General features: G+C 59.7%; 193 protein-coding genes, 2 tRNA genes, 1 rRNA gene and 2 pseudogenes. 116 read left to right on the top strand and 82 right to left on the bottom strand.

Annotated features, from left to right (window positions below; translation table 11 throughout):
* On the top strand, nt 1-645 hold a 645-nt coding region (locus QP999_RS09000), incomplete at its 5' end, for an IS3 family transposase (protein ID WP_284848110.1).
* A gap of 39 nt (nt 646-684) precedes the next feature.
* Here the strand turns inward: QP999_RS09000 and QP999_RS08995 are convergent.
* From QP999_RS08995 to QP999_RS08985, 3 genes and pseudogenes are all read right to left on the bottom strand, one after another.
* A pseudogene (locus tag QP999_RS08995) lies at nt 685-1,515 on the bottom strand (transposase-like zinc-binding domain-containing protein); the annotation flags it as partial.
* 134 nt (nt 1,516-1,649) lie between these two features.
* Complete coding sequence (locus QP999_RS08990) at nt 1,650-2,390, bottom strand: hypothetical protein (protein ID WP_284848108.1); 741 nt, start codon at nt 2,388-2,390, stop codon at nt 1,650-1,652.
* A 115-nt stretch (nt 2,391-2,505) separates the two neighbouring features.
* Nucleotides 2,506-2,796 (bottom strand): annotated as a pseudogene (locus QP999_RS08985) (hypothetical protein).
* A gap of 222 nt (nt 2,797-3,018) precedes the next feature.
* On the opposite strand from QP999_RS08985, the gene QP999_RS08980 reads away from it, so the two are divergent.
* Nucleotides 3,019-3,765 (top strand): chymotrypsin family serine protease, encoded by a 747-nt coding sequence (locus tag QP999_RS08980; protein WP_284848107.1) that lies wholly within the window; start codon nt 3,019-3,021, stop codon nt 3,763-3,765.
* Nucleotides 3,766-3,841: 76 nt separating this feature from the next.
* Here the strand turns inward: QP999_RS08980 and QP999_RS08975 are convergent, their stop codons facing one another.
* The gene (locus QP999_RS08975; RefSeq protein ID WP_070524385.1) at nt 3,842-4,555 is read right to left on the bottom strand and encodes an IclR family transcriptional regulator; all 714 of its coding nucleotides are present in this window, start codon (nt 4,553-4,555) and stop codon (nt 3,842-3,844) included.
* Nucleotides 4,556-4,603: 48 nt separating this feature from the next.
* Between QP999_RS08975 and leuC the strand changes: the two genes are divergently transcribed.
* The 3 genes from leuC (at nt 4,604) to QP999_RS08960 (ending at nt 7,637) form a co-directional block, all read left to right on the top strand.
* Nucleotides 4,604-6,046 (top strand): 3-isopropylmalate dehydratase large subunit, encoded by a 1,443-nt coding sequence (leuC, locus tag QP999_RS08970; protein ID WP_284848106.1) that lies wholly within the window; start codon nt 4,604-4,606, stop codon nt 6,044-6,046.
* 16 nt (nt 6,047-6,062) lie between these two features.
* Complete coding sequence (leuD, locus tag QP999_RS08965) at nt 6,063-6,653, top strand: 3-isopropylmalate dehydratase small subunit (protein ID WP_070682996.1); 591 nt, start codon at nt 6,063-6,065, stop codon at nt 6,651-6,653.
* Between the two features lie 75 nt (nt 6,654-6,728).
* Entirely contained in the window at nt 6,729-7,637 is a 909-nt protein-coding gene (locus QP999_RS08960; protein ID WP_284848105.1) for a hypothetical protein, read from the top strand.
* A 46-nt stretch (nt 7,638-7,683) separates the two neighbouring features.
* On the opposite strand, the gene QP999_RS08955 is transcribed toward QP999_RS08960, so the two are convergent.
* Nucleotides 7,684-8,682 (bottom strand): NUDIX hydrolase, encoded by a 999-nt coding sequence (locus tag QP999_RS08955; RefSeq protein ID WP_070623540.1) that lies wholly within the window; start codon nt 8,680-8,682, stop codon nt 7,684-7,686.
* 147 nt (nt 8,683-8,829) lie between these two features.
* Between QP999_RS08955 and QP999_RS08950 the strand changes: the two genes are divergently transcribed.
* Both QP999_RS08950 and QP999_RS08945 read left to right on the top strand, forming a co-directional pair.
* On the top strand, nt 8,830-9,828 hold the full coding sequence (locus QP999_RS08950; protein ID WP_284848104.1) for an NAD(P)H-dependent glycerol-3-phosphate dehydrogenase: 999 nt from the start codon (nt 8,830-8,832) through the stop codon (nt 9,826-9,828).
* 21 nt (nt 9,829-9,849) lie between these two features.
* Nucleotides 9,850-10,920, top strand: a complete 1,071-nt coding sequence (locus QP999_RS08945; RefSeq protein WP_284848103.1) for a D-alanine--D-alanine ligase family protein — start codon at nt 9,850-9,852, stop codon at nt 10,918-10,920.
* A gap of 50 nt (nt 10,921-10,970) precedes the next feature.
* Here the strand turns inward: QP999_RS08945 and QP999_RS08940 are convergent, their stop codons facing one another.
* Nucleotides 10,971-11,885, bottom strand: a complete 915-nt coding sequence (locus QP999_RS08940) for a DUF3515 domain-containing protein (protein WP_070532997.1) — start codon at nt 11,883-11,885, stop codon at nt 10,971-10,973.
* Between the two features lie 57 nt (nt 11,886-11,942).
* Here QP999_RS08940 and QP999_RS08935 point away from each other — a divergent pair, with 57 nt between their 5' ends.
* From QP999_RS08935 to QP999_RS08900, 8 genes are read left to right on the top strand one after another with little or no spacing between them, the layout of a single operon-like run.
* Nucleotides 11,943-12,941, top strand: coding sequence for a thiamine-phosphate kinase (locus QP999_RS08935; protein WP_284848102.1), 999 nt, complete (start codon nt 11,943-11,945; stop codon nt 12,939-12,941).
* The gene (locus tag QP999_RS08930; protein WP_284848101.1) at nt 12,938-13,585 is read left to right on the top strand and encodes a uracil-DNA glycosylase; all 648 of its coding nucleotides are present in this window, start codon (nt 12,938-12,940) and stop codon (nt 13,583-13,585) included. Before QP999_RS08935 ends, QP999_RS08930 begins: the two co-directional genes overlap by 4 nt.
* Before the next feature lie 10 nt (nt 13,586-13,595).
* Entirely contained in the window at nt 13,596-14,981 is a 1,386-nt protein-coding gene (locus tag QP999_RS08925) for a DAK2 domain-containing protein (RefSeq protein ID WP_284848100.1), read from the top strand.
* Nucleotides 14,982-14,984: 3 nt separating this feature from the next.
* Nucleotides 14,985-17,081, top strand: a complete 2,097-nt coding sequence (locus QP999_RS08920) for an ATP-dependent DNA helicase RecG (protein WP_070532991.1) — start codon at nt 14,985-14,987, stop codon at nt 17,079-17,081.
* Nucleotides 17,082-17,123: 42 nt separating this feature from the next.
* Nucleotides 17,124-17,726: a 16S rRNA (guanine(966)-N(2))-methyltransferase RsmD gene (rsmD, locus tag QP999_RS08915; RefSeq protein WP_070564376.1), complete on the top strand. Its 603-nt coding sequence runs from the start codon at nt 17,124-17,126 to the stop codon at nt 17,724-17,726.
* A gap of 2 nt (nt 17,727-17,728) precedes the next feature.
* Entirely contained in the window at nt 17,729-18,205 is a 477-nt protein-coding gene (gene coaD / locus QP999_RS08910; protein ID WP_070596563.1) for a pantetheine-phosphate adenylyltransferase, read from the top strand.
* A 6-nt stretch (nt 18,206-18,211) separates the two neighbouring features.
* A complete protein-coding gene (locus QP999_RS08905; protein ID WP_269948219.1) occupies nt 18,212-18,967 on the top strand; it encodes a sulfite exporter TauE/SafE family protein in 756 nt (251 codons plus the stop codon).
* 25 nt (nt 18,968-18,992) lie between these two features.
* Nucleotides 18,993-19,847: a PPK2 family polyphosphate kinase gene (locus QP999_RS08900; protein WP_070564382.1), complete on the top strand. Its 855-nt coding sequence runs from the start codon at nt 18,993-18,995 to the stop codon at nt 19,845-19,847.
* Between the two features lie 3 nt (nt 19,848-19,850).
* Here the strand turns inward: QP999_RS08900 and QP999_RS08895 are convergent, their stop codons facing one another.
* Genes QP999_RS08895 through QP999_RS08875 form a run of 5 tightly spaced genes read right to left on the bottom strand, consistent with a single transcriptional unit; the run spans nt 19,851 to nt 23,355 of the window.
* Nucleotides 19,851-20,381, bottom strand: coding sequence for a hypothetical protein (locus tag QP999_RS08895; protein WP_070524349.1), 531 nt, complete (start codon nt 20,379-20,381; stop codon nt 19,851-19,853).
* Nucleotides 20,378-20,896 (bottom strand): hypothetical protein, encoded by a 519-nt coding sequence (locus QP999_RS08890; protein ID WP_284848099.1) that lies wholly within the window; start codon nt 20,894-20,896, stop codon nt 20,378-20,380. The genes QP999_RS08895 and QP999_RS08890 overlap by 4 nt, the downstream gene beginning before the upstream one ends.
* Nucleotides 20,893-21,414, bottom strand: a complete 522-nt coding sequence (locus tag QP999_RS08885) for a YbjN domain-containing protein (RefSeq protein ID WP_070524347.1) — start codon at nt 21,412-21,414, stop codon at nt 20,893-20,895. The genes QP999_RS08890 and QP999_RS08885 overlap by 4 nt, the downstream gene beginning before the upstream one ends.
* Nucleotides 21,407-21,922: a YbjN domain-containing protein gene (locus QP999_RS08880; protein ID WP_070532981.1), complete on the bottom strand. Its 516-nt coding sequence runs from the start codon at nt 21,920-21,922 to the stop codon at nt 21,407-21,409. Before QP999_RS08880 ends, QP999_RS08885 begins: the two co-directional genes overlap by 8 nt.
* A 35-nt stretch (nt 21,923-21,957) precedes the next feature.
* Complete coding sequence (locus QP999_RS08875; RefSeq protein ID WP_284848098.1) at nt 21,958-23,355, bottom strand: TIGR01777 family oxidoreductase; 1,398 nt, start codon at nt 23,353-23,355, stop codon at nt 21,958-21,960.
* Nucleotides 23,356-23,516: 161 nt separating this feature from the next.
* On the opposite strand from QP999_RS08875, the gene pyrR reads away from it, so the two are divergent.
* The 29 genes from pyrR (at nt 23,517) to secG (ending at nt 55,891) form a co-directional block, all read left to right on the top strand.
* Nucleotides 23,517-24,107 carry a bifunctional pyr operon transcriptional regulator/uracil phosphoribosyltransferase PyrR gene (gene pyrR / locus QP999_RS08870; protein ID WP_070524339.1) on the top strand — a complete coding sequence of 197 codons (591 nt, stop codon included), beginning with the start codon at nt 23,517-23,519 and terminating at the stop codon, nt 24,105-24,107.
* On the top strand, nt 24,108-25,079 hold the full coding sequence (locus QP999_RS08865; protein ID WP_070524337.1) for an aspartate carbamoyltransferase catalytic subunit: 972 nt from the start codon (nt 24,108-24,110) through the stop codon (nt 25,077-25,079).
* 44 nt (nt 25,080-25,123) lie between these two features.
* The gene (locus tag QP999_RS08860; RefSeq protein ID WP_284848097.1) at nt 25,124-26,482 is read left to right on the top strand and encodes a dihydroorotase; all 1,359 of its coding nucleotides are present in this window, start codon (nt 25,124-25,126) and stop codon (nt 26,480-26,482) included.
* Between the two features lie 103 nt (nt 26,483-26,585).
* Nucleotides 26,586-27,749 (top strand): glutamine-hydrolyzing carbamoyl-phosphate synthase small subunit, encoded by a 1,164-nt coding sequence (carA, locus tag QP999_RS08855; protein WP_070524331.1) that lies wholly within the window; start codon nt 26,586-26,588, stop codon nt 27,747-27,749.
* 30 nt (nt 27,750-27,779) lie between these two features.
* The gene (gene carB / locus QP999_RS08850) at nt 27,780-31,121 is read left to right on the top strand and encodes a carbamoyl-phosphate synthase large subunit (protein ID WP_070596568.1); all 3,342 of its coding nucleotides are present in this window, start codon (nt 27,780-27,782) and stop codon (nt 31,119-31,121) included.
* Nucleotides 31,105-31,953 (top strand): orotidine-5'-phosphate decarboxylase, encoded by an 849-nt coding sequence (gene pyrF / locus QP999_RS08845; protein ID WP_070564410.1) that lies wholly within the window; start codon nt 31,105-31,107, stop codon nt 31,951-31,953. Before carB ends, pyrF begins: the two co-directional genes overlap by 17 nt.
* 270 nt (nt 31,954-32,223) lie before the next feature.
* Nucleotides 32,224-32,544, top strand: a complete 321-nt coding sequence (gene mihF / locus QP999_RS08840) for an integration host factor, actinobacterial type (protein ID WP_010186801.1) — start codon at nt 32,224-32,226, stop codon at nt 32,542-32,544.
* Between the two features lie 8 nt (nt 32,545-32,552).
* Complete coding sequence (gene gmk, locus QP999_RS08835; protein WP_070524324.1) at nt 32,553-33,122, top strand: guanylate kinase; 570 nt, start codon at nt 32,553-32,555, stop codon at nt 33,120-33,122.
* Nucleotides 33,123-33,160: 38 nt separating this feature from the next.
* Entirely contained in the window at nt 33,161-33,463 is a 303-nt protein-coding gene (gene rpoZ / locus QP999_RS08830; RefSeq protein WP_070524322.1) for a DNA-directed RNA polymerase subunit omega, read from the top strand.
* Between the two features lie 108 nt (nt 33,464-33,571).
* Nucleotides 33,572-34,897: a bifunctional phosphopantothenoylcysteine decarboxylase/phosphopantothenate--cysteine ligase CoaBC gene (gene coaBC, locus QP999_RS08825; protein WP_502870656.1), complete on the top strand. Its 1,326-nt coding sequence runs from the start codon at nt 33,572-33,574 to the stop codon at nt 34,895-34,897.
* Nucleotides 34,898-35,012: 115 nt separating this feature from the next.
* Nucleotides 35,013-36,236 carry a methionine adenosyltransferase gene (gene metK, locus QP999_RS08820; protein ID WP_070524320.1) on the top strand — a complete coding sequence of 408 codons (1,224 nt, stop codon included), beginning with the start codon at nt 35,013-35,015 and terminating at the stop codon, nt 36,234-36,236.
* Nucleotides 36,237-36,247: 11 nt separating this feature from the next.
* On the top strand, nt 36,248-38,290 hold the full coding sequence (locus QP999_RS08815; RefSeq protein ID WP_284848096.1) for a primosomal protein N': 2,043 nt from the start codon (nt 36,248-36,250) through the stop codon (nt 38,288-38,290).
* A gap of 152 nt (nt 38,291-38,442) precedes the next feature.
* Entirely contained in the window at nt 38,443-38,952 is a 510-nt protein-coding gene (def, locus tag QP999_RS08810; protein ID WP_070524315.1) for a peptide deformylase, read from the top strand.
* Between the two features lie 88 nt (nt 38,953-39,040).
* The gene (fmt, locus tag QP999_RS08805) at nt 39,041-40,039 is read left to right on the top strand and encodes a methionyl-tRNA formyltransferase (protein WP_284848095.1); all 999 of its coding nucleotides are present in this window, start codon (nt 39,041-39,043) and stop codon (nt 40,037-40,039) included.
* The gene (locus QP999_RS08800; protein ID WP_284848094.1) at nt 40,036-41,610 is read left to right on the top strand and encodes an RsmB/NOP family class I SAM-dependent RNA methyltransferase; all 1,575 of its coding nucleotides are present in this window, start codon (nt 40,036-40,038) and stop codon (nt 41,608-41,610) included. The genes fmt and QP999_RS08800 overlap by 4 nt, the downstream gene beginning before the upstream one ends.
* Before the next feature lie 28 nt (nt 41,611-41,638).
* Nucleotides 41,639-42,316 carry a ribulose-phosphate 3-epimerase gene (gene rpe / locus QP999_RS08795; protein WP_070565344.1) on the top strand — a complete coding sequence of 226 codons (678 nt, stop codon included), beginning with the start codon at nt 41,639-41,641 and terminating at the stop codon, nt 42,314-42,316.
* A complete protein-coding gene (ribD, locus tag QP999_RS08790; protein WP_284848093.1) occupies nt 42,313-43,338 on the top strand; it encodes a bifunctional diaminohydroxyphosphoribosylaminopyrimidine deaminase/5-amino-6-(5-phosphoribosylamino)uracil reductase RibD in 1,026 nt (341 codons plus the stop codon). Before rpe ends, ribD begins: the two co-directional genes overlap by 4 nt.
* A gap of 18 nt (nt 43,339-43,356) precedes the next feature.
* Nucleotides 43,357-43,995, top strand: a complete 639-nt coding sequence (locus tag QP999_RS08785; RefSeq protein WP_070565342.1) for a riboflavin synthase — start codon at nt 43,357-43,359, stop codon at nt 43,993-43,995.
* An 11-nt stretch (nt 43,996-44,006) separates the two neighbouring features.
* The gene (locus QP999_RS08780) at nt 44,007-45,269 is read left to right on the top strand and encodes a bifunctional 3,4-dihydroxy-2-butanone-4-phosphate synthase/GTP cyclohydrolase II (RefSeq protein WP_269948228.1); all 1,263 of its coding nucleotides are present in this window, start codon (nt 44,007-44,009) and stop codon (nt 45,267-45,269) included.
* A 42-nt stretch (nt 45,270-45,311) separates the two neighbouring features.
* Nucleotides 45,312-45,794 (top strand): 6,7-dimethyl-8-ribityllumazine synthase, encoded by a 483-nt coding sequence (gene ribH / locus QP999_RS08775; RefSeq protein ID WP_070524305.1) that lies wholly within the window; start codon nt 45,312-45,314, stop codon nt 45,792-45,794.
* Nucleotides 45,795-45,877: 83 nt separating this feature from the next.
* On the top strand, nt 45,878-46,501 hold the full coding sequence (locus tag QP999_RS08770; protein WP_284848092.1) for a PH domain-containing protein: 624 nt from the start codon (nt 45,878-45,880) through the stop codon (nt 46,499-46,501).
* Nucleotides 46,501-48,555: an excinuclease ABC subunit UvrC gene (gene uvrC / locus QP999_RS08765; RefSeq protein WP_269948230.1), complete on the top strand. Its 2,055-nt coding sequence runs from the start codon at nt 46,501-46,503 to the stop codon at nt 48,553-48,555. The genes QP999_RS08770 and uvrC overlap by 1 nt, the downstream gene beginning before the upstream one ends.
* A 38-nt stretch (nt 48,556-48,593) precedes the next feature.
* Complete coding sequence (gene rapZ, locus QP999_RS08760) at nt 48,594-49,475, top strand: RNase adapter RapZ (protein WP_284848091.1); 882 nt, start codon at nt 48,594-48,596, stop codon at nt 49,473-49,475.
* 76 nt (nt 49,476-49,551) lie between these two features.
* Nucleotides 49,552-50,550 (top strand): gluconeogenesis factor YvcK family protein, encoded by a 999-nt coding sequence (locus tag QP999_RS08755; RefSeq protein ID WP_070524298.1) that lies wholly within the window; start codon nt 49,552-49,554, stop codon nt 50,548-50,550.
* A 165-nt stretch (nt 50,551-50,715) separates the two neighbouring features.
* Nucleotides 50,716-51,705, top strand: coding sequence for a DNA-binding protein WhiA (gene whiA / locus QP999_RS08750; RefSeq protein ID WP_284848090.1), 990 nt, complete (start codon nt 50,716-50,718; stop codon nt 51,703-51,705).
* Nucleotides 51,706-52,186: 481 nt separating this feature from the next.
* The gene (gene gap, locus QP999_RS08745; RefSeq protein WP_070532937.1) at nt 52,187-53,194 is read left to right on the top strand and encodes a type I glyceraldehyde-3-phosphate dehydrogenase; all 1,008 of its coding nucleotides are present in this window, start codon (nt 52,187-52,189) and stop codon (nt 53,192-53,194) included.
* Nucleotides 53,195-53,431: 237 nt separating this feature from the next.
* Complete coding sequence (locus QP999_RS08740; RefSeq protein ID WP_070524292.1) at nt 53,432-54,649, top strand: phosphoglycerate kinase; 1,218 nt, start codon at nt 53,432-53,434, stop codon at nt 54,647-54,649.
* A 42-nt stretch (nt 54,650-54,691) separates the two neighbouring features.
* A complete protein-coding gene (gene tpiA / locus QP999_RS08735; RefSeq protein WP_070532934.1) occupies nt 54,692-55,471 on the top strand; it encodes a triose-phosphate isomerase in 780 nt (259 codons plus the stop codon).
* A gap of 186 nt (nt 55,472-55,657) precedes the next feature.
* Nucleotides 55,658-55,891, top strand: coding sequence for a preprotein translocase subunit SecG (secG, locus tag QP999_RS08730; RefSeq protein WP_070524288.1), 234 nt, complete (start codon nt 55,658-55,660; stop codon nt 55,889-55,891).
* Between the two features lie 108 nt (nt 55,892-55,999).
* Here secG and pgl read toward each other — a convergent pair whose 3' ends face one another.
* The 5 genes from pgl to tkt all read right to left on the bottom strand — a co-directional run bounded on the left by pgl (nt 56,000) and on the right by tkt (nt 62,659).
* A complete protein-coding gene (gene pgl, locus QP999_RS08725; protein ID WP_154736526.1) occupies nt 56,000-56,761 on the bottom strand; it encodes a 6-phosphogluconolactonase in 762 nt (253 codons plus the stop codon).
* A 72-nt stretch (nt 56,762-56,833) separates the two neighbouring features.
* Entirely contained in the window at nt 56,834-57,766 is a 933-nt protein-coding gene (locus QP999_RS08720) for a glucose-6-phosphate dehydrogenase assembly protein OpcA (RefSeq protein WP_239248655.1), read from the bottom strand.
* Between the two features lie 21 nt (nt 57,767-57,787).
* Entirely contained in the window at nt 57,788-59,320 is a 1,533-nt protein-coding gene (gene zwf, locus QP999_RS08715) for a glucose-6-phosphate dehydrogenase (RefSeq protein ID WP_083299248.1), read from the bottom strand.
* A 130-nt stretch (nt 59,321-59,450) separates the two neighbouring features.
* Complete coding sequence (gene tal / locus QP999_RS08710) at nt 59,451-60,539, bottom strand: transaldolase (protein WP_284848089.1); 1,089 nt, start codon at nt 60,537-60,539, stop codon at nt 59,451-59,453.
* A 44-nt stretch (nt 60,540-60,583) separates the two neighbouring features.
* On the bottom strand, nt 60,584-62,659 hold the full coding sequence (gene tkt, locus QP999_RS08705) for a transketolase (RefSeq protein ID WP_210396354.1): 2,076 nt from the start codon (nt 62,657-62,659) through the stop codon (nt 60,584-60,586).
* 340 nt (nt 62,660-62,999) lie between these two features.
* Between tkt and QP999_RS08700 the strand changes: the two genes are divergently transcribed.
* On the top strand, nt 63,000-63,944 hold the full coding sequence (locus tag QP999_RS08700) for a heme o synthase (protein ID WP_070683026.1): 945 nt from the start codon (nt 63,000-63,002) through the stop codon (nt 63,942-63,944).
* A gap of 19 nt (nt 63,945-63,963) precedes the next feature.
* Here the strand turns inward: QP999_RS08700 and QP999_RS08695 are convergent, their stop codons facing one another.
* From QP999_RS08695 to mptB, 5 genes are all read right to left on the bottom strand, one after another.
* Nucleotides 63,964-64,935 carry a quinone oxidoreductase family protein gene (locus QP999_RS08695; protein WP_070524523.1) on the bottom strand — a complete coding sequence of 324 codons (972 nt, stop codon included), beginning with the start codon at nt 64,933-64,935 and terminating at the stop codon, nt 63,964-63,966.
* A 102-nt stretch (nt 64,936-65,037) separates the two neighbouring features.
* Complete coding sequence (locus QP999_RS08690) at nt 65,038-66,048, bottom strand: COX15/CtaA family protein (protein WP_284848088.1); 1,011 nt, start codon at nt 66,046-66,048, stop codon at nt 65,038-65,040.
* An 82-nt stretch (nt 66,049-66,130) separates the two neighbouring features.
* Entirely contained in the window at nt 66,131-66,892 is a 762-nt protein-coding gene (locus QP999_RS08685) for an ABC transporter permease (RefSeq protein ID WP_070683029.1), read from the bottom strand.
* Nucleotides 66,893-66,937: 45 nt separating this feature from the next.
* Nucleotides 66,938-67,852 carry an ABC transporter ATP-binding protein gene (locus QP999_RS08680; RefSeq protein WP_284848087.1) on the bottom strand — a complete coding sequence of 305 codons (915 nt, stop codon included), beginning with the start codon at nt 67,850-67,852 and terminating at the stop codon, nt 66,938-66,940.
* Nucleotides 67,853-67,858: 6 nt separating this feature from the next.
* The gene (mptB, locus tag QP999_RS08675; RefSeq protein ID WP_070683033.1) at nt 67,859-69,622 is read right to left on the bottom strand and encodes a polyprenol phosphomannose-dependent alpha 1,6 mannosyltransferase MptB; all 1,764 of its coding nucleotides are present in this window, start codon (nt 69,620-69,622) and stop codon (nt 67,859-67,861) included.
* Nucleotides 69,623-69,820: 198 nt separating this feature from the next.
* Here mptB and QP999_RS08670 point away from each other — a divergent pair, with 198 nt between their 5' ends.
* The 7 genes from QP999_RS08670 to QP999_RS08640 are packed head-to-tail and all read left to right on the top strand — an operon-like array spanning nt 69,821 to nt 76,096.
* A complete protein-coding gene (locus QP999_RS08670; RefSeq protein ID WP_246816447.1) occupies nt 69,821-70,471 on the top strand; it encodes a helix-turn-helix transcriptional regulator in 651 nt (216 codons plus the stop codon).
* Nucleotides 70,472-70,493: 22 nt separating this feature from the next.
* A complete protein-coding gene (sufB, locus tag QP999_RS08665; protein WP_070524260.1) occupies nt 70,494-71,939 on the top strand; it encodes a Fe-S cluster assembly protein SufB in 1,446 nt (481 codons plus the stop codon).
* Nucleotides 71,940-73,130 (top strand): Fe-S cluster assembly protein SufD, encoded by a 1,191-nt coding sequence (gene sufD / locus QP999_RS08660; protein ID WP_284848086.1) that lies wholly within the window; start codon nt 71,940-71,942, stop codon nt 73,128-73,130. It abuts the gene before it with no gap.
* Nucleotides 73,131-73,157: 27 nt separating this feature from the next.
* Nucleotides 73,158-73,916, top strand: coding sequence for a Fe-S cluster assembly ATPase SufC (gene sufC / locus QP999_RS08655; protein ID WP_070524257.1), 759 nt, complete (start codon nt 73,158-73,160; stop codon nt 73,914-73,916).
* A 60-nt stretch (nt 73,917-73,976) separates the two neighbouring features.
* The gene (locus QP999_RS08650) at nt 73,977-75,224 is read left to right on the top strand and encodes a cysteine desulfurase (protein ID WP_144675725.1); all 1,248 of its coding nucleotides are present in this window, start codon (nt 73,977-73,979) and stop codon (nt 75,222-75,224) included.
* Nucleotides 75,221-75,670: a Fe-S cluster assembly sulfur transfer protein SufU gene (gene sufU / locus QP999_RS08645; protein WP_070564486.1), complete on the top strand. Its 450-nt coding sequence runs from the start codon at nt 75,221-75,223 to the stop codon at nt 75,668-75,670. Before QP999_RS08650 ends, sufU begins: the two co-directional genes overlap by 4 nt.
* A complete protein-coding gene (locus QP999_RS08640; protein WP_070524254.1) occupies nt 75,671-76,096 on the top strand; it encodes a metal-sulfur cluster assembly factor in 426 nt (141 codons plus the stop codon).
* Here the strand turns inward: QP999_RS08640 and QP999_RS08635 are convergent.
* Complete coding sequence (locus QP999_RS08635; RefSeq protein WP_070683039.1) at nt 76,093-78,105, bottom strand: fructose-specific PTS transporter subunit EIIC; 2,013 nt, start codon at nt 78,103-78,105, stop codon at nt 76,093-76,095. The two genes, QP999_RS08640 and QP999_RS08635, sit on opposite strands and share 4 nt — an antisense overlap.
* 161 nt (nt 78,106-78,266) lie before the next feature.
* Between QP999_RS08635 and QP999_RS08630 the strand changes: the two genes are divergently transcribed.
* A complete protein-coding gene (locus QP999_RS08630; protein WP_284848085.1) occupies nt 78,267-79,898 on the top strand; it encodes an ABC-F family ATP-binding cassette domain-containing protein in 1,632 nt (543 codons plus the stop codon).
* Nucleotides 79,899-80,120: 222 nt separating this feature from the next.
* Nucleotides 80,121-80,858: a DUF2785 domain-containing protein gene (locus QP999_RS08625; RefSeq protein ID WP_154761972.1), complete on the top strand. Its 738-nt coding sequence runs from the start codon at nt 80,121-80,123 to the stop codon at nt 80,856-80,858.
* 30 nt (nt 80,859-80,888) lie between these two features.
* Here QP999_RS08625 and QP999_RS08620 read toward each other — a convergent pair whose 3' ends face one another.
* The 4 genes from QP999_RS08620 to QP999_RS08605 form a co-directional block, all read right to left on the bottom strand.
* Nucleotides 80,889-81,431, bottom strand: coding sequence for a hypothetical protein (locus QP999_RS08620; protein WP_230307856.1), 543 nt, complete (start codon nt 81,429-81,431; stop codon nt 80,889-80,891).
* Between the two features lie 37 nt (nt 81,432-81,468).
* Nucleotides 81,469-82,158: a MerR family transcriptional regulator gene (locus QP999_RS08615; RefSeq protein ID WP_154761970.1), complete on the bottom strand. Its 690-nt coding sequence runs from the start codon at nt 82,156-82,158 to the stop codon at nt 81,469-81,471.
* 73 nt (nt 82,159-82,231) lie between these two features.
* Nucleotides 82,232-83,596, bottom strand: coding sequence for a PFL family protein (locus tag QP999_RS08610; RefSeq protein ID WP_070684974.1), 1,365 nt, complete (start codon nt 83,594-83,596; stop codon nt 82,232-82,234).
* Between the two features lie 15 nt (nt 83,597-83,611).
* A complete protein-coding gene (locus tag QP999_RS08605; RefSeq protein ID WP_070524521.1) occupies nt 83,612-83,881 on the bottom strand; it encodes an ACT domain-containing protein in 270 nt (89 codons plus the stop codon).
* Between the two features lie 79 nt (nt 83,882-83,960).
* Here QP999_RS08605 and QP999_RS08600 point away from each other — a divergent pair, with 79 nt between their 5' ends.
* Nucleotides 83,961-84,650, top strand: coding sequence for an SDR family oxidoreductase (locus QP999_RS08600; RefSeq protein ID WP_250223860.1), 690 nt, complete (start codon nt 83,961-83,963; stop codon nt 84,648-84,650).
* Here QP999_RS08600 and QP999_RS08595 read toward each other — a convergent pair.
* From QP999_RS08595 to can, 5 genes are all read right to left on the bottom strand, one after another.
* Nucleotides 84,647-85,144 carry a hypothetical protein gene (locus QP999_RS08595; protein ID WP_246816444.1) on the bottom strand — a complete coding sequence of 166 codons (498 nt, stop codon included), beginning with the start codon at nt 85,142-85,144 and terminating at the stop codon, nt 84,647-84,649. The two genes, QP999_RS08600 and QP999_RS08595, sit on opposite strands and share 4 nt — an antisense overlap.
* Before the next feature lie 257 nt (nt 85,145-85,401).
* Nucleotides 85,402-86,184, bottom strand: coding sequence for a hypothetical protein (locus QP999_RS08590; RefSeq protein WP_250223862.1), 783 nt, complete (start codon nt 86,182-86,184; stop codon nt 85,402-85,404).
* A gap of 98 nt (nt 86,185-86,282) precedes the next feature.
* Nucleotides 86,283-87,074: a hypothetical protein gene (locus QP999_RS08585; protein WP_284848084.1), complete on the bottom strand. Its 792-nt coding sequence runs from the start codon at nt 87,072-87,074 to the stop codon at nt 86,283-86,285.
* 47 nt (nt 87,075-87,121) lie between these two features.
* Complete coding sequence (locus tag QP999_RS08580) at nt 87,122-87,694, bottom strand: TetR/AcrR family transcriptional regulator (RefSeq protein WP_070532884.1); 573 nt, start codon at nt 87,692-87,694, stop codon at nt 87,122-87,124.
* A 171-nt stretch (nt 87,695-87,865) separates the two neighbouring features.
* Complete coding sequence (gene can, locus QP999_RS08575; protein ID WP_210386600.1) at nt 87,866-90,682, bottom strand: aconitate hydratase; 2,817 nt, start codon at nt 90,680-90,682, stop codon at nt 87,866-87,868.
* 346 nt (nt 90,683-91,028) lie between these two features.
* Here can and QP999_RS08570 point away from each other — a divergent pair, with 346 nt between their 5' ends.
* The 3 genes from QP999_RS08570 to QP999_RS08560 all read left to right on the top strand — a co-directional run bounded on the left by QP999_RS08570 (nt 91,029) and on the right by QP999_RS08560 (nt 95,928).
* Nucleotides 91,029-91,505, top strand: a complete 477-nt coding sequence (locus tag QP999_RS08570) for an Rv1476 family membrane protein (protein WP_284848083.1) — start codon at nt 91,029-91,031, stop codon at nt 91,503-91,505.
* Between the two features lie 1,364 nt (nt 91,506-92,869).
* A complete protein-coding gene (locus QP999_RS08565) occupies nt 92,870-94,783 on the top strand; it encodes a DIP1281 family NlpC/P60 protein (RefSeq protein WP_284848082.1) in 1,914 nt (637 codons plus the stop codon).
* Between the two features lie 26 nt (nt 94,784-94,809).
* Nucleotides 94,810-95,928 (top strand): ferrochelatase, encoded by a 1,119-nt coding sequence (locus QP999_RS08560; protein WP_284848081.1) that lies wholly within the window; start codon nt 94,810-94,812, stop codon nt 95,926-95,928.
* On the opposite strand, the gene QP999_RS08555 is transcribed toward QP999_RS08560, so the two are convergent.
* Nucleotides 95,925-96,692 (bottom strand): Rv1486c family protein, encoded by a 768-nt coding sequence (locus QP999_RS08555; RefSeq protein WP_193634306.1) that lies wholly within the window; start codon nt 96,690-96,692, stop codon nt 95,925-95,927. The two genes, QP999_RS08560 and QP999_RS08555, sit on opposite strands and share 4 nt — an antisense overlap.
* A 33-nt stretch (nt 96,693-96,725) precedes the next feature.
* Here QP999_RS08555 and QP999_RS08550 point away from each other — a divergent pair, with 33 nt between their 5' ends.
* Nucleotides 96,726-97,574 (top strand): DUF3097 domain-containing protein, encoded by an 849-nt coding sequence (locus QP999_RS08550; protein ID WP_070564527.1) that lies wholly within the window; start codon nt 96,726-96,728, stop codon nt 97,572-97,574.
* On the opposite strand, the gene QP999_RS08545 is transcribed toward QP999_RS08550, so the two are convergent.
* Nucleotides 97,571-98,143, bottom strand: coding sequence for a MarR family transcriptional regulator (locus tag QP999_RS08545; protein WP_070520572.1), 573 nt, complete (start codon nt 98,141-98,143; stop codon nt 97,571-97,573). The genes QP999_RS08550 and QP999_RS08545 overlap by 4 nt on opposite strands.
* Nucleotides 98,144-98,180: 37 nt before the next feature.
* On the bottom strand, nt 98,181-98,921 hold the full coding sequence (locus tag QP999_RS08540) for a TVP38/TMEM64 family protein (RefSeq protein WP_070520569.1): 741 nt from the start codon (nt 98,919-98,921) through the stop codon (nt 98,181-98,183).
* Between the two features lie 345 nt (nt 98,922-99,266).
* Here QP999_RS08540 and QP999_RS08535 point away from each other — a divergent pair, with 345 nt between their 5' ends.
* Nucleotides 99,267-99,938 carry a DedA family protein gene (locus QP999_RS08535; protein ID WP_185964743.1) on the top strand — a complete coding sequence of 224 codons (672 nt, stop codon included), beginning with the start codon at nt 99,267-99,269 and terminating at the stop codon, nt 99,936-99,938.
* Between the two features lie 75 nt (nt 99,939-100,013).
* Here the strand turns inward: QP999_RS08535 and QP999_RS08530 are convergent.
* Nucleotides 100,014-100,099, bottom strand: a tRNA-Leu gene (locus tag QP999_RS08530).
* A gap of 210 nt (nt 100,100-100,309) precedes the next feature.
* Here QP999_RS08530 and QP999_RS08525 point away from each other — a divergent pair.
* The gene (locus tag QP999_RS08525; RefSeq protein ID WP_070520566.1) at nt 100,310-100,873 is read left to right on the top strand and encodes a YbhB/YbcL family Raf kinase inhibitor-like protein; all 564 of its coding nucleotides are present in this window, start codon (nt 100,310-100,312) and stop codon (nt 100,871-100,873) included.
* 23 nt (nt 100,874-100,896) lie between these two features.
* Complete coding sequence (locus QP999_RS08520) at nt 100,897-101,292, top strand: hypothetical protein (protein WP_070520563.1); 396 nt, start codon at nt 100,897-100,899, stop codon at nt 101,290-101,292.
* A 45-nt stretch (nt 101,293-101,337) separates the two neighbouring features.
* On the opposite strand, the gene QP999_RS08515 is transcribed toward QP999_RS08520, so the two are convergent.
* Nucleotides 101,338-102,450, bottom strand: a complete 1,113-nt coding sequence (locus QP999_RS08515; protein ID WP_070565299.1) for a quinone-dependent dihydroorotate dehydrogenase — start codon at nt 102,448-102,450, stop codon at nt 101,338-101,340.
* A 44-nt stretch (nt 102,451-102,494) separates the two neighbouring features.
* Entirely contained in the window at nt 102,495-103,532 is a 1,038-nt protein-coding gene (locus QP999_RS08510) for an NHL repeat-containing protein (protein WP_284848080.1), read from the bottom strand.
* 69 nt (nt 103,533-103,601) lie between these two features.
* Here QP999_RS08510 and QP999_RS08505 point away from each other — a divergent pair, with 69 nt between their 5' ends.
* The 9 genes from QP999_RS08505 (at nt 103,602) to QP999_RS08465 (ending at nt 113,170) form a co-directional block, all read left to right on the top strand.
* Nucleotides 103,602-104,453 carry an undecaprenyl-diphosphate phosphatase gene (locus tag QP999_RS08505; protein WP_180952115.1) on the top strand — a complete coding sequence of 284 codons (852 nt, stop codon included), beginning with the start codon at nt 103,602-103,604 and terminating at the stop codon, nt 104,451-104,453.
* 96 nt (nt 104,454-104,549) lie between these two features.
* The gene (mshC, locus tag QP999_RS08500) at nt 104,550-105,794 is read left to right on the top strand and encodes a cysteine--1-D-myo-inosityl 2-amino-2-deoxy-alpha-D-glucopyranoside ligase (RefSeq protein ID WP_284848079.1); all 1,245 of its coding nucleotides are present in this window, start codon (nt 104,550-104,552) and stop codon (nt 105,792-105,794) included.
* A gap of 24 nt (nt 105,795-105,818) precedes the next feature.
* Nucleotides 105,819-106,202, top strand: a complete 384-nt coding sequence (locus tag QP999_RS08495; RefSeq protein ID WP_070520547.1) for a hypothetical protein — start codon at nt 105,819-105,821, stop codon at nt 106,200-106,202.
* Nucleotides 106,203-106,928 (top strand): HAD family hydrolase, encoded by a 726-nt coding sequence (locus QP999_RS08490; RefSeq protein WP_284848078.1) that lies wholly within the window; start codon nt 106,203-106,205, stop codon nt 106,926-106,928.
* Between the two features lie 103 nt (nt 106,929-107,031).
* Nucleotides 107,032-107,295, top strand: coding sequence for a phosphoribosyl-ATP diphosphatase (locus QP999_RS08485; protein ID WP_070520541.1), 264 nt, complete (start codon nt 107,032-107,034; stop codon nt 107,293-107,295).
* A gap of 58 nt (nt 107,296-107,353) precedes the next feature.
* Complete coding sequence (gene hisG, locus QP999_RS08480) at nt 107,354-108,199, top strand: ATP phosphoribosyltransferase (RefSeq protein WP_101736358.1); 846 nt, start codon at nt 107,354-107,356, stop codon at nt 108,197-108,199.
* A gap of 91 nt (nt 108,200-108,290) precedes the next feature.
* Nucleotides 108,291-109,823: an aspartate ammonia-lyase gene (gene aspA, locus QP999_RS08475; protein ID WP_070520535.1), complete on the top strand. Its 1,533-nt coding sequence runs from the start codon at nt 108,291-108,293 to the stop codon at nt 109,821-109,823.
* Between the two features lie 309 nt (nt 109,824-110,132).
* Complete coding sequence (locus QP999_RS08470; protein WP_070520532.1) at nt 110,133-111,440, top strand: anaerobic C4-dicarboxylate transporter; 1,308 nt, start codon at nt 110,133-110,135, stop codon at nt 111,438-111,440.
* A gap of 62 nt (nt 111,441-111,502) precedes the next feature.
* Nucleotides 111,503-113,170: a formate--tetrahydrofolate ligase gene (locus tag QP999_RS08465; RefSeq protein ID WP_284848077.1), complete on the top strand. Its 1,668-nt coding sequence runs from the start codon at nt 111,503-111,505 to the stop codon at nt 113,168-113,170.
* Nucleotides 113,171-113,197: 27 nt separating this feature from the next.
* On the opposite strand, the gene QP999_RS08460 is transcribed toward QP999_RS08465, so the two are convergent.
* Nucleotides 113,198-114,001, bottom strand: coding sequence for a RecB family exonuclease (locus QP999_RS08460; RefSeq protein WP_284848076.1), 804 nt, complete (start codon nt 113,999-114,001; stop codon nt 113,198-113,200).
* A gap of 76 nt (nt 114,002-114,077) precedes the next feature.
* Here QP999_RS08460 and QP999_RS08455 point away from each other — a divergent pair, with 76 nt between their 5' ends.
* From QP999_RS08455 to QP999_RS08405, 11 genes are all read left to right on the top strand, one after another.
* Nucleotides 114,078-115,340, top strand: a complete 1,263-nt coding sequence (locus tag QP999_RS08455; protein WP_070564678.1) for a M18 family aminopeptidase — start codon at nt 114,078-114,080, stop codon at nt 115,338-115,340.
* A gap of 36 nt (nt 115,341-115,376) precedes the next feature.
* Nucleotides 115,377-116,213, top strand: coding sequence for a tRNA (adenine-N1)-methyltransferase (locus tag QP999_RS08450; protein ID WP_070520523.1), 837 nt, complete (start codon nt 115,377-115,379; stop codon nt 116,211-116,213).
* 44 nt (nt 116,214-116,257) lie between these two features.
* Entirely contained in the window at nt 116,258-117,832 is a 1,575-nt protein-coding gene (gene arc, locus QP999_RS08445; RefSeq protein WP_070564566.1) for a proteasome ATPase, read from the top strand.
* Nucleotides 117,829-119,373, top strand: coding sequence for a depupylase/deamidase Dop (dop, locus tag QP999_RS08440; protein WP_070564569.1), 1,545 nt, complete (start codon nt 117,829-117,831; stop codon nt 119,371-119,373). The genes arc and dop overlap by 4 nt, the downstream gene beginning before the upstream one ends.
* 36 nt (nt 119,374-119,409) lie before the next feature.
* Nucleotides 119,410-119,601, top strand: coding sequence for a ubiquitin-like protein Pup (locus tag QP999_RS08435; protein WP_070520514.1), 192 nt, complete (start codon nt 119,410-119,412; stop codon nt 119,599-119,601).
* 47 nt (nt 119,602-119,648) lie between these two features.
* Complete coding sequence (pafA, locus tag QP999_RS08430; RefSeq protein ID WP_070520512.1) at nt 119,649-121,031, top strand: Pup--protein ligase; 1,383 nt, start codon at nt 119,649-119,651, stop codon at nt 121,029-121,031.
* A gap of 31 nt (nt 121,032-121,062) precedes the next feature.
* Entirely contained in the window at nt 121,063-122,052 is a 990-nt protein-coding gene (locus QP999_RS08425) for a helix-turn-helix transcriptional regulator (RefSeq protein WP_070564575.1), read from the top strand.
* Nucleotides 122,045-123,010 carry a helix-turn-helix transcriptional regulator gene (locus QP999_RS08420; protein ID WP_070564578.1) on the top strand — a complete coding sequence of 322 codons (966 nt, stop codon included), beginning with the start codon at nt 122,045-122,047 and terminating at the stop codon, nt 123,008-123,010. The genes QP999_RS08425 and QP999_RS08420 overlap by 8 nt, the downstream gene beginning before the upstream one ends.
* Nucleotides 123,011-123,091: 81 nt before the next feature.
* On the top strand, nt 123,092-123,355 hold the full coding sequence (gene tatA, locus QP999_RS08415) for a Sec-independent protein translocase subunit TatA (RefSeq protein ID WP_070520503.1): 264 nt from the start codon (nt 123,092-123,094) through the stop codon (nt 123,353-123,355).
* 188 nt (nt 123,356-123,543) lie between these two features.
* The gene (tatC, locus tag QP999_RS08410) at nt 123,544-124,533 is read left to right on the top strand and encodes a twin-arginine translocase subunit TatC (protein WP_070532819.1); all 990 of its coding nucleotides are present in this window, start codon (nt 123,544-123,546) and stop codon (nt 124,531-124,533) included.
* Nucleotides 124,534-124,629: 96 nt separating this feature from the next.
* Nucleotides 124,630-127,443 carry a DEAD/DEAH box helicase gene (locus QP999_RS08405; RefSeq protein ID WP_284848075.1) on the top strand — a complete coding sequence of 938 codons (2,814 nt, stop codon included), beginning with the start codon at nt 124,630-124,632 and terminating at the stop codon, nt 127,441-127,443.
* On the opposite strand, the gene QP999_RS08400 is transcribed toward QP999_RS08405, so the two are convergent.
* Nucleotides 127,440-128,069 (bottom strand): trypsin-like serine peptidase, encoded by a 630-nt coding sequence (locus QP999_RS08400; protein ID WP_284848074.1) that lies wholly within the window; start codon nt 128,067-128,069, stop codon nt 127,440-127,442. The two genes, QP999_RS08405 and QP999_RS08400, sit on opposite strands and share 4 nt — an antisense overlap.
* A 45-nt stretch (nt 128,070-128,114) precedes the next feature.
* Between QP999_RS08400 and QP999_RS08395 the strand changes: the two genes are divergently transcribed.
* Both QP999_RS08395 and QP999_RS08390 read left to right on the top strand, forming a co-directional pair.
* Nucleotides 128,115-129,239: a M24 family metallopeptidase gene (locus tag QP999_RS08395; RefSeq protein WP_284848073.1), complete on the top strand. Its 1,125-nt coding sequence runs from the start codon at nt 128,115-128,117 to the stop codon at nt 129,237-129,239.
* Nucleotides 129,239-129,985 carry an SDR family oxidoreductase gene (locus QP999_RS08390; protein WP_284848072.1) on the top strand — a complete coding sequence of 249 codons (747 nt, stop codon included), beginning with the start codon at nt 129,239-129,241 and terminating at the stop codon, nt 129,983-129,985. Before QP999_RS08395 ends, QP999_RS08390 begins: the two co-directional genes overlap by 1 nt.
* Here the strand turns inward: QP999_RS08390 and QP999_RS08385 are convergent.
* A complete protein-coding gene (locus QP999_RS08385) occupies nt 129,982-130,821 on the bottom strand; it encodes a ferredoxin-like domain-containing protein (protein WP_284848071.1) in 840 nt (279 codons plus the stop codon). The genes QP999_RS08390 and QP999_RS08385 overlap by 4 nt on opposite strands.
* Nucleotides 130,822-130,891: 70 nt before the next feature.
* On the opposite strand from QP999_RS08385, the gene QP999_RS08380 reads away from it, so the two are divergent.
* The 9 genes from QP999_RS08380 to musI all read left to right on the top strand — a co-directional run bounded on the left by QP999_RS08380 (nt 130,892) and on the right by musI (nt 140,865).
* Nucleotides 130,892-131,464, top strand: coding sequence for an FxsA family protein (locus tag QP999_RS08380; RefSeq protein WP_284848070.1), 573 nt, complete (start codon nt 130,892-130,894; stop codon nt 131,462-131,464).
* Nucleotides 131,464-132,951: an apolipoprotein N-acyltransferase gene (lnt, locus tag QP999_RS08375; RefSeq protein WP_502870655.1), complete on the top strand. Its 1,488-nt coding sequence runs from the start codon at nt 131,464-131,466 to the stop codon at nt 132,949-132,951. Before QP999_RS08380 ends, lnt begins: the two co-directional genes overlap by 1 nt.
* Nucleotides 132,952-132,979: 28 nt before the next feature.
* The gene (locus QP999_RS08370) at nt 132,980-133,855 is read left to right on the top strand and encodes a polyprenol monophosphomannose synthase (protein ID WP_193634322.1); all 876 of its coding nucleotides are present in this window, start codon (nt 132,980-132,982) and stop codon (nt 133,853-133,855) included.
* A 218-nt stretch (nt 133,856-134,073) separates the two neighbouring features.
* Entirely contained in the window at nt 134,074-135,204 is a 1,131-nt protein-coding gene (locus tag QP999_RS08365; RefSeq protein WP_284848069.1) for an ABC transporter ATP-binding protein, read from the top strand.
* A gap of 99 nt (nt 135,205-135,303) precedes the next feature.
* Entirely contained in the window at nt 135,304-136,548 is a 1,245-nt protein-coding gene (locus tag QP999_RS08360) for a DUF4032 domain-containing protein (protein WP_193634323.1), read from the top strand.
* 365 nt (nt 136,549-136,913) lie between these two features.
* Nucleotides 136,914-138,245 (top strand): ABC transporter substrate-binding protein, encoded by a 1,332-nt coding sequence (locus QP999_RS08355; protein WP_193634339.1) that lies wholly within the window; start codon nt 136,914-136,916, stop codon nt 138,243-138,245.
* A 188-nt stretch (nt 138,246-138,433) separates the two neighbouring features.
* Nucleotides 138,434-139,279 (top strand): carbohydrate ABC transporter permease, encoded by an 846-nt coding sequence (locus QP999_RS08350; protein WP_193634324.1) that lies wholly within the window; start codon nt 138,434-138,436, stop codon nt 139,277-139,279.
* A gap of 3 nt (nt 139,280-139,282) precedes the next feature.
* Nucleotides 139,283-140,197, top strand: a complete 915-nt coding sequence (locus tag QP999_RS08345; RefSeq protein ID WP_284848067.1) for a carbohydrate ABC transporter permease — start codon at nt 139,283-139,285, stop codon at nt 140,195-140,197.
* A gap of 26 nt (nt 140,198-140,223) precedes the next feature.
* Nucleotides 140,224-140,865, top strand: a complete 642-nt coding sequence (gene musI, locus QP999_RS08340) for an ABC transport system MusEFGK2I component MusI (RefSeq protein WP_284848066.1) — start codon at nt 140,224-140,226, stop codon at nt 140,863-140,865.
* Between the two features lie 103 nt (nt 140,866-140,968).
* Here musI and QP999_RS08335 read toward each other — a convergent pair whose 3' ends face one another.
* Entirely contained in the window at nt 140,969-141,352 is a 384-nt protein-coding gene (locus QP999_RS08335) for an RNA polymerase-binding protein RbpA (protein ID WP_010186588.1), read from the bottom strand.
* A gap of 135 nt (nt 141,353-141,487) precedes the next feature.
* Here QP999_RS08335 and QP999_RS08330 point away from each other — a divergent pair, with 135 nt between their 5' ends.
* From QP999_RS08330 to QP999_RS08315, 4 genes are all read left to right on the top strand, one after another.
* Nucleotides 141,488-141,847, top strand: a complete 360-nt coding sequence (locus QP999_RS08330; RefSeq protein ID WP_070564611.1) for a hypothetical protein — start codon at nt 141,488-141,490, stop codon at nt 141,845-141,847.
* 3 nt (nt 141,848-141,850) lie between these two features.
* Nucleotides 141,851-142,549 (top strand): YceI family protein, encoded by a 699-nt coding sequence (locus QP999_RS08325; protein ID WP_070564614.1) that lies wholly within the window; start codon nt 141,851-141,853, stop codon nt 142,547-142,549.
* Between the two features lie 15 nt (nt 142,550-142,564).
* Complete coding sequence (locus tag QP999_RS08320) at nt 142,565-142,729, top strand: hypothetical protein (protein ID WP_168163001.1); 165 nt, start codon at nt 142,565-142,567, stop codon at nt 142,727-142,729.
* 603 nt (nt 142,730-143,332) lie between these two features.
* Entirely contained in the window at nt 143,333-144,703 is a 1,371-nt protein-coding gene (locus QP999_RS08315; RefSeq protein ID WP_284848065.1) for an MFS transporter, read from the top strand.
* Between the two features lie 337 nt (nt 144,704-145,040).
* Here the strand turns inward: QP999_RS08315 and QP999_RS08310 are convergent, their stop codons facing one another.
* Nucleotides 145,041-146,018: a bile acid:sodium symporter family protein gene (locus QP999_RS08310; RefSeq protein ID WP_284848064.1), complete on the bottom strand. Its 978-nt coding sequence runs from the start codon at nt 146,016-146,018 to the stop codon at nt 145,041-145,043.
* Nucleotides 146,019-146,127: 109 nt separating this feature from the next.
* On the opposite strand from QP999_RS08310, the gene QP999_RS08305 reads away from it, so the two are divergent.
* The gene (locus tag QP999_RS08305) at nt 146,128-149,049 is read left to right on the top strand and encodes an FAD-binding and (Fe-S)-binding domain-containing protein (protein WP_284848063.1); all 2,922 of its coding nucleotides are present in this window, start codon (nt 146,128-146,130) and stop codon (nt 149,047-149,049) included.
* A 68-nt stretch (nt 149,050-149,117) separates the two neighbouring features.
* Here QP999_RS08305 and QP999_RS08300 read toward each other — a convergent pair whose 3' ends face one another.
* The 6 genes from QP999_RS08300 to QP999_RS08275 form a co-directional block, all read right to left on the bottom strand.
* Nucleotides 149,118-150,248: an ABC transporter ATP-binding protein gene (locus tag QP999_RS08300; protein WP_154736495.1), complete on the bottom strand. Its 1,131-nt coding sequence runs from the start codon at nt 150,246-150,248 to the stop codon at nt 149,118-149,120.
* 26 nt (nt 150,249-150,274) lie between these two features.
* Complete coding sequence (locus QP999_RS08295) at nt 150,275-151,585, bottom strand: ABC transporter substrate-binding protein (RefSeq protein ID WP_193629919.1); 1,311 nt, start codon at nt 151,583-151,585, stop codon at nt 150,275-150,277.
* A 73-nt stretch (nt 151,586-151,658) separates the two neighbouring features.
* The gene (locus QP999_RS08290; RefSeq protein WP_284848062.1) at nt 151,659-152,630 is read right to left on the bottom strand and encodes a carbohydrate ABC transporter permease; all 972 of its coding nucleotides are present in this window, start codon (nt 152,628-152,630) and stop codon (nt 151,659-151,661) included.
* Nucleotides 152,631-153,605: a carbohydrate ABC transporter permease gene (locus tag QP999_RS08285; protein ID WP_070532765.1), complete on the bottom strand. Its 975-nt coding sequence runs from the start codon at nt 153,603-153,605 to the stop codon at nt 152,631-152,633.
* A 238-nt stretch (nt 153,606-153,843) separates the two neighbouring features.
* Entirely contained in the window at nt 153,844-154,563 is a 720-nt protein-coding gene (locus tag QP999_RS08280) for a glycerophosphodiester phosphodiesterase (RefSeq protein WP_144677137.1), read from the bottom strand.
* Between the two features lie 61 nt (nt 154,564-154,624).
* Complete coding sequence (locus QP999_RS08275) at nt 154,625-155,947, bottom strand: class I SAM-dependent methyltransferase (protein WP_284848061.1); 1,323 nt, start codon at nt 155,945-155,947, stop codon at nt 154,625-154,627.
* A 156-nt stretch (nt 155,948-156,103) separates the two neighbouring features.
* On the opposite strand from QP999_RS08275, the gene QP999_RS08270 reads away from it, so the two are divergent.
* Nucleotides 156,104-157,447 carry an NAD(P)/FAD-dependent oxidoreductase gene (locus QP999_RS08270; RefSeq protein WP_143335518.1) on the top strand — a complete coding sequence of 448 codons (1,344 nt, stop codon included), beginning with the start codon at nt 156,104-156,106 and terminating at the stop codon, nt 157,445-157,447.
* A gap of 99 nt (nt 157,448-157,546) precedes the next feature.
* Nucleotides 157,547-158,383, top strand: coding sequence for a bifunctional hydroxymethylpyrimidine kinase/phosphomethylpyrimidine kinase (thiD, locus tag QP999_RS08265; RefSeq protein ID WP_284848060.1), 837 nt, complete (start codon nt 157,547-157,549; stop codon nt 158,381-158,383).
* Here the strand turns inward: thiD and QP999_RS08260 are convergent.
* A complete protein-coding gene (locus tag QP999_RS08260; RefSeq protein ID WP_144677141.1) occupies nt 158,380-158,982 on the bottom strand; it encodes a class I SAM-dependent DNA methyltransferase in 603 nt (200 codons plus the stop codon). The genes thiD and QP999_RS08260 overlap by 4 nt on opposite strands.
* Before the next feature lie 83 nt (nt 158,983-159,065).
* Between QP999_RS08260 and corA the strand changes: the two genes are divergently transcribed.
* On the top strand, nt 159,066-160,139 hold the full coding sequence (corA, locus tag QP999_RS08255) for a magnesium/cobalt transporter CorA (protein ID WP_070532752.1): 1,074 nt from the start codon (nt 159,066-159,068) through the stop codon (nt 160,137-160,139).
* A gap of 4 nt (nt 160,140-160,143) precedes the next feature.
* On the opposite strand, the gene QP999_RS08250 is transcribed toward corA, so the two are convergent.
* Nucleotides 160,144-160,590: a PaaI family thioesterase gene (locus QP999_RS08250; RefSeq protein ID WP_154736488.1), complete on the bottom strand. Its 447-nt coding sequence runs from the start codon at nt 160,588-160,590 to the stop codon at nt 160,144-160,146.
* Between the two features lie 43 nt (nt 160,591-160,633).
* Here QP999_RS08250 and gnd point away from each other — a divergent pair, with 43 nt between their 5' ends.
* Together gnd and QP999_RS08240 are read left to right on the top strand one after the other, a co-directional pair.
* Nucleotides 160,634-162,091 carry an NADP-dependent phosphogluconate dehydrogenase gene (gene gnd, locus QP999_RS08245; protein WP_284848059.1) on the top strand — a complete coding sequence of 486 codons (1,458 nt, stop codon included), beginning with the start codon at nt 160,634-160,636 and terminating at the stop codon, nt 162,089-162,091.
* Nucleotides 162,092-162,200: 109 nt separating this feature from the next.
* A complete protein-coding gene (locus QP999_RS08240) occupies nt 162,201-163,298 on the top strand; it encodes an HNH endonuclease signature motif containing protein (protein WP_284848058.1) in 1,098 nt (365 codons plus the stop codon).
* Nucleotides 163,299-163,541: 243 nt separating this feature from the next.
* Here the strand turns inward: QP999_RS08240 and QP999_RS08235 are convergent, their stop codons facing one another.
* Complete coding sequence (locus tag QP999_RS08235) at nt 163,542-164,336, bottom strand: hypothetical protein (protein ID WP_284848057.1); 795 nt, start codon at nt 164,334-164,336, stop codon at nt 163,542-163,544.
* 115 nt (nt 164,337-164,451) lie between these two features.
* On the opposite strand from QP999_RS08235, the gene QP999_RS08230 reads away from it, so the two are divergent.
* From QP999_RS08230 to QP999_RS08220, 3 genes are read left to right on the top strand one after another with little or no spacing between them, the layout of a single operon-like run.
* Nucleotides 164,452-165,741, top strand: a complete 1,290-nt coding sequence (locus QP999_RS08230; RefSeq protein ID WP_239248616.1) for a DEAD/DEAH box helicase — start codon at nt 164,452-164,454, stop codon at nt 165,739-165,741.
* The gene (locus tag QP999_RS08225; protein ID WP_284848056.1) at nt 165,738-166,592 is read left to right on the top strand and encodes a 3-methyladenine DNA glycosylase; all 855 of its coding nucleotides are present in this window, start codon (nt 165,738-165,740) and stop codon (nt 166,590-166,592) included. Before QP999_RS08230 ends, QP999_RS08225 begins: the two co-directional genes overlap by 4 nt.
* Before the next feature lie 55 nt (nt 166,593-166,647).
* Nucleotides 166,648-167,490 (top strand): VWA domain-containing protein, encoded by an 843-nt coding sequence (locus QP999_RS08220; protein ID WP_070563531.1) that lies wholly within the window; start codon nt 166,648-166,650, stop codon nt 167,488-167,490.
* Between the two features lie 107 nt (nt 167,491-167,597).
* On the opposite strand, the gene QP999_RS08215 is transcribed toward QP999_RS08220, so the two are convergent.
* From QP999_RS08215 to secA2, 5 genes are all read right to left on the bottom strand, one after another.
* Complete coding sequence (locus QP999_RS08215) at nt 167,598-168,158, bottom strand: MerR family transcriptional regulator (RefSeq protein ID WP_154762730.1); 561 nt, start codon at nt 168,156-168,158, stop codon at nt 167,598-167,600.
* 300 nt (nt 168,159-168,458) lie between these two features.
* Nucleotides 168,459-169,052: a bifunctional nuclease family protein gene (locus QP999_RS08210; RefSeq protein ID WP_070563541.1), complete on the bottom strand. Its 594-nt coding sequence runs from the start codon at nt 169,050-169,052 to the stop codon at nt 168,459-168,461.
* Between the two features lie 101 nt (nt 169,053-169,153).
* Nucleotides 169,154-169,909, bottom strand: a complete 756-nt coding sequence (gene ftsR / locus QP999_RS08205) for a transcriptional regulator FtsR (protein WP_070685058.1) — start codon at nt 169,907-169,909, stop codon at nt 169,154-169,156.
* A 107-nt stretch (nt 169,910-170,016) separates the two neighbouring features.
* Complete coding sequence (gene odhI / locus QP999_RS08200) at nt 170,017-170,448, bottom strand: oxoglutarate dehydrogenase inhibitor Odhl (RefSeq protein WP_010186533.1); 432 nt, start codon at nt 170,446-170,448, stop codon at nt 170,017-170,019.
* A gap of 87 nt (nt 170,449-170,535) precedes the next feature.
* Complete coding sequence (gene secA2 / locus QP999_RS08195) at nt 170,536-172,827, bottom strand: accessory Sec system translocase SecA2 (protein ID WP_239248613.1); 2,292 nt, start codon at nt 172,825-172,827, stop codon at nt 170,536-170,538.
* A 96-nt stretch (nt 172,828-172,923) separates the two neighbouring features.
* Between secA2 and QP999_RS08190 the strand changes: the two genes are divergently transcribed.
* The 3 genes from QP999_RS08190 (at nt 172,924) to QP999_RS08180 (ending at nt 174,668) form a co-directional block, all read left to right on the top strand.
* On the top strand, nt 172,924-174,102 hold the full coding sequence (locus tag QP999_RS08190) for a bifunctional alpha/beta hydrolase/OsmC family protein (protein ID WP_284848055.1): 1,179 nt from the start codon (nt 172,924-172,926) through the stop codon (nt 174,100-174,102).
* A gap of 6 nt (nt 174,103-174,108) precedes the next feature.
* A complete protein-coding gene (locus QP999_RS08185) occupies nt 174,109-174,507 on the top strand; it encodes a YchJ family protein (protein WP_284848054.1) in 399 nt (132 codons plus the stop codon).
* Between the two features lie 87 nt (nt 174,508-174,594).
* Nucleotides 174,595-174,668, top strand: a tRNA-Pro gene (locus QP999_RS08180).
* 78 nt (nt 174,669-174,746) lie between these two features.
* Here QP999_RS08180 and QP999_RS08175 read toward each other — a convergent pair.
* The 4 genes from QP999_RS08175 to QP999_RS08160 form a co-directional block, all read right to left on the bottom strand.
* Nucleotides 174,747-175,820: a hypothetical protein gene (locus tag QP999_RS08175; protein ID WP_284848053.1), complete on the bottom strand. Its 1,074-nt coding sequence runs from the start codon at nt 175,818-175,820 to the stop codon at nt 174,747-174,749.
* Nucleotides 175,821-176,248: 428 nt separating this feature from the next.
* The gene (locus QP999_RS08170; protein ID WP_284848052.1) at nt 176,249-177,778 is read right to left on the bottom strand and encodes a prolipoprotein diacylglyceryl transferase; all 1,530 of its coding nucleotides are present in this window, start codon (nt 177,776-177,778) and stop codon (nt 176,249-176,251) included.
* 416 nt (nt 177,779-178,194) lie between these two features.
* On the bottom strand, nt 178,195-179,604 hold the full coding sequence (locus QP999_RS08165) for a TetR/AcrR family transcriptional regulator (RefSeq protein WP_284848051.1): 1,410 nt from the start codon (nt 179,602-179,604) through the stop codon (nt 178,195-178,197).
* A 278-nt stretch (nt 179,605-179,882) separates the two neighbouring features.
* Entirely contained in the window at nt 179,883-180,062 is a 180-nt protein-coding gene (locus QP999_RS08160; protein WP_070524820.1) for an antitoxin, read from the bottom strand.
* A 472-nt stretch (nt 180,063-180,534) separates the two neighbouring features.
* Between QP999_RS08160 and QP999_RS08155 the strand changes: the two genes are divergently transcribed.
* On the top strand, nt 180,535-181,833 hold the full coding sequence (locus QP999_RS08155) for a site-specific DNA-methyltransferase (RefSeq protein WP_083299174.1): 1,299 nt from the start codon (nt 180,535-180,537) through the stop codon (nt 181,831-181,833).
* Between the two features lie 18 nt (nt 181,834-181,851).
* On the opposite strand, the gene QP999_RS08150 is transcribed toward QP999_RS08155, so the two are convergent.
* The gene (locus QP999_RS08150; protein WP_227486307.1) at nt 181,852-182,634 is read right to left on the bottom strand and encodes a CE1 family esterase; all 783 of its coding nucleotides are present in this window, start codon (nt 182,632-182,634) and stop codon (nt 181,852-181,854) included.
* Between the two features lie 94 nt (nt 182,635-182,728).
* Between QP999_RS08150 and QP999_RS08145 the strand changes: the two genes are divergently transcribed.
* The 6 genes from QP999_RS08145 (at nt 182,729) to QP999_RS08120 (ending at nt 187,338) form a co-directional block, all read left to right on the top strand.
* Nucleotides 182,729-182,932, top strand: a complete 204-nt coding sequence (locus QP999_RS08145; protein ID WP_232748500.1) for a hypothetical protein — start codon at nt 182,729-182,731, stop codon at nt 182,930-182,932.
* A 13-nt stretch (nt 182,933-182,945) separates the two neighbouring features.
* Entirely contained in the window at nt 182,946-183,788 is an 843-nt protein-coding gene (locus QP999_RS08140) for a class I SAM-dependent methyltransferase (RefSeq protein ID WP_284848050.1), read from the top strand.
* A gap of 88 nt (nt 183,789-183,876) precedes the next feature.
* Nucleotides 183,877-184,815 carry an ABC transporter ATP-binding protein gene (locus tag QP999_RS08135; RefSeq protein WP_284848049.1) on the top strand — a complete coding sequence of 313 codons (939 nt, stop codon included), beginning with the start codon at nt 183,877-183,879 and terminating at the stop codon, nt 184,813-184,815.
* 11 nt (nt 184,816-184,826) lie between these two features.
* Nucleotides 184,827-185,624: an ABC-2 transporter permease gene (locus QP999_RS08130; protein ID WP_070562617.1), complete on the top strand. Its 798-nt coding sequence runs from the start codon at nt 184,827-184,829 to the stop codon at nt 185,622-185,624.
* A gap of 407 nt (nt 185,625-186,031) precedes the next feature.
* Nucleotides 186,032-186,727, top strand: a complete 696-nt coding sequence (locus tag QP999_RS08125; protein WP_246819440.1) for a sensor histidine kinase — start codon at nt 186,032-186,034, stop codon at nt 186,725-186,727.
* A 2-nt stretch (nt 186,728-186,729) separates the two neighbouring features.
* Nucleotides 186,730-187,338, top strand: coding sequence for a response regulator transcription factor (locus QP999_RS08120; protein WP_070562624.1), 609 nt, complete (start codon nt 186,730-186,732; stop codon nt 187,336-187,338).
* Between the two features lie 38 nt (nt 187,339-187,376).
* Here the strand turns inward: QP999_RS08120 and der are convergent, their stop codons facing one another.
* The 21 genes from der to rrf form a co-directional block, all read right to left on the bottom strand.
* A complete protein-coding gene (gene der / locus QP999_RS08115; protein WP_284848048.1) occupies nt 187,377-188,990 on the bottom strand; it encodes a ribosome biogenesis GTPase Der in 1,614 nt (537 codons plus the stop codon).
* A gap of 1 nt (nt 188,991) precedes the next feature.
* Nucleotides 188,992-189,693: a (d)CMP kinase gene (gene cmk, locus QP999_RS08110; protein WP_284848047.1), complete on the bottom strand. Its 702-nt coding sequence runs from the start codon at nt 189,691-189,693 to the stop codon at nt 188,992-188,994.
* Nucleotides 189,693-190,610, bottom strand: coding sequence for a pseudouridine synthase (locus tag QP999_RS08105; RefSeq protein ID WP_284848046.1), 918 nt, complete (start codon nt 190,608-190,610; stop codon nt 189,693-189,695). The genes cmk and QP999_RS08105 overlap by 1 nt, the downstream gene beginning before the upstream one ends.
* A gap of 87 nt (nt 190,611-190,697) precedes the next feature.
* On the bottom strand, nt 190,698-191,312 hold the full coding sequence (gene scpB, locus QP999_RS08100; protein ID WP_070532540.1) for an SMC-Scp complex subunit ScpB: 615 nt from the start codon (nt 191,310-191,312) through the stop codon (nt 190,698-190,700).
* Nucleotides 191,313-191,328: 16 nt separating this feature from the next.
* On the bottom strand, nt 191,329-192,126 hold the full coding sequence (locus QP999_RS08095; protein WP_070532543.1) for a segregation and condensation protein A: 798 nt from the start codon (nt 192,124-192,126) through the stop codon (nt 191,329-191,331).
* Between the two features lie 9 nt (nt 192,127-192,135).
* Nucleotides 192,136-193,014, bottom strand: a complete 879-nt coding sequence (locus QP999_RS08090; RefSeq protein WP_180952111.1) for a ParA family protein — start codon at nt 193,012-193,014, stop codon at nt 192,136-192,138.
* Nucleotides 193,015-193,179: 165 nt separating this feature from the next.
* On the bottom strand, nt 193,180-194,310 hold the full coding sequence (locus QP999_RS08085) for a hypothetical protein (protein WP_284848045.1): 1,131 nt from the start codon (nt 194,308-194,310) through the stop codon (nt 193,180-193,182).
* Between the two features lie 46 nt (nt 194,311-194,356).
* Nucleotides 194,357-195,235, bottom strand: a complete 879-nt coding sequence (xerD, locus tag QP999_RS08080) for a site-specific tyrosine recombinase XerD (protein WP_284848111.1) — start codon at nt 195,233-195,235, stop codon at nt 194,357-194,359.
* A gap of 41 nt (nt 195,236-195,276) precedes the next feature.
* Complete coding sequence (locus QP999_RS08075; protein WP_284848044.1) at nt 195,277-195,915, bottom strand: NUDIX domain-containing protein; 639 nt, start codon at nt 195,913-195,915, stop codon at nt 195,277-195,279.
* Nucleotides 195,916-196,875 carry a copper transporter gene (locus QP999_RS08070; RefSeq protein ID WP_284848043.1) on the bottom strand — a complete coding sequence of 320 codons (960 nt, stop codon included), beginning with the start codon at nt 196,873-196,875 and terminating at the stop codon, nt 195,916-195,918.
* Entirely contained in the window at nt 196,875-198,059 is a 1,185-nt protein-coding gene (gene steA / locus QP999_RS08065) for a putative cytokinetic ring protein SteA (RefSeq protein ID WP_070524788.1), read from the bottom strand. The genes QP999_RS08070 and steA overlap by 1 nt, the downstream gene beginning before the upstream one ends.
* Before the next feature lie 26 nt (nt 198,060-198,085).
* Entirely contained in the window at nt 198,086-199,762 is a 1,677-nt protein-coding gene (gene recN, locus QP999_RS08060; protein ID WP_284848042.1) for a DNA repair protein RecN, read from the bottom strand.
* Nucleotides 199,763-199,800: 38 nt separating this feature from the next.
* On the bottom strand, nt 199,801-200,712 hold the full coding sequence (locus QP999_RS08055; RefSeq protein ID WP_070524783.1) for an NAD kinase: 912 nt from the start codon (nt 200,710-200,712) through the stop codon (nt 199,801-199,803).
* Nucleotides 200,709-201,518, bottom strand: coding sequence for a TlyA family RNA methyltransferase (locus QP999_RS08050; RefSeq protein WP_284848041.1), 810 nt, complete (start codon nt 201,516-201,518; stop codon nt 200,709-200,711). Before QP999_RS08050 ends, QP999_RS08055 begins: the two co-directional genes overlap by 4 nt.
* A 39-nt stretch (nt 201,519-201,557) precedes the next feature.
* Complete coding sequence (locus QP999_RS08045; protein WP_168164024.1) at nt 201,558-201,719, bottom strand: hypothetical protein; 162 nt, start codon at nt 201,717-201,719, stop codon at nt 201,558-201,560.
* Nucleotides 201,710-202,693, bottom strand: a complete 984-nt coding sequence (locus QP999_RS08040; protein ID WP_070562658.1) for an HAD-IIA family hydrolase — start codon at nt 202,691-202,693, stop codon at nt 201,710-201,712. The genes QP999_RS08045 and QP999_RS08040 overlap by 10 nt, the downstream gene beginning before the upstream one ends.
* Complete coding sequence (locus QP999_RS08035; protein ID WP_350309531.1) at nt 202,693-203,631, bottom strand: tetratricopeptide repeat protein; 939 nt, start codon at nt 203,629-203,631, stop codon at nt 202,693-202,695. The genes QP999_RS08040 and QP999_RS08035 overlap by 1 nt, the downstream gene beginning before the upstream one ends.
* A gap of 741 nt (nt 203,632-204,372) precedes the next feature.
* A complete protein-coding gene (locus QP999_RS08030; RefSeq protein ID WP_284848040.1) occupies nt 204,373-204,789 on the bottom strand; it encodes a hypothetical protein in 417 nt (138 codons plus the stop codon).
* Nucleotides 204,786-205,082 (bottom strand): HNH/ENDO VII family nuclease, encoded by a 297-nt coding sequence (locus tag QP999_RS13415; RefSeq protein ID WP_502870657.1) that lies wholly within the window; start codon nt 205,080-205,082, stop codon nt 204,786-204,788. The genes QP999_RS08030 and QP999_RS13415 overlap by 4 nt, the downstream gene beginning before the upstream one ends.
* The gene (locus tag QP999_RS08025) at nt 205,033-205,539 is read right to left on the bottom strand and encodes a hypothetical protein (protein ID WP_284848039.1); all 507 of its coding nucleotides are present in this window, start codon (nt 205,537-205,539) and stop codon (nt 205,033-205,035) included. The genes QP999_RS13415 and QP999_RS08025 overlap by 50 nt, the downstream gene beginning before the upstream one ends.
* A 313-nt stretch (nt 205,540-205,852) precedes the next feature.
* A 5S ribosomal RNA gene (rrf, locus tag QP999_RS08020) occupies nt 205,853-205,970 on the bottom strand.
* Between the last annotated feature and the right edge of the window lie 210 nt (nt 205,971-206,180).

The following is a 206,180-nucleotide window of genomic DNA, read 5'->3' as shown; positions in this document are numbered from 1 at the left end:
CACAAGAAGGTCGCACGCATCATGAAATCCATGGGGCTGAAAGGCTTTAGTAAACGGCGTCGATGTATCACCACCAGGCGCAAGCCTGGCCGTCGAGTCATGCCAGACTTAGTAGGCCGCAGATTCACCGCTGATAGGCCGAACCACGTCTATGTAGGCGATATCACCTACCTGCCGTGTAAGGGCGGCAAGAACATGTACCTGGCCACGGTCATCGACGTCTACTCGCGCAAGCTCGTCGGCCATGCACTCGCCGATCACATGCGGGTATCGCTGGTTATCGAAGCTTTATCTCATGCAAGGAAAGTCCGTGGAAGTCTTAAAGGGGCAATTTTCCATTCTGATCATGGCAGTGTGTACACCTCACAAGCATTTAGGGACCACTGCACCCAGCTTGGTGTTCGCCAATCCATGGGCGCGGTGGGAACGAGTGCTGATAATGCCTTGGCAGAGTCATTTAACGCCACCTTAAAGCGTGAAGTTCTGCGTGATCGGAAAGTCTTTGACAGCCCAATCAGCTGTCGCCAAGAAGTCTTTCGATGGTGCATGCGCTACAACACGCGCAGACGACACTCCTGGTGCAATCTTCTAGCCCCCGATGACTTCGAAGCACTCACATCAGCTACACTGACCCAAGCAGCATAGCTAACCCCCGACGTGTCTACTTTCCGGGGGTCAGGTCCGTCCGTGTTGACTCATTTTCTTCAGCTGTAGGTAGATTCCGCGGTGAGCGTAGTGGGTGTACCACCATTTTTTGTTGCCACGTTTGGATTTAGGAATCTGCTCGAAAGGGACGTCTTTGACGTAAGTTCTGGCTTTGAGCTGGGCGCTAAATACAGTGCCGAATTGGTGTAGCTTGGCAGTCCATGCGGCTGCTTCATCCAGATTGTCAACGGCGAGCAGCTCAAAAGAAAGCCGTTGTAGTGCCTTGCCCATCGGCGAGGTGGGGTGAAGGCCTGTGGCGCGTTGAATGTTGCGTTTGACGTGGACAATGCAGCGTTGAACCGGGGTATCAGGCCACAGGCGGCGTAGTGCTTTAAGTCCTCCGGAATCCCCATCACAGGTCACCAATTGTGGTGGGGCTATCTCGTCGAGCAGGCGCATGTAGGACCAGGAGGATTCCTTAGTGCACCAGAACCAGTTGATGACATGGCAGGAGTCAGCAGCCACGACAAGGCACTTGGTGTTGAAGTAGGTGCCGTCAATGAAGATTTGATCGTAGATTCGCTGCTTATCAACGCTTCGGGGAGGTTGGATAAGCCAGAACGTTTTGAACCGGCGTTGCAGAGTTCGTGATGAAACTCCGCAGGTCTTAGCTGTCTGTGCCAGGCTGCGGCCTGACATGAGCCAAAAGATGAAAAGGCGAAACCATTTTGCTTGAACTGCGTCGTCATTGGTGCGGGTGAAAGTGGCCTTGCAAGTGCGGCATCGCCATCGTTGGCGACCAGTACTTGTCGTTCCGTATTTGATGCATACCCCGGTACAGACGGGGCATCGAGGATGATTCTTACTCATCCTCTCATCGTGAACCTAGGCGCCTAGCACACCAGCACGCCCTTGGCGGTATTTCCGGCCCGAGGCTGGGTTATCCCTCCGGATAAGTGAAATCATCCTAATACCAGCACGCCAGACCGGCTAACCATCCAACCTCACCAACACATCCTGTCGTTTAGGCCGACAATGAGGATCTCAGCGTTATTGCCGCCGGTGCAGCGAATGATCTCGTGCTCATCGGTTTGGCATGTCAGTGAATAGTTCTGTTGGGTAATGGGGCTGTTGACGGTGACCTGTCCGGGGATGAAGGACCGGAGGTCGTCTTTAGAGCTTGGTGCCAAGGTCATCAAACGGCCTGCAGTGGAACGGGCGAAATCGCAACTGGTGTTCGCACCGGCCATGACGAAAGCGATGTTATAGCCATCGCCCATCTGGCACACAGTGGCAGGCGTGCCGTAAACGTTGACTGACGCGCCGTTGGCGTCGCCCTCGGGGAGTTGTTCAGAAAGGCTGTTATACGTGGCCGTTTGTGCCGTCTGAGAGGTTTGGCGTTGGCCTGCTGCTGGTTGGGCGGCTTGGGCTCCTTGTGCACTCTGGGCCTGTGTGTCAGGTTGTTGAGCCTGGTCCGCAGGCTGATCGCCTGCGTTGTCCGGCAAGGTTGGTTCAGGGCCGTCGGGGCCTGCCTCGTCGGCAGCGTTCGGAACGTGAAGCTCAGCGTCATCGTTAAGCGGCTGAAATGCCGGGTAAGTGTTCTCAAACGTTGGCTCACCCGATGCCGCTTCCGTCCTTGACGGCGCTGCCATCTCGGATGACGTGGAGCATCCGACCGTAAGAACACCGGCGGTGATTATGGCTGCAAAAGCTGCGATGGGACGGTGGGCGCGCGTGGAAGTCATAAAGCCCACCCTAACGAGATGTGTGGCGATGCGCTGGGGAAAACGGGGAAAGCTGCCCAATCACAGTGACGTGCACTCAGATTGGGCAGCTCAATAAACAGAATCGGGGTAGCTCTTAGTGGCAATCCCAGTGGCCGTCATGTGCCGCGTGGCGGTGACCATCATGCAGGTAGTCCACGTGGTCGCCATGGGGAATAGCGACGTGCCCGCAACCCTCGCCGTGCTCGTGTTCGTGGGCATCGTGAACGGTGTGCTCGGATGCCTCGCACTCGTCTCAGTGGCCTTCATGCTCGCGATGAATGTGGCCGTCGTGTACGTAGTCGGTGTGATCGCCGTGCGGGAAGGCGACGTGGCCGCAGCCTTCGCCGTGGACGTGGGTGTGCTCGTCGTGGATGGTGTGGGTCATGGCTCCTCCTGGAGGTCGGGAATTTTCACTACATTTTCAGTAGCTGTCAATGTTAGTAAAGCGCGTTTCCAATACACTTTCAATAGCGGGGTGGGTGGGGGTATCGCCGGAACTGAACACGGGGCGTGAAGGGAGAATTGGCCTAGCCCAGGCTAGAGTAAGGTGATGATGAAAAGGTCTCCGCAACTTCGCTTTTCCCGTGTCTTACCAGGCTTTGCATTCATGGCTGGCGCATGCTCGCTGGCCTTTGCTCTCGCCGCCCCCGCGACCGCTGCTGAGGGGGTGCCGGTTCGGCAAGGACAAAGGATCGCGGCTTCTGATGGCGCGTTGTGCACTGTTGGTTACGTCGAGGCTAATCGGGCGTGGACATCGGCGCACTGTGGCTTAAATGGCGAACAAGTGTATAACGAAGCAGGCCAGCACCTAGGAACGTTGCGTTGGTTCACGCCCTCGGGGGCTGCGGGGCATGACTTGGCCTATATTCAATTCGCCGGCGGAACCTATTCGGCAGGCAACCCGCTCACCGGGGATGGCATGGCACCGGTGCCTGGTGAAGGCTCAACGGTGTGCTTCGACGGACAGGCCGCGTCGCGTCAGTGTGGCACCGCGGTGAAGGGGCCGGGTGTCTTTCCAGGCATGAACTATGCAGCCGACGTGTCGCTGGCGCCAGGGGATAGCGGTGGAGCAGTGTCCGTCCCAGGGCAGCCGGGCGTTGTGGGCATCTACCAGGGGATTACCCAGGCTAACCGGGACGGCCGGACAGTTACATTCTCAAATTATGCGCGCATGCCACATGCGGATGAACTAGCGCGCCTGCCACATCAGGGTTGGGTGCCGCGCCGCCCCAACCGGGAGCCAGGAAATCCAGTCCGGGTGGCCCAAGAAACAGGTGAGGCATTGTCCTCGACGAGTAGCGCGGGACCGGAAGGGCTGCGCGGCCTTGCGATGTATTTCGGTCTCGGTATTTAGGAACGCAGCCTCGAGGCTTTAGACTCCTCTGCGCTGCATTGCGCTGCGCTAAGTGGCCAGTTCTTAGCGGGTTGTCTTAGCGGTGGCCGTCGCGTGGCGTGCCATTGGAGAGTGCGGCACTTAAGCGGTTGGATGCGCTAACCAGGACATCTGCGAACTTTTCCGCCGGGGAAGGGCGGAAGCGTTCGGCGGAACCGGAGACGGAAAGGACGGCGATGAAGTTCCCTGCGCCGTCGAAGACGGGGGCGGAAACGGAAGCGAGGTCTGACTCGCGCTCTTCGATGGATTCGGAGTAGCCGTTGGTGCGCGCGAGCTCGACATCGTGCTCACTAAAGATGGCATCGGGAACATGGACATCAGCAAAGGCGGCGAAGACGCGGGCGGCGGAACCGGAGGTGAGTGGAAGCTGGCGGCCTACGGGCACCACGTTGTGGAGTCCGATCTCCGGCTCGCGCGTGGCGATACACGTGCGCGTGGTGCCGGAGAGTTCGTAAAGCTGGACGGACTCACCGGTGGCGTCGAGAAGCTCCTCCATAATGGGGCCTGCGGTTTCGATTATGCGATCACGGTTGCCGGGTAGGGCCGGCCCAGCGCCCCACTTTCCATCGGGGGTGCGGGTAAGGATTCGGTGCGCCTCGAGCGCTGTGGCGAGACGATGTGCCGTTGCCCGAGGCAGGCCGGTGGTCTCACAAAGCTCGTTGAGCGTAGAAGGTTGGTTGGTCGCGGCCATCATGATGGCTACCGCGCGATCCAATACCTTAATTCCTGATACTGCACTATACTCTCCCATATAATGAAATCTACGTCCCATTAATTGAGATTTCAAGTGGAGAGGCACATGACTGAGAAACTGACACTCGCAGAGAAGGTATGGCGCGACCATGTCGTGCGTAAAGGGGAGAACGGCGAGCCCGATCTTCTCTATATTGACTTCCAACTCTTGCATGAAGTTACCAGCCCGCAGGCTTTCGATGGTCTTCGCCTGGCCGGTCGCAGGATGCGTCACCCAGAGCTGCACCTGGCCACTGAGGACCATAACGTTCCAACCGTGGGCATTAAGTCCGGTAACCTTTTAGAAATCAAGGATGAGGTCTCCCGCACGCAGGTGTCCACGCTGCGCAAGAACTGTGAAGAGTTCGGCGTGCGCCTGCATTCGATGGGTGATGCTCAACAGGGCATCGTTCACACAGTGGGTCCTCAGCTGGGCATTACGCAGCCCGGCATGACCATCGTGTGCGGTGACTCGCACACGTCGACGCACGGCGCCTTCGGTTCTATTGCCATGGGCATCGGTACCTCTGAGGTGGAGCACGTCATGGCCACCCAGACACTTTCGCTTAAGCCCTTTAAGACAATGGCCATCGAGGTCAGCGGTGAGCTGGCGGAGGGCGTTTCCGCCAAGGATTTGATTTTGGCGATCATCGCCAAGATTGGCACCGGCGGCGGCCAAGGCCACATCATCGAGTACCGCGGTGAGGCCATTCGCAAGATGTCGATGGAAGCCCGCATGACCATCTGCAATATGTCCATCGAGGCCGGTGCCCGCGCCGGCATGGTGGCTCCGGATGAGACCACTTTTGAGTACGTCAAGGGCCGTGAGTTCGCACCCCAAGGAGAAGATTGGGACGCGGCCGTCGAGTACTGGAAGACGCTGCCGACTGACGACGGCGCCGAATTCGACACCGTCGTGGAGATCGACGGCTCCGCGTTGACGCCTTTCGTGACTTGGGGTACTAACCCGGGACAGGGCTTGCCATTGAGCGCTACCGTGCCCGACCCAGAGGAGTGCGGCGACGACGGCGAAAAAGCCGCCGTCGAGAAGGCCTTGGCCTACATGGACCTGAAACCCGGCACGCCGCTGCGCGATATCCAGATCGACACGGTCTTCCTTGGATCGTGCACGAACGCGCGCATCGAGGATCTGCGCGCGGCCGCCGAAGTGGTCAAGGGGCGCAGCATCGCGGCTGATACCCGCATGATGGTGGTTCCGTCTTCGGCCGTGGTCAAGGCCCAAGCTGAGGAGGAAGGGCTGGACAAGATCTTCACCGATTTCGGCGCTGAATGGCGCACCGCTGGCTGCTCAATGTGCCTGGGCATGAACCCGGACCAGTTGAAGCCGGGGGAGAGGTCGGCGTCGACAAGCAACCGCAACTTTGAGGGCCGTCAGGGCCCTGGTGGCCGCACCCACCTGGTGTCCCCGGCCGTCGCTGCGGCAACTGCCGTTCTGGGCCACCTGGCCGCACCAGCAGACATCGACGATTCCGCTTTCGCCGGCGCTTAAGGAAAGGAAAAAGACAATGGAGAAGTTTATTACTCACACGGGCGTCGGCGTTCCGCTGCGTGTCTCCAATGTGGACACCGACCAGATTATTCCCGCGCGTTACCTGAAATCCGTGAAGCGCACCGGCTTTGCCGACGGCCTGTTCTCCAATTGGCGCAGCGATAAGAACTTCGTGCTCAACCAAGAACCGTTTAAAGAGGGCTCCGTGCTCTTCGCAGGCCCGGACTTTGGTACCGGTTCTTCCCGTGAGCATGCGGTGTGGGCGCTTGCGGAATTCGGCTTCAAGGCGGTGTTCTCCTCGCGCTTCGCAGATATCTTCCGCGGCAACTCCGGTAAAGCGGGCTTGCTGACGGGACTCATGGAACAAGAAGACATTGAGCTCATCTGGAAGCAGCTAGAAGCCGGGGAGACCGAAACCACCGTCGACTTGGAGGCGCGCACGGTTACCGTGGGCGGCAATAGCTATACCTTCGATATCGATGACTACACCCGTTGGCGCCTTATGGAGGGGCTCGACGACATCGGCCTGACCTTGCGTAACGAGGACGATATCGATGCCTTTGAATCCAAGCGCCCGGGATTCAAACCGCGCGTCCTTGCGTCTTAGCGGAGGCGGCATCGGTGGGGTAGTATTCTCCGCCTCCTGTGGCGCGGTGCACATAGCGCCGTTAACATCCTCAGCATGACTAATCCTTTTGACGGCTTTAGCGGAGAGAACGGCAATCAATTCGGCGGCAGCACCGGGTACGGTGGCTCGGATTATCACCAGCCCGGTGGCTACGACTATCAACAATCCGGGAGTTACGGCTACCAGCAACCCAACGGCTACGGCTACCAGCAGACGGGAAGCTACGGGTACCACCAGCCCGGCGCAGTACCTGGCAACCCACCCGGCGGGGCAGGCGTACCGCCCATTGACGCCATGGATATTCTGGGCCAGTCATTCAAGGGTTACTTAAAGCAACCGGTGCCAGGAATGCTGGCCATGCTGGTGCATCTCATTATCACGTTTGCTCTTCTTCTTGTGCCGGGAATCGTTGTAGGCGGTGTATTCGCAGTAATGGAAGGAAATGGCACGGACATCGAGCCTTTAGCGACTACCGTGGGGATCCCTCTCATGGTTGTCATGGTGCTAGCCGCCTTCGCTTATCTTTTCTGGCTGATGGCGAACCTCTTTAATGGCTCCCGGAAGATCGCTGATGGGGAGAAGGTCACCTTCCGCGACTACTTTAGGTTTGCCCAGCTGAATGGTTGCGCCGGCGTCTATGCTTGCTTCTTTATTTTGGCAATGCTCGGAACAATTGCGGGCGGCTTCCCCGGACTGATTCTCTTTGCGCTTCTGTGGCCAGCGCCTGTCATCAAGGCTGATGCCCCGGATAAGCCTCTCATGGAGTGCTTCCGGGAGGCTTTGAACTTGGTCATTGAGAACCTTGGGCAATCGCTGCTCTTTATCTTGATCTGTTCCCTCATCACGAGCTTTGTCATATTTATCCCCATCGTTGGCTTCCTTGCCGCCTACCCGATCTGGGCTTTGGGGATGGTCCTTTTCACCCGTGCTATGCAGCGCCGCCCTGCTGTGCGTTGGGAATAGAACAGCAGGAAGGCGAAAGGTACCTGGTGAAGTGGCGATGTAGTGCTTATCGCACGGGCAGCGGGCTAGCGAGGTAGTCTGCGCCGGTAAGTTCACCGTCGTTGAAGGAGAGCACCCACACCGAAGCCTTCTTGAACTTGAGCTCGTCGATGGGAGTCGTGATGAACTTCGGCGCGTAGGATTCGATAATCCCCGGAATGGTTAGTCCCTGGCTCACGATGACGGGGACACCGCCGCCGTCAACAACGCGCTGGAAGGCCGCGCGGGCGTCTTCAGGGGATTCAGCAAACACATCGTCACCGAATGCTTTGTTTACAGCGATGTCCATGCCGAGCTCATCCGCCAACGGGGCAGCGGTGTGCTGGCAGCGCTGCGGCGGGGCGCTGTAAATGGCGGTCGGGTGAAAAGGCGTGAGCATCGGCACGAGCATCTCTGCTTGGCGGCGGCCTTTCTTATCCAGCGGGCGCAGGTCATCATCGCCCTCCCAGGAGCGGCGCTGGTGAGCGCGTGCATGGCGGACATACAGCACGCGGGTCGTCGGAGCGAGGCGGAGGCGCTTCTTGGCCTTCGCCAGCACCTGCGTATCAACGTCATAGGAGAGCAGCGTGCAGGCTTCGTCGATTGTCATCCAACGCAGCTCATCGGTCTCCGAATTCGTGGTGTATTCGCCGTCGAGTACACGTGCCAGCCAGTAGTAGACAACCTTCGTGCGTCCTTGAACGGGATAAGCCACCTTGCCAATGAGCTTGCCCAGGCGCACGGTGTAGCCGGTTTCCTCGAAGATCTCGCGCGCGGCGGTGACGGGAAGGGATTCGCCCGGATCGACCTTGCCCTTAGGTAGCGACCAATCGTCGTAGTGCGGGCGGTGGATGATAGCAACCTCCGGATCGTGTGGATCCCCACGCCAGAGAACCGCGCCAGCGGCAAGTGTCGTCCGCTTGAACTCATCCGCCGGATCGACAGGGATCTCCTGGTGGCGACCAGAGATGAAGACCTCCGATCGGATATCTTTATCCGTCTCATGCATGTTCTTTGCCTTGGGCATGCTGCTCCTTTGTGCCTGTAGCTTGTGATCTTCTCCATCTTCCTCCACTCGCCGCCACGATGCAGCTTTACGCGCCGAACGTATTTCAATGCCGGGCGTGCTTTAATGGGAAAAGTCGATGCAGTGGAATTGATCGTGAGGTGGCACATGGCAAACGTGGCAGTAATGGGCGCGGGTTCGTGGGGAACCACGCTGGCGAAAGTCTTTGCTGACGCCGGCAATGACGTCAGCTTGTGGGCGCGCCGCGAGGAACTGGCAAACACCATCAACACGCGCCACGAAAACCCGGACTATCTCCCGGAGCTCTTACTGCCTGAGTCGATCCGGGCAACCACCGAACCCGCCGCTGCTTTGGAAGCCGCAGACATCGTCATCTTCGGCGTTCCTTCTCAGACCCTTCGCGGAAACCTGGAGAAATGGGCGCCGCTCTTGCCGGAGGACGCTACCTTGGTCTCAATTTCGAAGGGCGTGGAGAAAGCCACGCTTAACTTGATGAGCGAGGTCATCGCGGACGCCGCCGGCGTATCCACTGGCCGCATTGCCGTGCTCTCAGGGCCCAACTTGGCCAAGGAGGTGGCCCAGGAACAGCCGGCTGCCACGGTTATTGCCTGCAGCGATGCTGCTCGCGCGGAGGCCGTCCAGCACGCAGCTGCCGCTCCATATTTCCGCCCCTATACCAACACCGATGTTATCGGCGCAGAAATTGGTGGCGCTTGCAAGAACGTTATTGCTCTTGCGTGTGGTATGGCCGCTGGCAAGGGGTTGGGCAATAACACGATGGCGACCATTATCACGCGCGGGCTGGCTGAGATTACCCGCCTTGGTGTGAAACTGGGCGCGGATCCATTTACCTTCTCTGGACTAGCTGGAATGGGTGACCTGGTGGCGACGTGCAGCTCGACGCTCTCGCGCAACCGCACCTTTGGCTACCGCCTTGGCCAGGGCGGGACTCTGGAGGAAGCTACCGCGGCTACCAACGGGCAGGTCGCGGAAGGCGTTATCTCTTCTGATTCCATTTTTAGCTTGGCGCAGCGCGCGGGCGTGGAGATGCCCATTACCCAGGCGGTCTATGGAGTGTGTCACCGCGGCGTGACTGTCGACGACATGATCGTCGCTCTGATGGGTCGTACCAAGAAAGCTGAGTAAAGCCGAGTAAAGTTGCTCGGTATGACTGAAGCGAAACCTGTGCGCGTAGCCGTTGTGTACGGCGGCCGCAGCTCCGAGCACTCGGTGTCGTGCATTTCCGCCGGCGCGATCATGGAGCACCTAGATCCGGAAAAGTATGAGGTCGTGCCGATCGGTATCACGCGGGAAGGCACCTGGACCCAGGGCAACCGCGCGGGCCTCGCCATCGTCGATGGGCGCCTGCCTGAGGTGGAACTCCACGATGAGTTGGCACTATCCCTCAACCCCGCAACACGCGGGCGCATCCACAATGTCACCCGCCACGAGCACTACACAGAGGTGGATGTCATCGTTCCGGTTCTCCATGGACCCTATGGGGAAGATGGCACGGTGCAGGGCCTTTTTGAGCTTTCCGGAATCCCCTACGTCGGCGCGGGTGTACTGGCCTCTGCGGTGGGTATGGACAAGGAGTTCACCAAGAAGCTTCTGGTGGCCGAAGGTCTTCCCGTCGCACCCCAAGAAGTGCTTAGTGGTGGAGATACGCTGAATGATGCTCAGAAAGAGCGCCTTGGTTTGCCTGTCTTCGTGAAGCCGGCGCGGGGCGGTTCCTCCATCGGTGTCTCCAAGGTTTCCGCGTGGGAAGATTTTGACGCGGCGCTGGCCCTGGCTTATGAGTCCGATGACAAGGTCCTAGTCGAGCCTGAGATCCGCGGAGACGAGGTTGAGGTGGGCGTCCTCGAGCACCCGGACGGAAGCCTGCAAGCCTCTGTTCCGGCCAAGCTTTTGGGGACCACCGAGTCGGAGGAAGGCTTTTATGACTTCGACGCCAAGTACATCGATGAGGGAGTGTCGGCGGCTATTCCTGCGCCGCTGAGCGCGGAGCTCACCGACGAGCTGCGCCAGCGCGCCATCGAGGCCTTCCAGGCGCTGGGTGCAACGGGGCTGTCGCGCGTGGATTTCTTCGTTAGTGAAGACTCTTATTGCATCAACGAGATCAATACCTTCCCTGGATTCACGCCGATTTCGATGTACCCGCAGGTCTTCGCCGCCGTGGGAGTGGGTTACGCCGAGCTGCTCGATACTCTCATCCAGACCGCTCTCGCGCGTTCCTAGTCCCTGAGCCGTGCGCGAAGGGAAGGTGGTGAAGAAAGAGGCCGCGACACCTACTGAGCGGGGGTGGCTTCAACGAGGGCGTCGCTAAGCCGCACCAGCGCCGAGTTCGCCGCCTCTTGCGGGGCAGACAGCGCGAGGTCCTCCGCGCGGCCGAGTGCGAACCACGTGCCGGCCGTTGTGCCTTCCGCCAGCGTGGTGTCCTCGAACCAAGGGACGTCATTAACCTGCTGGAGCTGAACGCCCGCACGGTAGTTCTCCGGAGCGGCGACACCGCAGCGCACGACTATTTCCTCATAGCCCGGCGCGCTGTAGACCCAGGTGTTCTTAGCGCCAGCATCCGTGCGGCGCGTATAGCCCTCCGCGAGTGAGTCTGGCAGAGCCTTGTCCAGCGCGGGGCACATGGAATCCGGACCTGCCTTGAGTTTGGATAGCGGTGCCGGATTGGGGTCTTGAGGCTTTTTATCTAGTTTGTTGAGGGCTTCTGTTAGCCCTTGCGGGGCGTCGGAATGTGCGTCGCCTGTAGACGTAGTCACGGCGACCGCAGGAGTGCGCTGGGTGCTGTACCACGTCGTGAGGTTCGAGCCGGGGGTGGCGTCAATGACCTGCAACCAGGATTCGCCGTCGGCCTCGATGGTCTGGGAATAACCCGTAAACTGCTGCGGCAGGTCAACGCCACAGCGCAGGGTTACTTTGTCCTCCGAGCTCTTCGTCCAGGCTGCGGCACCCGCCGGGGCTGGGTCGACGAGTTCGACCCGTGAGTATCCCATGAGCTTTTCCGGCAGAGAGTCGACGACAGCGGCGCATTCGGGGGAGTCCGCTGCTTCAGACGGAGTGGGAGGCAGCGCCACCGGCTGTTGCGCGGCGCTGGTGATGACGTACTTTGCCCCAAAAATCACCGCGAAGACCATCGCGATGGCAATCCCGAGTGAGATGTATATAGCGGTGCGGTTAAATTGGGTATCCATAGGGGCTTATCCTATCGCTGATAGCCCAAGAAGAACGAACGTTGAAGGCGTGCCAGAATGGTGCGCCATCTGCGCCAGGAAAAGGAGTCCGTGACGGTGGGCTTATCCCATACCCTCGACCAAGCCGGCGAACGGCACGTTATCCATGAAATCGTCACCGCAGCGCCGAGTGCACTCAACGGCGATGATGCCGCGGTGCTTTATCCGGCGGCGCCTAATTCGCGCACTGTGGCCTCGACGGACATGATGGTGGAGGGCCGGCATTTTCGGCGGGACTGGTCCACCGCCGCGGAAGTCGGTCACAAGGCCATCGTGCGCAACTTTGCCGATATTGAGGCAATGGGGGCTCGGCCCACTGCAGCGCTTCTGGCGATTGCCGCCCCGGGCGATACCCCGGTGGATTTCGTGCGTGGGATAGCGCAAGGCATTGCTGAGCGCTGCGCGGTGTACAACGCTGAGCTGGTCGGCGGTGATTTGACCCGCAGCGACAGCCTGGTCATCAACGTCACAGCGATGGGCTCTTTGGGCGGAAGCGGCGCACCGTTGACTCTGGATGGTGCGCGTGCGGGCCAGAAGCTAGTGGCGCACGGCAAGATTGGGTATTCCGGGGCGGGCTTGGCCCTCTTGCAACGTTATGGCCGCGCGCTGCCCCCGGAGCTGGACGAGCTCTGGCCGTTGATCGACGCCCACTGCGCGCCCACCCTCGCACCCGGGCGCGGCGTCATCGCTCGGGCAACCGGCTCGACCGCGATGACGGATAACTCGGATGGTCTCGTGCGCGATGTGGGGCACTTGGCTGAGCGCTCCGGGGTGCGCATCGATTTTGACCGCGGCGCCATTGCTCCCGATCCGCTTGTGGCCGCCGCCGGTGCGGTGCTCGGCATCGACCCTTGGGAGTGGGTCTTGGCGGGTGGGGAGGACCACACGCTGTTGGCTACGACGTTTAAGGCTGCCCCCTCCGGGTTCCGGGAAATTGGCCGGGTGATGCGCGGCACCGGAGTAACCATCGATGGAGAGGAACCTCGCTATAGCGAGGGCTGGGAGGGATTTGCGTGAGCCACATTGATACTTCTCACATCCACTATTCGTGGATGCCGCACATCAGGCAGGCCTTGGAGGACAACCTCCCACGCATCGAGCGTGAGATTGGGGCAGAGTTCTTGCCGCCGGCCGAGGACGTCTTTGCCGCCCTGTCGATGCCCCTCGAGGACGTGCGGGTGCTCATCGTGGGCCAGGATCCCTATCCCACACCGGGGCATGCCATGGGCTTGTCCTTTTCCACGCGGCCGGGTGTTCCGGCCCCGCGTTCGCTGAAGAATATCTACGCCGAGTTTGGCGACGACCTCGGCATCCCCGGCCGCGCCGATGGTGACCTGCGGGCCTGGTTTGACCAGGGCGTGCTACTGCTCAACCGGGTACTCACCGTGGCCCCGGGCCAGGCGGGTTCGCACCGCCGGCTCGGGTGGGAGGCGATTACCGAGGCAGCCATTAGGGCGCTGGCGGGGCGCGATATCGTGGCCATCCTGTGGGGCCGCGACGCCCAGTCCTGCCAGGCCTACCTACCGGGCACGGACTGCATTACTTCCCCGCATCCCTCGCCGCTGTCAGCGCGGCGTGGCTTCTTCGGCTCGCGCCCTTTCTCCCGCGCAAACGCGGCCTTAGAAGCCCGTGGCGTCCCCGCGGTGGATTGGCGCTTGTAAACTAGCCACCATGTCATATCCCGCCGAGTTGGACGCTCGTGGTCTGCATGAGTGGGCCGCACGAACCGTGGAGGAGCTGCAGCGCCGCCGCGCTGAAATCAATGCCCTCAACGTTTTCCCGGTGCCCGATTCGGACACGGGATCCAACATGGCGCACACCATGGAGTCCGCCTTGGCGGAGGCCGATAAGGGTGAGGCGGACGTCGCTGAAGCATTGGCCATCGGTTCGGTGCGCGGTGCCCGCGGCAACTCGGGGATGGTGCTCTCGCAGGTGCTGCGTGGCGTTGCCGATGCCACAACGGACTCGCGCGTGGATGGTGCGGTCCTCGCTGATGCTTTGACGCTGGCTGTCACGTTGGTCGATCGCGCGCTTGCCGCCCCAGTAGAAGGCACCATCATCACCGTTTTGCGCGCTGCAGCGGCCGCTGCCAGTGAGGCCGCCGGGCAGCCCGGTGCCCAGCTACACGGCATCCTGGTTGCGGCGTTAGACGCCGCACGGCAGGCCTTGGCGCAGACTCCGTCGCAACTGCCCGCGCTGCGCGAGGCGGGTGTCGTGGATGCCGGCGGTACCGGCTTCGTGATTCTGCTGGAGTGCCTGCTTGCACAGGTCACCGGTGAAGAACCCGCCAACCAGCCGTTGAGCGTTTCGGCGCCAGAGAAACCTGAGGAGCTTGCAGAGATCGAAGCCGTCTTCTTCTTTGAGGGAAACCTCGCTGAGGTTGAACAAGCCTTGGCCTCGCTGGGCAATAGCCTCGTCATCGCGCGGGCGACGGACACCTCTGGCAGCGTTCACATCCATAGTCCGGAGGCCGGCACGGTGATCGAAACGGCCTACGGCCTGGGAAAGGTCAGCAACCTGCGGCTCGAAGCGCTGCCGCCCGCAGAGGCGGGGGCGTGCGCCACGAAGCACAGCGAGGGCGAGAGCCCACAGCGGCGCATTTTTGCTGCGGTGCCCGAAGGGGCCGCGCGGGAGCTATTTGAGAAGGCTGGGGCGCGAGCAATTGGGCCCGGCGAGGATCTAGAGAACGCTGCGGTAGGCGATCTTTTCCTGCCCAACGGGTGCGGTGGGGATCCAGGCAGGGCGACAGTCATACCGACTGGCTCCATCGTGGCCGGGCTCGCCGCGCTATCGGTGTATTCGCCCAACCCCTCTCGTTCGGCCGAAGTAGTGGCCGCTATGTCCGATGCCGCGCGTTCCATGCGGGTGGCTCATCCGGAAACAGAAAGCCTCGACGGCATCATCGCGGCATGCCGCACCCAGTTGGCCTATGGGGGCGAACAAATCACTGTGTTGTCCGGCTGTGATATCGATGCTGAAGAGTTGACGCAGCTGCTTGGCGTCGACGTCGTTGTGCTTCGAGTTCCCGGACTGCGCACGGAGATCGGGGTGGAGTAGACCATGCTGGGATGGCAAGACGATCGTGCGCTGACGGAAGTACTGGCAAAGAAGGATGCCGCGGCGTTCAAGCGCGCCTTCGGCTACACCACGTGCGGGGAGCTGCTTAGCCATTATCCGCGTGACTATATCCGCCACAACAAGGACGTGGGCCTCGGCGGTGCCGAGGACGGAGATCACGTCACCATCACCGGCGTCATTGAGGAGGCCCGCGTCAAGCACACCTCTAAAGCCATGGTGTTTATCCTCTACATGGATAACGGAGTCCAAGCCTCCTTCTTTAACGCGCACTACGTCCAGCGCGTGCTGGGCCGAGGTATGCGCGTCATGCTCTCCGGCAAGCTGAAGTACTTTCGCGGATATCCCAGCCTGCAGCACCCCGACTTTCTCATCCTTGATCCCGGCCGCTATCAGGAGTCCCTACTGGATAGCGCAACCGGACAGGGGACAGGCTCACTCAAGAAGCTCTCCCAGTTCGGTTCACTAGACACCTTCTTGCAACGCGAATGGATCCCCGTCTACCCGGCCAGCGGGAAGGTGACGTCGTGGTACATCATGGGTGCCATCCACAAGGTGCTCGAACACACCCCGCCTATTCCGGAGCCGCTGGACTATCGGATGATGGTGACGCTCGATCAGGCAGTGCGCGAAATCCACGAGCCGGGAGATAGCGGGCCGGAACGCGCCATCCAGCGCCTGAAATACAACGAGGCCTTGTCGATCGGGTTGGTCATGGCCCTCCGTCAGCGTGACGTCAAGGCGCGCACGGCAACCCCAATGCCGGCCATTCTGGAGGGCTACCGCGATGAGCTGCTTTCTGAGCTGCCCTTTGCGCTAACCGACGGCCAACGCCGCGTCATCGCCGAAATCGATGCTGATCTCTGCGGCACCGCGCCCATGATGCGACTGCTGCAAGGCGAGGTGGGTTCGGGAAAAACGCTCGTTGCCACGTGCGCCATGCTGCAAGCGGTAGACGCCGGCAAGCAGGCCGCGCTCTTGGCACCGACGGAGGTGCTGGCGGCGCAGCATGGGGCGTCGATAAGCGCCAGCGTTCCGGATGGTGTCACCGTAACGGTCTTGACGGGGTCGATGAAGACGGCGGAGAAGCGCAAGGCTCTGCTGGAGATTGTTTCTGGTGAGGCCGATATCGTCATCGGCACCCACGCCATCATCCAGGACAGCGTGGAGTTTTTCGATCTTGGCCTGGTCATCGTGGATGAGCAACACCGCTTCGGCGTGGAGCAGCGCGATAGTCTGCGCACCAAGACGCGTGAGGGCATCAGCCCACACGTGTTGGTGATGACAGCAACCCCCATTCCGCGCACCATTGCCATGACCGTCTTCGGTGACCTGGCAGTCTCGACACTCAAGGAGCTGCCCGGCGGGCGCAAACCCATCCTCTCGGCGGTGGTGCCTGAATGGAAACCGGAATGGGTGCGCCGCGCCATCGAGCGCATTCGCGAAGAGGTGAGCAAAGGCCACCAGGCCTATATCGTCTGCCCGCGAATTGAAGGCGAGGGCGGCGTGGAAACCATGTCTGTGCAATTGCGCAACCTGCCTTTTCGCGGGCTTCGAGTGGAGATGCTCCACGGCAAGATGCCCGATAAGGATGAGGTGATGGAGCGATTCGCCCGCGGGGAGATTGACGTCCTCGTGGCCACCACGGTCATCGAGGTCGGCGTCGATGTGCCCAACGCCACCGTCATGCTCATCCGTGAATCGGAGAATTTTGGAGTTTCGCAGTTGCATCAGCTGCGCGGGCGCGTGGGCCGCGGGGGAAACGAATCCGTGTGTTTGCTGCATACGCTGGCCGAGCCAGACAGCAAGTCCTTTCGGCGCATCAAAGCCATTGCGGATACGCCGTCCGGCTTTGACCTTGCCGAATTGGATCTCACGCAACGCCACGAAGGAGACATCTTGGGAACGCTCCAATCCGGCACGAAGCGCACGCTCAAATTGCTCGACCTTGTTTATGACAGGGACATCATCGAGCGCACGCATGCCGATGCCGCCGCATTGGTTGAGCGCAATCCTGACCTGGCGGAGCAGTTGACGCACAATCTGAGCGCCGATGAGCAGGGATTTTTGGAGAAGAACTAGGGGAGTCTCCGCGGCTGGGACAGGGGAGATAGGGTAGAAGCCATGACCAGAATCATCGCCGGGGAGGCCCGCGGGCGCACCATCAAGGTGCCCGAAGCCGGGACGAGGCCCACGTCCGACCGTGCCCGTGAGGGACTTTTCTCATCTCTGAACGTGCGTTGGGGTTTCATTGATTCCCGCGTGCTGGATCTGTTTGCGGGCTCAGGTGCGCTGGGTCTGGAGGCGGCCAGCCGCGGTGCCGAAGAAGTCGTCCTCGTGGAGAACAACGCCGCGGCCGTAAAAGTCATCCGCCACAACATTGGGGTGGTCAAGCACCCGCGCGTCGAGGTACGAGAAATGAATGCCTCCTCCTACCTGGCCACCGCACCGCGCGGCTATTTCGACATGGTGCTCGCGGATCCGCCGTATAGCTTCGATGACGTCGACGGACTTCTCGCGGCGATCGAGCCGGTGCTGGATGATGCCGCGATTGTTGTCATCGAGCGCCATGTAGATTCCCCACAGACACAATGGCCGGAAGGTTTCGAGCCCACCGGTCAGAAGCTCAAGAAGCGGACCTTCGGTATCGCGCGTTTTGATATGGCGATTTATCACCGCGACGCGGAGACCTCGGACACCAATCACACCGACAACCAGGAGGACTAGCCATGCCGACCCACGCCGTATGCCCCGGCTCTTTCGATCCCATCACGCTAGGGCACGTTGACGTGTTTAACCGTGCGAGCGAGCTCTTTGACAAGGTCACGGTGCTGGTGACGGGCAACCCAGACAAGCCTTCCGGGTTGTTCAGCGTGGAGGAGCGCGTGGATTTGATTCGCCGTACCGTCGCCCCGGAAATCGAGGTGGACTGGTGGGGCGGTCTGCTCGTGGACTACACCAGCGCGCATGGCATAGACACGATTGTGAAGGGCCTTCGCTCCTCCTTGGACTATGAATACGAGCTGCCCATGGCGCAGATGAACCGGCGCCTTTCCGGAATCGATACGGTCTTCTTGCTAACAGATGAGAAGTACGGCTACATTTCCTCCTCGCTGTGCAAGCAGGTGGCACACTACGGAGGCGACGTCACGGGTATGTTCCCGGAGCATGTGGCTGCTGCTGTCATGGAACGGTACCGAGGCTAAGGGGACATGTCTGTACTGGCAATACCGCTCGTTGTTCTCTTCACAGTTCTAGCTGGCTCCTGCCTGCAACGAGTGTCCGGCATGGGCCTTGGCCTCATTGGTGGACCAATCCTGACCCTCTTCCTCGGCCCGGTGGAAGGCATCATGGTCATCAATGTTTTGGCCTGCCTTAACGCTGTTCTCACGACCTATTCGATGCGTGAGAACGTGGATTGGGGAAAGTGGCTGCGCATCGGCCCCTTCATGATCCTCGGCTCAATCCCGGCAGCCCTGCTCATCGCGCGTATTGATACCGCAGCATTGTTGGTACTCGTTGGCGCGGCCTTGTTGATCGCGTTGGGTGTGGTGGTCTTCGGGCGAAAGTTCGTCCCGGAGATGCGCGGTACGGGCCCAGCCATTTCCGCGGGCATCTTGGGTGGGTTCACGAACACGCTTGCGGGCGTGGCCGGCCCGGTCATCACTGTGTATGCGCAGGCTGCGCGGTGGCCCAAGGAGGTCCTCGCGCCAACCCTACAGCCCTGCTTCTTCATTGGCGGCCTGTCGTCGGTGTTGACCAAATTCTTCTTGGGATCCGGCGGTTTTGAGGGCTTGCACTGGCTGGTGTGGCCCTGCGGCGTCGTTGGCATGTGCATTGGCATCTTCCTAGGTAAGAAGATTGCAGGACGGGTCTCACGGGACAAGGCGCATAAGCTCTCGCTATCGCTGGCAAGCTTGGGGGCGCTCAGCGCATTGCTGCGAGGCTTGTTCACTCTGGGTGCTTAGACAGCGCCTGGGTAGGGTGGGACCCATGGCGAAATTCAAGATTGAGGACGCACTGTCCCTGCGCGCTGGCAAGAATTTTCAGATTGATTCGGTCGATGCTTCGGCAACCCCCGGTTTTGACGGCGATAAGGAGGAGCTCGCCGCTCGCTTCTCCAAGTACGATGATGAGCTGTATGAATTCCAAGAGCGGCTTTTTGCCAATGGTCGCAGCTATGGTGAGGACGCCCCAGCGGTGCTCATTGTCTTGCAGGGCATGGATACCTCGGGCAAGGGCGGGGCTATCCGCCACGTGTTGAACACCTTTGACCCTCAGGGAACCACGACCGTGAGCTTTGGTAAGCCCACCGAGGAGGAATTAGAACACGACTTCTTGTGGCGCATCCGCAAGCATGACCCACAGCCGGGGCAAATCGTGGCCTTTGATCGCTCGCACTACGAAGATGTCCTCATCCAACGCGTACACGAGTGGGTCGATGAAGAAGAAGTGGACCGACGCATCGAAGCCATCCGCGACTATGAGCTGGATCTGACGGCGAAGGGCGTCAAGGTCATCAAGGTTTTCTTGCATCTGTCCAAGGACGCGCAGAAGAAGAACCTACTGGAGCGCACGGAACGGGAGGACAAGTTCTGGAAATATGACCCTTCCGATGTGGAAGAGCGGGCCTATTGGGATGACTACATGGCGGCCTATCAGGATGCCATTCGGCGCACAGATGAAAACTACGCACCCTGGTACGTCATCCCCACCGATAATAAAAAGTATGCCCGGATGGCGCTGAAGTTCCTCATCGTGGATCTCCTACGCCACCTGGACCTGGAATGGCCAGCGCCCGACTTTGATCCGGAAGTAGAGCGCCAGCGCATTAAGGACGCCGACTAAGAGCTAGTCGCTTTCTGCGTCATCGACGTCGCGGGCAAGTTCCCGGGCCGCGGCGTTGAAGGTATCGAGAACAGAGAGCAGAGCTTCTTGGGCATTGATGACGCCCACGTTAAGCGCGTGGAAGAGCTGGTCTTCGTTCAGTCCGGCAGTGGTGACGAAGCAGGCGTCACCGCGCAGCTCCACCTCATCCTCGACCAGCCCGACGAGCGCGCGCCCATCGAATGCGCCTGCATTGAACTCATTGCACAGGACGTGGAAGATGGGGAGCATGTCGGCGTTGAGCTGCGTGGAGAGTACGCACTCGATGCGCACGAGGCCCTCTTCCACGGTGATGACCCAGTCCAGATCGTTGAGGCGGGCAACTGCGGCAGTCGCATCCTCCGGGTGCGCAGTGGCCGCCATGTCCAGTTCGGTGCTGTTCAGCGCGGTGAGCACGCGATCCCGGCTCACGGCGGGCAGTGGTGAGCCGGACATGATATCGAAGGGATCGGAACCTACGGATGCATTCTGGTTCGTTGTCGAGTTGTGGCTCATGCGTGCTCCTCCTTATCCCAGGTGACTGCCTGCGGGAAGCGCTGCGCCACGATATCGAAGATTTCCGCGAAGCTGGCGAGCGAGCTCAGCAGGAAGTGGCCCAGCTGGGCCAAGGAGAGGCCTTCGCCCACAGCCATGGCGCGGTTGGCTCCTAGGTGGATTTCCTCGTTTCCCTTTGCATCCTCTTCCACGAGGTAACTCAACGTCGGTGCAACGCTAGCCCAGTTCAGCTCCGCCACGGCGGTGGCCACGTCTTGCTCCAAGTGTGCGGGAAGCGTGCCTTCCCAGGAGGCGAAGGCGCTCAACACGTCGCCCTCGGCGTCGAGGTCACAGTGCACAGCGATATGGGGGACACCGGTCTGCAGCACGCGCCGCGCGGATGCGGTGTCGCCAGTGTCAGCGTCCTCGGTGGCTTCCGGTGCTGCCTCGACGAGGGCATAGTCGGCGTCGATAAGCTCGCACAACTGCGCCAACCGGTCGATGGTGACCGGCTCAACCACGTGGAGATCGGTCACTGCTGTTCACCCTGGGCGTCCTCGGATCCCTCGCCTGCCTGCGCGGCGGACTCGGACCCGAGCTTGGCCATTTCTTCGGCGGCGGCGACCATGGCGTTCTGGGCGTTGATGACGCCGTCCACGGAGGCGCGCAGTGCGGCTGCGAGTTGTTCGTCGGTCATCCCGGCCGCGCACGGAAGGTCGGCCTCAGTGCGAACGAGGAGCATGCCGTCGAAGTCCGCGATCACCGCGCGGGCACCCATGGCCACGGAGTTGATCTGGTTGGCCGCCAGGAAAAGGCCTGCATCAGCCTTGGCGTAGTTGACGTCCGTCGGCACATCACAGCGCACGATGGCAACGCTCTCCAACACGGCGAACATGCAGGGCAGACCGTTGAGGTTTGCAGTGGCGGCATCGTCGCGGCCGGTGACTGGCTCGAGTTCGATGTCGAAGGTCTTCATCGCCTCGATGATGCGGTCGAGGGTGACCTCCGGCAGTGCGTGCGGGTCTTCGGCGGCGGTGGTTGTCGGATTAGTCATGGTTGTGCTCCTTCCAGGTCACGAGCTGCGGGTACTGCTGTTCAATCCACTCGAAGGACTGCAACACGGCATCCAAGGTAGACATGACGAACGCGCCAAGCTGGTTGCGGGAGGCACCATGTGTCACGTCGAGATCACGCGCACCAGAGACCGCCAAGGCGTTATCGGGTGCCTCGAAGAAGCGGAAAGTCGGGGTGAAATGGTCCTGGTTCCACGCGTTGATGTGCATGAGGAGCGCAGGCCCCTCGGAGGCGGGGACCGAGCCGCGCCACACGGAATCGACGATGAGTGAGGAGCCAACGAGCTGGAAGGCAATGGCGGCGTTGGAGAAACCGGTGCGCAAAAGGTTGACCGTCTGGCCGTCCTGGGTCTTTTGCTCTTCGATGCGGTACTCCAAGTTCTCTGACTCAAAGATCTCCGCGATGCGCTCGAGGGTGACCTCCTCGATGGGGGTGTCGGGCTGCAGCTGGCGCTGCTGCGCGTCGTCGTGATTAGTGGTGTCCGTCAATTCTTCTACTCACTTTGCTACTTGCTACATATTTCTTAATCTTTTCCGGCCCCGACACTACCGGAGCCGTCCTCCTCGGGTGCGCAGGTGGGGGCATCGACGAGCTGTTCGCCGCCGAGTTCGTGGGCAAGCGCTGGTTTTAACTCTGGGTAGCGGAAGACGTGGCCCAGATTCTCCAGCCGGCTGGGCACCACCTTCTGGTTAGCCAGTGCGAGCTCGCGTGCGCCTTCCTTACCCAGCAGAAGGGCGGGCCCGATGCTGGGAATGGGCATAAAAGTGGGGCGGTGGAGCAGTGCGCCGAGGGCGTCGACGTAGTCTCGGTTGAGCACCGGCTGCGGGGAGACCGCGTTGATCGCGCCCTGCCACTCTGGGTCGAGCGCGGCGCGGACAAACATGTCTGAAAGATCGTCCTGTGCAACCCAGCTATTCCACATGGTGCCCTTGCCGAACGTGCCGCCGAGTCCAGTAGAAAACAGTGCACGCAGCAGCGGGAGGATACCCGCGTTGGCTGATTGCACTATGCCGGTGCGCAGGTTCACCACGCGCTTTCCCGCCTCGCGCGCCGGCGCGCAGGCCTCCTCCCACGCCCCCACGACGTCGGCGAGGAAACCATCTCCACGTTCCGATTCTTCGGTGAGATCCTCGTCGCCCCGGTCCGGACCGTAGATGCCGATGGCGGAGGCGCAGACCATCGCTGACACGGACGGTGTCTGGGCTACAAGCTGGGCCAACAGGTGAGTGGGGCCCACGCGCGAATCCCGGATCGCCTCCTTGTGAGCGGAATTAAAACGACCGAAGATTGGCTCCCCGGCTAGGTGGATGAGAACATCGATTCCCTCTAACAAATCCTTGGCGGGAATGTTTGGGCGCCACAAGCGTTCGCCGGCACCCGGGGAGGAGCGCACTAAAGGAACGACGGTATGGCCCAAGGTGCCAAGTTGGGCGGCCACAGCAGCGCCAACCGTCCCGTGCGTTCCCGTAATCGCTATTGTGCGGGGCTCGGCGTTGAGCTCACCGAGCCGTTGGGCAAAGCGAAAGTCTTCGATGAGCTGTTGCTGGCGGTAGGCAAAGACCGACTCCACCGCACCCGTGGGAATGCGTGTGTCCACCTTGTCGGTGATGAGTGTGCCTTCCGGGTGATCCTCAAAGAGGTGTTCATGGCGCCAGTTGGCCAGCGAACGGAAGGGGGCGTTGATGCACACATCCGCAAAGGAACGCCGCGGCTGGTACCTACTCAAATCATGCCGGGCAACCCATTTCAGGCCGCCAGGCAAGCTCAAGACCGATGTTCCGTCTGCCAGTGACTCTGCCTGCTGCAGGGGAGACATGAATCCAAATGGCGCGGTGAGGCGGGCGAGCGCCCCGGGGCGGGTGTGCCATTGCCATACCTCTTCGCGCGGGGCTGGAACAACGTGCTGGGTAGTAAAACTCACTGTCTATGGACCTGCCTGAGAAAATTCGGGGGTGCGAGGGCGTATACAGCACGGATGAAGAGTGCTATGGTTGGTGCTGGCTTTCAAGCATAGACAAGTCCTATTAACCATTGTCCGACATCCTTTAAAGACCGCACCGTGAGGCGGGGAAGGAGGTCACGATGAGTGAAACCGGCACCCACGCGGAGTCCAACGAGCTGCTGAGCTCGAAAGACGTCGCGCGTACTGTCGCACGCATCGCGCACCAGATCATTGAGAAAACGGCGCTTGATTCGAGTGAATCTCCTCGGGTCCTGCTCTTAGGCATTCCCTCTGGTGGCGTGCCTTTAGCGCAGCGCCTTGCCGAAAAGATTGAGGAATTCTCCGGGGTGGAGGTTCCCTGGGGCTCCCTTGACATCACGTTGTATCGCGACGATCTATATGCCCGCCCGCACCGGGCATTGCAGCCCACCACAGTCCCAGCCGGTGGTATCAACGGCGCCACGGTCATCCTTGTTGATGATGTGCTGTATTCCGGCCGCACCATCCGCGCTGCGTTAGATGCCCTGGCAGATATCGGGCGCCCCGACATCATCCAACTTGCCGTCCTCGTGGACCGCGGACACCGCCAGGTGCCTATCCGCGCCGATTACGTGGGCAAGAATATCCCCACTGCGCGCGACGAGGACGTCACCGTCTACAACGCCGACATCGACGGCCGGGATGCCGTCATTCTTACCCGCTTCACTGCACAGCCCGGCAAGGAGGCATAAATGAAGCACCTCATCAATATCGCCGACCACAGCGCCGAGGAAATCCTCGGGCTCATGGATGAGGCCGACCGTTTCCGGGAAGCCTTGGACGGCCGCGAAGTTAAGAAGCTGCCGACTCTGCGCGGGCGAACCGTGTTTACGTTGTTCTATGAGAACTCCACCCGTACTCGCTCTTCCTTTGAAACGGCGGGAAAGTGGATGTCGGCGGATGTCATCAACCTGTCTGCCTCGACGTCCTCGGTGAAGAAGGGCGAGTCCCTCAAGGACACTGGGCTGACGCTGACCTCCATCGGCGCCGATGCCATCATCATCCGCCATCCTTCCTCCGGCGCGGCGCAGCAGCTGGCCGGTTGGGTAGCACCGGGAGGACAGGGACCGAGCGTGATTAACGCCGGCGATGGTGCCCACCAGCACCCCACGCAGGCGCTTCTCGACGCCGTCACGATGCGCCAGCGCCTACACCTTGGTACGGATCGCTCCGCCTCTGGCACCGGCTTCGAGGGCCTGAACGTCACCATCGTCGGCGACTGCCTGCACTCCCGCGTCGTGCGCTCCAACGTGGACCTGCTGTCGACGTTGGGCGCTGAGGTTACGCTTGTCGCTCCGCCGACGCTGCTGCCCTTTGGCGTCGACACCTGGCCGGTACGCGTCTCCCATGACTTCGACTCCGAGGTGGCCAAGGCTGATGTCGTCATGATGCTGCGCGTCCAAGCAGAGCGTATGAACGGCGGCTTCTTCCCCTCGCACCGCGAGTATGCAGCTCTTTACGGGATGTCCAAGGACCGCGCTGCTGCCATGAAGAAGGACGCCATCATCATGCACCCGGGCCCCATGGTCCGCGGCATGGAAATCAACTATGCGGTGGCTGACTATGACAACACCGCAGTGCTCCAGCAGGTCCACAACGGTGTCCACGTGCGCATGGCCACCCTCTTTACGCTGCTCACCAACGGCGAGAACGCCGGTATCTAAAACGAGTTATCTCATAAATCAACGAGGAGAGCTTTTCAGAAACCATGACTACTTATCCAGACACCGGCGTGCTCTCTGCTCCCGCGGCGGGCACCTTGCTCATCACCAATGTTCGCCCCTATGGGGAAGGGGAACCCACTAACATCCTGATCAAGGATGGCGTCATCGAGGCGATCGGCGCCACCGACATCACCCCAGCGGAAGGCGTCGACCGCACCATCGACGGGGGCGGCAACGTGCTGCTGCCGGGCCTGGTGGACATGCACGTCCACCTGCGTGAGCCAGGCCGCGAGGACACCGAGACCATCGAGACCGGTTCGCGGGCCGCCGCCAAGGGCGGGTTTACTGCCGTGTTCACCATGGCGAATACCTCCCCGGTCACGGACCAGCCGATCATCGCGGAGTCCGTTTGGGCCAAGGGCCAGGCACGCGGTTTGTGCGACGTCCATCCGGTTGGCTCCATCACGAAGGGCTTGGAGGGTAAAACGCTGACCGAGTTCGGCATGATGGCCCGCTCGGATGCCAAGGTGCGCATGTTCTCCGACGACGGCAAGTGTGTCCAAGACCCGCAGCTCATGCGCCGTGCCTTGGAATACGCCAAGGGGCTCGACGTCCTGCTGGCCCAGCACGCAGAGGATCACCGTATGACCGAAGGCGCGAGTGCCCATGAGGGCGAGGTTGCCGCCCGCCTGGGTCTGCGCGGCTGGCCGCGCGTGGCTGAGGAATCGATCGTGGCGCGCGACGCACTGCTCGCGCGTGACTACGGCAATCGTATGCACATCTGCCACGCTTCGACGAAGGGCACAGTCGAGCTGCTCAAGTGGGCCAAGGAACAGGGCATCCCGCTGACTGCTGAGGTGACCCCGCACCACCTTCTGCTGACCGATGACAAGCTGGTGACCTACGACGGCGTCTTCCGCGTGAACCCGCCGCTGCGCGAGGAATCCGACACCCTGGTCCTGCGCCAGGCATTGCTCGACGGGCTTATCGACGTCGTGGCAACGGACCACGCCCCGCACGGCAGCGAAGACAAGTGCGTCGAGTTCGAGCACGCCAAGCCGGGCATGCTGGGACTTGAATCCTCCCTGGCGGTCATCGCCAAGCTCTTTGTCGCCACTGGTCTGGCGGATTGGCGCTTCGTTGCTCGCGTCATGTCGGAGCGTCCGGCGGAGATTACCCGCCTGCCCGGCCATGGTCGCCCGATTGCGGTCGGCGAGCCGGCCAACCTCACCATCGTTGATCCGGAACATGAGTGGGTATCAGATTCCACCCGCCTGGCCTCGAAGTCGGAGAACAACCCCTATGAGGGGGAGGAGTTTGGCGCGCGCGTTACCTACACCATCCTGCGCGGCGCGGTGACCTACGACCTCTCTGCTGAAAGTGGTGACGAGGCAGACGAATAATCGGGATAATCGAGAGTCAGAGTTGCTCAACCCGAGTACCCAACGCTCATAGCCAACACAACCAACCCTTCACCGACAAAATCACTGAAAGGTTTAACGCACAGTGACTTCCACTAGCACCACTCCCGCCATCCTGGTCCTCGCCGATGGCCGTACTTTCCGTGGCTTCGGCTTCGGCGCCACGGGCACAACCCTGGGCGAGGCCGTCTTTACTACCGCCATGACTGGCTACCAAGAGACCATGACTGACCCGTCTTATCACCGTCAGATCGTCGTGGCCTCCGCGCCCCAGATTGGTAACACCGGCTGGAACGATGAGGACAGCGAGTCCCACGGCGACCAGATTTGGGTTGCCGGCCTGGTTATCCGTGACCTTGCCCGCCGTGTTTCCAACTGGCGCGCCGCCCGTTCCCTGCCGGAGGAGATGGAGAAGCAGGGAATCATCGGCATCGGCGGAATTGATACCCGTACCCTGGTGCGTCACCTGCGTAACCACGGTTCCATCAAGGCCGGTATCTTCTCCGGCGAGGCAGCTGAGCGGGACGTCGAGGAGCTCATCGCTGAGGTCAAGAATCAGCCATCCATGGCAGGTCTTGACCTGTCCGAAGAAGTCTCGACCGATGAGGTCTACACCTTCCCAGCTGTAGGGGAGAAGCGCTTCACCGTCGTGGCCTATGACATGGGTGTTAAGACCGCAACCCCGAAGAATTTCGCCGAGCGCGGCATCGAGACCATCGTGGTTCCAGCCAACACCCCCTTCGAGAAGATCAAGCAGTACAACCCGGATGGCGTGTTTGTCTCCAACGGTCCGGGCGACCCAGCTACCGCTGACACCATGGTGGGCATCGTGCGCGATATCCTTGCTGCCAAGTACCCCTTCTTTGGCATCTGCTTTGGCAACCAAATCCTCGGCCGCGCGCTGGGTATGGACACCTACAAGCTGAAGTTCGGCCACCGCGGCATCAACGTCCCGGTGCGCAACCAGCTCACCGGCAAGATCGACATCACCTCCCAGAACCACGGCTTCGCCCTGGCCAGCCCATCCGGCAAGGAGAACCCGGCGGGCGAGGAGTTCGATACTGACTTCGGCCCGGCAGTTGTGTCCCACACCTGCCTCAACGACAACACCATCGAGGGCGTAGCGCTCAAGAACGGCATGGCCTATTCCGTGCAGTACCACCCTGAGTCTGCTGCTGGCCCGCACGATGCTAACCCGCTCTTTGACCAGTTCATCGAGCTCATGACTGAGAAGTCCCCGAACAAGTAGAACGCAACCAGGAAGAGGAAGAAGAAACTAATGCCAAAGCGCAACGACATCAATCACGTCCTGGTTATCGGCTCCGGCCCGATTGTTATTGGCCAGGCCTGCGAGTTCGACTACTCCGGCACCCAGGCCTGCCGCGTGCTCAAGGAAGAAGGGCTGCGCGTAACGCTGGTCAATTCCAACCCGGCAACGATTATGACCGACCCGGAGTTCGCAGACCACACCTATGTGGAGCCCATCGAGCCCGAGTTCATCGAGAAGATCTTCCAGAAGGAAAAAGAAGAGGGCAATCCTATCGACGCCGTGCTGGCAACCCTCGGTGGCCAGACCGCCCTCAACGCCGCCGTACAGCTGGACCGCCTGGGCATCCTGAAGAAGTACGATATCGAGCTCATCGGTGCCGATATCGACGCCATCGAGCGCGGCGAGGACCGCCAGAAGTTCAAGGACATCGTGGCCTCCATCGGCGGTGAATCCGCGCGTTCCCGCGTCTGCCACACCATGGATGAGGTTCACGAGACTGTCGCCGAGCTCGGCCTCCCGGTCGTTGTACGCCCATCGTTTACGATGGGCGGCCTGGGCTCTGGTCTGGCCTTCAACGAGGAGGACCTCGACCGTATCGCCGGCGGCGGCCTGGCCGCCTCGCCGGAAGCGAACGTCCTCATCGAGGAGTCCATCCTGGGCTGGAAGGAGTTCGAGCTTGAGCTCATGCGCGATGGCGACGATAACGTCGTGGTCATCGCCTCCATCGAGAACGTCGACGCCCTTGGCGTCCACACCGGTGACTCCGTCACCGTAGCCCCGGCCTTGACCTTGACTGACCGCGAGTACCAGAAGATGCGCGACCAGGGTATCGCCATCATCCGCGAGGTCGGCGTCGACACCGGCGGCTGCAATATCCAGTTCGCTGTGAACCCGGATGACGGCCGCATCATCACCATCGAGATGAATCCGCGTGTGTCCCGCTCTTCGGCGCTAGCTTCTAAGGCCACCGGTTTCCCGATTGCCAAGCTGGCTGCCAAGCTGGCTATCGGCTACACCCTGGACGAGGTTCGTAACGACATCACCGGCGTGACCCCGGCCGCCTTCGAGCCGACGCTGGACTACGTCATTGTCAAGGCTCCGCGCTTTGCCTTCGAGAAGTTCCCGGGCGCTGATGACACCCTGACCACCACGATGAAGTCTGTGGGCGAGGCCATGGGCATTGGCCGCAACTACATCTCCGGCCTCAATAAGGTCATGCGCTCGCTGGAGGGCAAGCCTTCTGGTTTCTGGACCAAGCCGGATGAGTATTTCGCCGGTGAGCGCGCCACCGACCTCGACGCCGTGCTCAAGGATCTAGAGCGCCCGACCGATGGCCGTATGTACGACATCGAGCTGGCGCTGCGTTTGGGTGCTACCGTTGAGCAGCTCCACGAGCACTCCCACCTGGACCCGTGGTTCTTGGCGGAGCTCGAAGCACTCGTGCAGTTCCGCGAGGAGCTCGAGAACGCCCCAGTGCTCGACGCGCAGTTGTTGCGCCGCGCCAAGGTCTTTGGCCTCTCTGATGCCCAGATTGCCGCACTGCGTCCGGAGTTCGCCGGTGAGGATGGCGTGCGCTCCCTGCGTTGGTCCCTGGGTATTCGCCCGGTCTACAAGACCGTTGATACCTGTGCGGGCGAGTTCGAGGCACAAACCCCGTACCACTACAGCACCTACGAGATGGATCCGAACGCGGAATCCGAGGTTCGAGCCAACTCCGAAAAGACCAAGGGCAAGGTCATCATCTTGGGCTCCGGCCCGAACCGCATCGGTCAAGGCATTGAGTTTGACTACTCCTGTGTGCACGCCGCATTGGAGCTCTCCCGCGAGGGCTATGAGACGGTTATGGTCAACTGCAACCCGGAGACAGTATCGACGGACTACGACACTGCAGACCGCCTCTACTTCGAGCCCTTGACCTTCGAAGATGTCATGGAGGTCTACCACGCAGAGGCCGCCTGTGGTGAGGTTGCCGGTGTCATCGTCCAGCTGGGCGGGCAGACCCCGCTGGGCTTGGCCGAGCGCCTGACCGCCGCGGGCGTTCCGGTCGTCGGAACCTCTGCCGCCGCCATCGACCTGGCGGAAGACCGCGGCGAGTTCGGTAAGGTGCTTGCCGCTGCCGAGCTTCCAGCACCGGACTTCGGTACCGCCACCTCCTTCGATGAGGCCCGCGAGGTCGCCGCGAACATCGGCTACCCAGTGCTGGTCCGCCCGTCCTACGTGCTGGGCGGCCGCGGCATGGAGATTGTCTATGACGAAGACTCCCTGCGTGACTACATCGAGCGCGCCACCGAGATCACCTCGGATCACCCGGTGTTGGTGGACCGCTTCCTCGACAACGCTATCGAGATCGACGTCGACGCGCTGTGCGACGGCGAGGAGGTCTACCTCGGCGGAGTCATGGAGCACATCGAGGAGGCGGGTATCCACTCCGGCGACTCCTCCTGCGCCTTGCCGCCGATGACGCTCGGCCCGGAGGATATTGAAAAGGTGCGGGAGTCGACGCGTCGTCTAGCGCATGGTATCGGTGTCAAGGGCCTGATGAACGTCCAGTACGCGCTTAAGGACGATACCCTCTACGTCATTGAGGCCAACCCGCGCGCGTCCCGTACGGTGCCGTTCGTGTCCAAGGCCACTGGTGTGCCGATGGCTAAGGCCGCAGCGCGCGTCATGCTCGGCGCGTCCATCGCGCAGCTCAAGGATGAGGGAATCATCCCGTCCACCTATGACGGCGGCTCCCTGCCCATTGAGCACCCGATTGCGGTTAAGGAAGCCGTGCTGCCGTTCAACCGGTTCCGCCGCCCCGACGGTCAGCTGCTTGACACGCTGCTCTCCCCGGAGATGAAGTCCACCGGTGAGGTCATGGGCTTGGCCGACAACTTCGGCGCAGCCTATGCCAAGGGTGAGATGGCCGCCTTCGGCGAGCTGCCGACGGAGGGTACGGTCTTCGTGTCCGTGGCCAACCGCGACAAGCGCACGCTGATCTTCCCGATTCAGCGCCTGGCCTACATGGGCTACACCATCGTCGCCACGGCAGGCACCGCGCAGATGCTGCGCCGCAATGGCGTGGAGTGCGAGGTGGCAGTCAAGGTCTCTGAGGCTGAGGAGGGACAAGAGTCCATCGTCGACGCCATCCTGGCCGGCAAGGTCGACCTCATCCTCAACACACCGGCCGGTTCCGCCGGTGCACGCCACGACGGCTATGACATTCGCGCCGCGGCAGTATCCGTCGGGGTTCCGCTGGTGACGACCGTTCAGGGCGTTACCGCGGCGGTGCAGGGCATCGAAGCACTGCGTCAGGGAGATCTTAAGGTTCGCGCGCTGCAGGAGCTTAAGCATGACCCAGCCAACTAATGCTGCACCTACCTTTGGCGATCGCCTTGTCGCCGCGGGTAGGCAACGTGGGCGTCTGTGCGTAGGTATTGACCCACACCCACACCTCCTGGAGGCGTGGGGCCTGCCAGTCGACGTCGACGGACTGCGCACCTTCAGTATGCGTTGCGTAGAGGCATTCGCCGACACGGCAGCTGTAGTCAAGCCGCAAGTGGCGTTCTTTGAGCGCTGTGGTTCGCGCGGTTTCGCCGTCCTCGAAGAGGTTCTGGCAGCGCTGCGCGAGCAAGGCTGCCTGAGTCTGGCCGATGCTAAACGCGGCGATATCGGCTCCACCATGGCGGGTTATGCCGAGGCCTGGCTGGGGGAGGACTCGCCGTTGCGCGCGGACGCGGTGACGGTATCGCCTTACCTCGGTGTGGGAGCGTTGAGTCCTGTCTTCGATATTGCGGAAAAGACCCGTGCTGGTGTCTTCGTCCTTGCGGCGACCTCCAATCCGGAGGCCGTAGCGTTGCAATCGCTGAGCGTCGATGGCCGCAGCGTCGCGCAGCGCGTCGTTGATGAACTCGGACAGCGCAATGCCGCGGCAATGGTCATGGATGACGCTGTGGGAGCGCTCGGAGTGGTTGTCGGTGCGACACTCGACGCGCCGCCGGTATTAGACCATTTACATGGTCCGGTTCTTCTTCCGGGCGTGGGCGCGCAGGGCGCGACTCCGGCTGATGTTAGGCAACTCACCTCCGCGGCACCCGAGCTGGGCTTTGCCAACGTCTCCCGAGCCATCCTTTCGGCGGGCCCAGACGTTGCTGACCTGCGCAAAGCCGTAATTGATACGGCTGCTGAATTCCGAGACTAAAGAGCTCGGTCTCAAACGGCGCGCTGGATTAACAGGCGCGCCGTTTACCTGGTATTTTGTTTAAGGCATGTGCGTTGACGTGCAGGAACCTTTAATAGAAAGGGGCCGGGTTACGTCATCGCGTACAGACCAGTGCTAGGATTGCCAGAAGTCGGTTCGCGGCGGTAGCAAAAGCTACCCCGCGCTGGGGAAATCTCCCCACCGTGAGCCGAGATTCTGGTGTTAGCCATCAGATGACAATGTTCGTACTAATGAAATCGGAGGAAACCCGTGGCCCTTCCCAAGTTGACAGATGAGCAGCGCAAAGAAGCTCTCGCAAAGGCCGCTGAGGCTCGCAAGGCTCGCGCTGAGCTCAAGGCTGCGCTGAAGCGCGGCGAGACCAACCTGCAGGAAGTTCTGGAGAAGGCCGAGACCGATGAGATCATCGGTAAGACCAAGGTCTCCGCGCTTCTCGAGGCTCTGCCGAAGGTTGGCAAGGTCAAGGCTAAGGAAATCATGGAGGACCTGGAGATTGCTCAGACCCGCCGCCTGCGTGGCCTGGGTGACCGTCAGCGCCGCGCCCTGCTCGAGCGTTTCGGCTACGGCGAGTAATTAGCGCAATGGCTGACGAAACTGCACGCGGGCGCCTGGTCGTTCTGGCCGGGCCGTCCGCTGTGGGTAAGTCCACTGTGGTTTCGCGCCTGCGCGATGATGTAGACAACCTTTACTTCAGCGTCTCGATGACGACGCGCCAACCCCGCCCCGGCGAGTCTGATGGGGTGGACTACTTCTTTGTCTCCCCGGAGGCTTTCCAGGAACACATTGACGCCGGAGACATGCTCGAATGGGCAGAGATCCACGGTGGTTTGCAGCGTTCTGGTACGCCGGCTCAACCCGTTAGGGAAGCGATGTTGGCTGGTCGCCCAGTGTTGGTGGAGGTTGATCTTGCAGGCGCCCGCAACGTGAAGGCGGCGATGCCGGAGGCGGAAACCGTGTTTCTGGCCCCACCGTCCTGGGAGGTTTTGGTGGAGCGCCTGACTGGGCGCGGTACCGAGCCACAGGATGTGATCGACCGCCGTTTGCACACCGCAGAAACGGAACTTGCCGCGCAAAAAGAGTTCGACCACATCGTTGTCAATGACAATCTCGATGAGGCCGTTGCTGCAATTAGTGCTATCCTGCGTGGATAGACCACGATTTTGACCATCTACCAACAGTAAAGGTGCATGTGACCAACGTGACCACACCTGCCAATTCTGAGGCCGCAAAGCCGGAGCCAGTATTCGATCCGCCGACGGGTATCACTGACCCGCCTATCGATGAGCTGCTGGGCAAGGTCTCGTCTAAGTACGCCCTGGTGATCTTCGCCGCTAAGCGCGCACGTCAGATCAACAGCTACTACAAGGAACAGGACGAAGGCGTCTTCGAGTTCGTCGGACCGCTGGTGACCCCGGAGCCGGGCGAGAAGCCGCTGTCCATCGCACTGCGCGAGATCGACGCCGGCCTGCTGGACCACGAGGAAGGCAACTAGCCTTCGCCCGTGAAGGCAGCAGCCTAGCGCGTATTCCGAAATAGACCCACCCTAGTGTCGCTTGAGGCGCTTGGGTGGGTTTGTTGTGTCTTGGGTACTATCGTCCGAGTGAAGGATGTACAGCAAACCCCAGATTGTCCAGAGAGCAGCACTGCCTCGGCTCCCGCAGAGGCGGCTTCATCGGGTGCAGGCGGAACCACGCAGCCGCGTCGCATCCTTGTCGGTGTGGCCGGCGGAATCGCCGCCTATAAAGCATGTCATCTGATTCGGGACTTCACTGAGCACGGCGATGATGTCCGCGTGATTCCTACAGAAGCCGCGTTAAATTTCGTCGGTGCAGCCACCTTCGAGGCGCTGTCGGGGCATCCGGTCTCGACTACCGTTTTCGATGCAGTTGATGAGGTGCAGCATGTCGCACTGGGGCAGCAGGCCGATGCCGTCGTCATCGCCCCAGCCACCGCTGACTTGATCGCTCGGTTGGCCTGTGGCCGCGCCGATGATCTGCTGAGCGCCTCTGTGCTGGTTGCTACGTGTCCTGTCATCATTGCCCCAGCTATGCACACGGAGATGTGGCTCAATCCAGCGACGCAAGACAACGTGGCGACATTGCGTCGTCGCGGCGTTATCGTGATGGAACCGGCCCATGGGCGGCTCACCGGCGTTGATTCCGGTGCAGGCCGCTTGCCGGAACCGGGGCAGATAGCGGAGTTTGCCCGCACAATTATTGCTGGCCACCGCGTGGATCATGATTGGCAGGGGCTCAAGGTCGTGATTTCTGCCGGGGGGACGCAGGAGAACCTAGATCCGGTGCGGTACCTGGGCAATCGTTCCTCTGGTCGCCAGGGCTTTGCCTTAGGAGAAGTAGCCGCGCAGCGCGGTGCAGATGTAACTATCGTTGCCGGCAATACTGACGCGCTTCCGATTCCATCAGGCGCCTCCGTTGTGCGGGTGACTTCCACTCGCGATATGCACAAGGCAATGAACGCTGAAGCAGCGGATGCGGATATCGTCATCATGGCTGCAGCTGTTTCAGACTATCGGCCGGCTTCCGTCGCGGACTCCAAGATGAAGAAGGGGGCCGCTGACGAGGACTTAGCTCATCTCGAGCTGGTAGAAAACCCGGATATCCTCAAGGGGTTGGTCGAACGCCGCGAGAATGGGGACTTGAAGCGCGATGCCATCATCGTCGGTTTTGCAGCGGAGACCGGGGATGCACACACGAGCGTGCTCGAGTACGCCCAGCAAAAATTCGTGAAGAAGGGGTGCGATGTACTCATGGCCAACGAGGTTGGGGAGGGCAAGGTCTTCGGACAGCCAACGAGTGCAGGGTGGATCCTTCGGAAGGGTGCTGATCCGGTGGAGGTTGAACCGGGATCGAAGCAGGTTGTAGCTGCCCAGATACTTAACGTGGTGAATGAAATTCTGGAAAGGTAGCGCTCGTTCTTGCAGCTGTAGACCGCTTGGTCTACGATGGGGCGGTGTTATTAGCCGGGACGTGGGATAGGCGCTGCCTTGCCCACGGCGCGCAGAACTAGTTTAAGGAAGATTTGTGACTGAAACAGCTGTTCAGGCGGTACGTCTTTTTACCAGCGAATCCGTGACAGAAGGTCACCCGGATAAGATTTGTGACGCTATCTCGGACGCCATTCTTGACGCCCTTCTTAAGGAAGACCCAAACGCACACGTCGCCGTGGAGACTCTTGTCACCACGGGCCAAGTTCACGTCGTGGGTGAGGTGCGCACCTCCGGGTATGTGGAGATCCCGCAGATTGTACGCAAGACCCTCGTGGAGATCGGGTTTACTTCCTCCGACGTGGGATTTGACGGCCACACCTGCGGAGTCAACGTAGCGATTGGTGAGCAATCCCAAGAGATTGGCGCCGGAGTGGACGCCTCAACCGAGGTTCGCTCGGGCCAGTTTGAGGACGACGATCAATATGGCGCTGGCGACCAGGGCCTCATGTTCGGCTACGCAACGAATGAGACTCCAGAATTCATGCCGCTGCCGATCTCTACGGCACACCACCTTTCGCGTCGCCTCACCCAGGTCCGCAAGGAAGGCATCGTTCCTTCCCTGCGCCCAGATGGCAAGACCCAGGTCACCTTTGCATATGACGAGAACGATGTGCCGACTCGCTTAGAGACGATTGTCATCTCCACCCAGCATGATCCGGAGGTGACCCAGGACTGGCTCGCGGAACAGCTTCGTACCCATGTAGTCGAGTGGGTCGTCAACGATGCGGACCTGAGCAAGTACTACACCGACGACACCGAGCTACTCATCAACCCCTCTGGTTCCTTCATTCTTGGCGGGCCAATGGGTGATGCAGGCCTGACTGGGCGCAAGATCATCGTCGATACCTACGGCGGCATGGCCCGCCACGGTGGCGGTGCCTTCTCCGGCAAGGACCCGAGCAAGGTGGACCGCTCAGCCGCCTACGCTATGCGTTGGGTAGCTAAGAACATCGTGTCCGCCGGTCTGGCCGACCGCGCCGAAGTGCAGGTTGCATACGCTATTGGTCGCGCGAAGCCGGTTGGTCTCTATGTCGAGACCTTCGGTACTGCTCAAGCCGGTTTGAGCGATGCCGACATTCAGGCTGCGGTGGACAAGGTTTTTGATCTGCGCCCCGCCGCCATTATCCGCGAGCTCAACCTGCAGCGCCCGATCTACCGTCAAACCGCGGCCTACGGTCACTTTGGCCGCACCGATGTTGACCTTCCGTGGGAGGACACCTCGCGGGCTGTCGACTTGCGCCGCGCCGCCGGCCTGTAGAATCGGGCGCTATGCCCAAGAAGACACCCGCCGCCCAGCAACCGGTCGCGCGGGTGTTGCCTTTGTTGGGGGTAGCGCACCTGGACCGCGAATTCGACTACCTCATCGATGAATCGGATTCGCAGGCCGCCCAGCCAGGCGTACGCGTGCGCATTCGCTTCAATGGCCGGCTGGTCGACGCCATCCTGCTCTCCCGCGCCAGCGATTCCGACTTCGCTGGATCGCTTCGCTATATCGATCGCGTGATTTCCCCCTTTGCGGTGTACTCGCCGGAAATGTCGGCGCTCATCGAATCCCTTGCAGCCCGTTATGGCGGCGTGCGCTCCGATATCATCCGCGCCGCCATCCCGGCGCGTCATGCCAAGGCTGAGGAAGCGGATGTCGATACACCATGGGAAGAATTAGGTACAGCGGAGCACCCAGATCTCTCTGCCTGGTCCGGGTACCAGCATGGCGAGTCCTTCGTGGACTCTGTGCTGTCGGGCCATATTGCGCGAGCAGCATGGCAGATAGCGCCGGGGGAGGACTGGGCAAGCGCGCTGGCAGCGCTGGGCACCAGTGTGGCGCTCCAAGGCGGCGGCGTGCTCATGGTCGTACCGGACCAGAAGGACCTGGATCAGCTCGAGGAGGCCTTTCGCCGCCACGTCTCTGCCAAACAAATCACGGTGCTCGCGCACAGCACCGGCCCCCAGGCACGCTATCGCCGCTATCTATCGGCGTTGACGGGTCAAGCCCGAATCGTCATCGGGACGCGCTCCGCCGCCTTCGCCCCGGTCAAGGGCCTCCAATTGGCCGTCTTGCTCAACGATGGCGACGATAGCTTGGTTGACAACCTCAAGCCCTATGTTCACTCCAGGGAAGTGCTGAGCACACGCTCCGCGCAGGAAGGTTGCAGCCTTATCCTCGCCGGCCACGCCCGCACCGCGGAGGCCCAACTACTCGTTGAATCGGGGTGGGCCCACGATCTTCTACCCGCCGCGAACACACTGGAAGATAGGCGCCCCGAAATCGTTGCGGTGGGTGCGTATGGCGTCAACGTGGCCCGCCATATGCGGGGAGGCACGACGTCGGTAAGCGGCCCCGCCTTCCAAGCCACGCGCGCAGCCCTCGACCGGGGCGAGCCCGTCCTTGTTCAAGTCCCGCGCAAGGGCTATGCCCCAATCCTCGCCTGCGGGCAGTGCGCATCTCCTGCGCGGTGTCGTCATTGCAACGGTCCCTTAGGCCTGCCTTCCGCTCGCGGTTCGAAGCACGAGTCGACCGATTCTGCGGCGCTGCCCACGTGCCGGTGGTGCGGGCGCGTTGACGCGCATTACCGCTGTCCGGAGTGCGGCTCACCGCGGTTGCGCGCCATCGTGTTGGGCTCCGAGCGCACTGCGGAAGAGATGGGCCGGGCCTTTCCCAATACACGCGTGATTCAATCCGGTGGGTCCACGGTCGTAGATGAAATCCCAGACGCGCCCGCGCTCGTCATCGCGACACCCGGCGCGGAGCCGCGCGTAGCGAAAGGCGGGATGTACGGGGCTGCGCTCCTTGTGGAAACCGGGGCGTTGCTCGGCCGCCAGGATCTGCGCGCCACGGAGGACACATTGGCCACATGGGCCGCGGCGGCCACCCTCGTTGCGCCAGCCAAGGAGGGTGGTGTCGTTATCGTCGCCGCTGATGAACAGCTGCCGCTTGTGGATTTCTTTAGCCGGTGGGACATGGTGGGCGCCGCGGCGGCCGAGTTGCAGGCGCGCCGCGAGGTTCGCTTTCCGCCCGCGGTGCATATGGCGGCGATCGACGGGGCGGACGCCTCCCTCGATGCCTTCCTGGAGCTAGCGGAACTGCCGGAGCATGCGGAGCTTCTCGGGCCCGTACCGTTGCCGCCTGGCGTGAGCTTGCCGGGTGAATACGATCATGAGCGCGGCGGCGAACCACAGCGTCTGCTAATTCGAACCCCGCTGGGCCCGAGGTCCCTGCTGGGCCAGGCCTTGCGCACAGCCAATTCCTTGCGCAGCGCTCGCAAGGATGTTTTGCCTCTGCGTATCGCCGTGGATCCGATAAACATCGGTTAACGCTGCGCTCCTTTCCACCCCTGTCGAGCGCCTCCCGCGGAAGGTGAACTATTCTCGGTGCAGGAGCGCGGAGGGCCCTGGGCAGGCAAGGAATGCCAAGGCCGACAACCCCCGCACGACGTGCCACACCGTCAACCACGAGGAGTACCACTATGACCGTGCGAGAGGTTCGTCTCTACGGCGACCCGGTCCTCACCACCAGAGCTGAGGAAATCACCGAGTTCGGGCCATCATTGGAACGCTTGGCTCAGGACATGCTGGAGACAATGGAAGCCGCAGGGGGAGTAGGTTTAGCGGCCAACCAGATCGGTGTGACCAAGCGCATCTTTGTCTTCGATTGCTCGCATTATCAGCATGGTTTGCGCGGTGCCGTCATTAACCCGGTATGGGAAGCGGTGGGCCAGGACATGCAGTTGGGGACCGAAGGTTGCTTGTCCATCCCCGGCATTTCTCAGCCCACTGAACGCTTTTCTACCGTACTTCTGCGCGGATTCGACCCACACGGCCGCCCGATTTCCATGCTTGCCTCTGGGCTGATGGCGCGTTGTATCCAACACGAGACGGACCACTTGGATGGGATCTTGTTCTTGCAGCGTCTGAGCGATGAGCTTCGGAAGGACTCTATGAAAACCATCCGCCAATCGGAGTGGTTCAACGCATAGCCGTAGCCCTGCTTAATCAGCAGTACAGCAGATTCATTTTTGAACATTAGATTTAGAAACTCTCACACGAGAAAGGCATGCTCTAGCAGTGCGTATTGTTTTTGCCGGAACCCCGGAGCCCGCAGTTGTGGCTTTGGAGAAGCTCATTGACTCACCCCATGAGGTGGCCGCCGTCATTACTCGGCCTGATGCCCGCCGGGGCCGTGGCCGCACCGTTCATCCAAGTCCGGTGAAGGCACTGGCGGAAAAGCACGGTATCGAGGTGCTCACGCCGACCACACTTAAGCCAGGCACCGAGGACGGTGATGCCCTGCGTGCACGACTAGCAGACATTGCTCCCGAGGCTATCCCCGTGGTTGCCTACGGAAACCTGATCACCGAGGACTTGCTGAGCCTTCCGACGCACGGTTGGGTGAACCTTCACTTCTCCCTGCTCCCGGCGTGGCGAGGCGCGGCACCGGTGCAAGCAGCCATTGCGGCTGGGGATACTCGCACGGGTGCTACGACCTTCCGCATCGACCAAGGCCTGGACACTGGGGACATCCTCGCCACGATCGACGAGGACATCCAAGACACCGATACCGCGGATGACCTATTGACGCGGCTGGCCTATGCCGGTGGCGACCTCCTCGTGCGGACCATGGATGGGTTGGAAGACGGCAGCATCGCGCCGCAGCCGCAGGTAGGTGAAGCCTCTTATGCGCACAAGATCTCTACCGACGATGCCCGCATCGACTGGACTGCGCCCGCCGAGGCCGTTGATCGCCACATTCGCGCGCACACCCCGGGGCCGGGTGCTTGGACCATGTTGGGGCAGTCTCGCTTAAAAGTCGGTCCAGTAAACCTTGTGCCACCCACAGAACTTAAGGACCTTACTGAACACTCCGCGCTTTCCGCATTGCAGCCGGGTGAAGTCCACGTGGCCAAGAAGGAAGTGGTGGTCGGTACCGGCAGCTCCCCGGTTCGTTTGGGAAAGATTCAACCGCCAGGAAAGAAGATGATGAATGCCGCCGACTGGGGCCGCGGGCTTGCACACCAGGCTTCGCAGTCAGTAGAAGGCGGCGAGGATGAGGTGAAGTTCTCATGAGCGGAGGTTTTAGATCCCGCAGCAAGTCAGGCGATCCTGCAGACCGCGCGCCGCGTGGAAAGCAGCAACGCGGCGGTGCGAAACGCACTGCCAAAGGCAACAGGGAGCGTCGCGGCGGTCAGCGTCACGATACACGTCGCCCAGCGCCGTCGACCTCGGTGGTTTCTGCCGCGCAGCGCTGCGGGGTGGATCGTCCACGCGCGGTGGCTTTCGAAGTATTGCAACGCGTGGACGCAGACGATGCCTTTGCCAACCTCACGCTGCCGAAAGCCGTAAGCGCCAATAACCTCAGTGGCCGCGATGCTGCCTTCGCCACCGAGTTAACCTACGGCACGCTGCGGACCGAGGGCGTGCTCGATGCCGTCATCGCCGAGTGCGCCTCTCGTGGCCTCGACGCTATCGCCCCCGACGTGCTCACCGCCCTGCGAATGGGAACCTACCAGGTGCTCTATACCCGCGTTGAGGCACACGCGGCGGTCGATACTACCGTGCGCCTCGTGGAGGCAGCTGGTCAGGACAAGGCTAAAGGTTTTGCCAACGGCATCATGCGCACCATCACCCGTACGCCGGCGCAAGCGTGGTTGGATCAGCTTGCTCCCCAAGGTCAGGTGGCTGCTTTGGCCTTCCGCCATGCCCATCCGGAGTGGATTGCCCGCTCCTTCGGCCGTGCCTTGGGTGTGTTGGAACCCGATGGCACTGGTGCGCTCAGCGCCGACCAGTCGCGTGAGCTGGAGCTCGCACTCGAGGCGGACTCCCAACGCCCCGTTGTGCACTTGGTAGCGCGCCCCGGTGAGATCTCCGCCGAAGAACTCGCCCTGATCACCGGTTGCGAGGAAGGCCGCTATTCTCCCTATGCGGTCTACCTTGAGCACGGGGATCCTGGTTCGCTAGAGCCGGTTCGCCAACGGCTGGCGGCAGTCCAAGACGAAGGTTCGCAGCTCATTGCCCGCGCGGTAACGGAAGCCGAGCTCAGTGGTGAAGACACCGGACGCTGGCTGGATCTGTGCGCCGGACCTGGTGGCAAGGCCGCCCTCATGGGGGCGATCGCCCGAATTGAGGGCGCGACAGTTGATGCCGTCGAAGTCTCCCCGCATCGCGCCACCTTGGTGGAAAAGACGGTGGGGGACCTGCCTGTGCGCGTGCACCAAGCGGACGGCCGAGCACCAGGACTGAAACCAGGCTTTGACCGCGTGCTGGTCGACGCCCCCTGCTCCGGCCTAGGCGCGCTCCGCCGGCGCCCGGAAGCTCGCTGGCGCAAGGCCGAATCAGATATTGCGGAGCTGAACCAGCTGCAAACCGAGCTGCTCGAGTCCGCGTTGGAGCTGGTGCGCCCAGGTGGCGTCGTGGTGTACTCGACTTGCTCGCCGGATCTGCGTGAGACCAGGGGCATCGTGGATGCCGCCGTGCAGCGGCACGCAGAGGGATCAGCGATTCAGATCGAAGAACTAGATACGCGCGACGAGCTGCCGGAGATGGGGGACCTTGGCGCCGAGCTGTCCGCGCAGATGTGGCCGCACCGCCATGGCACCGATGCGATGTCTTTCGCGGTCTTGCGCCGAGTGGCGGACTGAGGCTGCGAGAGGGACTAGGCTGAAGGTCATGTCTGCACTCTCGTCTGGTCCCATTATTTCCCCGTCCATCTTGGCCGCCGACTTCACCCGCTTGGGCGAAGAGGTCCGCGCCGTGGCCAACGCAGATTGGATCCACGTCGACATCATGGATGGACACTTCGTCCCGAACCTGTCCTTTGGCCCGGATATCACTGCGACGGTGGACGGGATTACACCGCAAACGCTGGACGTTCACCTCATGATCGAGGAACCCGAGAAGTGGGTAGAAACCTACGCCAAGGCCGGCGCCGATTGCATCATCTTCCACGTCGAGGCCGTCGCCGACAAGGACGCGGCCATCGCCCTGGCGCGTACAATCCGGGATTTAGGTGTGCGCGCGGGCTTTTCCATTAAGCCGGGCACGCCGATCGACCCTTGGCTGGACGCCCTCGAGCACTTCGACGAAGTGCTCGTTATGTCAGTTGAGCCGGGCTTTGGTGGTCAGAGCTTTATGCCGGATCAGCTGGACAAGGTGCGCGCCTTGCGCGCGGCCATCGACGAGCGTGGTCTGGACGTCCTCATCGAGATTGACGGTGGCATTTCCGCTGAAACGATTCGCTCCGCCGCCGAGGCGGGCTGCGATGCTTTCGTCGCAGGTTCCGCCATTTACAAACAAGCAGACAAGGCAGCGGCCGTCGACGAGCTGCGTAGCTTGGCCACGCTGTGATCCCACACCTAAACTCAGCGGTTCTCACGCGGGCGCTGCGTGTGGCCATGGAGGCCGGCGATAAGGTGCGCGGCACGACGAGCCCAAACCCGCCTGTAGGAGCAGTCATACTTGATGCCGCCGGCCGCGTCGCCGGTGTCGGCGCAACCCAGCCCCCGGGCGGTCCGCATGCCGAAGTCATGGCGTTACGCGAAGCGGGCGACAAGGCGCGGGGCGGCACGGCGGTCGTGACCTTGGAACCCTGTAACCACACCGGACGTACTGGGCCCTGTGCGCAGGCGCTTATCGATGCCTCTGTGGCCGCCGTTTACTTCCTTCACCCAGACCCCACCCCGGAGGCCGGCGGCGGCGCGGCCACATTGCGCGGCGCCGGCATTGCCGTGGGGCAGATTGAGGCGCCGGACGGCGTGAGCGATGCACTCGCCGGGTGGTTGGGTGCGGTGCGCTTGGGCCGGCCGCACGTGACGCTTAAGTTTGCCCAAAGCCTCGACGGGTTTACCGCCACAGTGGATGGCAGCAGCCAATGGATTACCGGGGAGCAGGCTCGCGAGCATGTGCACCGCGACCGGTCAAAAAGGGATGCCATCCTCATCGGCACGGGCACCGCGCTGGCTGATAACCCGTCGTTGACGGCACGTTACCGGGACGGCTCCTTGCGTGAAACGCAGCCGCGGCGCGTCGTCATCGGCTCCCGGGACGTGGACCGAGGCGGAAGCAGTAATCTGGCAAAGCTAGGTTTCGAGCACTATTCCACCCCGCAGGAGGCGCTAGCCGAGCTGTACGCCAGCGGCGCGCGCGACATTCTCGTCGAAGGCGGTGCGGGACTCGCGACGAGCTTTATGGAATTGGGCAGCGTGGATTGCATTCAGGCATACATCGGCAACGTCATCCTTGGCCAGGGCAGGGGAGTTCTCACTCGGGCTATAGCCTCGAACTTGGCGCTGGCTCCGAGGTGGCAGCGCGCGGCGGTTACCGAGCTTGGCGCCGACCTGCTCGTGGAATACCGGAAGAATGAGAAGTAGGAAAGGGGAGTACGGACTATGTTTACCGGACTCGTAGAAGAAATCGGGCACGTCGATAGCGTGGAACCGCAGGGCGATGCAGTCCGTTTGGGCATCGCGGCATCTACCGTGCTGAGTGATGCGCAGTTGGGTGATTCCATCGCTGTCAACGGCGTCTGCCTGACCGTAGCCGAGCTGGGAGAAGGAACCTTTATCGCAGACGTTATGAAGGAATCCTTGAACCGTAGTTCATTGGGAGAACTCGAAGTGGGTTCGGCGGTTAACCTCGAGCGGGCGGTGCTCCCAACGACTCGTTTGGGCGGCCACATCGTGCAGGGCCATGTCGACGGCACCGGCACGCTGCTTTCCCGCACCCCCTCGGAGCACTGGGAGGTGTTGCGTTTTAGCCTGCCGCGGGAGCTCGCCCGATACGTCGTGGAGAAGGGATCCATCGCCGTCCAAGGAACGTCCCTGACGGTGTCCGCGGTATCGGCGGATGAAGATAAACCTGGCGCGGATGGCTTTTTTGAGGTCTCTCTCATTCCCACCACATTGCGCGATACCGTGTTTGGTGCAATGGCGCCCGGCGCCCGCGTAAACCTCGAGGTAGACGTGGTTGCAAAGTATGTAGAGAAAATGGTTCACCCTAACGCCCACGCCGCGGGCACAGAGGGATAGAGTTAGTCCTTATGAGCGCTGCAGATTCAGCATTTAGTTTAGATAGCGTCGAGCAAGCCATCGCCGACATCGCGGCCGGCAAGGCCGTCGTCGTCGTGGACAATGAAGATCGGGAAAACGAAGGTGATCTCATCTTCGCCGCCGAGCTCGCCACCCCGGAACTCGTGGCTTTCATGGTGCGTTATAGCTCCGGATATATTTGTGCACCTTTGCTCCCAGAGGACTGCAAGCGCCTGAACTTGCCACCGATGATGGCGGTCAATCAAGACGTGCGCCAGACCGCCTACACCGTCACCGTGGACCTTGCTAATGGCTCCACTGGCATCTCCGCTACCTCGCGCTGTGAGACCATCCGCAAGCTGGCTGATCCCTCCTCCGAGCCGTCGCAGTTTACGCGCCCGGGCCATGTCGTCCCGCTGGCTGCCCGCCCGAATGGTGTGCTCGAGCGTGATGGCCACACGGAAGCTGCGATCGATCTGGCACGGTTGGCGGGGCTCCGCCCGGCCGGCGTGCTCTGTGAGATCGTTTCCGAAGAAGACCCCACGGATATGGCTCGCTCGCCGGAGCTGCGCCGCTTCGCCGACGTCCACGGGCTCACGATGATCTCCATCGAGCAGCTCATCAAGTGGCGCCGCCACAATGAGCAACAGGTTCACCGCGAGGTAGAAACCCGCCTGCCCACCGAGTACGGCGAGTTTCGCGCAGTTGGGTATGTGAATGGCGTCGACAAGCGCGAGCACATTGCCCTTTTCGTCGGTGACGTGGAGAGCTATTCCGGTGCGGAAGACGTACCTGTCCGCGTGCACTCTGAGTGCCTGACCGGTGATGTCTTCGCATCTGAGCGCTGTGACTGCGGCCCGCAGCTGCAGGAATCCCTCCGCGCGGTCCAGGCGGCCGGGCGTGGCATTGTCATCTACCTGCGCGGACAGGAAGGGCGTGGCATTGGCTTGGTAAACAAGCTCAAGGCCTATCGCTTGCAAGATGACGGGATGGACACCGTCGACGCCAACGTGGAACAGGGGCTGCCTGAAGACGCCCGCGAGTACTCCGTTGCCGGACAAATCCTGCGCGATGTGGGCGTGAAATCCGTCAACCTCTTGACCAACAACCCACACAAGGGTGAAGGGCTACAGGGCTTCGGCATTGACGCCACCGCCCGCACCGGCCTGGCTACACCCGCCACGGCGGAAAACATTAGCTATCTGCGCACGAAGCGCGACAGGATGGGCCATGACCTGCCACAGGTGGCCGAATGGGATCTCAAACACTCCTAGAGCATTAAGACCAAACACTGGAACAAAACAAAGGAGCACACCGTGAGCAAGGAAGGCCTGCCAACCCCGAACAATGTCTCGGGAGAAGGACTCCGCGTCGCCGTAGTTACCGCCACGTGGAACGCCGAGATCTGCGATCAGCTGCACCGCCGCGCGCTTGAGACCGCCGAAGCCGCTGGTGCTGAGGTCACTCCATTGCGCGTCGTCGGCGCCCTCGAGCTGCCCGTCGTGGTCCAGGCCGCGGCGCGCACCCACGATGCCGTGGTGGCGCTGGGCTGTGTCGTCCGGGGCGGCACTCCGCACTTTGACTACGTGTGTGACTCGGTCACGCAGGGGCTGACGCGTATTGCTCTCGATGAGTCGACGCCCGTGGGAAATGGTGTCCTGACGGTGAACGACTATGAGCAAGCCGTCGATCGCGCCGGATTTGAGAACTCTTCAGAAGATAAAGGCGCGGAGGCTATGCATGCAGCTTTAGAAACCGTGCATACGTTGCGTACACTGAACGAGTCGACCCTAAAGTAGGCTGCCAAGCGCAACCACGGCGATCTGCATATCGCGCAGGCCCGTGGCCTGTCTTAGCGGAGTGATGAGGAGATGGAAACTCGATGACGGATCCACAGGTGCCTTCGGCGCACGAAGAGCGCGCGCGGTCAGCCCGCGCTGGCAAGGCCTCCCAATCCTCGCAGCCGGGCGCGCCCGCTGCGTCTGGGGGTTCCTCGAGCGTGAGCGATGAGCAGGTGCGGGCTTATACCAGCGCCGATCCCTTCGCCCAGACTTCATCCAAGCCCTGGGAGTATGAGGCCACCTCGCCCTATCTGCGCAAGGTGGCAATCATCTGGATCATCCTTGTGATGGCAGCGCACCTGTTTATGGGCTTCACGGTTGGCTTGTCCTTTACCGGCGCGACTGTGACGACGATTGATAAGTTTGCCTTCCCCGGCGTCGGCGTGATTATCTCCATCCTGTCTTGGTTGGCACTGACGCGTCCGCGGCTGCGCGCGAACTCCGATGGCGTAGAGATCCGCAACATTGTGGGAACCCGCTTCTACCCGTGGCAGGTCATCTATGGCCTGTCCTTTCCCGAAGGCTCGCGCATGGCACGCATCGAACTTCCTGACTTTGAATATGTTCCGGTGTGGGCCCTGCAATCGGGCGATAGGCAGGACATTGTCACCAAGGTCCGCTCTTTCCGTGACTTGGAAGCACGCTACATGCCGCAGGATGACTAGTGGCTGATCCCTCTGAGTACCGCCCTGCGCCCGGAAGCATCCCCACGGATCCGGGCGTTTATAAGTTCCGCGATGACAATCGCCGCGTCATCTATGTGGGCAAGGCAAAGAATTTGCGGGCGCGCCTATCGAACTATTTTCAAGACATCACGCAATTGCACCCGCGGACCCGCCAGATGGTCCTCACCGCCGCATCGGTGGAATGGACCGTGGTGGCCAGCGAGGTGGAAGCGCTGCAGCTGGAGTACACGTGGATTAAGCGCTTCGATCCACGCTTCAACGTCATGTACCGCGATGACAAAACGTATCCGATGCTTGCGGTATCTGTGGGGGAGACCATCCCGCGAGCGTTTTTCTACCGCGGCCCACGCCGTAAAGGTGTGCGCTACTTTGGCCCCTATTCCCACGCCTGGGCAGTGCGTGAATCGCTTGACCTGCTGACGCGAATTTTCCCTATGCGCACGTGTGCCAAAGGGGTATTCAACCGCCATGAGCGCTTGGGGCGGCCTTGTTTGTTGGGGTATATCGGAAAATGCGATGCCCCCTGCATTGGCAGGGTGAGCGCCGAGGAACACCGTGAGACGGTGAACCAGCTGCTGAGCTTCATGAACGGCAATACTGGTCCTGTGCGCAAGCGACTAACCCAGCGAATGGAGGAAGCCTCAGAGAACCTCGAGTTCGAGCTGGCTGCCCGCCTGCGCGACGATCTCGGCGCGATTGACAAGCTCATGGAGCAACAGGCTGTGGTGCTTTCCGACGGCACCGACGCCGACCTCATCGCGTTTAGCTCCGACGAGTTGGAGGCAGCAGTTCAGATCTTTCACGTGCGCGCGGGGCGCATCCGCGGCCAGCGAGGCTGGGTGGTGGAACGCTCCGGTGACCAAGCCATCACGGAGCCAATCGAGGAAGGACAGCCTGATCCGGGGCTTCCGGCGCTCATCCAGAATTTCTTAATCCAGTTCTATTCGGATGCCGTGGAGCGCCAGCGCCAGGAGGCCGCGGAAGACGCCAAGCTGGAGCGCAGGGGAGTAGACCAGGAATCCCATACCGCGGTTCATCGGGGAAACGCCATCCCTCGTGAGATCTTGGTCCAAACGCTGCCGGACGAAGCCGATGAGGTGAAGATAGTTCTGGAGGACCTGCGGGGCGCGCAGATTGACTTGCGGGTTCCGCAACGCGGTGACAAGCGTGCCTTGATGGAGACCGTCGAGCGCAATGCGAAGGAGCAGCTGCGGCAGCACAAACTCAAGCGAGTCGGAGACCTTACTGCCCGATCCGCAGCCCTGCAGGAGCTGCAGGAAGCGTTAGACATGGATTCCGCGCCGCTGCGCATCGAGTGCACGGATATCTCGCACATTCAGGGCACCGATGTCGTGGCCTCCCTGGTGGTTTTCGAGGATGGGCTACCGCGCAAGTCCGATTACCGCCGCTACCGCATCAAGGAGGCGGCGGGCGATGGCCGCTCCAACGACGTGGGGTCTATCGCTGAGGTGACTCGGCGCCGCTTCAAGCACCACCACGAGGACAAACGAGCGGTTCCGGACGAGGAGCTGGAGAACACCACCTTCGCTGAAGAAATGGTCCGCGAGGAGGCCGCGAGCCAGACCAAACGCAGCTCCTATCCGCCGCAACTGTTCATCGTCGACGGTGGCGCACCGCAGGTGGCGGCGGCGCAGGCGGTGTTCGACGAGCTTGGCATCGTCGATGTGACACTCATCGGCCTGGCTAAGCGCCTGGAAGAAGTGTGGGTCCCAGGCGATGATGAGCCGGTGATCCTGCCACGTAATTCGCAGGCGCTATTTCTTCTACAGCACCTCCGCGATGAGGCGCACCGCGTAGCTATTACGTATCACCGACAGCAGCGGTCGAAGCGGATGCGCTCGTCCGTACTCGATGCGGTACCGGGATTGGGGCCGCAGCGGCGCACCGATCTGGTGAAGCACTTCGGCTCAGTGAAGAAGCTCAAAGAGGCCAGCGTGGAGGAGATTGCTGCGGTGAAGGGGTTTGGCCCGAAGCTGGCGCAGACGGTATTTGATCATCTCCAGGATTCCTAAGCAGGATTCCCTCCTTGCCTCGTGATCAGATGGTAAGAATGGAAGTCATGACGCTGTTAGACTCCCCACCCATTTTGATCACGGGCATGTCAGGCGGTGGCCTGACGTCGGCGGCAAAAGTGCTGGAGGATAAGGGCTATTACGTAGCCCACAACATTCCGCCGAAGTCTATCGTCGACCTGCTGAAGCTGTGCGCGCGCCCCGATTCTCCGGTGACAAAGATTGCCGCGGTGACCGATGTGCGCTCCAGAATGTTTCCGGGTTCTTTAGCGGAGACCTTGGAGGAACTCGAAAAGCTGGACATGAAGCCCACCCTGCTTTTCCTCGATGCGCGCGATGATGTGCTCATCCGTCGCTTTGATTCGGTGCGACGCACCCACCCGATGCAGGAGGGAGAGACACTCAAAGCGGGCATCCAACGAGAGCGCGCAGCGGTGCAATCTATCCGCGAGCGAGCGGACATCATCATCGATACGACCAACCTGTCCGTCCACGATCTGCGTCGTGCGATAGAAGCATCCTTCGGCGAAATGGGTCATGAGAAGCAACACGTCACGCTTGAGTCCTTCGGCTTCAAGCATGGCTCCCCGCGTGACGCGGACCTTGTCGTCGATGTTCGCTTTCTTCCCAATCCCTATTGGGTACCTGAGCTGCGGGGTTACCGTGGCACCGACGAGCCGGTTGCGGATTATGTCTTGTCCCAAGAGGCTGCTGGGCCCTTTATCGAGCGTTTCATCACCATGTTTGACTCGATGCTCACCGGCTACCGCCATGAGGGGAAGAACTTCATCACCGTGGGCATCGGTTGTACCGGTGGGCACCATCGCTCCGTGGCAGTTACGGAAGAAATTGCCCGCCGCCTCAGGGACCGCGGTGACCTCGATGTGAGCACGTTGCACCGAGATATTTCTCGCGATTAGGTGCGATAAAATACGTATTCATTCCCTACCTGAATAGTTGAAAGCTAGTGTTCCCGTGACGACTCTCCCTATCCACATGGCTAGCCTGGGCGGCGGCCATGGGCTGTATCAAACTCTGCTGGCCGCACGCCGTACGGGCGCGGAGACAATCTCCGCCATTGTTACCGTGGCCGATGATGGCGGTTCCTCCGGCCGGTTGCGCCGTGAGATGGACATAATCCCGCCTGGTGATTTGCGCATGGCCCTTGCAGCTCTGTCGAGCGATTCGGAAGAAGGACAGCTGTGGGCTTCTACTTTGCAGCATCGATTCCAGAGCACTGGTGCCATGGCTGGGCACGCTGTGGGCAATCTCCTTATCGCCGGACTCAACGAGGTGTTGGGGGACTTCCAGGCGGCGCTCGATGCCGTTGCGCGTTTGACGGAGTCGGCCGGACGGGTGCTGCCGGCCGTAAATCTACCGCTCGAGATTGAGGCGGATGTTTCCGGGCTTGACGACGACCCCCGTATCATGCGCTCCGTGCGCGGCCAGGTGGCCGTTGCCTCAACTGTGGGGCAGGTGCGCCGCGTGCGCATCATCCCGGAGAAGCCGGAAGCTAACCCGGAAACGATCGCTGCGCTGCACGACGCGGATTTGATCACCTTGGGCCCCGGCTCGTGGTTTAGCTCCGTGCTCCCGCACGTTCTCGTTCCAGACATCGTCAACGCTATAACGTCGTCGGATGCCCTTCGCGTGGTGGTGCTCAATCTTTCCGCCGAACCAGGGGAGACCCAGGGGTTTTCTGCGGAGCGCCACCTGCACGTGCTAGCGCAGCATGCGCCAAACCTGCGGGTCGACAAAGTCATCGTCGACGGCACCGGTCTCCCCAATGAATCGGAGCGAGTCTTTGTGCAGCGCGCTGCTAGTGTGCTCGGCGCCAGCGCAGTATTTCGGGATGTCTGTCAGACGGACGCTGACGGGAACTCGCTGAACAAACACTGTCCAGACAAGCTAGCGCAAGTTCTCACCGAACTGTATTCCGAGTACGCTGCCGAACGTGGGGCGACGGCGGGTGCCCCGGGCACTCATCGGGGCTAGGCGCACGATAGACTATGGGGCATTCATTGTTCACTGCTACGTCATAGCGCACAAGCGCGGCGCGACGCGTTGCGTGCCTTCCAGAGTGAGGTCAGGTTGCGTCGTACTGCGCTACTGCCGACGTTCGCGGTGCACTGTGTCAAGAGTCGAAAGGGGAGGCACGAGGTGTCTGCGTCGTTGACCGAGCAGGTCAAGGAAGAGCTTACGGCGGTGTCCGTACCGCGCCAGTCCGCTCGTGCGGCGGAGGTTGCCGCAATTCTCAGGTTTGCCGGTGACCTCCACATCACCGGGGATCGAGTGAGGTACGAGGTCGAATTGGAATCCCAGAGCGTGGCCAATCGTTTGGTCACTGCGCTCGATGAGCTGTACTCAATCGTGGCGAGCACCCATGTGGCGGGTCCCGCTGCATCCTCTAAGAAGAGCAGGGTGCAAGTGCGAATCACCTCCGGGGCCAAGGAGCTTACGAGGCGGCTGGGTTTGGTAACTCGTTCCGGACACCCCGTGGTGGGCCTGCCGCCGCAGGTCATTTCAGGTTCTGTTGCTGATAATGAAGCGGCGTGGCGTGGAGCCTTCTTGGCTCAAGGATCATTGACAGAGCCGGGCCGCTCTTCAGCGCTCGAGGTGACGTGTCCGTGCCAGGAGGCGGCTCTCGCCCTCGTGGGTTGCGCGCGCCGTTTGGGCGTGGTGGCGAAAACCAAGGAAACACGCGGCGCCGACCGCGTCGTGGTGCGCGATGGCGACGCCATTGGCGCGTTGCTGACCCGCATGGGCGCTCAGGAGACTCGCCTGACGTGGGAAAAGAAGCGCATCCAGCGAGAGGCTCACGACACCTCCCGCCGCCTCGACAACTTTGACGATGCCAACTTGCGCCGTTCCGCTCGAGCGGCAGTAACCGCTGCGGCCCGCGTCGAGCGTGCCATGGTGATCTTGGGTGATGACGTGCCGGAGCACTTGGCTGATGCTGGCCGCCTACGTGTGCAGCACCGCGAAGCCTCCTTGGAAGAACTCGGGCGTTTGGCAGATCCGCCGATGACCAAGGACGCGGTGGCTGGACGTATTCGCCGCCTATTGTCCATGGCGGATAAACGCGCCAAGGAACTTGGTGTACCGGATACGACGAAAGCGGTGACTGAGGATCTCTTTGAGGAGTCCTAGAATCCAAACGTCGTAGTCTCCAATCCTTGCCCCAGACAGAGTCGTGGGTGCCCGTTCGGGCACTGAAAGGCTCGTCTGGGGCATTTTTCACGGTTTGGGTGCCCGTACTGTTTTGGGTTAACCCGCTCTTTTCCGGTTAAGTGAGATATCCCACCCTACAATTCCGACACCCAACACAATCCCACATAATCGGGCATTACCGCAGGTGTCTGAACTTTGGTCCCCCACCATCCCCGATAGAAGCCTTAACAGTGTACGCCTCTTTGTGCCGTCATGTGAGAGCTTGCAACAGGAGCTCACATGCTCACTGCGGGAAGCACAATGGGTCGGTACTATCGGCCGTGTTGGGAAAACCACCGAGCACGTCACGGAAGTGGCAGAGCAACGGTTCCGCGGAAGCGGTTTACCGCACTGCCGTTAAAGACAGAGTCTCGGAAGCCCCACAACAGAACTTCACTCGATTATTTGAGGAGACATTACAGTGACCATTCGCGTAGGTATCAACGGATTTGGCCGTATCGGCCGTAACTTCTTCCGTGCAGTTGCACAGGGCAACACCGACCTCGAGGTCGTAGCCGTCAATGACCTGACTGACAACGGCACTCTTGCCAACCTGCTTAAGTACGACTCCGTGCTGGGCCGCTTCGACGGCACCATCGAGCACGACGAGGAGTCCATCACCGTCAACGGTCACCGCATCGCTGTCTCCGCAGAGCGTGACCCGAAGAACCTGAAGTGGTCTGAGCACAACGTTGACATCGTCATCGAGTCCACCGGCTTCTTCACCGACGGTGAGGCTGCCAAGGCTCACATCGAGGCCGGTGCCAAGAAGGTCATCATCTCCGCACCGGGCAAGAACGTTGACGGCACCTTCGTCTACGGCGTCAACTCCGACAAGTACGATGCTGATAAGCACAACGTCATCTCCGCTGCTTCCTGCACCACCAACTGCCTGGCTCCGATGGCAAAGGTCCTCAACGACAAGTTCGGCATTGAGAAGGGCCTCATGACCACCGTTCACTCCTACACCGGTGACCAGCGCCTGCAGGATGCTCCGCACCGCGACCTGCGCCGCGCCCGCGCCGCCGCCGTGAACATGGTTCCGACCTCCACCGGCGCTGCTAAGGCTGTCGCTCTGGTTCTGCCGGAGCTCGAGGGCAAGCTGGACGGCTACGCAATGCGCGTTCCGACCATCACCGGTTCCGCCACCGACCTGACCTTCGAGGCTTCCCGCGAGGTTACCGCCGAGGAGATCAACGCTGCCATCAAGGAAGCTGCTACCGGCGAATTCGGTGAGACCCTGGGCTACACCGAGGACCCGATTGTCTCCACTGACATCATCACCGACCCGCACGGCTGCATCTTCGATGCCGGCATGACCAAGGTCTCCAACGGCAACCTGGTCAAGGTACTCGGCTGGTACGACAACGAGTGGGGCTACACCAACCAGCTCGTCCGCACCACCTCCTTGGTTGCCTCCAAGCTCTAAGGACTCGATTCTTAGAATGAGCACAGTGAACCAAGCTGTGATTGCCTGCGGTAGCACCACAGGTTAGAAAACCGGCCCATGCGCCACGCCTCATGATTACGTGGCGTGCGCTGGGCCGTTATTCGTCTATCCAGAACGCACACGGCGCCCCGAACCCGCCGTGCTAGGCGTTCACCACACTTTCTAATTGAATAGCATTAACCTTTAGCTTGAATACCTACCTTTAAGGAGAACACTATGGCTTTCAAGACTGTGGACGACTTGCTCGCAGAAGGCGTTTCCGGCCGTCACATCCTTGTTCGTTCGGACTTCAACGTTCCGCTCGATGACGAGGGAAACATCACCGACTCTGGCCGTATCACCGCCTCGTTGCCGACTATCAAGGCATTGATCGAAGGCGGAGCCAAGGTCATCCTGTCCGCGCATCTGGGTCGCCCGAAGGGCGAGGTCAACCCGAAGTACTCCCTGGCACCGGTTGCTGAGGCACTGTCTGAGGCCCTGGGCCAGTACGTTGCCCTGGCCGGCGACGTCAGCGGTGAGGATGCCCATGAGCGCGCCAACGGCCTCAATGATGGCGATGTCCTGCTGCTCGAGAATGTTCGCTTCGATCCTCGCGAAACCTCCAAGGACGAGGCCGAGCGTGGGGCCTTTGCCGATGAGCTCGTTGCACTCGCTGCGGATAATGGCGCCTTCGTTTCTGATGGCTTTGGCGTCGTCCACCGCGCACAGGCTTCGGTGTATGACGTCGCCAAGCGCCTGCCTGCCTACGCCGGCAAGCTGGTTCAGAAGGAAGTGGAGACCCTCGCAGCAGTGGCTGAGAAGCCTGAGCACCCGTATGTTGTCGTACTCGGCGGCGCTAAGGTTTCCGACAAGCTCGGTGTGATCGAAGCCCTTGCTGGCAAGGCCGACAAGGTCATCATCGGCGGCGGCATGTGCTACACGCTCCTGGCTGCAAAGGGCTACAACGTTCAGAATTCCCTGCTGCAAGAAGACCAGATCGACAACTGCAAGGAGCTGCTCGAGCGCTTCGGCGACAAGATCGTCCTGCCGGTCGACCTCGTTGCTGCAACCGAGTTCAACGCTGACGCAGAGAACAAGGTCGTTGCACTCGACGGAATTCCGGAGGGCTGGATGTCCCTCGATATTGGACCGGAGTCTGTAAAGAAGTTCGACGAGGTCATCGCTTCCTCCAAGACCGTCTTCTGGAACGGCCCGATGGGCGTGTTCGAGATGGAGGCCTTCTCCAAGGGCACCGCAGGTGTCGCTCAGTCCATCATCGACGCCACCGCGAAGAACGGCTCCTTCACCGTCGTTGGCGGTGGCGACTCCGCAGCCTCCGTCCGCCTCCTCGGCCTCGACGAAGAAGGCTTCTCCCACATTTCCACGGGCGGCGGCGCTTCCTTGGAGTTCCTGGAGGGCAAGGAGCTGCCGGGCGTTAAGGTCCTGGAATCCTAGTCATATACACCGTCAACACAGTCTGATCTAGAAAGGCTAATCATGGCACGTACCCCGCTAATTGCTGGTAACTGGAAGATGAACCTCGACCACAAGGAAGCCATCAGCTCCCTGCAGAAGTTCGCCTTCTCCCTGCCGAAGGACTACTACGAAAAGGTCGACGTGGCCTTCATGGTCCCGTTCACTGATATCCGCACTGTGCAAACGCTTGTCGACGGCGACGACCTCCAGTTCACCTATGGCGCACAGGATATTTCCAAGCACGAGTCTGGCGCCTACACCGGTGAAGTATCCGGCAAGATGCTGTCCGCCTTGGGCTGCTCGTGGGCAGTCGTAGGCCACTCCGAGCGCCGTCAGTACCATGGCGAGACCGACCAGCTCGTTGCGGAAAAGGCTGCAGCGGCACTGGCTAACGGAATCAGCCCGATTGTGTGCGTCGGCGAACCCCTCAACGTGCGCGAGGCTGGCACCCACGTCGACTACGTGGTCACCCAGACGCGCAACTCCCTGCAGGGGCTTGCCGCAGAGGATCTTGCCAAGACCGTCATCGCATACGAGCCCGTGTGGGCAATCGGCACCGGCAAGGTTGCCTCCGCTGATGACGCACAGGAAGTGTGCGCCGCTATCCGTGAGCTCATTCGCGAGCTGGGTGGCGATGAAGTGGCCGAAGGCATCCGCATTCTCTACGGTGGTTCCGTCAAGGTCGACTCCATCGCAGAGATCGTGGGCAAGCCTGATGTAGACGGCGGCCTCGTCGGCGGTGCATCCCTGAAGGGCGAGGAGTTTGCCAAGTTGGCGGCTAACGCTGCACAGGGCGCTTAGTTCTTCCAGCTGATCGCATCTGCACCACTCTGTCGTGGCGGGTCGGAATGGTTTCTGGCCCGCCACGTGGTGTATCATCAAGGTTTATTGCGCCCGTTCGCTGGCGCCCCTTTTCCAGCGTGAAAGTGATGCACACCTTCACGCGCCACACTAACCGTTTGAACGCGTACAACAAGGAACTATTTCATGATCTTGGCACTGGAAATCATCCTCGTGATTGCCGCAATCTTGATGTCTATCTTCGTGCTGCTGCACAAAGGTAAGGGCGGCGGCCTGTCCAGCCTCTTTGGCGGCGGCGTACAGTCCAACCTGTCTGGTTCCACCGTGGTGGAAAAGAACCTCGACCGCTATACCGTGGTCATGGTGGTCATCTGGCTCGCCTGCATCGTAGCCCTGAACCTGCTGCAGGCTTATAGCTAAAGGCCGCTGACGAGCCTCCGGCTCCGGACACGATTAACGCCGCGTGCCTCCTCACGTCGAGGGGGACACGCGGCGTTATAGGTTTTCTCGGCCCGGGCGCACGCGTTGTTAGAGCTTCTGCGCGGCGTCTTCGCTCACGAAAAGCAGGGTCTCTTCCGCTCCCTGGGCGCCAGCGGCCGGCCAGTCTTCTGCGGCAGCGCCAGCAACAAGGTGTGATACCGCCTCGGCTTTTTCTTCTCCGGAGACAAGGAACCAAATGCGCTGAGAGCGGTTGATCGCGGGATAGGTTAGCGTGACACGCTCCGAAGGCGGCTTCGGGGAATCGTGGACTGCGAATGCATAGTCCGAGTCCTCGTAGACTGCCTCCGAATGCGGGAAGAGGGAATTGATATGGCCTTCGTGTCCCATGCCGAGGAGATGCAGATCAAAACCCTCAGGTGCGAATTCACGAATCTCGCCTTCGTAAGCCTGGGCGGCGTGTTCCATGGACACGGCGCCCAAGTCATAGCCGTGGATATGGCGCTCGGGAACGCCGACCTGGCTCAGAAGAGCTTCGCGGGCTTGGCCCTCGTTGGAATCAGGATCACTGACCGGCACGTTGCGCTCGTCGCCGAAGAAGACATGGACTCGTGTCCAGTCCACCGAGAGGGCAGGGAAGTCGGTTCCTTGCTGCTGGGCGGCGTGAGCAAGGCGAGCCAATTCGCGCAAGACACCAATGCCTGCACCGCCACCGGTGAGGACTACGCGGGCTACTCCGTCTTTGTGAAGGCCTCCGCCCGGGGCTTGAACCGCCGCAACCGTCTCAATAAAGGCGAGTGCGGCGGAGGATATGAGCTCATCGATGTCGCTAACGCGGCGAAGCGTGACCATAGTGCAGAAAGATCCTTGTGAATGCTGTGTCTAGGGGGTCTAGGGGTCTAGGTGAAAAAGTAAAGTCTACGACTACACACTGTAGTCCACTCGAGCTAAAGCGCGGAGAGAATGGGCGTATGTCTTATCTGCGTCGAGGTGGCGGAGTTCCTCTGAGAGTACTTCCGCTTCGGAACGAACGGTGAGACTTACGAGGGACTCTGGGGAGCCGGGAACGCTGACCCTGACCGTCTCGGAATCGACAATGGTCACGCTGACATCTGCAGTGGGGCGGCGGAAGACTACCGAGGAAATCGGGAAAGGACCCGCCGTGCAGTCCGAGACGGTGCGGGTGACGGGGACGGAGAGGGCGTCGAGAAGCCAGCCAGCAGCGAAGTCGACTGCAGCGTGGTGCTCAGCACCAGAAATTTCGACGGAAGTGACCGGCTCATGGGGGTGACGGTCAAGCGCCGAGGCTACGATGCCACGCCACAGGGTAATAGCGCCCCACGACATGTCGGAATCACCAGGCGTGTAGCCCGAAGACAACACGTGCAGGTCATACTGGTCAACGCCGCTGCCGAAAGCCACGTTCGTAATGCGGCGTTGGGCGAGTGCGCCGATGGGCACCGCGGCTGGTGACGGTGGGCACGCGGTGGGCCACCATGCCACGATTGGGGTATCGGGAAGAAGAAGGGGAGTAACCACTGACTCCGCTTGGTCCGCTAGCGCGCCGTGCAGGTGCATCACGACGATTTCGGAAGCGCCCGCTTCGCCGCCCACGCGCAGCTCGGCGTCGAGTCGCGTCTCTTCCTCCAAGGAACCCGTGGCAATCACGATGACGCGAGAAGGGTGCTCGTGGGAGGCATCACGAACCGAGGCGAGAAGGTTGTCTAGGTCATCGCCTTCCTCAGTCATGACGATGAGGGTGAGGACGCGGCCTGTCGTGAGCGTGTAATGCTCCTGCATCTCCACGAGCTTCTTGGAGATCTTGCGCGTAGTCGTATCGGGCAAGGGGATAATCATTAAGCCATTCCTCCTAGGGACCTACGGACGACGCCAGGAATGTCCCCGGCGGCGCAGCATTTTATCGGCAGACTCCGGTCCCCACGTGCCGGCGCGGTATTGCTCCGGCTGACCAATGTTGGACCAGTATTCAATGATGGGATCGAGGATGGACCAAGACAACTCAACCTCTTCATTGGTGGGGAAGAGGGAAGACTCGTCAAGGAGGGCGTCGAGAATCAGGCGCTCATAGGCCTCGGGAGACTCCTCCGTAAAGGCCTCGGCATACGCGAAGTCCATGTTGACATCGCGGACCTCCATCGTGGATCCGGGTACTTTGGAACCAAAACGCATGGTGACGCCCTCATCTGGCTGTACGCGGATCACCACGGCATTCTGGCCCAGGGCCTCAGCTTGGCCTTGATCAAAAGGCTGGTGGGGAGCTGTCTTAAACACGAGCGCAATTTCAGTCACGCGGCGGCCGAGACGTTTGCCAGTGCGCAGGTAGAAAGGAACGCCCGCCCAACGGCGGGAATTGACCTCAAGAGTGCAGGCTGCATAGGTTTCCGTCGTGGACTCCGGATCAAAACCCTCTTCCTCCCGGAGGCCTTTGACATATTGCGATCCTTGCCAGCCGGCGGAGTATTGGCCACGCGCAGTGGTCTTGTTCAGCGGATGCACGGCGTTGGTGGCTCGCAGCACCTTAATCTTTTCCGCCTGAAGAGCCTCGGGGTCGAAGGAGGAGGGCTCCTCCATTGCTACGAGCGCAAGCAATTGGAGGAGGTGGTTTTGGATGACGTCGCGCGCGGCGCCGATGCCGTCATAATAGCCGGCACGCCCGCCCAGCCCGATGTCCTCAGCCATCGTGATCTGCACGTGATCGATGTAATGCGCATTCCACATTGGCTCGAAAATCTGGTTGGCAAAGCGCAGGGCCATGATGTTTTGGACCGTTTCCTTGCCCAGGTAATGGTCGATGCGGAAAACCGAGGACTCAGGGAAGACGGCGTTGACAATCTCGTTGAGCTCGCGCGCGGAAGCCTGATCGTGTCCGAATGGCTTTTCAATGATGACGCGGCGCCAGGAATTATCCGTGCTATCGGCCATACCGACGCGCTCAAGCTGGTGGCAAATATCGGAGAAAAACTCCGGCGGTACCGAAAGATAGTAGGCCCAGTTTCCACCCGTGCCGCGGGAGTCATTGAGCTCCGCCAGCCGCGCAGAAAGCTTGTCAAAGCCGGCGTCATCGAAGTTGCCCTGCACAAACTCGATTCCCTTGGCAAGGTGCTCCCACACATGCTCGTTGAAGGTGGTTCGCGCACCTGCTTCGGCGGCCTCGCGGACATAGTCACAGAATGCCTGCTTGTCCCAGTCGCGACGGCCGTAGCCGACCAAAGTGAAGCCTGCCGGAAGCAATCCGCGGTTGGCCAAGTCGTAGATGGCGGGGAGGAGCTTCTTGCGCGCCAAGTCACCCGTGACGCCGAAAATCACCATGCCAGAGGGGCCGGCGATGCGTGGCAAGCGCTTATCCTTCGAGTTGCGCAACGGGTTGACCCACGCGCTGCTAGTGCTCACTAAGTGTCCTTTCGGTCTGTGTGAGGTAAGTCCAACAGCCCAGCATAGCGACACGCGCCCCGCCGACCATAGTTGCATGGCCATTTGCGGTGCGCGCGGCGATTGTAGGCGGTCAAGAATTCACGTTCGATTAGGAGAGGCGGTCGGTCATGGAGGCAAGCAATTCCTCCCAGGCGTTGACGAACTTGTCGACGCCCTCCTTCTCCAACACAGCAAAAACATCGTCGAAGTCGATGCCGACTGCCTTCAGTTGTGACCACACGTTCTCTGCTTGCTCAGCAGAGCCACTGAGAGCGTCGCCGTGCAGGTTGCCCTGTTCGAGAACGGCATCGATGGTTTTCTCCGGCATTGTGTTGACGGTATCTGGGCCAGCTAGCTCGGAGACGTACAGCGTGGCGGGGTAGTCGGGGTTCTTGACGCCCGTCGACGCCCACAGGGGGCGCTGCGGGTGTGCACCAGACGGCAGGTGTGCGCCTGGCTCCTTGAATTCCTTGAGGAACAGGGCATAGGCACGCTGGGCGTTGGCAACCCCGGCCTTTCCACGCAGTGCGAGGGCCTCCTCAGTGCCGATCAGCTCGAGGCGCTTGTCCACTTCGGTATCCAGGCGGGAGACGAAGAAGGATGCCACGGAATGAATCGTGGAGACGTCCTTGCCAGCCTCGGCAGCGCGCTTGATTCCCTCCTTGTACGCAGCGATGACGTGGGCATAACGCTCTACGGAGAAGATTAGGGTGACGTTGACGGAGATACCTTCCGCAAGCGCCTCGGTGATGGCTGGTAGGGAGCCTTCCGTAGCCGGAATCTTGATCATGAGGTTGGGGCGGTCAACCTTGGCCCACAATTCGCGCGCCTGCTTCAAGGTTGCGTCTGCATCGGCGGAGATGCGTGGGTCAACCTCGATGGAGACGCGGCCGTCGCGCCCGCCCGACTTCTCGTAAATCTCAGTGAAGATATCGCATGCGTTGCGGACATCGTCGATTGCCAGCGAGTACACCGCCTCATCTGCGGCAGCGGACTTTTCCTTCAGCGCTGCGATGTCGGCGTCATAGGAGGTGCCGGAGGACATTGCCGCGGCAAAGATGGCTGGGTTCGTGGTGACGCCCACGATGGACTTGGTGTCCAAGAGCTCACGAAGATTGCCGGAGTCTAGGCGCTCGCGGGAAAGATCGTCGAGCCAGGTCGACGTCCCGAGGCGAGCCAATTCATCAATATGCGTCATGGTGTTGTGCAGATCCTTTCGTGGTGAGAACTCGGAACGGGAAACTAGCTTTCCTTGGCAGCGTTCAGTGATTCCCGGGCGGCGTCGGCAACAGCGTCGGCGGTGAAGCCGAACTTCTCAAAGAGCTCCGCCGCCGGTGCGGAGGCACCGAAGTGTTCCAGGGATACAGTGCGGCCGAAAGTACCGGTGTACTTGTGCCACGGCATCGAGATGCCAGCCTCCACGGAGACGCGAGCGCGGACTGAGGAGGGAAGGACCGATTCGCGGTAGGAGGCGTCCTGCTCGTCGAACCACTCCAGGCACGGAGCGGAGACAACGCGCGTTGCCGTGCCTTCAGTCTCGAGCTGCTTGGCGGCTTCTACCGCGAGCTGAACCTCGGAACCGGTGGCGAGGAGAATGACGTCCGGGGTTTCCTTCGACGCTTCAACGAGGACGTAGGCGCCGCGGCGAACGCCTTCGGCGGCCTTCTCCTTGGTGCCCTCGAGAACCGGAAGATTCTGACGAGAGAGTGCTAGGCCCTTCGGTGCAGCCTTGTATTCCATCGCCGCGGCCCATGCCTGGGCAGTTTCGTTGGCATCTGCCGGACGGATGACGGAGAGATTCGGGATGGCACGCAGTGCTGCGAGGGTTTCTACCGGCTGGTGGGTCGGGCCGTCCTCACCCAGACCAATCGAGTCGTGGGTCCACACGTAGTAGGTATCAGTAGACATGAGCGCACCGAGGCGCACAGCCGGGTACTGGTACTCGGAGAAGATGAGGAAGGTACCGCCGTAAACGCGGGTATTACCGTGCAGCGCGATGCCGTTCATGATTGCGGACATGGCGTGCTCACGAATACCGAAGTGCAGGTTGCGGCCGTAAGGCGTGGCCGTCCAGGCACCCGTGGTGATGGACTCCGGGCCGAAGGAATCCGCGCCCTTGATGACAGTGTTGTTGGAACCCGCCAGGTCGGCGGAGCCGCCCCACATCTCCGGCAGGGAGGCTGCGAGCGCTTGGATGGCGGCCTCAGAGGCCTTGCGCGTGGCCAGAGATTCGCCTGCCTCCCAGGTGGGAAGGTCAGCGGCGAAGTCAGCCGGAAGTTCCCGGGCCTGGAGGCGGTCGAAGAGCTTCTTTTCCTCCGGGTGGGCCGCAGCCCATGCGTCGAACTTCTCCTGCCATTCGGCGTGCTTTTGTGCACCGCGGGCAGTCAGCTCGCGGGTGTGAGCGAGGACTTCCTCGTCGATGTGGAAGGACTGTGTGGGATCGAAGCCGAGGACTTCCTTGGTGGCGGCGACCTCATCCTCACCGAGGGCGGCGCCGTGGACGCCACCGGTGTTCATCTTGTTCGGTGCCGGGTAACCGATGACCGTCTTCACACGGATGAAGGAAGGCCGGGAGGTCTCGGCGCGGGCAGCGGCGGCGGCTGCCTCGATGGCTTCAACGTCCTCGCCGGATTCGACGGTCTGCACATGCCAGCCGTAGGCCTCGTAGCGCTTGGCCACATCCTCATTGAAGGCAATGTTGGTGTCGTCCTCAATGGAGATGCGGTTGTCGTCCCAGAAGACGATGAGGTTCCCCAGCTTCTGCGTACCCGCCAGGGACGAAGCCTCAGCAGTCACGCCCTCCTGCAGGTCACCGTCCGAGGCGATGACGTAGATGAAGTGATCGAAGGGAGACTCGCCAGCTGGGGCGGAGGCGTCGAACAATCCGCGCTCCTTGCGCGCGGCCATTGCCATACCAACCGCGGAGGCCAGGCCCTGGCCCAGCGGGCCGGTAGTGATTTCTACGCCGTCGGTGTGGTGCACCTCCGGGTGGCCGGGCGTCTTGGAACCCCAGGTGCGCAAGGACTTGAGGTCCTCCATCTCGAGGCCGAAGCCACCGAGGAAGAGCTGAATGTATTGCGTCAGGGACGAGTGTCCGACGGAAAGGACGAAGCGGTCGCGCCCGGCCCAGTGGACGTCTGCTGGATCGTGGTTTAGCACGCGTTGGTAGAGCGTGTAGGCCAACGGGGCCAGGGACATAGCGGTACCCGGGTGGCCGGAGCCGCAGTTTTGGACTGCGTCGGCAGCTAGCACGCGCACAGTATCCACGGCGCGGGTATCGAGGTCACTCCAGTCCGAAGGGTAGCGGCGCTGGACCATAGCCTGCAGTTCCGGGGACAACTTATCGTGCGACACGGCGAAAACCTCACTTCGCTTCTGGAAACAGATATACCGTTTATCAGTGTAAAGGTTTTTCGATCCTCGGCGGGGGATTATAGAAACCAGGTTTCGGACGGTAATCTGGCATGGTTGACGCCGTTGCTCCCTGCTATCGGCCAGTGGCCGGCGAGTTTTCTCCGGAGAATGATCTGGATTCTCGCCACGAGGTTTTCAGGATGTGTTCTAGACGTCCTTGGGAACTTTCTAGCACGAGCAGACGACCACTACTTCAGACCAATAAGCCATTCACCCACGTGCCGGATTTACGGAGGACTGTTCCTTGGAGACCATCAAGGCCTATTTTGCGCTAACGAAACCGAGGATCATTGAGCTCCTCCTCGTGGCAGCAATCCCGGCTATGCTCCAGGCCCAGCGTGGATTCGAGGCGGTGTCGTCGAATTTCTGGCTCATCTTATCCACCATCTTTGGTGGCTGGATGGGTGCCGCAGCAGCCCACACGTTCAACAACGTTGTGGACTATGAAATCGACCAGAAGATGCAACGTACGCGCGCTCGCCCGCTGGTGCGCAAGACCATTGCGCGCCGCAATGCCGCCGCCTTCGCCTGGGTCATGCTGGTGCTGTCCGTCTTTTGGCTGGGCGTGCTGGCGCATTCTTGGCTGGCCGCGTTCTTCGTGCTGTTGACCAACTTTTTCTACGTCATCGTCTACACGAAGTTCCTCAAGATGCGGAATTCCCAGAACATCGTGTGGGGCGGTCTCGCTGGCTGTATGCCCGCCATGGTGGGCTGGGCAGTGATTCGGGATAACGCGCCCGCGGGGGAGCCCGATAAGTGGTGGCAGGCCGTGGTGTTGTTCCTCATCATTTTCTTCTGGACCCCACCACACACGTGGGCACTCGCAATGAAGTACAAAGAGGACTACCGCAAGGCTGGGGTACCGATGTTGCCCGTTGTTGCCGGAGAAGTGGAAGTAACTCGCCAAATCGTTTGGTACACAATCGGAACGGTCATCGTAACCTTCCTCATCATCCCGGCCGCTTCGTGGATCTATCTGGTGGCCGCGGTGGCTTCCGGTGTGGTCTTCCTGTGGATGGCCATCCGCCTGCACCAAGGAGTAAAGAAGGGCGCAAAGGTCAAGCCCATGCGCCTGTTTATCTACTCCAACAACTATCTGTCAGTTCTTTTCATCGGCCTGTCCATCGACGCCATCGTGGGTTGGGAGCCCATCGGGCGCATGCTGGGTTGGTCAGCCACGCTCTTTTAATTAGCTAGTGTTTATCTAGCTATTCTTCCTCCCGCACGCGCAAAACAATTGAGCCGGTGGTCTTGCGCTCTTGGAGGTCGCGGTGGGCCTGAGCGGCTTCTGCAAGCGGATATTCTGCAGATACGCGGAAGTCAAGCTCGCCGTCGATAACAGCCTGCACCACGGCTTGAGCACGCATCTGGAACTCGCCTTCTTGGGAGGTCCAGGCGCCGAGTGAGGGGCGGGTGAGGAAGATGGAGCCGTGCTTATTCAGCAGCTGCGGATCCATGGGCGGGACTGGTCCCGATGCGGCGCCGAAGAGCGCCACAGTACCGCGCGGGCGCACGACTTCGAGGGACTCGCCGAAGGTCGCCTTGCCGACGCCGTCGTAAACCACGTCAACCCCACGCCCACCGTTGTGGCGGCGTACCTGTTCGGCCAGGCCACTGCTGTAGCGGAAGACACAGTCAGCACCTGCACCGTAGGCCAGCTCTTCTTTCTCATCGGTGGAGACCACTGAGTAAACGGTGGCGCCGAGGGACTTGGCCATCTGCGTAAGGACTAGGCCGACGCCGCCCGCACCGGCGGTAATCAGGCACGATGCGCCTTCCCCAAGCTGATATACACCGTGGGTGAGATAGTGGGCCGTCATGCCTTGGAGGAGCATGGACCCTGCGACGGCGGACGGGATCTCATCCGGGACGGCCACCACGCGGTCGCGCGGCACACAGACTTGCTCGGCATAGGAACCGAATGCGTGATCCCAGGCAACCATCGTGCCCGGGGCGATCTCCCCCTGGGGATCGTGCACAACCCGGCCGGTGCCTTCGAGGCCGAGAATGAAAGGCACAGAGGCGTTGTAGATGCCTTCGCGGTAGTAGGTGTCGATGTAGTTGACGCCGGCCACGGAGACGTCGACAAGCAACTGCTCCTGCGATGGCGTGGGGGAATCTACCTCAGCGTAGGTGAGGACCTCAGGCCCTCCGGTCGTGGTCACCTGAATAGCATGCATGGTGTCTAGGCTAAACGACACCCCAGCCCCCGCGCAGCAAAAGCGCCGCCTTCCTCCTAGCGTGGTGGGGAAGACGGCGCTGTGAGCACCTACCGGGTTGCCCTAGCTTTGGGTTGCGGAGCTGCTTTCGACACCAGGTTGAGTAGCGCTGGAGGAAGCAATTTCAGTGGTGCGGACGCGGCGCAGTCCATGCGCCCACAGTAGGGCGGTGAAGGCCGTAACCACCGAGGACATGCCAACGTGGAAGGGGACCGTCCAGCGTGGAATGTGCAGGTAGAACTGCGTTACGCCAAGAGCCCATTGGATGACGATGCAGGCAATGAGTACCCAGCCGGCCTTCCTGGCTGCCTTGGGCGCACCAGTGCGGTGAAGGAGGAAGACCACGATGAGGGTCAGCGCCAAGTAGACGTACATGCAGATAGCGTGGATGACGGCCATGCCATAGGTATCGACACCGAGGCGCCCCTCCATGCCCACGCCAGCGTCGCCGGAGTGTGTTCCAGAGCCGGTGACAAAGGTACCGGTGAGAAGCACGATGGAGAGCGCTACCGCAGCAACGACCGCGAGCGTGCGCACGGCGGCGGGGAAGAGGCGAGTAGGGGTTCCGTCATCGGGTTCGTTGATGCGGGAGAACAGCATGGCCGCAATCCACACTAGGGCCATAGAGGGGAGGAAGTGAATTGCCACACTCCACCAAGAAAGCTTCAGCACGACCGACAGGGCACCAATGAGTGCCTGCACGAAGATACCTGCGAGCCCCGTCCAGGCATAGACCTTGAGCTCCTTGCGGCGCTGCGCCTTGTGAACGGCCACGATGCTGGCGATGGCCGCGGCCGCCACAACAAAGGTCAAAAGCCGGTTACCAAACTCAATGGCCTGGTGCAGCATGGGGGCCGCGCCCTGGATAGGAACGAGGGAGCCGGGGTGGCAGTTGGGCCACGTCACGCAACCAAGGCCGGAGCCGGTCACGCGGACGATGGAACCCGATACTGTAATGCCAGCCTGACAGATTAAGAGGACGAGTGCGATAATGCGCTGTGTCTTCAGCGAGGGTCCTGCAGGATTTGTAGCAGGCACAGGGGTGCGTTGAGAAGAAATGTTGGCAGTACTCACGGGTACTCAGCCTACCGCTCGGCACCGCTCCGGAACCAAAACCAGCATGTGCGTCACGCCGTGCAAGGGAGAAGAATCACTTTTAGCCCTCGAAGCGGAACCAACGCACCGCTGCAAACGACGCTACCGCTGACCAACCGATGAGGACGAGGATCTCAAAGACAGGGAACGCTCCTTTAAGAGCGATGTCGAGCCCACCGGCCATCGCCACAGTGGGTACGAGCGTGAGTACCCCATTATCGCCCAGACCCTGAGAATACATCACCCAGCCGACGGTGCCGAGCAGAATGAACCAAATGAGGTTGGACACCGCCAGGACAGCCTCAGAGCTGAGGGTCCCGCCGAGCAGCAAGCCGAGCGCTGTAAATGTGGCAACACCAAACGCCAACACCACCACACCGATGGCGGCACCGCCGGCAGTAATACGCAGCCCGAGGATGGCAGCTGCTGTGCCCAGTACAAGGACCTGAAGTACCACCATTGAAAGAACGCCAAGGATCTTTCCCACCACGATGGCCCAAGCCGGAACTCCTGATGCGCCCGTTCGTTTGAGCGCGCCATAGCGACGGTCGAAAGCCAGAGAAATAGCTTGGCCGGTAAACCCAGAGGATGTAGTGCCGACGGCTAGGACCATGGGGAAGATCTCCTCTACGCCGTGGCCCGTACTGTCCTGCATCTTGGCGGCGCCGATCAGGATAGCGAGCGGAATGATGATGCTCAGTAGCTGTTGCTCGCCGTGCCGCAGCATCAGCTTTGACTCGATTGCCCCTTGGGCACGGGCCATGGCGGCAACGCCAACGCGCTGCGGATTCGGGCTGAATGTGCCGGGTGCGAAGGTGCTCATGGAGCTTCTCCTTGATCAAACAAAGTGGTAGGTGTCAGATGCGGGCTAACTGCGCATCTCGCGGCCGGTGAGATCTAGGAAGACCTCTTCGAGGTTACGGTGCGAGGTTTGCAGGTTGCGGAGGACAACGTTGTGCGCGGCTAAGAACGCGGCGAGCTCTGCGATGACCTCCGGGCTGACCGAAGAGGTGAGCCGGTAGTGGAGGGGTCGGGTAGCGTCGGCGGCGATGCCTGCCTTACGCAGCGCCTCAAGGTCCACTGGAGTCGCGGTCTCAAAACTCACCTGTGGGATATCAGCGGAACTCGTCAACGACGCTGCGGTGCCGCTGGCGACGAGCTGGCCGTGATCAATAATGACCACGCGGTCGCTGAGTGCTTCCGCTTCATCCATGAGGTGCGTGGTGAGGATGACTGTCACACCATCTGCACGCAACGCACGGATGAGATCCCACACGGCAAGGCGCGATTGCGCGTCCATACCTGCCGTGGGTTCATCGAGGAAGACCAATTCTGGACGTCCAATGATGGCCAAGGCGAGAGAAAGCCGCTGTTGCTGCCCGCCCGACAAACGGCGGTAACTATTCTTTTCCACCGCCCGCAGCCCTAGGGTATCCAGTAGCCATTCCGGGTCTAAGGGGTTGTCGTTATAGGAGGCGCTAAGTTGCAGCATCTCCTTAACCTTGATTCCGGAATAAGAACCTCCGCCCTGCAGCATGATGCCAATGCGGGCGCGCACCGCGTCAGGGGTGCGCGCAGGGTCAAGCCCCAGAACCTCAATGTGGCCGGAGGTGGGTTTCTTAAATCCCTCACACATCTCGATGGTGGTTGTCTTGCCCGCACCATTGGGGCCAAGCAGACATAGAATCTCGCCGTAATTAGCGCGGAAGCTCAGCCCATTTACCGCGTTGACGTCGCCATAGGTCTTTATGACGTTTTCTAGGATGAGAGCCGATCTAGTCACAGGCAGTTAGTTTAAGACACGCACGCCCGCTCGACGCAACGCAACCCACCCCGCAGCAATCAGTGCTACGAACGTCACCACAGCGGCCAAGTAGATAACGAAGACCGTGCCTGGGGGCAGGCCTAGCCCGCGCGGTAGGACGATGAAGCTCATCAACCCGGAGTAAATCATTACCGCCATACGGAAGAAGCGCCGGTTTGCCCACGCCGCGAGCGGCAGCACCGCCCACAGGATGTACCAAGGCTGGACGACGGGGAAGAAAACCACGAGCGCGAAGGTGGACACACCGAGTCCGCCCACCGGGTGGATGGCTCCGCGGAAAGTCGCATACAGCATGCGGAGCATAAAACCGGCGGCAATGATGACGCCGACAGTGCGGGTGACGCTGAGAATGGCCTCGGTGTGATCACCCAAACCCAACAGCATCCCGAGGAAGCCGGCGCCGACGCCCACGGAGGTTGTCGCAGAGAGCCAGGAGCGGATCGTAGCCGCGCCGCCTTGACCAAAGATCCATCCAATATCGATACCTGTGACTATCGTGACTGCCGCAATAGAGACGGCGAGCAGAAGCAGCTGGGCAAGACCGGCGCCAAGGACCGCCCGGACGGCGGGCACACCGTGCTTGTCGACGAGACCGCGAGCAGCCGCCATCCCGACAAACCCAAGTCCAATAAAGCCGGTAACCTTCACCATGCCGGCGCACGAAATGAGGACGCCAGACGCGATGAACAGTGCCCATACCCGCCAACGGGCGGCGTGGGAATCGTTGACAGCCCGAAGACCCAATTCCACTCCGACGAGAGCCAGCCCCAGCATGAAGGATTCATTGTGAATGCCTCCTACCAGGTGAAGGATGGTCAAGGGGTTGAGGATGCCGAGCCAGAGTGCTGCCTCTGGGGCCACGCGGCAGCGGGTGGCGAGACGTGAAATGGCCCAGCCAGCAGCGATAATGCCGACGAGGGAAAACACTCGGTGCAGGACTACACCCCAGATGATGGAGTCGTGGGTGAGCCAGCTGACCAATGCGGCCAGTCCTAACGCCACAGGGCCATACGGGGAGGGGGAGTTTGCCCAGATGAAAGGGACCGAACGGGCAAGGTCATTATCTGCGCCCAAAAGTTCCACGGGGCCTGCGGAATAGGGATCGAGGCCTTGCAGCACGATGGATCCGTTGGCCAGGTAGGAGTAGATGTCTTGGGTGAAAAGGGGAGCGGTGACCAGTAGTGGAAGTACCCATCCCAGCCAGGTTCGCCACATCTGGCTTTGCGTCAGCACTCGGGGGGAGTGGCTAAACCTCGTATCTTCCCCGTCGCCCGTTAGCTTTGGATTATGTTCGGCCTTGCGCAGGCGCAGTGGTGCTCCCACGAGTGGGGCCATACAAATCCACGCGGTCACCATGAAACCGACACCGATAAACACGATGGCGGAGGAGGACTGCAGCATTCGTGACATGAGTGAACCGAAAGGTAAGGACTCATACGGGTTTCCCACCACTGGGAGCGCGCCGGCGCCCAGGCCGCCGAGTGCAATGAGCAATGCGCCGATCGTGCCGAGCCAGCGAAGCGTGAACAGTGTACGCAGCTGGGAGATGGTGCGGCGGTGGGCGTCGCCAAGCGCGGCGTGATCTGCGCCCTCGGCGGAGTCGGGGAAGTCTTGGTGAAGGAGCGCGGAACGGGAACCAGGAACACCCATGCGGGGAAGCTCATCGCGCACGCCCCAGATGACGCGGGGCAGTCGCCCCGATCGGGTGTAGTCGCGTTCCATATTCATGACTGTCTACCTTAGCGGCTCAGTGGTGAGCGGGAACTAGCTGCCCGCGACACGAATGAAAGAGTGGAAATTGGGAATGAATTAAGGAACACTAGTGTTGTCTAAACAGGGAATGATTCACTCAAGGAGGTGTGCACCGTGACGAAGGAGTTACCCAGGGAGACTCGCTCGACCGAGGGCGATACTCGCCGCCACGTCATGTTGTTGCTTCTCAAGGACGGCCCGGTGACGGCGTCGTACTTAGGTGAACGCCTAGGTCTCTCTGCAGCCGGCATACGCCGGCACTTAGACATTTTGGTGGAGGAAGGACTCACCGAGGTTGTACACCGCCGCCCAGCAGCCCGCCCCGGGCAGTCGGCAGGCCGTGGTCGCCCCGCCAAGCACTTTCGCCTCACGGATCAAGGCCGTGCCCAATTCGGTCACGCCTATGACCAACTGGCGGCGGAAGCACTCACCGCGTTGCGGGAAGCGGGTGGGCCCGAGGCGGTCCGGCGCTTTGCCAAAGCCCGCTTCGAGCGGCTCGTGGAAGACGTGCGCCCTTTGGTTGAGGAAGAAGAATCCGTACCTGAGGTGGCACGCCAGCTAGCCGCTGTGCTTGATGCACACGGCTATGCGGCCACGGTGACATCGGTGGGAAATGGAGTACAGATTTGCCAGCACCATTGCCCGGTGGCCCATGTGGCGGCTGAGCATCCGGAGTTGTGTGAAGCTGAACAAGAAGTTTTCTCCGCACTATTAGGCAAACATGTGCAGCCCTTGGCCTCCATCGCGGATGGCCACGGAATCTGCACCACGAATATCCCCTTAAAACCTGTCCCGCCGTCTGCGGTGGAACGGGAAAGAGACTAATCAACATAGAAAGGAGCGGGCTTTGACACAGGCACAACCAGCACCAGGGCTTGAGACCAAGATGAGCGATGATGAGATCATCTCCTCCATCGGTGGATATGACTACGGCTGGCACGATTCGGACGCGGCCGGCCAGGCAGCACACCGAGGTTTGAGCGAAGACGTCGTCCGCGATATCTCGGAGAAGAAGAACGAGCCGGAATGGATGCTTGAGTCCCGACTCAAGGCACTGCGCGTTTTCAACAAGAAGCCGGTGCCCACGTGGGGTCCGGATCTGTCCGACATCGACTTTGACAACATTAAGTACTTTGTCCGCTCCACTGAGAAGCAGGCCCAAACCTGGGATGACCTGCCGTCAGACATTAAGGAGACCTACGACAAGCTGGGTATCCCGGATGCCGAGAAGAAGCGTCTAGTCTCCGGTGTTGCCGCCCAGTACGAGTCCGAGGTGGTCTACCACAAGATTCGTGAGGACCTCGAAGCCCAGGGCGTTATCTTCGTCGATACCGATACCGCTGTGCGCGAGTACCCGGAGATCCTCCAGGAGTACTTCGGCACGGTCATCCCGGCCGGTGACAATAAGTTCTCCGCACTGAACAATGCCTGCTGGTCTGGCGGCTCCTTCGTCTATGTGCCAAAGGGCGTCCACGTGGACATCCCGTTGCAGGCTTACTTCCGCATCAACACGGAGAACATGGGTCAGTTCGAGCGCACCCTCATCATCGTGGAAGAGGACGCCTACGTCCACTACATCGAGGGCTGCACCGCTCCGATCTACAACTCGGACTCACTGCACACCGGTGTCATCGAGATCGTCGTGAAGAAGGGCGGCCGCTGCCGCTACACCACCATTCAGAACTGGTCCACCAACGTCTATAACTTGGTGACCCAGCGCGCCAAGGTGGAAGAGGGCGGCACCATGGAATGGGTCGATGGCAACATCGGTTCCAAGGTCACCATGAAGTACCCCTCCTGCTGGCTGACCGGCGAGCACGCTAAGGGCGAGGTTCTCTCCCTGGCATTCGCGGCGGACAACCAGGTGCAGGACACCGGCTCCAAGATGGTCCACATGGCGCCGAACACCTCCTCCAACATTGTGTCCAAATCGGTGGCCCGCAATGGTGGCCGCGCCGCTTACCGTGGTTTGGTGCAGGTCAACGCCAATGCTGCCAACTCCACGGCCAACGTCGAGTGCGACGCGCTGCTGGTGGACAATAACTCGCGTTCGGATACGTATCCGTACAACGATATCCGCAACGACCACGTCACCTTGGGCCACGAGGCGACCGTCTCGCAGGTCTCCGAGGAGCAGTTGTTCTACCTCATGTCCCGCGGTATCGCCGAGGAAGAGGCCATGGCGATGATCGTGCGCGGCTTCGTTGAGCCGATTGCAAAGGAGCTCCCCATGGAATACGCATTGGAGCTCAACCGTCTTATCGAGCTGCAGATGGAAGGATCGGTGGGCTAAGTGGTAGCTTCCAACGAATTTAATCCTGCTGACGTCACCAAGGGTGACCAGTTCACGTCATTCAATGTGGAGGACTTCCCGGTCCCGCATGGCCGCGATGAGGTGTGGCGCTTTATCGCCCTGCGCAACCTGCGAGGCCTGCACAACGGTGAGTTTGCGCCGGCAACCGCACAGAAGATCGACGTCACCGCTCCGGAAGGCGTAACCTCCGAAACCGTTGCGCCTGACGACGCCCGCCTCGGCACCGCTGGCGCCCCTGCTGACCGCGTTGCCGCACAGGCCTGGACTTCCATGCCGGAGGCACAGGTTGTCACTGTGGACGCTGAGGCACAGTTGAACAAGCCAGTGGAGATCACCATTACCGGTGCTGGTGAGGGCGTGACCTCCTTTGGTGCGACCTCCATCCACGTGGGACACCACGCAGAAGCCACCATCGTGCTCAAGTACGTCGGCTCCGGCACCCACGCGGACAATGTTGAGTTCGTGTTGGGCGACGGCGCCCACGTCACCGTCGTCGTTGACGCCGACTGGGAAGATGACGCCGTCCACCTGTCCCACCAGATTGCGAAGGTGGGCCGCGACGCCGTCCTGCGCCACAACACTGCCATCTTCGGCGGCGAGATTGTGCGCCTCGTTCCGCGTGTGGTTTTCGACGCCCCGGGCGGCGATGCCGAGCTGCTGGGCGTCTACTTCGCCGACGCCGGCCAATACTTCGAGAACCGCCTGCTGGTGGACCACGATGTGCCGAACTGCCGCTCCCGCGTTTTCTACAAGGGCGCGCTGCAGGGCGCTACGGCCGCGCAGAAGGCCGAGGCTGGCTCCACTTCCCGCACACCGGAGGCCCGCACCTGCTGGGTCGGTGACGTGCTCATCCGCAAGAACGCGAACAACACGGACACCTATGAGACGAACAACAACCTGATTCTCACCGAGGGCGCGCGTGCAGACGCCATCCCGAACCTGGAGATCCAGACCGGTGAGATCGTCGGTGCCGGCCATGCCGCAACTGTGGGCCGCTTCGATGACCTCGAGCTGTTCTACCTCATGTCCCGCGGCATTCCGGCCGCCGAGGCACGCCGCCTCATCATCCGCGGCTTCTTCTCCGAAGTCATCTCACGCATCCCGGTCGAGTCCCTGCGCGAGGAACTGGAATCCCGCGTCGTCGACGAGCTCGCCAAGATCAACGCTTAAAACTCCCCGAAAGCAGGTACCAACTCAATGTCTACTTTGGAAATCAAGAATCTCCACGCGCAGGTGCTCCCCAACGAGGAGGACGGCGAGCCGAAGGAGATCCTCAAGGGCGTCAACCTGACCATCAACTCCGGTGAGACCCATGCCGTCATGGGGCCCAATGGCTCCGGCAAGTCCACCCTGTCCTACGTCATTGCCGGTCACCCCAAGTACGAGGTTACTGAGGGCGAGGTGCTCCTCGACGGCGAAAACATCCTCGAGATGGAAGTTGATGAGCGCGCCCGCGCTGGCCTCTTCCTCGCCATGCAGTACCCGACCGAGGTGCCGGGCGTGAAGATGTCGCAGTTCATGCGCTCTGCCGTGACCGCTATTCGTGGCGAGGCCCCGAAGCTGCGCGAGTGGAACAAGGAGCTCACGGAAGCTCGTGAGAAGCTCTCCATCGACAAGTCCTTCGCCCACCGTTCCGTGAACGAAGGTTTTTCCGGCGGTGAGAAGAAGCGCCACGAGGTCATGCAGCTGGACATCCTCAAGCCGAAGTTCGCAGTCATGGATGAGACCGACTCCGGCCTGGACGTCGACGCCCTGCGCGTGGTTTCCGAGGGGATTAACCGCTACCAGGAAGAAACCAAGGGCGGCATCCTCCTCATCACGCACTACAAGCGCATCCTCAACTACGTCGTCCCGGACTTTGTCCACGTCTTCGCAGACGGACACGTCATCAAGACCGGTGGCGCCGAGCTGGCTGATCAGCTTGAGGCGGACGGCTACGAGCAGTTCCTCAAGTAGAACTCATCAGGCTGCACACACCACAACACGCAAGAGATAAAGAACCGAGCACAAGGACCTATGTCTGAACTAGACGTTAATGCGATCAGGGAGCAATTCCCCATCCTCTCGCGCACAGTGCGCGACGGTAAGCCACTGGTGTACCTGGATTCGGGTGCGACCTCGCAACGTCCCCTCCCGGTGTGGAAGGCCGAGGAGGAGTTCGTACTCGGCACCAATGCGCCGGTGCACCGCGGCTCCTACCAGTTGGCGGAGGAAGCCGATGACGCGTATGAGTCCGCCCGCCAGGCCATTGCCGCTTTCGTTGGCGCGGACCGCGATGAGATTTCCTTCACCAAGAACGCCACTGAGGCGTTGAATGAAGTTGCCTACGTGCTTAGCGATGAGCGCGCGGGTCAGCTTTATGTCGGCGAGGGCGATACCGTCGTCGTCACCGAATTGGAGCACCATGCGAACTTGGTTCCGTGGCAGGAGCTGTGCCAGCGCACTGGTGCGACGCTGAAGTGGTACTCCATGACTGAGGACGGCCGCATTGATCTCGATTCGCTCGAGCTCGATGACTCCGTCAAGGTCGTGGCTTTTACCCACCAGTCCAACGTGACGGGAGCCGTGGCCCCCGTCGAGGAACTGGTGCGCCGTGCCCGCGCTGTAGGCGCCATGGTGGTTCTGGACGCGTGCCAGTCCGTTCCGCACATGCCGGTGGACTTCCACGCTCTCGACGTGGACTTCGCCGCGTTCTCTGGGCACAAGATGTGCGGCCCGACCGGCGTCGGTGTGCTCTACGGCAAGGCGGAGCTGCTGGCACAGCTGCCGCCCTTCCTTACTGGCGGTTCCATGATCGAGGTGGTCAAGATGGAGGGCTCGACCTTTGCCGAGCCGCCGACTCGCTTCGAGGCCGGAACTCAGATGACCAGCCAGGTCGTTGGTCTGGGGGCCGCGGTGAAGTTTTTGAGCGAAGTGGGCATGGAGGCCATCCACGCCCACGAGCAGAAGCTCACCGCATTGGCTTTGGACAAGCTTTCCGAGATTCCTGGTCTACGGATCATCGGCCCCGAAAACACTGAGGATCGCGGGGGAGCGGTCTCCTTCATCGTGGAGGGCATCCACCCGCATGATTTGGGCCAGGTGCTCGACGCTCATGGAGTGTCCATCCGAACTGGTCACCACTGCGCGTGGCCACTGCACCGCGCGTGCAAGGCTAATTCGACCGCACGCGCTAGCTTTTACCTGTACAACACTGAGGACGAGGTCGACGCCCTCGTAGAGGCGGTGCGGGCTGCCCGTGCTTTCTTTGGAGTGAGCGAATGAACCTAGATTCCATGTACCAGGATGTGATCCTGGACCACTATAAGAACCCGAAATTCTCCGGCCTGCGCGATGGCCAGGCTGAGGTTCACCACGTCAACCCCTCGTGCGGCGATGAGATCACGCTGCGCGTGAAGCTGTCGGCCGACGGCAAGACTGTGGAGGACGTGTCCTACGACGCTGAAGGCTGCTCCATCTCGCAGGCTTCGACCTCTGTCATGGCGGAAGAAATCGTAGGCATCCCGTTGGAGGAGGCCAACGCCAAGCTCGAGGAGTTTGACCGCATGGTGACTTCCCGCGGCGAAGTTGAGGGAGACGACGAGATCATTGGGGATGGCGTCGCTTTTGCCGGCGTGGCCAAGTTCCCTGCCCGTGTTAAGTGCGCGCTGCTGGGGTGGAAGGCCTTCCAGGCTGCCACCGCGCAGGCGCTGACTGAATTGGAGAAGTAGATGGCGGATACCACTAACGATAGCCAGCCGACCGACCCGTATCAGGACGAGAACGCCTCCTTCGCCGGCGGCGGTGTAAAGCCTGAGCAGACCGAAGAGCAGATTGCCAAGGCATTCGACATCACCGAATACCTCCGGGACGTCATCGATCCGGAGCTGGGCATCAACGTTGTTGACTTGGGCCTGGTCTACGACCTCTGGCTCGAGGACATTGACGGCAAGAACACCTGCGTCATCAACATGACGCTGACGTCCCCGGCGTGCCCGCTGACTGACGTCATCGGTGAGCAGATCGACGACGTCGTCGTGGGCAACAAGCTTGCCGACGCCGTCCAGCTCAACTGGGTGTGGATGCCGCCGTGGGGCCCGAACATGATCACCGAAGAGGGCCGCGAGATGCTCCAGGCCCTCGGCTTCGCGGTCTAATCGTTTCGCTGCCCCACAGTGGGCAAGGACGCCGGATCCAGCGCCGAGGAGATGATATCGACGGCTTCTTCTTGGGTTGCAGCGGACTGAAGGCGAGCGCGGAAGTCCTCCTTCATGATTGCCCGCGCCAGCTTGGAAAGCAGCTTGAGGTGTTGCTTGCCGGCGTCGTCTGGCACGGCAATGAGGAACACCATCGTTGTGGGCTCCTCACCCTGTGCCCACGTGATTGCTTCGGGAAGACGTGCAAAAGCCAAGGTAGGAACCTTCACGCCAGCTGAACGGGCATGCGGGATCGCCACGCCATGGCCCACGCCGGTAGAGTGCTTCGTCTCGCGCTCAAGAGCCGCTGTGAGCACCGCAGAAGGATCAGCAAAGCGAGGAGAAACTAGCCGCACTAGTGCTTCGATGGTTTCGTCGCGAGTACTGCCCAGACTGTGGTCGAGGCTCACCGTTTCGATAGACAGCAGTGGTTGTCCCAGATGCGAGCTTTCCGCCGCGTTTGCTGAAGCTTTGTCCGCAGCGCCCTGGTCGCTCTTGCTCTCATTCTTCTCTGTCGTTTTCTTATGCTGAGTAAGTGCGATTAAGAGGAGCATGACTGATGCACAGACGACAACGCCAATAAGCAATGCCACGAAGAAGCCCACGACGTTGTCGACAGCACCGAGCACTGCGACAATGGGGCCGCCGTGCATGACATGGTCTTTAACTCCGAATGCGCCTGCTAGGCCACCGGCAACCGCACCGCCGATGACGTTCGCCGGAATGACCTGCAGAGGGCGTGCAGCGGCAAGAGGAATTGCGCCTTCCGTAATGCCGAATAGCCCCATGAAAAGCGCGGCGATACCGGCGTCTTTTTCGGCCTTATTAAACCAGGCACGGCGGGCAAGGGTGGCAGCGCCCACCGCCAATGGCGGTACAGCGATAGCAGTAGCGGCCATTCCCATAGGGGCTGCATTACCAGCGGCAATCATGCCTCCACCAAAGAGGAACGCTGTCTTGTTGAAGGGGCCGCCCATGTCAAACGCGATCATCGCGCCGATAACGAGGCCAAGCACAACGACAGAGGAGCCTTGCATTCCTGCGAGGTACTCGGTCATGGCTTCAAATGCGCCAGCTATCGGTGAGCCGACCAGGTAAATGAAGATAAGACCCACAATGAGGGTGGTGAAAATCGGGATAACGATGATCGGCCAAATCGGGGCAATGTATTTGTTCACCGGAATCTTCTTGATTCCAAGCGCCACATAGCCGGACAGGATGCCGGTGACGATACCTCCCAAGAACCCGGCACCGGCTTCAGATCCGTAGAGTGATCCAGTCGTAGCGATGAGGCCAGTAATCAGACCAGGCGCCAACCCAGGACGGTCCGCAATGCCCACTGCGATATAGCCGGAAAGAATCGGCACCATGAGTGAAAAGGCCAAACCACCCAGCTCGTTCAGCGTATTCCAGAAGGAATCCTCGGGAATTGCCAAGCCTTCGGGCGTCGGGGTTCCTCCAATTGACAGTGCTACTGCGATGAGGAGACCGCCGGTCACCACGAACGGGATCATGTGGGATACGCCGTTCATCAGCGCTTTGTAGAGAGTCTGTCCCACTGCGCGCACGCCATTGGAGTTACCGGAGCTGTCCTCGCGCTGAGAGCCCTTTGGCTCTTCGGCGGAAGGCTTTTCTTCCCATTTCGACGCGGACAGCGAACGGCGGAGGAGCTCCTTTGGGTGCTTAATAGCTTCATCGACGCCCGTTGCTGCCAAGCGCTTGCCGCGGAAACGATCCTTGGCAATCACAGTGTCGGCGCCAATTACGATGGCATCGGCTTCTTCGATGTCCTTAGCGCTAAAGGTGCCTTCGACACCGATTGAGCCGTGGGTCTCAACTTTGATCCGGTATCCAAGTTCCGCGGCAGCGGCCTCGAGGTTTTCAGCCGCCATGTAGGTATGCGCAATACCAGTTGGGCAGGCGGTAATCGCGAGGATTAATGGCGGTTTCGATGTGGCTGATGTACTCATGATGTCAATGTAGGCACATCTTTCATCTTGTATAGGTCAAGCGCGCCGAATCCGGGCCACGAATTTCCAGATGACTTATCCTCCGTACCGTTAGCTTTACGTCGATCAGCGCCCTGCCGCTGGTTCGGGTTTAACTGCCCTGGTTGCTAGACTGTTTCGACGTGATTGTGACCAATGATTTCGAGGTGCGCGTGGGCGCACGCACGCTTCTCGACGCCCCCGGCCAGCACCTCCGCGTACAGCCGGGTGACCGCATCGGGCTGGTCGGCCGCAACGGCGCAGGAAAGACCACGACGATGCGCATTTTGGCGGGGGAGACCGAGCCTTATGGCGGTTCGGTAACGCGCTCTGGCCCCATTGGTTACCTGCCGCAGGATTCTCGCGAGGGCAACATCGAACAGACCGCGCGTGAGCGCGTGCTCTCTGCGCGCGGCTTGGATGAGATCAAGCGGTGCATGGCCAAGCAGCAGGAGCTCATGGAGACGGCAACGGACGACAAGTTCCGCGATAAGGCCATCCGCAAGTTCTCCCGCTTGGAAGAGGAATATCATTCCCTCGGCGGCTACGAGGCGGATTCCGAGTGCGCGCAGATCTGTGACAACCTTGGCCTCCCGCAGCGCGTCCTAGATCAGCAGCTCAAGACGCTCTCCGGTGGCCAGCGCCGCCGCGTGGAGTTAGCGCAGATTCTTTTCGCGGCGTCAGCTGGCTCCGGTAAGTCCCAGACCACGCTGCTTCTCGACGAGCCCACGAACCACCTCGACGCAGATTCCATCACCTGGCTGCGTGGCTTCCTGTCCAAGCATGAGGGCGGGCTCATCATGATCTCGCACGACGTGGACCTGTTGGAGGCCGTCTGCAACAAGGTCTGGTTCCTCGACGCCGTGCGCGCCGAGGCGGATGTCTACAACATGGGCTTTAAAAAGTACCTTGATGCCCGCGCGACCGATGAGGCCCGCCGCCGCCGTGAGCGCGCCAACGCAGAGAAGAAGGCGGCCGCCCTGCACAAGCAGGCCGCAAAGCTCGGTGCTAAGGCCACGAAGGCCGCGGCAGCAAAGCAGATGCTGCACCGCGCTGAGCGCATGATGAACGAGCTCGATGACGTGCGTGTGGCTGACAAGGTTGCCCACATCAAGTTCCCGGAGCCGGCTCCCTGCGGTAAGACCCCGATGAACGCGAGGGGCCTGACCAAGATGTATGGCTCGCTCGAGGTCTTCGCCGGCGTGGACTTGGCCATTGACAAGGGCTCGCGCGTCGTCGTGCTGGGCTATAACGGTGCCGGAAAGACGACCCTGCTGAAACTGCTGGCCGGCGTGGAGCGCACCGACGGTGAGGGCGGTATTGTCTCCGGCCATGGTTTGCGCATCGGCTACTTTGCCCAGGAACACGACAACATTGACCCAGACAAGACCGTGTGGGAAAACACCATCGAGGCTTGCCCCGATGCAGGCCAGCAGGATTTGCGTGGTCTGCTCGGCGCCTTTATGTTCTCCGGGGACAAGCTGGAGCAGCCCGCCGGCACGCTCTCCGGTGGCGAGAAAACTCGACTTTCTCTGGCGACGCTGGTGTCCTCGCGCGCAAACGTGCTGCTTCTCGACGAGCCCACGAACAACCTCGACCCCCAGTCCCGCGAGCAGGTTCTCGATGCGCTCGGTACTTATACCGGAGCCGTGGTTCTGGTAACCCACGATCCAGGCGCGGTAAAGGCCCTCAACCCAGAGCGTGTCATCATCATGCCCGACGGCGACGAGGATCTGTGGAACGACGAATACATGGAGATCGTTGAGTTAGCCTAGGGGGGCTAGCTCCTAGCCCCAGAATCGGCAACGGCAACGCTCTATGTTCTTCTGGTCACCGTGGTACTTCGTGGCCTTCCATAAAACCTATAGTGCGCTAGAATCGGGGGCACACTCACGCACCGCTCAAGGCTCTTTTCTTGGGTCCTTCCGGCATCCCACGCACAAGGGTCTAGTAGCGCTACGACCCCAGCCGTGCTGCAGCAGGAGAGGACTGAAGCCATGAGCCACACCGATACCCTCGATTCTGTCATTGAACCACTGCTTACCGGTTTGGTGAGCAAGCGGCCTGAAGTCCGTGTGGACTGGGCCTTTGCCGAGCTTAAGGAAGGTATTGAGTCAGGTCAGTGGGATGGCCACATCGACCAGGTCCGGGATCGCCTCACCGGTTACCTGCGCACGGACAAGGTGTGGACCAAGGTCATGGCCGCGCGTTTACTCACTGTTCTCGCTGAGTCTGGCCACTTTCATTACGAGGACTATCTCACCTTCCGCGCATGGTATGTCACTGAAGAAGACACGCGTGGCGTAGTCAAGGACATCGGACACGTCATGGCGGTCGGCTACGGCGCGGACTACGTGGAAACCTGCGTGCGCATGGGGATGATTCCTGCCGTGGAAGGCGCGGCAATTATTTCTTGCCGCCTGCGCGTCCCAGGGGGAGTGTGGCACGACGATGAGGCAGAACGCTTAGCGCGTGCTGCGTGCACGGCGATTGCTAAGAGCACCTCGCCGCACATTCTAGAAATATGGACTGAGCGCCTGAGCAATACAGTCCTCAACGAGGGAGTGCGCAATGGTAATCGCGCGGTAGTGGAAAACTTCGCCCGCTTTCTCACTGCCACAGCGCACATGGTGCGTAGTGAACCCGAGAAATGGGGAATCGACGTTGACCGCGCGCAACTAGCACTACCTCTAATAGCGGAACTCGAAGAGAAACTTCGCAACGCCGGCGCATAAGTATTCTCTTTCCACCAGTGAAAGCGCCATTTAATGTTCGCGCGCAGCACTAAAGAAGCGCACCCTATCAACCTCCATCGGCTGGGGCCGCTGCCAGGGATAGCGATCCGGAGTGGCCATAACAGGCGCGCTCAGCTGCAGGAGGGTGTCCGTGCCTGCGGGGCCGCCTACTGTCAGCTCGCCATCGCGTATTTCGATCTCTGAGGCAAAACTGCGGTCAACGCTCTTATTCTGCACAATGGCAGTTGGTATCTCAGCGAAGACAGTTCTTCCGCGCCGCAAAACGGTAACATCGTCGGATATATAACTGGGGCGAATGCGCTCAGCGGCAATCAACCCCCACACGAAGATGATGGCCCACAGTGACAGCAGTAGCGCCACAACCCGCACCACACCTGTGGGGAGAATCAGGTGGACGACTACCATTTCAACCACCAACACCGCGGTGACAAAACCAAGTATTTGCAGCCTGCCCGGAGGGTGGGGAAGTGCCTGAGCACCGGCAGGCAGCAAAGTCTCGCCGCGTATCCAAAGCCACAAATCGCGGTAGAGGCTAAGTTCATACTTTGCCAATCGGAATCCAGGATGCTTTCCCAGGAATCTCCATATCCTATCCATGTGGCGCTCCCGCCAGTGCCGCGAGCGCTCTGCCCTGTGCACCAGTTGTCGGTGCATCGGTGGCGCTCAGCGGGACCTTACCTGGGCGCAACGTAGGATAGATTCCCCGCATGAGGCCGCGTTCGCCTAAATGCTGCAGCTTGGCGACGATTACCGCGACCCCGCGATCATTCGGGGACAGGGTACCAAGTTCACGCCACAGCGATTCAACGTCGCGGAGGACTCTCAAGCATTCGGCGTCTTCAAGGTTCTCGCGCAATTGTTGCCAGGTTCGTTTCGTTGCGACACCACACAGCGCCATCAGATCCCAAGAATCAAGCTCGAGCTGCAGCATTGCGGGATCATGGATCGCCTCTTTGAGTGATTCGCGGATGTCTCGTGGAGTCCCGTTGGGTGCTTGGGCAAGGGCGCGTAAGCGTTCACGTTGGTTCTTGAGCCGAGCGATGCGATCGTCGAGCACGCCGCATGAACGATCGATAGCATCCGGCAGATTTACGTCGGCGACGGGGACTCCGGCGTCGATAAGCGCACGCGCGCGCAGCACCGAAGCCAAGTCAGAAACAGAATAGTCGCGGTAGTTCCCGCTGGTGCGGGCGGGTTCAGGGACCGCGCCCGTCTCGTGTAAATGTCGTACAGAACGAACTGAGCATCCAGCGACCGCGGCGACGTCCGATATCTTCATAGGACAAAGCTAAACCCTCACATAGTGTGAGGGTCAAGTGCTTGGTGAAAACTAATCCGAGTTGCTGAGGCTTTTAGTTTCGGAAGCCGTGTACCGGCGCCGGGATGAAGCCACCGCGGTTGATGAAGGTGGAGTTGCCCACCTCATTGACCGGAATGACCGGAGCGTAGCCCAACAGGCCGCCGAAGTTGACCTCATCGCCAGCCTTGGTTCCCGGGGCGGGGATAACGCGCACGGCAGTCGTCTTATGATTCATCATGCCAATGGCGGCTTCATCAGCGATCATGCCGGCAATAGTCTCCGCGGAAGTATCGCCCGGAATGGCGATCATGTCCAGGCCCACCGAGCAGATGGAGGTCATGGCCTCCAGCTTGTCGATGGAAATAGCGCCGGTGCGCACCGCATCGATCATGCCCTTGTCTTCCGAAACCGGGATGAAGGAACCAGACAGACCGCCCACGCGGGAGCAGGCCATCATGCCGCCCTTCTTGACGGCGTCGTTAAGCAGTGCGAGGGCTGCCGTCGTTCCGTGCGTGCCCACTTGATCCAGGCCCATGTGTTCCAGGATGTGCGCGACGGAATCTCCCAGCTCCGCAGTGGGGGCCAACGAAAGGTCGATGATGCCAAAGGGAACACCGAGGCGCTCCGAGGCCATCGAACCAACGAGCTGTCCGGCACGCGTGACCTTGAAGGCTGCCTTCTTGACCTCCTCGGCGACCTCATTAAGGGTGGCGCCCTCCAGGGATCCGAGAGCACGGTCGACAACACCCGGCCCAGACACACCGACGGAGACAACGCAGTCTGGTTCCTCGATACCGTGGAAGGCACCGGCCATGAAGGGGTTATCGCCCACGGAGTTGGAGAAGATCACGAGCTTGGCACAGCCGATGGCGCTGCGGTCCTTCGTGAGCTCGGCTGCTTCCTTGATGATGCGTCCCATCTGCGCGGCGGCGTTCATGTTGATGCCGGCGCGCGAGGATGCGATATTCACCGAGGAGCACACCAGGTTGGTCTCAGCCAGCGCCTCCGGGATGGAGCGGATGAGTGTCTTCTCCGCGGTGGTGGCACCCTTTTCAACCAGTGCGGAGTAGCCGCCGACGAAGTTAACACCTGTCGTCTCAGCGGCGCGATCCAGTGCACGGGCGACGTCAACGGGGTTTCCTTCGACGCCAGCCACGATAAGTGAGATCGGCGTGACGGAAATACGCTTGTTGACGATCGGGATGCCGAGCTCGGCCTCGATCCCTTCGCAGACTTCCACGAGCTGAGCCGCCCGGGTGGTCACGCGATCATAAACGGCCTCTGCGGTAGCTTCCATGGTGGAGCGCGTGCAGCCGAGCAGCGAAATCCCCATGGTGACGGTGCGGATATCGAGGCGGTATTTCTCGATCATCTCGATGGTGTCGAGAATACTGACGGTGTTGAAGCGATTAAGCATGACTGATTTTCGCTCCTAAATCTCATTCATGGCGGTGAACAGTGCTTCCGACTGCACGCGAATGGATTGTTTGATGGACTCACCGACGGTATTCATCCGCTCCTGAATCTGCTGGATGCTGACCTCATTCTCATCGAATTCGACGCGCAGGATCATCGTGAAGTACCCAGACATGAGGGTCTGAGAGACGTCAACGATGTTGATCTTGAGCTCAGCGAGGGCGGTGGAAACGGCAGAGATAATTCCGGTGTTATCAACACCGGTAACAGTCATGATGGCGATCATAGTTTGATTGTAGCCCGTGGGTTTTTCACGCTGCCCTGGGGTCATGCAGGATAGCGAGCCGGCGCGTACGGTGGCGCACATGACTGATACGACAACAACTGCACGCAAGAAGGTTCTGTACATTGGCGGCCACGGCAAGGTTGGGCTTTTGACGGCGCCCAAGCTTGTCGACGCCAACCTCACCGTCCATTCCCTCATCCGCAACCCGGACCAGGTCTCTGATATTGAGGCCCTCGGTGCCACCGCGGTGGTGCGCGATCTCACCGAGCTTTCTGTTGAGGACTGGGCAGAGCTTTTGGCTGACTATGACGTCGTCGTGTGGGGCGCCGGAAATGGTGGCCGTGCTGGTGCGGAGGTGACGTGGGCGGTCGACCGTGATGCGGCGCTGGCATCTATTGCGGGTCTGGAAAAGCTTTCTGCCGAGGGCAAGAACACTCCCGCCTACATCATGATTTCCTACATGGGTGCCACGGAGAACACGACCGATCCTGCGGATGAGAAGTGGTACGCCTACGTGGAGTCGAAGAAGGAGGTGGACAACAAGCTCAACTCCACCGACCTCAATTACCTCATCCTTGGCCCGGCAGCCCTGACGGAGGAGCCTTCGCGCGGCATCACCGTGCTAGATAAGGACGCAGAGCGCACCGGTAAGCTGACAACCTCCCGAGAGCTTGTCGCTGAGGTGGTCACCGAGGTCGCCGGCCGCGAAAGCTTCCCGACTTCGCCGCTAGAGTTCATCGATGGCGATGGCAGCGTGAAGGATATCTAAAATCGAGCGGATGCCGCCGCGTCAAGCGCGGCGATGACCTGCTCTCTGCTCAGTTGGTGGTGGAGGCTCGCATAACGAAGTGGCTTTGTGGACAGGTGGGCCGCGATATACCACCCTGTGGGGTGCTTGAACGTCGCTTGGCTTTGGAACCGTACCACGGCCACACCCTGCTCCCGGAAGGAGCGGGGAGAAGTGTGGGACTCAAACTCATCGCTGATGATTTCTTGAACTGTGCCATCTGGAAGGAAAATGCGCACTTTCGCCTTGTAGTAGTACTCGGTGGGATCAGCGTGCGGCACGTGTCGACCTGTTTGCCAGATCTCACTAAGCAGCGCGGGATAATACTCGATCCACCCATTTTCCGACGCCGTCCGTAGGCGGCGAGCACCCCACGTAGAGCTCCGAATTGCTCGAATGTTCCGACCGGCCGCCACGACGAGGAAGAGAACAAAGACCGCAACGGCCAATCCCTGCCATCCGGAACTAATAGACATATCTTCGCCGATAAAGGCTGATAGTGCGATAGCTAGGCCCACTACCGCCGTGATGAGGTTGTTCCGTAGACTTCGCCATTCAGGTGCGGCCCCGCCTGGGAGTGGCCCAGCCGCTGCGATCGCGCGAGCGATGCTAGATGTGCTTGATCTCAAGTTCGGGGCGGACACAGAACTCCGAGTGCGGGGAATGAGTCTCTCGGAGTAGTGGTGTTCCGGGAAGTCGAATGGTGCTAAAGCGTGGTCAGACATTCTTATCACTAACTTCTTACCCAGTTCCGCTCTGCAAAAGACAGTGCTGCTTCAATGTTCTTTTGGCGCAGACCATTGTGCAGTTCTGGCTGCGGTTTATCTGCATCTACCCGGTATCCCACTACACCCCATCCGTTGTTGTGGTTGAAGTCCACGGTGGCGACGAGGGGACCGTCGGCAAGCAGCCGGCCACGCAGCTTCAGCCAGTTCGGGTTTGGAGCAATGAATTCCTCGGTCATGCTTTTCGTCAATGAGCCGTCCGGCTGCAAGATCAGTATCGGGGCGGTGTAGTAATAGTCGGTCTTGTCGTCGTAATCAACGCGGCGCTTATAGGTCAGCTCGCCGATCAGTGCGGGGCGGTACTCGATCCAGCCATTCTCCCACGCGGTGCGAAGCCTTGTTGTGGAACCCAAGCGCCCCCGCAAAATCAAGATTCCAACGAAGACGAACACGAGGGCTACAGCTCCAGTGATAAGGCTGGCTATCGGAATATTCCCAATCGTTCCTCCGGCTCCGGGAAACAGGACTGATATAAAGAGCGTGTGAGCCACCGAGAAGAGTAGCGCTGAACCGCCAATGAAGATGAAAAAGGAAGCAACGATGACCATGCCGAGATTGGATTGGCCGATCGGAGACCCGACGCTATTAATAGCCTCGCGGATGCCGCTGCGATCCATGTTTGGGTTGGGGTGCTGATCGTGATCCTTCAAATCCTTAGGCGCGAGGGATCCTGCACTTGAAGAAGGAAGCTTCAGCGGAGTGCGGGGCAGCTGCAAAGGCGAGTGAGTCATGGATCACAGCTTAATGGTCGTGGTCTCCATTTTCTCGGTGACCATCGGCGGCTGGGGACTAGCCCCCAACGGAAGGAACTCAGTCTTAATTGGGAGAGCTAGCGCACCCACCGCTGTTCAGCGAATTGGAGCACGGCATCAAGTTGGCCGCTGGTGAGACCGCTGGATAGTTCCGCCTCCGAACTTGATCCATCAGCGCGGTAAGCCGCGACGGTCCATCCATTATTGTGCGCGGTATCCACGGTTGCTAGCCGGGAGCCCTCAGCGAGCGCGGCGCCCCGTGATCTCAGCCAGTTTGGATTCGCAGCGCTGAACTCACCGGACATGGCCTTCGCTAGTCTGCCATCTGGCTGAAGGAACAAAAGGGGCGCCGAGTAATAGAAATAGGTCCGTTCACGGTCTTCGGGACCTTCGGTCTTGCTGCGTAGGTAAACCAACTCACCGATGAGAGCGGGACGGTATTCGACCCAGCCGTTGCGCCACGCGGTGCGCAGACGCTGTGCATTTCGGGTTTCCTTGAGAATACTCCGCAAACCTACGACGAAAACAGTAAGACTGACGAGGCAAATAATGACTGGGATAAGCGAAAATATTCCTAGATCTGAGAAGCTGCTTTGCGGAGGACCAAAGCTACCAGTGAAGAAAGGAATCGACATGCTGCACATAAACAGCCCGACTAGACCTATAAAAGCCCAGGCTGCGACAACACCAAACGAGAGGCGTCCCGGCTGAGGCCCAGCCTCCTCGATGACCTCGCGAAGACCTGAATTGTCCATCCGCGGGTTCGGCTGAGCATCGTGGGTGCGCTGTTCCTTTGGAGCAAGCCGCGGCGTAGCGCTCAGACTTATTCCGCACTGCGTGCGCGAAAGTCGTAGGGGAGTATGGTCCATGCGCCACAGTGTAGCGCCAACCACACATCGCCACCGAGTACTGACGCCTAGTGATCGGCGTGGGAGCCGCGAATCGATTGCTCGACCAAATCCAAAACCTGCTCGAGATTCTTCGTGTCCCCGAGCGCTAGGCGGTTGATAAATCCGTCCATAAAGGTTTCAAGATATGTCACGAGGGTGTCGATGGAGACGTCGTCTCGCATGCGCCCCTTCTCGGCGTTGGATTCCAAGCGGGCACGGACCGCCTCATCAAGAATCTGTTGCTCCTCATGCCAGCGCGCGGCGAAAGACGGATCGGTACGCAGCATCGAGGTCACAGCAAGCCGGGTGGCAAGCCAGTCATGGCGCTCCGGATGGCGCAGCATCTCACTCATGACTTCGACGAGACCGTTGTTCGCAACAACTTCGGCCTCACGGGCGGCGTCTTCCCGGGCCAAGGCAAGAAAGAGGGACTCCTTATCACCGAAGTGGTGGAAGATTGCCCCACGCGACTTACCTGTGGCTTCTTCGAGACGCCGCACCGTCGCGCCGTCATAGCCGTGCTCAGCGAAGCATTTACGTGCGCCAACCAGAATGTCGTGGCGGCGGCGGTTCAGTTCAGAGTCGCTCATAATCGGCATGGCTGAAAACTAGCTCCTTTAAGCACGGCGGCGGGTAAACGGGTGGAGGAAGTAGAGGGGAGGGACAGAAGCAGAAAGGCCAGCCAGCACTCCATGTTGCTAGCTGGCCTTGGTGCCTAACTATGTAGGTCGCCCCAGAGTCGGGGTGCCTACATAATGGGCAAGGCTGCTTTAGGCCTTGACCATCTGGCGCAGAACGAACTGCAGAATGCCGCCGTGGCGGTAGTAGTCGGCCTCACCAGGTGTGTCGATGCGAACCTTGGCATCGAACTCAACGGTCTCGCCGGACTCCTTGGTGGCGGTCACGTGGACCGTCTTCGGAATGCCGCCCTCGTTGAGGGCTGCGATGCCGTCGATATCGAAGGTCTCGGTGCCATCCAAGCCCAGGGACTCGTGGGACTCGCCCTCCGGGAACTGCAGCGGGATGACGCCCATGCCAATGAGGTTCGAGCGGTGAATACGCTCGAAGGACTCAGTGATGACAGCCTTCACGCCAAGCAGGTTGGTGCCCTTAGCAGCCCAGTCACGGGAGGAACCGGTGCCGTACTCCTTACCAGCAAGGACAACCAGCGGAATGTCGGCTGCCTTGTAGTTCTCGCAGGCATCGAAGATGAAGGCTTGCGGTGCGCCCTCCTGGGTGAAGTCACGGGTGTAGCCACCGGCGACGTCGACCAGCTGGTTCTGGAGGCGGATGTTGGCGAAGGTACCGCGCATCATGACCTCGTGGTTACCGCGACGGGAACCGAGGGAGTTGTAGTCCTGGCGCTCCACACCGTTGGCATCCAGGTACTGAGCGGCCGGGGTACCCGGCTTAATGGAGGAAGCCGGGGAGATGTGGTCGGTGGTCACGGAGTCACCGAGCTTAGCAAGGACGCGAGCGCCCTTGATGTCCTGAACGGGCTCCGGCTCAGTCGGCATGCCGTCGAAGTACGGTGCCTTGCGGATGTAGGTGGAATCCTCGTTCCACTTGAAGGTCTCGCCCTCCGGAACGTCCAGGTTGCGCCATGCGTCGTCACCCTTGAACACGTCGGCGTAGTCAGCCTCGTAGAGCTCGCGGGAGATGGCCTGCTGGATGGTGTCCTCGATCTCCTTCGGGGAAGGCCAGATGTCCTTGAGGAAGACATCGTTGCCGTCCTGATCCTGACCCAGCGCCTGAGTCTCGAAATCGAAGTCCATGGTGCCAGCAATAGCGTATGCAATGACCATGATGGGGGAGGCCAAGTAGTTCATCTTGACGTCCGGGGAAATGCGGCCCTCAAAGTTACGGTTGCCGGACAGCACCGCGGTAGCAGCCAGATCATGCTCGTTGATGGCGTTGGAGATTTCCTCCGGCAGAGGGCCGGAGTTACCGATACAGGTGGTGCAGCCGAAGCCGGAGAGGTAGAAGCCAAGCGCCTCCAGATCCTTCCAGAGGTCTGCGCGCTGGAAGTAGCCGTCAACAACCTGGGAACCCGGGGCACAAATGGTCTTGACCCACGGCTTGGACTTCAGGCCCTTTTCAGCAGCCTTACGTGCGATGAGGCCAGCGCCAACCATGACGGACGGGTTAGAGGTGTTGGTGCAGGAGGTAATGGAAGCGATAGCAACCATGCCGTGGTCCAGGGTGTACTCACCACCGTTCGGGGAGGTGACGGTAACCGGGTTGGACTGGCGGCCGGAGCCGCCCTTGGCTGCGGACTCGCCTTCGCCTGCGCGAGACTTGTTCAGGCCACCGGTAACGTCGACGAGAGCATTCTCGTCGCCGCCCTCGGAGGTCATGCGCTTTGCCTCGATGGTGGACTCGTCTGCAACAACCTCGCCGGAAGCGTAGGTCGGCAGATCCTTGCGGAACTGCTCCTTTGCCTCGGAGAGGAGAATGCGGTCCTGCGGGCGCTTCGGGCCGGCGATGGACGGCTTAACAGTGGACAGATCCAGCTCGAGGTACTCGGAGTACTGTGCCTCCGGAGCGTCCTGCTCGAGCCACATGCCCTGAGCCTTGGCATAAGCCTCGACGCGATCGATCTGCTCCTGCGGACGGCCGGTGAGCTCGAGGTACTTGATGGTCTCCTCGTCGATCGGGAAGATCGCAGCGGTGGAACCGAACTCGGGGGACATGTTACCGATGGTGGCGCGGTTGGCCAGCGGCACGGACTTGACACCGTTGCCGTAGAACTCAACGAACTTCTGAACCACACCGTGCTGGCGCAGCATCTCGGTGATGGTCAGCACCACGTCGGTAGCGGTCACGCCGGTCGGAATCTCGCCGGTGAGCTTGAAGCCCACGACGCGCGGGATCAGCATGGACACCGGCTGGCCCAGCATTGCAGCCTCGGCCTCGATGCCGCCAACGCCCCAGCCCAGGATGCCCAGGCCGTTTTCCATGGTGGTGTGGGAGTCGGTACCAATACAGGTATCCGGGTAGGCAACACCATCGTTGTCGAAGACCACGCGGGAGAGGTACTCAATGTTTACCTGGTGGACAATTCCGGTTCCCGGAGGAACAACGCGGAAGTTGGAGAAGTTCTCGGCACCCCAGCGCAGGAACTGGTAGCGCTCCTGGTTGCGCTCGTACTCGATCTCGACGTTCTTTTCCAAAGCCTCGGTGGAGCCGAAAGCCTCTACGATGACGGAGTGGTCAATAACCATCTCGGCCGGGTTGAGCGGGTTCACCTGGTCCGGCTTGCCGCCGAGGGTGGCGATAGCCTCACGCATGGTTGCCAAGTCGACCACGCAGGGGACGCCGGTGAAGTCCTGCATCAGAACGCGGGCCGGGGTGAACTGGATCTCGGTATCCGGCTCAGCGGACGGATCCCAGTTGGCCAAAGCGTTAATGTGATCCTTGGTTACGTTCTTCCCGTCCTCGTAGCGCAGCTGGTTCTCAGCCAGGACCTTGAGGGAGTAAGGAAGCTTCTCCAGGCCCTCGACTGCATTGATGTCAAAGTAGTCATAGGACTTACCGTTGACCTCAAGAGTCTTCTTGGCGCCGAAGGAGTTCAGGCTTTCAGTCATAAGGAGCTCCATTCCTTGCTTTTCGCTTGTGGGTTATCGAACACTGGTCGAAGGTTCATCGAATTTGCCGATATGCCCTAGCAACCACATGGAGCCAGGTGTATCGGCGATCTCAGAACGCGAATGTTCCGTATCTATTGTAGATGCAAGAACCCTCGGTCGACACCAGCATAACAGTACGGGCGTTCTGTTTCCTACATTTCGGGGGTAGCGGCGAGTCACCGGCCTCGCCCACGCTCCGAGGTTTAGGCTCGATCGGGAATCCGGGGGACAAACCTCCGAATCGTGTTTGGACAGAAGACTGTGCCACCAAGCATTAACGGCCATAGAGATTAAGGAGTGGCGGATGATCCCGGCGGGCGTAGATGTAGACGACATTGCAGATCAGCTCTCGGTCGACGGTGTAGCATTCTCCAACCCAGAGCTGGCGCTAGACGACGACCTCCAGGCCCGCATCGCAGACCCCCTCCAGCCCAACCATGGCATCGCAGTGGTAGATGTCTTCCCCGACAAGATTCCAGATCTACGCGACCTGGCGACAACCCTTCAAGAACAAACGGGACTCGATACCGTGATTCTCCAGGCGCCAATGCGAGTGTCCGCAGTCAGTAATTCTTATGATCGGGCATCCATTGAGGCAGCCGAGGATTCGCTACCAACTGGACTCGATCAGGTAACTTTGCTGAATGATTTCTATGCAACTGCAGATCATTTTTCAGCGCCATGGCTAGCAATCTTGACGTTGTTTTTCTGCGTAGCGGCAGTTGCAGGCTGGGCGGGATTTCGAGCCGCTACACAAAAAGCTGACACGGTCAGAAACTAAGCGATCGAGGCCGCCGCGAGAATTCCGCTAAACATGCGCCACACCCACCACAGGGGTAGGGAAGTGGCACAAATCAACCACTAAGACTTGACTTTTGTAACGGGGGAGTGGTTGAGAGGGCGTAAGAGCCCTAGGGATACGGCCCACGCAGCGACCACATCGGATGCCGCACGGGCACCTTAAGTCGACGAATACTTCGGCTCTCTCCAGTCCCGAAATGGAGCGTTCCCTGCACCCCAGAAGACAGGTTCCACTGGGAGCAATCGGAGCTGATGCGGCAAGCCCAGGGCCGCAATCCACAGCGATAGTTAAGGGGGAGAGGTTTGCATTCCGGGGAAGAGTGAGCAACGTCACAGTCACACATTGATAACAAAGTCATTGCAGGTTAGGTGCGCCTGTAACGCCTTGTGGCTTTCCGTGGCTGATGTGAAAGATGGGAAAAGTGTGCGAGATGGCGTGTCGGTGACGTATGGTTCACGTATCGACTCACGGGTTGACTATTGCTCCATACGTTCATGGACCAAGCCTTGACTCTCAACTGATTTGTCGCACGGGTATGTGGGGAAGCACGCCGCGAGCGAAGAGGACCGTTGGGGTTCACCGCCTGGTGGATGACCGTCGCACCGCGCTAGCGATGCGCGTAGCAATGCAGTTTTCTCGACGCAGTCGGTACCAGTGTTCAACCTTTTAGATATCGAAACACCTACCTCCCGAGTGGAAGAGGCTTCATACACTTCATTCGCACGCCCTCATCGAGGGCTGTGATGGCCATGAGTTCCATCGGTTTCCGGTTGGGTGCCAGCTGCGAGGGCTTGCGCGTGCGCCACTAAGGACCGCGGAAGTGCCCTCCACGAGCGCGGCGCCGAGCGAGGAGGAACCGACGCAGGACCTCGAGCCCGAATATGGGTGTGTGTCCCTTCGTCGTCGGATCGTGCAGCCATACTCGGCGCCGCTCTCCGTGAGCCCAACGAGCACCATGCGAGTGCAGTGTGGCTAGCTATGACGCACGGTTCGACGTGATGTTGGTGCACACGCCAGACGCCCCGCAGATTTCCCTGCCGCCTCTATAAGAGAAAATGCCGCCCCGTCTATTCGGCATTTCGTGGCGTAGAGAGCAAAGAGCTCTTCAGGGGCAAGCCGCGTTCGCGTATCCCGGTCAATTCCGGGCGCAAGCCTTATTAAGTCCACTATTCCCATTGGGAAATCGATTGCCGCCTCATCCTGCTTGAAGGCGAGACTAGCTACGTACACACCGCTGTTTCTTTTGCTCGTCCAACTCGTCACCTCCAGGTCTCGATGTCCGGCAAGCTCGTCTACGCAACGTGCGTGACATCTCCGGGGTAGGTGTCTAGGAGATAACCCTCGTGGCCACCACATCATCTTTCGGCTTTCGGCGCTTTAAGGCAGCGTGCGCTGCCATAGCGACCACCGCCGCCTTGTCTACTGTCTCCGCGCTCACTCCTGCAGTGGCTGCGGAACCTGAGCAGATCAACATCAAATCCCTGCTATCCTCCGACAACCCATCCATCGCAGACCTCGCGGGCGCAATCGCCCAGATTGAGGAGCGCATCGCACAAGCGGAAGCCTCCATAGGTGCGCAGCGCGAAACCGTCAACCGTGCGCTGGTCGATCTCAACGACGCCCGCACTAAGGCAAACCAAGCGCGCCAAGGAACAACGACGGCGCGCGAGCAGCTTGACGACGCACAAGCGGATGTCGCCGATGCCCAGGCCAAGCTGGATGAGGTCTCCCGTTCCGCCTACCGCCGAGCCAATACTTCCGATGCCGTCTCCCATGCGGCAGGAAAAGACGCGCGTTCGGACATGCTGGAGCGCCAGTCCTACCTTCGCTCGCAGTCTGAGAAGCAGCAGGCCGTCGTTAGCGACTTGGAGAAGCAGCGCACGGAAAAGGCGAACAAGGAATCCCAGCTGCGGAAGACCCAACAACTGGCCGAGGAACGTGCGGACCGGGCGGCCGATGCCGAGGCTGCCGCGCGCGAGCAACTCTCCGCGTCCGAGGCTTCTATTGAGGAATCTACGTCCGAACGCGAGGATCTGCTTTCCCAACTCTCATCTCTTCACAAGGCGCTAAATCAAGCCAAGGGTCTGGACGGAGAAGGTATGTCAAGCCCAACAGCTGGATCTAAGGTCAAGGAGCGGGCCGGGACTAATTCTGCACAGGGTCGTTCTGAGTCTAGTGCCGCAACTCCTGCCGACGGCCCATCGACGGTATCCTCACCGCCCGCTGCGGGGCACTCGACACCAGCCAGCACGGAGCCGACCGCCGAGTCCACAGCGTCCACCGTGGCCGGCCCCTCCGGCTCTGAGGCACAGAACCCCACGCTTCAATCGCAGCCGTCGACGGCTTCTGCCTCTGCAGACGAATTGGAAGAGCTCTCTAGCGCCGCAAGCACTGTGGCTTCCGATCCGAACGTGCAAGAGTTGTCGTCGACAAGCACGGCCAGCTCCTCTGAAGAGAACGCCGAGAACTCCCAGGGCGGTAGCTCCAGCTCTTTCGATCCGAACGGAATCGATGCGGAAACCGTTGCGCTTGGCATTGAAGCGGTGGGAACGGTGGCCTCGATGGTGGCCGCATCTCAGCCGGACCACAATAGCAGCTTGAGCCAAGAGGAAATCGATGCTCTGGCGGAAGGCTCTTCCAAGCTCTTTGCCCTCCAGGGTGGGCAAGACAGCGCTGCGGAAGCGACGGATTCCACGGAGACGTCCGATAGCGATGCAGCGAACGCAACTGATGACGAGGATTCCCTTGAATCCGATGTCTCCGGTGTCCTAGAGGAACTCGACACCACCGATAGCGTGACGAAGAAGGCATCCGCCTCACTGGGCGATGCCTCCCGCGAAGCGAAGATCGAGACCGTGATCGAGCGTGCGACGTCTCAAGTGGGAGTTCCTTATGCCTGGGGTGGTGGCGATGCCAACGGTCCTACGCAGGGCATTCGCGACGGCGGCGTCGCTGACTCTTATGGCGACTACAACAAGGTCGGCTTCGACTGTTCTGGGCTGGTGCTCTATGCCTTTGCTGGCGTCGGTATTTCCCTGCCGCATTACACCGGCTACCAGTATCAGAAGGGAACCAAGATTTCCCCGAGCGAGATGCAGCGAGGCGACCTTGTCTTCTACGGCCCGAGCGGAAATCAGCACGTGGCAATCTATCTTGGTGACGGCACCATGGTCGAAGCTCCGCAATCCGGTCAAAACGTCAGCATCTCCCCAGTACGACAAGCCGGCATGGCACCCTATGCCGTGCGACTGATCTAGTACATCCCGTTGCTAAACTGGGCTGCATGACTGACACACTGCGTACTGCCCAGGGCAACACCCGCGGCACCGATTCGGTGCCCTCTTCATTTGACGCCCTCCTCGTTCTTTCCTTCGGTGGCCCGGAAGGAAACGAGGAGGTCGTCCCGTTTTTGGAGAACGTTACTCGTGGGCGCGGCATCCCGCGCGAGCGGCTCGAAGTCGTCGGGGAACACTATTTCCGCCTAGGCGGCATTAGTCCGCTTAATGCGCTAAATCGAGAGATTATTTCTAATGTTTCCGCAGAGCTGAAGGAACGCGGACATAATCTACCGGTGTATTTCGGTAACCGTAACTGGTACCCGTTTGGGACAGAAGCCGTCGAGCAGATGGCCGCCGATGGTGTGCGCAACGTCGCCGTATTCGCCACCTCCGCCTGGGGTGGCTACAGTGCTTGCCGCCAGTACAACGAGGACATCGTTGCATTGCGCAAGCACCTCGAGGACAAGCAGCTGCCCAACATGAACTTCACCAAACTGCGCCAATTCTTCGATCACCCCAAGTTCATTGAGGAGATGGCCGCAGCCGTCCGCGAGGCTTATGCGGAGGTGTCGGAAGACAAGATGGCTAGCACCCGCATGCTTTTTACTGCGCATTCAGTGCCATCGGCACACGATGCTGTTGGGGGAGCAGAAGGCGATAAACATATCTATTCCCGCCAGGTAGCGGAGGCTGCACGGCTCGTAGCCAAGGCTGCCGGGGTCCAGAATTATGACCTAGTGTGGCAATCCCGTTCAGGAAACCCAGCCACCCCGTGGTTGGAACCGGACATTGTCGACCACACCACGCGAATCCACGAGGAAGATGGTGTCGATAGCGTTGTCGTGTGCCCAATTGGATTTATCTCCGATCACATGGAGGTCATCTGGGATCTCGATACTGAACTGAAGCAAGCCGCTGAGGAAATGGGCGTCAGCGTCTATCGCACCCGAACCGCCGGCCCATCTGCACGTTTTGCCTCGCTCATCGTGGACCTCATCGAGGAGTTAGAGCATGACGCTGAACCTGCCTCACTCGGTGAGGTTACCGTTCAGGGCTGTACGGTCAATGGCGCACCCTGCGCTGAAGGTTGTTGTGATATCTGGTCTCTGCGCAAGCCGCATTAACGCGCGAAATCGGTGAGCGCATAAGCCACGCCGGCCATGCGTGCTTGGCGGATATGGCGCCACAGGCGCAGAAGCTGCGGATCGAGACTGTGATCTTGAATGCGGTCAGTCACCGTCTCGATGATGGCCGCCACGCGGTCAGCGCGGGCGAAGAGCTTCGCTGCTCGCCCCGGCACTGCAGCGGGTAATCCGGGGGTGTCGTAGAAATCGCTTAGTGTGCCTACTGTTAGCCGGGGATTGGGGAGGGCATCGCTGCGATAGCCCAATGCCTCGATGAGGTTTGCTGACTCATTCGTCGCGGTACTCAAGAGCTCATCGGCCTCGCCCGGGCTAAGCCAAGCGGGCGAGGGTAACGGGGCAGTCTCTTCAATCACCGTCCACCGTGTCGCGCCCACGGCATAGGTGGGCACCAACACCAGGTTTCGATCCCGATTATTGGTACGCACCACGATTGCGCCTGCCGGATTTTCTGCCGCCGCTCGCGCCGATTCCGTGCCGGCTGGAAGTGCTGGCGCGTCGCCAGGACCGGAGAGAACTAGCCGAAGCAGCGGTTCGCGCTCTCCACGCTCGATGACGGAGGCCGTTTCACGCCGGAGAAGTGACATAACATCAACAAACGGCTCTCCGTCGACCCCTTGTTGCTCACCACCCAGCTCGCTGAGGGCATCAAGAAAGCCATCGGTGGATTCGTGCCCCCATAGCCATGCACCAAGCCAAACAGAAACGTTTTGTACAGGGGACCAGACTTCGGCGCGCATATCCATGGCTGGACAGTGTAGACGATAGGGTAGACCCCTATGAGCTTGAATTCCCGAGATCCCTATGGCGGCGATATTTTTGCAGGACATGCGCGGAACAAGAAGCCGGAGTACCCCGAGGTACCCGCTGAACCAGGCATGGTCGTCGAGGTTCGAGGTGATGACTTTGTAGGGGCAGTATTGGGCGTCGACAAAACCGTATGGGGCCCAGTCGTGCGCCTCGAGGACCGACATGGAAATGAGCGAGTATTCAAACTCGTGAAAGGGGGGTTCTTGTTGGAGGGGCAGCCAGTGACGTTAACGCGATACGTCGAAAAGCAGGCGCCGCGGAAGTCAAACTCCGGGTCGCGCCGTGTGGAAAATCTTGAGGCGAAAGTTGCCGCACCTTCGCGCATTTGGGTTGAAGGCATTCACGACGCGGCCATCGTTGAAAAGGTCTGGGGTCACGATCTGCGGGTGGAAGGTGTGGTCGTCGAATACCTCGAAGGACTCGATAACCTTGAGGAACGCCTGGCTGAGTTTCAGCCCGGTCCGGGACGCCGTGTGGGCGTCCTCGCGGATCACCTAGTCGAAGGATCAAAGGAAACGCGGTTGACGCAAACGGTGGGCGAGCACGTGCTTGTCACCGGTCACCCCTTCATTGATATCTGGGCGGCTGTAAAGCCTGAGCGCCTAGGGCTGCGCGCCTGGCCCGAGGTTCCCTATGGGGAAGACTGGAAGACGGGCATCTGCAAGCGCGCGGGGTGGTCTGATCCCAAGGAAGGGTGGAGCCGCGTGTACAACGCCGTGAATTCTTTCCGGGATCTCGATTCCACGCTCATCGGCGCCGTCGAGCGGCTCGTCGACTTTGTCACAACACCGGAATTGAGCAAAGAAGATTTGCTCTAATTCGAATTCGCTCGGTCAATGAGGTTGATGGCGAGCTGGCAACCGGCCGTCTCTGCTGCCCACCCCGCCGCTTGGAGGCGCTGGGACATCGCTTGTTTGGAAATGCCCAGCTCTTCCGCAGCTTCGTTCTGATTCAACCCGCCGCGTACAAGAGATGTCGCCTCACGGCCTTCCATTGTGCGCTTGTGCAGCACAAAGCCGAGTAGGGCGAATGCCGCTGCAATATCCTGCGCCTCCGCAGCGCGCCCGCGCCGATCAATTTTGGCGTAGACGTGTCCGGCCCGCGCCGAGCCCTTTACCGCGGCGGTTGCCACTGCGCGTGTTTCGGCATCACCTGCGCCTTCGCCAGGGATAATTCCAATGCCAATGGCCCAGTCACCGTCCGCGAGAAGCGCCATAACGACATCACAGACCGCCGGAGAAGAATAGGCCACAGCGCAAATATCCTCAACACCAAGGACCTCAAACTCGCCGATTCCCTCCAGGGTGGAAAGCGCGGCGGCGGATCGTTGGACCAAATCGGCGCGGCGTACCGAGCGTCCGCGGTAGCGGGCATGGACAGCTAGCACAGTGAGAGACTCCTTCCAGCAAGAAACAACGCTCAGTCTACTCTTTGCGCTTGACTGGGCCACGCATTCCGGGGCCGAGCGGCAACCGCGTGTCTAGGATGAGACCAGCGATTCCCACTGCCGCAGCGATAAGGAAGCCGGCGATCGTGTAGGGGCTCATCGCTCCGGTGAGCGCATCCCCGAAGAAGACCCCGATGGCGGTGGTGGGAATCGAACCGATGAGTGTAGCGATGGCGAAGTGAGTCACCGAAATCGGCGTGAGCGCTGCAACATAGTTTAGTAAGGAAAACGGAACTCCGGCGACCATTCTCAATGACGCCACCGCTAGCCAACCCCGGCGCTCAAGCCGGGCATTGATTGCATATACCGCTTTGTGCGTGAGATGCGGGCGAATCCACTCACCAAGTAAGCCGCGGACGATAAGGAGAGAAATGGTGGCGGAGATAGTCAGCGCGACAAGGGAAACAGAAAGCCCAAGCCACGGGCCGAAAAGAAGGCCTGCCGCCAAAGTCCACACGGTCCGGGGAATAGGGAACTGGGTGAAGAAGATGTAGGCTCCCGTAAAAGCAACGACAAACCACGGCCCGAGTTGGTCTGACCACGTGCGGAGGGCGGCGAGTGAGGGGACGTCGACAAGCACGGCGAGTAGCATCAATGCCGCACCGGCAGCGACTACTGCCGTCCAACGTTTCCACGTCCAACGCTTGCAGCTTTGCCACGCAGCGCGGCCCAGAGACGCGAAGAAGTCCCCGACGCTGTGCACCCAACCTGTGTTCATAGAGATAGAAGTCTAGTGCCGAAGACGCCAAACCCCGCATTGAGTCCAAAGCATGGGAGAACGGCTAAAGACGAAGGCAGGAGACGGCTTGGCTGGCTGGGGAGCAGCTGAGAGCTGCACCTCAACTTACTGTTAAGCCGCGATTCGATGCATGAGTATTGCCTTGCACGCGGGATACTGAACAGCACTGCGCATCCGCAAGCATCTCTAGGTCCACTTCTATTGTGACCGTCTTAGCTAGTTTCACCTTTATTGTCTCTACGCCCTAGCTGCGGAGCGAATTCTTGATTCACTACCTACTTTTGGCGCCCGCCCTGGCGCCTGCATTTTTCTTTGGAGAGCATTATGGACTTTATCCACAACCTCACGTCTTATATGGACGCAGCCACCTTGCTCGAAGCCTTTGGGCCCTGGGTCATCGGTGGTATAGCCCTTGTCGTCTTCATCGAGTCCGGTGTGCTCTTCCCATTTCTTCCGGGTGATTCACTACTCGTAACTGCCGCGATTCTGCGCCATGAGCTCCAGGTCTCCCTGTGGGTACTCATTGCTGTAGGCATGATCGCCGCGATAGCTGGTGACCAGGTGGGGTACTGGATTGGGCACCGTTTTGGCCGTGGCCTGTTTAAGAAGGACGCACGGCTTCTCAAACTGGAGTATCTCAACACCGCCGAGGACTTCTTCCGCAAGCACGGCCCGCTTGCACTAGTGCTCGGACGATTCGTCCCAATCGTGCGGACCTTCATTCCGGTAGCCGCCGGCACGGCGAGAATGCGGTACAAGAAATTCATTGGATGGAATGTCAGCGGCGCAGTCGCTTGGGTGCTCTCCATGAATCTCGTTGGTGTCTTTCTCGGAAACATTCCGGGCATTGCTGACTCGATTGAGAAGATTATGCTGCTTATCATCGCGTTGTCGGTGGCGCCTATCGTCATCAAGGGCCTGCATAGCTACATCACGTCGAAGAAGAAGGCTACGGTAGTAGAGGAGACGGCACCTACTGCGGAATCGCACGCATAGACCCTAGACGCATGAAGAAGGCCCCGCGCCTCACATCATCATCTCTGACGGTGTGAAGCACGGGGCTTCGGTCTGTGCCCGAGGGGGGACTTGAACCCCCACGTCCGTTAATAGGACACTAGCACCTCAAGCTAGCGCGTCTGCCATTCCGCCACCCGGGCTAGGGTGTTTGTTCAGCCTCTCGGCTGGGCACTCGCATACTGTATCCCGAACCGGCATAAATTCACAAATCGCCACTTCAGAGCGGGTTTTCACTGTGTTCTTAAACGAGGAAAACACAACGATGAAAGTTGCGTATCCACTGCCACCTCCTGAGACAGTCGGGTAGTAAGCGGCAACGCGGCAGATAGCTTTCCGGTAGAAATGGATTTATGACTAGCAACACTTCACATTCCACTGCGAACTACGCTACCGACTCCCGTTTCCCCGGCCCAGACCCCTATACACCGTTGGGGGATGTCCCAGCTTTTACCATGACCTCGTCCGATATCGAGGAGGGAGCGGAGATCGCAGAGCGTTTCCGCGCACCTGAAAATGTCTCGCCCCAGCTGTCCTGGTCGGACGTGCCCGAAGGGACCAAGTCCTTTGCCGTCACGTGCTTTGACCCTGACGCGCCGACGGGGTCCGGCTTCTGGCACTGGGCTGCCTTCAACATCCCGGCCGACGTACGCGAGCTCCCCACAGGTGCAGGGGCCGCTGAGGATCTCGGACTCGAAGGCGTTATCAGCTTGCGCGGTGACTCTGGCCAGCGCGTCTATTACGGCCCCCAGCCGCCTGCTGGTCACGCCCCGCACCGCTACCTCTTCGCCGTTCACGCTGTCGACGTCGAACGCCTCGAGATCGACCCGGAGGCAACACCTACGGTCCTCGGCTTCAACCTTTATTTCCACACCCTCGGGCGCGCGATTACCTGGGGCTGGTACGAGGCCCACTAAGCGGCCCAATTACACTCATCACAATGAGTAAGAACCCGGACATCCCTCCCACATCCGACGGAGTAGAAATCCCCGCCGCCCTGCGCGTGGGCGGCGCTTTCATGTTGTTGGCTGCCGTGTTGGCGCTATTCGGGCTCGTGTCCATTTTCACCGACGGATGGGGCGCGACCTTCGAATGGACGTGGCGCCGCCTCGCCATCGTTGGTGCAGCCCTCCTCGTCGGCGCATTCAGTACCCAACGCCGCGATCAGCGTGGTAGCCGCGAACAAATCATTGCGCTGATTCTCGCGCTAGTGCTTATCATCGCCAGCCGCGCGCTGCCCAGTACGGTCCTTACAACGATGGGCCAATACGTCGTCTTCCTCTACGCAGTGGCGGCAGGGCTGTGCGCGGTTATCATCCGCCGCACGTTGCGCTAAACGCTGAAGCGCCCCGTGCGGCTGGCCCGAAAGCTCTTCGCCGGGCTAGTCAATCCATTCCAGACCAGAACCAATGGCCTCCGAGATATTGCTGAGGCGGTGAGCGTGGATCTGCTGGGCAATGCCGCGGTGGATGTCACGGATCCAATCCGGGCCGCCGTAAATCAAGCCGGTGTAGCCCTGCAACAGCGAAGCGCCGGCCGTGATGCGCTCCCATGCTTGCTCCGGAGTGGAGATTCCGCCCGCGGAAATGAGCACCAGGTCGTCTCCTACGCGGGCATGGAGGCGCTTGAGCACCTCTAAGGAACGCGCAGCCACTGGGGGACCCGACACGCCGCCTGCGCCCATGGCGGCAACCTCAGCGGAGGGGGTCTTCAAACCCTCGCGAGAAATGGTGGTGTTGGTAGCCACGATTCCCGCCAGCCCCACTTCAACGGCCATATCCGCCACGGCATCAATGTCCTCATCGCTGAGGTCTGGGGCAATCTTGACCAAGACCGGCGAGGACGTCGATTCCACCACGGCCTCCATGATGGGGCGCAGCGATTCCACTGCCTGCAAGTCACGCAGCCCCGGGGTATTAGGGGAGGACACGTTGACCACAACGTAGTCGGCCAAATCCCCGAGAACTGATGCGCACTGACGGTAGTCATCCACCGCGTGCTCAGCCTCGGTGACCTTGTTCTTTCCGATATTGATGCCGATGACATCGTTGTAGCGGCGCTTCCGCAGGTTTCGTGCGGCCGCCAGCGCCCCTTCGTTATTGAAGCCCATGCGGTTGAGGATGGCCTTGTCTGCTTTGAGCCGGAACAACCGGGGAGCCGGGTTTCCCGGCTGCGCCTTCGGGGTGATGGTGCCCAGCTCCGCGTACCCAAAGCCGATGGGGGACCAGACGTCGGCTGCCGCCGCGTTCTTGTCAAAGCCTGCTGCTAAACCCAGCGGGCGCGGAAAGTGCACCCCAAACACGTCTTGTTCAAGGACGGGATCGGTAACCGGCAAAGCTTTGCCTAGAGCTCGGTTGAAGGGGCCGGCCGATTGGAACACAGCCAACCCGCCGTTGATGATCCCGTGAATTCTTTCCGGGCTGAGCTTAAACATCCCCTTCAAGGCGGCTTGGTAAGCCACGTGGCGGGCGCGGTCAAGAGCGGAGTACTGCATGCATTGTCCTTTGGAAAGTTAAGGCTGAAGGGGGGACTGAAATACTAACGCGGGGATTTCTCGAGCTGTGGATCAGAAATGAATTGGAGCCCGTCGCCAGAAGCGGAGGCGGCGACGAGGGTGCCGTCGCCAAGCACGGCAACATTGCGCGCATCCGCCACCGTATCCATGGTGCCGACGTTCTCCGGGACACCCGCAGCGATGGTGTAGGCGTGGAGGAGGTTGTTGTCTGTAGTTGTCGCCCACGCTAGCTTGCGCCCGGCGTCCCAGGCCACACCCCACGGCGTGCCATCGGTATTGCCGTACTGGTGCAAGCGGATGACGTCGCTGGCGGTATAGATGGCGATGCGCTTGCCGACAGTATCCGAAGCCACAACCACGGCGCCCTCGCCGCCTGCGATCTGACCTACGCCCTGGCCCACGCGAAGGCGTCCTCCTGCACGCTCCTTCTCCCAGTCCAGCGATTGAATCGTGGAGTCTTCCCTCAAGACACGGACGATGCCGTCGGCGCCATCCGGATTAGGCACGGAGATGAGCTGATCCGAGCCTGCTTCCACAGTGATGCCGGTAGTGCGTTCGCCATCGCGGTACACGCCGATGGTGGTGGAGTCCTTCGAGCCAACGAAGACTTCGCCACTGGAGGCTTCCGCAGCCACCGTCACCGGTTGCTCCTCTTCCACAGCCAATTCCTGCGGGGAATCCGGCTTGAGCGGATCAATGAGCATAACGCTATCCCCGCACGCTAGAAGGAAGTGCTTCTCAGAAGCGGTAAGGTCGCCACATTTCTCGTCCACGGTAACCTGGGTGGACTTTTTGCCTTCAAAGTCCGCAGCTGAACCTACCGCGAGCGAGGCCTCGGTGCGCACGGCGAGGATGTCGCCGACGGCTGCGAGGTCTGTCGCTGCATCGAATGGCACGACGTTACCCACCGGCTTCTCGGATGCCGGGGAGGACGCGGGCTCGGCCTTGCCATAGACCGCCGAGTCGGGGTCCCCGCCAACCCCGACCGTGGGATTACAGGCGGCAAGCGCGCATGCGCTGGAAAGGAGGGCAAAAGAAAGCAGGACTCGACGCGTTTTCACGATCCCTCATCCTAGCAGCCAGCGTGGTGGAAACAGGAAGCGATGGGACTCCCGAGTAGGCTATCGCGGGTGACTACAACAGCTACAACTGAAGCCATGACATGGCTGCAGGTCATCGTCCTGTCTCTTGTCCAAGGCCTCACCGAATTCCTGCCCGTGAGCTCGTCTGGGCACTTGCGCATCGTCTCCACTCTTTTCTGGGGACAGGATGCCGGTGCTTCCTTCACCGCTGTCATCCAGCTGGGCACCGAGCTGGCGGTGATTGTCTACTTCGCCGGGATGATTTGGCAGATCCTGAAAGGCTGGTGCGTGGGCCTCGTACACAAGGACCAGCGCGGTCAGGATTATCGAATGGGTTGGATGGTCATCGTTGGCTCAATTCCGATTGGCATCCTGGGAGTGCTGGGGAAAGACCTGATAAGGGATAATCTGCGCAACCTATGGATTACTGCTTCCATGCTCGTCCTGTTTTCCTTTGTGTTCATCCTGGCAGAGCGCGTGGGTAAGAAAACCCGCGGCTTCGACGAGCTCACGATGCGCGATGCCATCGTTATGGGACTATGCCAATGCCTGGCACTCATCCCTGGCGTCTCACGCTCCGGCGGCACCATCTCCGGTGGCCTCTTCCTCGGCCTCGACCGTGAGGTGGCCACGCGCTTTAGCTTTCTTTTGGCTATTCCGGCGGTGATGGCCTCGGGGCTGTTTTCGCTTGGCGACGCTTTCGGTCCCACCGTGGGACAATCCGCCACCGGCGCCCAATTGCTCGTTGGCACGCTCATCGCCTTCGTTGTGGGCTATGCATCTATCGCCTGGCTGCTGAAGTTCGTGGGCAGCCACTCCTTCGAGTGGTTCGCCGCTTACCGTATCCCCGTCGGCCTGATCGTCATGCTCTTGCTGGGCCTTGGCGTGCTCGCCGCGTAAGTGGTGAGGAGGCGCAGCCCCCAGCATCCTGCGATACATAGCCATGTGCCCGGCCATGCGCCCGCGTCGGAGGCAGCACACGTTAGGATTGTGAGCATGCAATCTTGGCCTGTCCCGCACATCGATTCCGTCCCTGGCGCTCCGTCGCCGCTTCACCTCTATGACTCCGCTGATGAAGCGGTCAAGAAGCTCAACATCAGTGGGGAGACTGCCACCATGTACGTCTGTGGCATCACCCCATATGATTCGACCCACCTGGGCCACGCCGCGACCTATCTGACCTTTGATCTGATTTACCGCCAGCTGCTGGATAACGGCTACAAGGTGAATTACGCCCAAAACATCACCGACGTGGATGATCCGCTCTTCGAGCGCGCGGAGCGCGATGGCGTGGATTGGCGTGAGTTGGGGACCTCCCAAATCAACCTTTTCCGCTCAGACATGGAGCTGCTCTCCGTGTTCCCCCCGGATCACTTTGTGGGGGCGATGGAGGCCATCGACGAGATTACGGAGATGGTGCAGGCGCTTCTCGACGCCAATGCGGCCTACGTCGTCGACGATCCGGAGTACCCGGATATTTATGCCTCCACTGAGGCCACGAAGAACTTCGGCTACGAGTCGAATTACTCCCGCGAGCAAATGGAGACCTTCTTTGCCGAGCGCGGCGGCGACCCTGATCGCCCCGGCAAGCGCGATCCTCTTGACGCTCTGATTTGGCGCGCGCACCGTGAAGGCGAACCGGCCTGGGATTCGCCTTTTGGGCCGGGCCGCCCTGGATGGCATATTGAGTGCTCCGCCATCGCAACCAACCGGCTTGGCTCCAGCTTCGATATTCAAGGCGGCGGGTCGGACCTGAAGTTCCCGCACCACGAATTCTCCGCAGCGCACGCAGAAGCAGCGCTCGGCGTGGAGCGCATGGCGCAGTCCTACGTACACACCGGCATGATCGGCTTGGACGGAACCAAGATGTCCAAGTCTTTGGGCAACCTCGTGTTCGTCCACAAGCTCGTGGAGGCGGGCGTCGATCCTTCGGCGATTCGCTTGGGCGTCTTCGCCGGCCACTACCGTGCCGACCGTGACTGGTCAGATGACGTTTTGCGCACTGCGCAGGAGCGACTCCAGCGATGGCGCGAAGCTTTAAGCCATCCGGGCACGGTGGAGGAAGTCAAGGAGGTCATTCAGCACCTGCGGTTGGCGTTGGCTGATGATCTCGATACTCCGCGCGCCATTGCGGTTCTCGATGAATGGGCGAAGAAGGCTCCAGAATCCGGGGAAGCAACAGAAGAGGCATCCGATTTGCTGCGCACCGCAGTTAATTCCTTGCTGGGCGTGCGCCTCTAGGTAACTTCAGGCATGATTTAGCTCATGACGATTCGTGCAGAATTCCAGCCCACCGTTGATGAGTTCATGTCCAACCTACAGTCCTTCGCTACCGGGGATTACCTCAAGGAAGAAGAAAAGGAATTCTGGGAGGCACCGTTTGATGCCGCGGTACTCCCACGCCTTCGCACTATCTTGGAGTCCTTCCTCGACGATATGGATAAGCTGCCGGATGACCCCGAAGGGTCACTCCTGAGCGCCGCGGTACGCCCCACCGTGGACAAGCTCGCGGCCTTCAACCAAGAAAACGCAGATGCAGTGCTGGAACCGGAGGAGAAGGAAGAGCTCACGGAGCTTATTCACTCCGCCTCTGCGGCAACCGGTGCGGACGATGAGGCACTCGCGCAGCTTCCGGAGCTGGACTTCTAATTGACTGACCACGCAACTTCCGCTTTCACTACCCGTCCAGCAGCAATCTTTTGGGATATGGACGGCACACTGACTAACTCCGAGCCCCTGTGGGAAGAGGCCACTTTTTATCTCTCTGAAACACTAGGGCGCCGCTTAACACCCACGGAGCGCTTAGCCACGGTTGGCGCTACCTTCGAGGACACCCTCAGCATCTGTGCGCACAAAGCAGGCGTTACGCTTCGACCAGGTGATAACGAACGCTACCGTGCGCTCATGTTTGACTACGTCAGGTCCCTTTTTGCCCAACACCTGGAGATTTTCCCGGGGATTCCCGAGCTGCTCGACGAACTCAAGGGCCTGGGAATGCCGATGATCGTGACCACAAACACGGAACGATATGTGGCTGATTCCGCGATTGCGGCCTTAGGCCGCGAGTACTTCGTCGACACGATTTGCGGTGACGAAGTACCCCAAGGCAAACCTGCCCCCGATATGTATATCGAGGCGGCGCGTCGAGTGGGTGCCGATCCACGGGACTGCCTTGTATTCGAAGACTCTGCGGCAGGTATGCGCGCGGCTGTCGACGCCGGATGCACCGTCATCGGACTGCCGGAGGGAGACCACGTCGCGGTGCCCGAGCAAGCCACCGAAATTACTGACCTCCGGGGCTCTGCTCACCGTCATCTGAAGGGGGCGACGGCGGCCAATGTTCACGAGTGGTTTAGCCGGTTACGCGCCGACTAGACGTACCGATTTCAGTTGCGCATCATGTCAGCTGGCTTTGCGTAACTGAGAATTTCGGCCGACTAGCAGAATTTTATGCAGCGGTGTGGAAGAATAAACCACCGTGAAGAATTTTGAGAGCCTATTTGAGGAACTGTCCCAGAAGATCGCCGAACGCCCTGAGGGCTCCGGCACCGTGGAGTCTTTTGACAAAGGGATCCACCATCTGGGCAAGAAGATCATCGAAGAGGCTGGCGAAGTGTGGATCGCCGCGGAATACCAGTCTGATGAAGAGCTCGCTGAGGAGATGTCACAGCTGCTGTATTGGCTCCAGGTTATGGCCCATAAGCGTGGCCTGAAGCTCGAAGACATTTACACCTACCTTTAATCGGCCATAAAGCCGTCCCACCATTCACCGTATTCAGCGCAGAAAGCACCACACACTGATGATCAAAATCGCCGTCCCCAACAAGGGATCGCTGTCCGAGGCAGCCCTTGAGATCCTCAAGGAAGCTGGCTACAAGGGCCGCGGACACAATAAATCGCTCAACGTCGTGGACGAGGAGAACGGAGTCGAGTTCTTCTTTCTGCGCCCAAAGGATATCGCCATCTACGTGGCACAAGGCGTCTTGGATCTGGGAATTACTGGTCGAGACTTAGCGCTCGATTCCCGCGCGAAATTCAATGAAGTTCTAGCACTCAATTTTGGCGGCTCGACCTTCCGTTACGCCGCACCAGCAGGGGAGCAGTGGGACGTCGCCAAGCTGCAAGGCAAGCGCATCGCCACGTCCTATCCCAACGTGGTGCGCGATCACCTCGCTGCCAATGGAATCGATGCAGAGGTTATCCGCCTTGACGGTGCAGTAGAGATTTCGATTCACCTTGGAGTCGCGGACGTCATTGCCGACGTTGTCTCCACAGGAGCCACCCTCCGCCAGCAGGGGCTTGAACCCTTTGGCGACCCCATCGTCTCCTCGGAGGCCGTGGTGATTAAGCGTGAAGGAGAAGACGTCACCGCTGATGAAAACGTTGTGCTTAGCCGCATTCGAGGAATCCTCAATGCGCGCCACTACGTCATGCTGGACTACAACGTGGCAGAAGAAAAGCTGCCAGACGTCGAGGCGGTGACCCCTGGGCTTACAGGACCGACCATCTCTCCTTTGGCCCGTGAAGGGTGGGTTGCCGTCCGCGTCATGGTTCCCCGCAAGCTGGCCAACCAAGTTATGGACAGCCTCGAAGAGCTCGGGGCAGAGGCAATTCTTGCCTCGGATCTTCGGATTGCCCGCTTTTAGGGGGAGATTCCAAACATCTTATTCGGGCTCCTAGCTACGATGGGGACTGACCATCATCGTTCTTCGATTTTTATGCAAGGAGTCAGCCCCGATGGCAAAGACAACTAAGAAGGATGCACAAGCAGAGGCCAAGGAGACCAAGGATGTAAAGTCCCAGGTCGAAGAAAAGGCCACCAACAAGTCTTCGAAGTCCGCCTCTAGCAAGAAGACGCGTACTGAGACTGACCTTCTCGGCTCCCTGGAAGTTCCGAACGATGCGTACTACGGCGTTCACACGCTCCGCGCTATCGAAAACTTCCAGATTTCCTACGTGACCATCAACACCATTCCGGACTTCATCCGCGGCATGGTCCAGGTCAAGAAGGCCACCGCTATGGCCAACCGCCGCCTACACGTTCTTCCGAAGAAGAAGGCAGAAGCAATTATCTGGGCCTGTGACCAGATTCTCGAAGAAGGCCGCTGCATGGACCAGTTCCCGCTGGATGTCTTCCAGGGTGGCGCTGGCACCTCGCTCAACATGAACACCAACGAGGTTGTGGCCAACCTGGCGCTCGAGCACCTCGGTGAGGAAAAGGGTGCCTACGACATCATCAACCCGAACGATGATGTCAACATGTCCCAGTCCACCAACGACGCGTACCCGACCGGCTTCCGTCTCGGCATCTACTACGCGATGGAGGACCTCATTGAGCGTATCGACGCGCTGCAGGCTGCGTTCCACGCCAAGGGCAATGAGTTCGTTGACATCCTGAAGATGGGCCGCACCCAGCTGCAGGACGCAGTGCCGATGACCCTGGGTGACGAATTCAAGGCCTTCGCTCACAACTTGGCCGAAGAGCAGGCCATCCTGCGTGACGCCCAGAAGCGCCTGCTGGAGATCAACCTCGGCGCAACCGCCATCGGTACCGGCGTGAACACCCCGGCCGGCTACCGCCACCAGGTCACCGCAGCACTGTCTGAGGTGACGGGCCTTGAGATCAAGACCGCCCGCGACCTCATTGAAGCAACCTCCGACTGTGGCGCCTACGTGCTTCTGCACTCCACCATTAAGCGCGCAGCGATGAAGCTGGCCAAGATCTGTAACGACCTGCGCCTGCTGGCCTCTGGCCCGCGCGCCGGCCTGGCTGAGATCAACCTGCCACCGCGTCAGGCCGGTTCCTCCATCATGCCGGGTAAGGTCAACCCGGTTATCCCGGAGGTTGTCAACCAGGTCTGCTTCAAGATCTTCGGTAATGACCACGTAGTCACCATGGCTGCCGAGGCTGGTCAGCTGCAGCTCAACGTCATGGAACCGGTTATCGGTGAGGCACTGTTCCAGTCCATCCGCATCATGGGCAACGCCGTCGACACCCTGCGTGAGAAGTGCGTCGTGGACATCACGGCTAACGCTGATGTTTGCCGCGCGTACGTTGAGAACTCCATCGGTATCGTCACCTACCTGAACCCGTTCATTGGTCACCACAACGGTGACATGATTGCTAAGGAGTCCCTCAAGACCGGCAAGGGTGTTAAGGAGCTCGTTCTGGAGAAGGGCCTGCTCGATGAGGAGACCCTTAACAAGGTTCTGTCCGTTGAGAACCTCATGCACCCGGAGTTCCGCGGTCAGCTCTACATCGATGAATAAACCGTCGACAGCACCAGTGTTGTAAATACGCTCTGCTGTTTCGTCCACGCCCGTACTGCCTCGCTGAAGGTGGTACGGGCGTTTGACTGTTTTCAATCCAACTGATGCTACCGACACCGTGGACACCCCGATGGGGGAGCAGTGGTTGGCATCGGTGTGTAAACGGACACAATCGGGCCTGGATTCTCGCCAAAGCCACATAAATAGGGCAGAATTAGAACTGTCAGTTGTCGCGCCCAGGTCGTGTACTGACCACAGCGCGAATTACCACCCATACTGCAGTTCACCTGCACATATTGGAGTTACATAATGGTTGTTGTGCACATCATTATCGTCCTTGCGGCGATTTATCTCGGTGCCCGAATTGGTTCGATCGGTATTGGTATGGCCGGCGGCTTGGGCGTTCTACTACTCGGCCTCACCGGTGTCCCCGTAACGCGTGAAGACATCCCCTTTGATGTCATTGGCATCATCATGACCGTGATCGCCGCCATTGCTGCCATGCAGCGCGCTGGCGGTATGGACTATCTGGTCTACCTTGCCGAAAAGTTTCTTCGCAAGAACCCAAAGAGGATCACGTTCTACGCACCTATCGTTACGTGGTTGATGACCGTCCTAGCGGGCACCGGCCACACGGCGTTCTCCACGCTCCCGGTTATCGTTGAGGTAGCGAAGGAAGGCAAGGTCCGTCCTTCCCGTCCGCTTTCGATTTCCGTCGTAGCCTCGCAGATGGCAATCTGTGCCTCACCTATTTCCGCAGCCGTCGTTCTGTTGGCTTCGCTGCTGGAACCGATGGGTGTGGGCTATTTGCAGATCCTCGCGGTCCTCATTCCGGCTACGTTCCTCTCCATTTTCCCTGCCGCTTGGGTAGCAAACCGCTCGGGCGCAGAACTCGAAGATGACCCCGTTTACCAAGAGCGCAAGGCCCAGGGCTTGGTGAAGCTGCCGCAGGGTTCCCAGAACTACGCTCCGGCACAAGGTGCAAAGACCTCGGTCATCATCTTCCTCGTCGCCATCGTCATCGTGATGCTGTGGGCCACCCTTACCTCATCTCAGGTGGGTCTTATCGAGGAACCGACGCTGCCGCGAAACGAGGCCATCATGACAGTGATGCTCACCGCTGCAACCCTCATTGTCATGGTCACCAAGGTCCCCGCCGGCGACGTTCTCAACACGCCTGTCTTTAAGTCGGGTATGTCCGCCTGTATCTGCGTGCTCGGTGTCGCATGGTTGGGTACCACGCTGATCAACCACTACATGGAGGACATCCAGGCCATCTCCGGGTCCATCATTGAGTCCGCCCCGTGGCTGCTGGCCATCGTGCTCTTCTTCGCTGCGGCGCTCCTGTACTCGCAGGCCGCAACCACCAAGGCTCTCATGCCGGCAGCCCTGGCCCTCGGCGTCAACCCGCTTACCGCAGTGGCTGCCTTCCCAGCAGTGTCCGCGCTGTTCATCCTGCCGACGTACCCGACCTTGTTGGCGGCCGTCGAAATGGATGACACTGGTTCGACTCGCATTGGCAAGGCTGTCTTCAACCACCCGTTCATCATTCCAGGCACTGTGAGCATCGTCTTGTCGGTCCTCCTGTGCTACGCCTTCGGTGCAGTCCTTATCTAGCATCATCTAGAAATAATTTGATGTTGCTAAATGCGCTTCTTTAGCGCGCTAAGCTGGTGAGCATGACTACGCAACCTTCTGATGTTGATATTGCTCAAGCTCACCAGCTCGAACCGATTTCGGATATTGCTGCACGTGCAGGCATTCCGGAGACGGCCCTTATTCCTTATGGGCAAAGCAAAGCCAAAGTGGATATCACTCAAGTTGGGGATACTCCCGCAGATGGCAAGTTGGTCCTCGTCACCGGCGTCTCACCGACGCCAGCTGGCGAGGGTAAATCCACTGTTCTTATCGGTTTGACCGACGCCCTCACGCAGATGGGCAAGAAGGCTATCGTCGCCCTTCGCGAGCCTTCCCAGGGCCCTGTCATGGGCATCAAGGGCGGCGCCGCGGGTGGCGGCTACTCTCAGGTTGTCCCAATGGAGGACATCAATCTCCACTTCACCGGTGACTTCCACGCTATCGCCGCGGCCACCAACACCTTGGCCGCCATCATCGATAACCACATCCACCAGGGCAATGCGCTCAACATCGATCCGCGCCGCATTACCTGGCAGCGCTGCGTTGACGTCAATGACCGTGCCCTGCGCCACGTCGTTACCGGGCTCGGTGGCCCCGCCCATGGCGTGCCGGGGGAGACTGGCTTCACCATTACGGCGGCGTCGGAAATCATGGCCATCCTCGGCCTCGCAACCGACTTGGCAGACCTAAAGAAGCGTCTCGGTGACATCACTGTGGGCTACACCTACGACCAAAAGCCAGTAACCGCCCGCGAGTTGGGAGCAGAAGGCGCGCTGACGGCGCTCATGCGTGATGCCCTGAACCCTAACCTGGTCCAGACCCTGGGCGGCACCCCTGCCTTCGTCCATGGCGGCCCCTTCGCCAATATCGCTCACGGCTGCAATACTCTGCTGGCGACCCAAACGGCCATGCGCTTCGGTGACATTGTCCTCACGGAGGCAGGTTTCGGTGCAGATCTCGGCGGCGAAAAGTTCATGGATATCAAGTCCCGCTTCGGTGACCTTGACGTCGCCGGCGCCGTCGTTGTTGCGACTATCCGCTCCCAGAAGTACAACGGCGGACAGCCCCGCGAGGAACTCACCACCGAGAACCTGGAGGCACTAAAGAAGGGCGTGGTGAACCTCGAGCGCCACGTTGAGAACGTGCGCAAATTTGGCCTCAAGCCAGTGGTCGCTCTCAACCTCTTCTGGAGCGATACCGAGGCCGAGCGCGAGTTCATGCGCCAGTGGGCCGCCGATTTCGACGTCGCGCTCGAAGAAGCAGAAGTGTGGGCCAAGGGCGGAGCGGGAGCAACAGCGCTGGCTGAGCGCCTTCTGGAGAATCTTTCCGAGGGTAACTCCCACCAGCTCTACGATCCCGCTGAGGGCATCGAGGCCTCCATCGACACCATTGCGAGGGAAATCTACCGAGCAGAGCGGGTGGAGTACTCGTCTAAGGCGCTGAAGGATTTGAAGTACATCAAGGACAACGGTTGGGAGGAGTTCCCAGTCGTGCTCTCGAAGACTCAATATTCCTTCTCGGATGATCCGAGCCAGCTCGGCGCTCCGGAAGGCCACGTCCTTCATGTCCGCGAGCTGCAGCCCCGCACAGGCGCTGGCTTCATCGTGGCGCTGACCGGCGACGTCATGACCATGCCGGGTCTGCCGAAGAAGCCCGCGGCCAACAACATCGATGTTGCTGCGGATGGTTCCATCTCTGGCCTGTTCTAAGCCGCGGCGCGCTCTTCGGGGCGCCGTCTACGAGGCCCGGTCCGGCCACCCGGGATACTCGGGTGGCGTGCCGCCGAAGGCGGGGCATAGGTCTTGGAAAGAACACCAGCCGCAGAGCTTCGAGGTCTTGGGCCTGAAGTCACCGGACTTGCCATCGCCTTCGATCTTGGCCCAGAGCTCACCCAGGTCGCGCTCGAAGTACTCGAGCTCCTCCGGCCCCGGCGTGAGGAACATCGAATCCAGGACCTTGAGGTACATCAGCCGCAACTGCGTGGGGATGGTGCCGAGCAGCCGCCAGTACACCAGCGCGTAGAAGTTCATCTGGAACTGCGCGTCCTGGGAGTAGCGGGGGAGCGGCTTCTTACCGGTTTTATAGTCCACCACGCGTACCTCGCCGGTGGGAGCAACATCAACGCGATCGATGAACCCACGGACGGGCACGCCGTTGGGCAGAACTGTATCGACGTACATCTCGCACTTGTGGGCGTCGAAGCCTTGGGGGTTTTCCATCTGGAAGTAGCCCTTGACCAGTTCGCGCGCCTCGACGAAGAAGTCCAGCTCTTCGGGCTCCGGCACCAAATCACGCAGCTCGGGGTCTTTGCCCAGCATCACCGCCCATTCGGGCTTAATCATCTTCACCGCGGCTGGGTACTCGCGTTGCTCGCGGGGCAGCTGATGCATCTTCTCCAGAACAGCGTGGACCAGCGTTCCCTTCACCTGGGCCTTCGTCTTGGGCTCGGGCAACTTGTCAATAGCCCGGAAGCGATAGAGCAGCGGGCATTGTTTGTAGTCGGAGGCACGGGAAGGGGAGAGGGCTAGTCGTTTCGGCATAGTGTTTCTCAGCCTAGCGCATAGCCCACCGCGAACCTTCCCGCATCTCCCGACCGTCCGTGGCAAGCTAGATGGCATGAGCACTACGCAAGAGTTTCTTGATTTCATCGCAGCCAGCCCCTCGTCCTATCACGCGGCTGAAGAGGTGGCGCGCACGCTCGTCGCCGCCGGCTTTAGCCGCCAAGATGAGTCTGCCGAATGGTCAGCAGCACCAGGCGGTCATGTCATGGTCCGGGGTGGTGCGGTCATGGCATGGTATGTCCCCGAAGGTGCCGGCCCGGATTCCGGTTTCCGCATTATCGGCTCCCACACCGATTCACCCGGCCTGGCTCTCAAGCCCACCCCGGACTTCGATTCCGCAGGGTGGCAGCAGGTAGCCGTCGAGGTCTATGGCGGGGTGCTTCTCCACAGCTGGTTCGACCGCGAGCTCACCGTCGGCGGCCAGGTCATCACGAAGGATGGCAGCCGCCACTTGGTCAATACCGGCCCCTTGCTGCGCTTGCCTTCCTTGGCGATCCACCTCTACCGCAAAGATGAGTTCAAGCCGGATCGCCAGCGCCACATGCAGCCGGTGCTCTCCGTGGGTACTCCGGAGACGTCGGTGATGGGGGTCGTCGGCAAGCAGCTTGGCGTAGACCCAGAGGATATCGCTTCCTTCAACCTGATTACCGCGGATGCCCAGCGCGGTGAGGTCTTTGGCGCCGGCGAAAAGCTCATCGCTGCCGGGCGCATGGACAACCTTTCTTCCGTTCATGCTTCGCTGCGTGCCCTGCTCGCTGCTGCAAAGAACGCCGATTCCATCGAGCACAAGGACGTCCTCGTCATGGCGGCCTTTGATCACGAAGAGGTGGGCTCCTCTTCGCGCTACGGCGCAGGTGGCCCGATCCTGGGGGATATCCTGACCCGCACCGCCCGTGCCCTCGGCGCAAACGAGGAGCAGCGTTTCCAAATGTTTGCGCGCTCCAGTTGTGTCTCGGCCGACGCCGCGCACTCCGTGCACCCCAACTACGCCGAAAAGCACGATCCCACGCATCACCCGATCATCGGCCAAGGCCCGGTGACCAAGATTAACGGCAACCAGCGCTATGCTTCCGACGCTAATACCGTGGCCCTGTGGGAATCTGCCTGCCGCCGTGCGGGTGTTCCGGTCCAGCGCTTCGTGGGAAATAACGATGTCCCGTGTGGCTCCACCATCGGGCCGATTTCTGCCACCCGTCTGGGCATCCCCACCGTTGATGTGGGAGTGCCGATGCTCTCGATGCACTCGATCCGTGAGCTGGTAGGCGAGCGTGACCAACTATGGCTTGGTGACGCCCTTGAGGCATACTTGGTTGGTTAATCCTTGCCCCTAACTTTGTGAAAGGTTTTTCACGCTATGGCTTATTCTGGCCCCTTCCGCTACGGCGACCGCGTGCAGCTCACGGATGCCAAGCGGCGTCATTACACCATCGTCCTCGAGGAGGGTGGCCAGTTCCATTCGCACAAGGGCATCATCAACCACGATGACATCGTCGGCATGGATGAAGGCTCCGTCATCGATTCGACGCTGGGCAGCTCCTTCCTCTTGTTCCGCCACCTCATGGTGGATCACGTCTTGTCGATGCCGCGCGGCGCCGCGGTGATTTACCCCAAGGACTCCGCGCAGATCCTGGTCGAGGGCGATATCTTCATGGGTGCGCGCGTGCTGGAAGCCGGCGCCGGTTCCGGAGCACTCTCAATGACCCTCTTGCGCGCCGTAGGGCCAGAAGGCCACGTTTTCTCCTATGAGGTGCGCGATGATCACTTGGAATACGCCGTGAACAACGTCGCCGAATACTTCGGTGAGCAGCCCGAGTGGTGGAGCCCGCGGCTTGGCGATTTGGCCGATGTGACCGTCGAGGAGCTCGGCGGCCCCGTGGACCGCGTCATCCTGGACATGCTCGAACCCTGGGAGCACCTCGAGAAGGTGCGCGATATCCTCATCCCCGGCGGTGTCTTCATGACTTATGTGGCCACCGTGCCGCAGCTGATGAAGGTGATGGAGGGAATCCGCGAGCTGAAGTGCTTTACGGAGCCGCGCGCCTGGGAGTCCCTCGTGCGTGAATGGAAGGTGGAGGGCTTGGCCACCCGCCCGGAGCACCGCATGAACGCGCACACCGCGTTCCTGATCTGGACGCGCCGGCTTGCCGACGGCGTCACCCCGCCCCGCCCGCAGCGCCGCGCCCGAAAATAAGCCCTCACGTTAAACGTGGCGCACCGCGCGCTAGGGTGGACTTTATGAACGATGCCACTCATTCCCAGGAACTTGGCCAGCAGCGCCGCCAGATAGAGCAACTGGCTGAGCGCAATGCCAAGCTTGCTGCCCTGTTGAAGGATGCGCGCACGAAGCTTCAGCAGATGCTCGCGGAGGTGGACGCTCTTGCAGAGCCTGCCTCCACGTACGGCGTCTTTCTTGGCTATTCCGGGCGCGCACACGATTCGCGCCGCGACGCTGAGGTATACACCAACGGCCGCGCCATGCGGGTGAAGATTTCTCCGAACCTGGAGCCAGGCTCCTTAGAAGTCGGGCAGCAGGTCCGCTTGGGCGAAGGATTCGTGGTGGTGGAGGGCTGTGCCCCGGTGAGTACCGGCGCGCTGGCGACGCTCCAGGAGCGTCTAGGCACCGACCGCGCGGTGGTTATCAATTCCGCGGGCGAAGAGCAGGTGGTGCTGCTCGGCACGGTGCTGCGCGATACCGTCCGTGCCGGCGATACCCTTCTGGTCGAGCCGAAATCAGGCGTGGCCACCGAGCGCGTGCATAAGACTGAGGTAGCGCAGCTCACGCTGGAAGAAGTCCCGGACGTATCCTACGAGGACATCGGTGGTTTGGACGAACAGATTTCACTCATCCGCGATTCGGTCGAGCTGCCTTTCCTCCACCCAGAGCTCTACCGCCAATACGATCTCCAGCCGCCGAAGGGCGTGCTGCTCTATGGCCCACCTGGCTGTGGCAAGACGCTCATCGCCAAGGCGGTCGCGCATTCTCTGTCGGCGTCCCTGGGCGCTACTGCCCCCAGCTACTTCCTCAACGTGAAGGGCCCAGAACTGCTCAACAAGTTCGTGGGTGAGACTGAGCGTCGCATTCGCCTCATCTTTGAACGCGCCCGCGAGCTTGCCTCCGAGCCCACTGCGGATGGCAGCCAGCGGCCAGTCATCATCTTCTTCGATGAGATGGAATCCATCTTCCGCACGCGCGGCTCCGGTGTGTCCTCCGATATGGAAACCACCGTTGTCCCGCAGCTGTTGACGGAATTGGACGGCGTCGAAAAGCTCAGCAATGTCATCGTCATCGGTGCCACCAACCGCGAGGAGCTCATCGACCCCGCCATCATGCGCCCGGGGCGCCTCGACATCAAGATCCGCGTCAACCGGCCCACCAAGCAGGGCGCGCGCGAGATCTTTGCCCGCCATTTCCCGGAATCTGTCCCGCACGAGGGCGAGCTTTCCCAGCTCATCGATACCGCAGTGGAGGATCTCTACGCGGAGCGCCCCTTCGTCACGCTGCACTTCTCCAACGCTGATCCCCGCGTGCTGCACTACCGGGATTTCGTCTCCGGCGCGATGATCGCCAACATCGTCTCCCGCGCAAAGAAGTTGGCTATCAAGGAGGCTTTGGACGAAACCAACGCTGCGGAGGGTAAACAACCCGCAGGCATCACCGCCGCGCACCTGCACCAGGCCATTGCTGCGGAACAAGCAGAATCTGAGTATGTACCGACATCCGCCAACCCGGAGGAGTGGGCCAAGATCGTCGCCGGGACCTCCGCCGGCGCGCATGTCACAGGGGTCGAATTGATGGGAGTAAAACCTTGAGCCGTGTCCTAGGAACCGAAACCGAGTACGGAATCTCCACGCCGTCGAACCCGGCGTTGTCACCAATCGTGACGTCCACGCACGCGGTAGTGGCCTATGCCGCCCTGCATACCGGTGCGCGCTCCCGCTGGGACTTTCGGGAGGAGCACCCGCTGCGCGATAGCCGCGGCTTCGATCTCAAGCGCTACCACACCGTGCCCGTGGTGGACCCAAACGCGCTGGGTGTGGCCAACGTGGTCACGGCCAACGGAGCCCGCTTCTACGTGGATCACGCCCACCCCGAGTACTCTTCGCCGGAGTGCACGAATGCCTGGGACGCCATGGTCTACGACGCCGCCGGCGACCTCATCCTGCGACGCGCAGCAGATGCCGTGGCATCTCTGACTGCCCAGGGCACATCAGTACTGGCCACGCACGATCCCTGCCCGCCGCTGAAGTTTTACAAGAACAACGTGGACGGCAAGGGAGCTTCCTACGGCAGCCACGAAAACTACCAGTACTCCCGGGAGACTGATTTCGACGACATCGCCCAAGGTCTGATCCCGTTCTTCGTCACCCGCCAAGTGGTCACCGGTGCTGGCCGCATGGGCCTGGGCGCTGATGGTGAGGAACCGGGTTTCCAGATTTCGCAGCGCGCCGACTATATCGAGCAGGAGATTTCCCTGGAAACCACGCTCAACCGCGGCATCATTAACACCCGTGATGAACCGCATGCGGTGGCAGAGGACTTTGGCCGCCTGCACGTCATCATCGGTGATGCCACGATGTCCCATACCTCGACGCTGCTCAAGCTGGGCATGACGTCACTGGTGTTGGACGCCATAGAGGAAGGCGTTGACTTCAGTGACCTGCGCCTGAAGGACCCCGTGGCAGAGGTCCAGCGAGTCAGCCGCGACCTCACCCTGACTCATCAGCTGGAGCTTCACGACGGCCGCCGCCTCACCGCCCTCGAGATCCTCGCCGTCTACCGGGAGCGGGTCACTTCGAATTCGGAGTCAGATGAGAAGGTTCTTGCCGCCTGGGACGAGGTCGTGTCGCTCTTGGCGGACAACCCGTTGAAGGCGGCCCATCTGCTGGATTGGGTAGCCAAGTACCGCTTGATTAAGGGATACCTCGACCGTCGCGTGGCTGCAGATGACCCGAAGCTGGCGCTCATCGATCTGCAGTACACCGATATTGACCCGGCCAAGTCCCTCTACCACGCGCTCGTGCGCAAGGGCCAGATGCGCACCTTGGTCAGTGAGGAGGAGATTGCTGCGGCCGCCGACACCCCGCCCACGGATACCCGCGCTTATCTGCGCGGCCACGCCACCCGCAAGTTCGGCGAAGACGTCCTGGCCGCGTCGTGGCAGTCACTAACCTTCCGAATTGGTGAAGCCGAGGGCGCCAACTCGGGAGCCGCCTGCGTGGCGCTCGATGACACCACGCGGCTCGGGCAGGATGAAGTGGGAACCTTGCTGGAATCTGCAGACAGCGCCGCCGATTTCGTCGACGGTTTGCGCCAGCTCGGGGTGCGAATCGAGTACCCTACACTGTATTAGCGCAGCAAACCTCCACTCGCGAAAGGAGCTCTGACAATGAGCGGACAGCAGTCTCAGATCAATGCCGGCGGCGGCAACGGTGAGGGAGGAGACTCTCAAGAGTTCGACGCTGGACAAGTCAGCATAAACAGCGCCGGAACCGATGATCTCCTCGATGAGATCGATGGGCTCCTGGAATCCAATGCCGAGGAGTTCGTGCGCTCCTACGTCCAAAAGGGCGGCGAATAAAGGTGGAACAGCGCTCCGGTAGCGCCCCTGTCTACGCACGGCGGATCATGGGCATCGAAACCGAGTACGGAATCACGGCGAGTGCTTCCCATGGCCAGCGAGTCATGTCCCCGGATGAGATAGCTCGCGTACTTTTCCGGCCCATCGTGTCGAAGTACTCCTCCTCGAACATCTTTAGCCCCAACGCCTCGCGCCTCTACCTCGATGTCGGCTCCCACCCGGAGGTCGCCACCGCTGAATGCGATAGCCTGAGCCAGCTCATCGCGTACGAGCGCGCTGGCGATGCCATGGTCAACCGCATGGCCGTACAGGCGGAGGAAGCCTTGGCTGCGGAGGGGGAGAAGCGCGCCGTCTACTTGTTCAAGAATAACGTCGATTCTGCGGGCAATTCCTACGGCTGCCACGAGAACTACCTCATTGGCCGCCACGTCGTGCTCAAGGACCTCGGCAAGGCCCTCCTGCCGTTCATGATCACCCGCCAGCTCATTTGCGGTGCGGGGATGATTAAACCTGCCAAGGGCGACGAGCCTGCGCGTTTCGTGCTTTCACAGCGCGCCGACCAAGTGTGGGAGGGCGTGTCTTCTGCGACGACTCGCTCACGCCCCATCATCAACACCCGCGATGAACCGCATGGTGATTCGAAGCGTTTCCGCCGCATGCACGTTATCGTCGGCGACTCCAACATGGCGGAGCCCACGATGGCGCTCAAAGTAGGCTCCACGCTGCTCATGCTGGAGATGCTAGAGGCTGGCTTTGAGGTACCGGAGCTTTCGGTGCTTGATCCAATTCAGCACATCCGCACCATCGCGCTCGATTCCACCGGCCGCACCGAGCTTCCGCTCGAGGGAGGCGGCAACACCACCGCGCTCGCAATCCAGCAAGAACTGTGTGCCGCCGCAGAGCGTTGGCTGGAGCACCGCGAGGACACCGGGACACCAACGGCTGAGCTCGCACGCGTCGTCGATCTCTGGAAGCGCACCCTCCAGGCCATTGACACACAAGACTTTTCCGCGGTCGACCGCGAGATCGATTGGGTGATTAAGCGCGGCCTGCTGAACCGCTACCGCGAGCGCCTGGGCGGAGATTGGGCGCACCCCAAGCTGGCCCAGATTGACCTGACCTACCACGACATTCGCCCTGGGCGCGGTCTCTACAGCGTGCTGGAGCAGCGCGGCATGGTGGAACAGTGGATCGATGATGCAGCAATCAATGCCGCCGTCGATACCGCACCGCAGACCACCCGTGCCAAGCTGCGCGGCGAGTTCCTCGCCGTTGCCCGCGAGCTCAATGCCGCTGTGACGGTGGATTGGACGCGGATGAAAGTCAACCGCCCAGAACCCATGACCGAAGAGTTCTCCGACCCCTTCGTATCCGAGGACCCGCGCTTAGACGGGTTGTTAGACTACATGCGTTCGCACCAAGGTGCTTAAGGCCCCGAACCTCAACAAGGAACCTGCCATCATGCCGTCAGCAGATCGCACTGCGGCTCGGACACCAGTCCGAGATCGAGCCATCGAAAGGCTCACCAACCTCACCTTTGCCCTCCACGGCGCAGCGCACCAAGGCGGCGTTCCCGACCGCAGCGCTGCCTGGATTCGCACCAACGTCGAGGGTTATCAATCCCGCAGCGACGAGGCCTTTCAGAAGCAGCTTTCCCGCGACATTGTGACGCTGCAACGCGCCGGAGTGCCGGTGGTGCACAGCAGTGGTGTGGAAGGCTCGCTGTATCGCCTTGATCCTGAGAGCTACCAGCTGCCTCCCGTGGACTTCACACCCGAGGAAGCCATGGTGTTGGGCGTTGCCGGCGGGATTGGCACCCCGGGCGGTTTGAGTGATTTCAGCTTGTCCGCGTGGACAAAGCTAGCGGCCTCGGGAGCCTCCCGCGACCTGCGCGGCGCGCCGGTATATACCGCGGTCAACGACATGACCAGGCTGAGCCCAGAGCTCGTCACCGGGGTGATTACCGCCGTGCGTGCGGGGCTGCGTATCTCCTTTGATTACTTTGCCACGCCCTCAGCCGAGCCGGTTCGCCGCCACATGGACCCGTGGGGGCTGGTCAATCACCGTGATCGCGTCTACCTCGTCGGGTGGGATGTGGACCGGGAGGCACCCCGGACCTTCCGCGCCACCCGCGTGGACAACGTCAGGCGCTCGCGCGCTGCGGCCACCCACCTCGAGCCCACCGCGCCGCTGCAAGATCTCGTCGTGGAAGCGCTGGATCGGGGAGACACCGTCGATGCCCTCCTTGAGGTACCAGATGGCCAGGCCGCGGAGCTTGTCGACGCCGGACGCAGGCGCTCAGATGGCCTCCTTGAGCTGACGGGCGTGCGCCGCGATTGGCTGGTGCGCACCGCCGCGGGATATGCACCAGATATCGTCGTGGTTGAGCCAGAAGAAGTTCGCTCCGACATCATCGCGCTCTTGAGCGGGGAGGAATCGCACCATGGCTGATCAACCTCGCAAGCTGCAGTCTCTTGTTCGCTCCCTCAACCTCATCCCATACCTGCGCAACCACCCAGGGTTGACCCCGATGGAAGCGGCCGAAGACTTGGGAATGACTCCCACTGAGCTTAAAGATGCCGTCGATAGGCTTTTCTGCTCTGGGGTGGGCCGCAATACTGAAGACCTCATCGACTTAAGCTTCAGTTACCGCGACGGCATCGAGATTTACAACGACCAGGGTCTGACCCAGGCCCTGCGTCTGACCCCAACTGAGGCCGGCGCGTTGTTGCTGACGCTCGAGTCCCTCGAGGCAATGCCGGGGCTTGTCGACGTTTCCGCGGTTCACTCTGCCGCCGCGAAGCTGCGTGAGATCATGGATGAAAAGACCGCCGCCATCTACGATTCCCTGGCCACAACGGATCCGGAGGAATCTCAGGTACAGGCGGCGTTGGCGGGGGCCGTCGACAAGCGCCAGCAGGTCCGTTTCACCTATTGGAGCATGTCCTCCAACCGCACCAGCGAGCGCACCGTGCACCCGGCACGAATCTTCATCGTGGATGGCGAACCCTATTTGGTGGCCTGGGATGATTCGGTGGGGGAGCACCGCACGTTCCGCTTGGACCGCATGAGCGATGTTGAGGTACTCGACGCCAGCGCGACCCCGCACGTGCGCAAGCTGGATTTCAACCCCGATTCCCCCTTTGGTCTAGATCACACTTTCGTTGCGCAGCTGGAGATTCACCAAGATTTCACCTGGCTCGCAGAGCACTACGACATCACGCTCGGCGACACACTGGAAAATGGGCTGATAGCTGCAACAATGCCCGTCGGCTCTGAAGCATGGTTTAGCCGTTTCGCCCTCGGCCAAGCCGACCGAATGCGGGTCGTGGGGCCGCAAAAGCTTGTTGACGCCATTTCGGAGCATAGAAATCGGGCGCTGGAGCGTTATACTCAACTGCCAGACTAAGAGCTCTCCTGCGTGCGTCCCGTACAGCGCTGCTGCATGGAACCGTACGCTTCATCAACCTAGAAAGAAGGGGCACCCTCAATGACCGTGGGACCTTTGGAAATCGGCCTTGTCGTTCTCGTCATCGTGCTGTTGTTCGGCGCCAAGAAGCTGCCGGAGCTAGCTCGTTCGATGGGCCGCTCCATGCGCATTTTTAAGTCCGAAGTCAAGGAGATGAAGGAGGAGAACAACACTCCCGAGCAGCAGGCCCAAATTGCTGCATCGAAGAAGAACGATGAGGACTTCTGGAACAGCCCGGAAATGCAGCCGCGCGCATCCAAGCCGGTTGATGGAAATCAGAACTAATCATCTTTCTCGGTAGGCACACCACGCTCAAGGGACTTGGAACTCCAAGGGCGTGTGTGCCGCTGTGGGCTTTCTAGGGAGGCATTGCATTGAGTACCGCGAGTACACCGCCGAATCCCGCGTCTAGCGCACGCAAGCAAAAGTGGATCTCAAAGCTGCGCCGCAAGCCCAAGAATCCTACGGGGGAGATGACCCTAGTCCAACATCTCCAAGAACTGCGTCGGCGCATCGTGATTTCCTTGCTTGCTCTCGTGGTAGGCACCATCATCGGATTCATTTGGTATCAAAACGCTCCGTTCAATATGGCGCCGCTGGGCGAGATCTTGCGTGGGCCCTATTGCTCGCTGCCTGAGGAAAAGCGCATCTCTTTCACCGCGGATGGCGAATGCCGCTTGCTTGCCACCAGCCCCTTCGAAATGCTGCTGCTGCGCCTCAAAGTGGGCGCGTTGGCTGGCGCAGTAATGTCCTCACCTGTGTGGCTCTATCAAATATGGGCATTCATTGTGCCCGGTCTGCATAAGAACGAGCGCCGTTTCACCTTCTTTTTTGTCTCCACGGCGGTAGTTCTCTTCGTGCTTGGCGCGCTTCTTGCCTACTTCATCCTTTCCGTGGGTTTGGAGTTCCTCATGGGCATGGGCTCGGAGTACCAGACCGCGGCACTAACCGGTGAGCGCTATTTCTACTTCCTGCTGACGTTGCTCCTCATCTTCGGCGTGAGCTTTGAGATCCCACTACTCGTGGTATGCCTCAATGTGATAGGTGTCCTGGAATACGATGACGTCAAGGACAAGCGCCGCATCATCATTGTCGCCATCATGATCTTCGCTGCGGTGGTGACACCCGGCCAAGAACCTTTTTCGATGTTGGTCTTGGCCGGTGCCCTCGTACTCCTCGTGGAATTGGCCTTCCAGTTCTGCCGCATCAACGACAAACGCCAGAAGCGTCAGCGCCCAGACTGGATGGATTTGGATGATGAAACTGCCTCGTCGCTGGATGAAGGTCCGGGTGCCATTGGCGCACCGACTCCGGTGTCCGCATCCATGAGTGTTTCTGCGTCTTCGCGGCCGGTATCTTCCAGGCCTGTTCCCCCGGCCTCAACGGGTGAAGCTCCGGCACCGCAGCCTCAACAGAGGAATACTCAGCCCCCGCAGAGCGGCTTTTTCGACGACGTTCTGTAAGCTGGTCAGCCTTTTTAGGGAACTTGTTCAAACGTTTCCTTGGCGCTGGGGACCGGGGCGCTAGTACGCCGTCCCTGACAGGTACCCTGGGGACTTATGACACTGACGCATCTGGACGAGTTCACTCAAGCCCTGCCGTACTCACTGGATGACTTCCAGATTGAAGGATGCCAAGCAGTTGAAGCGGGCCACGGAGTCTTGGTCTGTGCTCCCACCGGCGCCGGCAAAACGGTCGTTGGCGAGTTCGCCGTGTCCCTGGCGCTGCGCCAAGGCACCCGCTGTTTCTACACCACCCCTATCAAGGCGCTGAGTAACCAGAAGTACCACGACCTGGTTGAGGCACACGGCGAGGACGCCGTAGGGCTGCTGACGGGTGATGTCTCCATCAACTCCTCCGCGGACATCCTCGTGATGACCACCGAGGTCCTGCGCAACATGATCTATGCGGGCTCAGGCGCATTGGATCGCTTGACCCACGTGGTGATGGATGAGATCCACTTCTTGGCGGATGCCTCGCGCGGCGCAGTGTGGGAAGAGGTCATCCTCAACCTTGAGGAACATGTTTCCATCATTGGTTTGTCCGCGACAGTATCCAATTCCGAGGAATTCGGCCGGTGGCTAACCACCGTGCGCGGAGATACCGAGGTCATCGTCACCGATAAGCGCCCCGTACCGCTGGACCAGTGGATGATGGTGGGGCGCAAGATCTACCCTCTTTTCGAGCCTGATTCAGGCGGCCAGGTCAATGCTGAGTTGGCGCGCCGTATCCAGCGCCTAGAAGCAGGAGACAGCGATAACGGCCGCGCAGACTATGCACAGAACCGCGCGAGCTTCCGTGTACGTGCCCGGCACAAAGGCGGCGGACGCAACGACCGAAACAAGGATCGGCGCAGCGGCGCACCCCGCGCGCAGGACCGCTACCGGCCGCTGGGCCGTCCAGAGGTACTCAAAGAACTGCAGGCAATGGAGATGCTGCCGGCGATTACCTTCATCTTTTCCCGAGCGGGCTGCGATGGCGCTTTGTACCAGTGCCTGCGCTCCCGCATGGTGTTGACCTCCCAAGAGGAGGCAGCTGAGATTAAGGCCATCGTCGATAAGGGCGTGGAAGGCATTCCGGACGAAGACCTCAAGGTCCTTGATTTCAAGCGATGGCGCGAGGCGCTTTCGCGCGGCTTCGCCGCCCACCATGCGGGTATGCTGCCGGCTTTTCGGCACATCGTAGAGGAGCTCTTCGTCAAAGGCCTGGTTCGTGCGGTCTTTGCCACCGAAACCCTTGCCCTAGGCATCAATATGCCAGCGCGCACGGTGGTCCTTGAGAAGCTCGTGAAGTTTAACGGCGAGGCACACGTGGATCTGACACCGGGCCAGTACACGCAGCTCACCGGCCGCGCGGGCAGGCGTGGCATCGATACCTTGGGCAATGCCGTCGTGCAGTGGGCACCCGCCATGGATCCCACCGCGGTGGCGGGGCTCGCATCGACCCGCACTTATCCGCTCATCTCTACCTTCGAACCCGGCTACAACATGGCCATCAACCTGCTGGGCATGCTCGGTTTCGATGACTCTCTGCGCCTGCTGGAGAAGTCCTTTGCGCAGTTCCAGGCGGATGGCTCTGTCGTGGAAGAAACGCGCGAAATTGAGCGCGCTGAGCATCGGGTCCGCGAGCTTCAAGCACAGTTAGATCAGGCCGTAGATAACCTGGCTCCGCCGACAATTGATGGAGAAGACCCGGCGGAGATCCTCATGGACTATATGAGGCTGCGCCGCGCACTGACTGAGGAAGAAAAGTCAGCGCGTGCCTCCAAGAGGGAAGAGAGGAACAAGGAGGTCGCGGCGGTCCTTGCCCGCTTGCAGGTGGGTGAGGTCATCGCTATCGCAACGAAGAAGCGGCCAACCCTGGCAGTTGTCATCACCCCGGCAAACCAGACCGCCGATCCACGCCCCTGGGTTACCACGGAGACCGGGTGGTCAGGCCGCATCGATGCAGCCGGTATAGATAATCCGCCAATTGTGGTCGGCCACATGAAGCTGCCGCGTGCGGCGCAGAAGAATCCGCGTCGGCATACCAAGTACGTTCAGGATGCCTTCAAACGCGACTACTACAAGCGGCCTAAGAAGATGCGCACTGAGCCGCGCAATCGTCCCAACAAGAAGATCGCGCAGCTGCGCGATGCCCTCCGTGAGCACCCGGTGCACAATTGGCCGGCGACCGACCGCGAGCAGCTAGCTGGTGTGGCCCAAAAGCTCGCCCGACGCGAGCGCGAGCTCCACAAGTTGGAAGCCAAGGTGGAGCGCGCCACGGATACCCTCGGCCGCACTTTCGAGCGCATCGTGGACCTACTGGCGGAGATGGATTACGTGGAGTTTGAAGGCTATGGCGAGGACCGCGAGCCGGTCATCACGGACGAAGGCGAGCGCTTGGCCAAGATCCATTCCGAATCCGACCTACTGGTGGCACAATGCCTCAAGCGGGGTATCTGGAATGACCTTGACCCGGCAGAGCTGGCCGGCGTTGCCTCCCTGTGTGTCTTCGAGAACCGCAAGGCCACCCGCGGCGAACCAAGTGCGGCTAGCGACGACATGGCGGACGCCATGAACGCAACGTGGCGCATCTACACGGAGCTTGTCAGCGATGAGAAGCGCCATAATCTGCCACAGACCCGTGAACCGGAGCCCGCCTTCGCGCTGGCGATCCACCAGTGGACGGCGGGCGCACCCTTGGCCTATTGCATGGCCGCTGCCAACGAGTCCGGCGCAGAGCTGACTCCAGGCGACTTCGTCCGTTGGTGCCGCCAGGTCATCGACCTGCTCCAGCAGGTAGCCAAGACAGGCTACGAAGAAGAGATTCGCCGCAATGCCCGGCGCGCCATTGACGCGATTCAACGAGGCGTTGTCGCCATCGGCGCTTAATTTCCTTCGACCAAGTCCAGCATCGCGGTGGCTGCCGCCGCGATGGCCTTGCGGTGGGGCGCGACCAGCGCCACCGTGGCTAGCTTCAGGTTTCTCCCCAATGGGTTGAGGATGAGGGCTTGTGTGCCGATGATGGCGGCGTCGACAAGCGCTGGCCCACCCGAGTCACCCTTGACTGCCGGAATCGTGTTGAAGACAAATCCGGCGGGGGAGACAGTGGTGCGGAAGTCGATGGACCACGTGCGAAAGAAGGGCAGTAGAAACAACCCCGTTCGCTTCTGTGCGCGGCGGGACTTTCCGCCATATCCCCAGGTGCTGACTGGCGCGCGAAAATGCGGTGTGCTTTTAGCGAGCCCCGGAAGGTCCCGGGGCGATGCTGGTTTATCAAGCAGGCACACAGCTATATCGGTCCCGTCAATCGTGCGCACGGCGGTGATCCGCCGGTTGAACCCGCCACTAACTCTGTAGTGATCATCACCGCCCACGCCATCGCGAAAGAAGTGCGCGCAAGTCAGAACCAACCGGGTTGACTGCTGGGCGCGGGGGCTTAAGGATGCATCGATGAGCACACCCGAGCAATAGCTACCGCGGGTGCGTATCTTGACGGCTGCGGGATAGGAATTCACGGCGCCCAGCTTAACTGGACGAAGGCGAGCGGTAGGCTAACTGCCATGACTGATTATGCTTCCCGCCTGAGCCGCGCCCGCGCGATTGCCGCTGCCAAGAATATCGATATGTTGCTCGTGGGTACCGGCGCAGAGTTCGCCTATCTTACGGGCTCCTGGGTCTCTTCCCATGAGCGTTTGACCTGTCTGGTCATCCGTCCCGATGCCGAACCGATCATCGTCGCACCCAGCACCGACATCGAATCGCTTCAAGGCGTTGCTGCCCAGCTGGTGGGATGGAGCGATGGGCAGGACCCTTATGCACTGGCCTTAGACGGTACGCATCCCACCACCGTGGCTGTGGGATCCTCGCTAACTGCGGACCACGTATTGCGTTTCCAGTCCACGATTCGACGCCAAGTCGAGCCGTCTTCGCTCACTTCGACGGATGCTCCACATGTGGAGTATGTGCTTGCTACCGAGGCGCTGGCTGGGCTCTTTAGCCGCAAGGACCCAGATGAAGTAGCGGAGCTGCGCGCTGCGGCAGTGGCTATCGATGCCGTCCATGCAGAGGTGCCACGTCTCCTGCAGCCTGGCCGCACTGAGGCCGACGTAGCGGCAGATTTGCGCGAGCTTATCTTGCGCGAGCACAAAGAGGTGGACTTCATCATCGTTGGTTCCGGCCCGAATGGTGCGAACCCGCACTATGACTATGGGGAGCGCGAACTCAGCGCTGGTGATCCCGTGGTGGTGGATATCGGGGGCACGTTGCCCTCCGGCTATCACTCCGATTGCACACGCACCTACGTGGTAGGCGCGGATCCTTCTGCGGCGCCTGCTGATTTCCAGGAAGCCTATGCGGTGTTGGAAGAGGCCCAAGCTGCCGGGCGAGCTGCTGCACGGCCCGGGGCGACTGCCCAGGAGATCGACCGTGCGACACGCAGTGTGATCGAAAGCGCCGGCTGGGGTGAGTACTTCACGCACCGAACCGGACATGGCATTGGCTTGTCGACGCACGAGGAGCCTTTCATCATGGAAGGAAACGGGCTGGAGCTTGCCGAGTCCATGGCCTTCTCGATCGAACCCGGTATCTATGTACCCGGAAAGTGGGGCATGCGCCTCGAGGACATCGTGGTGACCACCGAGTCCGGCTACGAGTCTTTGAACCAAGCTCCGAGGGGGTTGCGTTAATGGGCGCGCTGTTGATTCTTGGTGGGCGCAGCGATATTGGCGGCGAGCTTGCACGCCGGTTGTGTGCAGGCCGCCCGGTAGTGCTTGCCGCGCGAGGTGAGCACGGAATGGAAGAGCTCACCGCAGAGCTTCTGCGAAACGGAGCAACGTCCGTTCACACGCTTTCCTTCGATGCCGCGGATGTTTCCTCCCACCGCGCAGTTATCAAGCAAGCTGCAACGCTCGCGGGTGAGGACATTACGACGGCGGTTGTCGCCTTCGGAATCTTGGGTGACCAGGAACAAGCTGAGCACGACGAGGCGCATGCCTTCGATATCGCTCTGGTTGATTATGCCGCGCAGGTATCTGTGCTCACCGTGCTGGCCGACGTCATGAAAAGAGGCCACATTGTGGCCTTTTCCTCCATTGCTGGCTGGCGTGCACGGCGGGCCAACTATGTCTATGGCTCGACCAAGGCTGGCCTCGATGCCTTCTGCCAAGGTCTGGCGGATCGCCTGCAGGGCAGCGACCTAGCGCTGATCACCGCGCGCCCCGGTTTCGTTATCGGGTCCATGACGCAAGGGATGAAACCCGCACCCCTGTCGGTGACACCTGACGTAGTCGCACAAGCTGTGGTCAGAGCCGTCGAGTCCTCGTCGAGTTCGCGGCCGGTGTCCCGCACGCTGTGGATCCCACGAACGCTTCAGCTGTTGGCCTGGGTCATGAAGCTTGTCCCGCGCCCCATCTGGCGGCACATGCCGCGCTAGCGATGTCCGAGCGCGGGGGAGTTGGCATCGAAGATGAAGCCGCGCGGTGCAAGGACTCGGAGCACGACGTCCGCATCGCCCTCCGCCAAATCGTGGATGACCAAGCCCTGCCATGGAGTAACGGTGATCGCTGCTCCCAGCTGGGCAATGAGCCCTGCGTACTCTGCGGGCAACACACCATCTTGGAGGCCCGCGCCGAGATCGACGCGGCCGGGCGCAGTGTGTTCGGTTAACCAACCGATGGGCACATCCGATTGCGCGAGTCCGGCAGGTGTAGCCGAGGACAACCGGTCAATGGCCTCTGGATTCTCAGCGGAGGTCTCGACCACGTAGTCCACGAGCTGCGAAATCGCGTCGCTTAATCCCAGCGCCGGCCCAGTTGCTGCCCCCTCAAGGATGAGACGAGCGGAATCGGCTTCCTCGTCCTGTCCTGCGCTAGCGCCGGATAGTTGGAGTCCCGCCGCCACGCCGTGTGCGAGGAGATCGCCAGCTCCACCATCGACGCCGAAAAGTGCAGCGCGGGTGATAGCCGGGGAGGTTCCTCCCGCTTCAGCTAGAGCATCAGCGACGCGCTGCGCTACCCGGCGCGCCTGAAGGGAGAGGGGAGAGGCCAAGACGTGGGCAGCGGCGGTGGGCAGGGGGACGTCGCCAAGCACCTGCTCGTTACTCACGCCGCGCACACTGATGACGCTGTGCTGCTCTAGGTACACATAGCCATCGCCATGTTCACGGGCGGCCTGGCCCAGTGCTAGCCACTGCTCGGGCGTGACGACGCCGCCGGCGGGGTGGAAGCGCATGGTCTCGGATTCAGGATGCTTCGACTCGGTGAGGGACATGGTGCGCAAGTTTAATCGCTACGGGAGGGTCGCCAGCGAACCGGCAGGTCCAGCAAGTATGGTGGGCTGCATGCCGTTTCTTCTGTTCATCGCGTACATCCTCCTCGAAACCCTGGCGTTTTGGGCAGTCGCCGAGTGGATCGGTGTGCTGTGGGCGCTGCTTGCTTTGGCGTTGACCATGCTGTTCGGGATGACCATTGCCAGCTGGGAAGTGCGTCGCATGATGGCCAGCCGCATCCGGCAGACCGGAGATGGCGTCTATGTGATGGAGGATCCCACCCCAGGCAAAACGGCCGGCAATGTTGGTCTGACCATGGTGGGCGGCATCCTGCTTTCACTGCCTGGGTTCGTCTCCACTATTTTTGGCGCTCTGCTCATCTTTGCACCCACGCGCTCCATCATCCGCACGCTCCTTGCCGCCTCGATGTTCAAAAAGATCGAGGACATGGGCGTGCGCGTGTACGAGGCCTCGCCCATGGCACAGCACCGCGATTCCTATGGTTCCTTCGGAACTGTTGGTGGCAATACAGCCGGCAGCGGGATGGATCAGTCAGGCCAATCGCACGAAGTCTTGGATGAAGAAGAAATCCGCACGTGGACCCAGCACGTTAAGCCTGAGGACTTCGAGGACGGAAACAAATAGTGCTCACGCTGTGCGCGCGGCTTGTTCTTGCCGCTCTGTCGGGCGCGGTCACGTATCTTTCGGTGGAACCACGCGGCTGGTGGGCCGCGGGGATCATTGGGATGGCCATGCTGGTGGCAGCGCTGGCGCCGTGGAGAAAGCCCCTGCATCTAGGGTGGGCAGTACTCATCGCCATAGTCCATAGCGCTGTCTTGTACCTCTTCACGCTGCCGTGGATTGGTGAGCTCGTGGGCAACATGCCTTATATTGCGCTCGCTATCTTCCTCTCGCTGTACAGCATCCTCCTCGGCGTCGGTGGGGCAGCACTGCTGCGCTTGCGCTATGGGTTCGCGTTCTTCCCCTTTTTCTACGTGGCAGTGGAGATGCTGCGCTCCTCCGTACCTTTTGGAGGCTTTGCCTGGGTACGCCTGGCGTGGGGTCAGATCGAAGGACCGTTGGCCAACCTCGCCCCGTGGGGTGGTCCCGCGCTCATTACTTGTGCGGTCGTCTGCATCGGCGCGGGTCTGGTGGGGCTTGCGCGCGAGCCACGGTTGGCCTGTGCCCTGTTAGCGGTGCCGTTGCTTGCCGGACTTGTAGCTGCGCAGGGCGTGAATCGCCCTAGCCATACCACGGGTACTGTGACGGTAGCCGCTGTCCAGGGAAACGTTCCGCGGCTTGGGCTCGACTTCGCCGCGCAGCGCCGCGCGGTGCTGGATAACCACGTCCGCGTCACCGAACAGGCAGCCAAGGATGGTGCACGGCCTGACATCGTCATCTGGCCGGAGAACTCCTCCGATATCAATCCTTTTGCCAACGACGACGCACGGGCGCTTATCGACGCCGCCGCCCACGACATCGACGCCCCCATCCTCGTCGGCACGTTAACGCGCGATGAGGTCGGTGCGCGCAACACCATGCAGGTATTCAACCCGGATGGATCGGTGGGGGAGCATCACTACAAGAAGTACCTGCAGCCTTTCGGCGAAACGATGCCGATGCGTGACTTCTTTGCGCGGATTACCGATTTGGTGGATCTCGCAGGCGACATGAAACCCGGTGATGGGCCAGGAGTGGTGACAATGGCCGGGACTGCGGTCGGCGTTGCCACCTGCTACGAGGTGAGCTTTGACCAGGCCTTTCGAACCGCGATTAACAACGGGGCGCAGATTCTCACGACGCCAACAAATAACGCCACGTTCAGTGATTCCGATATGACCTACCAGCAGTTGGCCATGAGCCGTCTGCGCGCCATGGAAGCAGATCGCGCCGTCGTTGTGGCGGCCACGTCAGGGGTCTCCGCCATCGTGCACCCAGATGGTTCCGTGAGCCAGGACAGCGGCATCTTTGAACCGGCTTATCTCGAAGAAGAGCTTCCGCTCCGAGAGGGACGTACATTTGCGGTGCGTTATGGTTCGCTCCTGCAGTGGCTCATGACTATTATTGGAACGGTCTGCGCGCTGTACGCGATCTATTCCACCCGCTTGTCCGGACGGCGCAGCGCGCCTTAAAGCAGAAACCTAAAGGAGCAAGGAACTAGTGAGCTCGACCCACGAATCTACTCTGGTCATCATCCCCACCTACAACGAGATTGAGAACCTGCCGCTGATTACCGGCCGCGTGCGCAAGGCCACCCCGGAGGTTCACATCCTGATCGTGGACGATAACTCCCCGGACGGCACCGGAGAGGCCGCGGACAAGCTGGCCGCCGAGGATTCTCACCTGCACGTCCTTCACCGCGAGGGCAAGGGCGGCCTCCTCGGCGCCTACATCGCCGGCTTCGAGTGGGGCCTGGAGAAGGACTACCAGGTGCTCTGCGAGATGGACGCGGACGGCTCCCACGCCCCGGAGCAGCTGCATCTCTTGCTCGAGGAGATCGACAAGGGTGCTGACTTGGTGATCGGTTCTCGCTATGTGCCGGGTGGAGAGACTGTGAACTGGCCGGCCAACCGCGAGCTACTGTCCCGATTGGGCAACAAGTACATTTCGGTGGCGCTGGGCGCTGGCATCAACGACATGACCGCTGGATACCGCGCCTTCCGTCGCGAACTGCTAGAGCACCTGGACTTTGAGGAACTATCCAACGCCGGCTACATCTTCCAGGTGGACGTTGCCTTCCGCGCCATCAAAGATGGCTTCGATGTCCGCGAAGTTCCGATTACCTTCACCGAGCGCGAGCTGGGCGAATCCAAGCTGGACGGCTCCTTCGTCAAGGATTCCCTGCTCGAGGTGACCAAGTGGGGTGTCGCTCACCGCTCCGAGCAGGTCAGCGACTTCACCTCGGAAGTATCCAAGATCACTTCCCGCACAGTGAAGGATATGGAGCTTGGTTCCAAGGCCACCACGGCTAAGAATGCCGTGTCTGACTTTGTGTCCGAGGTATCCAGCCTGGTTAAAGGGATGCTCAGCCGTTAAAATCCAGCCTCTCCGAGGCAAGGCACGCTGGCCTTTCGATCCTCGCATAAGGCAAATAAGACCGAAAACCTGTCATGGTTTTCGGTCTTTTGCGGTAATAACCACCACCAGTGCTAATGTCGTAGGTGGCACTTTATCTGGTGCACAGTGACTTGCTTCACTTCATTCTCACACTACGGATCGTTCGGCACGTACCTGCCGATGGAGGAGAGTTTGCTATGGCAACCGTAACGTTCAAAGATGCGTCCCTAACCTACCCAGGAGCTAAGGAACCCACCGTCAAAAAGTTCAACCTGGAAATCGCCGATGGCGAATTCCTCGTCCTCGTCGGCCCCTCCGGCTGTGGTAAGTCCACGACGCTGCGCATGCTGGCCGGCTTGGAAAACGTTACCGACGGTGCCATCTACATCGGCGACAAAGACGTCACCCACGTTGCCCCGCGTGACCGAGATATCGCCATGGTCTTCCAGAACTATGCTCTCTACCCGCACATGACCGTGCGCGAGAACATGGGCTTCGCCCTGAAAATCGCCGGCAAGTCCCAGGACGAAATTAACAAGCGTGTCGACGAAGCCGCCGCCACCCTGGGTCTTACCGAATTCCTTGAGCGCAAGCCGAAGGCCCTGTCCGGCGGTCAGCGTCAGCGTGTTGCCATGGGCCGCGCAATCGTGCGTAACCCGCAGGTCTTCCTCATGGATGAGCCGCTGTCCAACCTCGACGCCAAGCTGCGCGTGCAGACCCGTACCCAGATCGCAGCCCTGCAGCGCAAGCTTGGGGTTACCACCGTCTACGTCACCCACGACCAGACTGAGGCCTTGACCATGGGTGACCGCATCGCTGTACTGAAGGACGGTTATCTTCAGCAGGTTGGCGCACCCCGCGAGCTCTACGACCGCCCCGCCAACGTCTTCGTCGCCGGCTTCATCGGCTCCCCGGCAATGAACCTGGGCACCTTCTCTGTCAAGGACGGTAACGCTACCTCCGGCCATGCCCGTATCAAGCTTTCCCCGGAAACCGTCGCTGCGATGACGCCGGAGGATAGCGGTCGCATCACCATCGGCTTCCGCCCAGAGGCCCTCGAAATCATCCCCGAGGGCGAGTCCACCGATCTCTCCATCCCGATCAAGCTTGACTTCGTGGAAGAGCTTGGTTCCGACTCCTTCCTCTACGGAAAATTGGTGGGCGAAGGTGACCTCGGCTCCTCGAGCGAAGACGTTCCTGAGTCGGGCCAGATCGTCGTTCGTGCAGCCCCGAACACGGCGCCTGCCCCGGGCAGCATTTTCCACGCACGCATCGTGGAAGGCGGCCAGCACAACTTCTCGGCGTCGACTGGCAAGCGCCTCCCTTAAGCCCATATGCCGGCTGACCCGCGGAACATGTCGCGAACGTCAGCACGGCCGTGGCAAAGCTCTAGGCCAAAATCAGCAAAGAAGGTGAATTGACTCGACATGAAAGAGTCCATGAGCATCACCTCTTCGACGTACGCGTCGGCATTGCTGACGCTGCCTTGGGATACGCCCCTGGAACAGTGGCCCGATGATCTCATCGCCGCACTGCCCAGGGGCATTTCCCGGCATATCGTGCGTTTCGTGGGGATCAATCGCGGCATCGTCGCAGTCAAGGAGATTGGTGCGCGTACCGCTCACCACGAGTACAAGATGCTGCGTGAGCTGCAGCGCCTCGGCGCTCCCAGCGTGCGTCCCGTTGCAGTCATCACGGGACGCCAGCCGGCTGTAGAAAGCTACGGAGAGCTCACCGCAGCTCTGGTGACTGAACACCTAGAGTTTTCTCTTCCGTACCGCGAGATCTTCTCGCGGCACCTGACAGTCGTCGAAGCGGAGAAGCTCATCCGTGCCTTGTCGGTGCTTTTGGTGCGGATGCACTTGCTCAATTTCTACTGGGGTGATGTATCGCTGTCGAATACCCTTTTCCGGCGTGATGCCGAGACTTATTCAGCCTATCTTGTCGACGCCGAAACAGGGGAGTTCCAGCCCAATCTCTCCGAGTCACGCAGGCTTTACGACGTCGACATCGCCCGCGTCAACATCATCGGTGAGCTCATGGATTTACAGGCAGGTGAATGCCTAGATCAAGATATCGATGTTATCGCCCTCGGAAGCTTGGTCGAGAGTTCCTACCTTGAATTGTGGACAGAGCTAACCGCCGAAGAATCCGTAGATGCCAGCGAGTACTGGCGCGTTTCCGAGAGGATCGACCGCCTCAACCAGCTAGGTTTCGACGTGGGGGAGCTCAAGGTCACCAAGGACGAGTCGAAACAGGTTGTGCGCATTCGTCCTGTGGTAGTCGATCCCGGCCACTATCGTTCGGAGTTGTTGAGCTTGACAGGGCTGAGCGTCGAGGAGCACCAGGCCCAACGCCTATTGGGCTCTATCCAGGCCTATCAGGCCATCGAGTGCGGCCCTCATGTTGGGCTGACCCAGGCGGCGCACTTGTGGATGACACACGAGTATGAACCGACCATTGCTGCGGTTCCCGTCGAGATGCTCCACAAGCTGGAACCGGCACAGATCTTCCATGAGATCGTCGACCACCGTTGGTTCCTCGCCCAAGAAAGGGGAGAGGCTGTAAGCCTCCCAGAGGCCACGGCGTCCTACCTTTCTTCCGTATTACCCGCCCGCCGCGACGAGGCTCGGCTGCTTCAGACGCCAGCATCGAATGACGACTTGTCATAACCGCCCGTGTGCCCCATCACCACTCAATAGCTCAATTCTATCTATCCGCTCTCAGCCGTTTCTTATATCGTTTTGTATGTTTTAGGCCCGATTGCCCCTTAAATGGGGAGCGATCTCATGCCCGAATATGGATATAGTCACAATCGGGCGTTCTAGGCCCGATTTCTTTTGATCATGTGGAATACCTCACTAAGGTAGGAGACAGGCTAACCAGTTCATAGTCGGTTAGTGACCAGCTATCGGCCAACTGGTGGCACTGGGCAAGAGCCTTTGTCATGGAGGATCTCCCAGACATAACCGCATACGAGCCGGTTATCTACCTACGGCTCATCATCCCGCTTTTCATCAAGAAAGATGAGGACCACATGAAGCGTCTTACTCGCATCGCATCCATCAGCATGGCTTCCATGCTGGCCGCCGCAAGTCTCGTCGCCTGCTCAGGCTCTACTGACGACGAAGGCGATGTCTACTTCCTGAACTTCAAGCCAGAACAGGATGCCGCTTACCAGGAAATCGCAAAGGCTTACACCGAAGAGACCGGCGTCAAGGTCAAGGTCGTCACCGCAGCCTCCGGCTCCTATGAGCAGACCCTCAAGGCTGAGATCGGCAAAGATGAAGCACCGACCCTCTTCCAGGTCAACGGCCCAGCTGGCTTCATCACCTGGCAAGACTACATGGCAGACATGTCGGATACCGAGGTAGCTAAGCAGCTCACCGATGACATCCCGCCACTGACCACCGAAGATGGAGAGGTACGCGGCGTCCCGTTCGCTGTCGAGGGCTTCGGCATCATCTACAACGACGAGATCTTCGACAAGTACATCGCCACCTCCGGCGCAAAGATCAAGTCCACCGATGAGATCAAGAGCTACCAGAAGCTCAAGGAAGTCGCCGAGGACATGCAGGCAAAGAAGGACGAGCTCGGTATCGACGGTGCCTTTGCCTCCACCTCGCTAACCTCCGGCGAGGATTGGCGCTGGCAGACTCACCTTGCCAACGCTCCGATTTGGCAGGAATACCAAGACAAGGGCGTCGAGGACACCAACGAGATCGAATTCTCCTATAACAAGGAGTACAGGAACCTCTTCGATCTCTACCTGGACAACTCCACCGTCGAGAAGTCTCTTGCCCCGTCTAAGACGGTCACTGACTCCATGGCTGAGTTCGCTCAGGGCAAGGCCGCCATGGTCCAAAACGGTAACTGGGCTTGGTCCCAGATTTCCGAGACCTCCGGCAACGTAGTCAAGGAAGACAAGATCAAGTTCCTGCCGATGTACATGGGCCTGCCGGATGAGGAGAAGCACGGCATCAACGTCGGTACCGAAAACTACTTGGGCGTAAACTCGGAGGCTTCCGAGGCAGACCAGAAGGCTACCAAGGACTTCGTGGACTGGCTCTTCACCTCCGATGCCGGCAAGGAGCACGTGGTTAACGACCTTGGCTTCATCGCGCCGTTCGAGAGCTACACCGCCGAGGACACCCCCAACGATCCGCTGGCTCAGCAGGTCGCGGAAGCTATCGCTAACAAGGATCTGACCACCTACCCGTGGAACTTCCAGTACTTCCCGTCCCAGCAGTTCAAGGATGACTTCGGCCAGGATCTGTCGCAGTACGCCTCCGGAAAGCTGAAGTGGGAGGACGTCGTCAAGCACTTCAAGGACAACTGGGCTGCTGAGAAGGAATCCAACTGGGGCTAAAGCTCTATCCCCATCTCCCTCGCCACACGCCTTCTAAGTAGCGGACGTCGGGGAGGGGAGTAGGTGAGGGTTGTGGCCCGCGTCGCGAGCTTGTCCGCGAGCGGTTACTCCACATCCTCAGCCTCCTCTCCTCGTCGCCGTCCCGCTGGGAAACGTGTGGCACCACCTGAAATGAAGGTTTCACCACCATGCAAGCAACGCTGAAGAAGTACTTCCCAGTCTTTGTCTTGCCCACCCTTCTGGCATTCATGATTGCCTTCTTGGTGCCGTTCATCGTGGGTTTCTTCCTCTCCTTCACGAAGTTCACCACTATCACCAACGCCAAGTGGGTTGGCATAGACAACTACGTCAAAGCTTTCTCCCAACGCGAAGGTTTCATCTCGGCCTTCGGTTTCACCGTCCTCGTGGTCATCGTCTCCGTGATCACAGTCAACATCTTCGCCTTCCTTTTGGCGTGGATGCTGACCCGCAAACTCCGCGGCACTAACTTTTTCCGCACGGTCTTCTTTATGCCCAACCTTATCGGCGGCATCGTGCTGGGCTATACCTGGCAGACCATGATCAACGCCGTGCTTTCGCACTATGCCACGACGATTAGTGCGGACTGGAAGTTCGGCTATGCCGGCCTCATCATGCTGCTTAACTGGCAGCTCATCGGCTACATGATGATTATTTACATCGCCGGTCTACAAAATGTCCCTCCGGAGCTTCTCGAGGCCGCTGAGCTCGATGGTGTCAACAAGTGGGAAATGCTGCGCCACGTCACCATCCCGATGGTCATGCCGTCAATCACCATTTGTCTCTTCCTAACCTTGTCGAATTCCTTCAAACTCTTCGACCAAAACCTTGCACTGACCAACGGTGCACCTGGCGGACAAACCGAGATGGTCGCCCTCAACATCGTCAACACGCTGTTCAACCGTATGAACGTCGAGGGCGTGGGGCAGGCCAAGGCCGTCATCTTCGTCGTCGTCGTGGTCGTCATCGCGTACTTCCAGTTGCGCGCGACCCGCTCCAAGGAAATCGAGGCTTAAGTCATGACTACCAGTACTTCAGCGCAGGCCGCACCGGCCCCGAAGAAGAAGGATCACCAGCGTCCTACGGACAACCAGACCAGGATGTCCGGCGGCGCCAAGTTCGTGGTCTACGCCATCCTGGTGTTCTTTACCATCGTGTTCCTTGGCCCGATCCTCTTCATCTTCATCAACTCCTTTAAGTCCAAGTTCGCTATCTCATCCGATCCTTTCTCCCTACCCATCGGTGAAACCTGGGTCGGTTTCGAGAATTTCATGGTGGGCTTGACCAAGCAGGGCTTCCTTGAAGCGACCTTGTGGTCCTTCGTCATTACGATTCTCTCCGTGATTGTCATCGTGTTTTTCTCCGCGATGACCGCCTACTACATCACGCGCGTTAAGACCTGGTGGACGAACCTTCTGTACTACCTCTTCGTGGTGTCCATGATCATCCCCTTCCAGATGGTTATGTTCCCGACGGTCAAGATTGCAGACATGCTCCACCTCAACAACCCGATCGGCATCGTGGTGCTCTACCTCGGTTTCGGTTCCGGTCTATCGGTGTTCATGTTTGCTGGATTCGTCAAGTCCATCCCCTTGGACGTCGAGGAAGCCGCGATGATCGACGGCTGCGGCCCGCTCCAGAACTACTTCCGCGTGGTGTGGCCTATGCTTAAGCCGACTGCCATTACCGTGGCCATTCTCAATGCCATGTGGGTATGGAACGACTACCTGCTGCCGTACCTGGTCATCGGCCTTTCCACCCGCTACAAGACCATCCCGGTAGTCATCCAGTCCTTCGTCGGCTCCAACGGTAACCGCGATATGGGCGCCATGATGGCGATGCTGGTTCTGGCCATTATTCCTATCGTCATCTTCTACTTCTCCACGCAGAAGCACATCATCGAGGGTGTTGCTGCTGGCGCTGTCAAGGGCTAATCCGCAGTGCGGTAGGTTAGAAAACCATGAACCGCATGCTCGGCCCCGAATCGAAGTTCTATGCTGCTCTGAGCCTCTTCGCTGACCTCGTCATCGTTAACGTTCTCCTGGTTATCACGTGCTTTCCCGTATTCACTGGGGGAATGTCCCTACGCACCGCTCACGCGGTGACTGGTCAGATGGTTCGCGAAGAAGGTTCCCGCCGCGGCTCGGCCTTCGTTCGGGGCCTTTTGACGCGTCCCGGGGTAAACACTACATGGTGGCTCATTTGCCTCGCCGTAGGCGCCTTGGCCGCCTATGAATTCGCCATTATCGCAAAGGCTGAGCTCGGGACGATGGGCGTAGTGCTTCGCGCTGCGCTGGTCTCAGGCCTCATTGTCATAAGCTGCATTAGTGTTTGGTTCTTCCACCTCGATGCGCCAGGGTTGAGGTTTAGTCAACGGTGCACAACGGCCATGATGAAGGCGGTAGCGCACCTTCCGCGTACGCTTTTAGCAGTGTGCCCTTGGGCACTGCTGGTACTGTACCCACTCTTTTTCCCTGCGCAGTGGGGAGGCTACCTGTTCTTTCTCGTTGTGCTCGGTCCGGCCCTCGCAGTCTATCTCGCTGAGTTGGCGCTACAATGGCCCGAACTCAATTCCGATTCTCCCGATGGCAGCGCCGCATAAGGCGCTGCGGGCAAGCTGGGCCCATAACGAAAAATAGGGTAGTGGTATCCACTTCCTCGTGGATTCACTACCCTTGAGAATTCTATGCGGCGCGCAAAGGCTGCTAGGCCTCTCCTTCTTCCTGCGCCTTCTGCTCCTTGAGGAGGCGTGCCGCCGCTCGACGTCGCGAACGCAGATTCTCAATGCGCTCCGTCAAGAGTTCATCCAGCTCCTCAATGGAGCGACGCTCGCGCAGCATGTCCCAGTGGGTCCGCGGCGGCTTCACGGGCTTGGACTCTACGCCTTCGCCCTCAACCAGAGTGCCGAGCTTACCGTTCTTGCACATCCACTCCTCGGGAATCTCCGCATCGTCAGCGAAGGGCACCTCGTAGATGTCGCCGTCTTCGGTGCGGTACTTCACCATCTGGCGCGGGGCCAAGTCGTGGTCGCGGTCGGTTTCGTAGCTCACTGCGCCCATGCGGCTGCCACGGAGTACGCGATCTGCCATGCAACATCATCCTTTTCAAGTGTTGAGGTAGGAAAGGGATCAGGGTCGACCTATATCATCCAAAGATCTATCATTATAACGAATGGCCCCTTGCCTTTGTTCCCACCCTCGGGTTAATGGGCTAAGGTGATTGAGGTGATTGGTACACAGGATCCGCAGCCCGGCACACCGCCAAGGCGCAGCCCGGCAACCTGCCAGTGGTGTGGCAAGGAAATCGCGCAGGGCGGCCGGGGTAGGCCACGCAAGTTCTGCTCGCCATCCTGCAAGCAGCGAGCCTACGAGCAGCGTCATAACGTGGTGGGAACGCCCATTCCCGCGGATGCCGTCATCCTAACTCCAGAGAAGGCTGATCGTCTCCGCGACGGCCTTTTTGAGCTGCGGTGTTGCGCTGAGGATGTTGCTACGGCGGCGTCGGAAAGCGCCAGCGCTGAAGAGATGGAACAGCTGTGTGCTGAACTGGTCGCACTGGCTCGAAAGCTTGAGGAATTGAGATAGTACATGAAATCCCTATTAGGCAACCGCAAACTGATCGTTAGTATCTTCGTGATCCTGATTGTGGCCTCGACAGCGCTGGCCCTAGGACCACTCGTGTTTTCCTTGATCATGGGCCGTGGTGTCAAAACCGAGCCCATCAATGCGGATAAGGTCCAGGCCGCTACTACCAACGTCGATGGCGAATGGCACGTGGCGCAAGGTACGGCATATAACCACACCTCGGCAGGTTTTACTATCGATGAGATCCTCCCAGCCGATAAGCGCACGACATCGGGCTCAACCAAGCATGTCACCGGCCAGGCCATCATCAAGGACGGCACCGTTGAGAAGGCGCACATCGCCGTGGACATGGCGAGCCTGACCACGGACAAGAAGGTGCGCGACCAGAACATGAAAACAAAGCTCTTTGAGGTCACAAAGTATCCAGAGTCTACCTTCACATTGACTGAGCCCGCAGACGTCTCCGCCGTGCCTGACGACGGCTCAGTAGTCACCGTCCCACTCACAGGTGATCTCACCATCCACGGCCAGACCAAGAGCGTGAGCCAGGATTTTCAGGTGGTCCGCGATGGCGACACCATCATCTTGGGTGGCGACATCCCGATTAACCGCCTCGATTTCGGTATTGAGACTCCTGAAATGATCGCCGCGCGGATCTCCGAAACTGGCGAGATCAACGTCCGCGTCACCTTTGAGAAGTAAGATTCACTGTTCTTCATGAATTCCCAACGCCTCATTCCAATCCTGTGGGTACGGCTCGTCGTGCTCGTAGGGTTTGGCATCTTCATTTGGTTGCAGGAGATGAAGCTCCTCGCTGCCTTCTCGGCGGTACTCGTAGCTCTTACCATCGTGCAGCTGGTGATCGCCTACCGTCAGCGCTAAAACTGACGCTTGACCATGCACAGAAACATACCCCAATTACGTAACTGTGACTATTTAATGGCAATTTGGGCCGCCCGCTAAGCAGCCAACAGGGAGGCACAGATGAAGGTAAGCGGCCGCCAACTATAGCAACCCCGCGCACGAGTCCTTATCCACAAAACAAGGAGTGGCGCGCAAAAGGGACATCCGGAAGGTAGCAAGCAAAGGAACCTTGCGGCCACGAAGAATTGCCCAACACAGAATCGGCAACGCCGATACGACACGCAGCCCAGAAACCACTCGCTAGGCGGCCGCCAACTGCACGCGTTGCGACCGGGGGCGGAATCATGAGCGTCCATGAGTGAGTCGAGACAGTACAGTCAAGGAACAAACTCGGAACCGGGCGGCCCTGAAGGAAAGATCCCCCTCCACCCAGTGCATAAGTGGTTGTCCGATAATGTACATTATGTCATTTTAAAGACGCTTCCACTCCCCAGCTTTCGACCACTAGTAACGCACATTGAATTTTTCACTCAATGAGACTTTCATTTCAACCGGTGAGACGGTAGTGTTTCCTCCATAACCAATCAAGCTATTGAAATTTTCAAGGAGGGCGCCTCTCACATGACCGCCGTCAACACCACGCTGCCAAAGCCAGCGGGCACAACACAGCGACTCACCAAACGTGATCGTGTTCGTATTGCCGTGGCTTCGACCATTGGCACGACCATCGAGTTCTACGACTTCTATATTTATGCCACGGCAGCCGTAGCCGTCTTTCCTTTTCTCTTTTTCCCGAAGACCGAGGATCCCACCGTCGCCCTGCTCCAGTCCTTCGCCACTTTCGGCCTGGCCTTCATCGCGAGGCCGCTGGGGTCGTTGCTCTTCGGACACTTTGGCGATCGCGTCGGCCGCAAAGCCACGCTCGTCGGCGCGCTCCTGACAATGGGCATCGCCACCTTCATCATCGGTATCCTGCCCACGTACCAGACCGCAGGCATCATCGCCCCAGCCTTGCTGGCCCTGATGCGTTTCTGCCAAGGCTTAGGCTTGGGCGGCGAATGGTCCGGCGCAGCACTGTTGGCCTCCGAAACCGCTGAGGAAGGCAAGCGCGCTTCTGCTGCCATGTGGCCACAATTTGGCGCACCTTTCGGCTTCTTCTTAGCTAACGGCTTTTTCCTAACCTTGGTTGCCACCATGGATTACTCACGCGGTGACACCACCGGCACCTTCATGGAATGGGGCTGGCGCCTGCCCTTCCTCGCGTCTGCGGTCATGGTTCTCATCGGCCTCTATGTTCGCCTGCGCTTAGAAGAAACGCCCGTCTTCCAGCAGGCCGTTGACGAAGGCAAGAAGGTCAAGACCCCTATGGTGGAAGCATTCCGCATCGCCTGGAAGCCAATGATCATTGGCACCTTCGTCATGGTCTCTTGCTACACGCTGTTCTACCTGGTCACCACCTGGATTCTCTCCTACGGCATTGGCGATAAGACCAAGGAACTAGGCCTGGGAATCCCTTACCTGGAGTTCTTGGAGATCCAATTGATCTCCATCTTCATGTTCATGATCGGCATTCCCGTATCCTCGATGCTTTCGGACAAGTACGGGCGCAAGCCAATCTTGACCGTAACCTCGCTCATCATGATTGCCTTCGGCTTTAGCTTCCCCTTCTTCCTCGGCATCGACAACGCTGACCGAAACTCGGTCCTCGGATTCCTCGTCGTCGGCATGTTCATCATGGGACTCATCTTCGGCCCTATGTCCGCTGTCCTCCCAGAGCTCTTCCCCACCAACGTGCGCTACACCGGTTCCGGCATCGCGTACAACGTCTCATCCATCCTTGGTGCTGCAGTAGCACCTTTCATCGCAACGTGGCTGGTCAGCTCCTATAACGTGAATTATGTGGGATACTATCTCATCATCGTCTGCTTCATCTCTCTCATCGCAATCATCATGATGCAGGAGCTGAAGGACCATGACCTCTCGCAGGTTTAGCCGGTCTTAACCCACATACTTCTCCCCGACTTCTTCTGGTGTTACACACCAAAGGTCGGGGAGATTTTGGTTTCGGTTCCGTCGGCGGCTTGGCCCCGGCAGCGCCGTCCCGAAAGACACCGATTGGGGGATCCAATCGTGGGAGCAATGCGCCACTGCTTCCAAAAGTACAGACCAGGAAGTGCATACCTGTAGGTGTTCGTCGCCAAGCATCCGGGCAGTGCTTGGCGACGCCCAGCGTGCTGCACTTTCAGGTCTGGACAAATGGAAAGGGCGGCTAGCACAGTAGTTTCTAGCCGCCCATGAGACGCTGCTTTGTGAGAGAGGCGCCTGCTAACTACGCAGCAACGGTCGCCCGCTCGGTCTGGGGCTCGTCGACAATGGGCTTGCGACGCACGATGGCGGCGAAAATCGCTCCGGTGACATTGGCCCACACCGCGGCCACGACACCCGGCAGCGCCGCCTCCGGGGTAAAGAACTGCAGCGCCAAGGCCGAAGCCAATCCGGAGTTCTGTGTTGCCACCTCGATTGCCGTAGTACGCGCCGCCGCCTCGCGTTGACGGGCAAGCTTCGCCGAGTAATAGCCCAAAAGGAAGCCGATGAGGTTCTGAATGGCCACACCTGCGAAGACGACCAGGCCAACGGTGACGAGCTTGTCCTGAGACTTCGACACCACAGCCATGACCACGCCTCCGATGCCGGCAATAGCTACCCATGGCAACGCCGGCAGGACCTTGTCCACTGCCTTGCTGGCAATAACGCGCAAGAGAAGCCCGAGCCCTACAGGAATGAGCACTGTCTGAACCAGCGACCACATCATGCCGGCGCCGTCGACCTCAGCGTTCTCCCCCGCCAGCCACAGCATGAGCAAAGGCGTCATAATCGGTGAGACGAGGGTCGACACCGAGGTCATCGCCACTGACAGTGCCACATCACCCTTGGCTAGGTAAGCCATGACGTTGGATGCGGTACCGCCGGGGACAGAGCCGAGGAGGATGAGGCCGACGGTGGCGGCGTCGGAAAGCCCCAGCAGTTTTGCCACGAGTACGGCGCTGGTCGGCATGATGGCAAATTGGCAGATAACACCCAAGAAGATGGGCAACGGACGCTTCGCCACGAGCGCCAGGTCCGGAATGGTCAAGGTCAGACCCATCGAGAACATGATGACCATCAGCAATTGCGAGGTGTACTGCCCTATCGGTTCAAAGGTGTTGGAGCTCATGAAAGCGACAAAAGCGCAGGCAATGATGACGATGGGGAAGATATACACGGCGAGTTTCTCGCCGGTCTCCCCCTCTGTGTGTGGGTTCGTCACGATGTTTCCTTTCCAGAAGGTGTCTCACTAGATGAATTGAGTATCTCATATGATGAACCTCACGTACCCTGTTTGACCCAGATTTACTGTCAAGCGATAGATTAGAGACATGTCCAAGCTATTAAGCCCCGATTCCTCTCGTTTCTCACGCCCAACCGGTACCACGAGCCAGGCCGACGCCGTCCCCGCACGCTACAAGAACGGCTCCCCCGCCGAGCTCCTCGCTGACATGGAGGCCATTGTCGGCGCGGAGAACGTGCACGGACGTCTCAGCGACCTCGTGCGCTTCTCCTCCGATGCCGGCCCGTACCGCTCAATCCCCAACATCGTGGTCTCCCCACGCAACGCGGCCGACCTGTCTGCCTTGATGAAATATTGCGATACCCACGATCGCCACATGACCTTCCGCGCGGCAGGAACCTCGCTCAACGGACAAGCAATGGGCGACGACATCCTCGTCGATGTCAAAACCCACTTCGGCGGCATGGAAGTACGCGAGGAAGGCCGCAAGCTGTGGTCGCGCCCGGGCGTCATCTTGGGAGATGCCCAGGCAGTACTTTCCCGTCATGGTTTCATGCTCGGACCAGACCCGGGTTCAACGTCCGTGTGCACCATCGGTGGCGCGTTGGCGGATAACTCCGGCGGCATGCGCTGCTCCTTGGAACGCGACAGCTACCACAGCATCGAAGAGCTGATCTTCGTCTTGCCTTCCGGCACCATCGTGGATACCTCGCGGGGTGATGAGGCCTTCCGCAGGCAGGAGCCAAAGCTCCACGCCGATCTGCTGTCCTTCCGCGACAAGCTACGCGCCAACACCGAGATGGTGGAGTTCCTGCGCACCAAGTTCTCCATTCGCAACACCAACGGCCTGCGCATCGATGCTTTCCTTGACGAGGACGAGCCCGTGCACATCCTCAAGCGCCTCCTCATCGGCTCCGAGGGCATCTTCGGCGCCATCACCGAATCCATCATCCGCACGGTGAAGCTACCGCGCGTGAAGGCCACGACATGGGTCGAGCTGCCCAATCTCCGCGATGCGGCCAACTACGTGCACCCCATCATGGAGACCGGCGCGGAGGCCTGCGAGCTCTTAGTTGCCCCGGTGATGCGCCGCTCCGCCGAGCACTATACGCACGCCCCGGAGTCCTGGCGCAACCTCGACGATGACGCCGCAGCACTCCTCGTGGAGGTCGGCGGCAGCGACGAGGCAGACCTGGACAAGGCCATGGAACGCCTGCGCGCCGTGCTTGCCGACGCCCCACTACTGCGCCCCCTCGAATTCCTCACCACCGCAGAAGGTATGCGCGGCGCCTGGGAGCTACGCAATGGCCTGTACGGGCTGCTGGGTGCGGATCGCCCGAATGGCACGGCATACATCACCGAGGATGTCTGCTTCCCACCCTCCCAGGTCGGCGAAGCTGCAGCGGACCTGTTGGACTTGCAGGCCAAGTACGGCTACCCGGAATCGGTTATGGGGCACGCTGCCTTTGGCAACCTGCACTTCTTCTTCACCCCGCGGTTTGATGTCGAGGAGGAGCGCGAGTCCTATGCCGCGTTCTTGGATGACTTGGCCGAGCTGGTCATTGATAAGTACCAGGGCTCGATGAAGGCCGAGCACGGCACTGGCGTCAACATGGCACCCTTCCTCGAGCACGAGTGGGGCACGGAAGCCTTCGAGCTCTTCTGGGAAGTCAAGAACATGATCGATCCCAAGGGCATCCTCGCACCGAACGTAAAACTCACGCGCGACCAGACCATTCACCTGCGCAACTTCAAGTCCTTCCCCAAGGTCGAAAGTGAGATCAACCCCTGCGTGGAGTGCGGCTTCTGCGAGCCTGTCTGCCCCTCCCGCCACGCCACGGTGACCCCACGCCAGCGCATCGTCTTGCGCCGCGAGATGGCCCGACAGAAAGAAGGCTCAGAAGTCCTGGCGCAGCTGCAGGCGGAGTACCAGTACGACGCCGTCGACATGTGCGCGGCCGACGGCACGTGCTCTATCCCCTGCCCGATCAGCATCGATACCGGTGCGGTCATGAAGCAGCTACGTTCTCAGCAGGCAACCCCTGTTCGCGAGAAAGTGGCGCTCTCGACGGCACAGCGCTGGGAGCTGGTGGAAAAGCTCGCCCGCGCTGGCATCATCTCCGCCAACAAGGTCCCCCACAAGCCTCTGGAGCTGGGCGCCAACATGGCGCGCTCTGTCGTAGCACCTGACTTGCTGCCGACCGTCCCCGGCCCACTACCGAAGGCCGCATCGCGTCTTCCGGAAACGCCGCGCGAGGCCGCAGGCGCACTCTACTTCCCAGCCTGTATTAACCGCATCTTCGGCCACCCAGCAGGGGCAGCCAAGGATTCCGTAGACCTGCCGCGCGCCATCGTGGAGCTTGGTCGCCGGGCTGGCCAGCCAGTGTGGATCCCCGAAGATGTCGCGGGCGATTGCTGCGGCACCCCATGGTCCTCCAAGGGCTACAAAGAGGGATTTGAATACCAAGCTCAAAAGATCGTTCGCGACCTCTGGCACTGGTCGGAACACGGCCGCCTGCCTATCGTGGTCGATGCTGCCAGCTGCACCCACGGGTTACTCGATTCGGTTCCCGAGGTGCTCTCCCCCGCTGACCGCGAGCTCTGGGAGGACTTAAAGATCCTCGATGTCGTGGAGTGGCTGCGTGATGAAATTGCACCACACCTGCCAATCGTGAAGAGCATGGGCAGCATCGCCGTCCACCCGACGTGCTCCACAAATCACATGGGGATTAGCCAGGACCTCCTTGACTTGGCCAACCTCTGCGGTGACGCCAAGATCCCTGAGGGGGCACAGTGCTGTGGCTCCGCTGGCGACCGCGTCATGCTTCACCCAGAGCTTGTTGAGTCCGCTACCCGCGAGGAGCGCGCTTCTCTCGACGCCGAACACTTCGACGCGTACGTCTCTGATAACCGCACCTGCGAGATGGGTCTAGAGATGATTGCGGGCAAGACCTATGACTCTATTGCGGTGCTCCTTGAGCGCGCGTCTCGACCGGTCGTCACTCCATAGCACCGTGCCGGTGGCGGCACCCCTCGTGGGAGCCCCGCCACCGGCACGTCAGTCGTGGCGGAAGCAGCTTAGAGATAGTCGTAATTGATTTCGGTGTCTGGGGCGAAGAACACGCAACCTCCCTTAATCGGGCGCAGGTAAATCGTGTCGCCTTGTCGCACGTCAACGCCTCGGGGCACCTTCACTGAGATACGGTCACCACGGACTGCGATGACGTCGTCCGCCGATTCCTCCCAGCCGCCGTAGACGTACAGCTCGGAGCCAAGGTGCTCCACAATGTCGACCCGAACTGGTAGACCATATTGCTCACCGGGTTGGTTCACGCCAACGATTTCCCAGTTCTCTGGGCGCACGCCGACGATGACGCGATCCGATGCCACCTTCGCGGCCTGCTCCGGCGGCATGTAGTAGTCCAAAGCATGGTCCTTGCCGCCGACAACGCGACCGTCGACGAAGGGGACGTTGTCGATGAGAGTCATAGCCGGCGAACCGATAAACGTCGCCACGAACGAGTTACCCGGATTCTCATACAACGTGTTCGGCGCGTCGACCTGCTGAATGATGCCTTGTTTGAGAACGCACACGCGGTCCCCCATGGTCATCGCTTCAGTCTGGTCGTGGGTGACGTAGACCGTGGTGGTATTGAGCTCGCGCTGCAGCTGCAGGATTTGTGCACGTGTGGAGACACGCAGCTTCGCATCCAAGTTAGACAGCGGCTCATCCATGAGAAAGACCTTGGGCTGGCGAACTATAGCGCGTCCCATCGCCACGCGCTGGCGCTGGCCGCCCGACATCGCGGAAGGCTTGCGATCAATGAGGTCTTCCAGTTCCAACATCTTCGCGGCATTATTCACGCGCTTTTCGATGGTTGCCTTATCCACCTTGGCGTTCTGCAAGGCAAAGGCCATGTTCTGGCGCGCTGTCATGTTGGGGTACAGCGCATAGGATTGGAACACCATGGCTACATCGCGATCCCGCGAGCGGGCTTCAGTAACGTCAGCCCCGTCGATGAAGATCTGCCCTTCGTCGATTGGCTCAAGGCCAGCGAGCATGCGCAATGTCGTAGATTTGCCGCAGCCCGAAGGCCCGACGAGTACTAGGAACTCGCCGTCCTTGATATCTAGGTTTATGCGGCTAACCGCCGGAGGCTTCTTCGGATCATAAATCCTGGAAGCTTGACGGAATTCAACTGTAGCCATGGTGTCCTTTCAAACTATCCGAAGTGTTACTTGAGCTTCGGGGTGATGTCGCGGTCGATAACGCTCTGGGTCTCCTTCTGAAGGTCACCGAATGCGGTCTCCACGTCCTCATTGCCCACGGTGATGCGATCGAGAACGCCACCGATGCGCTGGCCGCCGCCTGGTACGAAGACGCGAGCATAGTCCTGCGGCTTGGTGTTCTCGTTGAGCTGCTCGATAGCGGTCTGCGCGTTCGGGTTCTCCTCCAAGAACTTCTTCTCCTCCGGATCATCCAGGGCGTCCTTGCGCACCGGCATGTAACCCGTCTTCTGGGAGAACTTGATGGTGTTTTCGGTGTTAGTCAGGAAGTCAATGAACTTAACCGCGTTAGCCTTGCGCTCGTCAGAAATGCCAGCCGGCACAGCCAGTCCGGCACCGCCGGTGGCTGCCGATGGACCAGGGCCCGGCAGGTAAGTGGTGATGAACGGAATCGTTGCCGTCTCCTTCAGGCCACCCAAGGAACCGGTGGACTCCAACAGACCAGAGGCCTTGCCGGAGCCGAATGCGACGGTCGGGTCAGTGGAGATTTCGATGTGGCCTGCCTTGACCTGGTCCTGGAGGAACTTACCTGCCTCGATGGACTCCTTCGAGGTAAAGTTCGGTTCCCACTCATCAGAGTAAGAACCACCGAAGGCCCAAATCATGCCCTGGAAGTACCAGTCGAGGTAGTTGGAACCATCCGGAACCGTGACGGCCGGCTTGTTGAGCTTGTCCTTGATCTTGGTAGCCCACTCGTCGAACTCTTCCCAGTCCTTCGGGCCACGATCGGTAGGAAGCCCCGCTGCCTTGAGGTCATCGGTGTTCCAGTACATCAGGTTCGTGGATCGGGAGTACGGCACGCCGTAGTGCTTGTCCTTGTACTTGTAGTCTTCACGCAGGGTATCGACGTAGCTCTCCGAGTCAATGTCGTTCATCTCCCACAGCTCATCGAGCGGTGTGGTGGCCTCATTCAGTGCGAAGTTGAACCAGGTGACGTCGGATGCAACGAGGACGTCAGGCAAGTCGCCGCCTGCGAGGGCAGCATTGAAGCGCTGCGCAACTTCCTCATAGTTGGATCCCGCGGTGACCAGCTCAACCTTGAGATCCGGGTTTTCCTTCTCAAACTCATCAATGAGCTCTTGCTCTAAGTCGCGCGAGGATCCCGGGTGATTGGACCAGAAAGTGATGGTGTTGGCATCGCCGTCATCTTTCGAGCCGTTGCTTGCGGTGGTCGATCCACCTGCACAAGCGGTCAAGGACACGGTGGTCAGTAGTGCCGCGCAGGCAGCGACGATGCGAGTAGTGGTCTTACGAGACATGGGGAGGTTCTCCTTTGGAGGTGAAGAGTTGGGGACTTGATTGAGTTGGGCATAGAGAAAGCAGGCAGACGGACTAGCCTTTGACTGCGCCCGCAGTCAAACCCTTGATCATCGGCTTCTGGAGTATGAGGAAGATGATGATCATGGGCAGGGTTGTCAACACCGTGCCGGCCATCACCGGCGCCCAGTTTGTAACGCCTTCCGCATCCTGCAAGCGGGTCAGGCCCACCGGCAGCGTGGCTGCAGCCGGTGTATCCGTAATCAGGAAGGGCCACAAGTATTGGTTCCATTCATTGACCACGGTAATGAGGACAAACGCAGACAGCGTTGGCCACGACATCGGCAGGACCACTCGGAACAAGGTAGTAAAGAATCCTGCTCCATCCATGCGAGAGGCCTCGAGTATTTCCGGAGGCAATGATTGGAAGTGATTGCGCATGAGGAAGGCACCGAACGCCACGCCGGCCAATGGGACGATGACGCCAGCGTAGGTATCTCTCCAACCCCACGACGCGACCAGCGAGTAGTTCGAAATAATGGTGATCTGGTTGGGAACCATCAGCGAGGCGATGATAATCAGGAACAGTAGGTTTCGGCCGGGGAAACGAATGAATGCGAAGGCATAGGCAGTCAGAACGCCGAGGACTACCTCTACCACCGTCAGAATCAGAGTGATGATGACGGAGTTTTTCAGGTAGCTCGAGAAGCCAGAGGTCTGCCAGACGTAGGAATAGTTCTCCGCCTTGAAAGGATTAGGCCAGAAGGAAATTGGATCCGAATACACGTCCTGGAAAGACTTGAAGCTGGTGATGAAAATAAAGTACAGCGGCACCATAATCATCAGCACTGTCAGTACCAAGGCGATGTAGCCGATGACCTTCGTCGCTGGATGACTGTGATCAATTGGCTCGCCTTTGCGCTTTCGCTGGGCATCAGTAATGACCGGCGCTGCGAGGGATTGGGAGCCAGGAACGGGCGGCAGTTCGCCTTTGGCTTGCGGGAGACCTACCTGGACGGAAGCCGGAATTGCGCGTCTTTCGGACATTTACTTATCCATCCTTTCCTGCAGCTTTATCTGCAGCACCGTAATGACAAGCACTACGAGGAACATGATGGTAGCTACTGCTGCGCCATAGCCGGCACGGTTGTTGATGAAGGTCTCCTGGTACACCTGGAAGACCATCGTGGAAGTTCCATAGCCGAACGGTCCACCACCGGTCATCGCATTGATGATGTCGAAGACCTGGAAGGAATTGAGCAGCACGGTAATCAACAAGAAGAAGGTGGTGCCGCGAAGCTGCGGCAGGACCACACGGAAGAAGTGTCGCGCGGCCGGGGTGCCGTCAATCTCCGATGCTTCGTCAAGATCACGGCGCCGTCCTTGCAAGGCAGCCAGATAGATAACGAAGACGTAGCCTACGTTTTTCCAAATATAGGTCACCGTAATCATGAACAGCGCCCAATTCTGTTGTTGGTAAAAGTTCGGCACATCGACCCCGATGATCCCCAGGAAGTATTGGATGAGGCCGTAGTTGGGATCAAAGACAAACTGGAAGGCCACGCCAATCGCCGCACCTGCGATGACGTAGGGAGCGAAGACCATCGAACGCACCGCAGCGCGACCAAAAAGCTTTTGGTCCAGCAGCAATGCCAGAGCCAGTCCCAAAACCATCGAACCGGCCACCGCGAAGAAAGTAAAAACGACAGTGTTGAACACCACGCGTCCGGTATCCGGTGCTTGGAACCAGTCGATGTAGTTCTGAAGACCGACAAAGGTCATCGTCGGCGATGAAATATTCCAGTTAAAGAAAGAGATGCGAATGTTATCGACCAACGGCCGATAAGTGAAAAGAACGAGAAGGAGAAGGTTCGGGCCAACGAGCAATGCCGCAAGACCGATCTGTTTCCAATCGAGCTTCCGTTTGCGTGGATGACGCGCGAAGTCCTCGGAGACGACCGGCTTCTCAGTGACTGCAGGGATCGCAGCCGTTAGCCCGCTTGCCGGGGTGGAAATTGCCATGCAGAAGAAACTAGACCAAGGCAGTAATCAAAAAGTTTATTGAAAGTATTGACTTGATAAACAGCAGGAAAATTTCCGGAGCCGAGCACTCGAAAACCCATGCTGCACGTGGGGAACATCACAAGCAACACAATGGGAGACCTCACATCACGTCGCGATAATGAGAGAACTCCGCCGTCTCTTTAAATAGACCATTTCGGTCCATGACGGATCAGATGAGGATGTAGCCTAACGCTGGCTAACTGCGCGAAAGCACGTCGATTGCCAGCTCTGGCAGGTCGGTTGCCATGAGCGATACTCCGTTTTCGCGGCACCACTCCATGTCCTTCGGCAGGTTCACCGTCCACACGTAGGACGGGGCATCAACACCGACAAAGAAGCCGGCGTCCCTCCGCGCTTGGTGAATCGAAGGCCCAAATCCCGTTGCACCCTCGAGCGTTTCCGGGACTCCCTCATCAGGTTCAAGGAGAAGGAATGACCGCAAGGACGGCAAGAAGTGTCGAAACCGAGCAATTGCTTCGGGGTTGAAGGAGATCAGGCTAAACCGTGGGTCGGCATCGAGCTGTCGGCCGCGTAGGACTTCCGCTACCGATTCCTCAAGGCGTGCACCAAAAGGAGACGGATGCTTCGTCTCTATGAGCAGCTGCTTTCCGGGGTAAGACATGACGAGGTCCACGAGTTCGTCGAGAAGCATGATGCGTTGCGGATCCCCGTGGGTACCGAAATTGAGTGTGCGCAGCTCCTCTAGGGTCATGTCGCCAACAGCGCCGGCGCCATCCGACGTCCTGTCCACCGTCTGATCGTGGATAACTACGACTTCTCCGTCTTTGGTTAGGTTGAGGTCGCACTCCACACCAGCCACGTCGAGCTTGAGGGCTTCTTCGAAGGACCGGACTGTGTTTTCGGGGTACCAGCCGTTATAACCTCGGTGCGCGATAATTCCTGGGCACTCCGACATACTCTTATCCTCCGGGCGGCAAAGTGAATTGTGACGTTTGGCGCCGCCCCAGTGTAGACCGCTAACGCCGGCCGCCGCGGTGGCGGTGGGTCGCCACCACGTGCACGGCATCCAGCATGCCCAGGCTGAGCAACGCCTCGCGCAGGGCAAATTGGAAGGTCCACAGGCGTCGGAAGACCTGATCGAACCCAGCCGCCCCGGCTTCGCGGTGGCGGCCATCGAAAAAGCTGCGCTGGTAGCGAAGCGTTTCGAGGTAGTGACTTCCGGTGTGGGTTTGCCCGATGATTCGCAGGTTGGAGCGCTTATCGAAGAGCCTGTGGGTTTCCTCCAACGTCGGGTATTCCAGACCAGGCCAGATATAGGCACGCAGAACCTGAATCGCCGAACGCGCAGCCGGGGTCATCGCATCCGTGGCGAAAAGCGAAGCTAAAGCTAGGCGCCCGCCGCTGACCAGCGAGCGGTCCAGCATCTCGACGTATCGTCGGCGTTCCGGCGGCGAAAGCGTTTCCAGCTTTTCGACGCTCACTATCGCGTCATACCGCCCACGCCACTTCTTTGGGTTGGGCAAGGCCGTCTCTATCCCCTGCACGTGAACCGAATCAGCGGCGCCTTCGAGAAGCAGTTGCTCGTCGAAAAGCGCCCTCTGCTCCGTGTCGCCCGTAAGCACGTCCACTGTGGCGCGCCGGGCCACCGCCTGAACCGCTACTTGCAGTCCAGTGGCTGGATAGACCAGGAGGTGTGTTCCGGCGCCGGTGCGGGTGGCGTCGAGAAGCCACTGCGCAGCGCGACGCTGTGCGTCGCCTAAGTCCTCACGGTCCGTTGCTGCCGGCTCGGTCACCGTGGTTACATCGACGAAGTGCTCTTTGGGTTCCTTTCTGCCCGCACGCGCGCTATAGCTGCGCACCGCCTCGCGCACCGTAGTGGGTACGCCACTTGCAAAAATGCCGCCCGAATGGCTCAGCGAGTCACCTGCATACAGTTTCACAACGTCAAGGGGCAGTTCACCAGGGCTCGATGTCTCCACGGCAAGCTCTTTGGTCTTCGGCCGATACCCTACCCCCACCAGCCTTGTCAGGACTTTGACAAGGCGCTCTGAATCGGGAGTCGTCCACTCGCCTGCCATATAAGACTCGGCTAGCCCCAGCCAGCCCGAATCGGCGATGCGGGAAAAGAGGGCGTCGTGAAGCACGGCTACATCTGGGTCTTCGCCTTCCAGCTCTACCCCAGCCTTGGAACAGGCCTGCGCGAACTCCGCCTCAGCCCGGCCAGCTTTCATACGCAGTAGGCGCGGTGAAGGGACAGTAGCCACGCCGGGCCACACCGCAGCATCGATCGAAGCCAAGTGGGGATACACGCTCAAGTCAGCCTTCCTCATCGCACGCATGTGTCCTCCCAGACTAAAGCCAACGGGGCCCGCGCGGGTGGAGGCGCGGCCCAAAAAGCCAGTTAATAACCCATAAAGTATGCATGTACCGCTAGAAAGGTTTAGACTGACTCGGGTAAAATAATCTGGCTTTCTTAAGGAAGGTAATCAAACACCATGGCGCAAACTCCCCACCGTCCTAGTAACGGCCGCCACCACGTCGTTGTTATCGGTGCCGGCTTCGGCGGTATCAACGCCGTCAAGAAGCTCAAGGACGCGGATGTTGAGATCACCCTCATCGACAAGAAGAACCACCACCTCTTCCAGCCGATGCTCTACCAGGTAGCCACCGGCGTCATTTCCGCCGGCGAAATCGCCCCGTCTACGCGTCAGATCTTGCGTCACCAGGACAACGTTAACTTTGTCAACGGTGAGGTCACCGACGTCAATATCAAGGATCAGACCGTCACCGCGGAACTCGATGGCGCTGTTCGTACCTACGGCTACGACTCCCTCATTGTGGCAGCCGGCGCTGGCCAGTCTTACTTCGGCAACGACCACTTCGCCGAGTATGCCCCAGGTATGAAGACGCTGGATGATGCCCTAGAGATCCGCTCCCGCATTATCTCCGCTTTTGAGAAGGCGGAGCTGGAAGAGGATCCTGCAAAGCGCGAGAAGCTGCTGACCTTCGTCATCGTGGGCGCTGGCCCGACCGGCGTTGAGCTGACCGGCCAGATTGCCGAGCTGGCACAGCGCACCTTTGCTGGCGAATACTCCAATTTCGGTTCCTCCTCCGCCAAGATTTACCTCTTGGACGGCGCTCCGCAGGTCCTTCCGCCGTTTGGCAAGCGCCTCGGCCGCAAGGCTCAACGCACGCTGGAGAAGCTGGGTGTTGACGTGCGCCTCAACGCCATGGTTACCGACGTCACCGCTGACGCCGTCACCTACAAGAACATGAAGACCGAGGAAGAGGTCACCATCGAGGCCGCGACCAAGATCTGGTCCGCAGGTGTCGCCGCTTCCCCGTTGGGCAAGGTCATCGCTGACCAGGCTGGCGTGGAATCCGACCGTGCCGGCCGCGTCTCCGTCAACGAGGACCTCACGGTTGGCGAGTACAAGAACGTCTACATCGTCGGCGACATGATTTCCCTCAACCGCCTTCCGGGCGTGGCCCAGGTGGCCATCCAGGGCGGCAACCACGTGGGCAAGCTCATCGAAGCCAAGATCGATGAAGAGTCCACCGCGAACGAAACCGAGCCGTTCGAGTACTTTGACAAGGGATCCATGGCCGTTATTTCCCGCTTCAACGCCGTCGTCAAGCTGGGCAAGACCGAGTTTGCTGGCTTCCCGGCGTGGATCTCCTGGCTCGGCCTGCATATCTTCTACATCGTTGGCTTCCGCAGCCGTACCCTCGTGGCGCTGCACTGGATCCTCAACGCCTTCTCGCGCGACCGCGGCAACCTGGAAATCACCCAGCAGCAGCGCGTCGCTCGCAACGTCATTGACCGCGACCTTCACTAGGTTCTACGCGCTTTAAGGGAGAGAGGAATCATCCTCTCTCCCTTTTCTTTGGCCACATACGGTAGAACGTAAGAAGTCCCTAGCGTAAAGGAGAAAACCGTGAACCGTCCTGCCCTGCCTCGCGTCCTCAGCATTGCTGGCACCGATCCCACGGGAGGGGCGGGAATTCACGCTGACCTCAAATCCTTTGAGGCGGCCGGCGCCTATGGCATGGCAGTGGTGACGGCCCTCGTCGCGCAAAACACGCAAGGTGTGCGCGCCATCCACACCCCTCCGGTGGAATTCCTGCGCGAACAACTGGCAAGTGTGAAGGAGGACGTGACTATCGACGCCCTCAAGATCGGCATGCTGGGCTCGGTGTCCATCACCGAAACGGTGAGCGAGTTCGTCTCTACCCTGCCCGAGGGGGTTCCCATAGTCTGCGATCCGGTCATGGTCGCTTCCAGCGGTGACCGCCTACTCGAACGGGAGGCAGAGCGCGCTGTGCGCGAGCTCGCCCGCCGCTCCACCGTGGTCACGCCGAACTTGCCAGAGCTCGCTGTCCTCGCGGACGTCGCACAACCGCGCACCCTCGAGGAAGCAATCGATATCGCCACTCAGTGGGCTCACGACAACGGGACCTGGGTCGTGGTCAAGGGCGGACACCTCGACGGCGCCCAAGCCGATAATGCAACGGTAAGCCCGTCCGGCGCGGTAACCCGCGTGCCCTGCCCGCGGATTAACACGAAGAACACGCACGGCACCGGCTGCTCGCTCTCCTCCGCGCTCGCAGCGCGTTTAGGAGCGGGGGAAACACTCGACGAGGCATTGGTATGGGCCACCGAATGGCTCCACGAAGCGATAGAGAATGCTGATGCACTTCACGTCGGTCGCGGGCACGGCCCCGTTGACCATGGACACCGACTGCGGCGCCTCGCCGCAGGCGCGCAGCGCTAACCCAATAGGTCTGCGCCGGGGCGGGTAAGCACGGCCACCATGAAGGTGGAGTTCTCCTTAAAGACCTTCATGTCCCAGGATGCGAAGATAAAGTCGACTCGGTAGCCCACCGCGCGGGCGAGGTCGAGGAATTCATCGAAGCCCCAACCACGACCTTCACCAAAACCAACGACGAACCGACCACCCGGGCGCAAAGCGTTAAAGACGTTGCACAGTGCGGCCTCACGTCCTTCGATGGCAATGAAGGTCATTACGTTGCCCGCAGCCACAGCGATATCAAAGTTGCCCTCCGGGATTTCCTCTTCCGAAAGGTCCCCCACTTCCCAACGGGCCTCCGGATAATCATCGACCGCATGCTCGATCAGGATGGGATCGACGTCCACGCCCAACACCGTGTGGCCGCGCTTTGCCAATTCACCACCGAGGCGCCCGGAACCGCAGCCGGCGTCGAGGACGCGGGAGTGCCGTTCACTCATGGCGTCGATAAGCCGGGCTTCCCCATCGATGTCCTTGCCCTGGGCCCGAAGTGTCTTCCACTTCCGCGCAAAGTTATGGGAATGGGCGGGATTCGCTGCAGTAACTTCTTTCCAGGTAGGCATGACAACGATTATATGCCCTTACAGGTGTAAGCTTTAGCCGCCATTACAAAACGCCGATACGAAACGAAGGAGGCTGAGACACGATGCCATCTGTACCGTCACCATTCAAGCCACGCAAGAAAAACACTTCTGACGACAGTGCTCCGAGTTTTTCCGTTCCCGTCGAACGTGCCATTGAACACTGCCGCGTGTTCGTCGATGGCGAGGCCCTTCCCGGCGAGTTTTCGCCACACAGCGCGCTGCAAACCGTAGAAGAGTACGGCCGCGGCTTCGTGTGGGTAGGCCTCTACGAGCCGCTCGAATCACAGATGACGAAGGTGGCGGCTGAGTTTCGTATCCACGAGCTCATCGTCGAGGACGTCGTCCAAGCACACCAGCGCCCGAAGCTGGAACGCTACGATGACCAGCTGTTCGTGGTGGCGCGGTCGGTGAACTACCGGGATCACGACGAGGTAGCCGATAAGCGCCAGATTATTTCCACTGGTGAGATGCAAATGATCATCGGTGACACATTCATCATCACGGTGCGTCACTCGGCGAAGCTACCCAACTTGGCCTACGTGATCGAGGATGAGCAGGACCTCGTCGAACAGGGCCCCGTGTCCCTAGCGTGGAAGATCCTAGACATGATGGTGGACCGCTATTCGGAGATCTGCCGCCTCATCGCCATCGAGGTCGACGAGCTCGAGGAAGAAATCTTCACTCCGAATTCGCTGCCGAACATCGATCGCATCTATATGTTCAAGCGCGAGATTCTGGAGATGAAGCACGCCATCGTGCCACTTTCGCCTGCTTTGCGCTCGATGGTCTCTGACCACAAGGACCTCATTCCGAAGGCGATTCGCTCCTACATCAGGGACGTCAACGATCACCAGCTGGTGGTCCAAGACCACGTGTCGGGGTTCGATGAACGCTTGACCTCGCTTATCGACGCCTCCGTGGCCAAGATCAGCATGCAGCAAAACTCCGACATGCGAACGATTTCCGCGGTGGTTGGTATGTGGGCCGCACCAACGCTTGTCGCGGGTATCTACGGAATGAACTTCGATGTCATGCCGGAGCTACATTTTCCTTGGGGCTATTACGGCGCAATCGGCCTCATGGTGTTAGTTGTGGCCGGAATGTGGTGGTGGTTCCGCCGCAACAACTGGTTGTAAGAGGCTACTGCACCACCATCGTGCGCAGCGTGGACGCGGCGAGGAGCACATCCCCCTGGCTGATCTTAACCTCCCACAGCTGCGTGCGGCGCCCCTTGTACAGCGGTGTAGCAACGGCGGTCACCGTGCCCGAAGCCACCGGCTTGAGGAAATCCGTGTTGTTGTTGACACCGACAACGGGCTTGCCTGCGAGGATTAGGCTGCCGACGGATGCAGTCGATTCCGTAATTGTACAGTACAGACCCCCATTTGCAACGCCCCAAGGCTGGTGGTGATCTGGGACGACTTCCACCTCAGATCGAACCTCGTCCGCAGAAATGTGCGTGTAGCGCAGGCCAATAAGCCCTGCGAGCCCCTGTGGGTTGGAGTTGATCAACTCGAGTTCGTCCGCGTTGAGCGGACGGGACTGGGAAACGGCCAAGAGCTTTTCAAAGATTTCAGAGTGGTTCATGCCACAACAGGTTAGTGGAATTCGGTGACGTAGGATGGTGAACATGACTCAAAGTGCTGAAAAGACAGATCTCGCTCAGATTGGCGTTGTGGGGCTTGCTGTGATGGGCTCCAACCTTGCGCGAAACTTTGCTCGCAACGGCAACACGGTCGCCGTGTACAACCGCAGCCCGGAAAAGACTCGCGTGCTCATCAGCGAGCACGGCGATGAAGGAGCGTTCATTCCCTCCGAGACCGTCGAGGACTTCGTTGCCTCCCTCGAGCGCCCGCGTAAGGCGATCATCATGGTTAAGGCTGGCGCGGCTACTGACGCCGTCATCGAGCAACTCACCGAGGCCATGGATGAGGGTGACATCATCATCGATGGCGGCAATGCACTGTTCACGGACACCATTCGCCGCGAGAAGGAGGTGGCCGCTAAGGGGCGTCACTTCGTCGGAGCAGGCATTTCCGGTGGTGAGGAAGGCGCGCTCAATGGCCCGTCCATCATGCCTGGTGGCCCAGCTGAGTCTTGGGAGACCTTGGGACCAATCCTCGAGTCCATCGCCGCTAATGTCGACGGTACTCCGTGCGTGACCCACATCGGACCCGATGGCGCTGGCCACTTCGTCAAGATGGTGCATAACGGCATCGAATACGCCGACATGCAGGTTATCGGTGAGGCTTACCAGTTGCTTCGTTATGGTGCGGGTATAGAACCGGCTGAAATCGCCGAAGTCTTCCGCGAATGGAACGCCGGAGACCTGGACTCCTACCTCATTGAGATCACCGCCGAAGTACTAGCACAGAAAGATCCGGAGACAGGTGCCCCGCTTGTCGACGTCATCGTGGACGCCGCCGGCCAGAAGGGCACCGGCCGCTGGACCGCCATTAATGGTCTCGAGCTGGGCGTGCCGATCACTGGCATTGCGGAATCCGTTTTCGCGCGTGCGCTCTCTTCTGCCACGGCTCAACGTGCAGCTGCCCAGGAAGGCCAGCTGCCTTCCGGAACCATTGCCGAGCTCAACGTGGACAAGGCTGAGTTCGTCGAAGACGTTCGCCGTGCACTGTATGCCGCGAAGCTCATTGCCTACTCCCAGGGCTTCGATGAGATCAAGGCTGGCTCCGAGGAGTTCGGCTGGAACGTGGACCCACGCGATTTGGCCACCATCTGGCGCGGTGGATGCATCATTCGCGCGAAGTTCCTCGACCGCATCCGTGAGGCCTACGACAACAATGCCGACCTGCCTGCCTTGATTCTGGACCCGTACTTCAAGGGCGAGCTGGAGAACCTCATCGACCCCTGGCGTCGCGTCGTGGTTGCTGCAACGCAGCTGGGCCTGCCGGTTCCGGTGTTTGCCTCTTCCCTGTCCTACTACGACAGCTTGCGCGCCGAGCGCCTCCCAGCTGCTCTGATTCAGGGCCAACGCGATTTCTTCGGCGCCCACACCTTCAAGCGTGTGGACCGCGAGGGCACGTTCCATATCGAATGGTCAGGTGACCGCTCGCTTACCGAAATGTAGCTGCTAAGCCCCTCTCCTGAGGGGCTTTTCCTATCCCTCCGCTACCCGCGACCAGAATTTTTCTTCTTCCGGTTGCGGGGCCCACGGTGCTGTTTTAGTCTCTGTGCTCATGGGGGATATCGAAACCTACATCCGCCTCCGCAACTCGGGGATTGCGCTGGTGGAAAACATTCCTGGCTCACCCGACGAGCTCCGCGCGCTCGGAGCCTCTGCCTCCGATGCTGCCGAGCTTGCAAACCTTAACCAGGTGTACTTCGGCCCCACCCGCTTCAGCGGCAAACAACGCAAAGCCCGCCAAGCAGCCCTCACCCAACGCCACAGCCTGGGCACCCTCACACTCATTGAGTCCTACACCGCAAAAGTCAAGAAAACCCTCGACGCCTGGAACCTCAGAATCAAACTCGCAGGAACACCCGCACACCGCATCCCCACCGTCGCCGCCACACGCCTGAAAGAACTACGCTCTAAACGCCACGCCAAGCCAGGCGTGCGGATTACCTACAGATCCGAAGGACCCAACACATTTTCCATAACGGATGATGCGACCACGATCGCCAACATGCGCGGCGTACTCGAATCCACCAACACCGACCTGCTTCAAGCCGCCAACGACATCTTCTTCAACAAAGAAACAGGCGGTTCCAAACCTGCGGTGCGCACCCAAGTCATCGTCACCCTCAACGAGCTCGACCAGATCATCAACGGCGAGGGTGATGAACTCGAGCTCAACTTGACTAATGGTGGGCGCATGACCGGGGCAGAATTCCTCACCCACAAGTTTGCCGAAATAGGCTATGCCACCATAGTGCACCCTATTGAAGGACCCATCGACACCTTCCGGCTAGAGCGTGGAGCAAACTTCAAACAACGCCTTACCCTGCATGCTGAATTCCACACCTGTGCAAGACCAGGCTGTAACAAGCCCGCTGATTACTGCCAAGTCCATCACCTCATCCCCTGGCAGGCGGGAGGCTACACCAACATCAAGAACCTGACCTTCCTGTGCGCCTACCACAACGGGATTAACGACGATGACCCACAAAGACCTACCGGCCGCGGCTACATGTACCGGCTCAACACCGGGGTCAGCTTCATCCCACCCTGGGGCACACCAATCACCGCAATGCCCGAATACCAAGAAGCAGTAGCCAGACTCAACGCCGAACAAGCAGGACAACCACCAGAGGAACCACCCGACAGCAGCTAACACCCACAGCCACCAAACACAGCAACGGCAGAAAGGAAACAGCTAACCACCAGTGACAACACTGCCACCCGCGGACCACATCAAGGCACGCGGGCACATCGGTGATCCTTGACCCCCTTCAAATACCGGCAGGAACAACGCGCATTTAAGCCCTTAAAGAACGAGACCCGCCAACCGGATGAGGGTTGACGGGCCACTTGGGGTGGGTGAAGCGTCGTCAAGCGCGTGCGGTGCCGAAGATAGCTAGGCATTCACCGACGGACCACCCAGAGCCGAGTCAAGGATTCCCGCACCCACGAGATAGTTGGCCAAATCATTCAAGTCCGCTTCGTCCCCGTTGGCATCATAGCCGTCCATGACGTACTCGATAACCGCATTGCCATCCTCAAGCACTTCAGCAATCACGTACTCATCTTCCTCTCTAAAAGCGCCAATCTGGGAGCCGCGGGCCGAGGTGAAATCCTCGACGGTGCCGGCCAGCCCAACGCTTTCAGTATCGCGTATCGCATCCTTGTTCTCTGTGTACTGAGCCACGAATTCTCTGTCCGGACCATAGATGCAAGAAATCATCGGAACCCACTGAACATCTAGGCCCAGATAGTCCGCCTGCCCGAAGAATGACGTGTCCTTATAGCACTCGTCCGAAAGGTCAATGAGCGGAGCGGGCACCGGGGCAGAAACCTCGGAGGCGCGGATCCTGTCAACCTCATCGGAGTCATATGTGCTGTTCCAATAGGCATTGTCGGAAGCACTTGCGTCTTGCGGCGCATCATCAAAATCGGCAGCAACATCTTTGAAGAAAGAAACTGCAGCAATAATAGCGACGACTGCGATGATGGCGAATACAAGAACAACCGCCAGAACGATCCACAATGCTTTCTTCGAGCTTGGCTTCTTTTCGGGCGCCTGTGGCATCGCCGGTCCGCCGGCGTGAGCACCTTGATTTTGATTGATAAAGCCAGGCGGTGCTTGGTTGTGCTGCGGGTTCTGGCCAAATCCACGGGGCTGCTGCTGCGGGCTACTGAAAGGGTTCGTCATGCCGATCAATTTAGCAGAGACCTACATCACATTACTGCCAACAGTGCAGGATGCGAGGCCCATTCCCCGCACTGGCTTTTCTATCTGGCAGCGAACCGAACTAGACTTCCTCCCGATGAATACTTTCGCCGACCTCGGCCTCCCCCGCGATGTTGTCCGCGTCCTCGACAAACAGGGCATCACGACCCCCTTCCCTATCCAAGAAGCCGCGATTCCCGACGCCCTCTCCGGCAAGGACGTCCTAGGCCGCGGCCCCACGGGCTCGGGAAAAACCTTCACGTTCGGCCTTCCCATGCTCACTCGACTTGCCGAATCCGGGGTCTCCCGACCGGCGCACCCCCGCGGTCTCGTGTTAGCACCAACGCGTGAGCTGGCAACGCAGATCCAACAACGCCTGGATGAACCCGCAGCCGCGCTGGGACTGCGTGTGTTGGCAGTTGTCGGTGGTGTCAACATCAACAACCACATTCGCTCATTAGCACGCCCGGTTGACCTACTTGTTGCTACGCCGGGCCGCGCACTGGATCTCATCGACCAAGGCAAGCTTTTCTTCGACCAGATCACCATCACTGCGCTCGACGAGGCCGACCAGATGGCGGACATGGGCTTCCTTCCCCAGGTACGCAAACTGCTCAATCTCACCCCACCAGACGGCCAACGCTTACTCTTCTCCGCCACCCTCGACGGTGAGGTCAACAAGTTGGTTAAGCAGTTCATGCACGACCCCGTAACCCACTCCACAGCCCCCGTCGAGGCCGCCGTGGACACGATGGAGCACCACCTCATTTTCATCGGCACGCGCGAGGCACGCAACGACGTCGTCCTGCGGCTCGGTGCGCGCAAGGGCAAGACCATCATGTTCATGCGGACCAAGCACGGAGTCGACAGGCAGGCGAAGAAGCTGCGCAGAGTCGGTATTAACGCACTGCCGCTTCACGGCGATAAGGGCCAAGGTTCACGTACCAAGGCGATTGAGGGATTCGCCGACGGGAGCGTACCCGTGCTCGTCGCCACGGACATCGCCGCGCGCGGTATCGACATTGCGGATGTCTCCCTCGTCGTCCACGTAGATCCACCCGCCGAGCACAAGGCTTACCTACACCGTTCCGGCCGCACCGCCCGCGGCGGTGAGTCAGGCACCGTCGTCACACTCGTTACCGACGAGCAGCGCGACGAGGTGGCCAAGCTCATTGCAAAGGCCGGAGTGGACCACACCGACCTCGATATCAGCGACCGCGGCAACCCCGCCAGCAGCCCCGAACTTGCCCAGATGACCGGTGCGCGCAAGCCGAAGGGCGAGCCGCTCGGGCCACCGAACCAACAGCAGCCTAAGCAGGAAGCACCGGGGCACCGCCGCCGCGGCCGTAACAACCGCCGCCGTCGAGGCAGTGCTGGACAACGATGATTCTCGCGCCCAAGGATTGGCAAGCCCGGATGCGACAGCACGAGGAGGAAGCACATGAGTTCCTCGCTCGCTATCGCCACCCAGGCTCGTATCACCCTGTCTACGACTTCCTTTTCGAGTACTACCCCGTCCGCCCCTCTCATCTACGCCGTTGGCACCCAGGCGTAGGGGTCACCCTGGAAGGGAACGCTCCGCACAGCGAATGGCGCTACTACCGCCGCACTGCCGAGGGCATCACGATGGACACCGAGGCCTTCCTCGAACGCCGCGGCGGAACCGTGCGCTACATCCTGGAACTTCTGGAAAAGACGGCGCACAATCCCACCCAATTTGATTGTTTTGGCCTGCATGAATGGGCCATGGTGTACCACACCGATTCCCCTCGCCATGACCTGCCGCTGCGGTTGGGAGCGGAAGGGACGAACGCAGTCGTCGACAAGCACCGCATCAAGTGCACGCACTACGATGCCTTCCGTTTCTTTACTGAGCCCGCCCGCCCGCTTAACCTCACGGTGCTGACCCGTGAGGACCAACCGGACAACGACCAGGCTGGCTGCGTCCATGCGACTATGGATTTATATAAATGGGCGTGGAAATTGGGCCCGTTGGTGCCAGGTGACTTGTTCCTCGATACCTTCCGGTTGGCGGTGGCCGCGCGCACGCTCGACATGGAGGCCTCGCCATATGACTGCCGCGAGTGGGGCTTTGGGGTTGTCCCCATCGAAACACCAGAGGGAAAGTCGGAGTATGTGCGGCGCCAACGCGCGCTTGCCGACGCCTCCGAGCCACTCCGCGCGCGGCTTGTCTCCCAAATTAGAGCAGCGCTGAGCGCTACAATGAGAGACCATTGATGTGACCCGTCGGGGCGCCCTGACTGCCCCGAGACCCCAGCGCGGAAGGAAAAAGATGGCCCGGCACTCGGATGGAAAGAATAACTATGCAATCGCACCGTGGGTCATCATCGTGGCCGTCCTCGCGGTTTTGGCGTTGGTTATCGGCGCATTCTTCCTCTTCCGCGGAGGGGAATCCGATTCGAGCGAGCCAGTAGCGGCGGATAAAACCACTGAGTCATCAGCCGTACAGAAACCGACGAGTGAAAGCGCTAGCACTACGTCTGCATCGACCACGCCCTCGAAGTCAGAACAGCCGTCCAAATCGGCATCAGCCGCGCCCAGCACTGAAAACAAGGAAGATCAAGGGGTGGCGCCGAATACGTTGTTCCTTCTTGATACCTCCGACAACCTTGCGCCGTACTTCAATGAGGTAACCGAGGGCGTGGCGGAGGCGGCGTCGGCAGTCGGCGCGGAGGGAAGCCAGGTGGCTCTCTGGAACTATTCCTCACCCATTTCAGCCACGGCCACCGTGGGCTTCCGTCAGAATGTAGCCTATGGCGACGCCGAGAACGTGGCCTTCGCAGTACGGCAATTCGGCACTGGTGGCGTTCCTCAAACTCGCAGCGCCGTGGTCGCGGCACTGGATAACGCCACGGACCAAGAGGCAGAAACGGGCAAAGACGCCCGCGTCGTGCTCGTTACTACCGGGACCCAACAAGATATAGATGACGCAAGCTTTACAGAGGCAGTCAAAGCCGCGCGCGGTCAGGGCGTTAGCTTGAGCGTGGTGCATATCGGTGAAGGTGAAAAGGACGCCGAGCTCGAAAAGCTCGCTGACTCCTACAAGACCATCTCGGACCCTTCAAATGCCCAAGAGGACAAAAAGGCCATCGCCAACGCCGCCGGGGCACGATAACCGGGACATTTCAGGCGCATCGACGCCGCACATCAAAAAGCCGCCGCTTCCTCTAGAGCACTGACGTGAGCTGCAGTGACTAAGAGGAGCGGCAGCGGATGGCTTCCTTAGGAGGTTTTGCGCTTGCGCCGAGCAGCCAGTTCGTCGAGGCCAAATACAACGTCGACTTCTTCGTCCTCCACAACGCGCTCGGCCGGGAAGGAAGTGATGGTTCCGGAAAGCTCCTTCAGGATGCCTGGGACAGCGATGCCAAACACGCCCTGTCCACCGGCAAGAAGGTCGATGACTTCGTCGTTCGAGCGGCACTCATAAACCGTGGTGCCGTCGGAGACGAGGGTGAGCTCAGCAAGATCGTTAACTCCGCGATCCCTCAGGGATTCCACCGCGAGGCGGATATTCTGCAAAGAAATGCCGGTGTCCAAAAGGCGCTTGACAATCTTAAGAACCAGCACGTCCTTAAAGGAGTACAGGCGCTGGGAACCAGAGCCGCGAGCAGTGCGAATCGAGGGCTTCACCAGGTCCGTGCGCGCCCAGTAGTCCAACTGGCGGTAGGTAATGCCGGCTACCTGGCAAGCGATGGGCACGCGGTAGCCCAGCTCCTCGTCGGGCCCGACATCAAAAAGGGATTCCTGAACGTAGTCGTTGGCTGCGAAATCTTCGAGCGGCAGTGCGCTGGACTCGGGACGGTTATTCTTACTGCTCACGTAATTACTCCAGTGATACTTGAGGGGAGTTCTATTTTTCTATTAAAGGGCACGTCAGCGACCGCGTCAAGAGTCGTCCTCCGTGAACCTCTAGTAGAACTTTAGACTTTTTGAGTCACTTTGTCATCATTAGTCACACGCGTGTCATTAAAAAATTCAGTGGTAGCACGACTAAAGCGACGCCACAAAGGGCGCCGCTTCTAATGTCTAGCTGGGATCAGGGCTTAGGGCTGAATTATGTGGAAGGGAGCTTAAACTCCCCTTTTACTCCTCTTCACCATCTTTGCCGCCGAGCAAATCTTCCTCGGAGATTCCGGAATCACGCATCATCTGCTCGAAGTCATCGTCCTCCAGCGCGCTCTGCTGGGAATGGCGCTCCTTAAACTCGCGCATGCGCTTCTCCGGGAACGTCTCCGGGGATTCTGCCTCGCGTTCTAGGCCGTAATATTCTTTAAGGTCCTCATCGCTAATGTAAATGGCTACCTCGTCGAGCACATCCTTCTCAAAATGAATGGGCAACCCATAGTGATCTGCGAGGACAAGAGCGTCGCACAAGCGGGCATCGTGCTCTTCACCGGTTCCATCCAGGAGATCAACCATGAAAACGCCCTTACGGTACTCGGACACGCAAATATGCTCGATGCCATCTAGCTGATCCGCAAAGGCGATGAGCAGTTCATACGTGCTTGGGCGCGCATTAAAGTGCCGCTCGAGTACTTGGAGGACACGCGCGCCGTCGATGGGTGAGACCCACACCGGCACGTGCCGGTCCGCCTCCGCCCAATAGAAAAGAGCACATAGGTTATTTTCGGGGCCAACGGGGTGGATACCTAGAAATTTCAATACTTCAGTGTTCATGGAATCCACTTTTACACACATTCCTTGCACATGGTTGTCGGGCCGGTTAAGTGGCGTAGAAAAGTCGGCGCCAAACTTACGGAAATAAAAGCCCGTATGATTTAAGGCCGGAATTCGTCACGAAGCTCGGTCTTGACCAACGTCCCGTGAAGCGACAGAACAAGGGCCGCCATCTGCTGAGAAAGCTCCTCGGCCTGTTGCGGGGCAGTATCAGACTTCGAATGCGCCACCGGCGTTGCCACCTGCGAAATCATGTCCGCCTGGCGGCGGGCAGCATTGCGCAGCGACTTCAACTGTCGCGCCTCAAACCCGAAGGATTCCAGCGCCACGGCCGCGGACACGATGGACACGTCATCCGTATCAAAGAAGCCCGCCGGATCCGGCTTAATCAGTCCCGCAGAAACCAGCTTGGCGATGTTTTCCTGCGTGGTGCCTGCTTGGTCGGCCACATCGGCGTCGGTAAGCCGAGAAACCACCGGTGCGCGTAGCTGCTCGGCGCTGATGAGGGCCTCGGCCTGGGAGGACACGATGGCGGTAACCTGCCCCGAATCCATCGCGTCTAGCTGTTCCCGAATAACCTTGAGCGGCGTATAGTGATCGCGCTGCGCAGTCAGGATATAACGAAGGCGATCAAGGTCCTTTTGATAGTAGCGGCGGTAGCCCTTCGCGGTGCGCTCTGGAGTAATCAGCCCCTCAGATTCCAAGAAGCGAATCTTCGACACCGTCACATCCGGAAATTGCTTCTGCACGTGCTTTAGCGTTACGCCAATGGACATGGGCTTCTGCTTAGCAGGCTTGGTCTTCTTGGCCACGGAAGACGCTGCTGCGGCAGCGGCGGTGGACTTCTGCGCACTCACGATAGGACTACTACTGCTTTCTACACGGTTTCACTATGACATAAGGGGAGCACGGGAGGAAGCTTTCTCCCGGCCTTCTCCCCTAGTTCTTTAGGACAGGCACTGCCTTATTTCGGGGCAATGAATACCAAGCGGAATTTACCGATCTGGATTTCATCGCCCACTTCGAGCACCTGAGCATTGCGCGGCTCGCGGTTCACGTAGGTTCCGTTGAGCGATCCGACATCAACCACCTCGAACTGACCGTCCTTCGCACGGAACTCCGCGTGGCGACGAGACACGGTGACGTCATCGAGGAAGATATCAGCTTCTGGGTGGCGGCCGGCGGTGGTGGTCGGCTGATCAAGCAGGAAGCGAGCGCCTGCATTAGGGCCACGCTTCACGACGAGCAGGGCCTGGCCTTCAGCCAAGTTCTCAGCGCCAGCAACGGAGGCGTCAGAGCCCGCCGCGGTGCCGTTTTCCATCTCCTTAAGAAGATCTGCGCGGAAGACAGAAGTAGTTTCTGCCTGCGGTTCCGGCGTTCCGGTATTCTCGCTCATTTTTACCTCCGAAGGGTCGGATCAATGTTGACTCATTCCATATTAGCGACTCCGCTGCCCGCGCGAGTCGCCTCTCCGCAATTTACATCAACGGAAAATGTTTCCTATGCCCTTGAGCACGGAGTTTCCACCCCCTGATAGTGGGTTATCGGAGACCATATAAGTCCACGTTGCGCTAGGGCGAGACAGGCCGTGATCCTCCAGATGGGCACCATCTGAATCAATAAGCACGGTCTTAAAAGTATCAACGGCGTCATTAACCGCGCGCTGCGCTAGGTCTTTAAACTCGCGCACCGCGATGCGGTGGTATTCGTCGATTGGCGTCTCGCGGGCGATGGCACGAAGGTGGATAGATTCCCGCACATCATCCATCAACTCCAGGTGGTCGGCCCACGCCTGGTCGAGGTGGAAGAGCATAATCTCACGGGCCGCCCGCTCACGGGCTTCAGCGGGGACATCACGAAGCTCAGCGGCACGCTCCGGTGCCCGCTCAGCCAGCTCTTGCCAGGCTTGGTCGGTATCGAGCAGCTTGGCTCGCCGCTCATCAATGATGATGCGCTGATCTGCGAGTAGGTGGTTGTACTTCCAGGTCTGCGCGTGAATCTCCAGAAGTTGCCCCTCGGTCACGCGCTGACAGTGCGCAATGAAATCACGAACCCTTTTGGATTCGATGAGCCCGTCGGCATCGGGGCGGGCGGACAAGGATTCATCTTCCCCACCCTGCTTAACCACGTCATCTTCTAAGGAAACGAAGAAGACGGACTTGCCCGGATCTCCCTGGCGGCCAGCGCGCCCGCGCAACTGGTTATCCAAACGCGAGGAACGGTGCCGCGAGGTACCAAGCACTGCCAGGCCACCCCTCTCGACGACGGCATCGCGGTCGGACTCATCCGCACCGCCCAGCTTAATATCCGTACCGCGGCCCGCCATCTGGGTAGAAACGGTGACACGGCCGACGTCGCCAGCCTCCGCCACAATGCGCGCCTCGTCCTCGTCGTTCTTCGCATTAAGGACGTTAACCTCGATCCCCCGTTCGCGTAACGCAGCGGCGAGATCTTCGGATTCGGCGACGTCGTGGGTGCCCACCAAAACCGGTTGACCGGTGCTGTTGATCGCGACGATCTCGTTCACGATGGCGCGGGACTTCTCATCCACCGAAGCATAGATGCGATCCGCTTCATCAAAGCGCTGCAGTTCCTTGTTTCTATCAATGACCGAGACGTGGAGGTTATAGAACTGGCGCAGCTGATCGGTCGCCTCCACAGCGGTACCGGTCATACCGCACACCAGCGGGTAACGGCGCATGAGTTCCTGGAGCGTAATGGTGTCGAGGATGCGCCCTCCTTCCGATACCTCCAAGCCTTCCTTGGCCTCCACCGCAGCCTGCAGGCCATCGGGCCAGCGCTGTAGTTCGGCAACGCGGCCCCGAGAGGCGTCGATAAGTTGCAGTTTCCCGTCTGTAATGATGTAGTGAATATCGCGGATAAGCAAAGCCTTTGCGTGCAGCGCCAAGTTCACCTTGACCAGTACGGAGCCGATATTCTCCTCGGAGTAGAGCGAATCAATGCCCAACTCGCGCTCGACTCGCGCCGCTCCATCGTCGGTCAGTGCCACCGTGCGGCCGTCCTCCGCGATGACGTAGTCCTGCTCCTCCCGCAGGCGCGACACCACGTTGGTGATATGGCCCGTGGACTCTTCACCAGGGCGGTTTCCGGCGAGGACGAGGGGAACGAGGGCTTCGTCGACAAGCACAGAGTCCGCTTCATCCACCAACGCCACATCCGCGCGCGCCTGCACCGTCTGCTCGCGGGAGGTGATCTGGTTATCCCGCAGAACGTCGAAGCCCAGCTCGTTGACGGGGGCGTAGATGATATCGCACAGGTAGGCCGAGCGACGATCCTCCGGGCCTAACTTCTCGGTGACCGAGGCCACCGTGAGGCCGAAGAACTCCACCAGCGGGCGCATCCACTCGGCATCGCGCGCCGCTAGATAGTTATTGACCGTCACCAGGTGGACACGTTTTCCGGTCAACGCAAAACCAGTCGCGGCCATTGCGCCCACCAGGGTCTTACCTTCACCGGTGGCCATCTGGATGACGTCACCCTCAAGCAAGCGGAGAACGGCTTGGGACTGGACATTAAATGGGCGCATGCCGAGTTTGCGTTCGCTGGCCACGGCCAGAGCGGCGAGGAACCGTGACTTATCCGCAATCTTGCCATCCTTCACGCATTCCCGGGCGGTGGCGGCAACCTCTGCATCCGATAAGTTGGCAATTTCTTCCACCGCAGAATCCGCAGCCGTCACAACGGCTTTCGACTTTTTATTGTTGCGCTCGGACTGCGCGCCCATTGCCTTCCAGAACCAATCAAATGCGCCCATGAGCACTCCTCCATCCTTGTGCGTCATACAGGTCTTCTATCGACTTTAGTCAACCCCGGTTCGCAGGCGTGCAGTTGCCCTTATATCCTTGTGGGCATGCAATCCGTGAACGTGTCGCTCCCCTCCAGCACCGGTACCGCGATGGCCGGAACCATCGATTTCCCAGACTCCCCTCCGCAAGCCTTCGCCATCTTTGCGCACTGCTTTGCCGGCTCGCGCCATACCCCCGGCGCTGCCCGCGTGAGCAAGCAGCTGACAAACTTTGGCATCGCCACCCTGCGCTTCGACTTCCCAGGCTTGGGACAGTCCGAGGGAAATTTCGCTGATACCTGTTTCAGCCAAAACGTTGCAGACATCCAGGCCGCCGCCGAGTGGCTGGCCCAGAACTACTCCGCACCGCAGCTCCTCATGGGGCACTCGCTGGGCGGCGCCGCTGCCCTCGCGGCGGCCAACGGCATTCGTTCCCTTAAGGCCGTCGCCACCATCGGTGCTCCTTTCGATCCCGCACATTCAGTGCTGCATTACGCCGACAAGATTGGCGAGGTCGACGCCAATGGCGAGGTAGAGGTCACCTTGGGCGGCCGCGCGCTAACCATTTCGCGCCTTTTCCTCGAAGACCTTGCTGATACCAACCCGGAGGAGTACCTTCCGCGCCTACGCAAGCCCCTGATGGTGCTGCACTCCCCCATTGATCAGACCGTTGGCATCGACAATGCGCAGAACATTTTCCGCACCACGCGCTACCCCAAGTCCTTGGTCGCCTTGGATAAGGCTGATCACCTCGTCACCAAGCAAGGCGCCGCCGCACGCGCTGCCGACCTGATTGGCCCGTGGGCGGAGCAGTTCATCGTTCCGGAGAACCTTCCCGCGCCGGTCGCAGATGACTCCGCGGTGGCAATCCCAGCTGTGGGCACGAGGATGGGCGTCGTAGTACGCCACAACGACCGTTCTGTGACCGCTGACCGCACGAAGAAAAGCGGCGGCAAGGGCCAAGGTTTTACCGCTGAAGGCCTCCTCATGTCTGCACTGGCTGTGGCAAGCACCCAGGCCATCAAGGCAGCGGGCAAGGCACAGAAGATCGACGCGAAGGCTCTCGAAGCTGTGTCCGTCAGCATTACCCAAGAGTCCGAATCCCGATTTACACGTACGGTGACACTTCCTGCCTCCCTTAGCGCGGATCAACAACGCGCGCTTGGCGACGCCTCCGCATCCACCACCATCGACTCCCTCCTCGCCGTCGAGGTGACCACCACCGTGACAACCGCGGCACAATAGATTCACATGATTGTTCTCAACCCTCTTGATCCGGCTGCCCGCTGCCCCTGCGGATCCGGCTTGACGTTTGGCGAGTGCTGCTCGCGCTACCACGCCGGCACGCCCGCCCCCTCGGCCGAGGCGCTGATGCGCTCGCGGTTCAGTGCTTTCGTCACCGGCGACGAGGACTATTTGCTCCGGACCTGGGCCCCAGAGACCCGCCCTGAGCGCCTCAACCTCGCAGATAACGGCATCCGCTTTTACCGCCTCGATATTATCGATACCGTCGCCGGCGGCCCCTTGGACGATACCGGCGTCGTTGAGTTCGAGGCCTTCTATAAGGGCGCCGCACAAGGCTCTCAGCGGGAACGCTCCTCTTTCCGCAGACAAGACGGGCAGTGGGTCTACTCCACCGGCGAGTTCTAGAGCCTTCAAAACGCGCATCAACCTGGGATTTGTCGAAGCGAATACCGCTGGTGTAATCTGTAGCAGTTGCACCAAATGGTGCGACGGCGGACTATGGCGCAGTTTGGTAGCGCACTACACTGGGGGTGTAGGGGTCGCAGGTTCAAATCCTGTTAGTCCGACAGCATCCAGGCTGGTCAGAGTTTTTCTGACCAGCCTTTCTTTTTCGCCCAGTTTATTGGCGGCGCTGTTTAGCGGATCTACTTCTCTTGGCTAAGGACGTGGCCCAGGGCGTCGATAAGCGTGCGGCGAGAATCCGGAGATTGTTCATTGAGAAAGGCCTGCCATTCCCCGCTCGGCGCTAATGCTGCAAGCAGCAAACACAACTGAGCGCCGGCCTCATATGGCAATCGATTGCGCAGAAAGTCATTGTCGATCTGCCCGGACTCTAGGAACGGAACAACGTCCGTAAAACGCGCTTCCTTAGTATTGTCGAAGTACATGGGGCCAAAGTCATACCCCACCACACGTGAGGCCATTATCCCGAGGTAGGTAGCCGTGCCTTCCACGGTTTCCATCCAGTGTTCTTGGCTGACGTAGTCAGGATCTGCAGCTAGGCGTTCCTTTTCCAGAGCGAGCAATTCTGTGGCCAGTTCTCTCAGCCGAGCTTGGTCTGCACCCGCGTCGCGGACTGAATCGAGCAGCCGCATTCTCTCGTCGAGCAGCTCCACCCCATGCGGGGAGAGCTCGCCGAAGACACGCGAGTCCAAAGCCCACCGAGCTTGACCGTAGAAGTGGAAGGACTCATGCGCGAAGAAGGTAATGAAATGCTCTGAGGAGAATTGCTTGTCGAAATGATCCTCGCCGAATTTGAGGTAGTAGACATCGCTCCCCTGGACCGTCGTGGTCTCGCCCACCGTGTTGAAGTTGCCGCCGGCAATCTTAATCGGCCACAGCCTCGGGTAGATCCGGTCCAACCGATAGACCTCGAGGCCGGCGGGGTTATCGCCCATGTCTACAGGAGCAGCGAAGGGCGAAGAGACTTCTTGGGAGGGGTTGATCAGGTACGAAAAGTGGGTCTTCCTGCTGATTAGCAGCGTGGGGTGCTCGGTCGCAGCCGCATTGAGCCAGGCCGCAGAATCTGGAGCATCCTCTACGGCAGCGGCGTATTCCGAGTACTCCTCTAAGGCGCACCGATCAATCGGGTCCAGCTCTCCCGCGGATATCCCTGCGGTATTACGCGCCACGTGTACGCTGCCGGCGATGATCACGACGACGAGCAGGATTACGCCGATTGCCCACCACCGGCGCGGCCGCCTCCGCGAGTGCTTCATAGTTGCGAGCTGAGCTGATTTGCCCACCTACTTCACCTCCAATGGGTCGGCGGCACCGCGAACGGCGTGGCGCATGAAAGAGAAATTAGTGCTTAAAGAACTGTTCCAGTCACACTTGCCACTCTATAGTCCGGTGTTAACGACCTTCTCAGCTCCTAGAACCGCCACAGAAATGGTGCGCTTATTGCGAGAAGCCATCTGGTCAACACCGCTGTGTTCATTGTGCCATCCCGACGGGAGGGTAAACGCCATCACGGGCAGCTCTGAAATGCGCACTCACGCTGCTATAAACAGCGAGCTTTGACCCAATACTGCGCTTGCCTACCCTTCAATCGCTCATGCAAACAGCCCCACTGCGGATGCAATGGGGCTGTTCTGTAGTGCTCTGCCTGAGATTTCTCTGCTCAGGCTGGAACTACGAGTTGGTCTTAGCGGTTAGCGCGCCACGGAATGCCTTCCTTGGGCAGGTAGCCCAGCAGGTAGAGGTAATCAACAGCGCCGAAGATGGAAACGATTAGACCGCCACCGAGAATCGCTCCAAGGAATGAGTAACCAACAGCGGAGGACATATCAGCGTCTTCGCCATCTTTACCATCTTTGCCGTCGACGCCATCGCGGCCGTTGATGCCATCCTTGCCGTCACGCCCATCGCGGCCGTCGCGACCATCCTTGCCGTCGGCGCCGTCCTTGCCGTCACGCCCATCGCGGCCGTCGCGACCGTCACGGCCATCCTTGCCGTCGGCGCCGTCCTTGCCCTCGCGGCCAGGCTCCCCGTCTTCACCGCTATTATCCTCATCATCGGAATCTACAGGGGCCGAGGTAGTGGAAGCAGGCTCGGATTCCTGCGTCGGATCCTCAGGTTCGGCCGCCTCGGACTCAGTAGATTCAGGCGCAGTCGACTCTGCGGACTCAGAAGCCTCATCTGATGCGGAGGGTTCACTCGACTCGGAAGGCTCAGTGGACTCGGAGGGCTTCTCGGAATCAGAAGGCTCGGCGGACTCGGAAGGCTCAGAGGACTCGGTTGTCGAGGTGGAATCCGGCGCTTCGTCGCTGACCTGCTTGCCATTGAGCATGTCCGCACACTTCTGTCCAGCCGGTGCGTTAACCTCGGCCAACGCAGAAGCCGCGGTCGAGATACCAGACAGGGTGGACTCAATTTCCTTGCGCTGAGTATCGCTCAGCTTCAAGTCCTTAGCGGCACTAGCGCCCGGGAAAAGGCCAGCAATCGTAACGGCGGCATTAAAAACCTTCAATACGGTAGCGACTCCAGTACCGAAAGCACCATCAGCAAACTTGATGAGCCCAGAGACGGTCTTCTTCGCCGCATCCGGGTTCTTCAAATCGACATCAGCATCGGAGTTCTCGATCTTTGCGATAGCCATGCCCTGCGCACGTGCGAGGTCCCACGTGACATCCTTGTCTTTCTCGCCTTCACGGACCATTTCAGTGATCCGCTCCCACGAGCTTGCGCCAATCTTCTTGATGAAGTCCGACGGGACGAGATCGCCGACAACAGGAATAACTTCCCATACGGTCTGCAGCAGCTTGTTGCCGCCATCATAGAATGCACGAGCTAGGTCGAGCTTGCGCTCAAGAATCTCGCCTTCCTTACCAGGAGCATCAGAAATCTCACAGACCAGCTTGCCGTCCTTCTCGACGACCTTGATCGAAGCGTCAGCCGTCGATGCTTCAGTGCTCTTCAGCTCATCAAGCGTCGTCGGTTTGCTGTTTTCCGCGTCATAAAAGCTGATGTCGTTGTTGCGAGAGTCACGGTCAAGCTCTTCAATCGCGTTATCACCAGCGTTGTCTTCGTCAACCAGGTCGCCGTCTTCGTCGAAGGCAGTGCCGTTGACATCAAGAGTGCCAGTGCCATTCTCCTCGTGAACGAAGGAAGATTCTGCCGGTTCCTCTACCGCAATTGCCTGAGGAGCGACGATCACGGAAGAAAAGGTAGCCACTGCCGCTACAGTGGCGACAATGCGAGAGCGAGTAGGGCGCATAGTTAGTCTTTCTTAAACTGAAGTGAAAACCCGATTAGCCTTATAAGGCTTGCAATTAAGGTTCGGACGTGGCCACCATACAACCCGCAGAGTATATTTTCTACACTTGAGTAACTACTTGCTACCCCCATTCAGAGACACCGGCCATCGACATCTTTGCAGTTCACGCCGTAAACATTAGTCGATTCAGACCGATTTCTACCCCCTTCACGCAATGAATGCGCCCAGCCAAAGCCCACATCCACACCACCCCGACAAGGTGCAGCCAACCTCAGATATTGACAAAAGAATCCCCACTTTCACTCTAAGAAAGTGGGGAGAAATATGATGCGAATCACTCTCAGTTGAGCATCCCGCACGCTCATTTCACTGAACTAGCCTGCCATGCCATTGAGGCTTCGCATGATGCCACCGAGTTCGATATCCATATATTGAGTCAGAATTTCAAAAATAAAATCGGAATTATACCCACGCAATGGCCCGTTGGTGCTCAGCATGGCAAGACCGTGGGCGCCAGCCCACACTGAAATCACTAATATGAAAAGAACCCATGGAGTGCGCGGCCCGTCCACCTCATCGATAGCCTCGCGTACGAGAGACATAATGAACCCAAAGGCTCGGCCGAACTCGCTGAAATCACGTTGAAGCTCGACCGCTTTATTCGCGTTTGGCAGGAAGTCATCCTCGAATGACATGGGCACAATCGGGCCGGATGCGATCTTAATGAGCGCCTCAAGTCCTTGCGGGTCATGCAAAGCATGTGAGACATATCCATAGCCCGTAGCTTTGATCTTCGACACTGCGCTAGCGTCCTGCGGCAACGCGGCTACCTGACGGTAAATGAACTCGTAGTTGATTTTGTCCAAATAGCGCTCCAGGAAACTTGCCAGCTCTTGGTCGCTTTCAATAAGGTGTTCAGCCTCTTGGACGCTAAGCCCTGCTCGTTTTGCGGCGCCACCGATATGCAAGCCAGTCACGCCGTGGTCGAGAGCCTCCTCCACGGCACCTCGGAGCAGAGCTGTTCGCTGCTCATCCTCTGTGCTTCGTGGAAAGTCTTCTGCACTGATTAGGAGTGTTTCAGGCTGCTCCCCTGCCAGGCCGCAAGGTTCGGCGCGCTTGATACGCTCGCCCCTAAAGAAGGGATAAAGACCAACGCTCAGCGTATCCATGACAGCACTAAAGGTTTGCTTTTTCGCCACTGGCGAGAGGTAGCGCAGAATCCCTTCGGCTGCAAGCTGTGTAACGCCGTGTAGGTGGGAGAATATCGACAGAGCAGAGAGCAGCGTCCCATAGGCATCGAGCTCCGTGCCGCCAGATTCTTTAATAGCGTCTTTAGTCAGGTCAAAAAGAATACGCATAATGGGGCAGGTGTCAGCCTCTCCATCACGGCTAGCAAAGTCCTCAGCCGTCAATCCCGTGCGGGGAGAAGCGTAGACAGCAGTAAAAGCCGCAAAAGAGGATGGGTCCTCGACCGCAAAAGAAAAGTAGGACAGCGCGGTAGCACGAAGCTTATCTACCGCGGTCGCATTTTCGGGCAACCCTTGTAGGTGCACATCAATAGTTGACGTCAGTGCATCATTGAGAGAGTGCTTAGTTGCCTCGACGAGTTCCGCTTCGGAAGCAAAAAGTGCCTGAGCTTCCGCAAGAGGCACATCAACCTGGTCAGCAACCTCCCGAAGGCGCACTTCATCGATGCCCGCCTTAGCAATGACCCGGCCAGCTTGCTCAATCAGAAGCTGCTTAAAGGGCTGGCTACTTTGTTCCACACCTACTGAAGTATTCACAGTGTTCAGCCTACCTAGGAAATGACCGATTTTATATTCATAAACACAACATAGGAGGATTTAAAGGTTTCTCTCAGATTCCTTTTCTCTATCAACTCGCCCATATTATGTCCCAGCCAAAGCCAACATATACATTGCTACAAAACTTATACAGTCCTGCCCACATCGTGGACAGGACTTATAGAGCGCGCCTAGCGTGGCATTTCAGAGGCAGTGGGCTCTTATTCCTGCAACGTCAGGGTGCTAGGCACACTGCTTCCGCCCTCAATTTTTAGGACTTAAGCGCCCTCGTTACCGATACGATCATCGAGCTGGTCGCGAGCAGAGTCAATCTTATCGGCCTTATCTTCGCCGAGCTTACCCTTAGCAAGATCAGCACCCTTGTCCAGTGCGCTGTCCGAAACCTGCTCGCCCTTATCGGAGTTCAGCGCGTCCTTTGCCTTGTCAAAAATACCCATTCCTACAATCCTTTCGTTGCTTTTACTGTTTCTAACCGTGCTAGCTACCAACGTGTCAATACGCCTGCGGCTACAACCGATCAGTAGGCGTGAACCCCATCGATCGGCTCCGCACACTACGAACAAGTGCACTATCGACCGCGGCATTCACGTTGCGAGCCATCACGAGACTCCACCGTACCGACGCACCAGAGTCTTCGCCACACGAGTTATTAATCACCCTAGTTATGAGACGTACCGTTCCCACACAAAGCAGCACTCTAAGAATTCTCAGGGTCGGCGCATCCGTTTACCCCCTCCACCTACCCCTTTTCGTTCAACAACTTGCTAAAAGCAGGCGCGCCTTCGTTGGCATTGCTGTGCACTCTAGGACACACTTCTTTGGCTGCGCTCCGCGCTCAGTTCTTTGCGCAATAATTAACGCACATGCCCTCGTCCGTAGATCAATCGCCAAAGTACAAACCTGCCCACAATGCCTTCCCCTCATTCTGAGCCAACTCCCCGACCCGCTACACAACCTGATTCTTCGACGCCCTCTCGTGGGTTAGAAATACCCACAAGCGATGACTCAGCCTTTGGCTTAGTGTGGCCGGGAAAGAATGCTGCCGCTGCGCTTGCTGCCTCTCAAGCTGCGGGGAGGCACACGTTGATAAGCGGCTCGGATTCCACCACCAATTCAGTCACCGTGGCCGATAATCTATCCGCGCTCAAGAGCTTTGTTGCCCGCGGTATGAAAGCCGACGTCATCTATATCGACCCGCCGTATAACACCGGCAAGGATTTTGTTTATCGCGACAACTTCCGCCAACGGCGAGAAATGCGCTCAGAGCACTTTGGTCAATGGCATGCCGAATGGCTTTCTATGATGCTTCCACGACTGATCCTTGCGCGTGAAGTACTCGCAGACACAGGATTCATCGTGGTTTCGATCGGCGAATCAGAGTGTGCCCATGTACGCCTCCTCCTCAACGAGGTTTTCGGCGAGGATTGCTTTGCAAGCCAGCTCATTTGGAAAAAAGGCGGTACTGGAAAGAATGATTCAAGATATGCCGTCCAAGAGCACGAATATGTCCTTTGCTACGCCAAATCTCCGGAAAACTCCGGGTTCAATGTTGATCTAGGGGCGCAGACATCGACCCGCTACAACCATCGCGATGAGAAGGGTAACTATTCCCTCGTTCGCCTAGATTCCAAGACCTTGGGTTATCTACCAAGCCTCGACTTTCCCATCGTCGGTCCGAATGGTGATAAATACTGGCCTCATCAACCCGACGGGAAGTCGAAGGTCGCGCGCTGGCGTTGGGGGCGGGACAAAGTTGATAAGCACTATGACGACCTGGTTTTCAGACGCGGCTTTGTCTATACCAAGAACTATGAAAAGAAGGGTGCGCGCCCACGCTCCATACTGGACGGGGAACGATTCGGTGTAACCCGTACAGGCCGTCGTGACGCTGAAGAGGCACTCGGTGTTAAAGGCGTATTCGATTTTCCCAAACCAGTGCGGCTTATCAAGCACCTCATCGCAATCGCCGGCGGCCCCAACGCGGTAGTCCTCGACTTTTTTGCTGGCTCTGGCACCACCGCGCAGGCCGTCGTCGAGCTCAATCGCGAGGATGGCGGCCAGCGCTCCTTTCACCTCGTACAGATTCCGGCCCCCACGGAAACCACCAGTGCCGCGCACCAAGCTGGGTATGAAACGGTGGCAGACATCTGCTTAGCGCGGGTTCGCTCCCTCGGCATCCCCTTTAATCACTACACGCTCAGCGAGTAGTCCACGAAGGAATCAATCCTAGGCCACTCCGTGTTCCTCGGTGTCTGCAGGCCGGCCGGGGATACCGAAGAAGTCTAGTACCGCGTCGGTGGCAAAACCTTTACCCACCTCAGTTTTCGTAGCGTTGTTTCCACCAGGCCAAACGTGGGATCCGCCTTCGATGCGAATGTGCTGCAGCGGTGCTTGGCAGGCAGTCCATGTCTCTCTGGTGGCACCGTTTGTGAGACGTACGGACTCGACGTCGCCACGACACTTGTTACGACGCTGATGCTGCCCGAGCACTTCTGCGACCGAAGCATAAGCAGTCTCGTGCCGCACGCCGCCCTCATAGTTGACAACGGGGTCTTTTGTACCGTGAATATCCAAACGGCCAACAGGCTTGTCTGAGCAATCCGTATGGATGCCTTCGTAATAAGCCGCCGATACAGTAGCTACCGAGCGAAACGTCCCCGGCATACGGCAGGCTAAGAATGCCGCGAATCCTCCTCCATTGGACAGGCCCGCAGCGAAGATAGCGTTATCGTCTACCTCATAGGTAGCGCGCAGGCTGTCCACGATTGCTCGCACGAATTCTAGGTCTTCTTCCGCGCTGGTAGCAGCATAAGGCGCCGGAGCCCACGCCGCATTTTCCCCTGCAGGGTAGGCGACTATGGCGTCAGCCGCATCAAACTGGCTGTATTGCTCCATGTTTTCCGGAGAATCTGTATAACCGTGGAAGGACAACAGGACCGGCCAGGATCGATCTGCAGTGTAGTTTTCGGGCACGTGGAGGAGAAAACTACGTCCAGAGGCCAACTTCATTTTTTTCGTGTGCCCGGGGTCGGGGCCAACGAGCATAGGGGCGACGGGGAAACCGAGGTCACTTGTCCACTCTGCTGTTGATGGAGAAGTAGTCGTGTCTTCTTCAGGCGAGCTGCACGAGACCAGCGCCATGACGCAAGCTGCGGTTGACATGATCCCAGCCAGCGTGCGCGAACACCGCAGCCATGCTGCGGAATCTTCACTCATCATTTGCCTCGCCACGCTCGCCCTCGGGAAAATATCCTCGTCCACCTTAAAACATCCCACCGACATCCACGAACCTGCAGCACCACGGTAGATTTAGGAGCATCATGAGCCCAACTCCTTCCGAATCAACTGATTCCCCCAGCGTCTCATCCCCTTTCCCGGTCCCCGAGCATTACCCCAGCTATCGCCCGGCTTCGGGGAAAGAGGCACCGAGCTTCAGCACAGCTCAGCAGCGTCTTCGTTCTGCCCAATCATTCAGCCACGGTGCTGACGCCTATCATGACGTGCGTCCTGGCTATCCGCAGGAGGTATCACGGCTCATTGCCTCCGCGCGGACTGTCCTCGATGTTGGCGCAGGCACCGGAAAGCTCACTGAATCACTAAGCAACCCCGTTGTCTACGCCAGCGATCCATCCCCTGACATGACCCGAGTCCTAAACCGCCTCGGGGTGCCGTGCTGGCGTGCAACTGCCGAGAACACTGCGCTTGCAGACGCCTCCCTCGACGCCCTCACCTGCGCGCAGACCTGGCATTGGGTTGACGTCCAACGAGCCTGTGCAGAATTTGACCGGGTTCTCCGCCCCAACGGAAAAGTCCTCTTGGTGTGGAACACTCTGGACGTCAATGCGGACCCGTGGGTCCTGCGTCTTTCCCGCATCATGCATTCCGGAGATGTCCACCGTCCCGGTTTCTATCCCGCTTTTTGTGAACCATGGACGCTTCGCCAAGAGCTCCGCTTGACGTGGGAACACGAGCTGAGCCCCGAAGGCCTTCATGCTCTCATGCATACTCGCTCATATTGGCTTCGCAATGGCCAAAAGATCCATGAACGCATGACACATAACCTCAACTGGTACCTCTACGAACACATGGGCTTTCGCCCCGGCCAAGTCCTTCGCATTCCTTATCGGACGGATGCGTTCTTATTGGCCCGCGCTGGCGAGTAGCCAGCCCGCCCCAACCATGACAACTGTCACGTCTAATTGGTGACACCACGTCTACGCTGCACATATCTGCCCACCATAGCGTGAAGATATGAGCACAACACGCACTCTCTTACCAGTCATTGACGTCAATGGCGTCAGCAAGGTTTTTAATGCGGCCTCGCCCAATCCAGTACAAGCGCTTCACGACGTCTCCCTTTCCATTCATCGGGGCGAGATCGTTGGCCTACTGGGAACTAACGGCGCCGGGAAAACGACGCTTATTGATCTCATCCTGGGCCTGACAACACCGACTTCCGGCACTATCCAGGTGCTCGCAGAAAGCCCACAGACCGCTATTAAAAGCGGACGCATAGGAGCCGTCATGCAATCCGGCGGGCTTCTTCCTAACATCACCGTCAAGGAAACCCTCGAGCTCCTCGGCGCGGCCTTCCCATCTCACCGTGCGTTTGACGACATCATCGAGCGCGCAAATCTAGGAGATATCCTGTCGCGCCGCGTGAGCAAATGCTCCGGTGGTGAGCAACAACGCCTCCGCTTCGGACTGGCCCTCTTAGGAGATCCGGAAGTGCTGCTTCTCGACGAGCCAACTACTGGCATGGACGCCGGTGCCCGACATCACTTCTGGGAAACTATGCGCGAAGAGGCAGATGCCGGCCGAACCATCGTGCTCACCACCCATTACCTTGAAGAAGCCGAGACCTTTGCCCAGCGCATCATCATGCTCAACAAGGGCCACATTCAAGCCGATGGCTCGACAGAAGAGATCCGCAACTCCAACTCCACCCGTGTCATCCGGGCCGCCTTTCCCTGCGAGGTCCCACATGCGCTTACGGCCAACCTACTTCCCGGAGTTATCCACCAAGAGCAAACAGACACGGGGCTGGTCATCACTGCTCGAGACTCTGATGCGGTGGCACGCTACCTGCTTAACGAAACCACTGCTCGCGACATCACTATCACAGGACACAGCTTGGAGGATTCCTTCCTCGAGCTCTACAACGCTACATCCAGTAACACCACGCGATAAGGAGATTTCACATGAGCCCCCACACCGCTGCGCACCCCACTCTTCGCACCACCCTGAACTACGCTGCCCACGACCTAAAGCGGCTACGTCGCGACCTGCCCACGCTCTTTTTCAGCGTTGGTCTTCCAATCATCTTCTATATTCTCTTCGGCGCCATGCAAGAATACGGCCAAGTCGAGTTTAACGGCGGAAATGTTGCTGCCATGGTGATGATCGGCATGGCTCTCTATGCCGGTGCTACAGGTGCTGTTGGCGCCGCCGGCTCCATGGTTGCAGAAAACCGTGCAGGATGGGGCCGACAATTGGCACTCACTCCCCTACGCTCTTCCCAGCTAGGGATTTCCAATTTCCTCAATATCGCGGTCCGCGCAATCTTACCGATCGCCGCTGTCTTCATTACCGGTGCACTCACCGCAGCAAGCATGCAACCGACCCAGTGGGCATTAGCATTTCTTGCTACCGTCGCCTGCGCTATCCCCTTCGGCTTCTACGGCATGGCCTGTGCCATGCTCTTTCCCTCAGAAAACACCGTCTCTATCACAACATCCACTATCGTCATTCTCGCCTTCGCCGGAAATGTCTTCATGCCGCTAAAGGAATCGCTACTCGCGGTCGGACGATTCACTCCGATGTACGGCGCACAGGCTCTTTCTCGTGGGCCTTTGTCTGAAGGCGCCCAAATGATCAATAGCGAGCAGCTCTTTATTGAAGACCCGCTATGGTACGCATGGGTTAATATCGCTGTATGGACAATGGTTTTCGTCGGGTTGTGTCTGATTCTTCACAAGCGCGACAAGAACCGAGCATGATGAGTAGCTTCAAGGTTCGCAATGCCGCTTTCGCAGCTATTTGGTTGATCTTTCTCCTGCTTGTCCTTCTCCAAGTTTTGTTCCTTCCCACTTATACGCCTGCTCAGCGGACCTGGGCTGTGGCCATCACTGTGTTTTTCTGTGTGGCCTACTTTCTCTCCTTTGGTTCTGTCGACTTCTTTCCGCGCGGCTGGACCTTGGGTCAACGCGTAACCCTTCGGTGGGTTATCCTCGCGCTACTCGCCCTAGCATCTATTCCGGGATATGGTGCCTGGGCTGTCGCCTTCGTCCCATATCTCGGAGCGCTCGTAGCCTATACACAACCGTTCAGGACTGCCGCGACGGTTATTATGCTCACCGGCATACTTGCTGGTATCCCCGCATGGATTTACGAGAATCCTCGCTTTATGGACCTTGCGATCATCCTCTTCGGCTGGCCGCTTCTCATCTTGGTCCTCGGAGCATTGTCCCAGAGAGAGGACACTGAGATAGCTCTTCGCCATGATTTAGATCTGGCGCATCAACGCGAGGATATTGCCTCTGATATCCATGACCTTCTCGGCCACTCGCTTACTGCTATCAACCTCAAATCCGAAGTAGCCCGTCGGCTAATCGAACACGACCCCGCCAAGGCAGCTGCCGAGCTCGAGGAGATTAGCGCCCTGTCAAGGATGTCACTCGCCGAAGTCCGCTCGACTGTTACCCGCATGAAGAACCCTACCTTTGCCGGCGAGATCCACGCCGCGCGCCGGATCCTCGAAACCGCCGGAATACAAACTCACCTTCCGGATACCCTCACGCGCCCCCAGTCTCATGAAGATCTGTTCTCCTGGGCGTTGCGGGAGCTTAGCACCAACGTCGTGCGGCATTCTGGAGCTACTGAATGCTGGGTACTACTCACGGAGAACTCCCTCAAGGTTACGGACAACGGCTGCGGCTTCACAGAAGACGCTTCGCGTGCACTTGCCTCCGGTCTCACGGGCCTCGCAGGTCTTCGCCGCCGGGCAGAAGCCGCCGGCGGTGAGGTCACAATCGAGCGCGCCGGCGGTTTGACCACAGTCCGCGTGACGCTCAAAGGCCCTGATACGCAGGAGGTTAAGTAGCTTTGACGAACGCCATCCGGGTGCTCATTGCCGAGGACCAGTCTCTAGTTCGCGGCGCGCTGACCGCGCTCCTTAATACCGAGCCGGACATTGAAGTCGTTGCAGGCTGTGGCTCTGGGACAGAGGTCGCGGAGCTCGTCGCCAAGCACAGCGTTGACGTGGCTTTACTCGATATTGAGATGCCTGGCATGAACGGCATCGATGCTGCCAAGAGTATCGCCGGCACTGACTGCCGGAGCCTTATCGTCACCACATTTGGACGGTCCGGTTACGTCAAACGCGCTCTCGAAGCAGGTATAGATGGCTTTCTCGTCAAAGACACCCCTCCCGATGAACTCGCTGATGCCATCCGCCGTGTCCATTCGGGTTTGCGCGTTATCGATCCGCAGCTTGCTCAGGACATTCTCTTCGCCCCCGACAACCCACTGAGCGAACGAGAAATCGAGGTATGCCGCCTGTTAGTCCGTGGACTCGGCTCCGCTGATATCGCTGCGCAACTTCACCTCAGCGGCGGGACCGTGCGCAACCACGTCTCCGCCATCATGGCGAAGACGCGGGCTGGAAATCGCTTCGAGGCTGCACGGCGAGCCGAAGCAAACGGGTGGATTTGAGGCCTCTCCGTGGTCCCGCCTTCAGCCCGCTAGCGGAGCTATCGGCGTTGACGGCGCTCGCGCACGCGCACCGCGATGCGCACGGGCGAGCCGTGGAAACCGAAACGCTCACGGAATTTACGCTCTAGGTAGCGACGATAGCCAGCGTCCAAAAAGCCGGTTGTAAACAGCACGATGGTCGGTGGTTGCGTCGACGCCTCAGTGGCAAAGAGCACTCGCGGCAGGCGGTTATTATTCATCGGCGGTGGGTTCGCGGCAATTGCGTCACGCATCCAATTGTTGAGCTGACCGGTGGACACGCGCTGATCCCAGCTTTCTAGGGCCTCGATCATGGCAGGCTCAAGCTTTTGCAAGGCGCGCCCGGTCTCAGCAGAGATATTCACGCGGGTCACCCACGGCAGATGCCGCAGGTTCTCATCAATTTCGCGCTCTAGGTAGTAGCGACGATCCTCATCCACAAGATCCCACTTGTTAAAGGCAATAACCAAGGCCTTTCCGGCCTCAAGAATCATGTTGAGGACGCGTTGGTCTTGCTCCGAGACTTCTTGGGAAGCGTCGATAAGCATGACGCACACCTCGGCCGCATCAATCACGCCGCGCGTGCGCAAGGAGGCGTAGTACTCGTGGCCCTGCGCGTTTTTAACCTTCTTGCGCAGACCTGCGGTATCAATGAACTTCCACAAACGCTGGTCCAGCTGCACCAGGGAATCAACTGGGTCGACCGTGGTGCCTGCAGCATTGTCTACCACCGAGCGCTCCTCCGCCGTCAGCTTGTTCAGCAAGGAGGACTTGCCCACGTTCGGCTTGCCCACCAACGCCACGCGGCGAGGACCGGAGGTAATCGAGGAATGACGCGGTTCCGCAGGGAACAAACGGAGGATCTCATCGAGGACGTCGGCACCGCCCCGACCATGCTGAGCGGATACTGGCCACGGATCACCCAAACCAAGCGCGTAGAACTCGGCCATGTCTGCATACATGGTTTCCGAATCAAACTTGTTGGATACCAGGATGACTGGGACCTCGGAGCGCTGCAATTTGCGGGCCATAACCGCATCGGTCTCAGTGATGCCCACCTTGGTGTCCACCACGAATACGATGACGTCGGCAGTTTCCATCGCCTGCTCTGCCTGGCGGGCGATAGCAGCATGGATTCCCTTGACGTTCGGGTCCCAACCTCCGGTGTCCTGAACAAAGAAGCGCTGGCCATTCCATTCCGCTACATAGGACACGCGGTCACGGGTCACGCCCGGGTGGTCCTCTACAACAGCTTCACGGCGCCCAAGGAAGCGATTCACCAGAGAAGACTTGCCCACGTTCGGGCGGCCCACTACGGCCACCGTGCACAAGTTTTCCTCCGTATGGCCCTCACCGACACCAAAGGCGTGGGATAGGGCTTCCCATTCTTCCTCGCTCAGCGGAGCCTCATCGTCGAAATCGGTCTCATCCTCACCAAAATCGGCCTCGCTGAATTCAGACTCGTCGAATTCATAGTCAAAGTCTTCAGAGTCGAAATCCTTCGGAGCCCAGCCGCCGTGCGGATCGCGTACGACCTCTTCTTCAAGTTTTCCGGCCGGATAGTGAAATTCCGTCTCAAAGTCTTCCGGCTGCTGCGCCGGATCTACATCCGGATTCTGCGGTTCATTAGTCATGTCAGGCCTCCTGTGCAGCCGATTCTTTGACGACGGCGATGAGAGCGTCAAGGACCTCATCTCGGGTCATCTCGGACGTATCAACGAGTACCGCGTCCTCCGCCGGGCGCAGCGGCGATGTAGCGCGGGAAGAGTCGGCGGCGTCGCGCCGTTCGACGGCGGCAAGCACGGAGTTAAAATCCGAGTCAATGCCGGCAGCTAGGTTTTGGTCGTGACGGCGCTGTGCTCGGACCTCGGCGCTAGCCGTCATGAAAGCCTTCGCGGGGGCGTCGGCAAGAACAACCGTGCCGATATCGCGCCCTTCAACAATTGCGCGGTGAGCTTGGGCGGCAAGCTTACGTTGCAGTTCAACGAGGTTTTGGCGTACTTCCGGAATGGCGGAAACTGCCGAGACATTGCGGGTGACCTCATCTTCTCGGATGACGCGGGAGACGTCCTCGCCATCAAAGATGACCATGGTGGAATCTGGATCATCAGACACCTCGAGAGGCAGGTCAGCAGTCGTGGAAATCACCGCCTCAGTATCCGCTGGGTCCACACCCGCGCGCAGCACAGCAAGCGTTGCCACGCGGTACATTGCACCGGTATCGACGTACTTGGCGTCAAGTTTCTTGGCCAGTGCTCGGCACGTCGTGGACTTACCGGTTCCGGAGGGACCGTCAACAGCCAGAATGAGGCCTTGATTGGGCATATTTGAAATCATTACATCCCCACCGCCTTGTACAGGCTGGTCAGTTCGTTGGAGTTCAGTGCACGCAAGGAGCCGGGCTTCATATCACCCAACTGCACCGTGTGGAGTTTGGTGCGCACGAGACGCTGGACCGGATACCCGGCTTCCTTAAGCATGCGGCGCACGATGTGCTTCCGGCCTTCGTGCAGCTCGACGCGCACCAGCGAATAACCCTGGTTCTTGTCCACGATCTGCACATAGTCCGCCTGCGCAAGGCCATCGTCCAATTCGATGCCTTCGCGCAGCTGACGAACGAGCTTCTTATCTGCTTCGCCAAGGACAGTCGCGAGGTATGTTTTGGTCACCTCATATTTGGGATGCATGAGACGGTTGGCAAGTTCGCCGTCGTTAGTCAACAAGAGAAGCCCCTCGGTATCCGCATCGAGGCGTCCGACGTGGAACAAGCGCTGGCCTGCTACCACGCGATCAGCCACCACATCTCCCACGCAAGGACGGCCCATGTCATCCGACATCGTGGACTGCATACCGCGCGGTTTGTTGAGCACGAAGTATTGGGTCTCCTCGTTGACGTTGATGCGTGTGCCATCGACGCGAATCACGTCCGTGTTGGGGTTAACACGAGTGCCCTGCTTGATGATGACCTGGCCATTGACCTCAACGCGGCCCTCATCGATGAGGATCTCTGCATGGCGGCGCGAAGCAACGCCGGCCTTGGCCAAGACCTTTTGCAGACGCTCGCCTTGGTTCTGGGAGCCCTTCTTATTTTTACCGTCTACCAGCCAGTCCGCGCCCAAGTCTCGGGAGATAGATTCTGCGGTGGCCTTCTTCTTTACATGCTGATGGCGGGCCGGCTTAGCGTTCGACACGATCATGTCGCTGTCACGCTTTTTCTTTTCCGGTGTGCCATCGCGGCGAGCGGGTGGAGTCACGGGAATGTGTCCTCTCAATAGTTCTTCAATTTGCGGCGCGCGGAAACGCGCCGATGTCCGGCCGCAATCCTACCGCAGACAGCGCCTTTATGAGTAGTCCTCGTCGATCTGCTCGATGTCTGGCAGCAGCGGAGCGAGATCCGGGAGGCGCTCAAGGGAATCAATGCCGAGTAGCTCTAGGAAAAGCTCAGTAGTCTCATAGTGATGTGCGTTGCCAGCTGAGGGCTCTGGGCTCTCTATCTCACGGATGAGTCCCCGCAGCATGAGCGTACGAACTACTCCGTCGACGTTGACGCCGCGTACGCCAGCGACTTGGGCTCGGGTGACCGGTTGGCGGTATGCGATAACTGCCAAGGTCTCCAATGCCGCGCGGGAAAGCTTGGTCTGGGTGCCATCGAGAACAAACTGCTCGACGGCATCTGCGTTCTCTTTACGCGTATAGAAGCGCCAGCCCTCCGGCGTCTCCCGCAGATCGATGCCAGAACCGCGCTCGCTCAGCTCGCGCTCTAGTGCACGCAAAGTATCGCTGACGACGGTGACCTCCGCATCCAGTACACGGGCCAGCTCCTCCACGCTGGCTGGGGAATCAATAACGAGGAGGATGGACTCCAGGCGTGAGCGCAACTGTGAAATAAGAGGCAAAGCTCCCTGTCCGCTCGGGGCTGCGAGGTCGCTGGGGGCCAAGGGTGACGTATCGTCCATGACTCGGTAGCCTACCCTAATCCCAGTTCGCCGCCGCGACGACCGCCGGGTCCACGTCGAGCCCGGTCCAGGACAATTCAAGTGGCCCCAAAGACTCTGGCTGGGAAGCATCAACCGCTTTGGCTTTGTAGAGCTCCAACAACGCCAGGAAACGTCCAACGACCTCCATAGAGATGGTGCAGTCCCTGGTTAAGGCTTCGAAACTCATCCATTGGCCCGTGCCCAGCATCTTGAGCGTCGTGAGGATCTTTCCGGCCTGCTCCGGCACGGAGACAGCAACCTGGTGAATATGGCCTGTGGCAACCTCTTCCGGGGGTTTGGGCCGGAAGACACCAGCTGCGAGTTCGGCGAACGTGGCCGGAGTATGCCCAATCTTGACTGGCGGAAGAAGGTTGCTAAAGCGCTCCTCCATCGCCACCGCACGCGGATAACGCCGCTGGGCCGCGCGCTGCCATTGCGCGAACTGGTCGGCAACCTGCTTATAAGCCTTGTACTGCAGAAGGCGCGCAAAGAGGAGATCGCGAGTCTCCAGGAGCTCAAGATCTTCAAAGTCATCGACTTCGCCACGCGGCAATAACCGAGCCGCCTTCAAATCCAGAAGTGTTGCGGCGATAAGAAGGAACTCCGTGGTTTCATCCAGATCCGCGGTTGCCCCTAAAGCACGCGTATAGGCCACGAACTCATCGGTAACTTCAGACAGCGCCACCTCCGTAACGTCCAGCTTCTTCGCCTGAATCAGCTGCAGCAGCAAGTCGAAAGGGCCCTCAAAATTGCCCAGGGCGATGCGAAAGCCGGTAATCTCCGGTTGGGTCATAATGAGCGGCTAGCCGTTAGCTCGCTCGATGACCTCTTTAGCCAGGTCGCGGTACTGCTTGGCTGCCTGGGAGCTGGGCGCCCAGGTAGTAATGGGCTCGCCGGCTACCGACGTCTCTGGGAAACGAACGGTACGTGTAATCACCGTGTCAAAGACCTTGTCCCCGAAATACTCCACCACGCGGTCCATGACTTCCCGGGCGTGGCGGGTGCGGCGATCGAACATGGTGACCAGAATTCCCATGACCTCGAGGTCGAAGTTAATGCGGTCCGCTACTTTCTCCACGGTATCGGTCAGCAGCGCGAGGCCGCGCAGGGAAAAGAACTCGCACTCCATGGGGATGATAACTCCCTGCGAGCAGGCCAAAGCATTGACCGTGAGCAAGCCCAGTGAAGGCTGGCAGTCAATGATGATGAAGTCATAGTCCTTGCGTACCGGGCGAAGGGCACGGGCCAGGGTATGTTCGCGGCCAACTTCATTGACCATCTGGATCTCAGCGGCGGAGAGGTCGATGTTGGCGGGGACGAGGTCGAGCCCGGCCACGCCGGTGTGCACGATAGCGGAATGCACTGAGACTTCGCTATCAAGCATGACGTCATAAATGGTGTCCTGGATCTGGTCGTGGGTCAGGCCCAGGCCGGCCGAAAGAGCACCCTGCGGGTCCAAGTCAACGAGGAGGACTTTACGCCCCAGCTCCGCCAGACACGCGCCCATGTTAATGGTGGACGTGGTTTTCCCGACGCCACCCTTCTGGTTACACATGGAAATAATCGTGGCGGGACCATGCTTTTCCAATGGCTCTGGTTCCGGAAGCTCCCGCAGTGGGCGGCCGGTTAACCCGACCTGTGCTTCCGAGGCCTCAAACAGTCCCTCGTCGCTCACAGTCACACCTGCTTCCTTGACCTGTACGGCCCCTGTGCGGTCTTTCCGCTTCGGCTTTGCAGCAACACGCGGCGCCGCATTCTTACATCCTTGTGATTATAGGGTACCCCGTGGGTGCCTGCGCCGCGATTATAGCTAAGGAAAACCGGTGAATAAAGTCCACGGCCTAGATTAGGCGTCCTTCTGTGCTCCCTTCGACCGGCGTTCCTTAAGCGCGAGCCACACGATGAGCGCGATAACTCCGAGGCCCGCGATACCTGCTGCAAGTGCGCCAACTCCAAGCCCCGAGTCTCCTTGTTCCTCTCCGCCGGTCTTGTCAGCTGCATCAGAATCTAGCTGTTGCTCCGCAGGCACCACACTCGCGCTCTCACGGGTTGGATCGGTGAGCGTGACTACCAGCTCAGCGGACTGAGTGTCTTTGTTCACGAACTGCATGATGAAAGGATTGTCCGGCTCCGCCCCCTCTGGGTAGGTCAGGGTCATGGTGCGCGAGCCTTTGTCGATCTCCCGTTTGACCCCCTTTACGAACTCGCCTTCCGCGTTGAGGTAGCGCAGCGTAACTCCGTCATCCTCAAGGTGCTTGAAGCGGTTGTACAGGTCGAGAGCCTGTTTGAGCCCAAGCTTGGCAGTGATTGTTTGGCCGTCAATCGTGGATTCCAGGTTCACATAGGAAGTATTCGAATCATCAATTCCTTCCCACCCGCGGCCTGTTCGCGGAGGAGGCACGTGACCTTGACCAGAGCCATCCGCAGCGGGCGCCGAGCCATCGGCGGGAGGCTGTCCTCCGTTCTGCTCACCACCACCTGCGCTGTCATCGGAGTTCTCGTTCCCCGCCGGTCCCCCGTTGCCCCCGGGATTGTCCGGGTTCTCGTGGTCCTGCTGCTCACCGCCGAGCTGGCCCGGGTCTCCGTTCTCAGCTGCGTCGTTGAGTTCATCGGCGGTGACGTCGGCGTCGGCCACGAGCACGATGGTCATGGTCACGCCTTGGTAGGTCACCGGCACACTGATTTGTCCTCCCGCGGGTGGTGCGGTCACCGTAGCGCTGCCGCCAGAAGCAGTGACGTTCCAACCATCGGAGGCCACGTTGACGTCGACAGGCACTGGCAGCGAAACGGTCGTCGTCTGACCAGCCGGCACCGGAATGGTGGCGTCTTGTGCATAGGCGGCGGCCGTGCCGAACCCTGGCAGCACCCCAGTTGCGCTCACGATGCCCGACGCGACGCCGGAAAGGGAACCTACGGAGAGCACGGAAGCTAGCGCAACCGCTCGATAGGTTCGGGACAAAGAAGTGGTTGAAGCCATAAATATCCTTTTCATTAGGTTGAAGTCGTGACGATTCTAGGCGCTCTTAGGCGCGTGGATGGGCAGTGCGCCACACTTCGCGGAGTGAATCCGCAGTGACGTGGGTATAAATCTGTGTCGTCGTCACGGAAGAATGCCCCAAGAGCTCCTGTACGGTACGCACATCAGCCCCGCCCTCGAGCAAATGGGTAGCAAATGAGTGTCGCAGTGTGTGAGGAGAGATTTTAGTGCTCAGGTGGGCGCGCTGCGCTGCGGTCTTGATCACGGCCCAGGCGCTTTGCCGCGATAAAGACTTGCCCCGAGTGTTGAGGAACAGGGCGTGAGAGGCTCCCGTAGCTAGCACAGGGCGGGCACGCACCAGGTAATTCTCCACCGCTGTCACCGCATGTGAACCCAGCGGAACTAGCCGTTGCTTATCGCCCTTGCCGCTCAACAACACAATGTCACGAACTGAAGCACCCCCCTCACCCGTCACATCGTCCACATTTAGCGCGATGATTTCGGAGATACGTGCGCCCGTACCATACAGCATCTCCAGTAGAGCGCGATCTCGGATATCAATGGGCGTTGCAGTATCTCCGCTAGGGATGGCATCGAGGAGTGCCTCCACATCCTCCACGCTGAGAGTCTCCGGCAGCGGTTGCACCCGCTTGGGTGGGGAAACCTCCGCCGCGACGTCTTCCTCAATCATCCCCTCGGCCAGGGCAAACTTATGCAGTCCTCGAGCGACAACCAAAGCGCGACTAGCAGAGGACTGCGCAAGACTCTTACGCAAGTAAACGAGGTAGTTCTCCACGTGCGAGCGGGTTACGTGGCGCAAATCCGTGATCCCAGATTCCGCAAGCCAATTGACGTAACGGTTAATGTCTCGACGGTAATTGCTTACCGTATTCTTCGAGGCACCTTTTTCCACCATGAGGTGCATCAACCAAGCTTGTCCGGCGGCTGCGGCGGGGTTAGAGGGCGTCACAGCTGCTTAAGATCCGGACCCGGGCGCCGGTGAGCGATCGATTCCGGCCGTAGCTCGAAAGGAGAGTCAACTGAGCGCGGGGTGGCATCCCCACGCACGCAGACATATGCCGCAAGGATTCCTGCCACCGCAATGGAGTTCACAATCTCCCCCACCAGGATGCGCTCGACAGCCTCCGCAAGGGGAACCCATGCAAAGCCCATGTCAGATTCCTCGTCGCCTTCGGCGTTGAGTTTGGGCACGCTCGACAGGCCTCGCGCCAAGAACACGCGCACGGCTTCCTCGCAGAACCCCGGGGAGGTCACCAGATCAGTCAACACTGCCCATTCCTCGGCGGCCAGGCCGGCCTCTTCCTGGAGCTCGCGTTGCGCGCCACTGAGCTCGTCTTCGCCCTTCACATCGAGCAAGCCGGCCGGCAGCTCCCACAGGCGCTTGCCGACGCTATGCCGGTACTGCTCCACCATGGCGATACGGTTGTTCTCATCCAACGCTACAACGGCCACAGCACCAAGGTGCTCGACAACTTCTCGCTGAGCAACAACCTCCCCCGGCATGACGACATCATCGCGGCGGACGGCGATGATGGGGGCGTCGACAAGCAGCTCGGTTCCCACCGTACGAAATTCGTGTGACATCTAGAGGTCCTTCGGCAGCGCCGGCGCTGCGCTTTCAGCATTCGCCGCAGAACCATACACACCGTGGCCACCATCGAGTTGTTCCTTCACGGCTAAAACACTGGCCATCTGGGACACCGGGTGGTCAATGGAGTCCACGGTGCTGATCTCCGTCTTGTCGGCTCGGAGTTTGTCCAAGACGCCGTCGTCACCGGCGGATTCCACGTGCCCGGCATAAACCATCGCGGTATCCACCGAATCAAAACCTTCTAGGAAGTTGACCGTCGTATCAATGGCGTACTTCGCAGCAGCGCTGTCGTCTTCCTCTCCCGGGGTCATGCCTCCGCCCACGACGACCACGGCCTGAGCAGGAAGAATAGTGCCATCCTTGTACTCGATGTAGCCGGCATCGCGCAGCGCCCGCAAAAGGGTCGCTCGGTCATCAACTGACGCAAGCGGCTCGGTGGTCTTAGCGTCCATCATCAGCCCTGCTGCAAGTGCCTGACCAGCATGTGTGCCGGCATCAATCTTCTTCTTATCGAGCTTCGCTCCCGCCGGCAACGTGGTGGTAACGAGGGACAAAAGCTTGTCCGCGGATTCTTGGGCTACAAACTTCTCAGTCAGCTTGATGCTTCCTGCATCGGTGGAATCTGCAGAACCCAGCAAATCCTTGACGGCCTTGACGTCGGCGTCGTCGGCATCGGGCATACTCACAACCATGACCGGGCGCTGCGCCAAGGAACCATCCACCACGTATCGGCCGAGATCTCCCATTACGGAATCAGCAGAGTCGAGCTGGGCCTCCGCGATGTTATTTTCTACAACCAGCTTTCCGTATTTCTCGCGCACCTCACTGGTCGATTCACCCCCGGGACCCGATCCCGAATCCATATTAGGAGCGATCACCAGCGTGCCCACCGCAATGCCAAGGGCTGCGCCGAAACCGAGGCCGGTGATAATGAGGGACTTAGGCGACATCATTATTTAAACCACTCCTGCACGCTTAACGCGAAGTTATTCCAGGTATCGATCAGGTTCTGGAGGAAGGATTCATCGCCGCCCAAGCCGACGATCAGAATAACGACGGCAAGTGCTACGAGGATGCCAAGCAGCGCCCACAGCCATCCCATAGCTCCTGAATTTGGCGCGGAATAAAGGTTGATAACAGCGTCCGCATCCACCAGGCGCGTGCCCGCCTTCATGTGGCACAGCAAAGCCGCGGGCGTAGCATTCGGCTCGTTAGCAAAGATGTCGTCGAGGTCGAGGGATCCGCCAACCTGCACAATCATCTGAGCCTCGTGGTAGTCCGCAAGCAACAGCGCGAGATCGGTAGCTGAATCCGTGGCGGCAGGGAAGGTCATCGCACCAATCCCCAAATCCTGAATGCGCTCGAGCCCGTCAGCAGTGCCGTCCGGCTCGGCGGGGAGAATAACCTGGGCACCGCTGCGCAGGGTTTCCGAGCTCACCTCGGAAGGGTTACCCACGATGAAGTGAGGCTGGTATCCCAGCTCAACCAGGGTGTCCGCGGCAGCGTCCACGCCGATAATGATGGGTTCATACTCGCGGATAAAGTTGCGCAGGAGCGTCAGCTTCTTGCGGTGTTCCTCAGTGGGCGAGACCACGAGAACTTTGCGCCCGGCCATGACGGACCCTGCATCGGGAACACCCAGGCCATCGATGAGCAGCGGACCTTCAGAATGAATGAACTCAATGGAGTTACCGAAATATGCCTCCATATGATCGATGAGTTCCTGCTGGGCAGAAGCAAAATTCTTTTCCGCCCGGTCGCGGGTAACCACCGTTCCCGAAGAAAGCTGGGTATCGCCCGCAAAAATGGCGCCGTCTTCGGTCAGACGCGCCTTCTTTCCATCCTTGAAATTGTCCACAAAATCTTGGCCTACGCCCTCGATGAGGGTGACATCGGCGTCGAGAAGCATGTGGGGTCCATAATTCGGGATAGAACCAGTGGAGAACTCCGCGACGTTGATCACGGCGGCCGGCTTCATATCCACGAGGGTCTGGGCCTCTTGGCGGGAGATATTGGCGGCGTTGATGACTGCGAAGTCACCAGCGCTAAACTTCTTCATGCCCTTGCCACCCGGGGTGCAATCACGCAGCGCGCCGTGTTCTCCAGGCAGATCGGTATTACGGGAAAACAGACTCATGTCTGACAGTTTCCCCTGTTAGGGGCTCAAGGTGTGGAAGGCGCGCGGAAAGTCTCGACTTCTGCTTGAGCCCTATCGAAGAGCTCTTGTGCATGCGCGCGGCCCGTTTCGGTGTCATCGAGGCCAGCGAGCATACGCGCAAGCTCCTCAACGCGCTCCTCGGCGGCCAGATCCGCAACACCCGACGTGAATTTCTCCTTCGACACGTGCAAGTGTGAGTCCGCATAGGCAGCCACTTGCGGCAGGTGGGTGACACAAATGACCTGGTTGGTGGTGGACAGCCGCGCTAGACGACGCCCAATCTCCACCGCCGCGCGGCCACCGACGCCGGCATCCACTTCGTCGAAGACCAAGGTGGTCCCGTCGCCGCTGGCCAAAACTACCTCCATGGCCAGCATGACGCGCGAAAGCTCACCGCCCGAGGCCGCAGAAGCCAGGGGCTTACCGTTGAGTTGAAATTCGACCTCATCCGCGCCGGACTTGGAGTACTTCGTCTTCTTGACGGCGGCCGTTAAGGTGGAGTTCGGCATGGCCAGGCCATGAATTTCTTCGGTGACCTGAGCCCCGAGCTTCTTCGCGGCCTTGGTACGGGCGGCAGTGAGCTTTTCGGCTTTGGACACCATCGTCTTTTCGGCCTCCATTACCTCCTTCTTTAAGGCCTCGAGGGCCTCGGTAGAGGTATCCAACGTAGCGAGTTTGGCCTCAGCGGCATCCCGCCAGGCCAGGACTCCATCGATATCAGCAGCATATTTGCGGGTAAGCCGCTTGAGCTCCTGTTGGCGCTGTAGGGATTCCTCGAGGAGGTTGGGATCGGCGGGTAGATCGCTCAAATACGTCGTGAGCTCGGCAGCGATATCGGTCAATTGCGCGGTGACTTCGCTAACGCGCTCCCCTAGGCGAGCGAGCTCGGTATCACTTGCCCCAGCGAGTGCTGATTCGGCGGCGCCGACAAGATTGACGGCGGTGTCCTCATCCCCAAATCCTTCGCCCCCATCCAGAGCGCTGAGAGCGGTGGCTGCGCCCTCACGCAAAGCATCAACATCTTGCAAGCGCTTAATAAGGGTCACGAGTTCGGCATCTTCGCCTGGTTGCGGATCGAGCTCGGAAATTTCCTTAATAGCGAACTGCAACCTGTCAACTTCCTGCGCCATCTCGCGCCGTGATTCCGTACGACGCTGATAGTCCTTAGCCAACGCGCGCCAGTGGCTAAACGCATCGGTATATGCGGTGCGAACCTTGTCAATCGCAGGTTCAAAGCGATCGATCGCTGCCAATTGTTGATCGGCAGATAGCAAACGCAACTGGTCGTTCTGACCGTGCACAGTAATCAGGTGGGAGGCGAACTCCCCCAATGTCGCCGCTGGCACTGAACGCCCACCCAAGTAGGCGCGTGAGCGTCCCGCCGCCGACACCGTGCGGGAGGCAATGAACTCGCCGTTTTCATCTGGCTCACCGCCTGATTCTTCGACTACCTTCGCTACGGCAAGAGAACTGGAAGAAAAATGCCCTTCTACGGCTGCTTTCGCGGCGCCATCGCGCACACGTGATGCATCCGCGCGACCGCCGGCGAGAAGGCGCAGTCCAGTTACCACCATGGTCTTACCAGCGCCGGTTTCGCCGGTGAGCACGGTGAGTCCTGGCGATAGTTCCGCTGCGGAGCTTTCAATCACGCCGAGGTCAGAGATGCTGATATCAACGAGCACGGTGAGCTATCTTCCTTCCTGAATACGCACTAAACAACCTAGTGACGCGGCCCGCGCCAACCTTCCACGGGGAGGCGCAGCTTGGACACCAGACGATCAGTGAATGGCTGCTGATCTAGACGTACCCAGCGCACCGGCCTTTCACCACGAACGACCTCCGCGCGCGAACCTGGAGGCATCGAGACTTCCCGGAAGCCGTCAAGGATGACCACGGCCGGAGTCGTCGCCGACGCCGATTCCACCGCGACTTGCGAATCCGGAGACACCACGAGCGGTTTGGTAAACAAGGCATGCGCGTTGTTTGGCACAACCAGGATGGCATCAAGAGAAGGCCACAGAACTGGCCCGCCGGCGGAGAAGGCGTAGGCCGTGGATCCAGTCGGAGTGGAGATGAGCACGCCATCGCAACCAAAAGCAGATACCGGGCGCCCATCCACCTCGAGGATGGCGTCCAGCACCCCCGAGCGGTTGAGATTCTCAATCGACGCCTCATTGAGCGCCCAGCTACGCTCACGCAGTTTCCCGTCAGCATCGAACACGGTGACGTCGATAGTAAGCCGGTCTTCGACCTCATAGGATTGCTCAATAACTCGCACCAACGCGCGGTCGAGCGACTCCGCTTCCCACTCGGCCAGGAAGCCGACGTGGCCCAGGTTTATTCCAAGCACGGGAACATCGACGGCGCGCGCCATATCTGCCGCGCGCAAAAATGTGCCATCGCCACCAAGAACCAGCACCAATTCACAACCTTCGGCAGCAGCTGGCGTATGCCGAACATGCTGCAGGCCCGGAAGGACGGTATCCGCTGCGCACACGCGCACCTTGATGCCTGCCTCCTGGAGCAGCTCCGCCGCTCGATGCGTAGCGGCAAGATTATCCGCGCGGCTCGCGTGCGGAACAAGAAGAATTTCGCGGCGGTTGGTGCCCTCCGCGGCGACACTGCTGCTCACTGGGGTCCTTCCTTGATAGCCGTCTCGATCATTGCATCAAGCCTATCTTCCGGGGTGGACAATCCATCCTTGACCAACCAAAGGAAGTACTCAACATTGCCGCTTGGTCCAGGTAACGGCGATGCCGCCACGCCTTTCACGCTGAGCCCGAGCCCCTGAGCGAAGATAGCGACATCCTTGGTTACTTCCGCCCGTAGCTCAGGAGAGCGCACCACACCACCGGACCCTATCCGGTCTTTGCCCACCTCAAACTGTGGCTTGACCATGGGCAATAGCCACGCGCCATCAGCCATGCACGATGCAATCGCTGGCAGTACAAGCTTCAGGGAAATAAACGATAGGTCACCAACCATGGCGTCGCAGGGACCATTCGTGTGCTCAAGTGTCAGGTGGCGAATGTTAGTGCGGTCGAGCACCGTAACCCGTTCGTCATTCTGCAAACGCCACAACAACTGCCCGTAGCCCACATCGACAGATAGCGCCTCCGCGGCACCGCGGCGCAGGCACACATCGGTAAAGCCGCCAGTCGACGCCCCCGCATCCAACACTCGCTTTCCCCTAAGGTCGACGTCGAAAGCCTCGAGAGCGCCAAGGAGCTTGTGCGCGCCACGCGAAGCCCAATCATCCCCCTCGCTGGCCTCAACCTTGATAGACACCTCGGGCTCAACTATCGTCGCGGGCTTCATCGCTTTGAAGCCCCCGACGGTCACGCGGCCGGCCTTGATCATCTCAACGGCCTGCTCCCGTGAGCGCGCAATCTTTCGGCGCACTAGCTCCGCGTCGAGACGGCGGCGTTGCGGTGGCATGAAAAGCTCCTCTTCCCTTAGAATCCTCGACGGTCAGCGCTAATTGTCTTGGAGCGCATCCCGCAGCACAGTATGAGCGCGATCCAGCTGAGCAAGTTCTTGTTCAAGGTTCTCAGCTGGTTCATTGAGAATCTCCGCGAGCGACGCATCCAGCTTCTCCGGAGCCAAAACCGCGCGCGGGTCATGAGGCTTTACCGCCATGTAGACACAACCCTCTCCGCGGCTTCACTCCGTGGCTGAATGTAGCGAGGCGGCTCAGCACCGGCCCAGGCAACTTCGAGGACGGTACGCAACGCCTCGATCGACGTCGATTTCTCGTTCCCGCCTTGAAGAACAATGTCGTAGCCGTCAAACCGTGCCCGGAAGCCTCCCTGGGAACCTGGGCGCGCCTGTGCGGCCGATAAGGAGAGCTCGTGGAATCCTGCACCAATGAAATCAGGGCGTTCCTCCGCAGTAGCTTCAATGAGAGCAAGCTCCCGGGACACACCTGTAAGAACGTGGAAGGTATCCATTGCAGCGTTGTTGCCACCAACAATGTCCGTGTCAAGGCGGTCCCCTACAGCTAGAGGCTTCGTCGACCCCACGAGCTTGGCTGCTTGAGTGAACATAGCGGGTTCCGGCTTACCTGCCGAAATGGGTTCTACGCCGGTAGTTGAAACGATAGCTGCGACTAACGAGCCGTTGCCCACAGCCATTCCGCGCTCCGTCGGAAGAGACGTATCCAGGTTGGAGGCAAAGAACTTTGCGCCGTGATTAATTGCCAACGCGCCTTCGGAGAGCTGCTCCCAGCCCACCGACTTGTCCATACCTTGCAGGACCGCGGCGGGCTTATCGTCGGCACTGTGTACAACATCGAAGCCCGCCTCACGCGCCAGTGAACGAAATGAGTCCGCGCCGATGACGAGGACTTTCGCGCCTGCTGGAAGTTCCTCACGAGCGATCTTGACTACCGCTTGCGCAGAGGTAACAACGTGTTGCGCATCCGTCTCCAAGCCGATCTCGCCGAGCATACCGGCTACGGTTTGGGGGCTTCGGGATGCATTGTTCGTGACATAAACTGCAGGAACACCGCAGGAATTCACCACGTCGACGACGCACTGGAGAGCCTGTCCGCCCTCCCATACTGTTCCGTCGAGATCGAGGAGCAATGAATCATGGGTTTTGAGAATACTCATTATTTGCACTCGGCCAGACGCTCTGAAGCGTCGGTCCAGTCTCCTTCATCGATGTCAATCGCGTGCTGGAACCACTCCCGGGCCTCTTCCTTGCGGCCAGCCTCCAATAAAGCATTGGCATAGGCGTAGGAAAGGCGGCATGCCGAGAATCCCGTGGAATCCTTAGAAGGCTTTGCGCGTTGGATGGTAACTACGGCGGAATCTGCCTGCCCCATGTCCAATCGCGCTCCTGCAGCAACGATAGCCAACTCGATCGCATCCTCCGCCGCGAGTTCTTTAGCCTCCTCGCCGCGCCACAAATCAACGGCCTTTTCTGGGCGCCCGAGGCCTCGCTCGCAATCAGCCATGACCGCGAGCAGCCCAGGGCCACCGGAAATGCGGCGCGCTGCGCGAAGCTCCGCAAGGGCTTCCTTCCACTCTCCAGCCCTATATGCAGCAATTCCGTTCATTTCACGGACGACTGATACACGTCCGGCACGGTCTTTGGCAGCACGTGCATGGCGTAGCGACAGTTGGGGATCGTCCTCAAGCCACGTTGCCGCCATGATGAGGTGTTTAGCAACGGCTTCGGAATTTTCCTTGGAGAGCGACGAAAGATCCTGAAGTACCGAAGGATCAAGATCCGTAATGTCGATATCAGATGGCAGGTCTGGATCTGTCATACGACGATTGATGCGCTCCTCACGGTAGCCTGAACGCTGTGGGTGCGAGACCTTGTTTTTACCGCCGCCATGTCCATTGCGGTCGTTGCGGCGAGGTTTAGCGCCTGCGCGGCCACCTCGGCGGTCGTCTCGGCGATCACCGCGACGCTCTTCTCGACGCCCCGCTGCGCCGCCGTGCTTCTCAAACTTGCGGCCCCCAGAGCCGTAGTGCCCACGGTTGCCTTCTGCGGAACCTTCGCGGCCACGGCCGTGGTTACGGGAGTTGGATTCAGACATTAAAGCCATGCACTTTCTGCGGTAGACGTGTCCGTATGTACCGAACCAGTCTACAGGTCACGGCCCCAGAAACGGCAATACGAACTAACTGCTAGTGAAGTGCCCCACAACCTACGGTCCCAGTTCGGCGACTACACACTATTCGGCGGCCAGGCAACCTCACCCAAACGCCACTCATCACGCACGCACTCTAATCCCGCAGCCACCTGCGAAGAGCTAAGTCCATGCTCTACGCTTCCGTGCTCCAATGGCATACCTCGGACGACTGCCCAAAAAGGTCCAACCGTTGTTGCGCAAGGCGTTAAGACGAATCCTTTCGGCATCCCGGGTCATGGCTACGCCCTGCATACCCATCCGGTTAGGGCTAGCTCCTGCGACGCGCACTTCAATGCAGCGGGAATCTCCATTTGGCGCGAGAACAAAACCCTTCGTCGCATACAGGTAGTGCTTCTTTCCCGTTCGGGGGTGCCCTTCACTGCAGAAGAAACTGCCCAAGAGCACCGGGTAGAAGTCAATCCAACCATTGTTCCAGGCGAGGCGAATTCGACGCGCGAACGGGCCTGACCCCCGGAAAGTAGACACGTCGGGGGTTAGCTATGCTGCTTGGGTTGGTGTAGCTGATGTGAGTGCTTCGAAGTCATTGGGGGCTAGAAGGCCGCACCAGGAGTACCGTCTGTGCCACTTTCCGATCATTTAGTACGTCGTTAATTCATCCATTTGAGTCGGGCTCGCAAAGCCTGTTTATCCGTAGCTGTAAACCCACTCCTCGAATGTCTTGAAGGGGCCTTCAACGTAGTCCTTTTCTTGAAAATCGTACATTCCACATATAACCGACCCATTGGGCTTCTGTTCGAAGACACCCCAGACAAAACCGTCATCATAGGCTACTGGGAAGAAGCGTTTTGAATCGACAAGATCGACTGACCGGAAATCTTCTAGAAACCCTTCGAAGGCGTTTTCATAGACTCCGTATGGAGCAGGTGTGAAGAAAACTAACGATGGCGGAGAAAAGGCCGTGTAATGCTTCCAGAATTGGAAGTATTGTTCGGGAATCCAAGATGGAGCCACCGACTTCAGCTGAGACAGTTCACTTTTACTTAGTCCGTGGCCGTACAAGTATGAGAGTAGCTTATCTGAGAGTTTTTTCTGACCGGTCATAGGTAGTCCAATGCCTTTTCTTTCCAGTATGTGTGTCTCCACTCCCTAAAGGATGCGCGGTCGTCAAGGGTTACATCTGTTGGAAACCCGCTCCCATTCATTCTGTGGAATATATGGAGAACGTTAGCGCTTTCTGTGTGCATCTGTTTTGTAATTTCTACCACAGCTGTTCGATCATCTTGGCCAATATGGTGCAAATTCACCGGGTTTCGAGCTACCCCTATGGGGGCGCGCCATGCCTCATTAAATCGACATTGTTGCCAATTCCACCACCAATTTCCCGGGGAAGGCAGACCTCTTTGTGCGGATTGAATACCTGTCTACCAGTCTGTTGATATACAACACCCACTGACGCGCGACAACACATAAGTGACAACACAACAACGCGCCAAGAAGGAACGCAAGCAGCCACGAGATATCAAAGCCATTTAGCAGAAGAGCGAAGAGGAAAATGCAGGCCGAGGCCACGACCATAATGACTAAGAACAGTAAACCGCCGAGCCCATCATGTACCTGCGGTATAGGCCCCTTCGACAAAAATGCTTCGAGAAACCTGGGAGAGGAAGGATTGCCATTCTGTGTGCTGAAGCGCACGGACTTCAGGTCCTTGAGGAAGGCCGCGTTGTAGGAATGAGAGAACGTAGCTGACGTTTGGGTGAACCGCATCGCGTACTCCTTACTTTCCCGCCAAGGCACTGATATGAAGGATTCTAAAAAGCCGATGCGCTCAAGGCGCGGTGCAAGAAACATCTTCTCTACTGCATGAGCCTTTGGTCGAACGTCTCACTCCTCCATCTGAATGGATATATGCTCCGAAATCTTGAAGCTGGGCTGGCGTGTTTGTGTGTGGCCATTAGTGCAGACCGGGAAGTGCATTCACCCCTTGACAGCACGCAGTCGCCGATCCTGGTTCCTTGGCGCTTGACGACGCCTACCTGCAGGTCTGTGTTTTCAGGTTTGTACTTGTAGGTTGTATGCGAAAACGACGAAGGAGCCCGTCACCGTTGAGTTGTTGCTCAAAGGTGGCGGGCTTGTTTGTATTGAGTTGTTGTTTGTTGTTTGGTGTCGGCGGTTTCTTACTCTCCCACAACCTCCCGGTTGCAGTACCATCAGCGTTAGCAGGCTTAGCTTCCGGGTTCGGAATGGGTCCGGGCGTTTCCCTGCTGCTATAGGCCACCGACAAACACTCGGGGCAACGTCTGGTTGCTGGTGTTGTGTCAGATACTGTGTAGTGGACGCGAACACGGCAGTGTGATTATTTTACTGTTGTGTTTGTTGTTGACACACCCTAAAGAATGGGTGTGTGTGTTTGTCTTGGTCTATTAGTACCAGTAGCCTTCACACCTTGCAGTGCGTCCAGGTCTGGCCTATCAACCCCATCGTCTTTGGGG

The sequence above is a fragment of the Corynebacterium sp. MSK004 genome, assembly GCF_030232515.1.
GTDB lineage: Bacteria > Actinomycetota > Actinomycetes > Mycobacteriales > Mycobacteriaceae > Corynebacterium > Corynebacterium hesseae.
The sequence above is the reverse complement of the archived record's forward strand: the minus strand, read 5'-3'. Positions and strand labels throughout refer to the sequence as shown.

Bases quoted from the DNA above. Each gene is read 5' to 3' on its own strand.
- QP999_RS08990 (WP_284848108.1), bottom strand. From the start codon at position 2,390: ATGACTTCCACGCGCGCCCACCGTCCCATCGCAGCTTTTGCAGCCATA.
- QP999_RS08980 (WP_284848107.1), top strand. From the start codon at position 3,019: ATGGCTGGCGCATGCTCGCTGGCCTTTGCTCTCGCCGCCCCCGCGACC.
- QP999_RS08975 (WP_070524385.1), bottom strand. From the start codon at position 4,555: ATGGGAGAGTATAGTGCAGTATCAGGAATTAAGGTATTGGATCGCGCG.
- leuC (WP_284848106.1), top strand. From the start codon at position 4,604: ATGACTGAGAAACTGACACTCGCAGAGAAGGTATGGCGCGACCATGTC.
- leuD (WP_070682996.1), top strand. From the start codon at position 6,063: ATGGAGAAGTTTATTACTCACACGGGCGTCGGCGTTCCGCTGCGTGTC.
- QP999_RS08960 (WP_284848105.1), top strand. From the start codon at position 6,729: ATGACTAATCCTTTTGACGGCTTTAGCGGAGAGAACGGCAATCAATTC.
- QP999_RS08955 (WP_070623540.1), bottom strand. From the start codon at position 8,682: ATGCCCAAGGCAAAGAACATGCATGAGACGGATAAAGATATCCGATCG.
- QP999_RS08950 (WP_284848104.1), top strand. From the start codon at position 8,830: ATGGCAAACGTGGCAGTAATGGGCGCGGGTTCGTGGGGAACCACGCTG.
- QP999_RS08945 (WP_284848103.1), top strand. From the start codon at position 9,850: ATGACTGAAGCGAAACCTGTGCGCGTAGCCGTTGTGTACGGCGGCCGC.
- QP999_RS08940 (WP_070532997.1), bottom strand. From the start codon at position 11,885: ATGGATACCCAATTTAACCGCACCGCTATATACATCTCACTCGGGATT.
- QP999_RS08935 (WP_284848102.1), top strand. From the start codon at position 11,943: ATGGTGCGCCATCTGCGCCAGGAAAAGGAGTCCGTGACGGTGGGCTTA.
- QP999_RS08925 (WP_284848100.1), top strand. From the start codon at position 13,596: ATGTCATATCCCGCCGAGTTGGACGCTCGTGGTCTGCATGAGTGGGCC.
- QP999_RS08920 (WP_070532991.1), top strand. From the start codon at position 14,985: ATGCTGGGATGGCAAGACGATCGTGCGCTGACGGAAGTACTGGCAAAG.
- rsmD (WP_070564376.1), top strand. From the start codon at position 17,124: ATGACCAGAATCATCGCCGGGGAGGCCCGCGGGCGCACCATCAAGGTG.
- coaD (WP_070596563.1), top strand. From the start codon at position 17,729: ATGCCGACCCACGCCGTATGCCCCGGCTCTTTCGATCCCATCACGCTA.
- QP999_RS08905 (WP_269948219.1), top strand. From the start codon at position 18,212: ATGTCTGTACTGGCAATACCGCTCGTTGTTCTCTTCACAGTTCTAGCT.
- QP999_RS08900 (WP_070564382.1), top strand. From the start codon at position 18,993: ATGGCGAAATTCAAGATTGAGGACGCACTGTCCCTGCGCGCTGGCAAG.
- QP999_RS08895 (WP_070524349.1), bottom strand. From the start codon at position 20,381: ATGAGCCACAACTCGACAACGAACCAGAATGCATCCGTAGGTTCCGAT.
- QP999_RS08885 (WP_070524347.1), bottom strand. From the start codon at position 21,414: ATGACTAATCCGACAACCACCGCCGCCGAAGACCCGCACGCACTGCCG.
- pyrR (WP_070524339.1), top strand. From the start codon at position 23,517: ATGAGTGAAACCGGCACCCACGCGGAGTCCAACGAGCTGCTGAGCTCG.
- QP999_RS08865 (WP_070524337.1), top strand. From the start codon at position 24,108: ATGAAGCACCTCATCAATATCGCCGACCACAGCGCCGAGGAAATCCTC.
- QP999_RS08860 (WP_284848097.1), top strand. From the start codon at position 25,124: ATGACTACTTATCCAGACACCGGCGTGCTCTCTGCTCCCGCGGCGGGC.
- carB (WP_070596568.1), top strand. From the start codon at position 27,780: ATGCCAAAGCGCAACGACATCAATCACGTCCTGGTTATCGGCTCCGGC.
- pyrF (WP_070564410.1), top strand. From the start codon at position 31,105: ATGACCCAGCCAACTAATGCTGCACCTACCTTTGGCGATCGCCTTGTC.
- gmk (WP_070524324.1), top strand. From the start codon at position 32,553: ATGGCTGACGAAACTGCACGCGGGCGCCTGGTCGTTCTGGCCGGGCCG.
- QP999_RS08815 (WP_284848096.1), top strand. From the start codon at position 36,248: ATGCCCAAGAAGACACCCGCCGCCCAGCAACCGGTCGCGCGGGTGTTG.
- def (WP_070524315.1), top strand. From the start codon at position 38,443: ATGACCGTGCGAGAGGTTCGTCTCTACGGCGACCCGGTCCTCACCACC.
- QP999_RS08800 (WP_284848094.1), top strand. From the start codon at position 40,036: ATGAGCGGAGGTTTTAGATCCCGCAGCAAGTCAGGCGATCCTGCAGAC.
- rpe (WP_070565344.1), top strand. From the start codon at position 41,639: ATGTCTGCACTCTCGTCTGGTCCCATTATTTCCCCGTCCATCTTGGCC.
- QP999_RS08785 (WP_070565342.1), top strand. From the start codon at position 43,357: ATGTTTACCGGACTCGTAGAAGAAATCGGGCACGTCGATAGCGTGGAA.
- QP999_RS08780 (WP_269948228.1), top strand. From the start codon at position 44,007: ATGAGCGCTGCAGATTCAGCATTTAGTTTAGATAGCGTCGAGCAAGCC.
- QP999_RS08770 (WP_284848092.1), top strand. From the start codon at position 45,878: ATGACGGATCCACAGGTGCCTTCGGCGCACGAAGAGCGCGCGCGGTCA.
- rapZ (WP_284848091.1), top strand. From the start codon at position 48,594: ATGGAAGTCATGACGCTGTTAGACTCCCCACCCATTTTGATCACGGGC.
- QP999_RS08755 (WP_070524298.1), top strand. From the start codon at position 49,552: ATGGCTAGCCTGGGCGGCGGCCATGGGCTGTATCAAACTCTGCTGGCC.
- QP999_RS08740 (WP_070524292.1), top strand. From the start codon at position 53,432: ATGGCTTTCAAGACTGTGGACGACTTGCTCGCAGAAGGCGTTTCCGGC.
- tpiA (WP_070532934.1), top strand. From the start codon at position 54,692: ATGGCACGTACCCCGCTAATTGCTGGTAACTGGAAGATGAACCTCGAC.
- secG (WP_070524288.1), top strand. From the start codon at position 55,658: ATGATCTTGGCACTGGAAATCATCCTCGTGATTGCCGCAATCTTGATG.
- pgl (WP_154736526.1), bottom strand. From the start codon at position 56,761: ATGGTCACGCTTCGCCGCGTTAGCGACATCGATGAGCTCATATCCTCC.
- QP999_RS08720 (WP_239248655.1), bottom strand. From the start codon at position 57,766: ATGATTATCCCCTTGCCCGATACGACTACGCGCAAGATCTCCAAGAAG.
- tal (WP_284848089.1), bottom strand. From the start codon at position 60,539: ATGACGCATATTGATGAATTGGCTCGCCTCGGGACGTCGACCTGGCTC.
- tkt (WP_210396354.1), bottom strand. From the start codon at position 62,659: ATGGTCCAGCGCCGCTACCCTTCGGACTGGAGTGACCTCGATACCCGC.
- QP999_RS08695 (WP_070524523.1), bottom strand. From the start codon at position 64,935: ATGCATGCTATTCAGGTGACCACGACCGGAGGGCCTGAGGTCCTCACC.
- QP999_RS08685 (WP_070683029.1), bottom strand. From the start codon at position 66,892: ATGAGCACCTTCGCACCCGGCACATTCAGCCCGAATCCGCAGCGCGTT.
- mptB (WP_070683033.1), bottom strand. From the start codon at position 69,622: ATGAATATGGAACGCGACTACACCCGATCGGGGCGACTGCCCCGCGTC.
- QP999_RS08670 (WP_246816447.1), top strand. From the start codon at position 69,821: ATGTTGTTGCTTCTCAAGGACGGCCCGGTGACGGCGTCGTACTTAGGT.
- sufC (WP_070524257.1), top strand. From the start codon at position 73,158: ATGTCTACTTTGGAAATCAAGAATCTCCACGCGCAGGTGCTCCCCAAC.
- QP999_RS08650 (WP_144675725.1), top strand. From the start codon at position 73,977: ATGTCTGAACTAGACGTTAATGCGATCAGGGAGCAATTCCCCATCCTC.
- sufU (WP_070564486.1), top strand. From the start codon at position 75,221: ATGAACCTAGATTCCATGTACCAGGATGTGATCCTGGACCACTATAAG.
- QP999_RS08640 (WP_070524254.1), top strand. From the start codon at position 75,671: ATGGCGGATACCACTAACGATAGCCAGCCGACCGACCCGTATCAGGAC.
- QP999_RS08635 (WP_070683039.1), bottom strand. From the start codon at position 78,105: ATGAGTACATCAGCCACATCGAAACCGCCATTAATCCTCGCGATTACC.
- QP999_RS08625 (WP_154761972.1), top strand. From the start codon at position 80,121: ATGAGCCACACCGATACCCTCGATTCTGTCATTGAACCACTGCTTACC.
- QP999_RS08615 (WP_154761970.1), bottom strand. From the start codon at position 82,158: ATGAAGATATCGGACGTCGCCGCGGTCGCTGGATGCTCAGTTCGTTCT.
- QP999_RS08610 (WP_070684974.1), bottom strand. From the start codon at position 83,596: ATGCTTAATCGCTTCAACACCGTCAGTATTCTCGACACCATCGAGATG.
- QP999_RS08605 (WP_070524521.1), bottom strand. From the start codon at position 83,881: ATGATCGCCATCATGACTGTTACCGGTGTTGATAACACCGGAATTATC.
- QP999_RS08600 (WP_250223860.1), top strand. From the start codon at position 83,961: ATGACTGATACGACAACAACTGCACGCAAGAAGGTTCTGTACATTGGC.
- QP999_RS08595 (WP_246816444.1), bottom strand. From the start codon at position 85,144: ATGTCTATTAGTTCCGGATGGCAGGGATTGGCCGTTGCGGTCTTTGTT.
- QP999_RS08590 (WP_250223862.1), bottom strand. From the start codon at position 86,184: ATGACTCACTCGCCTTTGCAGCTGCCCCGCACTCCGCTGAAGCTTCCT.
- QP999_RS08585 (WP_284848084.1), bottom strand. From the start codon at position 87,074: ATGGACCATACTCCCCTACGACTTTCGCGCACGCAGTGCGGAATAAGT.
- QP999_RS08580 (WP_070532884.1), bottom strand. From the start codon at position 87,694: ATGCCGATTATGAGCGACTCTGAACTGAACCGCCGCCGCCACGACATT.
- can (WP_210386600.1), bottom strand. From the start codon at position 90,682: ATGACTGAAAGCCTGAACTCCTTCGGCGCCAAGAAGACTCTTGAGGTC.
- QP999_RS08570 (WP_284848083.1), top strand. From the start codon at position 91,029: ATGATCCCGGCGGGCGTAGATGTAGACGACATTGCAGATCAGCTCTCG.
- QP999_RS08560 (WP_284848081.1), top strand. From the start codon at position 94,810: ATGACTGACACACTGCGTACTGCCCAGGGCAACACCCGCGGCACCGAT.
- QP999_RS08555 (WP_193634306.1), bottom strand. From the start codon at position 96,692: ATGGATATGCGCGCCGAAGTCTGGTCCCCTGTACAAAACGTTTCTGTT.
- QP999_RS08550 (WP_070564527.1), top strand. From the start codon at position 96,726: ATGAGCTTGAATTCCCGAGATCCCTATGGCGGCGATATTTTTGCAGGA.
- QP999_RS08540 (WP_070520569.1), bottom strand. From the start codon at position 98,921: ATGAACACAGGTTGGGTGCACAGCGTCGGGGACTTCTTCGCGTCTCTG.
- QP999_RS08535 (WP_185964743.1), top strand. From the start codon at position 99,267: ATGGACTTTATCCACAACCTCACGTCTTATATGGACGCAGCCACCTTG.
- QP999_RS08525 (WP_070520566.1), top strand. From the start codon at position 100,310: ATGACTAGCAACACTTCACATTCCACTGCGAACTACGCTACCGACTCC.
- QP999_RS08520 (WP_070520563.1), top strand. From the start codon at position 100,897: ATGAGTAAGAACCCGGACATCCCTCCCACATCCGACGGAGTAGAAATC.
- QP999_RS08515 (WP_070565299.1), bottom strand. From the start codon at position 102,450: ATGCAGTACTCCGCTCTTGACCGCGCCCGCCACGTGGCTTACCAAGCC.
- mshC (WP_284848079.1), top strand. From the start codon at position 104,550: ATGCAATCTTGGCCTGTCCCGCACATCGATTCCGTCCCTGGCGCTCCG.
- QP999_RS08495 (WP_070520547.1), top strand. From the start codon at position 105,819: ATGACGATTCGTGCAGAATTCCAGCCCACCGTTGATGAGTTCATGTCC.
- hisG (WP_101736358.1), top strand. From the start codon at position 107,354: ATGATCAAAATCGCCGTCCCCAACAAGGGATCGCTGTCCGAGGCAGCC.
- aspA (WP_070520535.1), top strand. From the start codon at position 108,291: ATGGCAAAGACAACTAAGAAGGATGCACAAGCAGAGGCCAAGGAGACC.
- QP999_RS08470 (WP_070520532.1), top strand. From the start codon at position 110,133: ATGGTTGTTGTGCACATCATTATCGTCCTTGCGGCGATTTATCTCGGT.
- QP999_RS08465 (WP_284848077.1), top strand. From the start codon at position 111,503: ATGACTACGCAACCTTCTGATGTTGATATTGCTCAAGCTCACCAGCTC.
- QP999_RS08460 (WP_284848076.1), bottom strand. From the start codon at position 114,001: ATGCCGAAACGACTAGCCCTCTCCCCTTCCCGTGCCTCCGACTACAAA.
- QP999_RS08455 (WP_070564678.1), top strand. From the start codon at position 114,078: ATGAGCACTACGCAAGAGTTTCTTGATTTCATCGCAGCCAGCCCCTCG.
- QP999_RS08450 (WP_070520523.1), top strand. From the start codon at position 115,377: ATGGCTTATTCTGGCCCCTTCCGCTACGGCGACCGCGTGCAGCTCACG.
- arc (WP_070564566.1), top strand. From the start codon at position 116,258: ATGAACGATGCCACTCATTCCCAGGAACTTGGCCAGCAGCGCCGCCAG.
- QP999_RS08435 (WP_070520514.1), top strand. From the start codon at position 119,410: ATGAGCGGACAGCAGTCTCAGATCAATGCCGGCGGCGGCAACGGTGAG.
- pafA (WP_070520512.1), top strand. From the start codon at position 119,649: ATGGGCATCGAAACCGAGTACGGAATCACGGCGAGTGCTTCCCATGGC.
- QP999_RS08425 (WP_070564575.1), top strand. From the start codon at position 121,063: ATGCCGTCAGCAGATCGCACTGCGGCTCGGACACCAGTCCGAGATCGA.
- QP999_RS08420 (WP_070564578.1), top strand. From the start codon at position 122,045: ATGGCTGATCAACCTCGCAAGCTGCAGTCTCTTGTTCGCTCCCTCAAC.
- tatA (WP_070520503.1), top strand. From the start codon at position 123,092: ATGACCGTGGGACCTTTGGAAATCGGCCTTGTCGTTCTCGTCATCGTG.
- tatC (WP_070532819.1), top strand. From the start codon at position 123,544: ATGACCCTAGTCCAACATCTCCAAGAACTGCGTCGGCGCATCGTGATT.
- QP999_RS08405 (WP_284848075.1), top strand. From the start codon at position 124,630: ATGACACTGACGCATCTGGACGAGTTCACTCAAGCCCTGCCGTACTCA.
- QP999_RS08395 (WP_284848073.1), top strand. From the start codon at position 128,115: ATGACTGATTATGCTTCCCGCCTGAGCCGCGCCCGCGCGATTGCCGCT.
- QP999_RS08390 (WP_284848072.1), top strand. From the start codon at position 129,239: ATGGGCGCGCTGTTGATTCTTGGTGGGCGCAGCGATATTGGCGGCGAG.
- QP999_RS08385 (WP_284848071.1), bottom strand. From the start codon at position 130,821: ATGTCCCTCACCGAGTCGAAGCATCCTGAATCCGAGACCATGCGCTTC.
- QP999_RS08380 (WP_284848070.1), top strand. From the start codon at position 130,892: ATGCCGTTTCTTCTGTTCATCGCGTACATCCTCCTCGAAACCCTGGCG.
- QP999_RS08365 (WP_284848069.1), top strand. From the start codon at position 134,074: ATGGCAACCGTAACGTTCAAAGATGCGTCCCTAACCTACCCAGGAGCT.
- QP999_RS08360 (WP_193634323.1), top strand. From the start codon at position 135,304: ATGAAAGAGTCCATGAGCATCACCTCTTCGACGTACGCGTCGGCATTG.
- QP999_RS08355 (WP_193634339.1), top strand. From the start codon at position 136,914: ATGAAGCGTCTTACTCGCATCGCATCCATCAGCATGGCTTCCATGCTG.
- QP999_RS08350 (WP_193634324.1), top strand. From the start codon at position 138,434: ATGCAAGCAACGCTGAAGAAGTACTTCCCAGTCTTTGTCTTGCCCACC.
- QP999_RS08345 (WP_284848067.1), top strand. From the start codon at position 139,283: ATGACTACCAGTACTTCAGCGCAGGCCGCACCGGCCCCGAAGAAGAAG.
- musI (WP_284848066.1), top strand. From the start codon at position 140,224: ATGAACCGCATGCTCGGCCCCGAATCGAAGTTCTATGCTGCTCTGAGC.
- QP999_RS08335 (WP_010186588.1), bottom strand. From the start codon at position 141,352: ATGGCAGATCGCGTACTCCGTGGCAGCCGCATGGGCGCAGTGAGCTAC.
- QP999_RS08325 (WP_070564614.1), top strand. From the start codon at position 141,851: ATGAAATCCCTATTAGGCAACCGCAAACTGATCGTTAGTATCTTCGTG.
- QP999_RS08320 (WP_168163001.1), top strand. From the start codon at position 142,565: ATGAATTCCCAACGCCTCATTCCAATCCTGTGGGTACGGCTCGTCGTG.
- QP999_RS08315 (WP_284848065.1), top strand. From the start codon at position 143,333: ATGACCGCCGTCAACACCACGCTGCCAAAGCCAGCGGGCACAACACAG.
- QP999_RS08305 (WP_284848063.1), top strand. From the start codon at position 146,128: ATGTCCAAGCTATTAAGCCCCGATTCCTCTCGTTTCTCACGCCCAACC.
- QP999_RS08300 (WP_154736495.1), bottom strand. From the start codon at position 150,248: ATGGCTACAGTTGAATTCCGTCAAGCTTCCAGGATTTATGATCCGAAG.
- QP999_RS08295 (WP_193629919.1), bottom strand. From the start codon at position 151,585: ATGTCTCGTAAGACCACTACTCGCATCGTCGCTGCCTGCGCGGCACTA.
- QP999_RS08290 (WP_284848062.1), bottom strand. From the start codon at position 152,630: ATGTCCGAAAGACGCGCAATTCCGGCTTCCGTCCAGGTAGGTCTCCCG.
- QP999_RS08285 (WP_070532765.1), bottom strand. From the start codon at position 153,605: ATGGCAATTTCCACCCCGGCAAGCGGGCTAACGGCTGCGATCCCTGCA.
- QP999_RS08280 (WP_144677137.1), bottom strand. From the start codon at position 154,563: ATGTCGGAGTGCCCAGGAATTATCGCGCACCGAGGTTATAACGGCTGG.
- QP999_RS08275 (WP_284848061.1), bottom strand. From the start codon at position 155,947: ATGCGTGCGATGAGGAAGGCTGACTTGAGCGTGTATCCCCACTTGGCT.
- QP999_RS08270 (WP_143335518.1), top strand. From the start codon at position 156,104: ATGGCGCAAACTCCCCACCGTCCTAGTAACGGCCGCCACCACGTCGTT.
- QP999_RS08260 (WP_144677141.1), bottom strand. From the start codon at position 158,982: ATGCCTACCTGGAAAGAAGTTACTGCAGCGAATCCCGCCCATTCCCAT.
- corA (WP_070532752.1), top strand. From the start codon at position 159,066: ATGCCATCTGTACCGTCACCATTCAAGCCACGCAAGAAAAACACTTCT.
- QP999_RS08250 (WP_154736488.1), bottom strand. From the start codon at position 160,590: ATGAACCACTCTGAAATCTTTGAAAAGCTCTTGGCCGTTTCCCAGTCC.
- gnd (WP_284848059.1), top strand. From the start codon at position 160,634: ATGACTCAAAGTGCTGAAAAGACAGATCTCGCTCAGATTGGCGTTGTG.
- QP999_RS08240 (WP_284848058.1), top strand. From the start codon at position 162,201: ATGGGGGATATCGAAACCTACATCCGCCTCCGCAACTCGGGGATTGCG.
- QP999_RS08235 (WP_284848057.1), bottom strand. From the start codon at position 164,336: ATGACGAACCCTTTCAGTAGCCCGCAGCAGCAGCCCCGTGGATTTGGC.
- QP999_RS08230 (WP_239248616.1), top strand. From the start codon at position 164,452: ATGAATACTTTCGCCGACCTCGGCCTCCCCCGCGATGTTGTCCGCGTC.
- QP999_RS08225 (WP_284848056.1), top strand. From the start codon at position 165,738: ATGATTCTCGCGCCCAAGGATTGGCAAGCCCGGATGCGACAGCACGAG.
- QP999_RS08220 (WP_070563531.1), top strand. From the start codon at position 166,648: ATGGCCCGGCACTCGGATGGAAAGAATAACTATGCAATCGCACCGTGG.
- QP999_RS08210 (WP_070563541.1), bottom strand. From the start codon at position 169,052: ATGAACACTGAAGTATTGAAATTTCTAGGTATCCACCCCGTTGGCCCC.
- odhI (WP_010186533.1), bottom strand. From the start codon at position 170,448: ATGAGCGAGAATACCGGAACGCCGGAACCGCAGGCAGAAACTACTTCT.
- secA2 (WP_239248613.1), bottom strand. From the start codon at position 172,827: ATGGGCGCATTTGATTGGTTCTGGAAGGCAATGGGCGCGCAGTCCGAG.
- QP999_RS08190 (WP_284848055.1), top strand. From the start codon at position 172,924: ATGCAATCCGTGAACGTGTCGCTCCCCTCCAGCACCGGTACCGCGATG.
- QP999_RS08185 (WP_284848054.1), top strand. From the start codon at position 174,109: ATGATTGTTCTCAACCCTCTTGATCCGGCTGCCCGCTGCCCCTGCGGA.
- QP999_RS08175 (WP_284848053.1), bottom strand. From the start codon at position 175,820: ATGAAGCACTCGCGGAGGCGGCCGCGCCGGTGGTGGGCAATCGGCGTA.
- QP999_RS08160 (WP_070524820.1), bottom strand. From the start codon at position 180,062: ATGGGTATTTTTGACAAGGCAAAGGACGCGCTGAACTCCGATAAGGGC.
- QP999_RS08155 (WP_083299174.1), top strand. From the start codon at position 180,535: ATGCCTTCCCCTCATTCTGAGCCAACTCCCCGACCCGCTACACAACCT.
- QP999_RS08150 (WP_227486307.1), bottom strand. From the start codon at position 182,634: ATGAAGTTGGCCTCTGGACGTAGTTTTCTCCTCCACGTGCCCGAAAAC.
- QP999_RS08140 (WP_284848050.1), top strand. From the start codon at position 182,946: ATGAGCCCAACTCCTTCCGAATCAACTGATTCCCCCAGCGTCTCATCC.
- QP999_RS08135 (WP_284848049.1), top strand. From the start codon at position 183,877: ATGAGCACAACACGCACTCTCTTACCAGTCATTGACGTCAATGGCGTC.
- QP999_RS08130 (WP_070562617.1), top strand. From the start codon at position 184,827: ATGAGCCCCCACACCGCTGCGCACCCCACTCTTCGCACCACCCTGAAC.
- QP999_RS08125 (WP_246819440.1), top strand. From the start codon at position 186,032: ATGGACCTTGCGATCATCCTCTTCGGCTGGCCGCTTCTCATCTTGGTC.
- der (WP_284848048.1), bottom strand. From the start codon at position 188,990: ATGACTAATGAACCGCAGAATCCGGATGTAGATCCGGCGCAGCAGCCG.
- cmk (WP_284848047.1), bottom strand. From the start codon at position 189,693: ATGATTTCAAATATGCCCAATCAAGGCCTCATTCTGGCTGTTGACGGT.
- scpB (WP_070532540.1), bottom strand. From the start codon at position 191,312: ATGGACGATACGTCACCCTTGGCCCCCAGCGACCTCGCAGCCCCGAGC.
- QP999_RS08095 (WP_070532543.1), bottom strand. From the start codon at position 192,126: ATGACCCAACCGGAGATTACCGGCTTTCGCATCGCCCTGGGCAATTTT.
- QP999_RS08085 (WP_284848045.1), bottom strand. From the start codon at position 194,310: ATGGCTTCAACCACTTCTTTGTCCCGAACCTATCGAGCGGTTGCGCTA.
- xerD (WP_284848111.1), bottom strand. From the start codon at position 195,235: ATGCACCTCATGGTGGAAAAAGGTGCCTCGAAGAATACGGTAAGCAAT.
- QP999_RS08075 (WP_284848044.1), bottom strand. From the start codon at position 195,915: ATGTCACACGAATTTCGTACGGTGGGAACCGAGCTGCTTGTCGACGCC.
- QP999_RS08070 (WP_284848043.1), bottom strand. From the start codon at position 196,875: ATGATGTCGCCTAAGTCCCTCATTATCACCGGCCTCGGTTTCGGCGCA.
- steA (WP_070524788.1), bottom strand. From the start codon at position 198,059: ATGAGTCTGTTTTCCCGTAATACCGATCTGCCTGGAGAACACGGCGCG.
- QP999_RS08050 (WP_284848041.1), bottom strand. From the start codon at position 201,518: ATGCCACCGCAACGCCGCCGTCTCGACGCGGAGCTAGTGCGCCGAAAG.
- QP999_RS08045 (WP_168164024.1), bottom strand. From the start codon at position 201,719: ATGGCGGTAAAGCCTCATGACCCGCGCGCGGTTTTGGCTCCGGAGAAG.
- QP999_RS08040 (WP_070562658.1), bottom strand. From the start codon at position 202,693: ATGAGTATTCTCAAAACCCATGATTCATTGCTCCTCGATCTCGACGGA.
- QP999_RS08035 (WP_350309531.1), bottom strand. From the start codon at position 203,631: ATGTCTGAATCCAACTCCCGTAACCACGGCCGTGGCCGCGAAGGTTCC.
- QP999_RS08030 (WP_284848040.1), bottom strand. From the start codon at position 204,789: ATGACCGGTCAGAAAAAACTCTCAGATAAGCTACTCTCATACTTGTAC.
- QP999_RS08025 (WP_284848039.1), bottom strand. From the start codon at position 205,539: ATGTTTCTTGCACCGCGCCTTGAGCGCATCGGCTTTTTAGAATCCTTC.